The following is a 222,946-nucleotide window of genomic DNA, read 5'->3' on the forward strand; positions in this document are numbered from 1 at the left end:
ACCGCTGGCGTCACGATTCAGGTAGCCATGTTGTTCGGCGCATTCTTTCTGGCATTGAAATGGGGGTTGAGAGACCCTTCTCCGGCCACCGCCCTGTTCCTTGGCTATCTCACCACTGCCGTTTTCGGCAGTTTTGTGGAGGTTTCCCTGTTTTTCCAGTTCAGCCTGCCAACCACCTTAGTCGTGGTTGCGCTGGTCTATGGAGTGCGAGCATCCAGCCCATGACAGACACTACCAACCTCGTCCAGATACGCACCCCGACCTATCGCCGGCCCAAAGCGCTTTCGCGGGCACTGCGCAGCATGCAGGCACAGACCTGGAGCAATTGGGTCTGCGACGTCTACGACGATGACCCACAAGGGTCGGCGGAGACGGTCTGCCTGGCGCTGGCCGATCCACGGATCGTCTATCACAGAAACGTCCGACAGAACTTCGCGTCCATGAACATCGACCAGTGCTTCAGCCGCAATAATCCCCATGGCGCGGAGTATTTCTGCGTCGTTGAGGACGACAATTTCATCCTCGACACGTTCCTCGAGGCCAATATCGCCCTTTGCAAGTCCCAGGGCGTCGATATCGTGCTGCGCAACCAGCTCTTCGAGCATGCCAGCGGCACCGATGCGGCCTATCTAGGGACGAAGGGCGTGCTCGATGACGTCTTCACCAACGGCCTCTATGACCCGCTGACGTTCCGCACATCGCTGCTGATGGGCATCGGCGTGTCCAATGGCGGCCTGTTCTGGAGCCGCCACGCCCGCAGTGAGCTCGAAATCCAGTACAATTGCACGGCGACGCTGCAGGAATATCTGCGGACATTCTCCATTCGCGAGCCGATCTACGTCGCCATGGAGCCGCTGGCGGTCTGGGCCGAGAATGCCGAGCAGACGACGCGCAATGCCGGTCTCAACACCTCGTATCTGCGCCGCGAACTCAATCTCAAGCGCAATGTCCAGCGCCTGCGTCGCGCCGTCTGGAACGAACTGCCTGCTGAGGCAAGGAAGAGCTATCTCGACAGCGAGCGCTTCGCTGCGCCCCCTGCTGTGCGCGCCGATGGTCTGGTGAGATCCATGATCTGGCATCAAGCCGGTGCGCCGTTGCCGCCGGTGCAGACGGCGCGCACCGCCCTGCGGTCCGGGTTGGTGGCAGCTTTTGGCCGATCCGACGCGGCATTGAACGACTTCATCGCTTCCCGCCGGGCCACATCCAGGGTGCGGTCGAGCGGAGCCGACTACCAACCCAGAGGTGCAGCATGAGCCTGGAAGCAGTCGACAAGCCACTCGCGAGCCAGACTGACGCGCCGGTGGTGACCTTCATCATCCCGGTGCGGCATCAAGACAATGCCAAGGATTGGCCGGCGCTTGTCGGCCGCCTCATGCAGACGGTGCAATCGATCGCCAACCAGACGCACGCCTCCTGGCGCGGCCTGATCGTCGCCAATGTCGGCGCCCAGATTCCTGCGCTGCCGCAAGGTTTCGAGGTGGTGCGCGTGACCTTCCCGCCCAACCAGCTCCACGACCTGGGGGCCGGCGACAAGGAAGCCATGTATGACGCGTTCCGCTGGGACAAGGGGCGCCGTGTGCTGTCGGGCATGATCGCGGCGGGGCAGACCGGCTATTTCATGATCGTGGACGACGACGATTTTGTCAGCCGCGATATCACCGCGCATGCCGCCAGCAATTTTGGCGCCAACGGCTGGACCATCCAGAACGGCTATATCTGGTCCGAAGGCGGGCGCCTCGCCTACCTCCATTCCCATTTCGCCACGTTCTGCGGCACCTCGCATGTGATCCGCTCGGACCTTTATGAGGTGCCGGCTGCCGTGGCTGCGGGGAGCGAGGACTATGTCAAGACCATGCTAGGCAGCCATGTCCGCATCGAGGCCATCCTTGCCGCCAAGGGCAGCCCGCTGCAACCGCTGCCCTTCCCTGGCGCGATCTATCGCGTCGGCCATGCCGGGGCGCACAGCAAGTCGCGCGGCATGGTCCGCAACTTCGTGGTGAACAAGAAAACCCTGAAATCGCCGGGGTTGCTGCTGAACAATGTGAGTAAGTTGCGCTTCGTCTCCAAGGGCATGGCCGATGCGTTCGGCATGAGCCTCTAGCCAACCGGCAGGGCCTGACGACGATGTGAAAGAACCGATTTTGAGTGTTACCGGCCAGACCACGCCTGAGGCGCGTTACGATCATCTCAAGACCGGGCGAACCCGCGCCGCCATTGTCGGCCTGCTCTGGTCCTTGCTGAGCGGCTTCGCCCCGGCGGCAATCGGCGCGTTGGTATTCCTCGCCACCTCGCGCGCCCTCGGCCCGGCCGAATTCGGCACCGTCGCGCTGGCGGCGACCATCACTACGATCGCCAGTGCCCTGGTCCCGGTAGGGTTTGGCGACGCATTGGTGCAGCGGGCCGAAATCACCCGGGATCATCTCGATACCGTCTTCTGGCTGTGCTTCGGGGTCGCGGCGCTTGTCTATGCCGGAGTAGTCGTGGCGGCCGTGCCGTTCGCCGACGCCTTCGGCACACCGGAACTGAAGCTTCTCATCCCCTTGCTCGGCCTGAAGGTGTTCTTCGACCTGCTTGGTGCGGTACCCAATGCCCTGCTGACCCGCGCCATGGCCTTCCAGAAGCTGGCGGTCCGCACCACCATCGCGTCATTGGCCGCAGCGGCGATCTGCATTGTGCTGCTGTTACTGAACTATGGCCTCTGGGCCCTAGCCTTTTCACAGCTCGCCTCGTCGCTGATCGCCTGCGCTGCGTCCATGCTGTCGGCACGCTGGGCGCCCAGATTTTCCTTCAGAACCACTGCATTGCGCGACCTGTCGCGCTTCGGCCTGTTCTCCTCGGGCCAACGGGCATTGCAGACCATCAACCTCGAACAGGTGCTCATCGGCTCGTTGCTTGGCACATCCATGCTGGGTCTGTTCAGCTTTGCCAGGCGCATTTTCCAACTGATCAGCGACCTTATCGCCAGCCCGCTCAATGCGGTGTCCTATCCCCTGCTGTCATCGCTGCAAAAGGAGCCGGGCAAGCTGCGGGACGCCTATATCTTTGCCACGCTGGCATCCTCGATCTTCTCGTTTCCGCTGTTCATCGGCATGGCGGCGGTGGCCGACGACCTCATCCCCATCGCTTTCGGCGATCACTGGGGTGATGCGGTCGGCGCGGTGCGGGCCTTCTGCGCCATGGGGCTGCTGACCAGTGTCGGCGTGCTGCAATCGTCCCTGATCCGCAGTCAAGGCCAGGCCGGGCTCTGGCTGTTCTACATGCTGGCCCGGCAGGCCATGACGATCCTCTACATCATCTTCTTCCACAATTGGGGGCTCGATGCGCTGGTGACCGCCATCGCCATCCAGTCCTTTCTGATGTGGCTACCGGCGGTGCACATGGTCATGCGGCTGCTCAACATCAGCCTAGTCACCTATTTCAAACCCTTCGTCGCGCCGGCACTCGCTGCTGCCGCCATGTTCGTGGCCGTATCGGCGATTAAGGAAGTCCTGCCCGGGGACGCTGTCATCCGGTTGCTGGCCAGCATAGGCGGAGGCGCCCTGGTCTATATCGCCGTGCTCGCACTGGCGGCGCGCAGTCAGCTGAGCCGCATCGTGGCGGTCATGCTGACTGGAAAAAAAGCGGCCTGAAGCTCAGGCGCTGGCTTTGCTGGAGGTGTAGTTGCGGACGAAGCCGTTCACGGCCGCCAGGGCACGGTCGGTCACGTCGGCGATCGCCTGATCCGAGCTGAGCTGCGGCTCCTGCTTGGCAATGGCCTTCAGGTGCTGGGCGGCACGGTATGTCAGGATCTTGTTCGGCAATGCCGAGAATATGCTCTCGTTCAGCCGGCCCGAGCGGCCGTTCTCGCCACCGCGCCCGGTGGCCCCGACATAAAGCTCGAGCACGCTGGACGGCTTGAGGTCGTGTACCCGCAGATCGATGGACAGGGCCTCCGACCAGTCAAGCCACTTCATGTGATGACCGCGATAGATCGGCTTGACGCCGATCCAGGGTGTGCGTAGCGCGTCGGCGACGATCGCGCCATGCATGGCCTCGGTGATCAACAGCCGCGCACCTTTGAGCTGTCCCAGTATCTTGTCGGTGGGATCGGTGGCGTCGATCAGCGTGATCCCGGCAATCTTGCAAGCCTCGGCCCAGAAGCCGCGCTCAAGACTCTCGTAATGCGGCATGAAGGCGACATCGATGCCGGGCGTCGCCGGCGGCAAATCCATGGTGCGAAGCAAGATCGCACTGTCGCATATGGCCTTTTCGGAGGGGAGGCCTAGAGCCGCGGCCGTGCGCGGACCACGCACGAAAGCTATATTCCAGGTGCCATCGTCGATCTTGGGACGACCCATATAGCCGGCATAACCCGAGCCCATCACATGCTTGCGCGACTTGGCGGGCAAATGGTCGCCGATGATGGAGCCGATACCGACAAACAGGTCGCTCTCGTCATCGTCGAGAAAACCTGCCGGCAGGATCGACTGCCAGACCGACGTGTTCAACTCGTCGCCGAAATTCGGCACCTTGCCCCTGAAAAACACCAGTTTCATTTGTTCCCCTTGAGGCTAGCCAGAAATCGCCCTGACGGGCTGGTTTGTGAATTCAGCACGTGATGGATTGCGGGAAGAGGCAGCTCTCGCCCGGTGCCGTATAGCCGAACCAGTCGAGCTCCATCTTGATAGGTTGCGCGGGTGCCTCGAACGGTCCCATCCAATCAGTCATCGTGTCGCTGCCCCATAGGCTGAAGAACACATTCTGCTCGTGCGTCGGGATTTCGTGCGGCACGTCGATCGTGCGGATGAGCTCGCCATTGGCATAGAACCTGATGGTGTCGGGGGCCCAGACGAAGCCGTACTGGATGAAATCGCTGTCGGAGGCATAGGGCAATTCAAGCAATCGCCCATTGCCGTTGCCCGGCGTGCCAAGGCCGCTTTTGCCCGACACATAAGTGCCGGTGCTGATCTCGCCGGTGTCCTTGGCCAGCACTTCGAAGTCAATCTCGTCGTGCGGCTGGTTCATGGTCGGGCCGGTATAGGTAAAAAACGCCGCATTGAGGCCCGAGCCGGCGGGCGTCTTCAAGCGCGCCTCGTATGTTCCGTATTTGTAGGCCGTGCGGGTGCGGATTTCGCCGCAGGTGAATGAGCGACCAGCCATCTCACCGGGACCAAAGGCAATCTCCAGAATTCCATCGTTGAGGGTGACGCGCTTGTCTGCCCACCCGCAATTCTGGTGCGGGCCATTGGACCAGCCATCAGAAGCATACCAGCGCACGCGGTCGAAAGTGTTGAAGTCATCAAAGAAGCTGACACTGGTTTCTTGCGCGGCGGCTCCGACGGAGAGCAGCGACAGAGCAATCAGAGCGGCGGAACTCGACAGGGTGGGGCGCTGGATTCGAGATAGATGGACCATTGTAGAACTCCCGTGAACTAGAGACTTGACGCATCCTCTGGCTGCGTAATCAGCAGCACCACCTTGACGACATCCCCCGGTTGCAAGGCTGTCACATCGGTAGCCTGCAACTCGGCTCCGTCGCGTATGATGATATATTGATGATCGACCAGATCGCTGCCGCCGCTGGCTCCTTGCAGCAAGGCGTCGGCCATTAGCGATTGCTGCGTGGCGATCTGGGTGCGCAAATCCGCGATCTGGGCATCCACCTGCTGCCGTTCGGTGGTCAGGTCCGCAGTACGGTTGCCGCCCAGGGCCAAAAGGCTGCGATCGGTGTCGTTGATGTCCTTCTGCGTGCGCAGGATGGCAACGCCAATATCGAGCAGCCTGGTTTCGAGATCGGCCACCATCTGCTCGGTTGACGACACGCGTGTATTGGCCGCCAGTCCGTTGTTGGCCAGCGATTGCACGCCGGCCAGATCCTGCTTGGCGTTTTCGAGCTGCCCCTCGACTGTCGTCTGCTTCTGTTGCAACGTGGCCAGTTCACGCTTCAGCAGCTCGGAAAATTCAGAGAGCGAGAGTTCCTGCCCGTCGGACCTGCTGGAATTGGCGTCAAGCACAGCCTGTTCGACCGACATGATACCGCTGAAGCCTTCCAGCGACGCCAGTTCCTGCGGTACGGCAATCTGTTCCTGTCCAGCCAGTTCGGCGTCGAGACGGGCGCGGGTCGCAATCAGCCGCTCCAGTTGCCCCCGTAGCACCCCGAAGGAACCCCGTGCCGAAATCAGCTCGCGTTCGCTGTTCATCGCGCCGCTTTCCGAGGTCCTTTCGCCGCCAGCAAGACTGAGCGCCTTGATGACATTGAGGCCCGGGCTATAGGCATATTCGCCGGGCGCCTCAACATCGCCCAGAACGTAGATCGGGCCAAAGGCGACGATCTCGATCGTTACATTGGGCGGGTTGGCAAGGCCGAAATACTGGCTGAGGTCGGTGCTGAACTCGGCCGCGAGATCGGCGGTGCTCCGTCCAGCGGCAGCTTGCTCGCCCAGGAACGGCACCGACACTGTTCCCGTGGGCCCGATGGCATATTCACCACCAACCGCCGACCATTCCCGGAAATCGCCTTCGCCCGGGCGCCATTCGACGACCTTTATGGCGATGCGGTCTGAAATGCCCAGAAGATAGGGCTCGGCGGCATGGGCCGACACAGCAAATGGCCAGGACATGGCCAATGCGCTGGCAAGAACAAAGGAGGAATAGGCACAACGTCTGCGTGTCTTCACGATACCGGATGCTCCCGATCTGCTATTTCCGAAGTCCGCCGCCGAAGCGCCGGATTGCACGGACCGCTTGCTGGTCTGCATGGTCGGAGCCTAGCATCAAAGTTCGGTTTGACATCGGCGCTCAGCACAACCCAGTCCTGCGCGCGGGGAGCGAAAAAGCCTTCTTAATTTCCTAGATCTGCCTCAATGGCCGTGATTGCATCGGGGATGTTCGCAACGCCGTGTGGAACCTGCAGAATGCGCACGCGACCGGCATTGGCCAGCTCGGCGGCGCGACGGAAAAATGCGCCGATGCTGCCGCCAAACCCGGCTTCACCGAACCGGCCCATATAGGAATATCGCATCAGCGCCTGAAGCCCCGACTGCGGATCGAGTGGCAGAATCGCGGCATGCTCGCCGCGGGTCAGGACGTAAAGGTTGGCCAGCGGAACAGGGTGATCGCAGAAGCCCTCGGTCAGGCTGAATTGCGATTTTTCGATTGAAGGATGCAGTTGCGCCTGCCGCTCGAGCGCTGCCAGGCCAATGCCGTTGACAGCCGACTCCCAGAGCTTGAGCTGGCTGTAGGCGGGCACAACCTTGGCGCCTTCGGCGAAATCGATGGCCACCACGTCGTCCGAAAGCAACGCATGACCGGCCGCCACGATGGCGCCTGCAGTGGTCGATTTGCCGGCCCCCTTGTCGCCGAGCAATCCGATGCCACTCCCGTTCACCGCCGCAGCACTGGCATGCAGGACCAACAGACCACGCCGCTGTAGCAGGGTCGCCATCACTGAGCCCAGCAGCGGCAGCGCTACCAGAAAGTCCGACACACCCGGATTGGGATCGACCTCGATCAGCGTCTCGTTGACGACCCGAAAGCCGCCGACGGTGTCCCACCCCAGATACTGCTTGTCGCCATCGAAGCGAGAGACGGCCCCTTCAGCACCGCGCAGCGGATCGGCAATACGCGTTCGCCGTATCGTCAGGTCGGTTCCTTCGGCGCGAGCCGCCCGCATCTGCGGCATCTCGATGTCCGATTGCACCGTCATGCCGAACAATTCATAGCGAAAGCACTGATCTGGGCGCATTGCCAACCCCTTGCCAGCCACAGTCATGCGCCACGACTCCTCAGCCAGAATGAGAGAAAGACGCTCCGCCAGACCATGAACAGCTCGGTGGCGTCGATTGCCTCGGGCCGCTCGATCAGCCGGGCGACGGTACCGCGCAGCCGTCCGATATCGAGATAGGCCGCCAGCGGGCTATCTCCACGAGATAGACCGGCCAGGACATCCTGGTGATGTTTGACCAGACCTAGCCGAACCTCTGACGAGAAGTCGATCTTGTCGCGGCGCCATTGCACTTTGGCCGGCAGGATGTCCTGCATCGAGCGGCGAAGCAGGCTGCGCGTCCAGCCATCGCGCAGGATTTCGCTGGAGGGCACGCCAACCGCAAAGCTCACCAGCTGCACGTCGTAGAATGGGAAGCGAAGCTCCACATTGGCCAGAGTTCCTGCCCGATCGAGCGCCTCGAACGCCTCCCCCACCTGGGGGGTCGATACATTCCAGGCGTGCATTGTTGCTTCATCGGCATGGGCCTGCCGGAGTTTGCTCTGCCATTCGTGGTACCGGGCACCTGCATCGGCGCGCGCGGCAAAGGCTGGGGCCAGAAACGACAGCGAGGTCGTGGACCGAGGTGCGGTCCGGTGGCCCAGCCGCATTTTTTGCGCCAGCCGATGCAATCGTCGACCCGGTCCATAAGTTGCGAAGTAGCGCAGAAACAGGCCATTGGCGCTTTCGCCAAACAGGCCCGCTGCGCCGCGGAGTTCACGATACAGGCCGAACCAGTTGCCACCGGCCGCCAGTTCGGAGAGCCGGCCAAATCCGTGCGAAACGACTTCGTCGCCGCCATGCCCGTCGAGCAGCACGCGCGTACCCGCACCGTGTGCAGCGGCGAACAGCCGTGTCATCTTGGGCAGGCCCGGCGCGAACATCAGATCGCTCTGACCGTTGGCCAGGTCATCGAGCCCCAGCAATGGCGCCAGATCGTCAAAGCCCAGGAATATCGGCTGCACGGCATAGGCGTCGAGCACTGCCTCGACATAGTCACGCTCGTCCAGATGCGGCGTTCCGGGATAGTCGAACGAGTAGGTGTGTAGTGAACGAGATGGTTCCCGGCCGAGCTGCCGTGCAGCGAGCGAAACGATGGAAGACGAATCGAGGCCTCCGCTCAGCATGGCGCCCAGCGCCGGGCTGCCCCGCAGCCGCGACAGCACGGCGTCGTCAAGGCGCTCCCGGAAAATCTCGGCGGCCGACCGGTCGGTCCCGTATTCCTGGTTGGTCAGCGACCAATAGCGTCGGACCGTCAGCTTGCCTTGTTCAAAGGTCAGACAATGACCGGCAGGCAGGCGATGGGCGCCGCGGAATGCTGTGAGCCCCGGATCGACGGCAAATCCCATAAGAAAGCCCGCCATGCGGACATCTTCGATCGGCGCGCCATCGGCGACCACCCCGGCAAGCTCGGATGAAAACACAAAGCGATCATCATACTGCGCGTAGAACAGCGGCTTGACGCCCATCTGATCCCGCGCGCAGAAGAGTCTGCCCTCCGTCGCATCCCATATGGCGAAGGCAAAGTCCCCACGAAGATGTTCGCAACATGTGTCAGACCAGCGCAAGTATGCGCGCAGCAGGAGCTGGACATCGGAGACGGGCGTTCCATCCACAACACCGAGCGTGCTGATCAGATCTGCACGATTGTCGAGACGTATGTCGCCAACGATGCGCAGTCGAGCATCAGCCACGTCGAGATTGTGTTCGCAGAAGCCTGTGGTGTCCCGATGCGCGTGAGAGAGGCTAACATTCTCTGATGTCCACGATACCTGACCGTCCGGGCCACGTTGCCTGATGGCCCGCGCATGTTTCTGCGCCAGGTCTGCCGGTATGGAGCGCTGACGATCGGCAAGGATCACGCCGGCTATGCCGCTCATTTGAGCCCGGTGCTGAACTTGGCAATCGGCGAGAAGGGTTCAAGATCGCGAGCCGTGCCGCCCAGCACGACAATGTCGTCGACCAGTACCCAGGCATGGGCTGCCAGATCGTCAGGAGCGTCCCTGCGGACGCCCAATTTGAGCTCTGAGGCGACGCCGCGTCGATGCAGCAGCTTTTGCAGCACCAGCCCCTGGGTCAGGCAGCTTGCCTGCGGCACCAGGCGCGCCGTGTTGTGGACGCACCAAGCCATACGCGCCAGGGAGGCCGGCGGCATTTGGGCCGGCAGATCAGTGTCCGGCAGCATTCTTTGTTGAATTTCTGTCAGAGACGAGAAGGTTAGCGCAAGGCGAACCCTGATTAGAAGGAGGGCAGTTTCGACCAGCAACGCCGGGCCACCCGGCCCCAGCGCCTTCAGCCTATTGGTGCGGCGGCGGAGAGATCTCAACAAGATCGGCCCCCATCAGCTCACTCAGCAACACATCTACGTCCTGGATGCAGTCAGTGCGGTCCACCTCGTAAACGGCCAGCACGTCATCGACGATTTCGTCCAGCGTGCGCGGCGCTTGCAGCGACTGCCAGATGATGGTGCCGACGTCGGCAAGGCTGAAATACTGATTGTTCCTCAGATCAAGGAGCGCCGTTCCGTCGCCTAGGCTGGTGGACACAACAGTATCGCTCGCTATGGCGCGGTAGGTCGGAACGTCGGGTATGTCGGACAGCGATTGAGGTGCCATTTGTGTCTCCAGGCCATGCCACATCGCTGCCGAGCGCCGAGGCGTTCGACAGCGAGTGTTCCCCATCTCTTACGAGAAGGTGAGGTCGCCGAAGGCCGTGCCGGTCGGGAACGTGGCATCAAGCTTCGACCCCACGGACTGGCCCTTAGTGAGGCTCTCGACCGAACCATGGCGGACAAGGCGAGGGGCAGTATACGACGATTTCGTCTTCATATTCAGCTCCATTTGTTTAACTTGATCGCTCAGCGTGAGAGCAACGTGTGTCCTCACAATTCAAAATCTGCTCATCCGACAAAGTTCATGTCAAGGAAGCCAGCACGCCGTTGATGTGTGCAATTCTCGTTCAATTGCGCCAACCGCCTGTCGATTAAAAAAGTGTATTGACATTCGTCCGTAACACACCTTTCGGCTACCGGTGATGGATGGAGACGGCACGCATGAATTTCAGTCCTGAACTGGACCTCGTGGTGGCGGCAATGCGGGCCCGATTCAATCCGGGCGCCGACCGCACGCCAGCCGCGCCCTCATCGGAAACGGTCACCGCCGCGATGCATATCGCGGTACGCAACAAGCTGTTGCTGCTGCTCCGTGAGCCCTTGCAGCCTATGCTGACTGATGAGCAATCCAGTTATATAGATGTTTATAGATTTCAGACTATGCAGATGAACTCAACAATAATGCGAGAATCTGCTGCACTTTCGAAAGCATTATTGGAACATAATGTCGGATTTATCTTCATAAAGGGTCCGATTCAACAGAAGTATATTTACGACGACTTCTTCTCTAGGCCCTGTTCCGATATTGATATCCTTGCGAAATCGTCAGACTACAGCAAAATATACGATGTAATATCATCCATCGGCTACCAAACCACCTCGTCATCGTTGTGGTGGCGAGTGTTTCTCGGCGAGCAGCACTTGACAAAAAGCGGCCCGCCGCCTGTGACCGTGGACCTGCATTACCGCATTCAGCAACCGGGTTCGCCGGCCCCCAGAAGCACGCAAAGCTACCTCGCCAGGCCCGACCGTACGAGCGTCCTGGGCATGCCCCTTGAGCACCTGGCCGCCGAGGACATTCCCGTCCTTTCCGCCATCAGCATCGTCAAGGGCCTGTTCAACCGCGAATCGGTGGGCGCACATGTCGCCGACCTATACGCCTGCGTCACACCTGATGTTCCCCAGCAGCTTAACACATTCTTAACTATTGCCGCCGCGCAGAACCTTCGGGGCACAGCGTTGCTGGCGCTGCGCATTGTTTCGGAGGTCTTTGGTGTAAAATACCATCTTGCCGAGGAGATCGGCGCCATGCTCCCGGCCGTTTCCGGGCCGGACCTGGTGCGCATGGCGCTCACACCGACAGATCCAAACCTGGTCTGGCCAAAGCGTCGCGAGGTCTTGTGGCACCTATGCCTGAAGCGGCCCGGCCGATATGCCAGGGAGATCGCACGGGCCATGGCGTCAGAGGCGGCGTTGCGGCTGTTTGAAAGACCAGAAACCCCCGCCAAGCCTTAGCCTTGCGGGGGTTTCCGGTAGGCGCGCAGGGAAACCGTTGGGGGTCAGCCGACCTTCTTCATCGGTATCTGGTAGGAGCCGGCATAGGTGCCCATGAACCGCTCCGTACCACCGGGCTCGCTGAAGTTCGGCAGGTCGGCGAAGTTGACCTTGTTGAGCACGACGCCCTGGATATGGGAGGCCAGAACTGGCTCCTTTTCCATGATCGAGCGGATCAGGCGCCTTGGCGTCTTGCCCCATGCGACTACGAACACGAATGAATCGGTCCATGGCATGATGACCAGCGCATCCACGACCGGGCCAAGCGGCGGCAGGTCGATGATCACGTAGTCGAACTCGTTGCGCAGTTGTCCAAGCAGCTGGGCCATGGCGGCCGAACCCAGGAAGTCGCGCGTATCGGTCGACGCACCCGCGACAGTGGGTAGCACGGACAGGCCGGTTTCCTCGTCCTTGTAGATCGCCTGGCGCCAGGGCAGCCCGGCCGAAACCTGCAACAATCCATTGACGGCGTCAGGTGCTGCCAGCTTGCTCGCACCGCGGTGGCGGAAGTCGGCATCAAGCAGCAGAACCTTGGCGCCCGAACTGGCCAGCATCTCGGCAAAGGTGACCGAAACCAGCGTCTTGCCCTCGTTGGGCAGCGCCGAGACGATCCCCACGATCTGGCACACATCCTTGGCGCCATTCGCATCGATCGCCAAGCGTGTGGAGCGCAGGGTTTCGGTGAATGCCGTCGAAGGGGCCGATGCAGTTTGCGAGATGATCAGTTTGCGGATCGAATTGTGGAGCGCCACATCGGCCCGATGATCCTTGGGCTTCCCCTGCCGGGTGCGGCCGCCTCGCTTGCTGAGCAAAGGCAGGTAGCCAACGAAGCGCAGCCCAAGCTCTTTCGATATCTGGTCACCGATACGGAAGGAGCGTTCACGCATTTCATTGAGGAAAGCAAAGCCCACGCCAAAGAAGAGGCCGCCTATCAAGGCGCCGGCCATTGTGAATACCGAATTGGGAGAGGCCGCCGCGCCGGGCATCTCAGCCTCGCTGATGATACGCGCGGTCGGGATCGGAAAGGACTGGCGCTGCACCAGCTCTTCGTAGCGCGACAGGAAGGAATTATAGAGAACCGTCAGGGCCTGCGAGCGCTGCTGCAACTCGTTGAGCTGGGCGCGATCGCTGTTAAGTTCCGACGTCCTCGAATTCTCTGACTCGACGCCGGCTCGAAGCTCGGTCTCCCGGCGCTCGGCGATGCCGACCTGATTACGATAGTATTCGAGCAGCGCCTGAAGCTGGACAAATATGTCATTGGACACGCCCGAAAGTTCGCCTTGCAGAGCGGCCACTTGTGGATGGTCGGCACCGAACGTCTGGGTGACCTCGGCAATGCGCCGAATGATCGATTCGCGTCGCGCACGCAGCTCGGCCACGCTGGCTGTATCCACGCCGTCACCCGTCAATACCGATGCACTGCTTGCCGCCTGTTCCGGCCCCAACGCAATCAGCGCCTCGAGCTGGGCTGTCTGGGCCCGCATCTGGGCCGTTTCCGATTGTGCCAGCACGAGTTGCTGGGTCAGCGACTCGACGCGACGATTGACGACGGTCGTATCGTTCTCCAGCGAAAGGCCGGTGCGCTGACGGAAGTCCTCGATGGCTGCAGTCGCCTGCTGCTGGCTGACGCTGAGTTCTGCCAGTCGCTGCTGCAGCCAGTCGGCTGCGGTGCGGGAGGCATCGAGATTGGTATTGAGCTTGTCTTGAACCAGCGCACTGGCATAGGCGCGTGCAACACGGTAGGCCAGCTCGCGATCCGGCGACCGGAAGCCAAGATTGAGCACGAAGCTGCGGCCAACACGCTCGATGACGACATTGCGCCGCAACTGACCGGCGACAACTTCGGGTGGCAACTCGTTGTGGAGGACATCGGGTTCGGGAGGGCGGCCAGTGACGAAGCCGATTCCTTGCTTGACGATATCGACGAGCCGTCCGGTGAAGGACGGTGGCGGATTGAGGAAATTGACGTCCGTCGTAAGATTTTCCATGGCCGCCACATCATTGGCGAGCCTGGCCGAGCGCAGGACTTCGATCTGGTTGAATAGATCCGTCTCGCCAGCAGCCAGCGACAGCGGACTGTCTTCATCGGCAACAACCTGCCCGGCATTGGCATCAATGAGAATCTGGCTATAGGCGACGTAACTCTTTGGCGAGAGCCCGAGATAGAGCAGGCCGAGCAGGATGCCGATCCCCGTACCCAGACCGATCACGAATATCTGGCGGCGCATCGCCGTCAGGATCTTGCCGACATTGATGAACTGAGTGTCGGAGGGAACAGCCTGGTCCAGCGACGAGCGGTTGTGACCCGAGCTTCGGTCGCTATTGCCCTGGCGCAACCGGTTTGGGTGCCACTCACCGGCCAGATTGTGTTCCTGCATCAAAGCATCTCCAACTAGGTCTATTCGAACGCAATATCCTCAAGGCACGCACCGCAGCCATACGACTAGGCAGGCGGCGAAGCGTCAATCAAGCCAGCAGCGGGACAGGCCTGCGCGATGCGCATGGATCAGAGACGGTCAATCCCCATGATTGAACTGCAGCCGTCCCAGTTGGGCGTAGCGTCCGTCACGAGCCATCAGCTCGTCATGCACGCCCTGATCGACGATCTTGCCCTTATCGAGCACGAGAATTGTGTCAGCATCCCGGATCGTCGCCAGCCGGTGGGCGATGACCAGCGTTGTGCGGCCACGCTGCAGGCGCTTGAGCGCGAGCTGCACCAGTTGCTCGCTGCCGGCATCGAGTGCGCTGGTCGCCTCGTCGAGCAGGAGTATCGGCGCATCCTTGAGCAGAGCCCGGGCTATGGCCAGTCGCTGCCGCTGACCGCCGGACAGGGTGACGCCGCGTTCGCCGACCAGAGTATCGTACCCCGCTGGAAGCTCGGCAACGAACTCGTCGACCATTGCATCGGTCGCGGCCTGGACCACGTCCTGCCTCGAGGCGTCAGGCTTCCCGAAGCGGATATTGTCTTCGATCGTGCCGGAAAAGATGATGGGGTCCTGCTCGACGACGGCGATCCGGCGGCGCAATTCACCGATATCGACCTGCCTTATGTCCAGGCCGTCGACCAGGATCGAACCGCTCCCGACCTCGTACAGGCGCTGCAAGAGGGCGAAGATAGTTGATTTGCCACCACCCGACATGCCGACCAGAGCCGTGGTTGTCCCCTGCCCGACGGCGAAACACAGATCGCTGACGGTGGCCGCAGCGTCGGTTGCCCCGTAGCGAAAGCTCACATCGCGAAACTCGACCGTGCCGAGCGCGGGTACCGGCAGCGGCAGCGGGCGCGCCGGCGATTGGATGGCAGGCTTGGTATCAAGAATTTCGACCAGCCGTTCGGTCGAGCCGGCCACCGACTGCAGCGTACCCGCCACCTCGGCAAGGCTGGCGACGGCGCCTGCACCCATGACGCCATAGAGCAGGAACTGCGTCAGCTCGCCCGTAGTGGCCGCGCCCGCAAAGACCGCCTGTGCGCCCCACCATAGAGTGAAGATCATGGCCAGGCTGGACATCAGCATCAGCAGACCGACCAGGAAGGCGCGCGCCCGCAGACGGCTCAGCTCCGATTCAAAGCTTTCATTGCCATGCCGGCGATAACGCCGAACTTCCTCATCCTCGCGGGTGAAGCTCTTCACCGTGCGATTGGCGCTCAGAATCTCGGTGGCCTGCGCTGACAGCTCGGCCAGCGCGTCCTGGCTGCGGCGGGACATCTTGCGTAACCGGCGCGCCAACATCAGCATAGGTATAAGTATCAGCGGACCGGCAATGACAACGGCAAGGGTCAGGACCGGGCTGGTCAGCAGCATGAAGATGAACGCGCCGACCATGGTCACCAGCGAGCGCAAGGCCACCGACGCGGTTGAAGATATGGCCGCCCGCACCGCAGCCACATCGCCATTGAGGCGCGATGCCAGCTCACCCATCCGCTGCCTGTCGAAAAAGGCTGCATCCAACGTCAGCAAGTGGCCGAACACCGCCAGCCGAAGATCGGCGAGCATGCGCTCTCCGACATAGGAGACGAGGTAGAGACGGAAGCCATTGGTGACGGCCCCCAAGATACCGAATGCGGCAATGATCCAGGCATAGCGACTGATCATGCCCATATCCTGCGCGATGAAACCGGTATCGATCAGGCTGCCCAGGTTGAACGGCACTGCCAGCGAAGCGAGCGTCGAGGCCACCAGAAAGACCAGCGTCAACACCAGCCGCAAGCGATAGCGCAGCAGGAAAGGCAACAAGCGGCGCAACGGGCTCAACCGCCCCAGCGGCAACGCCTTAACGAATGCCATGCCGCCATCGGCCGGTCTGGCGGCTTCGGCCTGATCCGTCATGACAACAGCACCAGGGTTGACACTGACCGGGATAGACAACGCATCTCGGCACCTTACTTGTCAGAAAACAACAGGTCGTCGGAAGCAATTCGGCCATGGGCAGGGGTGCGTGCACATCGCGATCCCGAAGCCTCTTGGTTACCAAAGCGTATCGACTACCCCCTTGCCTGGCCAGCCGCACAAATCCCGCTACCAGAATTGGTGCCATGCTTCACGCGCATGCAGGACACCCTCTTTCGTGGTCCGGGACGCCATGTTTCCGACGGCGAGAGGCATCTTATTACGGCCGCGAGACCTAGGGTTTCGCGCTACGCGGTTCCAACCGCCAGCGGACAAACGGCGACGGAGTCGTCAGGCATCGCCAAACCGCCGCAAGCAAGCTGTGATTCATTCCAGTCGCAATGGCGATACGGCCCGCAAGCTGTCGCTCCGATCGAGCAGCCGATGGCGGAGCGGATCGAGGTCACCCGCATCCACAGGAAGAGCCAGATGACGATCAGCGGCAGGGCGTAAAGCGTAGTCGTGGTCAGGAGCATTTGAAGTTCACCAGTTCGCGTTCATTTATGTCCCGAGAACGAAGGCAACTTTGCCGCTTTCGACATAGCTGAAAGGAATCTTGAGATTATTTTTCGTGCCTCGAGCCGCACATCGTCGCCCAAGGCGTAGTGCGGATTATACGCAATCGCCCGGACACTGTGTGGCGTCGCACCGGAAAGCACCTCGCTCGAAACTGGCTCTGGCAGCCCACACTAAAGAACCTTGTCGCATACAGTAATTCCGCTCTTGGGCCCACTACAAGCAACCGCTACGTCAAGCCGGAATGTCCGATGTCCGGTGATTACTGTCGAAAGTCGTCATTCTGCTCCCGGCCCCTGCCCTCCACAAAGCGACTCCTGAAAGGCGCCAATGGGGTGGTGGGTTCAACTGATCGTCGCAACACCTTTAACCTGAGAGGATGAGGAGGTGCAGCATGGTGGCGTCACGGGTAACCACGTAAATTTCAGCGGCAATCCGAGCGCAATATTTCGAGAAGCTCGCAAGATAAGTAACGCCGTAGAAGCGTCGGAAACCACAATGGTCCGAATGGCAGCCACGCCAGGGGCGAACTGGCTAATGCCTTGGGAGATTTGCCCATTGGCGCAGGGTAGCTCGAAGAGTAGACAAGGATTTGCCTAGATCGGCAATCGTTCTGTGGGAGTGCAGTGTGGCCCCTAGCATGACCTCCGGGTTTCTCAATCCCAGCGTGCTAACGCGTGATTGGGGGAAACATGAGTCCAATCCGTTGGCACTAGTACAACTGCTCGAACACCATATGGGTATCGGCAGCTTCCAGTTGGAGATACCGAGCGGCAGGCTGTACCTTTCAGACGCTGCATGCCGCATCTATGGATATGCCCCAACCCGCGATCCCGTACCCTTGAACACGGTGCTGGGCACCTTGATCCGGGAGGACAGGCGCCGGGGAGCAGAACTACTGACCCAGGCCATCGCGCAGAAATGTGGATATCACTTTGTGCTGCGGATCTCCCCGGATGCAGAAAAGGTCAGGACGATCGAGTGTTTTGCCGATGTGGTTCTGAGCAAGCAGGAAGACGTAATCGCTGTCGTTGGCACCGTTAGGGATATCTCCGAACGCGCGGCGATTGACGCGCAGGCGGCTGGCCGCAGCCTTTTGATGCGCTCCATGCTGATCAACATTCCTGCCGCTGTCGCCGTTCTCGATCGCGACATGCGATACCTCGCGGTGAGCAATTATTGGGCCGCCGGCCATGGGCACAAGTCGCCGGACGACCTGGTGGGGCTCAAGCATTACGATGAGCATCCCAACTTGGGCGACGACGTCCGGCTCGAACACCGCCAGGTTCTGAGCGGGACGACGTTGCGCCGGCCTCGCGCCTATCTGAAGGATCGAAACGGCAAACCCATTCATCAGACCTGCGTCATGTGCCCCTGGTACACGCTGGAAAAGAAGGTGGGGGGTATGATCATCATGTTGGGTACCGTGGACGTCGGCAACGCGCTCGCAAAGGAAAAATCTGCCGAGGCCCTGCCGACGCGTCAGGAGTTTCTCAAGCTGCTGGCGACCCTTTAGCGAAATTGCCTACTCTGGGCCAGCCTTATGGGCTGGAGTCGGGTGACTGCTGCGGCCACCATTGGCGGCACTGCGACCGCACCGGCGAGTGCAGAGATCACCTTGCCCGGCGCAGGCCGAGCTGGTGCTCGGCAAACTCGCAGCTCGCTCATTCTACAGTCAATCTGGAGATGGGCGACAACCACCCGCCCAGCGACGGCGTTTTAGGCATAGGTCGGCAACGGCTATTCGCCAGCAAAGAAACGCTGCAGGCGCGCATAGCCGGGGATGTGGGCCGAAGTGCCGCCGTCGGCGGCGATCGCCTGCCCGGTGATATAGCGCGCCTCGTCCGAGGCCAGAAACACCACCAGATGCGCGATGTCGACTGGAGCGCCGAGGTAGGGAGTCAGGGTTTCCTCCTCGACTGTTTCGCGCAATTCCTGCGGCAGATGCGCCAGGGCGGCCGGCGTGCCCGTCAAGCCGGGCAGCACGGCATTGGCACGGATGCCTTTCTTGCCATGCGAGGTGGCTATGGAACGGGTCATCTGGATCACCGCCGCCTTGGAGGCGGAATAGGCAGCCTGGATGACATTGCCTTGCAGAGCCAGGTTTGAGGCCGTGTTGATGATCGCTCCGCTTCTCTGGGGCGACATGATCTTGAGGGCCTCCCGGCAGGCAATCATGGTGCCGCGGGTGTTGATGGAAAAGGTCGCGTCCCAATCAGCCGTCGCCATGTTCTCGATATTTCCATCGCGCTGAGCCATTTCTGCGCTGAGCAAGGCAGCGTTGTTGTCGATGACATCAAGCCGACCATAGGCATCCAGCGTTGCGACAAACATGGCCTTGATGCTGGCTTCGTCCGCCAGATCAACGCCGACATGCATGGCCTCCGCACCCGTCCCGCGCAGCTCAGCAGCCAGGGCCGCGGCGCGGTCCTCGGCAATGTCGGCGACAATCACGCGCGCCCCATGATCGGCCAGCAATGCGCAGACCTGCGCGCCAATGCCACCGGCCCCGCCGGTGACGATGCTGACTTTCCCGTCCAGCGAATAGGCCATTGATGGGTCCTCTGTGTCGTCGTCTATCGATAGGTTATGGCGGCGAGCCTGCGCCAGGCAGCGACCTATCAACTCGCGCTGCCTGTTTCACGCGTTCATCATTGGCCCGTTGTGCCTGAGCGAGGTCAGCATCGAATATCCCGTCCGTCAGGACAAACAGCATGCGGGTGATGCTGTCGGTCCGATTCGTCCAGGCATGGATGGTGCCACGCTGGACGACCACGTCGCCGCGCTCCAGAACCACCTCCTCCTCGTCAAGCAGCAGAACGATCTGCCCGTCAAGAACGACGGCATAGTCTATCGATTGTGTGCGGTGCATCAGGGGGTGGCGGCCGGGGATAGTGTGTTCGGCGTTTTCGGCGAGGCCAACCTGGGCGAACAAGGCCTCGGCAGTTGCCTTGTCAAAATCGGGACCGTCGGGGCCCTCGGGCGGAATATCGACAATGCGGATGACCGTGCCTTGCGCAGGCGGCGCTGTGTCGCGGTGCAGGTCGGTGGGTTCGGGCTCGGTTGCGGTGACCGGCGCCGGGCATGCCCTCGTATTCCACAGCTCGTGAAACGCCAGTCCCGGCTGGTGCGGGGGCCGGGTGACATGAGGCGGCACCGAGTCCGACACCACAACGGCACGCCCCTGGGCATCGTGGCCCGTTACGACGCGCCGAACGTTTTGACCAGCCATTGGTGTCCTCGTTTCTTAATTGGTTGATTGTATAACTAATCTAAGGCTATGTTCAACGCAATTCCGCATCGGGCAGTTCGAGGGCACGAAAATGTGCCACCCTTCGGCACGGCGTCGCGAGCGGAGACAGGGATATCTGCGCAAAGCGCTGCGAGCGGGGAGGAGACGCATGTCTGACTACGATATTGTTGTGATGGGTGCCGGACATAATGGGCTGTCGGCGTGCTGCTATCTGGCGCGGGCAGGGCTCAAGGTGCTGATTCTGGAGCGCCAGCCTTATGCCGGCGGCGGGGTGGTGACGCTTGAGCTGAACACCCCGGGCTATCGCCATGATCTGCACAGCTCGTGTCACATCATGATCCAGGGCAACCCGATGCTCACCGAGGACGAACTGGAGCTCAAGTCGAAATACGGCCTGAACTACCGCTACTCCGATGTGCCCTATGCCTCGATCTTCCCCGATAACGAGACGCTGATCACCTACAAGGACCTGGACAAGTCCTGTGAGCAGATCGCGCGGTTCAACAAGCGCGATGCCGAGACCTATCGCCGCTTCGCCGAACGCTCGATGAAGATGATGCCGATGTTCATCTCCGGCCTCTATTCGCCGCCCATCCCCTTTGGCCCCTTCATGGCCATGATGGACAGCTCGGACGAGGGGCGTGAAATCCTCGACGCGATGAACCGATCCTCGCTGGACATCATCGACCGCGAATTCGAGGACGACCGGCTCAAGATACACCTGCTGAAGCTGGTGACCGAAAACCTGCAATTGCCGGACGAACTGGGCACCGGCATGGGTATCTTCCTGATGCCCGGCATCATCCACACGTTCGGCGTCAGCCAGCCGGTGGGCGGATCGGGCGGCCTCACGGACGCCCTGCTGCGTTGCTTTGAGGACCATGGCGGCGAATTGCGCCTGAACGCCGAAGTCAGCAAAATTCTGGTCGAAGGCGGCGAAGCCAAGGGCGTCAGGTTGAGTACCGGCGAGGAGATCCGCGCCAAAAAGGGTGTCATCGGCGCCATTCACCCGCATCTTCTCGGTAAATTCCTCGACGGCGTCGACCCCGGCGTCGAGGCGCGCGCCAAACGGGTGAACTCATCCACCCAGTCGCTGTTTGTGTCCCACTACGATCTCAAGCAGCGCACCAAATATCGGGCCGGCGAGGAGATCACCGCCGCGACCATGCTCGAATATTTCCCCTATCGCGATCTCTCCAGCCTGCTCGACGATTTCGACTTCCTGCGACGCAAGCGCATCTCGCCTCGTCGCCTGTTGGGCGGCGGCGACGAGACCCACGGTGATCCCACCCGCGCGCCCGAAGGCGCCGGGCTGTTCCACTCGATCACCATGGCGCCCTATGACATTGCCGGCAAAGGAGCCGCGCATTGGGATGACATCAAGGAGCAATACGCAGCCGAGACCCTGCGCCAATATGATCCGTTCATCTCCAATCTGGGCGCCGACAATATCATCGCCGCCTCCCACTACTCGCCACTGGACATGGAGCGCTCGTCGCCCAACTCATTCGTCAACGGCGACATGCATGGCTGCGCACCCTTCCTCTACCAGTCGGCGGGACATCGTCCGACGCCTGACCTTGCCCAATACACCGTGCCCGGGATCGATGGATTCTGGCTTGTCGGGCCGTTCCAGCATCCCGGCGGCGGCGTGTTCGGTGCAGGCCGCAACACAGCTTTGCGCATGTTCGACGACCTCGGCATTGATTTTGAGAAGGTAATCGCCTGATGAAAATACTCGATAACACCGGCAAGGAACTGATGAGCGTTGCCAAGATCGAGGCCGATGAGCGCAATTTCTTGGTCATCCGGGGCAAGATCTTCGGCGCCATGCCGATGACCGCAAAGCTCAGCCCGGAAGAAGCCCGCGCAGCGTTCAAGCTCCTGGACGCCAAGACGATCTGGTTCTTGGTCACCATGCTGTTCCGCACGTCAAGGCCCGCCAGGAAGAGGGACGCGCGCTAGCGCCGCGAGGGTCCCATTGCTGGGCCGGGCGCGACTAGCGGCCTTCGACGGGCACGGCCGCACGAAGCTGGTTGCGTACCCAGGCCAGGCATTCATCGCCCGCCGCATAGGTGTGCCACTGGATGCATTCCACCAGTTCCGGGATAGCGATGGGTGATGGGATCAGCCGCAGCGGCAGCATTTCTCGATAAACACCAGCCAGGCTGCGGTGCATGGTCGATAGGAAATCAGTACCGACAATCAGAAACGGCAGGGCGCCGAAGCTCCCGGCCACCGCGGCAATATCCCGTTCAATCCCCTGCGTCTTGATATAGGCCGCCTCGTAAGAGAGCTGATTGCGTTCAAACTGAACAGCAATGTGTCGAGCGGCCTGGTACTCGGCCATCGTGATGGATTGGCCATACGAGGTATTGCCCTCCCAGACGACAACCACATAGCCATCCGAAAAAATCTCCTCGAATGGATGTTCGAGCGATAGATAAATCTCGGGCATGATGAGCAGGTCGATTTCGCCGCGTTCGATGCTTTCATGAGGCTTCCCGTATGGCTGCTCGATGATGATCTTGAGGCCGGGCGCCTTGCGGCTGATTTCCTTGATGGCATGCTGCAGCATGACAATGGTCACGTAGTCTGAGGCGGCGATCCGGACGCTTCGGTTGACCTTGGCGGGATCGAAGCCGGGTGAATGAATGATCGTGCCATCGATCTGCATCAATGCCGCGCGGACCTTGCCTGAAAGGTCGATTGCACGCGGGGAGAGCACCATCTTGCGCCCCACCTGAATCAGCAGTTCGTCGCCAAAATAGTCCCGCAGCCGCGACAATGCCCCGGAGGTCGCCGATTGACTCAGATTGAGCTTGTCCGCAGCGGCACTGACGTTCTTCTCCGTCAGCAGCACGTCGAGCGCGACCAGAAGATTGAGATCAAGTCCCTTGAAGCGCATGCCGTTCTATCCGTTTCACCGATCATAACTATCCAAATTATCGGCCTTGTAAATGTATCGAGGCGCGCGAAGAACGTGATGGGAGGACTTTGGATGCGATCAACATTGTTCGACTTGTCTGGAAAACGCGCCCTGGTTACGGGCGGCGCCAGCGGCCTTGGACTGGCCATCGCCAAAGCGTTTCTGCAAGCTGGCGCCGAGGTCACCATCGCCGGCGATCGAGGCGACGAAGTCGCGCAGGTAGCCGGCGAGCTTGGCTGCCAGGGCCTGCATGCCGTGCTGGGCAGCAAGGCCGCCGCAGACCAGCTGGCCGAACAGACCAGGCACCTCATGGGTGGCGTGGACGTCCTGGTTTCCAATGCCGGAATCGAAGGGCCGGTTACCGGCATCAAGAACCTGGATCCCGACCACTATGCTGCCGTCTTCGATGTCAACCTGCATGCCGCCACCTGGCTTGCCGCGGCCCTCATCCCCGGCATGATCGCCGCCGGTGGTGGATCGGTTATCCTGATGGCGAGCCTGTCGGCTCTGCGCGGCAATGGCGCAATCGCCGCCTATTCCATGTCCAAGGCGGCATTGGCCCAGCTGGCGCGGAACATCGCCGTGCAATTCGGGCCGGACAATATACGGGCCAATGCCATCGCACCCGGCCTGATCGAGACGCCCTTTTCAAGCGGCCTGATGCGCAATGACGCCTTTATGGCCAAGCGCCTGGCGGCCACGCCGCTGCGGCGCGTCGGCAGACCTGAAGAGGTGGCAGCGACGGCCTTGTGGCTGGCCTCGCCCGGCGGCGCTTTCGTCACCGGACAGACCATCGTCGTCGATGGCGGCACACAGATCAGCGATGGCAGCTGACCCGGCCTACATATCGATGTTGCCGATAGGTGGGCGAGACCAAAATCGATTTCAATAATGACTCGGCCAGTTGTAGCGTCGCTGAAAAACAGGGTTGGAGAAACGCATGGCACTCTTTGAGTATTTCCCGAATTACGTCTGGAACCTGTCGCTGTCGATCGCGATACAGTCAGGCGCTGAGCTTGGCGAAGTCATCGACATGTCCAAGCCGCTGTTGGCAAAGTCCCAGGCGGGTGAGGATGCGGGCACCACGGAATTCTTGCTCGAATGGATGAAAAAGGCCGAGACGCTCATCGAGCTGGCCGCTGAGGATGAGGCCAAGAACCGGCTGTTTTCCGCCAGCGACAAGCTGCGCCGCGCCGCGCTCTACCTGCTGACCGCCGAACGGATGCAGGGCCACGGCCATCCCGGACGTGCCGAAACATTCGCCAAGGCACTCGATTGCTTCAACCGCTATGTCGCCTATGGCAAGGAAAATTGCGAACGGGTCGATATCCCATATGAGGGCAAGACCATCGCCGGCTATTTCACCCGCGCCGAAGGCGTTGAGGGTGAGGCACCCTGCGTGGTCTTCCTCAATGGCCTGGATAGCTGCAAGGAGCTGCTCTATTGGACCTGGCTGCCGCAGGCGATGGCCCGGCGCGGCATTTCCACGCTCAGCATCGATCAACCCGGCACCGGCGAAACGCTGCGGCTGCAGGGCCTGCCAGCCACCTATGACGCCGAGCGCTGGGGCACCCCGGTCTATGAATGGGTCGCTGCGCGGGACGATGTCGATGCCAGCCGCGTCGGCATTAGCGGCATCAGCCTGGGCGGCTATTACGTGCCGCGCATCGCCGCCTTTGAGCCCCGCTATGCCAGTGGCGCCGTCTGGGGCGCCAATCACAACTGGGCCGAGGTGCAGCACAAGCGCATGAACAAGGAAGGCGAGAACCCCGTCCCCCATTACTGGAAGCATGTCTGGTGGGTCTTCGGCGCCAAGGATCAGGATGACTTCCTGGCCAAGACCGAGGGCATGAACCTCAATGGTGTGATGGACAGGATCAAGGTACCATTTCTGGTCACCCATGGTGCCAATGACCGCCAGATCAGCGTTGACTATGCTCATCAAAGCTACGAGCAACTGATCAATTCGCCCAAGCGCGAACTCAAGATCTTTACCGATCGCGAGGGCGGCATCGAGCATGTGGGCGCCGACAATCTATCCTTTGGCCGCAGCTACATCTCGGACTGGTTCGCCGAGACACTAGGCGGGTGGACCGCCTGATGCGGAACGCCATGAGGCGGGGATGATCGCGCATCAGGCCAAGCTGGTCGAAGACGCCATCTGCGCGGTCGCCGATCTGCCGGACGGCATGTCGCGTGGCTTCGACCCGCTGCATGAGGGGCGGGACACCATGTTCATCGTCCGGCAGGGCGACCGGCTCTATGCCTATCGCAACAACTGCCCGCATTATGACCAGGCTCGCATGGCCTGGCGCAAGGACGAGTTTCTCACTCACGACCGCACTCGGATCATGTGTGCTGCCCATGGTGCCCTTTTTGATATTCCCAGCGGAAGCTGTGAGGTCGGGCCGTGCATGGGTGGGGCACTCGAACCTGTTTCACTCGCGATATGTGACGGCCAGGTCTATCTGGCCGCCCCCTATCGTCCCGGCATGCCGGCCCGGGTCGGCAATGGCGCACGCCCCTAGGTCACGTTGCGGATCCAGTTTGGCACCCGCACCGCCGTTCGATGGCTTGATCAATCACCTGGCAATGGACGTTGCAAATGAGCAAAGACGCGTTGAAGAACCTGGCACCCCACCACATCGGCATCAGTGTACGCAGCATCGACGAAGCCATCGCTTTCTGGAGCGACATGTTCGGCTTCGAGCTCGATTTTCGCACGGAAATCCCAGCCATCAGGGCGGAGATCGCCTTCATCAAGCGCAACGGATTTCGCATCGAACTCTTCCAGATCGAGGGCGCAGCAGAGGTCCCGCAGGAACGCCTGAAGCCCAATACCGACCTGGCCACCCACGGAACCAAGCACATCTGCTTCTCGGTCGATGATGTTCAGGGCGCGCTTGAGCATCTGCATGGCCGTGGCGTTCGCATCGTTGGCATCATGCGTCAGCACGGCGCGCCCATGCAGGTCGAGGAGGACCCCCGGCTCAGCGGCTACAAGGTCCCAGCCCGCGCCTTCTTCTTTCTCGACGCCTCTAACACGCTGGTCGAAATCCTTCGCAAGTCCGATTTCTCGGACTGACGCCCACAACGCGATCACGGGCGCGGGGAGCCGAGGTCCACGAGACCATATTGCTATTTAGTTGGTCGTATGTATAATTAATGAAACACGATGACGCCAAGCCTGTGTCGGCAGCGAACTGGGCCTGCTGACGGTGACTGGCGCAAACGGCTCCAACGGGACGAGGGACGACGCGAATGAAGGTTGCATTGATTGGCGCTACCGGCAAAGCCGGCAGCAAAATCCTCAACGAGATGATCCAGCGCGGCCACCAGGTAACCGCCATCGCGCGGAACGTTTCCGGCATCCAGGCCAGCGCGCAGGTGACCCCGCGCTCCGTTGACGGCACTGGCGCATCCATCCAGGCCGCCATCAGCGGGCACGATGCGGTTGTCTCGTCGGTGCGTTTTGTCGATCTCGACCCCGAAGTCCTGATCCCCGCTGTGCTTGCCTCCGGCGTCAAGCGGTACGTGGTCGTTGGCGGAGCCGGCAGCCTGTTGCATCCCGATGGCACCCAGGAAGTCGATCAGCCCGGAACCCCCGATTTCGTCAAACCGAACTCCCGGCGTGGCGGCGAGATGCTGGACATGCTCAAGCAGATCGACAGCCCCAGTTGGACCTTCATATCCCCGCCACGCATGTTTGTGCCGGGGGAAAGGACGGGCCAGTTCCGCTACGGCAAGGACCACATGTTGATGAAGGACGGGCAGCCGACATCAATTTCGTTCGATGATTTCGCCATCGTCGTTGTCAACGAGATCGAGACGCCTACCCATCACAATGAGCGCTTCACGATCGGCTATTGATAGGCGGTCCGAAGACAAACGCTTGCTGTTTGGTCAACCAACCAATAAAGTGAAACAACGCCTGAAAGGGCGCTAAGGAGGGGACGAGACGTGGGGGGACTGGCCAGACAGATCATGGTCGCCGCATCGCTTGTCGGCGTGTGGGCAGTCGGCGGGATGGCTGGCGTGTTCAGTCCAGAAGTCTTGCCCCCGGTCAACCATGTAGCTGTCCAGCTCGTTGCGCTTTGGGCCCGTCCTGAATTCCTGCCGGCCCTTCTCGGCACCCTGGTCGACTCGGTGGTTGGCATCGTCATTGCCTCGGCGATCGCAATTCCCCTGGGCCTGCTGATCGGCATTTTCCCGCTCTTTGAACGCGTGACGCGCGTAACCCTGGATTTTGGCCGCTCCTTCCCCGTCGTCGCGCTCTTGCCGATCTTCGTACTGATCATCGGCGCCAATGCCACCATGAAGATCACCACAGTGGCGATTGCCTGCTTCTTTCCGATCCTGCTGCAGACCATCTATGGGGCGCGGCGGCTGGAGCCGACATTGGTCGAAACGGTCCGCAGCTTCCGCATCTCGTTCGGGCTGCGCTTCTACCGCGTCATGCTGCCCGCCGCATTGCCCTACATTGCCACCGGACTGCGCATCGCCACTTCCGTTTCAGTGCTTGTGGCAGTGGGTACCGAAGTGATCATTCCGGTCACCGGATTGGGGCAGCAGATCAGCCTGGCGCGGATCAGCAACGAAGTCGCAGTGGCCTTCGCCTATGTCATCTATGCCGGCCTTCTGGGTGTCGTGCTCTCCGCAGTTTGGGAACAGGTGGAAGACCGGATCCTGCCCTGGAGCCGGAGGTCGGAAAACACATGAGCACCTCCAGCCAAACGCCTGGCATACGCGCGCGCGTCAAGGAAATGGGCGTCCAATGGGGTTTGCCCGTGCTGGCGATCGTGCTGTGGTGGACGCTCTCCGCGAACTCCACGAACTTCTACTTTCCACCGCTCCAGACCATTCTGGCCGTGCTTTGGCGCGACCTAGTGGGCGGCCCCTTGCTCCCCTATATGGCCTTCAGCCTGAGCAATATGGCCATCGGGCTCGCTGTCGCCACCATACTGGGCATCCTGATTGGCCTCATCGTCGGGGAGTATCAGGGCCTGCGCGAGGCCGCCACGCCAACGCTGAACTTCCTGCGTTCAGTGCCGCCGGCGGCCATTGTGCCCATCGTCATCATTGCCATGGGTATTGGTGCCGCACCCAAGATCTTCATCATCGCGCTTACCTGCTTCTGGCCCATCCTACTCAACACAATCGATGGCGTCCGTTCGATGTCCTCGGAGCTGCGCGATACTGCGCGGGCCTTTGGCGTGCCGCGGGTCCTCTATTTCCAGCGCGTCCTGCTCATGTCGGCAATGCCCCAGATTATGGCCGGCATCCGGGTCGCCATAGCCGTCGCCCTGGTGCTGATGGTGATCAGCGAGTTTTTCGGGGCCAGTTCAGGCCTCGGCTTCTACATAAACGACAACAAGCAGAAGTTCGCGATGCCTGAAACATGGGCTGGAACGCTGCTGATTGGCGTTCTTGGTTTTGTATTGAGCGCCGTGTTCATGGCCTTCGAACGATGGGCCCTCGCCTGGTATTTCCAGAGCGAGCGGTCGAGCAACTAGAGCGTGACGAAAGTGAACAAAATGCCGGTGAGTCCAAGTCAGCCCTCCAAGGCGCCCTTGATGCAGGTCGAGGGCCTGTCCAAGTCCTACGGCTCCTTTGGCGTGCTGGACAATCTCAACCTGGTTGTGGAACCGGGCGCGTTCATCTGCATCGTCGGCCCCTCGGGCGTCGGCAAGACGACGCTGCTGCGCTGTCTGTCGGGGCTGACGCCACCGACCGCCGGCGCAGTCAAGCTGAACGGCGCAAAGATCACTGAACCGCAGGCCGAAATCGGCATCGTCTTTCAGGACTATCGCGGCTCGTTGATGCCATGGATGCGCACCCTGGAAAATGTCGCCTTTCCGCTCCAGGGGCGCGGCGTCGGCAAGGCGGAGCGCAATGCCCGCGCCATGGAGTGTCTGGCCGATGTCGGCCTCGATAAGTCGGCGGACAAATATCCCTGGGAGCTGTCGGGTGGCATGCAGCAGCGCGTCGCAATTGCGCGCGCGCTCGCCTATGACGCCCACATTCTCCTCATGGACGAGCCCTTCGGGTCCCTCGATGCGCAGACGCGGCTGGGGCTCGAAGACCTGGTGCTTGAGCTGCGTAGCCGGCTCCAGATCAGTGTGATCGTCGTCACCCATGACATTGACGAAGCCGTCTACCTGGCCGACCGGGTGGTGGTTTTGTCCGGCAAACCGGCCACGGTTGTCGACGCCGTCGACATCGACCTTGGCCGCAATCGGAATCAGATCGACACGAAATCTGATCCGAAATTCGTCGAATACCGAAACCGGGTGCTCAGCGAAATCATGCGCTGACGCCTGCCGATGATAACAGGAGGAAAATCAATGGCATATATAACTTTGAAGAGCCTTGCCTACGGAGCGGCGCTGGTCGCCGTCTCCGCGCTGGGCATTACCGCCACGGCCCCGGCCATGGCGCAGGAGATGCAGACCATTCGGGTGGAACGTTCACCCGTAGGTCAATTTGAGGGACTGTTCATCGCGCAGGACCTCGGGCTTTTCGAGGAGCGCGGCATCGTGCTCGATATCAAGGTCGGCGCCTCGCCCGATGGCGCCCTGGCGCAGTTGATGTCGGGCCAGCAAGACGTCGCCATGACTGGCGCCGTGCCCTTGACCGCAGCGGTGGCCAACGGCCTGCCTGTTGTTGCCGTCCTTAATGCACAGGATCAGGAGCCAGACACCGCAACCTATGGCCTGATCGTGCCTGCCGACAGCCCGATCCAGACTATCGCCGATCTCAAGGGTAAGAAGATCGGATTGCCTGGCATTGCTAGCCCTCAGGGCTCGGTGCTTATCCGCACGCTTGAAGCCAACGGCCTGACCCGCGACGACGTCGAGCTTGTTAACCTGCCCTTCCCCGGCGTGCTGCAGGCCATCGATGCCGGTAGCGTTGATGCGGGTATCCCGATCGGCCTGTTTTATGACCTGGCCATTCAGCAGGGCAATCGCGAGCTCAAGGAAGTGTTCGACAGTTCGACCTTCGGGTTCCCGTCGGTGATTTTTGCCTCGAACAAGGAATGGGCCGACCAGAACGCCGAACTGCTGGGCAAGTTCATCGAGGCCATGACGCTGGGCTATGAATATGCCAATGCGAACGATGACGCCGTCCGCGACGTCGATATCAAGATGACCCAGCTGCCGCCGGAATATCTCAAGGTCCGTGCAATCTCGCCCTTCCAGGCAGCATTCAATGCCGACGCGTGGAACCTTGAGAATGAATTCCTGGCCAAGTACGGCTTCATCTCCCGCGTCCCGACTGCCGAAGAATACATCTGGTCCGGCGCCCCGCGCCAGTAATCGGCAACCCACAACAGGAAAGGGGCCCACCGGGCCTCTTTTTTTCGCCAATCATGCCCATTCAGCGCTGGTTGAAACTCTCCAGACCATGGGTCACAAATTGCAGCAGCACCGGATAGGCACTGTCCAGGTCGCCGCCCTCCACGCTGCCCTCGGTCAGCATGTCAACGCGGCCATGCTTGGAAACCGTCGCCAGCATGATCTGCAGCACCATGGTGAAGGCTCGCGCGACATGCCCGCGATCTGCCGAAGGCATGGCTTTCATCAGCGCTGCCACAAACAGCTTCGCCGTCTCGTCAAAATGCCGGGCCAGGACGTCCAGCCACTGGTTGTCCCCGCCTAGCCGGGCGAGCACACGGAAATAGTCGGCCCATTCGGGGCCATCGGAAGTCGCCTTTTCAAACATCGGCGCCATGAAGGCATCCAGCAGATCACGCACACTCGGGTTCTGCAGGGCCGAGAGCCGCGCCTGGCGCGCGTCGCACAATATGTCCGCCCGACGTGCCACGATGGCTTCCAGCAGCTTTTCCTTGGTGCCGAAATGATAGGTCGACAAGGCCAGCGTCACCTCGGCTCGCGTGGTGATTTCGCGGAGCGAGACCGACGCGAAACCGCTCTGGGCAAACAGCGCCTCAGCCGCGTTCAGGATCTTGTCGCGCGTCATGTCGCCATTGCTGCGGGTTACCGATCGCCCCCGCCGGGGCGCGCCCTGTTTGGCTGGCGCATCACTTGCCATCAGTCTGTATTCCCCAGAAAGCGTCCATCGATCTCAAGAGCTCCAACCATTGCAACCGTATTGCGCCATGCGTCGATCTCTGTTGCAAACCGTGACCAACTGACTAGACAAATTCACCGCAAAGGACCAGCCCGCAGGGGGCACCCGCATCGCAAGGCTACCAATAGATCAGCGGCTGCCCGCCTACCGGCGCCTGAAAATACGGTATTCGCGTGCCCTGCAGCGAGCCCAGATAGACTGTCCGCAAATCAGGTCCACCAAATGTCAGCGAGGCCATCCATCGGCAGATGGTCCCGCCGCATGCCCCCATCAACTCGGGTGTCACCTGACCCGCTTCCCAGGCAGCGTCCAGCGCGGCCAGTGGCGCCGGATCGCCGCCCGCATCAAGAATGGTGAGCAAGTCGCCGTCCGGCGTTATCGCCACCAGACGGTCCGCCATGATCAGCGTCGTCCATAGATTGCCATAGTCATCAAACGCGATGCCGTCACAGAACCCGCCGACATTTGCAGGACCATAGATCTGCCGGTCCACCAGCCGGTCGCCATCCACCCTGAAGCGGGTGATATTGCGCGACGTCGTCTCGGCGACGTAGAGCCATTCCTCATTGCGATCAAACCGCAGCTCGTTGGTGCCGCACAGATTGTCGGCGACGATCCGCGCCCCATTCTTGTCAATCAGCGCGACATAGCCATCGCGCGAGTTGGTTTTGACGTGCTCGGTCCATGGCACCATCTGCGTGGTGACGGTCAGCCAGAGCCGCCCCTTGCGGTCGCGAGTCACGAAATTGGCCTTGCCGATCGGGCGCCCGTCAATCTTGTCCAACAAGACACGGCTCTCGCCATGCCGGGTCATCAGCTCGAGCTGGTCGGTTCCGAAATTGGCGATCAGGAAGTCGCCGTTCTCATCAAACGCCAGCCCATTGGGCAGACTACCCCGTGTATTGACCAGCCGGTCCGTGAAACTGGATGCCGTGTTGGGCGACTGGCCGCGCTGCAGCACCAGTTCCTGATGGCCATCCGGGTCGATACGCACCACGCCACCCCGGCCATCGGCCGACCACAGCGTCCCGTCGCGCTCAGCCAGGATACATTCGGGACGCTCGAGGTCATGCCCGACATATTGAAGGTCCTGCGGGTCGATCTGCCAGCCGATCAGTGGGTTTGTCATGTTGTTTCCTTGATCACTCAGCAGTCCAGCCACCATCGACGGTCAGGGTTGTCCCCGTCATCAATGCCGACGAGGGGGAAGCCAGGAACTGCACCGCGCCCATCAGGTCCTCGACCTGCCCCAGCCTGCCCAGTTTGATCTTGGCGATGACGCTGTCCAGAAACGCCTTGTCCTCGAAAAAGGGCCGGGTCATCGGCGTTTCGACAAAGGTCGGGGCTATGGTGTTGGAGCGTATTCGATGGGGCGCCAGGTCCAGCGCCAATGCCCTGCTGAACCCCTCCATTCCCCATTTTGAGGCGCAGTAGAGCGAGCGGGCCGCGCCACCCACCTGTCCCATCTGGCTGGACATATGGATGAGCGAGCCAGGTTTTCCCGCCGCAATCAGCCCCCGGACCACCGCCTGGGCAACAAAGAACGCAGCCTTCAGATTGAGGTCGAGAACAGTGTCATAATCGGCCTCGCTCACATCCCAGACCGGTTTCGGCCGGTTGGTGCCGGCATTGTTGACAAGAATGTCGAACGGCCCCGTTCGGGCTATGGTGGCGGCTGTGCCCGCTATATCAGATACGTCGAGCCGCAGTGCCTGCGCGGCCCCGCCAGTGTCACGGATCGCGGCCGCCGCCTGGTCGATCTCGTCCACAGTACGACCGGCCAAAGTCACTTCCGCTCCGGCCTCGGCCAGCGCCGCGGCGCAGGCCAGGCCAATGCCCCGGCCGGCGCCGGTGACCAGCGCCCGTTGACCATCCACGCGGAAACCCGGTGCTTTGGGCAACCGCACACTCATGATGCCGCCTTGTCGATCCCGGCGAGCGGGGAAGCCCCCTCGGCATAAGGTACGTTCTGTCGTCCATACCGGCGAACGCGAATATTGGCCTGCTCGGCATGGCCCTGGAACCCCTCCAGCATGCACAGCCGCGAGCAATAGCGTCCGACAAGGGCCGACGCCTCATCCGTTGTGACGCGCTGATAGGTGTGGGTCTTTATAAACTTGCCCACCCAGAGCCCGCCGGTATAGCGGCCTGCCCGCTTGGTCGGCAGGGTGTGGTTGGTGCCAATGGCCTTGTCGCCAAAGGCCACATTGGTGCGCGGCCCGAGGAACAATGCGCCGTAGTTGACCATGTTCTCCAGATACCAGTCGTCGCGGTCAGTCATGATCTGGACATGCTCGGAAGCGATCTCATTGGCGATGCTGAGCATCTCGTCATGGTCATCGGCCACGATCACCCGACCGTAGGTCTCCCACGCCTTGGCGGCATAGCCGGCCGTCGGCAGGATCTTGAGCAGGCGCTCGATCTCGCCCATCGTCTCGCGCGCCAATCTCTCCGATGTGGTCAGCAGGACGGCGGGACTGTCCGGCCCGTGCTCGGCCTGCCCCAGAATATCGGTCGCACAGAGTTCCGCATCCACCGTCTCGTCGGCAATCACCATGGTCTCGGTCGGCCCGGCGAACAGGTCGATCCCGACCCGCCCATAGAGCTGTCGCTTGGCTTCGGCCACAAAGGCATTGCCCGGCCCCACCAGAATATCGATCGGATCGATCGTCTGGGTACCCAGCGCCATCGCGCCAATCGCCTGAATCCCACCCAATGCGTAGATCGCGTCGGCCCCGGCCATGTGCTGGGCCGCCACGATCGCCGCGGCGGGCCTGCCCTGATAGGGCGGTGCGCAGGTGATCACGCGGGGCACGCCCGCCACCTTGGCGGTAAGCACCGACATATGGGCCGAGGCCAGCATGGGATATTTGCCGCCGGGCACATAGCAGCCGGCATTCTGGATCGGGATGTTCTTGTGCCCTAGAATCACGCCCGGCATCGTCTCGACTTCAATGTCCCGCAGGGAGTCGCGCTGCAACTGGGCAAAGTTGCGGACCTGCGCCTGGGCAAATTCGATGTCCTTGATGTCCTGTGGGCTCATCTCGGCCAGGCAGGCGTTGATCTCGTCCTGGGTCAGCCGGTAGTCGTCGCGGTCCCAGTTGTCGAACTTTACCGAGAGGTCGCGCACGGCGGCGTCACCACGCTTTTCGATGTCGGCGAGAGTTGCCTCGACGATGCCGCGAACCTTGTCGTCGGCCGCTTTGACGACCCCCGGATCGACGCCCTCTTTCAGAATTTTTGCCATATATCTGTCTTCATCCTCCAGCACGTGCGCAGCTTCGCCGGGTACTCTGTCCTGGGCCCTCATGGGGCTCGCCACACATGCGAGCCTCCCTGATTGGTGCGGCACCAGCCTTGTATCTGCAGCGCTTTGCGCATATTGTTTGTACGACTAACCAATTTTATAGCACGGGTTGTGGACGGATGAAAGTTGCAGTTGTCGGTGCCGGTGGATTCGTCGGGCAGCGTGTCGCCAGGCGATTGGCGGCCATGCAGGAATTCACCCAGATTGCGCTGCTGGACCAGATGGCATTCCCCCACCCCGATGATCCCAGAATCACCCAGACCATGGGCGATCTCGCTGACCCCGTTGTGCGCAACCAGGTTCTGGCGGGTGCCGACAAGGTGATTGTCCTCGCCGCGATTTTGGGTGGCGCGGCCGAAGCCGATTACTCGCTGGCCCGCAAGGTCAACCTCGACGGGACGCTGGATCTGTTCGAGCATCTGCGCGATCAGAGCGCCGCCACCCGCGTGGTCTTTGCCTCGACAATCGCAGTCTATGCCAAGCCGCTGCCCGATCCGGTTACCGATGCCACCCCCACCGGGCCAACCATGGTCTATGGCGCCCAGAAGCTGATGATGGAGGTCGCCCTGTCCAATTTCGCGGCCAAGGGCTGGCTCGACGGCGTGTCGTTGCGCCCATCCGGTGTCATGGCGCGCGATGGGGCGGATGCCGCCCTCAAGACGGCGTTCATGAGCCGCTTGTTCTGGTGCGTGAAGCGCGGCGAAGACATCGTGCTGCCTGTGGCACCCGACAGCCGCACCTGGCTGACCTCGGTCGATACAGTCGCCGGCAATTTCGTGCATGCCGCTATGCTGCCCGAGATCGGACCCGTACGTGCCTTCACCCTGCCGGCGCTGTCGCTGACCTTTGGCGAACTGGTCGCCGCGCTCAGGCGCCGCTTCCCCGACAGCCCGTCAAGGGTGCGGTTTGATCCCGATCCCGAAACCGTGGCGCTGTTCGGCAGCTACCCCCAGATCATCACCAGGACCGCCGACCAGCTGGGCTTTGCGCGCGATGCCGATGCCGACACGCTGGTCGCGCAAGCAATGACTTAATGGAGGAAACATGAAGCTCGCGACCCTACCAGATGGCACCTTGGACGGCCGTCTTCATCTGGTCAGTCGAGACCTGACCCGCGCCGCGCCGGCCCAGGCCGCCCAGACGATGCAGACTGCGCTCGAGAACTGGACCGGACTCGAAAGCGCCCTGACCGCTGAATATGCTGCCCTCAATCAGCGGGGCGGGACCCCATTTTATCCCTCCAGCGCGATGGCCCCTTTGCCGCGCGCCTGGCAGTGGCTCGATGGGTCCGCTTTCGAAAGCCACGGCGACCTGATGGACACCGTATTTGGCTTGGCCAAGAAGGAAAAAACTGGCCGGCCCTTGATGTATCAGGGCCTCTCAAACCTGTTCTATGGCCCCGCCGACGACGTGCGCATGCCCTCGGAAGCCGACGGAATTGATTTCGAAGGCGAGTATGGCGTCATCACCGATGCAGTCCCCTTTGGCGCTGACACGGCGACCGCGGGCGCTCACATCCGGCTGATCGTGCAGATCAACGACTGGTCGCTGCGCAAGCTGGCGCCCATCGAAATGAAGACCGGCTTTGGCTGGGTGCAGGCCAAGCCGGCCTGTTCGATGGCACCCGTGGCGGTGACGCCAGATGAGCTGGGAGAGAGCTGGCGCGATGCGCGTGTCGATCTGCCCCTGCTGGTCGATTGGAACGAGAAGCGCTTTGGCGCGGCCAACGGCTACGAAATGGCGTTCGGCTTTGATCAGCTGGTCGCGCACGCTGCCTATTCGCGCGCCCTCGTCGCCGGCACAGTGCTGGGCTCGGGCACTGTCTCCAACAAGACCTATCGCGAAGTGGGCTCGTCCTGCATTGCTGAGCGTCGCGGCATCGAGATGATCGACCAGGGCGAAGCCAAGACGCCGTTCATGTCGTTCGGTGACCGTGTGCGAATGGACGTCACCGGCAAGGACGGTCAGTCGGTCTTTGGTGCGATCGACCAGAAGATCGTCAAGGCCTGAGCTTTGTCAGTGCGGTCGCCGGACTGCCTTGCGCTGTCCGGCGACCGCTGCTGATTCAATAGGGCTCGGTGATCATCTGCAGCGACGCGCCCATCAGCGCTGCGATCTCCGGCTGGGGAGCCCCGCTCTGCTCCATCCTGCCGATCTTGAGCGAATTGCCGACAACCGCCTTGCTGCGCGGCAGGCGGCGCGCCATGAAGGCTTCGAGCCCGTCACGCAGGGTCGCGGCCTTGTCCAGCTCTTCGACCAGCACGATGGCATCCTCAACGGCCATGCCGGCGCCCGATGCCAGGTGCGGTGTGGTTGCGTGGACGGCATCACCAACAAGCAATACCCGGCCCACAAACCATGGCCCGTCCACCAGCACCGATTCCAGCGGTCGCGCCAGGATGGGCACGCTCTCGTCCAGCCCATCGCGAATGTCACCCAGTTCACCACCGAATGGCGCCAGCAGCGTCCGCAGTCGAGGCAACAAATCCTTGTCCTCGTACCATGGCTTGGTGGCGGCATTCTCGAGCAGATACATATACATCTGGTCCCGGCCACAGGGCGTGAACCCGACCTTGACCGGACCAAAGAACATCCGTCCGCCATCCCAATGCCTGGGCTTGTTCAGTTGCGCGCGCCAGCAGACCTGCCCGGTATAGGACGGTGCCGTTGCATCCGGCATGATCATGCGGCGCATGCTCGAAAACAGCCCGTCCGCCCCCACGACCATGTCATAGCGTCCCGCCGTGCCGTCGGTGAAGACAACGTCCACGCCGGCCGCGTCCTGTTCCAGTCCGGCAATCGAGGTGCCGGTGCGGACCGAAACGCCCAATTCACGCATGCGCGTCGCCATTATCTCGTGCAGGACAGGTCGCATGATGCCGCCTTCGGCCGGCACGTCAGGCGCATGGAGGCGAGGCGATGTGATCACCTTGAGGACATTGCCCACCGGGTCGCACAGCGTTACCGAGTCATGCATATGACCCCGCTCCATCAGCGCCCTGGCAAGGCCCAGATCGCAGAGCGCACGGGCCGTCAGGGGAGACAGCGTCACCCCGGTTCCCGCAGCGCCCCAGTTCCGCTCGGAATCCACCAGATCCACCTTGACGCCGTGTTCGGCCATGCGGATGGCTACCGCCGGGCCGCCCACGCCACCGCCGACGATGAGAAGGCGATTGAGATGCTTGTTGAGATTACCCGCCACTTGTCCTTCTCCCCGTAGAACGCTGCCTTGTTTGGCCTCGGCTCGACAGTCGTTTCACTGCATGTTTCAGCTGCGCCGCCCCCGCGCCTCACCAGGCTGTCGCCCCACCATCGATGCGAATATCGGCCCCCGTCACATAGCCGGCCTCATCTGAGGCCAGATAAATTGCCAGATGCCCGATGTCCTCGGTTGTGCCCAACCGGCCCACCATCAGCTTGGCGCGGACCTTGGCCATCAAGGGCGTATCGAGATGCTGCGCCGTCTCTTCGGTGACCGTGAAGCCAGGCGCGATCGAATTGGCGCGGATGCCTTTGGGACCGCCTTCCATCGCCAGCTGCCGGGTCATGGCCAGCACCGCCCCCTTGCCGGCCGTATGGGCAATTGCCGGCAGGCCATCGAGCGCCACATGGGCATTGGCCGAAGAAAAATTGACGATAGACGCCTTGCCACTCGCCACCAGCAGCGGCCAGATCGCGCGCGTGACCAGGAAGACCGTATCGATTTCACCCTTGGTCGTGGAGGTCCAGTCGTCCACGCTCAACGAGTCGATCCATCCAAACTTCACGATAGCAGCGGCGTTGACCAGAATATCGACAGCGCCCAATTGAGCCTGCGCCACCCGGGCCAGTCCATCGGCACCAGTCGCTGACGTCAGATCGGCGGCGTGCACATCCATGCCCGAACATTCCGCCGCCAGCCCGTTCAGGGCCGCTGCATCAATATCGCACGCGACCACCCTTGCGCCCTCGGCCGCGAACATCACCGCAATCTGCCGGCCGATACCTCGCCCGGCTCCGGTTACAACCGCGCATTTGCCGCTCAAACGGTCTGCCATACGTCCCCCCGATCAGCTTGGAGCGGCGCCCGGTCACCTTTGCCTTCGAGCGCAATTGAGGCCGGGCCCGGACCCGCTCGCCAACCCCGTCAGTCGTCTTTGGGCGGCGGGCCCGGCGACCACTTGTCCCGGTTTTCGAACAGGAAGAGCTGCGAATGCTCGGGGCTCAGGTCGACATGGCGCGACACCCAGCTGTCGTCATGCAGGTCCATGTCCGCATCATATTCAATGTGGGTCGCCAGCGGCGAATTGAAGTACCAGAACCAGTTCGAACCAAGCTTGTGTCGCCCAGGGCCCCAAAAGCTCTCATAGCCTTTCTTGACCATGCGCGAGCCCGCGAGCATCAGCTCGGTTGGTCCCTGCATATGGAAGGCGATGTGTTCGAGCCCCTGCATGTAGTCTGGCGTCTGGATCAGGAACAGCGTGTGATGGTCCTTGCAGGCACGCGGGCGCAGGAATGGGCCGGCCTGGACAAAGCGATCCGTCTCGACGAATTTGAGGCGTTCAACGTAGAATTTCTCGGCCTTGAGCACATCGGGCACAAAATACACGACGTGGGACAGCATGCGTGGCTTGGCCTCGGCGTCCTGATTGGCCGCAACAATGTTTTCCGCCCGCATCGGCGGAGCACCCGGCGAATTGACCAGCTCTGCCGGCAGGTTCAGCTTGCGCCGTGTCGTGACCCGAAAGCCCAGGACGAAACCCAGGTCGTCCTTGGCCTCGATCGAGCCGTCATCGAAGCGCTTGACCGCACGATCGGTCTCCAGCTCGGCGGCGATGGCATCGACGGCGGCCTGATCGACCGTGCCATAGATGGTCTTGCGCATCAGTGTTGCCGTTGGCAACGGCGCCGGCAGAGACGGGTCATTGCGTGGCAGGATGCGGATGCCGGTGCCGTCCAGGGCCTCGTAAAAGCCGCCGCCGACTTCAGTCAGACCATAGTCGAGCAGAAACGCCCGGCAGGCCTCCATGTCGTCCACACCAAAGACAACCTCATCAGGACCGACAATCTGCATTTTTCGCCTCCCACGAACAACACAGGCCAATCCTAGTAAGCGGGTCACTATTTCCCAAATTGATTGAATCTATCCGTATGATCGTCCAAACCGATAGCTCGACTTGCGGCCCCGCACGACACGCTTGGCCCCCGGAGTCCAAGCGCGCCAAAAGGGTGAACGCACCCGACAGACCTCCCAAAGGCGGCTGACCGTATCAGTTGACCGTCCGCTGTTCGAGAGAACGCATTCCTCTCGGACCCCAACCCCGAATCAGACGGTTCACCGCCGCTTTGGGCTGAGCTATGACCCTGGCCCCAACGGCCTCGGCGTCTGCTTTCGCTTTCTAGAAACCGGAAGCTGCCGGTCCGCTAACGTGTAGAGTTTCGGCTGCCGCTAGGCGCCCTAAAAACGCTTCAGGAAAGCGCCCTTAGCGAGCGGCGCTTGATAGCTGACGTCCAACACGCAATACCCTGGCGGTGTGCCGCTGAAAGCTACGTTGTGGCACAGTACCCAGAGATCGGTATGCCCCGCTTCCTGACCCGAAGCGGACCATTTCGACCGGTGGCGCCCGGGGGCCGGGGCAGTCGATTGACTTCCGCGTTCCCGACGCCACGCCGTCAATCTTTCATCTTGCCAAGACCAGCTCGTTGCCTCCTAGATGGGCATCGGGGAAGCATGGGCGTTTTTTGCACAATCATGGGAAATCAGATGACTGATCAACTGAAGCTTGGACGACGTGCATTCGTGTCGGCGATCGCGCTGGGGGCCGCCGCAATGGCGCTTTCCGGTCCGGTGTTCGCGCAGGATGTGATCAAGGTCGCGGCGATCTGGACCGTGCCGGTCGAGCAGCAATGGGCTAGCCGCCTGCACAATGCGTTGGTCGCGGCGCAGGAGCGCGGCGAGATCGAGTATGTCTATTCCGAGAACACCACCAATACCGACTATGAGCGCGTGATGCGCGAATATGCCGAGCAGGGCGTCAAGCTCATGGTGGGCGAGGCGTTCGGCGTCGAGCAGCCGGCGCGTGCTGTTGCCAGCGAATACCCCGAGATCATGTTCCTGATGGGCTCGTCCTTGCCGCCGGTGGAGCCGAACTTCGCCACCTTTGACAATTTCATCCAGGAGCCAAGCTACCTCACCGGCATGATCGCCGGGGCCAAGACCGAGAGCAACAAGATCGGTATGGTCGGTGGTTATGCCATTCCCGAAGTCAACCGCCTGATGAACGCCTTCATGGCAGGCGCGCTGTCGGTCAATCCCGACGTCAAGTTCTCAGTCAGCTTCATCAACTCCTGGTACGATCCGCCCAAGGCCAAGGAAGCCGCCTTCGCCATGGTCGATGCCGGCGCCGACATTCTCTATGCCGAGCGCTTCGGCGTTTCGGACGCTGCCAAGGAACGCGGCATCCTCGCCATCGGTAATGTGATCGACACCTCGACGGACTATCCGGGTACCATCTTGGCCAGCGCGCTCTGGCATGGCGAGCCGATGATCGACAAAGCGATCGCCGAGGTGAAGGCCGGCAGCTTCACCGCTTCCGACTACGGCATCTATGCCTTCATGGAATATGGCGGCTCCAGCGCCGTCTATGACGAGGCGCTCGCCGGTGCTGAAGCGGTGGCAGCCGCCAAGTCCAAGGAAGCCGAGATCGTCGCCGGCACGTTCAAGGTCGAGATCAACGACGCCGAGCCGTCCTCGACCATGTAGTCTCGCGCCGGGCGCGCGGCGCCCGGCCGTCCATCCGGGGGCGGAATGACCAATTCAGATGGCGTCGTGCTCTCGCTCGAGGGCATCACCAAACGTTTCGGCAAGCTCGCGGCCAATGACGGGCTGGACCTGAGCTTGCGCCGCGGTGAGATCCTGGCGCTGCTGGGCGAGAACGGTGCCGGCAAGACGACGCTGATGAACATCCTCTTCGGCCACTATGTGCAGGATGAGGGCGTGGTGCGGGTGGCCGGAGCCGATGGTGACCTGCGAACCTTGCCGCCGGGATCGCCGGGAGCCGCGCTGGCGGCTGGTATCGGCATGGTGCATCAGCATTTCGCTCTGGCAGAAAACCTCAGCGGCCTCGACAATATCCGGCTCGGAACCGAAGGCCTTTTGGCGCTGGGCGGCAAAGCCAAGGCGCGCCAGAAAGTGCTGCAGATCATTGCCGAGAGCGGGTTGGAGGTTGATCTCGACCGGCGCGTCGCGGCGCTCACCGTCGGCGAGAAGCAGCGGGTGGAAATCCTCAAGGCGCTGTACCGCGACGTGCGCGTGCTGATCCTTGATGAGCCCACGGCGGTGCTGACCCCCCAGGAGTCTGAGGGCCTGTTCACCGTGCTGCGTCGGCTGGCGGGCAACGGCCTGGGTGTGATCTTCATTTCGCACAAGCTGGGCGAGGTGCTGTCGGTGTCCAATCGCATCCTCGTGCTGCGCGGCGGACGCAAGGCGGGCGAACTGGTAACGGCCGATACCGACCGACGCACCATTGCCGACCTTATGGTGGGCAAGGCGGTGGCGGAGGTGAAGCGAACGGCGTCGCATCCCGCAGAGACGCTGCTTGAATTTGACGGCGTGGACCTGCGTCAGGGCTCGGCGAGACAGTCGCTCCGGGATGTGAGTTTCGCATTGCGGGCCGGCGAGATCGTGGGTTTAGCCGGCGTCTCCGGCAACGGGCAAGGCGGCATTGCTGCGCTGATCTCGGGGTTGGCCGTGCCCGATGCAGGCGCCGTTCGCCTCTATGGCGCTGCCATAATCACAGCTGATCCACGCGCGCTGGTTGCGGCTGGCGTGGCTCGAATGCCCGAGGACCGGCAGCACGATGGCGTGGTTGGGACCATGAGCGTGGCCGACAATATTGCCATTGAGGAAGTGCGCGGCGCAGCATTCTCGCGGCTGGGCCTGCTCGATCGCAAGGCCATGCAGGCGCGGGCGACCAGCGCGATCGCCGCTTACGACATCCGCTGCCCGGGGCCGGACGCCGAGGCGCGGCTGCTGTCGGGCGGCAATGTGCAGAAGCTCATCCTGGCGCGGGTGCTGGAGCGCGAGCCGCGCGTTATCCTCGCCAACCAGCCGACGCGCGGCCTCGATGTCGGAGCACAATCCGAAGTGCATCGCCGGATCATCGCGGCGCGCGATCGGGGCGCAGCGGTGCTGGTAATCTCGGAAGACCTCGACGAATTGTTTGCACTGGCCGATCGCTTCCTTGTGGTGCATGCCGGTGAGGTCAGCGATGCCGGTCCGTCCGATCGGCTGGATCGCGGCGCGGTGGGACTGTTGATGGCGGGGCAGGCGGCATGAGCTTTCGTCTCGAGTCCCGCACCGACGCTTCCGTGGCGCTCAAGCTGATGGTCTCGCTTGGCGCCGCGGTGGCCGCCTTACTGCTGGTTGCGATCCCGGTGCTTTTCGCCGGCGGTTCGCCGCTCACCGCCTATAGCCTTATCATCCAGGGCGCCTTCGGTTCGATGTTCGCGTTTTCCGAGACCCTCAATCGGGCCACGCCGCTGATCCTGACGGGTCTGGCCGCCGCTGTCGCCTTCCGCGCCAGGCTGTGGAACATTGGCGCCGAGGGGCAGCTCTATATTGGGGCACTTGCCGCCGTGCTTGTTGGCAGCGGCCTGCTGCAGATGCCGCCGGCGCTGATGATCCCGACTATCATGATTGCCGGCTTCATTGCCGGCGGGCTGATGATGGTCATCCCGACCATTCTCAAGCAGCGGTTTGGCGCCGACGAGGTTGTCATCACCCTGCTGCTCAACTTCGTCGTCATTCTGTTCGTCCAGATGCTGATAGAGGGGCCGCTCAAGGACCCGTTGTCGATGGGCTGGCCGCAATCGGTGCCGCTGCTGGCTGAGGCGAAGCTGGCCAAGCTGGTGCCGCGGTTGCGCATGCATTGGGGGCTGGTGGTCGGGGTGGCGGCGGCAATTCTTCTTTGGGTGCTGGTGCGTAAGACCGTGCTCGGCTTCGAGATCAGAGCAGTCGGCGAAAACCGCGCAGCGGCGCGCTTTGCAGGCATCCCGGTGGATGCGACCATGCTGAAGGTGGCGCTGATTTCGGGCGGCCTGGCTGGTTTGGCCGGCGTCAGTGAGGTTTCCGGCGTGAAGGGCTATCTGTCCTCGGACCTGTCGCCCGGCTTTGGCTATTCCGGCATCGTGGTGGCCATGTTGGCCGGCCTGTCGCCAGTTGGCACGGTGTTCGCTGCGATCTTTGTCGCGGCGGTGTTCGTCGGTGCGGATTCGATGAGCCGGGCCACCGGCATCTCCAACTATCTGGCCGACCTGGTGGTGGCGCTGTCGCTGCTCTGTGTGCTGGTCGGCGGTTTCTTCCTGCGCTTCCGCGTCCGCTATGAGCGCGCTATGACGCCGGTTGCGGGGGAGTAGGCGATGGATGTGCTGCTCGATATTTTCGGCTCCGCCAATTTCTGGGCCGCTGCTGTCCGCATCGCCACGCCGCTGATCTTCGGTGTGCTCGGCGCGCTGATCTGCGAGCGAGCTGGGGTGCTTAACCTGGGGATCGAGGGTATCTTCGTCGCGGGAGCGATGGCTGGGTGGCTGGCGGTCTATCTCGGCGCAGGGCTGTGGGGTGGCGTGCTGGTGGCCATGCTGACCGGTGCGATCTTCGGACTGCTGCATGCCGTGCTGACTGTCATGCTTGGTCTCTCGCAGCACGTGTCCGGCATCGGCATAACGCTGCTTGCCACCAGCCTGAGTTACTTCACGTATCGGACCGCATTGCCGGACGTGACCTCGCCACCGCGTATTGCGCCCTTCCAGCCGATCGCCATTCCAGGACTCTCTGACCTGCCCTTTATCGGACCCGCATTGTTCCAGCAGACGCCGCTGACCATGCTGGCACTGCTACTGGTCGCCCTGATCGCCTTCGTGCTCTATCGAACGCCGCTCGGGCTCGCCATCCGCGCCGTCGGCGACAATCCGGCGGCGGTCGAGGCCCAGGGCCTCTCGGTGCAGGGTCTGCGCATCGGCGCCGTCGTGGTGGGGTCGTCACTAATGTCGCTGGGTGGCGCATTCCTCACCATGTCCGCCTTTGACGCGTTCTTCTTCGGCATGATCAACGGTCGCGGGTGGATCTGCATCGCGCTTGTGGTTTTCGCCTCCTGGCAACCGGGCAAGGCGCTGCTGGGCGCGCTGCTGTTTGGCGCCTTCGATGCCTTCCAGATTCGCTTGCAGGCCGAAATCGGACAGGTGGTGCCGGGGCAGGTTTTCCTGATGCTGCCCTATCTGCTGTCCATTGTGGCACTTGTGCTGGTGGCGCGCCGCGCCGACTATCCGCGGGCGCTGCTGCAACCCTGGTTCAAGGGCCAGCGACACTAGACGAGGTATCCTGTGTTCGACCTGAAGCTCACCAACGCTACCCTTGCTGATGGCCGCACCAGCATGGACATCGGCATGTCTGGCGGTCGCATCACCGCTATCGAGCCCAATTTGGGCGGCGAGGCCGGCGAGACCATCGACGCTGCCGGGCAGCTTGTCTCGCCGCCCTTTGTCGATTGTCATTTCCATATGGATGCGACGCTGTCGCTGGGCCTGCCACGTTACAACGAGAGCGGCCGGCTGCTGGAAGGCATCCAAATCTGGGGAGAGCTCAAGCCGCTGCTGACGCATGAGGCGGTGATCGAGCGGGCGCTTGCCTATTGCGATCTTGCCGTGTCGCAGGGTCTGCTGGCCATTCGCACCCATGTCGATGTCTGCGATGACCGGCTGCTGGGCGTCGAGGCGTTGCTCGAGGTGAAGCGCCGCGTTGCGCCCTATATCGACCTGCAGCTCGTTGCATTTCCACAGGATGGCTACTACCGCTATCCAGGCGCTGTGGACTTGCTGGGCCGGGCGCTGGATATGGGTGTCGACGTGGTTGGCGGCATCCCGCATTTCGAGCGCACAATGGCGGACGGTGCCGCCAGCGTTTCGGCTCTGTGCGAGATCGCCGAGAAACGTGGGCTGCTGGTGGACCTGCACTGCGACGAAACCGATGATCCGCTAAGCCGGCATATCGAAACGTTGACTTATGAGACTCAACGGCTGGGTCTGGGCGGGCGCGTTGCCGGTTCGCATCTCACCTCGATGCATTCGATGGACAACTACTATGTCAGCAAGCTGCTGCCGCTGATGGCGGAAGCCGGGGTGGCGGCCATTGCCAACCCCAATATCAACATCGTTATCCAGGGGCGGCACGACACCTACCCCAAGCGGCGCGGCATGAACCGCTTTCCGGAGATGCTGGGCTACGGCATCACCTCGGCCTTCGGGCAGGATTGCATGATGGATCCCTGGTATTCGCTCGGCCAGGCCGACATGCTGGAGGTCGCCAATATGGGCCTGCATGTCGCCCAGATGACCAGCCGCGAGGCTATGCGGCAGTGTTTTGCCGCGGTCACGACGGGACCGGCTGCCATCCTCAATCTTGACGGTTATGGCGTCCAAGTCGGCTGCAAGGCGGACATGGTGTTGCTGCAGGCGGCCGACCCGATCGAAGCCATCCGGCTCAAGGCGACACGACTGGCTGTCATCAAGGGTGGCAAGGTCATTGCACGGGCGGAACCCCGCCGTTCCCGGCTGAGCCTGCCCGGCAGGCCCGACATTCTCGACCCCAGCCAGGTCGGTCCAAGAACGTAGGTTGCGCAAATTATGGGCAGGCGTTGCCTGCCGCTCAACAATTCGTCTTGTCGCTTGACTCACATCCGACAGCTCTGCACTATCGAACCAACAACAGACGGTTTTGGGCATTTGGGCCCCACTTTGGAACGCGCTTCGCAGTTCTGAGTGGGGCCCTTTTCATTTGTGGATCTGCCGATGGCTCTCGACAACACGGTCCCGGTCGGTGTGCTGTTCTCCGGCAGCGGCCCCTATGCCGCGATTGGTCGGGAAGGGCTGCTGGGTACGCTGACGGCCATCGATGAGATCAATGCCACCGGCCAATACGGCATAAGTCTTGAACCCCATATTCGCGACCCGCGCGGCGCAACCGAGAACTACGCGCCGATGGCTGCCGAGCTGGTCTCCACGTCCGGCGCCCGGCACGTCCTTGGTTGCACCACGTCGTGGAGCCGCAAGGAAGTCATCCCCGTGCTCGAAAAGAGCCAGACCACCCTGTGGTATTCCTGCCCCTATGAGGGCTTCGAGGCCAACGAGCAGGTGGTCTATCTCGGCGCCTGCCCCAACCAGCACGTGCTGCCGCTGCTGCAATTCATCCTGCCGCGGTTTGGCGCCGACGGCTTTCTTGTCGGGTCGAACTACATCTGGGGATGGGAGACCAACCGCATCGCCCGCGACGCCATGGAGGCGGCTGGCGGCACCGTCGCCGGCGAGCGCTACATCCCGCTGGGCGATACTGATATTGGGCGCATCATCGAGGAAATCCGAACCAAGCGACCGGCATTCGTTCTCAATACACTGATCGGGCCGTCGTCCCACGCCTTTCTCGCGGCCTATCATGCGCTGGGGCAGTCCGATCCTTCCTTTGCGCAGGACGTGCGCCCGGTGTTGAGCTGCAACCTTGCCGAAAGCGAGCTGGCAGAGCTCGGTGAGGTCGCCAGCGGCCAATATGCCATCGCGCCATACTTTCAGTCGCTGACGTCATCGGAAAACCTGCGGTTCCTCGCCATCGCACGACGCTTTTCTCCCGATGCCAGGCACATTTCCGCCTTCTTCGCGCAGGCCTATACGGCGGTTCACCTGCTGGCCGCCGGTATAGCCGCGGCAGGCACCGACGACGGGCAGCAGGTTGTGGCGGCGGCGACCGGCAAGGTGTCGATGGCGCCATTCGGCGAGATCGAGATCGATGCGGCGACCAACCATTCGGTACTGACCCCACGCATTGCGCGGGCTACCCCCCATGGCTTCGAGATTGTGGCCGATGGCAGCATGGCCATTCGGCCTGACCCGTATCTGGCGCGGTCCATGCCCATCGTACCGCGCGTCGCGTCCCATCTCAGGGTGGTCAAATGAGCCGGCCCGTTCCCACGCCGAACTTCGACGGCCGACGCGCCCTGATCGTGCATCGGCCGCATGTGCTGGTCGACGCCATCGCCCGGCAGCTGGCGCAGCTGGGCATTCGCCACGAGGTTATCTGGCCCGACCTGCCGGCCGGCTTTGTGGCGGATGCGTCCGACCTGTTGTTCTACGACGCGGATATGGGACACGATGGGCAGTTTCCGTGGGAGGCCGGCCACATACCCATGCCCGCGGTCGCCCTCATCGGTTCGGAGGCGCCCGGCCGCCTGGCTTGGGCAATTCGGATGGGGGCTGATGCGCATCTGCTGAAGCCGGTCGGGAGCGGCGGCGTGTTCTCGGCCCTCGTCATCGCCACCGAGGCTTTTGCGCGGCGCTCAAGCCTGCATCAGGAACTCGACGGTCTGCGATCGCGCCTCGACAGGCGGCAGGTGGTCGCCGAGGCGACGGCCTGTCTGATGCTGCAGGACAACCTATCGGCAGGTGCCGCTTACGCCATCCTGCGGCGCGATGCCATGCTGTCACGTCTTTCGATCGAGGACATGGCCGAGCGCATCGTGTCCCAGCTTCGAGGGGGCCATGTCCGTCATCGCCCCTGACCTTGGCCCAACGGCATTGCCGACCCGGCCGATCCGCGCCCGCTCGGTGCTCGGCCGACTGGTACGCCGTCCGTTGGCGGCGACGGGACTGGTTATCGTCGGGCTGGTGGTGATGTGCGCGCTGTTCGCGCCGTGGCTCACGCCGCACGATCCCAATGAGCAGTTCTTCGACGGCTTGACGCTCGAGGGCGCGCCGCTACCGCCCAATGCCATGTTCTGGTTTGGCACAGATCTGCTCGGGCGAGACCTGCTCAGCCGGCTGATCGTCGGGGCGCAGACGTCGCTGGTGATCGGCGTCGTCGCCAATGGCATTGCCGTTTTCATCGGCGCGCTGGTCGGCATCACCGCCGGCTACTTCCGCGGGATCATCGGCGCGGTGCTGATGCGCTTCACCGATCTGATGATGAGCTTTCCGGCGCTGTTGCTGGCAATCGTGCTGGCCGCGATCTTCCGGCCGAGCCTGTGGATCGTGGCGCTTGTCATTGCCATGGTGAACTGGGTGCAGATCGCGCGGGTGCTTTATACCGAGACGCGCTCACTGGCCGAGCGCGAGTTCATCGAGGCCGAGCGTTCTTTGGGGGCAGGATCGGGGTTGATCCTGTGGCGCCATATCCTGCCGCATCTGGTGTCGACCATCGTAGTCTGGGCGACATTGGGCATTTCCACGACAGTGCTGCTCGAGGCCACACTCAGCTTCCTTGGCATCGGCGTGCGGCCGCCCACGCCGAGCTGGGGTAACATCATCTTCGAAAACCAGACCTATTTCGCCACGGCGCCATGGCTGGTGTTCATTCCCGGTGCGGCCATCCTGCTGCTGTCGCTGGCGTTCAACCTGCTCGGCGACGCACTGCGCGACATTCTCGATCCGACCCAGCAGGGGAGGTCGGCGTGATCGGCTATGTCATCCAGCGTCTGGCGCAGGCGGCGCTGATCCTGCTTGGCATCAGCGTCGTCACCTTCGTGCTGCTCTATCTGCTGCCCGCCGATCCGGTTCGACAGATCGCTGGCCGCAGCGCCACGGCCGAAACTGTGGCGAACATCCGCGCCCAGCTTGGCCTCGATCTGCCCTTGTGGGAGCAGTATTGGCGCTACCTCTCCAACCTGCTGCAGGGCAATCTCGGCCGCTCCTATCTACAAAAGACCGAGGTGGCCGAACTGGTTGGCGCACGGCTGCCGGCCAGCCTGCTGCTGATGGCCGGAGCCATCGCCTGCGAACTGGCGATCGGCCTCACTATGGGCGTGCTCGCCGCGATGCGTCGCGGCAGCTTTCTCGACAATGCGCTGATGGTGGTGTCGTTTGTGGGCGTCTCGGCGCCGCAATTCGTCATCGGCATCCTGCTGCTCTACGTCTTTGCCGTGCAGCTTGGCTGGTTCCCGATCGGCGGCTACGGCACGTTCCAGCACCTGGTGCTGCCGGCCCTTACCCTCGGCCTGCTTGGGGCGGGCTGGTATGCGCGCATGATGCGCTCCTCGATGCTCGACGTGCTGCGCCAGGACTATATCCGTACCGCCCAGTCCAAGGGCCTGCGCGGCCGCATCGTGCTGTTCCGTCATGCCATCCCCAACGCCATCCTGCCCGTCGTCGCCATGATCGGCATCGATATCGGCATGTTCATGAGCGGCATCGTGGTGGTGGAAAGCGTCTTTGGCTGGCCCGGTATCGGCCAGCTTGCCTGGCAGGCCATCCAGCGCGTCGACATTCCCATCATCATGGGCGTCACGCTGGTTTCCGCCTGCGCCATCGTCATCGGCAACCTGATTGCCGACCTCGTCGCCCCCCTCATCGATCCGCGCATCAAGCTGCGCTGACATCAACACAGGAGAGACATCTATGCGCAAACTGCTGTTATCCGGCGTGGCACTCGCGGTCCTCGCGATCGCGTCGCCCGCCTTCGCCCAGGACGAGAAACAGGGCGGCTCGATGATCGTCACCTACAAGGACGATGTGGCGACGCTCGACCCGGCCATCGGCTACGACTGGCAGAACTGGTCGATGATCAAGTCGCTTTTCGACAGCCTCATGGACTACGAGCCGGGCACGTCCACGCTGACGACTGACCTCGCCGAGAGCTACACCATTTCCGATGACGGGCTGACCTATACGTTCAAGCTCCGTCCGGGCGTCAAATTCCACAATGGTCGCGAGATGACCGCCGAGGACGTGAAGTACTCGCTCGACCGCGTCACCAATCCGGCAACGCAGAGCCCGGGCGCCGGCTTCTTTGCGTCCATTGCCGGCTACGACGCTGCCTCCGACGGATCGGCGACCGGCCTGTCTGGCGTCAAGGTTGTCGATCCGCTGACGATCGAAATCACGCTGACGCGGCCGGACGCGACGTTCCTGCATGTCGTGGCGCTCAACTTCTCCTCGATCGTGCCCAAGGAAGCCGTCGACGAATTCGGTGCCGATTTCGGCAAGCATCCGGTTGGCACCGGGGCATATTCGCTGGCGGAATGGACGCTGGGCCAGCGCCTCGTCTTCGCCCGCAATGCCGACTACTGGAAGCCCGGCATCCCCAAGATGGACGAGATCGTCTTCGAGGTCGGGCAGGAGCCGACGGTGGCCCTGCTGCGGTTGCAGAATGGCGAGGTCGATGTGCTCGGCGACGGCATACCGCCGGCGCAGTTCCTCGAGGTCAAGGACAACCCTGACTATGCCGGCATGATCATCGAGGGGGGCCAGTTGCATACCGGCTACATCACCCTCAACGTGACCATCCCTCCGCTGGATAATCCGGACGTGCGCAAGGCCATCAACATGGCCATCAACAAGGATCGCATCGTCCGCATCATCAACAATCGCGCGGTCATCGCCACCCAGCCGCTTCCGCCGTCGATGCCGGGCTATACCGAGGGCTATGCCGGCATTCCCTACGACGTCGAGGGCGCCAAGGCACTGCTGGCCGAGGCGGGGCTGGCCGAGGGGTTCACCACCGAACTCTATGTCTACAACGTCGATCCCAATCCGCGTATCGCCCAGGCGATCCAGCAGGATCTGGCCGCCATCGGGGTAACCGCCGAAATCCTGTCGCTGGCCCAGGCCAACGTCATCGAGGCCGGCGGCGCCGGTACTGCACCGATGGTGTGGTCGGGCGGCATGGCCTGGATCGCCGACTTCCCCGATCCGTCCAACTTCTATGGCCCGATCCTGGGTTGTGCCGGCGCGGGCGACGGCGGCTGGAACTGGTCGAAATATTGCAACGAAGGCCTCGATGCCATGGCCACCGCCGCGGACTCCGTCATCGATCCTGCCAAGGGTGCGGAGCGCTACCAGATGTGGAGCGACGTTTATATGGCTGTGATGGAAGACGCGCCCTGGGTGCCGGTGTTCAACGAACAGCGCTTCACCATGAAATCGGCTCGCCTGGGTGGCCCCGACGCCATCTTCGTCGATCCGGTCCATATCCCCGTCAACTACGATTACGTGTTCGACAAAGATGTGCAGTAACTGCGACTACACCATTCACGGCGCGCATCATCACTTTGGGTGGGATCGTTCGATCCCGCCCGTCGAGCGGGTGGCGCCGGGTTCTACGGTCTATTTCGAATGCCTCGACAGCGGCGCCGGGCACTTCAAGCCCGGCAGCACCGTGGCTGACGTGGGAACGCTCGATTTCTCCAAGGTCAACCCGGTCACCGGCCCCATCCATATCGATGGGGCCGAGCCAGGCGACGCGCTCAAGATCACCTTCGAGGCCTTCGAGCCATCCGGCTTCGGCTGGACGGCCAATATTCCGGGCTTCGGCTTGCTGGCCGACCAGTTCAAGGATCCGGCGCTGACATTGTGGTCTTACGACAAGACCACAATGGCGCCGGCGGCATTCTCGAAAAACGGCAAGGTGCCGCTCAAGCCGTTCTGCGGCGAGATCGGCGTGGCGCCGGCCGAGGCAGGCCGGCACTCGATCGTGCCGCCGCGCCGAGTCGGGGGCAATCTCGATATCCGCGACCTGACGGCCGGCACGGTGCTCTACCTGCCCATCGAGGTGGAAGGCGGCCTGTTCTCGGTTGGCGATACCCACGCCGCCCAGGGCGACGGCGAGGTCTGCGGCACGGCGATCGAGAGCCAGATGAACGTGGCGCTGAAGTTCGAGCTAATCAAAGGCGCGAACCTGCACATGCCGCGTTTCACCACGTCAGGCCCCGTAACCAATCATCTCGATGCCAAGGGGTATGAGGTCACGACCGGCATCGGTCCGGACCTCATGTCTGGCGCGCGCGATGCGGTTTCGGGCATGATCGACCTGCTCGGCAAGCAATATGGCCTCTTCGCCGAGGAGGCCTACATGCTGTGCTCGGTCTGCGGCGATCTGCGCATTTCCGAGATCGTCGACATGCCCAACTGGGTGGTGAGCTTCTACTTCCCCCGGGTGGTCTTTGAGTGACTGAGACCACCGCGCTTCTTGATGTGCGCGACCTTGTCACCGAGGTTGCGACGTCAGCCGGTCCGCGCAGGGTTGTCGATGGCTTGAGCTTCAGGCTCGAGCGCGGCAAGACGCTTTGTATTGCCGGGGAATCGGGTTCCGGCAAGTCGATGACGGCTTTGTCGCTTATGGGGCTGCTGCCAAAGCCCATGGCCCGTGTCGCATCCGGTTCGGCGCTCTTCAAGAACCGTGACCTGTTTGGCCTGCCCGGCGAAGCCATGCGACAGGTTCGCGGTCGCGAGATCGGCATGATCTTTCAGGAGCCGATGACCTCGCTCAATCCCGTCCTGACCATTGGGCGGCAACTGAGCGAGGCCATCACCGCCCATGCTGCATTCTCCACTGCCCAGACAAAGGCGCGCGCCCTGGCGCTGCTCGATCAGGTGCAGATTCCAGAGGCAGCGCGGCGGCTGGGCCAGTATCCGCACGAACTCTCGGGTGGCATGCGCCAGCGGGTCATGATCGCGATCGCGCTGAGCCAGTCGCCGGATATCCTGATTGCGGACGAGCCCACCACCGCGCTGGACGTGACTGTCCAGGCCCAAATTCTTGGCCTCATCCGCCTGCTGCAGCGGGACACCGGCACGGCCGTCATCCTGATCACCCACGATATGGGCGTTGTCGCGGAAATGGCTGACGACGTATTGGTCATGAAAGATGGCAAGCAGGTCGAAGCCGGCCCGGTGCGAACCATCTTTGCCAGCCCAGTCGCGCCCTATACTCGGGCTTTGCTCGATGCCGTTCCCCGGCTCGGCGCCATGGCCGGAACCACAATGCCCAAACGTGCGGAGCCGCCGGTCAAACCGCCCCGCGCCGTGGTGGAGGTCGATGATCTGACCGTGCGCTACGATATCGGGCGCGGCCTGCTGCGGCGGGGCCGGGGTCGCGTCCACGCCGTGGAAGGCATCTCGTTCCGTCTCCATGCCGGCGAGACACTTGCCCTGGTGGGCGAAAGCGGCTGCGGCAAGTCGACGACGGGCAAGGCGCTACTCAACCTGGTGCCGTTCACCGGCGACATCAGGGTCAACGGCCACCACATTGCCGGCCTCAGTCCGGCGCTGATGAAGCCGATCCGCCGCGACATCCAGATGATCTTCCAAGACCCCTATGCATCGCTCGACCCGCGCATGCGCGTGGGTGATCTGGTGGCGGAGCCGCTCAAGATACATGGCCTGGCCAAGGGCGCCGAACTGTCCGACCGGGTCGAGTATCTCTTCGGCCGTGTTGGCCTGCCGGCGGACGCGGCAAGCCGGTACCCGCACGAATTCTCCGGCGGTCAGCGACAGCGCATCTGCATCGCACGCGCCCTGTCGCTGTCACCCAAGATCATTGTCGCCGACGAGAGCGTCTCCGCCCTCGACGTCTCGGTGCAGGCGCAGGTCCTCGATCTGCTGCAGGACATCCAGAACGAGACCGGCATCGCGCTGCTGTTCATCTCGCACGACATGGCCGTGGTCGAGCAGATCAGCCATCGCGTCGCCGTCATGTATCAGGGGCGCTTCGTCGAACTCGGCACGCGGGCGCAGATATTCGAGAATCCGCAGCACAGTTACACGCGGCGCCTGATGGCGGCCGTCCCCGTACCAGACCCAACGCGTATTCGTCCGGCCATCATGCCGTTCGACGGTGAGGTGAAGATCACCGCAAGACCCATGGGCTATGTTCCCGCGCCGGTAGTCTACCACGACGTCGGGGACGGCCATCTAGTCCTGGCCTAACGCGAACCGATATCACATGCCGATCCAAGGCCCCCAATCGTCGAACGGCTGCCGGACGGCAAAGCGCCCCATTCAGACGTTTGATACAGCATCATCGCCTCCTGAAAGCAGCCGTCGTGGTGACGGCACAGAGGTCTCCTTAATGCCAGCTGGTGTCACCTCGCATGACCTACATGCCCAATCTTGGCACCGTCTCAAAGTGTCCCGGTTTCACCGCTTAGAACCCATCGGTTATCAAAGCCGGCGCCTTAGGCCGGCCCTGCAACCTGTTCCCGGTCACCAGGCTGCTGCGGCCCTCCCTCAGATCGGGTAGTGGATCGAGCCGTCCTGCACCGTGATCCAGCGCAGCTCTGTAAATTCCGCGATGCCCGCCTTGCCGCCAAAGCGACCATAGCCAGAGGCCTTGACGCCGCCAAATGGCATCTGCGCCTCGTCATGCACGGTCGGGCCGTTGACGTGGCAGATGCCAGACTCGATGCGGGCCGCTACGCTCATGGCGCGGTTAACGTCCCGACCGAAGACTGCGGCCGAGAGGCCATACTCGGTATCGTTGGCAACGCGTACGGCCTCATCAATGCTGCCGACGCGGATGACCGCGACCACTGGGCCAAAGGACTCGTCGCGATAGAGCTTCATGCCTGGCGTGACGCCATCGACGACTGTTGCCTGCATGATGGTGCCCTCGATGCCGCCACCGGCGACGATGCGTGCACCCTTGGCCACCGCATCCTTGATCAGCCCGTCGATACGCTGGGCGGCACTGAGGTCGACCAGGCATCCGAGTGGCGTATTGCCTTCGCGCGGGTCCCCGGCCTTGAGCGATGACGCCTTGGCCGCCAGTGCGGCGACGAACTGGTCGGCAATCTTGTCGTCGACCACGATGCGCTCGGTCGACATGCAAATCTGGCCCTGATTCATGTAGGCGCCGAAGGCTGCCGCCGCGACAGCCTGTTCGAGGTCGGCATCGTCGAGCACGACCAGTGGTGCCTTCCCGCCCAACTCGAGGAGGGCAGGCTTGAGATTGCGGGCAGAGAGTTCGGCAATGTGGCGGCCGACACGGGTCGAGCCGGTGAAGTTGACACGGCGTATGGCCTTGTGGGCGATCAGGGCCTCGACCAGTTCGGGCGCATCTTGTGGAGCGTTTGAGACGACGTTAAGCACGCCCGGCGGCAGGCCGGCCTCGAACAGGGCGTCGGCGATCAACCGATGCGTGCGCGGGCAGATCTCGCTGGACTTGAAAACGACCGTATTGCCGCAGGCCAATGGAGTGGCGAGGGACCGTACCCCCAGGATGACGGGCGCATTCCACGGCGCGATAGACAGTACGACGCCCGCGGCCTGGCGCACGCCATAGGCGGTTGAGCCAGGGCGATTGGTGGGGATGATCTCGCCGGTGATCTGGGTGGTTAGCGAGGCGGCTTCCCGCAGCATTTCTGCCGCGAGCATGACATTGAAGCCTGCCCAGCCAGCTGTTGAGCCGGTCTCGGCGCCCATGGCGGCGATGAAATCGCCGGTGCGGGCCTGCAGCCGATCTGCCGCGGCCAGCAAGATCTTGCGACGAGCGGCCGGGGCGGTTTTGCTCCAGGCCGGGAAGGCGGCCGCCGCAGCGTCGGCGGCGCGCAGGGCGTCATCTATCGTGGCGGCGGCGGCGCGGGTGGCGAGTTCGCCGGTCATGGGATTGTTGCGCTCGAAAGTGCCGCCGCCGGTGGCTTCGGATTCCTCGTTGTTGATGAGCAGGCCGAGATCGGTCATGGGGAAACTCCATTCGAAAGAGGGATGGGCGCGCTCGCGCCGAGAAAGGCTTTTTGGACCGCCGGGTCGCCCCGCAGAGCATCGGCCGTGCCGGTGCCAGTGATGCGGCCGGCTTCCATGAGGTAGCCGCGATGGGCAATGGCGAGGCTGGCCTTGACGTTCTGCTCTACGACGAGCAGCGCAATACCGGTTGCACGGATGCGTCCCAATGCGGCGAAGAGCTCTAACGTGACGATAGGCGCGAGGCCCAGGCTCGGCTCATCGAGCATCAGCAGGCGCGGGCAACTCATCAGAGCGCGACCAATAGCCAGCATCTGCTGCTCGCCACCCGACATGGTGCGGGCGATCTGCTTCTGCCGCTCGGCGAGGCGCGGAAAGAGGTCGAGCACCAGATCGCGCTGGCGCAATTCATGTGGTCGTGCGTGGCGCGCATAGGCGCCAAGTTCGAGATTCTCCGCAACAGTGAGGTCGCCGAAAATGCCGCGACCTTCGGGAACCAGCGCAATGCCGGCTTCGAGATAAAGATGCGCCGGCCGGCCGACGAGATCGATGCCACCGAGATTTACCCGGGCGCCCGTGGCTGGCCGCACCAATCCGGCAATGGCCTTGAGCAAGCTCGACTTGCCCGCGCCATTGGCGCCGAGCACGACGACGGTTTCGCCATCGGCGACGTCGACCGAGACACTGTCCAGGGCGAGATGCTTGCCGTAATGCAGCGAAATGGGACCGGCGCTAAGCATGGGCTTCCCCCAGATAAGCGCGGATGACTTCGGCGTCGGCCAGCACCTCGGTCGTCGAGCCATCGGCTATCTTGCTGCCGGCATTCATGACAATGCAGCGGCTGCAGAGGGCTCGCACCGCGTCCATGACGTGCTCAACCAGCAGAATGGTGATGCCGCGCTGCCGCAGCGAGGTGATGAGGTCGATACCGGCGCGCAATTCGGTCGGGTTGAGCCCGGCGAGCCATTCGTCCAGCAACAACAGGCTGGGATCGCTCGCCAGAGCTCGGGCCAGCTCCATGCGCTTGAGGTCGATATAGGTGAGGCTATCGGCCGGTTGGGCGGCGCGGCCGGCAAGGCCTACATCGGCGAGGAGAGTGTCGATGCGGGCCTCGGCGGCCTTGCCCCAGACCGGTTGCTTGCGGAAAGCCAGTGCCGCCAACACGTTTTCACCCACGCTGAGCGAGGGCAGTGCGCGCACCAGCTGGAAGGTGCGGGCGACGCCACGATGGGCGATTCGCTCGGGGCCAAGCGAGCTGATGGTGTCGCCGGCGAGAGCTATGGTGCCGTCCGAAACCGACAGATAGCCCGAGATCATGTTGAGGGCCGTCGTCTTCCCTGAGCCGTTGGGCCCGAGCAGGCCGACCGTCTCGCCCTCGAGCAGATCGAATGAGAGCCCGTTGACGGCCGTGAGCCCGCCGAAGCGCTTGGTGACGCCGTGGAGCGAGAGGAGAGTCACTGCTGCACATCCTTGCGGTTTATGCGGGCCCACAAGCTTTCGCCAGCCGCCAGCACGCCATTGGGCAGGACGAAGACGATGGCGATGAACAGCAGGCCCAGGATGATCGAATAGTGGTTGGGGAAATTGGCCGAGAGCCATTCGAACAGCAGGAAGAGCGGGATGGCGCCGAGCAGCGGTCCGAGCAGGCGGTTGGGTCCGCCCAGCAGGGCCATGATGACGACAAGGAAGCTGGTGGTCGGATTGAACACGATGGACGGCTCGATATAGGTCCAGCGTGGCGCCTGGATGGCGCCGGCCAGCGTCATGATCACGCAGGAGATGGAGAATAGCGTCAGCTTGGTGCGGGTAATGCGCACGCCGAGATGGCTGGCCACCACCGGATCGTCGCCGATGACCCGCAGGGCGAGACCGATGCGCGACTGGCGCGCCCAGAAGGCGATGGCAAGCGTCGCGGCCAGCAGCGCCAGCAATTGCCAATAGATATGCTCAGGCCCCAGCGGCAGGAATACGTAGCGGCCCAGGGTGCGGGTAACGTTTACCTCGTAATAGGTCACCAGTTGGCGGACCAGTTCGGTGAGACCGAAGGTGAAGATGACGAAATAGATGCCGGCGAGGCGCAGCGTGGCGAGCCCGACGATCAGGGCCACGACGAGGCCGACAAGGGCCGCGACGACCAGGATCAGGGGATAGGGCATGGTCTCGCCGAGGACGGCGACCGTGTAGGCGCCGAGACCGAAGAAGGCGACCGTAGCAAGGGAGATGTAGCGAGTGGGGCCGGAGAACATCGCCCAGGCTGTGGCAAGCACGCCATAGCCCAGGATGCCGATGCCAAGGCCGAGCGGGTAGGCTCCGGCGAAGCTGGGCACGAAGGCGAAGGCCGCCAGCGCGACAAAGGCAAGGATGAACTTCATCGCGCGGCCTTTCCGAACAGGCCCTGCGGCCGCACCACGAGCACGGCGAGGAAGATGAGATAGGTGGCTGCCAGTGTCAGGCCGGGATCGATGAAGCTGGCGACCAGCGTCTCGACCAATCCCAGGATAAGCCCGGCTGCGAGTGCCCCCATGATGTTGCCGACGCCGCCCATGATGACCACGATCAACGCCTTCATGGTGAAAATCACGCCCATAGTGGCCGAGAAGGTGAGATACATCGAAACCACGACGCCACCCGCGGCCGCTAGCGCGCCGCCGATGGCGAAGGCAAAGCGAGCGACGCTGTCAACATTGATGCCGACCAGCGGCGCCGAGGCCGGATTGGAAGCGACAGCCCGGATGACGGTTCCGAAGCGGGTACGGGTCAGAACGAGCCACAGGCCAAGCCCGAAGGTGATGGCCAGACCGAAAGCGAGCAGGCGATTGGCGGCGATGGTGGTGCCCAGGATATCGACCGGCACGGCCATGTAACTGTAGCTCATGAAGCCGGAGCCGAAGATCACCAGCGCCACGCCCTGGATGACAAAGAGCAGCCCGAATGTGGCAAGGATCGAGTCGCCCTCGAGCCGTCCCCGATCCCGCGAGCGGCGGGCCAGCGGTTGCAACATCACGGCATAGATCAGCCAGCTCAGCGCAAAACCGGCGGGAATGACGATCAGCATGCCGAGCAGGGGATTGATGCCGAGCGCCGTGAACAGCACGAAAGCACCGAAGCTGGCTGATATGATGATGTCGCCATAGGCCAGGTTCATGATGCGTGCGACGCCATATTGCAGCGTCAGGCCCATAGCGACCAGAGCATAGGTGCCCCCGAGGATGAGGCCGGTAAGAATGGCGCTGAAGAGCATGGGCGCTCCGGTCAAGAGGAATTGCAGTTTGGCCCGAAGCCGTGGGCCCTTCACAACCTGTCCCTTTGGGGGAGAGATTGATCGCCTTCGGTCGCGCAACTGCCTTTACGAGGTGAGGTGCTTGTTCAAGGCCCCTCACCCGTCGGCTTTGCCGCTGGCCTCTCCCGAAAGGGAGAGGTGAAAAAGCTACCTAGGCCGCCGGCACCCAGGCTTGCTTCGGCACGACAGGCTCGCGGCTGCCGTCGCGCTCGGTGTGGGCTAGGCCGACGAACTTGCCGTCCTGCCACTGACCAACCGTCCAGAGCGAGCGCAGCTGGTTGTCGACCAATTTCACCTTGCCGATGATGGTATCGAATTCGCCGCTGGAGATTTCGGCGGAGATGGCTTCGCGGTCGATGTCGCCAACGCGCTCGATGGCTTGCTGCAGGATTTCGAGGCTCGCATAGGTGATTGCGCTGGCCCAGCTGTCAGGTGCCTGGCCGTTGAGCGCCGTATGCCGTTCGAAATAGGCGGCAAGCGCTTCACTGTCGGGATCGATGCCGCCAATGCCCATGACGCCATTGTGGTTCGGCCCGGCAATGCCCGGATAGATCGGGAAGGCGGTGCCGACGCCGAGATAGAACACTTTCGGGCTGAAATTGGCGACCACCGACTGCTGGGTCAGCGCAAATGTATCGGGCGGATAGGAGAAGGCAATGAAGGTGTCGACGCCCAGCCCCGCAACCTCGTTGATAACAGGGGCAAAGTCCGAAGTGCCCAACGGATAGGTCTTGTCATAAACCAGCTCGAACCCCGCCTCGGTGAAGGCGGGCGTCGCGGCCTTGGATAGATCGATGCCGAAGCCGTCGGCGACCGACGCAATGGCCACCTTGTTGTTGATGGTGCCGACGTCGCGCTGCTTGACCAGAAGGGCAACTAGGGCTTCGGCATAGTCGTGGCCGCCGCCCAGCATCCAAAAACTGTGCTTCCAGCGCTGCACCAGGTCAGGTGCCATATCCGTTACGGCGGTTCCCGCCAGTTGCGGGTAGCCGAAACGGTCGAAGGTGGGGCCGGAAGCGAGGTTGGCGCCCGTGCCCCAGGTCGGCAGGATCAGGTCGACATTGTCCTGTGTAGCCAGGCGCTCGATAGCGCGTACGGTTTCCTCGGCGGTCGAGCGATCATCATATTCGGTGACTTCAAGCGGCAGGGTGACGCCAAGCTTGCTGAGCGTGACGCCGCCAGCCTTGTTCACGTCATCGACCCACAGCAGGTAGTTGGGCGTCGTCGAGATGCCGGCGCCAGCCGCGTTTGGGCCGGTCTTGGAAATGGCGTAGCCTATACGGATGGCCGTGCGGCCCTGCGCAAGGACCGGTAGGCCCGACAGGGCCGTGGCCAGGGCGCTGACGCCCATGCCCTGCAAGACGGTTCTGCGACTGATAGTGGTCATAGCTTCCTCCTCCTGCCCGACGCTGCGGGCGCTCCCAGATGCGGCTCCGGCTGCGACCTTGTTTGGTCCTTTGCTGTCCGGCTCCGTCCTTGCCTGAACGGTAGAGCGCCACGCGACCCACGAAAATAGACATTAGAGAGAGATAAATGTACTTTACAGGCCCGTTTCAGGGGATTCGGCACCAAAGTGGACCAGCAGATGATCGCCTTGCCGGGCCCCGGGCTGGCGCAGGACGTCGAGGTGGCTGACATAGGCGGATCGCTGTCCGCCGCGGAGTGGGACTTTCCCGCCGCCAAGGCGCGGCTTGGCGCGCACAGCTTCGTGCTCGCTTCGGGTCGCGGCATGGTGCGGCTCGGCAGCACAGTGGCCCCGATCGAGGCGCCTTGCGTTATCTGGCTGCCCAGCGGCGTAACGGGCAGCGTGCAGCTGGAGGCAGGCGCGCGGGGCGTGGCGATGACGGTGTCCGATGCCGCGCTGGGACGCGTCGTTCCAGCCAGTTCGATCGCCGGGCCGCTGCGGCAGGCCATTGATCGGCCGCTGCTGGGCATCCGCATCGACGCGGCAGCTGCGCGGGCGACCATCCGCGACCTTGAGGACATGCGCCGCGAAGCCCTCGAAGAATTGCCCGGCATGCGCGAAGCAATAATGAGCCGGCTATGCCTCGTGTTGATCGCCTTCTGGCGGCTGGGCGGGGTGGCGACGCAGCAACAGGCATCCCCGCGCGTGCTGGTGCAGAGCTTCATACAATTGGTGGAGCTCAATGCCCGCGCGCAGTGGCGGATGGCAGACTATGCAGGTGCCATGGGCATCTCCACCGACCGCCTGAACTCGGCGATACGCCGCGCCACTGGCAAGTCGCCGCTGGAGCTTGTGCATGGCCGGCTCTTGGAGGACGCGGAGAGCCTGTTGGAGCGCTCAGCGCTGCAGGTCAGCGAGATCGCCGATGCGCTCGGCTTTCGAGACGCCGGCTACTTCAACCGCTTCTTCTCTCGGCTCAAGGGCATCTCTCCCGGACGCTACCGGCAGCAGATGCAGCGGCTGCGGGCCGGGCGCGACGGCTCCTATGCGGCTTGGCCGTGATGGTCTCCACACCAGTAAGATGCTCGCAGATCGCATAACGGCGTTTGCGGTCTCTCAAGTGTCTGCTTTCGGCCCGAGGCTGTGTGAGAACTCGCGGCAGGTTCTCGCCTGAGCGGGGTGCATGGATCAGAGGGACCTGTTCATTCCCTTGTCGCCTAGAGGATTGGGCCGACGCCGGCGACCGCGATGGCGCGCTTGATGTTGTCGGCCAGGACCGCCAGGCCGGCTTCGGTGGCGACGTTTTTTGAGCCTGCGCGTTCGGAAGTGGGTTGCGGCGGTCGATTGCTTGGGGGACTCATGTTGCTTCTTGCGGCTGTGGCGGAGTTGCCTGTCCGAACAGGATCGCCAGCAGGCCGATCAGCGCAACAAGAGCGCCCAGCAGCATCCGCAGGTCAAACGTTTCACCCAGCAGCACAACGCCCATGGCGATGCTCATCAGCGGCATCATCAGCCCCAGCGGCGCTACCAGGCTGGCTGGGTAGCGCTGCAGCACGCGGAAATAGGCAGTGTGGGCGACAATGGTAACGATGGCTACCGAAAAGGCAAGGCCGACCCAGAACGGCCAGCCAGCATCGATGCCGCCCTGCCATTGGCCGTGCTCGGCAAACAGTGAGAGGCCCATCAGTGGCGGGAACGAGGCAAGCGCCACCCAGGCCTGCATGCGCAGCGGCCGGATTGGGCCGTAGCGCTTGAGCAAAATGGAACCGAGGGCGAGCGCTGCGGCCGAAACAAAAGCGAAGAGCAGGCCGATGATGGTGGACTGCCCTTCCGGTTCCCACATTACGATGATGACGCCGCAGAAAGCCAGCGCGATGCCGGCCGCCCGCCGCCAGCTGACCCTTTCGTAAAGGATGAGCACCGAGAGGATAGCCGTCAGAGGGATCGAGAGTTGCAGCACGATGGAGACGCTGGCCGTCGAGGCGGCGTTGAGGGCGAGGAACATCAGGCCAAAATGCATCGCGCCCAGCAGCGCGCCGATGATGATTACCGGCAAGGTCGGCCTGGGCAACGGACGCAGCAGCGGCGCCAGGATCAGCGCAACCAGGCCGAAGCGGGCAGCGGCGTAGTAAATCGGGCCAATGTTGAACATCGTAAAGAGCGCACGGCTGACCACCAGGTTGGCAGCCCAGATGAAGCAGACGCCAGCAAAGATGAGAAAGTCGCGCAGGCGCATGGGTGAATTGACCAGATGAAATCAGTTGGCCGGCGCGGTTTCCAGCGTCGGGAAGTGGCAGGCGACGCGCTGGCTTGGGGAAATCTCGCGCAACGCCGGCACCTTGCTCGCACAAAGCGACTGTGCCTTCCAGCAGCGGGTGCTGAAATGGCAGCCGCTGGGCGGGTTGAGCGGGCTGGGAAGATCGCCCGAGAGGACGATGCGGCTGCGCTTGCGCTCGGCGATCGGATCGGGCAGCGGCACGGCGGAAAGTAGCGCCAGCGTATAGGGATGCTGCGGCGCATGGAACAGTTGCCGGGCCGGGGCGATCTCAACGATACGGCCCAGATACATCACCCCGATCAGGTGGGAGATGTGGCGTACCACGCCCAGATCGTGGGCGATGAACAGATAGGCGATGCCGAGCCGCTGTTGCAGTGACTTGAGCAGGTTCAGCACGCCGGCCTGGATGGAGACATCCAACGCCGAGACCGGCTCGTCGAGCACGATGACCTTCGGCTCGAGCGCGATGGCCCGGGCGATGCCGATGCGCTGGCGCTGCCCGCCGGACAGTTCGTGCGGCCAGCGATCGGCGACGTCCTGCGGCAGTTGCACCAGCTCGATCAGTTCGCGCACGCGCTCGGCGACCTGACGCCTCGGGAGGCGGGCGAGACGCAGGGATTCGGCGAGGATGTCGCTGATGCGCATGCGCGGATGGAGCGAGGCCAGCGGGTCCTGAAAGACGATCTGGATGTCGCGGCGCAACTGGCGCATCTCGGCTGGCGAGGCAGCGAGCAGGTCACGTCCGGCAAGCTTGACCTGGCCTTCGGTGGGATCGATGAGCCGCATGATGCAGCGGCCGAGGGTGGACTTGCCGCAGCCGGATTCCCCGACGAGGCCAAAGGTCTCGCCACGATTGATGGCGAAGGACACGCCGGAGACGGCGCGGACGTAGTCGGTCGGCGCGTTGAGGATGCCGCCGCGCACCGGGAAGTCCTTGACGACGCCATCCACTTCCAGAATCGGGCCGTCGAATGGGGTGAGCGCGTTCATGGCATCGCCTCCAGAACCTTGGCTTGCAGCGGCAGCAGCAGGTCGGCGAAATGGCAAGCGCTGAGCGTGGCCTCGGCGGGGCGCAGAGCTGGATCGTCGGTCGCGCAGATGGCCTGGGCGCTCGTGCAGCGCGGGTGAAAGGCGCAGCCAGCGGGACGCGCCCAGATCGAAGGCGGCGTGCCTTCGATGGGCGTGAGGTTTTCGCCATCGTCTTCGATGTTGGGCATGGCACGGAGCAGGCCGCGGGTATAGGGGTGGCGGGTGCGATAGAAGATGTCCTCCACCTGCCCACGCTCGACGATGCGGCCACCATACATCACCGCGATCTCGTCGGCAGAGCCGGCAACGACGCCCAGATCATGGGTAATCAGCACGAGGCCTATGCCGAGATCCTCGCGCAGCTTTTGCAGCAAATCGAGGATCTGCGCCTGCACCGTGACATCCAGCGCTGTGGTCGGTTCGTCGGCGATCAGCAGTTCGGGGCTGTTGGCGATAGCCATGGCGATCATTGCGCGCTGGCGCATGCCGCCGGAAAACTCGTGCGGGTACTGGCTGACGCGGCGCTTCGGCTGGGGGATGGCGACGGAATCGAGCAGGTGTTCGGCGCGTTCGAGGCCCTGCTTCTTGCTGACGGTTACATCGTGCAGCCGCACGGCTTCGGCGATCTGTTCGCCGATGGTGAGCACCGGATTGAAGGCGGTCAGAGGGTCCTGGAAGATGACGCCGATCTGCTTGCCGCGAATGCGGCGGATATCTTCGGGCGCCATGCCGACCAGTTCGCGGCCGCGAAACTTGGCGCTGCCGGTGACCAGCGAGCCACCGGGCAGCAATTGCAACAGTGCCATCATCGAAACGGATTTGCCCGATCCGGATTCACCGACAATGCCAAGAACCTTGCCAGGCTGCAGCGTCAGATCAATGCCGCGCACGGCCTCGGCATAGCCGTTCGTGCCACGGAAGCTGGCGCGCAGGCCGGTGATTTCGAGCAGTGGCGGCTGGGCGAGCTTGGGATCGTGCAGCATGTCAGCGTTCCCGTGTATCGAGGAGATCGCGCAGGCCGTCGCCGAGAAAACTGCAAGCGAGCACGACCGTCAGGATGGCGACGCCCGGCCCGAGTGCAATCCACCAGTTGTAGAACTTGGAAGCGCCCTCCGAGATCATGCTGCCCCATTCTGGGCTGGGCGGCGTGGCGCCGAGGCCGATGAAACTGAGGGAGGCGGCGAGCAGCACGACCTGGCCGAAATCCATGGTGGCGTTGACCAAAGTCGGGGTCCAGCATAGCGGCATGATGTGCTTGGTGAGTATCCGGAATGGCCCAGCCCCGCCGGCGATGGCGGCTTCGACATGCTCCCGCTCGCGCACTTCGAGCACCTGGGCGCGCATGAGCCGGGCATAGATGGGCCACCAGACGATGACCATTGCAATGGCAGCGTTGGTAAGGCCCGGCCCCAGCGCGGCCGAGATGGTCATGGCCAGGAGGATCGGTGGGAACGACACCGTGATATCGACGGCGCGCATGACAAAGCCATCGAGCCAGCCGCCGACATAGCCGGCAATGGCACCGAGGATAGAGCCGATGGCAACGGCCGCCGCCACCACTCCGATGGAGATCGGCACGGAGAAGGTGGCGCCATGCAGCGTGCGCGAGAGCACGTCGCGGGCCAGCGCATCAGTGCCAAGCCAATGCTCAAAGCTCGGCTCCTGCAGCCGCTTGCCAGCCATGGCCAGCGGATTGGACAGACCCCAGAACTGCACAGTGGCGGCGCACACAACCCAGAACAGGATGACTGCCGCGCCGAGGATCGCCGTGGGCGGCAGTTTGCGGAAGAGTTGAACGGCCACAGACCAGCGTGACTGGCGCTTGTGCCGAAGCACCGGCGGTGCGAGCGGGCGGGCGGTGGTGAGGGGATCGAGTTCGGCCAGGTCTGTCATCGACCTATCCTTCCAGCTTTACGCGCGGATTGGCGAAGGCATAGGCGATGTCGGTGAGCAGATTGGCCAGCAGGAACGCGACGGCGCCGACCAGCGTCACCCCGACGATGGCTGGATAGTCGAGCGAACGCGCTGCCGAAACGGCGTAAGAGCCGATGCCGGGCCAGGAGAAAATAGTCTCGGTCAGCACCGCGCCGGTGATGAGATAGGCGAAGGTGAAGCCCAGGATGGTGAGCGCCGGGATCAAGGCGTTGCGCAAGGCATGGTGTATCAGCACCACATTTTCCGGCGCGCCCTTGGCTCGCGCGGTGCGGATATAGTCCATGTTCATCGCTTCGAGGAGGCTCGAGCGGATCAGGCGCGTAACGATGCCGGTGACAGACCAGCCGAGTACGAAAGCGGGCAGGATCAGGTGGCCGAGCGCCTCGAGAAACAGCGGCACGTTGCCCGCCAACAGGCTATCGACAGTGAAGAAGCCAGTGATACCGGGCGGGGGATCGGTGCGGGCATCGAGCCTGCCGGGCCCGGAGACCCAGCCCAGCTTGACCGAGAAGATGAAAAGCAGGATCAGGCCGGACCAGAAGACCGGCACTGAGGAACCGATAAGCGCGAAGATGCGGGCTGCGCTGTCGGTCACGGTGTTCTTGAAGCGGGCGGCGAGCAGGCCCAGGCCGATGCCGGAGGTGCAGCCGAAGATCATGGCCGCCACCACGAGCTCAATCGTGGCCGGCAGGCGCTCGGCAATGTCGGTGCTGACGGGGCGGCGTGTGCCGAAGGAGGTGCCAAGATCGCCCTGGATCAGGTGGCCCATATAGATCAGGTACCGTTCGGGAAGCGAGCGATCGAGGCCCCATTGGGCCTTGACCGTGGCGACCACCTCCGCGTTGGACATCATCCGTTCGGGGATGAGGGCCGAAAGGGGATCGCCCTTGGTGATCTGCGACAACAGGAAGACGACACTGGCTATCCCCAGGAGCAGGAGCGGCATGGCCACCATGCGGCGCAAGAGATAGCCCAGCATCGGTCAGCTTCCTATTTGCGGGTGATCTCGTTGAGCGGCAGGTTGCAGCAAGCGCTGTAGCGGACGCCCGCCAGGTCACTGCCATAGGCCAGCACCAGATTGGGGCTGACCAGCGGGATGATGATCTTGTCCTTGATCATCTCGAGGCCGATCTGGTTGTAAAGCGCGTCGCTGGCCTCGCCGGTAGCAGCCAGGGCCTGGGCGTAGAGATCGGCTTCGGCGGGATTAACCACCGCCTCCGGCGCAGCGCCACCAGCGCGAGCGGCCCACGGCGTGCTCTCGATCATGGCGAAATAGGCGACATACTGGCCGCTGCCATAATAGTCGGGCGCGTAATAGACGGCGGTGACCGGAATGCCGTCGCCGGTCAGTTGGTCGCGCCAGACCGGATAGGTCTGGGGCTGCAGGTTGATGGTGACACCGACAGCCGCGAAATCCTGCTGTACCTTTTGCATCATCAGGTTGAGATCGACGCCGTAGACGTTATCGTTGGGATAGACGGCGTCGAGGGTGAAGCCATCGGGAAAGCCGGCTTCGGCCAGCAGGGCTTTGGCCTTTTCGACATCTTGGCTCGGTTCCGGCAGGCCGGCGGTGCCGGGGAAACCGTTTGGAATGGGCGAGGACTGCTTGAAGCCGTTGCCGCCTACGGTGAATTCAAGCATGCCGTCGTAATCGATGGCCAGGGCCAGCGCCTCGCGCACCGCAGGGGTAAGCTTGCCCTCGGCGGAGGCAGCGCCGGGGCTGAAGGCCACATAGACGAAGTTGAAGGACGGCACGACCTCGGTCGTGACATCGGGCGACGAGATGGAAGCGGCGGTGTCCGGGTCAATCTGCATGGCAATGTCGACTGCGCCTGATTCAAGCGCCTGCGCCTGGCTCACCGCGTCCTGTACCTGGGTGATGACCACTTCGGCAAAGGGCGACTTGGTGCCGTAATAGGCGTCGTTGCGGGCGAAGCGCAGTTCTGTCTCCGGCGTGTAGCCGGCCAGGGTAAACGGGCCGCTGCCGGCGGAATTCTCGAAAAACCAGGTTTCGGACGTATCAGCCGTTGCTGCCGTCTCGTCAGCAATAGCGCCGGCCTCAATGGCGACGTCGGAATTGATAATGGCGGCGTAGGTGGCCGAAATTTTGTTGACAAATTCGGAGTCGGGCGCGGCGACCGTGACCTTGACGGTCTTGGGATCGACTTCCTCGACAGCGGTCATGCCGTCCATCAGGAAGGATGGCGAGCCCTTGAGATTGAGCAGGCGCTGAAAGCTCCACACCACATCCTTGGCCTCGACGGGCGAGCCATCGGCGAAGACGGCCTCGGGCTTGAGGTGGAAGGTGAATTCGGTCGTCTCGGAATTGATATCCCAACTGGCGGCGAGGCTGGGGACCAGCGACTGATTGTCCGGTGCCAGCGTGACCAGCGTCTCGTAAGTGGCGCTGAGATAGATCTGGCAGGTGTCGCAGAAGGCGCGGGCCGGATCGAGCGAGTTGACGTCCATCGAGCGGGCGATGACGAGGGTCTCGCTGTCCTGCGCAAAGGCGGCTGGGGCGAGGGATGCCAGTGCCAAGGCACTGGTAACGACCAGGAGGTGACGGCGGGACATGCGGGCAGTGAGACGCATTTGGGGCATTGCGGGAGGTCCTTGGGTCGGGTGAGAGGTCAACTGGCCATCAGGCGCTTGAGCACGCTGAGCTTGGCCTGGGGTTCGAGCGTCGTCCGGTTCGCCTTGAGGTCGGCAAAGGCTGCTCCGGTCGCCTCGAGAGTTTTGGCCACATCCGCTTCGGTCATCGCCGCATTGATGAACATATTGTGGTAGGGACTGAGATAGGCGCCATTCTTCATGGCAAGCTGGCACCAGCGATAGCCGAAGCGCCAATCTGGATCGTCATCGAACAGGATTTGCGGCATCTGCACCGGACCGGTCTGGCGGATGGAGAAGCCGTATTCCCTGGCCTGCGCGTCGAGCGAAGTGCGCAGCAGCGTGCCGATCTTGACCAGCTGTTCGAGATAATCGGTTTCGCGCACCAGCTTCATTGTGGCGAGCGCGGCCGACATGGGCACGGCCGAGAACCAGAACGAGCCGGTGACGAACATGGATTCGACGGCCTTGCGCACCTTGTTGGATCCGAGCACCGCCGAAATCGGCTGGCCATTGCCGATGACCTTGCCGAAGCAGGCAATGTCGGGATCGACATCGACTGTCTCCCACGAACAGCCACGCGTCAGCCGGAAGCCGGCGCGCACATCGTCGACGATCAACAGCGCGTCGATCTCGTCGCAGAGCTTGCGCACGCCGCGGGCGTATTCGGGATCGACATAGGACTGATCGGCGAAGGTTTCGTGCTTGAACGGGGTAGCGAAAATGCCTGCCACGTCGTCGCCAGCAAACTTGGCGGCCTTGGTCAGGCTATCGAGGTCGTTATATTCGAAATAGACGATGTGGGCACGATCCTCGGGGACGATGCCGGACATGCCCGGTGTGTTCCATGGTGCCGAGCCGTGATAGGAGCCGCGCGCCACGAGGATTTTCTTCCTGCCGCGATACGCCCGCGCCGCGACCATGGCAATGGACGTGGCGTCTCCGCCATTCTTGCAGAACATGGCCCAATCGGCGTGGCGGACCATGGAGACCATGGTCTCAGCCAGCTCCACCATGCCGGGTCCCGGCCCTGTCATCGTATCGCCCAACGCCAGTTGATCGAAGATGGCCGACTGCACTTCCGGGCGGGCATAGCCCATCAAGTTCGGGCCATAGGCGCACATGTAGTCGATGTATTCGTTGCCATCGACGTCCCACAGACGGGTTCCTTCGGCCCTGGCGAAGAACTGCGGGAAGTCGTCGGGCATGATGGCCACCGACTCGTGCCCATACATGCCGTTCGGAATGACCTGAAAGGCCCTCTCCCGCAATTGCTTGTCGCGCGTGTTGCTCCAGACCATGGCCGTCATCCCCGCATTGGCTGCGCCCATAGGCGCCGTGAATTGCCCATGAGGCTAAGGACAGAAAATTCGATTTTCAAGCGGCCATTGATGCGAAACTAGTCACCTGCGCAAAATGCACGACTGTTATGCATTACTGGCACTGGCGCCGCTGTATTTCCCCAGTTTCTGGGCTTTCTGCCGTGCCAAATCGCAACGGCAGCATCTCAAACGGACGTTTGGAACAAAATCGAGAGAGGATTGCAGCGGCCAATAATGATAGAATATTCGATTATCTCTTGACCGTGCCGCTTGCTGCATGCGGGGGTGGCAGCTGCTCGGGGAGGAAGCAGCGGAGATAAGCGATAGCCGCGCGGGAGCTCTCGGCAACATAGGCATCCTCGATGGTGCCATGCTCAGCATAGGATATGGCCCAGATGCCATCCATGATGCCTATCGAAACGGCTAGCCAGAATTCGAGGTTATGCAGGCTGCTGCAATCAAAGCGCTGGCGCAGGTCCTCGGCCCGGCTGACGGCCAAGGCAGCGTTGCCGCGCAAGTCGAGATTGCGCACTTCGACGCTGACGCCTGCGCCCATGAACAGGCGGAGCGCTGCGGGATGGCGGTTGAGATAGCGCGCACCATTGCGCTGACGCATACGGACCAGGTCCTGCCACGCGCTCGGCTCCGGATCGAGCGGTTGGTGAGACAGCTTGGCGAGATCGCGGTGGTAGCGGGCGGCCAGGGCAACCAGAGCCGCGTTGCGATTGGGAAAGAAGTGGTAGACCGAGGGCAAGGGCACTCCCGCCTCCTCGGCGATGGTGGCCAGACTGATGTCGTCGTTACGGGAGTAGGCCAGCAAGTGTTCAGTGGCATCGAGCAGCACCTCCACCCGCTTGACACCACGGGCGCGCAGCGGCCGTCGCGGCACCGAGCGCCGCTCGATTTCCTCGGGACTGACAGTTTTTCTGGGAACCAGCGTTTTTTCCATCAGCGCCACTCTCTCACACTAAACCGAGCATAGCATTTTCGACGACATCGAGGACAGCGCTACCGATGTTTGGTCGTTCGGTTGCCGGGCCGGATTCCAAGGCCTGTTTCGCCGCTGGACTTCGTTTCCGCAGCAGTCGCGGACGGCCCGGAGGCGACAGAAAGCAGGATGCAACTTGCGGCCTTCAGTCGCCGCAGGCTCGGCGTAGCCGTCGCACGCGGCCACTGGATCGCCGGGCAAGGCAGGACTTGATCAGGCTCAGCCGAACATGAGGTGGCGGATTTGGGTGTAGTCGATCAGCGACTGCATGGAGAGGTCCGAGCCATAGCCCGAGTTCTTCATGCCGCCATGGGGCATTTCGCTGGCCATGACGCCATGGGTGTTGATCCATGTGACGCCATATTCGAGGGCGTTGGCAATGGCCATGGCCTGTTCGGTCTGGCGCGACCACACCGAGGATCCCAGCCCGTATTCGGAGGCATTGGCCCAGTCGAGCGCCGTCTGGACGTCGTCGAAGGGGGTGATGCTGAGCACCGGACCGAACACTTCCTTCTGCACGATTTCCGCATCGATCGGCGCCGCGACCAGCGTCGGCGAAAAGAAATAGCCACCGGACTCGTCCGCGCTGCCCTGGATGACGTCGCAGCCTCCGGCGCGCGCCCGCGACACAAAGCCATCGACACGCTCAAGCTGGCGCGCGCTGATGAGCGGGCCGAATTCCACGTCGTCCCGCTCCGGACGGCCATAGACCAGCGAACCGATCATGGCTTGCAGCTTGTCGGTGAGAGCCTGGACCACGTTGCGATGAGCAAAGATGCGGCAGGCCGCGGTGCAGTCCTGCCCGGCATTGTAGAAGCTGGCCTCCCGCAGGGTCTCGACCAGCTTATCCAGATCGGCGTCCTCGCAGACGATCACTGGCGCCTTGCCACCCAGTTCGAGATGGGTCCGCTTGATCATCGGCCCCGCAGCCGCCTGCAAAACCGCCCGTCCTGTCCGCACATCGCCGGTCAGCGAGATCATCCGCACCATATCGTGCGAAATCAGCGCTTGGCCGACGTCCGGTCCGTTGCCGCACACCACATTGACGACACCCGCCGGCAAGACCTCCGCAAAGATCTCGCTGAGCGCGAGCAGGCTGAGCGGCGTCAATTCCGACGGCTTGATCACCACCGCATTGCCTGCGGCGATGGCGGGCGCGATTTTCCAGGCCGCCATCAGCAGCGGATAGTTCCAGGGCGCAATCTGGGCGATGACGCCAATGGGATCGCGGCGGACAAGGCTGGTCCGCGTCGCGGACCGGTAATTCCCCGCGGCCGGCGCCGGCATATTGCGTGCCGCGGTGCCAAAATAGCGGAACACGTCTGCGACATTGGCCAGCTCTCCGCCCTTCACGAAACGCAACGGCTTTCCGGCATTGCGCGATTCGACCTCGGCCAGCGTATCGGCCCGCGCCTCGATGCCCGCGGCAATGGCGAATAGCGCCGCGCTGCGCTCGCGCGGCGTCCGCTGCGACCAGTCCTTGTAGGCGCCATGGGCGGCGCGAACCGCAAGGTCGACCTGCCCGGCACTGGCCGACGCGACCTCGGCCAGGGGGCTGTCCAGGGCCGGCTCATTGGCGGTTTCGGACGGCCCCTCGCCGGCAACGAATTCGCCCTTGATGAACAGACGGGTCTCGAACGCACTCATAGACTGATCTCCGATCCTGGGGCAGGCATGTATTGGGCCCGAGCTGCTTCACCCAAATAGTGCCAGAAGGCCATATCATGCGGTCGGCCCTGGGGACGCCATTCAGGATGCCATTGGACGGCAAACACCGGCGCAGATGTATTGGTGGCCGAAACTGCCTCGATGACACCGTCTGGCCCGATGGCATTGACGACCAGCCCCTCGGCCAGACGATCGACTGCCTGAAAATGCACGCTGTTGACGACAAGCCGGTCGCTTGCCGCGTACCGGTGGAGCGTGCCGTTGGCAGACACTTCGATTTCGTGCCCAAAGGCAAACATCTCCTCAATCGAAACATCGGGCAGCGCGTGATGCGGGCCGGCCAGGCGGCTGTCGCGCAGGTCTCGCAGCGTGCCGCCGAGCGCCACGTTGATCTCCTGCAGTCCCCGGCAGATGCCGAAGACTGGCTTGCCCGCCGTGATCGCCGCGCGAATGAGCGCCTGGCCCAAGCCATCGCGCCCGTCGTCGATCGGCGCCTGGCCGATCAGGTCGGAGCCGTAGTGGCGCGGTGCGATATTGGAATTGCTGCCCGTCAGCATCACGGCATCGAGGCGCGCCACGATATCGGCGACATTGGCCTCGGACTGGTTCGAGGGCACGATCAGCGGGATCGCTTCAGCAAACCGTTCCACGGCCTCAAGATAGCGGTGCTTGACCGCCTGGGCGGGCTCGCCCTCCACCTCGCGGCCACACGCGATGACCCCGACAATCGGCCGATGCTGAAGCATATGCGCACCTGATTTTGAGCATTCTCGCCGCACCCGCCTCCCTTAACGCAGAGGCACCTGCTAAGCTAAGGCTATGACATACCTAAAAGGCGACGGACAGGCATGAGTTCCGCAACGATCGCAAATGAAGACATCGTCTCCTGGCTCGCGAACAACCCGCAGATCGAAGTTCTTCACACCGCCGTCTGCGATTTGAACGGCATCCTGCGCGGCAAACGCATCCCCATCGATCAGGCCCGGCGCATTGCCGACAACGGCATCCGCATGCCGCTTTCCATCGTCGGCGTGGACGTGTGGGGCGAGGATATCGTGGGCAACCCGATGGTCTTTTCCAATGGCGATACCGATGGCATCTGCAGTCCGACCGGACGCGGGGCCCTACCCATCAACTGGACCACGCGCCCCAGCGCCATGATCCCTCTGTGGCTGTTCCAGGACGCGCGGACGCCATTCCTTGGCGACCCGCGTCAGGCGCTGGCGCAGGTGCTGCGGCGCTATGCCGAGCACGGTCTGCAGCCGGTGGTTGCCACCGAGCTCGAATTCTACCTGGTGGATCCCGAAGCCGATTCCGCACAGCCGCCGATTTCGCCCTATACCGGCAAGCGGCTCGATTCCGACGCTATCCTGTCGCTCGACGAGTTGGAGGACTTTGGCGAATTCTTCCGCGACGTCTACCTCCAGTGCCAGCAGCAGAACGTGCCTGCCGATACCGCCGTGGCGGAAAATGGCGTCGGCCAGTTCGAGATCAACCTGTTGCACACCCCTGATGCCCTCAAGGCGGCGGACGACGCCGTGCTGTTCAAGCGGATCGTCAAGGGCGTGGCGCGCAAGCACAAGCTGGTGGCGACCTTCATGGCCAAGCCCTACGGGGCCCGTTCCGGCAATGGCTTCCATGTGCATTTCAGCCTCAATGACCTGTCGGGCAACAACGTGTTCGATGACGGCACCGAAACCGGTTCGGATGTGATGCTGCACGCCGTTGGTGGCCTACTGGCCGGCATGGCAGAATCGACTTTGCTGTTCGCGCCCCACTTCAATTCTTATCGCCGCCTGCGCCCGGACACCCACGCCCCCAGCGCCATTTCATGGGGCTACGAGAACCGCACGACAGCCGTCCGCATTCCCGGCGGCAACCACAAAGCTCGTCGCATCGAGCACCGTGTTTCGGGCGCTGACGCCAACCCCTATCTGGTGCTGGCCGGCATCCTCGGCGCGGCCCTGGTCGGCATCGAGGACAGCAAGAAGCCCCCAAAGCCGTTTGCCGGCCGGGCCTATTCCGAACGCCTGCCCAAGCTGCCGGCAGACTGGGCCTCGGCGGTCAATGCCTTTGAGGATGGCGACATGATCCCGCGCATTTTCGACCAGACTCTGCAGTCGATGTTCGTTGCCTGCAAGCGGCAGGAAATCGCCGGCTTTGCCTCCCAGGTCAGCGATCTCGAATTCAGCGCTTACCTGGAGGCCGTGTGATGGCCCCCGCAAGCTATGCCGGGGACGGAAGCTATCCACCGAGCTATTACGCAGCGTCGCGCAACATCATCCGCAAGCCGGTCACCCTTCAGGGCGACGTTGAGGCCGATATCTGCGTCGTCGGCGCCGGCTATTCTGGCCTGTCCTCTGCCATTCACCTGGCCGAGCATGGCTTCAAGGTTGTCGTCGTCGAAGGCGCTGAGGTCGGGTGGGGCGCCTCGGGGCGCAATGGCGGCCAGGTGGTCAACGGCCTCAATGCCAGCCTCGGCACCATCACCCGCCGCTATGGCGAGCAAACGGCAAAGTTCGTCGGCGGGCTGCTGCAAGAAGGCGCCAGTATCATCTATGACTGGGTCGACCGCTACGCCATCGAGTGCGATCTCAAGCGCGGCAACATCTATGCCGCCTATACGCCCAAGCACATGGAAGAGCTCAAGGCCAAGCAGGCCCTATGGCGCCAACATGGCATGGATGACCACGAACTGCTCGACAAGCAGGCGATCCGCCGACACATCGGCAGCGCGGTCTACGAAGGCGGGATGATCGATCATTCGGGCGGGCACATGCATCCGCTCAATCTAGCTCTGGGCGAGGCGGCCGCGCTCGAGCAGCTGGGCGGGACAATTTTCGAGCACTCGCCGGTGACAAAAGTCGAGCAGAACGCCTCTGGTGCCAGTGTCCAGACCCAAAGCGGCAGGGTCACGGCAAAGGCGGTGTTGGTTTGCGGCAATGCCTATCTCGGCAATGTCGTGCCTGAACTGACGGCGCGGGTCATGCCTGTTTCCACCCAGATGATGGCCACCGAACCGCTCGGCGCCGAGCGGGCCAATGCCTTGCTGCCCACCGGCATGTGCGTGGAAGACGTGCGCTATATTCTCGATTATTTCCGCGTCAGCGCCGATCACCGGCTGATCTTCGGCGGTGGCGTGGTTTATGGCGGCACCGACCCCGCCGATGTCGTCGCCAAGCTACGGCCCAACATGGACAAGGTCTTTCCCCAGCTCACGGATGTTCGCATCGACTATGCCTGGAGCGGCAACTTCGCTCTCTCCTTCTCCCGCGTCCCGCAACTGGGCCGGTTGGGCAGGAATGTCTATTTCGCCCACGGCTATTCCGGTCACGGGATCACCGGGTCGCACCTGTTCGGCCGCATTCTTTCGGAGGCCGTGAGGGGCGACCTGACCCGCTTCGACACTTTCGCCGCGCTCCCCTGGATCCCCTTCCCCGGCGGCCGCATGTTCCGCGCCCAGTATTCCACCCTCGGTTCGTGGTGGTATGAACTCAAAGACCGGCTCGGCATTTGAGTGCGCGCACGGCGCGTTCGCCCGTTCAAGACAGCGGAATGCCGCCAACTCCGCCGGAACCCTCCGCCGGTTGCTCGGGAGTGGCGTTCACAGTCCAACCTGCTCTGCCGGGGGCACAATCGTTGCAAACCCACCACAATTGGCGCTCACAACATTGCGAGCAATTGCTCCTGTTAAGGTTTGCGGAGTATGGCTTTTTGGCGCGGTGCGGCCCCGTCAGCTTCCGTTCAGGATCGGGCGTGTAACCGACAAGCGTTGCCGTGCTGGAGCTCACATGAACAAGATCTTGGTTTGCCTCGTCGCTGCCCTTGCGGGTGTGGGAAGCGCTGTTCCAGCAAGCGCTCAGGACGTGGCGAGTCTCGCCGCAGGGCCGGTCATCATCGCGCCCGCGCAAACCCCACTGGCCCAGACCATCAAGGCTGGCCTTGCCGCAGCCTATTACGGCGCCGCCAAGGATTCTGCGGCCTATAACGAAGCCCAACGGCTCTATTTCTTCTATGGCGCCCGCCATTTCGAGCCGATCTGGCTCGATGAGGCCGCCAATGGCGAGGTCAGCTTCTCAGCGCCCGCCCAGCAGATTCTCAAGCTTTTTGCCGCCGCCGAAAGCGAGGGCCTGCGCCCCAGCGATTACCTGACGCCTGATCTCGACGTAGCCGGCGCCAAGGGCGATCCGCTCAAGATGGCTGCGCTCGAAACCGCTTTTTCCGGCGCCACCCTGCGCTATGCCACCCACATCTATACCGGCCGCATCAAGCCAAGCTCGGTCAGCCAGCTGCTCGATGTCGCGCCCAAGCAACTCGACGATACGGCGCTGCTGGTGCAGCTGGCATCCAGCCCCGATCCGGTGGCCGTGATCGCCGCGCTTGAGCCGACCCATCCCGAATTCCTCGCCCTCAAGGCCGCCCTCGCGACCTTTGACGAGAGCCAGACCGATCGCCCCGCCCAGATCGCCGCGGGACAAACGCTCAAGCCCGGCATGAGCGATCCTCGCGTGCCGGTGCTGCGCACCCGCTTCGAGCTGCCCACCGCCGAAGGCTCCGTCTATGACGATGCGCTGGTCGAAGCCATGAAGGCCTTCCAGACCAGTCTCGATCTCGATGTCGATGGCGTCATGGGGCCGGCAACGCTGGCCGCTCTCAATGGTGGGACGCCGCTGACCAAGGCCGACATTATCGCCAATATGGAACGCTGGCGCTGGATGCCGCGCGACCTGGGCCAGTTCAACGTCTTCGTGAACATTCCCGAGTTCCGCCTCGCCATCAGTCGCGATGGCGTTGAGGAATACACCACCCGCGTTGTCGTCGGCACGGTGAAGAACCAGACGCCCGTCTTCTCGGACAGCATCCGCCACATCGTGGTGAACCCCTATTGGAACGTCCCGAGTTCCATCCTGCGCGGCGAAATCGCCCCCGCCGTGATGCGCAATCCGGGCTATATCGACAGCCACAACTACGACCTGCTCTACAATGGCAGCCCGATCAGCCCGTGGTCAGTCGATTGGAGCCAGGTCAGCCCGTCCAACTTCCCCTTCCGCGTCCGCCAGCGCCCCGGTGCCGGCAATGCGCTGGGCCAGATCAAGTTCCTGTTCCCCAACAAGCACGACGTCTACCTGCACGACACGCCGTCCAAGTCGCTGTTCTCGCGCGATTTCCGTGCCTACAGCCACGGCTGCGTCCGGGTCATGAATCCGATGGAATTCGCCGATGCTCTGATGGCCAATGAGCCCAATATCTCGCGGGCTTCGCTCGAAGCCATGTTTGGCTCGTCCGAGCGCTGGGTGAATCCGGAAAAGCAGATTCCTGTCCATATCGCCTATTTCACCATCCGCGTCGAAGCCGATGGCTCACTGCGCTCCTTCGGCGACGTCTATGGCCACAATGCCAAGTTGATATCGGCGATGGGCCTGGATGCACCGGACGACATCCCCGAAATCGTCGCGGAAGCCGTCCCCGCTGCGGCCAACGCGCTGTCTCCGTAAGCGTGCGACGCCCGCCTGGCGTCCACCGCCCTTAACCCCGCGTTTACAATTTCGCCTTGGTTGTGCCCGTTTTTGCTCGTAATAACGTATGCGTGAGGGGTCCGGTGGGAGCCGGTTGACCGACCGTTAGCGTTAATAACTTCGATCATTTTTTGCGCTAACGTCCGACGACGACTGGCAATAACCGGCAGAGTTTCGCGTGACGGGGACTTCCTATTTGAAACGGCACCATATCGTGCGGCTGCTGATTGCCGCCCTTATGAGCATCACCGTCATCCTGCCACAGGCCGTTACTCCGGCTGCGGCGGCGACTGAACGCGCGCTCTACCTGTATTATACCCATACCGGCGAGACGGCCCGCATCGTCTTCAAGCGCAATGGGCAATACGTTCAGTCCGGCCTCAACGATCTCAATCAGTTCCTGCGCGACTGGCGCCGCAACGAGCCCACCAAGATGGACCCGCGCCTGTTCGACCTCGTCTGGGAGGTCTACCAAGAGGTCGGCGGCAGCCAGCCCATCAATATCGTTTCCGCCTATCGCTCACCCGCCACCAACGCCATGCTGGCCGCCAATTCTTCGGGCGTCGCCGACAACTCCCAGCATATGCGCGGCACGGCGATGGACTTCTTTATCCCCGGCATTCCGTTGGCCAAGCTCCGCGCCACTGCCATGAAAAAGCAGGTCGGTGGCGTCGGCTACTATCCCACGTCCGGCAGCCCCTTCGTCCATCTCGACGTCGGTTCGGTGCGCGCCTGGCCGCGCATGACCCGCGCTCAGCTCAAGGAAATCTTCCCCGACGGCAAGACCATGCACCTGCCCACCGATGGCACGCCGCTGTCGCAGCAGGGCTACCAGGTCGCCTTGGCCGAATGGAAGCAGTGCCATCGCTATCCGTGCAACGGCGATTCCGGCGGCACCCAGGTCGCCGAAGGCGGTAGCGGCCGCACGCTGGTCGACATGCTGTTTGGCGGCAACAACCAGCCCGCCGCCGCAACGGCTGCAGCACCTGCTCCTGTACAGGTCGCCGCCGTCGCACCACAGCCGGCAATGCCGCAAGCGGCGCCGATTCCCGCCATGCGCCCGGCCAATCTCGGTGGCGTTTCCGCCCCCGTCGAGGTGGCAGCGGTCGCGCCGGTTCCCGCTTTGCCCTTTGGCACCGTTGGCAGCGCCCCGCTCGATCCGACCGAATTGACCACAGCTGTCGTGGCCCCGGTCCCCGCGCTCAAGTCGCAGGCCCTGCAAGTGGCCACCGCTGCCGCCCTGCCATCGGGCGATGCTGTCACCGCGCTTGCCGCGCTCACCGCGCCCGTGCCGCAGCCGCGTCTGATCATGACCGAGCCGCCGCAGCCCGATGTGATGACCGCCTATCTCGCGCCCATGCCGCAGGATCCCGAAGCCCAGCGCGCCCTGCAGATGATCATCGATCGTGAAACCACGGCAGCCACGCCGCCGCCGAGCCCGGCCTCGCGTCTGCCCATCCTGCCGTCGCTGACCTCCGCCACCGGCATCCGCACGGCATCGCTGGGTGGTGGCGACGCCGTCACCGGCGCCCTGGCCGGCCTCTTCAACGGCACCTTCGGCGCGCCGCAGCAGAGTGCCCCGGTCGCCGCTGCACTGGCCGATCACATCGCCAACCGCACCGCGCCCGCGACCATGCGTAGCCCTGACCTCATCGCCCCCGATCTTGAGCACATCGCCGAAGTCTTCCTGGCCCCATCAGCGCTGACCTCGGACCATTTTGCGGTGATCTGGGACCACGACGAGGCCGATTTCAGCCCGGCGACTGAGATGGGCGAATACGTCACCGTTATGAGCGTCGGCGACTTCCCCGAGGGCCTGTCGCACAACAAGTTCGTCAGCGCCGCGCCCGTCGCCATCGCCACCAACTGACATCGCCGCATTTGCGGCATCATCGGGCCCTAACAAACCCCTGCCGCCAATAGGCGCAGGGGTTTGCTCATGTTGCAAAGCAAGCGTTCCAAGCCTAAAGAATTGATCAAGGCCATTTGGCAAAGGATCGCCCGCTTGCCCGACAAGCCCTCCACTCCGCTGCTCGACACCGTTCAATCGCCCGCCGACCTGCGCGCCATGCCGCGCGAAAATCTGCGCCAGCTGGCCGATGAATTGCGCGCCGAAATGATTGACGCGGTCTCGGTCACCGGCGGCCATCTGGGCGCCGGCCTTGGCGTCGTCGAGCTGACGGTGGCCCTCCATGCCATCTTCGATACCCCGCACGACCGCATCATCTGGGACGTCGGCCACCAGGCCTATCCGCACAAGATCCTGACCGGCCGTCGCGACCGCATCCGCACGCTGCGCCAGAAGGATGGCCTCAGCGGTTTCACCCGTCGCGCCGAAAGCGAATACGACCCGTTTGGCGCCGGCCATTCCTCCACCTCGATCTCGGCTGGCCTCGGCATGGCCGTCGCCAGCGAACTGCTCGGCAGGCCCCGCAATGTTGTTGCCGTCATCGGTGATGGCGCAATGTCCGCCGGCATGGCCTATGAGGCGATGAACAATGCCGGCGCCATGGATGCCCGGTTGATCGTCGTGCTCAACGACAACGACATGTCGATCGCCCCGCCCACCGGCGCCCTGCGCACCTACTTGGCGCGCCTGGTTTCCGGCCCGGTCTATCGGGGCACCCGCGAAGCGGCCAAGACCGTGGTCAGCAAGCTGCCCAAGATGCTGCACGAGCCGGCCCGCAAGACCGAGGAATTCGCCCGCTCCTTCTTCACCGGCGGCACGCTGTTCGAAGAGCTGGGCTTTTACTATGTCGGCCCCATCGACGGCCACGATCTCGAAAACCTGCTGCCCATCTTCGAGAATGTCCGCGATGCCGCCGAAGGCCCGATTCTGGTCCATCTGGTCACCCAGAAGGGCAAGGGCTATGCCCCGGCCGAAAGCTCGGCCGACAAATATCACGGCGTGTCCAAGTTCAACGTCATCACCGGCGCCCAGTCCAAGGCGCCGTCCAACGCCCCGTCCTATACCAATGTCTTTGCCGAGACGCTGATCCAGGAAGCCAGTGACGACCCGCGCATCGTCGCCGTCACCGCTGCCATGCCAACAGGCACTGGCCTCGACAAGTTCGCCGAAATCCACCCGACCCGCATCTTCGACGTTGGCATTGCCGAACAGCATGCTGTGACCTTTGCCGCCGGCCTCGCCAGCGAAGGCATGCGCCCGTTCTGCGCCATCTATTCGACCTTCCTGCAGCGCGCCTACGACCAGGTCGTACACGACGTGGCCATCCAGCACCTGCCGGTGCGCTTCGCTATCGACCGCGCGGGCTATGTCGGCGCCGACGGCCCCACCCATGCCGGCAATTACGACGCCGCCTATCTCGGCGCCATTCCTGGCATCGTACAGATGGCGGCTGCCGACGAGGCCGAACTCCGGCACATGGTGGCCACCGCGGCCGCCTACGACTACGGCCCCATCGCCTTCCGCTATCCGCGGGGCGACGGCATGGGCGTCGACATGCCCGCCCGCGGCGAAAAACTCGCCATCGGCAAGGGCCGCATCGTCCGCCAGGGGGCAACCATCGCCATCCTGAGCTACGGCACCCGCCTGGGCGAAGTGCTCGCCGCCGCCGACAAGCTTGCCGCCCTGGGCCTCAACCCCACCATCGCCGATGCCCGCTTTTTGAAGCCGCTCGACGAAGAGCTGATCGCCAAGCTGGCGACCACGCATGATGTACTGCTAACCACCGAGGAAGGCTCCATCGGCGGCTTCGGCAGCCACGTCGCCACCTTCCTCGCCAGCAACGGTCTGCTCGACGGCAAACTCCGCTTCCGCCCGCTGATGATCCCCGATCGTTTCGTGGAACATGCCAGCCAGACCGACATGTATGCCGATGCCGGCTTGGACCGGGCTGGCATCGTGGCTACGGCCCTGACCACGCTGGGGTTTGACGAAGCCGCTATGGCTGCGGCATTGGGCAAGATCAACTAGGCGGTAAAGGCCCATTCCCGACACTGCGTTCGCGACTCCACCCCCTCCCAACCTCCCCCATCAAGGGGGAGGTGCCGCCCGGTGGTTGGGCTCGATCTCAGCACGCAAGTGGAGAGAAACCTCCCCCTTGATGGGGGAGGTAGGTGGGGGTGAATGCCGCTTGCCCGAAACGTTCAACTGCCACCGATAGGAGTAGGTCGCCCTACTTCCAGGTAAACGCCCGCGTCACCGCATAGTTGAAGACCGAGCTCATCACCGCGCCGGACAGGCCAGCGATAAACGTCTGGTGATCCCACTGGTAGATCGCATTGGCCACCGAGATATTGGCGATCCCGCCCAGCGCGCAGATGGCGCAGAAGCTCAGGAAGCCCGTGATCAGCCGTGTCCCGCGTAGCTTGCGATCGGCATAAGTCAGATTGTTGTTGAGGACGAAGTTCCAGGCCATGGCCGTCAGGGTCGCCATAATCTGGCTGAGCACGAAGCCCTGGCCCATCGCCGTGAACGCCGCCAGCACCGCCAGATGCACCACCACGCCCGTGCCACCCACCAGCCCAAACAGCAGGAAGCTCGGCGGCAACGCGCCATTGGTCAGCTTGGAGAACCACAGACCCAGATACTGGATCACGATCAGCGGGTTCATCTTGCTCTCACCGGCATGGCGCGGGCGGAACGTGTAAGGCACTTCGGCGATCTTGAGCGGCGCACCCATGCGCGCCGAGGTCACGATCAGGTCGATCAGGACCTTGAAGCCATCACTGGCCAGCTTCGGCGCCGCCTTGAGCGCCGCCTCGCGGCGCATCAGGAAAAACCCGCTCATCGGATCGCTCACCGCCTGTCCGGCAATCATGCCAGCCAGCTTGTTGGCGAAATTGCTGCCCGACAGCCGCGCCGTACTCAGCCCCTCGCCGGCCGAACCCCCATCGGCAAAGCGCGAGCCGACCACGAGGTCGGCACCGTCAAGCGCCCGCTTCAGCATCTCGGGCAGGATCGCCTCGTCATGCTGCAGATCGGCATCGATCACCGCCACATAGGGCGCAGCCGTCACCGCCATGCCCTCGACACACGCCGAGGCCAAGCCACGGCGCCCGAACCGGCGCAGGCAACGCACATTGGCATAGACGCGGGATAGCTCGTTGACGACATCGGCCGTGCCATCGGGGCTGTTGTCGTCGACGACAATCATTTCCCATGGCGTGTCGCCCAGAGCGATCGCGACCTTTTCGTAAAGCAACTCGATATTGTCCCGCTCATTGTAGCTGGGAACGATAACGGCGAGTTGCGGAGGATTGAATGTGGCCTGCTGTTCGACCATTGGGCTGGTTGAAGGTCCGATCGACATGCGCGCTTACCTGTAATGCTCTGCGGGTTGGTTCCCCGCTAACTCTCTAAAAGCATATCCTATCGCCTGGGTTGCCCACAATCGGCCCATAGCTGCCTTGCATTTGGCGCAAGTGTCACCACCCGTCCAATGTGTCACTGAACGCCTGACCACCACAATGGGAGCCGCCGTGCATCAGGCCAGCATCGATCCGCGCCAAGACCGTGCCACCGCCTTCGTCCTGCTCTTGCCACTGGCCTTCGTTTTGCTGGGCACGCTGATCCGCTTCCTCGCCTTCCGCTATGAGTGGCCCGACATGCCGGCCGCGGACTATTTCGATGCGCTCTGCCGCTGGGACTGCAACTGGTACGTCACCATGGCCGAGACCGGCTACGACCGCTTCCCGGTGCCAAGCCGCAGCAATGGCGGCAATTGGCCGTTCTTTCCGTTCTATCCTATGCTGGTCGGCGTCATTTCCAAGCTGGTTCCGCTGCCCACCATCACCACGGCGAGCCTGGTCTCGATCGCCACCGCCTATGCCGCCGTCGTCATCGCCTGGCCGCTGCTGGGCCGCAACAAGCAGGCTTACACGCTCTACGCCGCCTTCATGCTGGCGGGCCCGCTGTCGATCTATTTCACCACTTTCTTCACCGAAGTGATGTTCGTGCTGCTGACCACGCTGGTCTTCCGCTTCCTCAGCCGCTCCAACTATCTCGGTGCCGCCGGTGCCACGGCACTGCTCTCGGCCACGCGCATTGTCGGCGTCTTCGCTTCCATCTCCATCGGCGTGCAGGCCCTGATGGACTGGCGTCGCAATAATGGCTCCTGGCGCGGCGTCGTACCCGGTCTGCTCGGCCAACCGCGTCTGGTCCTTGCCATCTTCATCGCTCCGCTCGGCCTCTTCGTCTACATGGCCTTCCTGCGTTACTGGATGGGCGATGGCCTGGCCTTCAGCCATGTGCAGCGCGCCTGGGGCCGCATGGTGGGCAATCCCGCGACATATCTCTGGCGCGGCCTTAGTACGCCACCCGGCGAAGGCCAGTGGCTGCACAATTCGCAGATCCTTGCTTTGGCTGCCGTCGCCGGCTTCGTGCTGACAGCCATTCTGGCGTGGCGCCGCCAGTGGCCCGCGGTGGTCTTTGCCCTCGCCTGCATCCTCATTCCACTGGCGGCGGGTCTCGCCTCGATGATGCGCTTCATGGCCGGCATGGCGCCGCTCACCATCACCCTGATGACCATCCTCGGCCGCCATCGCCCGATTTTCATGCTGAGCTTGGTCGCCCTGATAGCGGGCGCCTGGTTCACCACTCTCGCCTGGCTGGGAGGCAATATTGCGCTTGTCTGATCGCTCCCCCGCCGCGCTGGGCACCTACGCCCTCGCCGCCCTGCTGGCGCTGTTCGAACTCGCCGTGCTCTGGCAGGCGCTCCATCCGCAGGTCTCGGCGGATTACCGCGCCTATTACATCGACCGCACCACCACCTGCCTGCCGCAGATCGTCACCGGGCAGTACACCCTCGGCACCGAACTCGATTTCCGCGCCGGGGGCGACGAGACCCGCGAACTGCTGCCCTGCGGCTGGACCGGTCCCGCCGGCGACGGCCTGCACTCGGTCGGCACCTCCTCGCGCCTGCGCTTCGCCATTGCCACCCCGCAGGACCTGACGCTGACGCTCGAATTGTCCGGCACGACTCTCGACGGTCCACCCCAGCAGCGCGTGGTGATCTCGTCCGGAGATACGCAGATCGGCGAAGTTTCGGTCACACCCGACAAGACCGAACGCTTCACGCTGGCCGTTCCCGCTTCCGCCATCGTCGACGGCTACCTCGACCTGCTGCTGTCCTACCCCGACGCCATCAATCCCGGCCGCATCGCCGACACCTACTGGCGCTCGGTCAAGCTGACAGCCGCAAGTCTGGGCCCGCAATAGGACCAAACTTTACCAATCCCCTTAACGGCGTAGCTACCGACCTGCGGTAGTCTGCGCCGCAGAGGTACCCATGGCCATTTCAGCACTGTCCAGCAGCATTTCCGGCATGCACCGGGCGTCCGACCGCTTTGAAGCCAGCGCGAACCGCGTCGCCCGCTACGGCACGGGTCTCGCCGATGTCGATCTGGGCACCGAAATGGTCAATGTCATGCAGTCCAAGCACGACTTCGCCGCCAATGCCAAGGTCGCCAAGGCCATCGGCGACATGCAGAAGTCGGCCATAGATATCCTGGCCTAATCAGCCATCGCCTTGGCATAGGCGATCAATTCCGGCCGGTATTCGAAATGCATGGTGTCATAGTGATACCAGCGCCCGCCCCAGATAAACCCCTCGGCCTCGAACAGCGCGACCACCGCCAGCGGAATGCGGTTCTTGAACGGAATGGGATCGGCATCCACCCCGGCCCAGCGCCAGTAGTCCGAGAAGTCGACATTGATGTCGAAGGCCGCGCCGAACGAATGCACGCTCAGCTGGCTCGTGCCGGCAATCACCCGCCAGTTGAACCCGCCGCCCGGATTGCGCCCATAGTCTACCAGTTCGCCCGTCATGCCCGCGGCAACTGCAGCCAGCCGCTGGTCTATATCAAGCAGCGTCGTCACCCGTGCCGAGCCGCCGAGCCACGGCACACTGACGACATGATCGTCCACCGCGCCTGCACTCGCGCCATAAATGGCCTTGAAGAAATTCTCATTGCGAATGCGCCCAGGATCGAAGTCCCTGTCCGGGGTCAGCGCGCCCGCTGCAGCCAGCGGATAGACATAGTGGAACATGTCCTCCACGTCAGGCGATGCGATCAGTTCCTCGGCACCGCGCGCCTTGCCATCGTCCCAAACGATCCGCGTGCCATCGGGAAACACCACGTCGTTGCCATCGAACACGAAGAGATCGGGATAGCCCGCTACGAGCGCCGCCCGCTTGGCAGCATCGTCGGCGGTGGCGGGAATGGCCAGCAAAAGCAGTGCCAAAGGACAAATAGCCAGACGCATTCGTTACCCCCTCAGTCGTCGATCACGCCAAGCCCCTAGACATAGTTGGTGGGCAAGCCCGTCGAGAGCTTCACAGTCTCCATCGAGATATAGGCCGACATGTCGAACAGCTCGATCCGGCCGACCAGCTGACGATAGATGACATCATAGTGCTCCACATTGGGCAGCACGAGCTTGATGATATAGTCGAAATTCCCGGTCAGCCGATGCACCTCGACAATCTCCGGTATGGTGCTCACCGCCGCGTGGAACTGCTCCAGCCACCCCGCCTCATGCCGCCCCGTCCGCACGATAACAAACACCGTCGTCGGCAAACCAAGCTTCTTGCGGTCGAGCAGGGCAACGCTGCGCGCGATATATCCCTCCTCGCGTAGCCGCGCGATCCGCCGCGAACAGGCTGATGCCGACAGTGCCACCGCGTCGGCAATCGCGCTCACCGCCATTTCAGCATCAGCTTGCAGCAGTTCCAGGATACGGCGGTCACGATCATCCAGCATGACCCAATCGTGCACGATCCGACGCTACTGCGCAATCCACCAGCTTCAATCTCTACAATTGCGCCTCGCACGTGCAGAACGGCAAACCGTCGATGGCAACATCGCATCCTGTTTGCACAAGACATCCAGCATGCTGGCAGCAAGGATGGAGCAAACACCATGAAGACTATCGGCCTGATCGGCGGCATGAGCTGGGAATCCACGGCAGTCTATTACCGCCTCATCAACGAGGCAGTGCGTCGCCAACGCGGCGGCCTGCACTCCGCCGAAATCGCCATGCGCTCGCTCGATTTCGCCCGTGTCGTCGATCTGCAGAAGGACGGTCGCTGGAACGATGCAGCCACCCTGTTAGGCGAGGCGGGTGCCGGGCTCGCCCGCTCCGGCGCCGCCTGTGTGCTGATCTGCACCAATACCATGCATCTCGTCGCCGCCCCCGTCGCGGCCATGAGCGGCGTCGCCCTCATTGATATCATTGACGAAACCGCGCTCGCCCTGCGCGCCGACGGCCGCCGCCGCCCCCTGCTGCTGGCCACCCGCTATACGATGGAGCACGGCTTTTACGCCGAGCGCATGGCGCAACACGGCATCGACATTGTCGTTCCCGATGCGCACCACCGCACAATCGTCCACGACATCATCTTCGACGAACTCTGTCAGGGTCAGGTCCGCGCCACCTCCCGCGACCGCTACCTGGCCATTATCGACGCGGCGCGCGTCGAGGGCATCGACTCCGTCATTCTCGGTTGCACCGAAATCTCCCTCCTGATCGACCCAGCCACCCTCCCGCTCCCAGGCTATGACTCCACCGCCATCCACGCCGACGCAGCCGTGCGCTTCGCCATGGCCGAAACCCTGGACCGGGCCGCCTGAAATGTGCCGCTTCCTCGCCTATGCCGGGGAGCCGGCCTTCCTCGATACGCTGCTGATCGAGCCGGCTTCGTCGCTCGTCAGCCAGTCTCTCGCCGCGCGCGAGGCCAAGACGGTGGTCAATGGCGATGGCTGCGGCATCGGCTGGTACGGCACAAGACCGGAGCCTGGCATCTATCGTGGCACCCTGCCGGCCTGGTCCGATGCCAATCTGGCTTCGCTGTGCCACCAGCTTGAGACACCCATGTTCCTCGCCCATGTCCGCTCGGCGACCTCGGGCGAGGTATCCATGGCCAATTGCCACCCCTTCGCCAGCGGCCGCCACCTGTTCATGCATAATGGTCAGATCGGCGGCTACGATCGCATCCGCCGTCCGATCGAAGCCATGATCCCGGACGACCAGTATGCCCGCCGCCGCGGCAATGGCGACAGCGAAGCCATCTTCCTGGCTGCTGTGGGACACGGCCTGGCCAGCGACCCGGTTGCCGCCATTGCCAGCACGCTCTCGGCCTGCCTCGCCACCATGCGCGCCAGCCAGATCGAGGCCGCCTTGCGATTCACCGCCATTCTGGCCGATGGCCAGACGCTGCACGCCTTTCGCTGGGCCAGCGACGACCGCGCCCCCTCGCTCTATTGGCGCGAACTCGAGGCGGGCATTGCTATTGCGTCCGAACCCTTTGGCGATGCCGGCGACACTTGGAAAACAGTTCCGCCCGGCAGCGTCATGACGACGACCGGGCGGGACAATGTATCGATCGGCGAATTTGCGGTCGCTGGATAGCGAACTCAGTCTTCCGGCGGCGCCGCGACCATGCCCAGGGCAGCCATATACAGTTCGAGGATTGCTTCCTGCTCGGCGCGCTCATTGGCATCCTGCTTGCGGATGGCCACGATCTTGCGCAGAATCTTGGTGTCGAAGCCGTTGCCCTTGGCCTCGGCGTAGATTTCCTTGATGTCAGCGGCGATGGCCGCCTTTTCTTCTTCCATGCGCTCGATGCGCTCGATGAACGCCCGGAGCTGGTCCTGGGCAACGCTGTCTTCAGCCATGGGTTCGTCCTCTTCAGATCAAGCGCTGCTTGAACCGTACTCCGTCCCCCGGTTCAACCCCTTTGTGATCCAATCCACATGTCGCCATTCCGGCATACCCGCAATTCCGTCAAATCGGGGCATTAGCCATTGACCAATGCGTCACCATGGGCTCAAAGAAGGCACGTTTTCCCGATGATTTCCGGCACGCTTTTGCACACCATCCGTCTCGGCACGACCCTGATCGGCGCGATGTTCGCAAACCTGGCGTTTTTCGCAACGCCGGCTCACGCCGATTTGCGCATCTGCAACGAGACCACCAATCTGGTTTCGGTCGCCATGGGCTACCGCGCCGAACGCGGCTGGATGAGCGAAGGCTGGTGGCAGGCGCCTCCCGGCGATTGCCGCGTGCTCTACCAGGGCGATCTCGAGCGTCGCTTCTATTACATATTCGCAGCCGATGATGTCGCGGGCGGTGCCTGGGATGGAGCGGTGTTCATGTGTACGCGCGACGAGACCTTCACCATATTCGGGGTTGAGGATTGCCTCGCCCGCGGCTATGAGCGCACCGGCTTCTTCGAAATCGATACACAAAACCGCACGGACTGGACGCTGCAGCTCACCGAGAACGCCAACGGCCCGGCCGTGGTGGGCCCTGATGGCGAAGACCTCGAAGACCCCACTTTCCTTGTCGATCCTGCCGATGTGGACGCACCCCAGGACGACATAACGACGCAAGAAACGGATACGCAATGAAACGCATGCGACGCGCGAAGATCCTCGCCACCCTCGGGCCCGCAAGCCACGATGAAAAGATGATCGAGGAACTGGCCAAGGCCGGTGCCGACGTCTTCCGCATCAATATGAGCCACGCAAGCCACGAGGTCCTGCATCAGACCGTGGCGCGCATTCGCGCTGTCGAGAAAAAGCTCAATCATCCGCTCGGCATCCTGGTCGACCTGCAGGGTCCCAAGCTGCGCGTCTGGAAATTCGCCGAAGGTTCGGTCAACCTCGTTGCCGGGCAGAAATTCACGCTCGATAGCGACAAGAACGACACCGGCAACAGCGAACGCGTGTACCTGCCCCATCCCGAGATCATCGAAAGCGTTTCGGTCGGCGATCGCCTGTTGCTCGACGATGGCAAGCTGGCCCTCAAGGCCACCAAGGTCGGCGGCGGCATGATCGAGACTGAAGTGATCTATGGCGGCAAGCTCAGCGACAAGAAGGGCGTCTCCTTGCCCGATACGCTGCTGCCCACTGGCGCGCTGACCGAGAAGGATCACGCCGATCTGCTCGAAGGCCTCAAGGCCGAGGCCGACTGGATCGCGCTCAGCTTCGTGCAGCGCCCCGAAGACCTGATCGATGTCCGCAAGATCGTCCAGGGTCGCGCCGGCGTCATGGCCAAGATCGAAAAACCGCAGGCCATCGATCGGCTCGAAGAAATCGTCAAGCTCAGCGACGCCATTATGGTGGCACGCGGCGATCTGGGCGTCGAACTGCCACTCGAAACCGTGCCGGGTCTGCAGAAGCGCATGATCCGCATGTGCCGCCGCTACGGCAAGCCAGTGGTCGTTGCCACCCAGATGCTGGAATCGATGATCACCTCGCCGGTCCCGACCCGCGCCGAAGTCTCGGACGTGTCGATCGCCGTGTTCGAAGGCGCCGATGCCATCATGCTCTCGGCCGAATCCGCCTCGGGTCAGTATCCGATCGAAGCGGTTGCGACCATGAACAAGGTTGCCGTGGCCGTCGAAGGCGACGCCAACTATCGCGGCATCATCCGCGCTGCCCAGACCGAGCCGGAAGCCACCGCTGCCGACGCCATCTCGGCCGCCACGCGCCAGGTCGCCGAAACCCTCGACCTGGCCGCCATCGTCACCTACACGGCCTCCGGGTCGACCGGCATTCGTGCCGCCCGCGAGCGGCCCAGCAAGCCCATCATCGTCCTCTCGCCCAATATGCGCACCATCCGCCGCATGTCGGTGGTCTGGGGCGTCCATTGCGTGCAGACCGAGGATGCCGTGTCGCTCGAAGACATGGTCGATCGCGCCTGCGTCATCGCCTATCAGGAGGGCTTTGCCCGCCCCGGCGACCGCATCGCCATCACCGCAGGTATCCCGCTGGGCACGCCCGGCGCCACCAACATGCTGCGCATCGCCTTCGTCCGCCAGGACGGCGCTGGTTCGAGCTGATCGGGCGCAAATCCGACAATGCGAAGGCCCGCGCAAGCGGGCCTTTTTTGTTCGAGCTTTCCGAAATGGTCGACGCTCGCCTAGCAGCCAACTCGTCTTGCACGGCGGCTAACGTCACCACATAGTCTGGGTCTAGCCGACCCCGAGCACATGGTGAGACATGAGCAGCAGCATCGACTTCCCATACTACCGCGGCGTCCCGGTGGACATCGCGCCCCTCGGCTGGCTCGCCATCGTGGCGTCGGTGGCAATTGGTTTCCTGCTGCTGACGATGCTGCCCTTCTCCACCTTTCCGCTCAACCTGGTGCCGGCAATCCTGTTCACGGGCGTGCCCCTGCTCACCCTGGTCGTCGTCTCAGGCGGCAATCACACAGCCCTGTTCGGTCGCATCGGCATCAAGCAGCTTGCCCTTGCCGCTGGCTTTGGCATTCTCACTCTGGCAGTTTCCTTATCCATCGGCCTCATCCTGATGCGGGTCACGTCGATGACGGCAAATCCGACAGCGGCGGCGCTGGCCAATGTGGGTCCGGCCGATATCGCCATCTTCCTGCTGCGCACGGCCATCCAGCTGCTTGGCGAAGAGCTGATGACCATCCTGCCACTGCTCGCCGTGCTATGGCTCTGCGTGCGCAAATTCGGCCTATCGCGGCGTGTGGGGCTGGTCATCGCGGTGATCGTATCCACCGCCTGGTTCGCGGCGGTCCACCTGCCGACCTATAACTGGAACCTGATCCAGTGCTTCGGTGTCATCGGCTCGGCCCGCCTGATGCTGACCGCCGCGTTCCTGCTGACACGCAACATCTGGGTCTCGACCGGCGCCCACATCCTCAATGACTGGATCGAGTTCCTGCTCCCGACCCTGCTCGCCATCGGTCACACACCGATCGAAGCGGGAGCATAGGCGACGATTAGCGGCTTTCTAGAGGTCGATATCCTGCCGCGATCTGCGCGCCTCAAGCAGGCTCTTGAGCGACAGGAAGTCGGTCATGATCCATTCGACGGCCGACGAAAACTGCGCATCGTCCATGCCCTCGCGCCGGAAAAAGGTGAAGATCAACTCCGCCCCGTCGCCATTGGGCACCACGCGCATCGGTGTATAGAGAATTTCGCCGTCGGGCACGAAGACCGCATGGTCGAGCACGCCATAATTGTTGGGCGGGCTGAAACGGAAATGCCGGAAGCCGAACGGCGTCTCGCCCTGCCAATCGCCATTGTCGAGCGGCCGGAAGCTACCAGGCTCCACCGCCGCCCAGTTCGCAAAATTGGCCGGCCTGCCGACATAGGCATAGACATCGTCGAACGGGCATTCGATCGAGATGGTGATGGTGTGAGACCGTCGCATGGCCATTTCCTCGCGCCCAACTTCGGCACAAAAGCAACAAAGCCCGCTTTCGCGGGCCTTGCAATGCATCTTCTGAGAGAAGTCGCTTAGCCCTGGCGGGCTTTGAAGCGCTTGTCCACCTTGTTGATGATGTAGACCCGGCCGCGACGGCGGACGAGCTTGTTCGCGCGGTGGCGAGTCATCAGCGCCTTCAGCGAGTTACGGACTTTCATCGGTCTATCCTCAAGTCAAATAAAAGGGGCGCCTGCGCGCCCGGAAACTTGGGCGCATACATAGGGAAATTGCTCTGCCCTGTCAACGCGCCAGAACGCCGGTTTTCATCCGTTAACCGCTGTTGGCAAAGCCGGCATTTCGAGCAACGGATTAACTGGGCGTAGGCAAAGCCAAGCTATTGTGGCCACTACGAAATAGATGGGTCTGCGGTGTCACCTATGGCCATAGAGGCAATCAGCAAGCGCGGCGTCCTCATTGCCGATCAGTCCCAGCACATGGCGGCTTTGGTCGCCGTGATGCTGCGCAGCATCGGTCGCAAGGATATCAAAGAGGTCTATGACGCCACCAGCGCCATGACCCAGCTCAAGCGCCGCGCCTTCGACGTCATCATCGTCGCCGACGATCTCGAAGGCATGGATGGCGTCGCCTTTACCAAGAAACTCCGCGCCGCCATGGACTGCCAGAACCGCCTCGTGCCTGTCATCATGATGAGCGCCGCCCCTGATGCCAAGCGCATCGCCGAAGCCCGCGACGCCGGCGTCACCGAATTCCTGCGCAAACCCTTTGCTGCCAACCATCTGCAATCGCGCTTAGCCAACATTGAAGCCAACCCGCGCGGTTTCATCGAGGCCCGCGAATATGTCGGCCCCGACCGTCGCCGCAAGACCGTCGACGTCGGCAAGAACGATCGTCGCGAGGGCAGCATTCCCAAGGCCAGCCCTTCGATCTGACGAGCCTGGTCCATCGCACCCGCAACGGCCCTTGCTTCATCTGCGCCCTGGTGGCCGGCGACCCCGGCTATGCGCATCACATCGTGACCGAAGACGATGACGCCATTGTTTTCATGAGCAAATATCCGACGCAGCCGGGCTACTGCCTGGTCGCGCCCAAAGCACATGTGGAAGATTTGGCCAACGGCCTGTCGTCAGCCGCCTACCTGGACCTGCAGGCAAAGATCCACCGTCTCTCCCGCGCCCTCAAGGAGGTCTTCGACGCCGAGCGCATCTATGTGCTCTCGCTCGGCAGCCAACAGGGCAACAGCCATCTGCACTGGCATGTCGTACCCCTCCCCAAAGGCGTGCCCTACGAGCAGCAGCAATATCATGCGCTGATGGCCGAGCATGGCGTGCTGGAATTCACCGATACCGAAATGGCGGACATGGCGGCGCGTATTCGTGAGGCGAGCTGAAGCGCCGCCTGTAGCGCGGTTATCTAAGTCCGGAGCGCAAGAGCGCCCGGGGGCACGGCGATGGGCGGCCTTTAGACCAAGAACTTGTCGACATAGAACGGACCAAAGGCCGCCCATCACGATCCGCTCTTCTGCAGGGTATGGTTCAGGCGGTACCAGTATTGCAGGCCCGGCTGCCGTATTTCCCCCCACTGGACAGGCGCCCCCATCCCACGGTCTCCCCACCCGGCCCTGCGTCGGGGCCGCGTGATGGCGGGGATGGCTGCAGTATGGGGGAAGGAATTGGGGCGGGGATAAGATGGATAAGGCAAGGGGTTAGAACGTATTGCCCCACCCTTCCCAGCCTCCGCGAGTGGAGAGCTGCCGCATATGGACATTCGGTGGTCTGCGATGGTGTAGTCGACACCCTCCCCCTCTGTGGGGAGGGATCAAGGGTGGGGGGCGGTCCCAATATCGGGGCTCCCGTCACCCCCTCCCACCCTCCCCTATCAAGGGGGAGGTGCCGTTCGGTGCCGTGGCGAGAGCGTGCCAGACTCCAGCTGCGATGGCCCTGCGTCACAGGGTGACTGAAGGCACCGCCTTGCCCATCACACGCGCGACGCGGTCTTCCTACGCCGCTGCCTTGCGCAGCTTCCGCCGCAGCTCGCGCCGCTCCATTTCCACCTTCGGATCGGGCACCGGAACCGAGGCGATCAGCTTCTTGGTGTAGTCGTGCTGGGGATTCATCACCACCTGCTCGGCATCGCCGATTTCCACCACCTCGCCGAAATACAGCACCATAACCCGCTGGGCGATGTGCCGGACCACGGCGATGTCGTGCGAGATGAACAGCAGCGAGATGCCCAGTTCCTTCTGCAAATCCATCAGCAGGTTGATCACCTGCGCGCGGATCGACACGTCGAGCGCGGATACCGCCTCGTCGCAGACGATCATCTTTGGCCTGGTGATCAGCGCCCGGGCGATGCCGATACGCTGGCACTGGCCGCCCGAGAATTCGTGCGGATACTTGTTGATCATGTCAGCCGTCAGGCCGACCTTTTCCATCATCTCAATAACCCGGGCCGCACGCTCGACCTTGCCGATTTCCGGATAGTGGATCTGCAGCGGCTCGGCGATGATCGAGCCACAGGTCATGCGCGGATTGAGCGAGGCCAGCGGGTCCTGGAATACCATCTGCACATCCTTGCGCAGGGCCACCAGTTCCTTGACGCTCATCTTCTGGATGTCCTTGCCCATCCAGATCGACTCGCCCGACGTGGCGGGTAGCATCTTGATCACGGCGCGCGACAAGGTCGACTTGCCGCAGCCGCTCTCGCCCACAATGCCCAGCGTCTCGCCCTGATAGAGGTCAAACGAGACATTCTTGACCGCGCGCAGGATCTTGCGGCCACCGAACAGGCCACCGGCGGGAATAGAAAATTCCACCGAGAGGTCCCGCACCTTCAGGATGGGTTCGCGCTCGCGCGACGTGAGGTTTTCGCCCTCGCTCATGCCTGTCGCTCCCCGACCATGAATTCATAGGAAACCGTGGACAGTCGATCCACCTTCTTGTCGAGCCTGGGGATCGCCGCCATCAGACCCTTGGTATAGGGGTGCTCCGGATTGGCGAACAAATCCGCCGTCTTGCGATATTCCATCACCTTGCCACCAAACATCACCAGCGTGTCCTCGCAGGTGCCGGCCACGATGCCCAGATCATGGGTAATCAGGATGATCGAGGTGCCGAAATCCTCCTGCAGGTCGACCAGCAGGTCCATGATTTCGGCTTGAACAGTCACGTCGAGCGCTGTGGTCGGCTCGTCGGCGATCAGCAGTTCCGGCTGGCACAGCAGCGACATGGCGATCATCACGCGCTGCCGCATGCCGCCCGAGAATTCATGCGGATACATATGCACGCGGTTCCTGGCATCCGGGATGCGGACGGCATCGAGGAACCGCACGCTCTCGGCCAGGGCTGCGCTGTGGCTCATGCCGCGATGCTTCTCCAGCACCTCGGTCATCTGCCGCGAGATGCGCAGGTAGGGGTTGAGCGAGGTCATCGGGTCCTGGAAGATGATCCCGATGCGTTCGGCGCGGTACTTGTTGATCTCACGGGTCGGCAGGTTGAGGATTTCCTTGCCGTCGAACATGACCGAGCCCGACGCCTTGCCGTTGCGCGGCAGGAGGCCCAGCAGCGCGAAGGCGCCCTGCGTCTTGCCCGAACCGCTCTCGCCCACGATGGCGAGGGTGCGGCCCTTTTCGAGCGTGTAACTCAGGTCGCGCACGGCATGCACCGTGCCATCCTGAGTCGCAAAGTCGACCTTCAGATTCTTGACTTCAAGCAATGCCATGGCGTTCCTACCGATCCTTGGGGTCGAGCGCATCGCGCAGGCCGTCACCGATATAGGTGAGGCAGAGCAGCAGGCTCACCAGCACCACGGCGGGGCCGATCAGCATCCAGGGCAGCGTCTCCGCCACCGGCGATCCGAACGAGATGAGCGTGCCGAGCGATGTCTGCGGCTCCTGCACACCCAGGCCAAGGTAGGAGAGGAAGCTCTCCGTCAGGATGATTTCGGGAACGGTCAGCGTGGCATAGATCACCACCGGACCGGTAAGGTTGGGCACGATATGCCGGAAGATGATCGCCCAGGACGACGCCCCGCTGGCGCGCGCCGCCTCGACGAATTCACGTTCTTTGATCGAGAGCGTCTGGCCGCGCACGATACGCGCCATGGTCAGCCATTCCAGGCACCCGATGCCGACAAACAGCAGCACCGGATTGCGCCCGAAGATCACCACCAGGATGATGACGAACAGGATGTAGGGCAGCGCATACATGATATCGACGAAGCGCATCATGATGGCGTCGACCTTACCGCCGAAATAGCCGGCAATCGCCCCATAGACCACGCCGATGAACACCGAGACCATCGTGGCGACACCGGCCACGATCAGGCTCATCTGGGTGCCCTGCATGATGCGGGCCAGCATGTCGCGACCGTTCTGGTCGGTGCCGGCAAAGTGGCCAGCCTCGAAATTGGGCGGCTTCCGGATGCCGCTCCAGTCGATCTTGTCATAGGTCCAGGGCAGGAAATACGGCCCGACGAACGCGAAGAGCACGATCAGGATCACAACGCCGATCGAGACAACCGCCGCCGAATTCCGCGCCAGCCGCCAGATGGCGTCCTGCGTCAGCGAGCGGCCCTTGGGGGCGTCGAGGGTTTCGAGTTTGCGCGCATACTCGGTGAGTATCGCGTCCTTGCCAGTCAAACCAGCCATCAGCTGTACCTCACCTTGGGGTCGAGCCATGCATAGATGATGTCGACCAGCAGGTTCACCGCCAGGATGATGAACATGTAGAGAATGGTTGTCCCCAGCACGAGGCCGTAGTCACGGTTGAGGGCGGCGCTGATGAAGTACTTGCCGATACCGGGCAAGGCAAAGACCTGTTCCACCACCAGCGAACCGGTCAGCAGATAGGAGAGGCCCGGTCCAAGATAGGACACAACGGGCAGCAAAGCCGGCTTGATCGCATGGCGCGCCAGGATCAGCCGCTGGCCCAGACCCTTGGCCCGGGCGGTGCGGATATAGTTGGTGCCGAGCACCTCGATCATCGAGCCGCGCATCAGCCGGGCCGTGCGCCCCGCATGCGGCAGCACGAGAACCGTCACCGGCAGCACCAGGTGGGCGAGCGACCCGCTCTGCCAGCCGCCGGCCGGGAACCAGTCGAGATAAACGCCGAACACCAGTTGCAGGATGGCGGCCATCAGGAAATTGGGGACCACGAGCCCGACCATGACCAGCATCACCAGGACATAGTCCGGCAGCTTGTTCTGGTTGACCGCAGAGATTGCGCCGGCCACCAGACCAACAATCGTACCGATGACGAAAGCGGTAAGGCCCAGCATCAGCGTGAAGGGCAGACCGATCCACAGCATCTCGGCAACGGTGAAATCATTATAGACCATCGACGGTCCGAAGTCGCCCTGCAGCAGCCGGCCCACATAGATGAAATACTGCTGGATCAGCGGCAGATCGAGATTGTAGTGGGCGCGCAGGTTGGCCAGCGTCACCGGCGGCAATGCCCGTTCACCGTCGAACGGACCGCCCGGTGCCAGGCGGAGAATGAAGAAGCAGGCTGTAACGGCAATCAGTGCGATCGGAATAGCCGACAGCACGCGCCGCGTTACATATCCAAACATTGTCGGACCTTTCACATCCACCGCGTCGCTGCGTCCCGCGCCGGCCGGTGGATAAAACAATAGCGGCGCCGCCCTCCCAAAGGGGCGACGCCGCCGGTTCTATGGGCTTACTCGGACTTGGCCAGCCAACGGGTGCGGTGAATGTCCGCAGCGTTGCTCACGAAGCCGGTAACCTTGGGCGAAACCACGTTCTGGGCGATGTACCAGTAGATCGGGATCGCAGCGGTCGCGTCCATGGCGATCTTCTCGGCATCGCCGAGCATCTTGGCGCGGGCGGCCAGGTCCTGCTCGGTGGTTGCCTGATCTACCAGGGCCTCGAACTCGTCACTGGAATAGCGGCCGTAGTTGTTGCCCCAGTTCATCGTGCCATCCTGTTCGATGGGCTGGCGCAGCAGGTCAAGCGTGTTGGACGGATCCGAATAGTCCAAAAGCCAGCCGGCACGGCCAACTTCGAAGTCGCCGGCACGCAGGCTGTCGTAGTGCACGGCAGTTTCCGAGTTGAACAGCTCGGCCTTGACGCCGATCTGTTCCCACATCGAGGTGATCGCCACGGCGATGCGCTGGTGGTTGTCGTTGGTGTTGTACTTGAGCTGCAGCGTCAGCGGTGTCTCGGCGGTATAACCCAGGCCTTCCATGATCGCCTTGGCCTCGGCAACGCGCTCTTCATAGGAGAGGCCGATCCACTCGGGCTGATAGGGCTCGACGCCTTCATAGTTGGCAGTGCCCGGCGGGACCCAGCCATAAGCCGGCACTTCACCGGTGCCCAGCACGTCAGGACCGATCACGTCGCGGTTGATGGCCATCGACAGGGCCTTGCGCACGTCGGCATTCTCAAACGGGGGCTTTTCCTGATTGATGACATAGTAATAGACGCCCAGGAACGGAGCGAAATAGTCCTGGCCCGGCAGGTTGGTCTTGATCCACTCGGCTTGGTCGGACGGAATGTCGGTCAGAATGTCGTATTCACCGGCGCGATAACGCGACAGGGCGGCGGCCAGGTCGTCCTGCACGAAGTAATTCACTTCGTCGATCTGGACATTGGCGGCATCCCAATAGGTCTCGGACTTGACCGACTTGATGTAGCTGCCCGGCACCCACTCGGTGGGGGTGTAGGGGCCGTTGCCAACGATGTTCTCGATCTTGGTCCAGTCGTCGCCGACGGCGTCGATCACATGCTTTGGCACGGGATAGGCGGTGTAGTGCGTCAGGGCCTGGAGGAAGAACGGGGTCGGGCCTTCGAGGGTGATTTCGACGGTCTTGTCGTCGATGGCCTTGACGCCCAGCTCGTTGAAATCGGTCACGGTGCCTTCGGCAATTTCCGAACCATTCTTGATCGGGAACTGGAGATACGCATAGTCCGAAGCGGTCGCCGGGTTGAACAGGCGCTGGAAGGCAAACACGAAATCGCCTGCGGTCACCGGAGTGCCGTCAGACCACTGGATGCCATCGCGCAGCTTGAACGTATAGACCAGACCATCATCAGAAACGGTGTAGCTCTCGGCCTGGCCCGGAATGGCATTGGCGTCGGCATCTTCGGCCATCAGGCCTTCGATATAGTCACCGATAATGCGGTTTTCCCAGTCGCCCGAAGCCTGATGCGGATCGATCGAGCCGGGCTCGGAGCCGTTCATCATGTTGAGCGTCACGGCGGAAGCCGCCGAGCTCATCAGCAGCGCAATGGCGCCGGCCGTCGTTACGGCCTTGAGGGTTTGAGTGATTTTCATGCTCGTCCCATCTCCTTGTGGAAGTCCTGAAATCGTCTTTGTCCTGCGGTCGCAATGCCGCAGCGTTCAATGGTCTGTGGCCGGGAGTTTTTACCCCCCGGTCAAGATTGCTGGACGGTATTCCGATATTCCGTCCACTGACAAGCAAAACATTGACCTAAGCGTCAAGCCTGGCCGAATTATTAACACACTGTGCACGGGCGGTTGGCAGCAACCGCTTTGCGCGGCGTTCACGATTGGGGGAATGGCGTGCTACGGGCGCGGTGAGGGATATTCCTGCCGGGCATGAAGGACCGAAACGATCCTCACGTGATCCGTCACTCGGTAGACAATAATATAGTTGGGACTCACGACAAGCTCTCTCGTCCCGAGCACCCGTCCGCTGCGGAACAGGTATGGATGCTCAGCAAGCGGCAGGACCACTGCCTCCAACCGCAGCCTGATGTCCCGCGCGGCCACAGGATCAAAGTCAGCGATGTAGGCGACGATAGCCTGAACTTCGCCTTGAGCCTCAGGCGACCATATGATCTCCATCGCTTCAGGCGGTCTTCTTCCGCGCTTCGGCCGCAGCGATGATGGCATCGAGTTCTGCCATCACTTGGTCATGGGGAATGCCGGGACGTGGATCAGCGAGGGACTTCTCCACTTTCGCCCGGAACCAGCGATCGTAGCTTTCAGCCTGTTCCTGCGTATCGAATTCCGAAATGATCGGATCGAGCTTCTTGGCCATTGCGACCTCCTGCTCCTTAGCTTGGCACGAAGCGCTGCGCTGTCAACTACCGAGCAACCCGGCCTGCCGCGCGAAATAGATCGCTACGGCCAGCGCAACCAGCACCACGAACGGCACCCAGCCCGGCACCGGGCCGCGCGGCTTCTTCACCGGCGGCTCGGGCTTCTTCTCGATCGGGCGGAATTTGACGACGTTATCGCTCATGCCGCACTTTCTACCAGAGCCGTGACGCCTTGCCCACCAGCCGTGCACACTGAAATCAGCGCCCGCTTGCCGGGTTCGGTCGATAGCAGTTTAGCGGTGAGCCCCAGAATGCGCGCCCCGGTCGCGGCAAAGGGGTGCCCGTAAGCCAGGCTCGAACCCTTGACGTTGATCTTGGCAGGATCGATCGCCCCCAGCGGCGTGTCGCGACCCAGCACATCGCGGCAATAATCGGCATCCGTCCACGCCTTGAGCGTCGACAGCACCTGCGCAGCGAAAGCCTCATGCAGCTCGAAATAGTCGATCTGGTCGAAGGTCAGCCCCGCACGCGCCAGCATCTCGCTCACCGCAATGGTCGGCGCCATCAGCAGCCCCTCGCCATGGGCAAAATCATTGCCCGCGACCCGTCCCATGGTGAGATAAGCCAGCACCGGCAGCCCGCGCGCCTTGGCCCAGTCCTCGCTCGCCAGCAATACCGATGAGGCCCCATCGGTCAACGGCGTCGAATTGCCGGCGGTCAGCGTGCCATTGCCGGAATTCTTGTCGAAAGCCGGCTTCAGCGTCGCCATCTTTTCGAGATTGGCATCGGCCCGCACATTATTGTCGCGCACCAGCCCGGCGCATTGCACCAGCAGGTCATCGTGGAACCCCTCGTCATAGGCCTTGGCCGCATTCTTGTGGCTCGCCACCGCCAGCGCATCCTGTGCCTCGCGGGTGATGCCCCATTCGCGGGCCATCAGCTCGCAATGCTGGCCCATCGACATGCCGGTCCGCGGCTCGTTGACCGAGGGCGCCACTGGCGTCAGCTCGCCAAACGAAAATCCCTTGAACGCACCAAACTTCTCCTTGGCGCTCCGCGCCTTGCTGAGATCGATCATGCGATGCTGGAACTTGTTGCCGAACACGATCGGGCTGTCGCTCACCGTGTCCGACCCGGCCGCAATACCGCTGTCGATCTCGCCGCTGGCGATCTTGGCCCCCAGCGTCAGCGCGGCTTGGAGACTCGTGCCGCAGGCGATCTGCATCGTCGTCCCTGGCGTCCGCGGGGACAATCCGGCATCAAGGCTGGCCTCGCGCGCAATGTTGAAATCGCGCGAATGCCCGATGACGGCCCCCGCCATCACCTCGTCGATCTTCTCTCCCTTGAGCCCATACTTGTCGGCCAGCCCACTGAGCACGGTGCCCAGCATGGAGAGATTGGTCTCTTCCACATAGGCCGTATTGCCACGCGCAAACGGGATGCGCGCCGAACCGACGATCGCGACTTTCCTGATTTCAGCCATGTTATGCTTTCCCGTCTTTTCGTGCGCGCATCGGGCCGCCGAGGAACGGCGCAAAGCCCGTTCCCATGATCACGCCAATATCGGCAAGGTCGGCATTGGCGACCACGCCTTCGGCCACCACCACCTCGGTCATATCGACCAGCGGCTTGACCAGTTCACGACCCAAGGCCGCCAGATCAGCATGCGCGGGCGTCTCGCCCTTCTGCGCCTTGCCATCCACCCATTTGTAGAAGCCCTCGCCGGTTTTGCGACCGAGCTTGCCTTCGCTGACCAGCGTCGCGAACTTGCTCTCGATCGGCACGGCATGCCCCAGTTCCGTCGCCACCGACTTGCCGACATCGAGCCCAACCGTATCCATCAACTCGATCGGCCCCATCGGCATGCCGAAAGCCACAGCCGCCGCGTCGAGCAATTCCTTGCTTTCGCCGGCTTCCACCCGCTGCACCGCACCCAGCATGTAGGGCATCAGCACGCGGTTCACGAGGAACCCCGGCGCCGACTTCACCACGACGGGCGACTTGCCGATGGCCAGCGCAAACGCCGCGCCCTTGCCGATTTCGGCGTCGGTATTGAACGTCGAGCGGATCACCTCCACCAACGGCAGCTGTGCCACCGGATTGAAGAAATGCAGCCCGATCAGCCGCGCCGGATCCTTGAGCGCCTCGGCAATGCGCTCCAGCTCGATCGAGGACGTATTGGTCGCCATGATCGCGCCCGGCTTGAGCTTGCCCTCGAGCCCGCTGAAGATCGACTGCTTGACCTCAAGCTTCTCCACCACCGCCTCGATGATCACATCGGCACGCGACACGCCCTTGCCCTTGGGATCGGCCTCGAGCCGCAGCACCGCGGCATCGACCTCGTGCTTCTTCTTCAGCCGCTTCTTGAACAGCTTCTTGCCGCGGTCGAGCGCCGGCTTGATGCGCTCCATGTCGATATCCTGCAGCGTCACGCTCATGCCGCGCAGAGCGCACCAGGCGGCAATGTCACCGCCCATCACACCGGCGCCGATCACATGCACCCGAGCGAACTTGACGCCCTTGGCACCCTGCTTCTTGAGCGCTTCAGAGGCAAAGAACACCCGCCGCAGATTGGTCGCCGTATCGCTCCCCATCAGCGGCACGAAGGCATCGATCTCGCCGCGGATCATCGCCTGCCAGTCATTGCCATGCTTTTCAAACAGGTCGATCAGCGCGAATGGCGCGGGATAATGCTCCTTGCGCGCCTTCTTCTTGGCCTCGTCGCGCATCTTGTTGGCGACATATTCGCGCAACAGCCCGACGGCCATCACCTTCTTGGTCCAGCCCGCTTCGCCTGCCTTGCGCTTCTGCATCACCGCCTTGCGCGCTTCCCAGCGCAGCATGTCGCGATGGCGCACCAGCTTGTCGACCAGGTTCAGGCCGCGTGCGGCGCCAGCCTTGAGCATCCGCCCGGTGAGCATGATCTGCATGGCATCGACCGGTCCCGCCTGCCGGATCGACCGACCCGTACCGCCAAAACCCGGGAAAATCCCCAGCCCGACCTCGGGGAAACCGATGCGCGTCTTGTCGTCATTAACCGCGACGCGATAATGGCAGGCCAAAGCCAGCTCGAGGCCGCCGCCCAGACAGAAGCCGTGGATGCCTGCAACAACAGGGATATTCAGCGCTTCAATCCGCGCAAAAATCGCATGCGTTCGCTTAAGCGCCTCCGGCAGCACCGAAAAATCGCTCATCGCATCGAACTCGCTGACATCGGCACCGGCGATAAAGCCGCTATCCTTGCCCGACAGCAGGATCACCCCCGCCAGCTCGTCGCTCTGCCCCAGTTCCTCGAACCGCGTCACCAGCGTTTCGAGCTCCATGATCGCCTCGCGGCTTAGCGTGTTGACCGGCGCACCGGGCGTATTGATCGTAAGCCAGCCCAGATTTTCCACATCGCGGTGAAAGCTCCAATGCTTGGTTTCAGGCATCTGCGGCTGGATCATATTTGCTCCTCTAGCCACGCCCTCGTGGTTCGAGGGTCGCTGCGCTCCCGCCTCACCATGAGGGCTACTGGGAACGCCATTTCAAAGTAGCCCTCATGGTGAGGTGCGAGCTCTTCGCGAGCCTCGAACCACGAGGGCGTGGCACCTATTCCGCCGCCACCTTCTGAGCCCGCTCACCCGCCAGCTCATCCGCCGCGAAATCATTCACCGCCACCACGCGATCGGTCGCCTCATCGGCGGCCCGCATGATCCCGGCCTCGTTCCCACTCAGCACGCCGGCCGCCACCGCATCGTCGATCGCATCGCGATCCAGCCGGCGTTCGATCACGCCCTTGCGCGCCGCCTTGACGAACTTGGCCTCGATCTCCTCGGCCTCGGTCACCTTGAGCAGCGCATCCTCAAGCACGCCGGTGATGTCGTTCGGGTCCATCGACACATAGGCGCCCGTGGTCAGCCGGTCGCGGAATGCACCGGGCCGCAGCACCGCCCGCACGAAGCGATAGTTCACGCGATCCGAAGCCCGCTTGGCATGCCGCCCCAGCGGGAAGCACAGGAAGCGCATGGCCCAGGCAAACATCGGGTTCGGGAAGTTGGCGAACACTTCGCCCAGGCTCTTCTCGATGGAGGCGATCAGGTCTTCCATGATCGCATCGACCAGCGGCTTGTCCTCGGCGATCTGGCCCTCGTCCTCGAAGCGGCGCAACGTCGCCGACATCAGATAGAGGTCGCCCAAGATATCGGCCATGCGGCCACTTATCTTCTGCTTGCGCTTGAGCTGGCCGCCCAGGAACACCGTGGTCCAATCGGCCACCAGCGCGAAATCCTGCGAATAGCGATGCAGCTTCCGATACCATCCGGCCATCGGCCCCTGGTTTGGCGTCGAGGCAAAGGCCCCATTCGACATGCCATGCAGGAAGCTCGCCGCGATATTGCGGAGCATGAACTTGGTATGCCCGCCAAACGCAACGTCGAACTGGTCCAGCCCCTGCTTACGGTCCTTGTTCTGCGCCGCCTCGATTTCCTTGTAGAGGAACGGATGCGCCCGCAGCACGCCCTGGGCAAAAGTCATCAGCGTGCGTGTCAGGATGTTGGCGCCCTCCACCGTGATGGCCACCGGCAGCGCCATATAGGCGCCGAACAGATAGTTGCTCGGCCCGTCCTGGATGGCGCGGCCACCATGGATATCGAAAGCATCGTCCATGCTCTCGCGCATCGCTTCGGTGGTGCGATACTTCAGCAGCGCCGAAATCACCGCCGGCCGCTGACCCTCATCCACCATCGACGCCGTCAGCCGGCGCGATGCCTCATAGGTATAGGCGCGCTTGACCATTTCGCCGAGCGGCTCCGCCACACCTTCCATGATCCCAACCGGAATGCCGAACTGCCGCCGCACCCGCGCATAAGCAGAGGTGGTGCGGAGCGTCTGCTTGATCGAGATCGAGCCGATGGCCGGCAGCGAGATGGCGCGCCCGGTCGACAGGCACTCCATCAGCATGCGCCAGCCCTGCCCGGCATAGTCCGTGCCGCCGATCAGGAACTCCATCGGAATGAACACGTCCCTGCCGCGCACCGGCCCGTTCATGAAGGCCTGCCGCGCAGGATAGTGCCGGCGGCCGATATCGACGCCCGGATGGTCATGCGGCACCAAAGCCAGCGTGATGCCGATCTCCTTGCCGCGGCCAAGATGATTATCCGGATCCTGCAGGATGAAGGCCAGGCCCACCAGCGTGGCGATTGGCGCCAACGTGATGTAGCGCTTGTCGAAGCTGAGCTTTACGCCCAGCACTTCCTTGCCCTGATACAGGCCCTTGGTGACCGTGCCATAGTCGCGCATGCCACCGGCGTCCGAACCCGAATGCACACCGGTCAGCGCAAAGCACGGCACTTCCAGCCCCTTGGCCAGGCGCCCGAGATATTTCTCTTTCTGCTCATGCGTGCCGTATTTTTCCAGCAGCTCGCCCGGCCCGAGCGAGTTGGGCACCATCACCGTGATGCCCGCCGCCACCGAGCGACTGGCGATCTTGGAAACGATCATCGACTGTGCCTGCGCGCCAAAACCCAGCCCGCCATGCTCCTTGGCGATCAGCATGCCCAGGAAGCCCTTGTCCTTAAGATACTGCCAAAGCGCGGGCGACAGATCGGCGCGATTGTTGCGGATGTCCCAGTCATCGATCATCGAGCAGGCAACTTCGGTCTCGTTGTCGAGAAATGCCTGCTCTTCCGCTGTCAGCGTCAGCGGCCGGATCGCATTGAGCTTGGCCCAATCAGGACGGCCCGAAAACAGCTCCGCATCCCACCCGACCGTACCGGCATCAAGCGCTTCCTGCTCGGTGCGGCTCACGCGCGGCAGGATGGATTTGACGGCGCCATAGATGGGCGTGACCAGTACCGGCTTGCGGATCGCTTCGACACTTAGCGCCAGCATGATGACGCCAATGATCAGCAACACCCAGCTGCCGCCGCCTAGCCCATAGCTGACCCCGGTACCCGGGAAATCGACCCCGGACAGTAGCCCGATCATCACAACCGCCACGCCCCATTGCCACAGCGGACTTTCCCGCAGGGCCAGAACGGCGAAGATGACGAGGCTGATCGCGATAAGCGCAAGAGTCACGGCGTGCCCTCCATGGCGTCGCTCACGCCAGCTCGGGCGGAGCAACTCATCCCAGAACGTCAGACCGGTGGCCGAATCGTTCGGCTTGGTCGTTGGGCCTGCCGCGCCGGGATCATAGCGCGATGGCCTGATATTGTTGAGGTCAGTTTAGCAAGCTTTACGTATACGTCAACCAAACGCCGTTTACGTATAGGTGATGTGGCGCTTCCCTGCCCTGTACGTCAACGCCCGACCCCTCCCAAAGTTCGGACAGTTGTTTGACGCTAACGTAAAGCCGTGAAATATTCGTCACACAAAGGGCGACAAGCCCATGCGCCGAAAATCGGCACACCGGAGGAAACGCCATGGATACGACGATCGATACCGCCGCCCCCTCGCGCCCCTGGATAGCCAGCTACCCTGATGGTATCGCCTGGGATGTCGCCATCGACACCCGCCCGGTTCATGAGCAGGTGCTGGCGGCTTGTGCGAAAAACCCGTCCGCCCCGGCGCTCGATTTCCTCGGCTCCACCACCAGTTTTGGTGACCTGGCCAAGAAGATCATCGCCTTTGCCGGCGCATTGCAGCGCCAGTTCGGCGTCACCAAGGGCACGCGCGTCATGCTGATGCTGCCCAATACGCCCTTCTACCCCATCGCCTATTACGGCGTGCTGCGAGCTGGCGGCACGGTGGTCAATTGCAATCCGCTCTATACCGTCGTGGAACTGAGCCAGATCGCCGCCAACGCCGATGCCGACGTGATGGTCACGCTCGATCTCAAGCTGATCTTCGAAAAGGCCGAAGCCCTGGTCGATGCCGGTCACATCAAGTCGGTCGTGGTCTGCCACTTCCCCGACGCGCTGCCGCTGGTCAAGAAGGTTCTTTACTCCATCGTCAAGCGCAAGGACCTGTCCAAAACACTCGCGTCCCGCATTGCCGACCGCATCACCCATTTCGACCAGATGCTCTCCCGCCACGAGACGCCCGACGCTGTCGTCATCGACGCGACGAAGGATATCGCGGTCCAGCAATATACTGGCGGCACCACCGGCATTCCGCGCGGCGCCATGCTGACCCACGCCAATATCGCTGCCAACATGTCCCAGATCGACAAATGGGGCGATGGCCTGTTCTATTCGCGCTCCAAGGTCGTGGCGGTACTGCCCTTCTTCCATATCTTCGCGATGACCGTCTGCATGAACGTGCCGCTGTGCAACGGCACCCAGGTCATCATGCTGCCGCGCTTCGACCTCAAGGACCTGTTGGCTTTGCTGGTCCGCACCCGCGCCAATGTCCTGCCTGCCGTTCCGACCCTGCTGACCGCTATCGCCCGCGCCGACAGCGCCACCCGCGATAATCTGAGCAGCATCGAAGTCGCCATCTCTGGTGGCGCCGCCCTCAGCGACGAAATCCGCAACGAGTTCAAAAAGAAGTCCGACGCCCTGTTGGCCGAGGGCTACGGGCTCACCGAAGCCTCCCCTGTCGTCTGCTGCGCCGCCCTGCGCAAGGCATCCAAGCCCATGTCCATCGGCATGCCCCTGCCCGGCACCGATATCCGCTTCGTCGATGCCGATAGCGGCAAGGTGGTCGGAACGGGCGAAAATGGCGAGTTGCAGGTCAAGGGGCCCCAGGTCATGACCGGCTATTACAACGACGAAGAAGCAACCCGCACCGCCTTCCAGGACGGCTGGCTGCGCACCGGCGACGTCGGTCACATGGATGAAGACGGCTATGTCTTCCTCGTCGACCGCATCAAGGACCTGATCATCTGCTCAGGCTTCAAGATTTATCCGCGCATCATCGAAGAGGCCCTGATGACCCATCCTGCCATCGATGAAACCAACGTCATCGGCGTGCCCGACAGCTATCGCGGCGAGGCCCCGGTCGCCTTCGTCAAGCTCAAGACCGGCCAGACAGCGACCGAAGCCGATCTCAAGACTTTCCTTGCCGACCACATCAGCAAGATCGAAATGCCCCGCGACATCGTCTTCAAGGATGCCCTGCCCAAGACCCTGATCGGCAAGCTCAGCAAGAAAGAGCTCCGGGTGGAATATGCAGAAATGAAGGCCAAGAAGTGAACCGCCCCGAGCCCGAAAACCGCGATCTCTTCGCCATTGCCGACCTGGCCAAGGAATTCGGCATCTCGACCCGCGCTATCCGCTTCTACGAAGCCAAGGGCCTGCTCGCCCCCGAACGCGTCGGCGCCACCCGCATCTTCCGCCGCCGCGACCGCGCAAGGCTGATCCTCATCCTCCGCGGCAAACGTCTCGGTTTTTCGTTGCGCGACATCTCCGATTATTTGAGCCTCTACGACGCCAACCGGTCCCAGCAAGTCAACCTGCTGACTGCCAAGGTGGACGAACGCCTGGCCTCATTGGAGCGTCAGCGCGATGATCTGGAAACGACCATTTCGGAACTGCGGGAGATCCGGAAGCTGGCTGGAGAGCGGATGGCGAAGGCGGGGTAGCCGCATTGTGCCACGCCCTCCGTGGTTCGAGGCGCTGAAGAAGCGCACCTCACCATGAGGGCTGCTCCTGATGCAGTGTTCCATTAGCCCTCATGGTGAGGTGCGAGCACTTCGCGAGCCTCGAACCACGAGGGCGTGGCACAATCTACTTCCCACCCCGCGGCTTCACATTCTTCGTCATCAGATCCGGCTTCTTCGGCTTCACCCAGCCCTTGGGCGGCTGCCGCACCGGCACCTGCGTGCCCAGCCCCATCGCCCCTGGCGGCGGTTGGCCGACCGTCACCGTATCCGCATCGCCTGGCGCCACCGGCGCCTCGCCCTTGAGCCGCGCAATCTCGTTGCGAAGGCGGGTCGCCAGTTCGAAATCCATCGCCTCGGCCGCCACCTGCATCTGCTTGGTCAGCGCCACCAAGCGCTCATGGTTGGATCGCGATGACATCCTAAGTCGCTCCCACAAACACCATCATATCCTCCAGCGTCCCCGCCTCGGCGGCCGGCTTGTCCCAGCGGATTCGGCTGATCCGCGGAAACCGCAGGGCCACGCCCGACTTGTGTCGTGTGCTCTCCTGCGCCGAGTCGAACGCCACCTCGAACACCAGTTCCTTCTTCACCTCGCGCACCGGCCCGAACGCCTGCAGCGTATTGGCCCTGATCCACTTGTCGAGCAGCTTCAGCTCTTCATCGGTAAAGCCGAAATAGGCCTTACCGATGGGCACGATCTCATTCCCCTTCCACACGCCAAACGTGTAGTCGGAATAGAACGAACTCCGCTTTCCGTGCCCGCGCTGCGCATACATCAGCACCGCATCCACCACATTGGGATCGCGTTTCCACTTGAACCAATACCCTTTGGGCCGCCCCGGCACATAGGGCGACGATCGCAGCTTAATCATCACCCCCTCATGGCCGTGTTCATCGGCGCCTTGCCGCCGCTGCAGCGCCAGATCGTCCCAATCCGCAAACGGCAGCACCTCCGAAAGGTCCAGCCGCGTCTGCGGATTGGCCGCAAACCAGGCCTCCAGCCGCTTGCGCCGTTCGGTCCATTCCAGGGTTCTGATGTCGTCGCGTCCATCGAACAACATGTCATAGACCCGGATGAAGGCCGGCGACTCCTTGAGGTGCTTGGCCGACGCCACCTTCTTGTTCAGCCGCTGCTGCAGCTCGTTGAAGCTCCCCGGCTCGAAATCCTTACCGACCAGTAGCTCGCCATCCAGCACCGCCCGGCCGTGAACATTCTCGACAATGTCAGGAAAGGCCGCCGCGATGTCGTCGCCGGTGCGCGAAAACAGCGACACCGTCCCCCCGCCCAGCACCAGTTGCACCCGTATCCCGTCCCATTTCCACTCTGCCGCAAAATCCCCAGGTTCAAGCTTGGCCAGGTCCTTCTCCTCGTCGATCGGATTGGACAGCATCAGCGGATGAAACCGCGCCGACTGATCGATATCAGGCCGCGGCGCCTTGCCATCGAGCCAGGCAAACAGGTCCGCATAGGGCACCTTGAGCCCGTGCCACACCTCCTCGATCTCCTGCACGTCGACGCCACTCATCTCACTGAGCGCCGTCTTGGCCAACCGCGCCGAAACACCAATCCGCAACGCCCCCGTCGCCAGCTTCACCAGCGCCCAGCGCTCATTGATCCCGGCTTGCGTCAGCATGGCGGCGATCAGCTTCGGTAAATCCGACTTGCTCGTCGTATTGAACAGCTCGATCAGCTCGGTCAGACCGGGCAGATCGCCCTCAGCTCCATGATGCGGCCAGATCAGCGCAATGGTCTCGCCCAGGTCTCCGACATAGTCATAGCTCATGGCGAACAGCGTCGGATCGACTTCGCGAAGCACGGTGTCCTTGAGCAGAGCCGGCTTCACATTGCGAAACGTCAGCGCTCCGGTCAGCACTGCCAGCGCATAGCCCCTGTCCGGGTCCGGCACCTCGCGAAAGTACTGTGTCAGCGCCGTGAGCTTCCGCGTCCGCGACGGCGTCAGTGCCAAGAGTTCGAGCAATTGGGCAAAGCGCTTCATTCCTCAGCGCCCTCCCCGCCATCGTCCTCAAAGCCCTGGATATTGAGTGGCTCGGCCTGCAGTCCCTGCTGACGGCACCAATAGACCAGCGCATCCTCGCGCCCATGCGTCACCCACACGGTTTTGGCGCCAGTCTCGCGGATCGTCTGCTGCAGCTCGCCCCAGTCGCAATGGTCCGAAATCACCAGTGGCAATTCAACCAGTGCCTGTCTTGCGCGTTGCTTCACGCTCATCCAGCCCGACGCCTGGCACGTAACCGGATCGGGAAACCGCCGACTCCACCGATCGCGGATCGCCGCCGGCGGCGCGATCACGATCTGCCCGGCCATGGCGGCCTTGGGCATCCCTGTCGCCGGGGCCAGCGTCCCCAGCGTCACGCCCAGTTCCTCATAAAGCTCGCACAGCCGGATCATCGCGCCATGCAGATAGATCGGCTGGTCCCACCCCGCATCGCGCAGCAGACCGATGACCCGCTGCGCCTTGCCCAGCGCATAACATCCCACCATGTGGCAGCGCTGAGGCTGGTCCGCGACCGACTTGAGTAGCCGCGCAATCTCAACCCTGGGATGGGGATGCTGAAACACCGGCAGCCCGAACGTCGCCTCGGTGACCAGCAGGTCGCACTCGACCAGTTCATAAGGCTGCGACGTCCGGTCCGGCAGTCGTTTGTAGTCGCCCGTCACCACAACCCGCTGCCCGGCCTGTTCCACCAGCACCTGCGCCGATCCCAGCACATGCCCCGCCGGCACCAGCGTAATCGTCACATCGTCGATCTGCAGCGGCACGCCAAAATCCAGCGGCTCGAACTTGCCCGCGCAATCCTCGCCATAGCGGGTCTTCATGATGGCGATCGTATCCGGCGTCGCCAGCACCGCCCCATGGCCCGACCGCGCATGATCGGCATGCCCATGCGTAATGATCGCCCGCTCCCGCGGCACGCTCGGATCGATATAGGCGTCGATAGCGCGGATATGCAGGTTACGATCGAGTATCTGGGGTGCCATGGGACTCCCTAACGTGTGCAGGCAGGGGCTGGTTCACGCCACCATAACTGTTTCGGCGTCAGGCGATGTCAGCAGGCCCCAATGTCGTACCACCCACCGGTCGTCACCCTCGGGCTTGACCCGAGGGCTCTGTACCTTTCGCACTCTCAGCAAGTGAAGACCCCTCGGGTCAAGCCCGAGGGTGACGTGCGGCGGTTAGGCCACGCCAGCGAGCGCAATTCGCTCACATAACCTTCGTCACCTCAAGCAACCCAGGCCGCTTGTCATTTGCCGCCGAAATCGCCGTCTCACCACCCAGCACAACCACATGCCCGTGCTTTGCGATCGCCTCCACCGCCTCAGCCATGCGCCGGAAATCGGCGACCGTGGTCCCCAAAATCTCATCCCGCCGCTGCTGCCGGATCGCGTCCGTCGTCCCGGTCAGCTGCCGCCACATCGACGAATAGCCCTTGGCATCGGGGAATTCATACCCGTCGACATCGCCGATCACCCCGATGATCGACCGCGTCAGGTCGTTCTCGCCGATACCGGCATTAAGCGCCTTGCTCGCCCCGTCATACGCATCGAGCGTCTTCAGCAGGTTCGGATCGCGATAGCTGAGGAAGCTGAAGTTCCCGCTCGTCAGGTCAAACCGGCTCGAGCCGCCATAGGCCCCGCCCTGCACCCGCACCTTGTCCCAAAGATAGGTGGTGTTGAGGAACTTCAGCACCACCGATGATGCGCCGGTCAGTTCAAACCCAAGCGCCCGCAGGTTAGCGCCCTTGCCCACATAGTTGACCTGCGCCGGAATGATCAGCCCCTCCGACCTGGGCGCAAAATCCACGCTCCAGTCGGCAAAGCCATGCATCGCGTCCGGAATGCGGCCAAGGAAGCTGGCCACCTCGCCCCGCGCCCGATCCCACAGCGTTGCATCGGCCGTCACGTTGACGAGCATCCGCCCGCGATTGAACAGCGTATCGCGAATGCGCACCAGCGCGGCCTCGACCGAATCCCAGTCGCTATCCACGCGCTTCACCAGGTCGCGAATGAACTGCAGATAGCTCACCCCGCCCAGCTGCTCGGCAATCCAGCTCGCCTCGGTCAGCCCGGACTTGAGCCGCGTATCGACGATCGCATTGCCCGATGGTACCAGCCGCGCCTCGAACCCAGCCTTTTCCTCAAGCGCCATCTGCTTGAACCGCTCGCGATTATCCAGCCGCGCATCAAGCAGCACATCGCCCATGATGGCGAGCATCTCCTCGATTTTATCAGGCACCGCCTTGCCCGACAGGAAGAACCAGGCGGCGCTGCCGTCGCTGCCCTGCCGCGACGACAGCCCGCGATGCTGCGCAATGCCGCCCGTCGAGCGCCCGATGCGCTGCGTCAGGGAAACAAAGTCTTCCTTGCTCGTACCAGTCTGCAGCAGCGCCCGCCCGAACAGCGGCAGATAGGGCAGCAGCTCCTTGTCGAGCACATGCAGGTCAAAACCAAGGTCGAGATAGACGATCCCCAGCGTCGGCAGGTCATGGGTGAACAGCCGCACATCGCCCAATGTGCCAATATCGATCGGAATAGTGCGACTTTCGCGCGGCAGGTCACCCAGCGTAAGCGTCGGAATCTTGGCCAGCAGCGCCGGATCGTCGACGGTTTCCTGCAGCGCCTTGAGCTTCTCGGTCTCGGAAACCGTCGTCTCCAGCGCCTTTTCGTCCAGCCTGGCGCGAACGCCTGCCAGGATGTCGACTTCCTTGGCCACCTCGCGCGCGCCCTGCTCGGGGTCAGCGCTCAATGTCACGGTGGTGCGATGCATGTTGTCGAGGAAAAGCCGGCGGATTTCGCTCTCGAAATGCCCCTTGCCCGCCTTCTCCTTCAGCGCGGTCAGCGCTCCCTCAAAGGCCAGCGGCGCCAGCGGATCGCCGCCATGCAGCCACGTCCCCAGCGCGTTGAACATATAGACCATGCCGCGCGGATAGGACCCGGTATTGTTCTCGCGCAGCGAAAACTCGAACGTATTGGCCGCAGCTTCCAACTGATCGGCCGCAAAACCTCTCTCGGCGATCTCGCCCAGCGTCGTCAGGATTAGCGCCTCGACCCTTTCGCCATCGGCAGGATCGATCCCCTTCATGCCAAAGCTTGCCATAGGCTGCCGCAGGCCGCCGCCAATGCCGCCCCCGGTCATGCCCTCGCCGAGCCCGGACTCCGTCAGCGCCTTGCGCAAGGGCGCAGCCGGATTGCCGGCCAGCAGATAGCTCAGCATGCCATGGCTCAGCGCCTCGGTACGATCTGCCGGTGGATCGATCATCCAGTTGACCGAAAACATGCCATCGCGCGCCTTGCCCTCGTCCTTGGTTCCGGCATAGGTCGCCACGATCTGCCGCGGCGCATTGAAGCGTGGCTGCAGCTTCACCTCCGCGTCGACAGGCGCCCGCTCGAACTGCGAAAAATATTCGTCGAGGATCGCCAGCCGCTGCGCCGCATTATCATCACCCGAGAAAAACGCCCGCGTGTTGGACGGGTGGTAGAATGTCTGGTGAAACCGCTTGAACTGCGCATAGGTCAGATCAGGGATCGCCTTGGGATCCCCGCCCGAGCTGATGCCATAGGTTGTATCGGGATAAAGCGAGCGCTGCGAAATATCCCGCATGACAGCATCGGGCGATTGGAACACGCCCTTCATCTCGTTGAACACCACGCCCTTATAGACCAGCGGGCTCGCCGTATCCTCAAGCTCGTAGTGCCACCCTTCCTGCCGGAACGTATCCTCTGATATCAGCGGAAAAAACACCGCGTCGAGATACACATCGACGAGGTTGTAGAAATCCTTGAGGTTCTGGCTCGCCACCGGATAGGCGGTCTTGTCCGGAAAGGTCATGGCGTTGAGGAAGGTGTTGAGCGATCCCTTGATCAGCTCCACGAACGGCTTCTTGACCGGATATTTCCGGCTCCCGCACAGCACCGAATGCTCGAGGATATGCGCGATCCCCGTCGAATCCTCCGGCGGCGTCTTGAAGGTAATGCCGAACACCTTGTTCTCGTCGTCATTGACGAGACTGAGCACCTCGGCGCCGGTTTTCTTGTGCCGGAACAGCTGCGCCTGCGAATTGACCTCCGCAATATGCTCGTCGCGGACCAGTTCGAATGCAGGATGGGACATGGGAGATACTCAAGGAGGGGTCTTGTTGTTTGGGAACAACGTAGGGGCGTGACAAGCGATCCGCTAGGGGCGTCGCGTGTCGTTGACAGTGTACACTTTTCGTGTACACTTTGATCCCGGAAGGCTGTGTGTGGGGGCGCATGGACTACGAGTGGGACGAGGCGAAGCGACTTTCAAATATTGAGAAGCACAAGGTTGATATACTGGAAGCCTTGCTGATTTTCGAGAACTGGGTGCTGACGGAGCCAGATTCTCGGTTCGACTATGGCGAGGTACGTTTCAAGTCGACGGGCATGGTAGATGGCAACTGCTATGTGCTCATTCACGCAGAGCGTGATGGACGAACCAGATTGATTTCCGCCTGGCAAGGAGGCCGACGTGACCGAAGAAAATATCAAGCGGGCTACGTTGGCCGAGATACGAGCCATGAAGGATAGAGGCGAACTTTATCACAACCCCGATGCTCCCGAAGGCCCTGACCTGCCCGACAGCTTTTGGAAGAATGCGGTGTGGGTCGATCCTCAGGGAAAGACCTCCGTTCACCTCAAGCTTGATCCGGAGGTTTTCTTCTTTTTCAAGCAACAGGGCAAAGGTCACATTACCCGTATGCAGGATGTGCTGAAGGCCTATGTAAAAGCTCAGCGGGAACGCGAGGCGTCATCACCGGAAGACGACAGAGCTCCGGGTCGGGCAGCATCTCGCTAGGCACCTATCGGACGCTCACATAGTCAGCTTGTGGGCCGGTTGTTACACTCCGCCCCGTATCGCCGGCTTCACCTCGCGCTCGTACCACTCCCCCAACTGTCCCATCAGCGCCGGAAACAGGCTCTTCTGCTCACTTGCCGCAACATTGTCGGCCAGTTGCGCCGGCTTGCTGACTCCTGCGATCACGGTGCTCACCTGCGGATGATCCAAAATCCACCGCAGCGCAAACTGACTCATCGGCAGTGCTTCCGGCGCCAGCCCGCGCAGTTCGGCCACCAGTTCCACGCCGCGCTCGAATGGCAGTCCCGAGAATGTCTCGCCAACCGAGAAGGCTTTGCCATCGGCATTGTAGTTGCGGTGGTCGGTCGCTTCGAACCGCGTATCCTTGTCATACTTGCCGCTCAGCAAGCCGCTCGCCAGCGGCAACCGCACGATAATGCCGACATCCTGCGCCGCAGCCTTGGGCAGCAGATCCTTCGCCGCATCCTGGCGGAACAGGTTGAAGATGATCTGCAGCGTCGCGCAGCCCGGCTGCTCGAGGCAGATCAACCCTTCCTCGATCGTCTCGACGCTGGCGCCCCAATGCCGCACCAGTCCTTCGGCCTTGAGCTCGTCCATCCAGCCGAACACCCGGCCATCGCGCAAAACTGCCGTCGGCACGCAATGTAGCTGCGCCAGATCGAGCGTCTCGACCCCCAGCCGCTGCGCCGAACCCACAAGGCTCGCCTTGATGCCATCCTTGGAATAGTTGTCGGGAAACAACCCGCTGCCGCGCCCCAGCTTGGTCGCCACATGCACGCCAAGGCTCTTGCCATGCGCGCCAATCCGGCTCTCGCTCAGCCCGCCACCATAGACGTCGGCCGTGTCCCAGAATGTCACGCCGGCAGTGTTGGCCGCATCGAGAATAGCTGTCGCCGTCTCGTCCCCCACCGGCCCGAAATCGCCACCCAGCTGCCAGCAACCCAGCCCGATTTCCGAAACCTCAAACCCCGTCTTGCCCAACCGCCGCGTTTTCATGCCACTCTCCTGTGGTTCACTCGCCAGAAACGGCAATCGCCCGCGCGCAGTTGCAGCACGGGCGCTATGCGGTCCCTCACGAGGGTCGCTACTCAAAAAAATCCGGGTGATCGCTGATGGTCTGCCCCAGCAGCACCTCGGCCCGGGCCAGATGCGCCCGCATGGCGGCCTCGGCGCCCGGCACGTCACCCGCCGCCACCGCCGCCGCGATGATCTTGTGCTCGCCGATGGCCACTCGCGACGAGGATACGCCCAGCGTCAGATAGCGGACCCGGTCGAGTTGCATCTTGTGGTCATCGATCAGCTGCCACGCATACTCGACGCCCGCCAGCCGAGCCAGGGTGCGGTGGAACAGTTCGTCAAGCGTATGAAAGCCGCGATGATCGTCGGCCGACGAGGCCACTTCCTGCTCGGCGATCAGCGCCTTCAGCACTTCAGCCGCATCGCCGGGTCTGGCCGCGACGCGCCGGATGATCTCCACCTCGATGCTTTCGCGGATGAACCGGCTTTGCCGCACGCCATCGGGCGAGATCTTCTTGACCACGGTGGCCCGCTTGGGCCGGATCAGCAGCAGCCCCTGCTGAGCCAGGCGGATGAAGGCTTCGCGCACCGGTTGCCGTGACACGCCATAGCGCCCGGCAATGTCGCTTTCCGAGATCACGTCGCCGGGCTTGAGCGCCATGCTGACGATCTCGTCGCGCAACGCGCCAACCACGCGCAGCGCCATGGTCTCCTCGGTCACTTCGAGCACGCTGCCTGCCATTTCTCTGATTCCCCTCCCCGACCATGATCCGGATATGCGGCAAAGCGCTCGCCCCGAATGCCAGCCGTCCACAAGATTCTAGGGCCTGCCTCCCCGCATTTCATCAAAAGAACTAGTGCGCCCCTACAATCTTGTATGGTAGATGCATCGACAACGCCACCCCAGGGTGAACCTCGGGTGCATATTCGGATCGAGACGGAGACATCGAATGGCCAAGACCTACGCGCTTGTCGGAACGGGCGGTCGCGCCCGCATGTTCTACCAGGCCATTCTGGGGCCGCATCGCGAGCATTCCCGCCTCGTTGCCCTGTGTGACACCAACCAGGTCCGCATGGACTACACCAATAGCGTGATCGCAGGTGAACTGGGCGGCCAGGCGGTGCCCACCTATAAGGCCGCCGATTTCGGCAAGATGCTCACCGACACCCGGCCAGACACGGTCATCGTCACCTCGGTCGATCGCACGCACCACAAATACATCATTGCCGCCCTTGAGGCCGGATGCGACGTCATCACCGAAAAGCCGATGACCACCGATCCCGAGAAGTGTCAGGCAATCCTCGATGCGGTCGAGCGCACCGGCAAGCAGGTCCGTGTCACCTTCAACTACCGCTATGCCCCTCATAATGCCGCCCTGCGCGAGCTGATTGCCGAAGGCGCCATCGGCAAACCCACTTCGGTGCATTTCGAATGGCTGCTCGATACCCGCCACGGCGCCGACTATTTCCGCCGCTGGCACCGCGACAAGCGCAATAGCGGCGGCCTCATGGTCCACAAGTCGACCCACCATTTCGACCTGGTCAACTTTTGGCTCGGCAGCCAGCCCGACACGGTGTTTGCGATGGGCGACCTCAAATTCTACGGTCGCGCCAATGCCGAGGAACGTGGCGTCGTCACGCCCTATACCCGCACTACGGGCGTGGAAGCGGCCAAGGACGACAAATTCGCCATCGATCTCACCGCCAACCCGGTTCAGAAGGGCCTCTACTGGGATGCTGAAAAGGAAGACGGCTACCTGCGCGACCAGAACGTCTTCGGCGACGGCATCTCCATCGAAGACACCATGAATGTCATGGTGCGCTACCGCAACAAGGCGGTGATGACCTATTCGCTCTATGCCTACGCGCCATGGGAAGGCTTCAACGTCGCCATCAACGGCACCGGCGGACGCCTCGAACTCACCGTCCACGAGACCAGCTACATCAATGCCGGCGGCACGTCAGATGAAGAAGGCTCTGCCAAGGGCGTTCACCTCTATCATTTCCCGCTGCATGGCGAGGCCCGGCAAATCCCCATCCAGCATGCTGCCGGCGGCCATGGCGGTGGCGACAACATCATGCTCGACGAAATCTTCGGTAGCGCCACGCCGCGTCCGGGCTACGGAGCCAACCACCGCGACGGCGCCCTGTCGATCCTGACCGGCATCGCCGCCAACCAGTCCTTCGCCACCGGCCTGCCAGTCGATGTCCGCACCCTGGTTCGCCTCTGAGCTAGTAGAATATCTTTGGCGGAAAACTGTGATCTGCCAAAGACTTTCCATCAGATCGATCAATTTGTATAATAAATGGGCACGGGAGGGTGCCCATTGGCCGAGGAAGACGATCTCGCAAGACTGCAAGACCTTGTCTACGAGGCCGCCATCATCCCTGAGCGCTGGCCGGATGCGCTCCAGGCCGTCACCGATTTCAGCGAGACGGCTGGCATTGGCCTCTTGAGCATGAACGAACGCGGCATCCGCATCGTCGCTAGTCCTGTGCTGCACGATATCGGCCACCGGGTGGTCAACGAAGGCTGGATGAACAAGAGCGGGCGCGCCAATGGCGTGATCAGCAAGGGCCTGGTCGGCCTCCCGCGCTTCGTCAACGAGGACGATTACTTCGACGAAGGCGATCTGGAGAAGGACCCGATCGTCACCGAGCTGTTTCGGCCGGCAGGGTTCGGTTGGGCCGCCGGCTTCCTGCTGCAACTGCCGCATCAGGACACCATTCTCTTCAATGTCGAACAATACCAAGAGCGGGGGCCTATTCGCGGCGAGTCGCTGCGCCGGCTGGACGCGCTCTATGCGCCGTTGGCCCGCGCCGCTACCCTGGCCGCCCGCAGCAGCCTCGATCGGGTCCGCACCTCCATTGAAACGCTGACCGCCATCGGCCTCCCGGCGGCCGCCCTTGCGCCAACCGGCCGCGTTGTCCTGGCCAACCATCTGTTCGACGCCGCCGGCCATATCTGGACCACCAGGCTTGGCGACCGCATCGGCCTGCGTGACGCCGTCGCCGACCGCCAGTTGACCCAGGCGCTCACCGGCGATGGCGTGCTGTCCATCCCCATCCGGCAGAGCCTGGGCGGCGACGTCATTGGCGTCATCCAGACCGTCCCGATCCGCCGCGAGGCCAACGATATTTTCGGCCGTGCCTCCTGCATCGTCATCCTCAGCGAAATGAAGGGTGGCGAGGCCGATGCCAGCCTGGTCCAGTCCCTGTTCGATCTCACCCCGGCAGAACTGGCCGTCGCCCGCGGTATCGCCGCCGGCCAGACCGTATCGGGCATCGCCGCCGCCAATGGCCGCAGCGTCCACACCGTCCGCGGCCAGCTCAAATCCATCATGAGCAAGACCGGCAGCACCCGCCAGGCCGAACTGGTCCTGCTGATGCACCAGCTCAGCCGCATTTCCCGCTGACCGAAGCCTTCTGCGCAAGACCTGTGGGGTCTGTGTCCAGGACTGTCCCGAATCGGCGGCATGCCGTGCTAACAGTTCACCGGCAGTTTTGCCGCGTGCGTGCCTCCCGATCCAATGGGATGTGTCAGCCCGATCCGGAGCGTGAATGAAGGTAGCAATCGACATGGGCATGAGCGGCGGCACGACGCCCGCCACGCTCGACCTTGAGGAATTGCTGGCCACCCGTCTCCTCGTCCAGGGCAATTCCGGCTCCGGCAAGTCGCACCTGCTGCGCCGCCTGCTCGAACAGTCCGCCCCCTGGGTGCAGCAATGCATCATCGATCCCGAGGGCGATTTCACAACGCTGTCAGAGCGTTACGGCCATACCGTCGTTGACGCCACCCGCACTGAAGCCGAACTTACGCGCATCGCCGCCCGCGTCCGCCAGCATCGCGTCTCGGTCGTGCTCAACCTCGAAGGCCTCGACGTCGAGCAGCAGATGCGCGCCGCCGCCGCCTTTCTCGGCGGCATGTTCGATGCCGAGCGCGACCACTGGTACCCCGTCCTCGTCGTCGTCGACGAAGCCCAGCTTTTCGCCCCAGCCGTAGCCGGCGAAGTCTCCGACGAAGCACGCAAATTGTCGCTCGGCGCCATGACCAACCTGATGTGTCGTGGCCGCAAGCGCGGCCTGGCTGGCGTTATCGCCACCCAGCGCCTCGCCAAACTGGCCAAGAACGTCGCCGCCGAAGCGTCCAATTTCCTGATGGGCCGCACCTTTCTCGATATCGACATGGCCCGCGCCGCCGACCTCCTGGGCATGGAAAAGCGCCAGGCCGAGCAGTTCCGCGACCTCGCCCGCGGCCACTTCGTCGCCCTCGGCCCCGCCATTTCCCGTAGGCCTTTGCCGGTCACCATCGGCCATGTCGAAACCTCGGCGCGCTCTACCAGCCCCAAGCTGACGCCGCTGCCGGAAGCCCCCCTGGATGCCGCCGACCTGATCTTCACCGCCTCGGCGGAAGAGCAGACCCGGCCCGTCATCCGCCGCCCCGCGCCACCGCCGCCGCCCTCGACCAACGAGCTGCTGGCCCAGCTCTCGCGCGCCCGTCCGCCAGCCGAGGAAGCGCCGCAGAGCCTCTTCCCCGAAATCGACGAAGCCGAGCGCGACGCCCAGATATCAGCCATCATGGCCGAACTGCTCGGCGACCCCGATGCCAGCTTCCGCACCGTTGCCGTGCTCTATCAGGATTTCCTGGTCCGCTGCCGCATCCGCCGCGTCCCCGGCGAACCGCCGGCTCTGCCCGCCTTCAAGCGCCGCCTCGCCGTCGCCCGCGTCGCCCCCGATGTCGAAACGGCCAAGTCCGATGCCTGGCAACAGGCGCTGACCATGTCCGAGGCGCTGACCGACGACGTGCAGGGCGTCTTCCTGGTGCTCGCCCAGGCCGCCGTCACCGGTGCCCCCTGCCCCTCCGACGCAACCCTCGCCCGCCTCTACGGCACCCACTCCGCCAGCCGCGCCCGGCGCCTCCTCACCTGGTTCGAGGAACGCGGCCTGCTGGTCGTCCGCCTCGACTTCCGCAACAACCGCGTTGTGGCCTTTCCGGATTTGGGGGCTGAGACCGCTCCGGGCGATCCAAACGGCCCGGATGCCTTGATGGACGAACGCGGCGCGGCCGAGTAGGCCACAAAACAAACACCCCCGGGCCGAGCCCGAGGGTGATGATTTGTGGTCGCGACGAGGGGGAGGAGAGCCTCAATCCTCTTCCACAAACACCTCTTTGCGCTTTTTACGAATGCTCGGCAGCACCGCGACGATCACCGCCAACAGCGCCAGCCCCAGCAAGGTCGCTGAGATCGGCCGCGTCACGAAGATCGTCGCATCGCCGCGCGAGATGATCATCGCCCGGCGCAGGTGCTCTTCCAGCAACGGCCCCAGCACGAAGCCCAGCAGCAACGGCGCCGGCTCGCAGCCGAAGCGGATCAGCACATAGCCAACCACCCCGAAGAACGCGATCGCATAGACGTCGTAGATGTTCTGGTTGATCGAGAAGCAGCCGATGCAGGCGAACAACACAATGGCCGGGAACAGCGCCCGATAGGGAATGCTCAGCATCTTCACCCACAGCCCGATCAGCGGCAGGTTGAGCAGGACCAGCAGGATATTGCCGATCCACATCGAGGCGATGATGCCCCAGAACAGAGCCGGCTGATCGTTGATCACGTTCGGTCCGGGCGTGATGCCCTGGAGGATGAACGCCCCCACCATCAGCGCCATGACGGGATGGGCTGGAATGCCCAGCGTCAGCAGCGGAATGAACGAGGTTTGCGCCGCGGCATTGTTGGCCGATTCCGGCCCCGCCACGCCTTCGATGGCGCCATGGCCGAACTCTTCCGGATGCTTGGAGAGCCGCTTCTCGGCCGAGTAGGACGCGAAGGAGGAGAGGATATGCCCCCCGCCCGGCAGCACGCCGAGCAGCGAGCCAAGCGCCGTGCCGCGCAGCACCGGACCGATGATGCGCTTGAAATCATCCTTGGTGAGCCAGAGGTTCTTGACGGCTTTCACCATCACGTCCCGGCCCTTCTCGTTCTCGAGATTGCGCAGGATTTCGGCCACGCCGAACACCCCCACCGCCACCGAGACGAAGTTGAGCCCCGAATAGAGCTCGCGAATACCGAAGGTGAAGCGCGGCTGGCCGGTATAGATATCCTGCCCCACCATGCCCAGCAGCAGCCCCAGCACAATCATGCCCAGCGCCTTGAGGATCGAACCATGTGCGAGGGCAATCGAGACCAGGAGACCCAGCACGATCAGCGCGAAATATTCCGGCGCCCCGAAATTGAGCGCCGCTCGCGCCAGCGGTGGCGCAAAGAAGGCCAGCAGCAGTGTCGCCACGGTGCCGGCGAAGAACGACCCCAGGGCCGCCGTCGCCAAGGCGGGACCGGCGCGCCCATTCTTGGCCATCTGGTAGCCATCGATGGCTGTCACCGCCGACGAGCTTTCGCCCGGCAGGTTGATCAGGATGGCCGTGGTCGAACCGCCATACTGCGCGCCGTAATAGATGCCGGCAAGCATGATCAGTGCCCCGGCCGGCGACAGCGAGAAGGTGATCGGCAACAGCATGGCGATGGTCGCCGTCGGCCCGATGCCCGGCAACACGCCCACCAGCGTGCCCAACAGCACGCCGATAAAGCAGTAGAGAATATTCATCGGGTCGAGCGCGACCGAAAAACCCAGGCCCAGCGAAGCAATGATGTCCATCATGCGCTCCTATCGCCGAACCAGGAGATGACCGTGCGATCGAGCCCCTGCAGCGGGCCAGTCCACGGACCAAACCACTCCACGCTCATGCCAAGGCCGATAACGAAGATGACCGTGCACATCACAGTCAGCGTCACGGCCAGCATCAGCGAAAACAACAGCGAATTGAGCCGACTCGACAAAGCCGCAGCGAAGCTCGAAATCAGCACCACCGGCACGAAACCCAAGCCGCGGATCGTCGCAGCAAAGAAGATGATGACGCCCACGATCAGCGCCATGCCGCGCCACGGCGGACTGAATTCCTGCCCAGCATCGGGCTTCTTCCAGCCGCTGGCCGCTACGCCCAGCCCGAGTGCCGCCAACACCGAACCGAGGAACAGCGGCATAAAGCCCGGCCCCATCCGGAACGCCGTCCCCACCTCATAGTTCAGCGCTTCCAGCGCAAAGTAAGCCCCCGCCGCGACAAAGATGCCGCCCGACACGAGGTCCTTGGTCGAAAAATTCGAAACCGCCACCACGTCCTCCCCGTTTTTGTTTTGTGACGTTAGCGCGAGCGCCTCAGTCGACACCCTCCCCCTCGCGGGGAGGGTAGTGCAGCTAGGCCGAAGGCCGTAGCGGAACTAGGGTGGGGGATGGTAGCCCTGATATCGTGGCTCCCGACACCCCACCCACCCTCCCCCGTCAAGGGGGAGGAGCCGCGCTGTGGATGCGGCGCGATCTACGCAACGCACCGGACAAGCTTCCCTCCCCCTTGTGGGGAGGGAGTGAGGGTGGGGGTTGTCCCACCCTCCGCATCATCAGTCCGCGTAAACGCCCGCAGCTTCGATCACTGCACGCCACAGTTCGATCTGGCTGGCCAGCGTCTGTGCCAGCGCATCCGGGGTCGCCTCGGCGGCCGTCACGGGATAGGTGCCCAGTTCGGCAAAGCGGCTGACCACGGTCTCGTTGACCAGCGCCGCCTGGAGCGCAGTTTCAAGCCGGGTGATGATCGCCGCATCGGTGCCAGCAGGCGCGTAGAGCCCGTGCCACACGCCGATTTCGAGGTTCAGGCCACCCTCTGCCGTCGTCGGCAGATCGGGCAGGTTGGCCAGGCGCTGCGACGACGTCACGCCATAGGCCTTCACTTCGCCGGCCTGGATCTGGCTGGTCGTATTGGTGGTCTGGTCGCAGATCATGTCGATCTGGCCGCCGATGATATCGGTCATGGCCGGGCCGGAACCCTGGTATGGCACCGTGGTCATCTGCGTATCGACAGCTTCCATGAACAGCATGCCGCACAGCTGGCTGGCCGAACCGATGCCGGCATGGGCATAGGTCACGTTCTCGCCATTGGCCTTCACATAGGTGATCAGCTCTTCAAGCGTATTGGGCTCGAAATCCTTCTTGGCCACCAGCGTCATCGGCACCGAGGTGATCAGGCCAATCGGCGCGAAATCGGTGGTCGGATCATAGGGCAGGCTGCGATAGAGCGTGGGCGCGGTCGACATGCCGATATGATGCAGCAGCAGCGTATAGCCATCATTGGCCGCGGTCGCGACCTGGCCGGCACCCAGCGTACCGCCGGCACCGCCGACATTCTGCACCACGACCTGCTGGCCGAGATCCTGGCTCATCACCTCGGCAACGAGGCGCGCCACGGTATCGGTCGGGCCGCCGGCCGCGAAGGGCACCACGACGGTGATCGGCTTGGTCGGATAATCCTGCGCAAAGGCCGAACCGGCAAACGCCAGGCCGGCAAGCAGAGCGCCGGTCACGAGGGTAAGTGCAGTCTTCTTCATTGGTTGTCCTCCCGGAATGTTCGGACGCTGACTCCCCGTCGCGTCCTGCCGACTGCATTGCAAACGCCGTGCCAAGCTGAAAATGCAAGGCAGATATGCAGATACGAAGGTCTGTGATAGCACGGCGAGCAAGAACTTGCCGATCGATCGGGCAGGTTTCGGCAATTTCTTGCCCAAGGAGCACATTTGGTCAGTCGCTATGGCTTTCGAGACCTGCTGCATCGCCGCCAGCTCATCGTGGCTGGCGTGGCGCTGGCGCTCGTCCTCGCCATCGGCTGGGCCGCCTTTGAACTGGCGCTGGCCAGTGCCATCACCAGCGCCGGTCAACAAGCTGACCGCCGCCTCGCCCTCTTCGACCGCACGCTCGAAGCCATCATCGAACGCTTCCACTACCTGCCCTCCAGCATGGCCCTGGCCGCCGAAACCCACGCCGTTCTGGCCGACCCTGATAATCCCGATGTCAGGGAGGCCGCCAACGGCTTCCTCTCAAAGCTCAATGACACTGCAGGGGCCGGCGAACTCTTCATCATGGCATCGGATGGGGCCGTCGTCGCCGCCTCCAACTGGTGGGCCTATGACAGCTTCGTCGGCGAAAACCTCGGCTACCGCCCCTATTTCGAGGAGGCGATGGCTGACGGCGACGCCAAGTTCTATGCCGTCGGCACCGTCACTGGCGTTGCCGGCTACTTCCTCACCCGCCGCGTCGATGGTCCCGATGGGCCCCTTGGCGTCGCGGTCACCAAGATCAACCTCGGCGAAATCGAAGCCAATTGGTGGCGCTCGGGCGAGCTGATCGGCATTGTCGACCTCAACAACGTCACCATCCTCTCCACCCGGCCCGACTGGCGCTATCGCCCGCTTGTGGTAGTCGACCCGGCAGACGCCAGCCGCATCGCCGAACAACGCCGCTACGGCGAAACGGGCATGGGCAACACCCCCGTCGCCGCCGATATCTGGCCCTCGCGCGGCACACAGTTCGCCTACATATCCGGCGAAGACCCCGAAGCCTCCGGCCTCTTCATCCTCGACGAACTGCGCCTGCCCACCCATCAGTGGCGGCTGGTCTCTTTCACCCCCACCGGCCCGCTGTTCCGCGACGCCTGGACCGCTGCCGCGGCCGCTGCACTCGGCGCCGCAGCGCTGCTGCTGATCATCGCGCTGCTGATCCAGCGCCGCCGCATCGTTGCCCAGCGCCTTGCTGACCACGAGCGGCTGGAACAGCGCGTCGCCGAGCGTACCGAGGATCTGCACATCACCAACGAGGCCCTGCGCGAGGAGATTGCCGACCGCATCCGCGCCGAGAAAGCCGAGCGCGAGGCGCAATACGGTCTCGTCCAGAGCGCCAAGATGGCCAGCCTCGGCCAGGCGCTGGCCGGCGTGGCGCACGAGGTCAGCCAGCCCGTCGCCGCCCTCACCACCCACATTGCCAGCGCCAAGCTGATCGCTGCCCGCAGCAATGACGCCGACATAGCGGGCATTCTGGGCACCATGGACAAGGTTGTCGACCGCCTCGCCGCCCTTACTGGCCACCTGAAAACCTTCGCCCGCAAGGAGACCCGCGTCGAGGCGCAGGCCGACCTCAACACGGTCATCGCCAATGCCCTCGACCTGGTCGACCACAAGCTCAAGGCATTCGGCATCGACGTCGAATACCGCCGCCATCGCAGCAAGCTGGCCGTGATGGGCAATCCCATCCACCTCGAACAGGTGTTGATCAACCTCATTGCCAACGCCGCCGACGCCATGGAACACGCGCCGATCCGTGTGCTCTCCATCGGCCTCAGCAAGCACGAACGCAGCGTCGAAGTCTCTGTCGCCGACACCGGGTCCGGCATTGCCGCCGATGACCTGCCGAACCTGTTCGACCCCTTCTACTCCACCAAGGAAGCCGGCCGCGGCCTGGGGCTTGGGCTGTCCATCTCCTACGGCCTGGTCCGCGACATCGGTGGTGCCATCACGGTGGAGAGTCGCCCGGGGAAGGGGAGCGCGTTCACGGTGCGACTGCCCCTCGCCGCCCAGCCTGCCTCGACCAAAGAGTATTCCACATGACCCAGACCGTCCTCATCGTCGACGACGAAGAAATGGTGCGCACCGCGCTCGAACAGTGGCTGCGCCTCTCCGGCTTTCTCACCCATGTTGCGACCGACGCCAGCCAGGCACTCGCCATGCTCGACGACGTCAGGCCCGATGTTGTCCTTACTGACGTCCGCATGCCCGGCCTGTCCGGCCTCGATCTGCTGCGTACCGTGCGCGAGCGCGCCCTCAACGCCGAGGTCATCCTCATCACCGGTCATGGCGATGTGCCCATGGCCGTCGAAGCCATGCGATCGGGCGCCTTCGATTTCCTGCAAAAGCCTTATGTCCCCGACCAGCTAGTCAAGACCCTGCGCCGCGCCGCCGAACAGGCCGGCCTCAAGCGCGAAGTCGCCGACCTGCGTCGCAAGCTCGACGGCGGCGAGACCGAACTCTCCACCCGCCTGGTTGGCTCGTCGCGCACCATGGAAGACCTGCGCAGCGCCGTGCGCGAACTGGCCTCCATCCCCACCGACGTCATCATTTTCGGCGAAACCGGAACCGGCAAGGAAGTCGTCGCCCGCTGCCTGCACGATTTCTCGCCGCGATCAAAGGGGCCCTTCGTCGCCGTCAACTGTGCCGCCATTCCGGCCGAGCTGATCGAATCCGAACTCTTTGGCCACGAGGCCGGCGCCTTCACCTCGGCCCGCGACAAGCGCATCGGCAAGTTCGAATTTGCCAATGGCGGCACGCTGCTGCTCGATGAGATCGAGTCCATGCCCCTGCTGGCCCAGGCCAAGGTGCTGCGCGTCATCCAGGAGCGCATGGTCGAGCGCGTCGGCTCCAACAAGCAGATTCCGCTCGACGTGCGCATCGTCGCCGCGTCCAAAGCCGACCTGGCCGCCGAAAGTGAAGCCGGCCGCTTCCGCGCCGACCTCTACTATCGCCTCAACATGGCGACCATCCACCTTGCCCCGCTACGCGACCGTGGCGACGATTGCGTGCTGCTGTTCCACCACTTCCTCAGCCAGGCCGCCCAGCGCTTCAACAAGCCCGCGCCGCAACTCCACCCCGCCGACATCAACGCCCTGATGATCCATCCCTGGCCGGGCAATGTCCGCGAACTCAAAGCCGCCGCCGACCGCTTTGCACTGGGGCTGGATGCCACCGGTCGTTCGCTTGATACGATCCTCGGCCCCAAGACCAAGCCGGTGTCGTCCTCAGCCAGCCTGGCCGACCGGCTGGCCGCCTACGAGCGCCATGTGATCGAGGCAGAACTGGCAAGGCACGGCGATTCCATCGCAGCCGTTGTCGACGCATTGCAGGTGCCAAGACGCACATTGAGCGAGAAAATGGCCCGGTTGGGGGTTCGGCGCTGAACTCTCAGCCCACCAACTCTACCTTGAACGAATACCGCCCCGTCGCTCCGGGCCCCAGCACCTCGGCATACGGCCGCTCGGCCAGCTCGTCACTGCCACCGACCTTGGCCGCCGTTCCCCGCCACGGCTCAAGGCACACAAACTCCGCACCCGGTTTAGACCACAGCGCAAAGTTCGGCAGGTTCTCCCATGAGAACCGGATCGCCTTCTCGCCCGCTGCATAACTCAGCCCGGCACCCGCACCCTCGGGAAACAGCATCGCATCGGCATCGAACAGCTCTGGCTTGAGCGTCAGCACACCCTGCTTGAAGGGCGAGGGCAGTGCATGCGGCGCGACCAGACCGCCCGACAGACGGATCAGCTCGGGCTGCCCACCATTGTCCAGCGTCACCGTGTGATCCACCCCTTCGCATCCCGGCAGCGGCCAGACGAATGCCGGATGAAAGCCGATGCCGAACGGCATCGGCCGGTGGTCCGCATTGGTCACCTCCGCCGTTACCGTCACCGCCCGCCCATCGACCCGATGCTCCAGCACCAGCCCGAAATCGAACGGATAGACCGACCGGCTCGCATGGCCCGATCGCAGCTCGAACCGGCAGAAATCCGCCCCGCTCTCCGCCAGCGCAAATTCGCTGCGCCGCGCAAAACCATGCTGCCCCATTGGGTAGCGCACGCCATCCACGCTGATGTGATCGCCCGGCGCCTTGCCCACCATCGGAAACAGCACAGGCGACCGGCCGCCCCAGAATGCCGGATCGCCATCCCATAGCCAGCTCTGTCCATCGCTGGTCACGATCGACTGCATTTCCGATCCCATGGGCGAGACGTCGACAGTGAGGTGTTCGTTGCCGATGCGGGTCAGTTGCATACGCTGGCTCTCCTGATAACGACACTCTTGCCCTACCCTCGCTGATCCGCCATGAACCGGCAATGCCTGCGCCCCTGCCACCGCTACCAATTGATGACGCGCTGCCCGCCTTGCGGTCTGCGCTCGACGCGAGGCCGTACGCCGTGCTCGTCGCGCCACCCGGCGCCGGCAAGACCACCCGCGTGCCCCTGGCGCTGCTCGATGCCCCCTGGCGTGATGACGGCTGCATCATCATGCTCGAACCCCGCCGCCTCGCCGCCCGTGCTGCCGCCAGCCAGATGGCGCACTTGCTCGGCGAAGATGTCGGTCAGACCGTCGGCTATCGCGTACGCATGGATTCGCGCATCAGCGCCAGAACCCGCATCGAGATCGTCACCGAGGGTGTCTACACCCGCATGCTGCTCGACGATCCCGAACTCACTGATATCGCCGCCGTGCTGTTCGACGAATTCCACGAGCGCAGCCTCGACGGCGATCTGGGCCTTGCCCTCACCCTCGACGCATCCGCTCTGCGACCGGATCTCCGCGTCCTTGTCATGTCCGCCACCATCGACGGCGCCCGAGTCGCCCACCTGCTGGGCGATGCCCCGGTCATCGAGAGCCTTGGACGCGCCTTCCCCGTCGATACCATCCATCGCGAGCCCGACCCGCTCAAGCGCCTCGAGGACCAAGTGACATCGGCCGTCCTCGAAGCCCTGCGCGAGCACGACGGCTCCGCCCTGGTCTTTCTGCCGGGCCAGGGCGAGATCACCCGCGTCGCCGAGCGTCTGTCCGGCCGCGTCCCGGCCGACACCGATATCGCGCCGCTCTACGGCCAACTCACGCCAGTTGAGCAGGACCGCGCCATCCGCCCCGCCGAACCCGGCCGCCGCAAGGTCGTCCTGGCCACCTCGATCGCCGAAACCTCGCTCACCATCGACGGCGTCCGCATCGTCATCGACGCTGGCTTCCGCCGCGTTCCCGTCTACGAGCCCGGCACCGGCCTCACCACGCTGCAAACCCGCCGTGTTTCCCGCGCCGGCGCCGATCAGCGTCGCGGCCGCGCCGGCCGCACCAGTCCCGGCGTCGCCATCCGCCTATGGAACCAGGGCCAGACATCGGCGCTCGACCCCTTCGACACACCCGAAATCCTTGGTGCCGACCTCGCCAACCTCGTGCTCGATCTCGCCAGTTGGGGCGTCACCGATCCCGCTGCGCTGCCTTTCCTCGATCCGCCACCGGCCCCAGCCTGGTCGGAGGCTATCGCCCTGCTGCAGCGCCTCGACGCCATCGACTCCGCCGGCCATCTCACGCTTGATGGCAAGGCCCTAGCCCGCTTGCCGCTGCATCCGCGCCTCGCCCACATGGTCGTCGCCGCGGCGGCGGAAGACGATGCTCTGACGGCCGCCGAACTCGCCGTTCTCATCGGCGAACGCGGCCTGGGCGGCGACGGCACCGACCTCGCGCACCGCCTCGACCGTTTCCGCCGCGACCATTCCAGACGCGCCGAAGACGCCCGCGCTTTGGCCCGTCGATGGGCCAAGCTGGCCGGCGGCGGTACCGGCGGCAACCTGCCCATCGGCCACCACCTCGCCCGTGCCTATCCCGATCGCATCGCCCAGGCCGCCGGACCGCGTGGAAAATTCCGCCTCGCCAATGGCCGCCAGGCCAGCCTCGACGAAACCGACGCGCTGGCGTCGCAACCCTTCCTCGTGGTGTCAGACAGCACTGGCGCTGCCGCTACCGCCCGCATCCGTGGTGCCGCCGCGCTTGATCGCGCCGATCTCGAAGCCTTGTTTGCCGACCGCATCGTCAGTGAAACCCTCCTCGCCTTCGACGAGCCCTCGGCCAGCGTCCGCGCCCGCCGCATCCGTCGCCTCGATGCTCTGCGCCTCGCCGATGAGCCGGTGACCGTGGAAGACGCAGCGGACGCGGCCCATCTGCTGGCGCAAGCTGCGGCCCGCCGTGGCATCGACCTCCTGCCCTGGAGCCGCGAACAGAAAGCCTGGCGCGCCCGCGCCAATTTCCTGCGCACCACCCTGGGCGATGACTGGCCCGACCTCACCACCGAGGCGCTCGTCCCCTCGGTGGCCGACTGGCTCGCTCCAGCCCTGTTTGGTCTGACCAAGCTGTCCGAAATTTCAGGCGAACACCTGCGCACGGCGCTCGACATGCTGCTGCCCTATCAGCGCCGCCAGGATATCGAGGCCGTGCTGCCCAGCCATTTCACCGCGCCAACAGGCAATGCCGTCCCCATCGACTATTCTGCCGAAGGCGGACCCGCCATCGAAATCCGCGTGCAGGAACTGTTCGGCCTGACCCGCCACCCGACCATCGCCCATGGCCGCATCCGCCTGCTGCTGGTGCTGCTCTCCCCCGCCCATCGCCCCATCCAGACCACCCGCGATCTCGTCGGCTTCTGGAACGGTTCCTGGGCCGATGTCGCCAAGGACCTCAAGGGCCGCTACCCCCGCCACCCCTGGCCGGACGAACCGGCGAAAGCAGCGCCGACGGCGAGAGCGAAGCCGCGGGGGACGTAGTGCAATGCCCTCGTGGTTCGAGGGTCGCTGCGCTCCCGCCTCACCATGAAGAGGCTACTCTAGGCTCCGTGTTCCAGCAGCCCTCATGGTGAGGTGCGAGTTCTTCACGAGCCTCGAACCACGAGGGCGTGGCACGATGGTCTAGACTAACGCTCAACAAAAAGGCCCCGGATCGCTCCGGGGCCTCCATCATTTCCTGCCGCCTACGCAGCGGGCGAAAAATTCAGCGCCACGCCATTGATGCAGTAGCGCAGTCCCGTCGGCGGCGGACCGTCAGGGAACACATGCCCCAGATGGCTGCCACACGTTGCGCAATGCACCTCGGTCCGCACCATGCCGTAGCTCTTGTCCGTGGTCGTCTCAGTCGAGCCGGGCACTGGATCGTTGAAGCTCGGCCAGCCGGTACCGCTCTCGAATTTCAGCTTGGATTCAAACAGCGGCTGATCGCAGCCAGCGCAGGAAAACGTCCCGGCCCGCTTCTCATAGAGCAGCGCACACGATCCCGGGCGTTCCGTGCCGTGGTTGCGCATCACCTGATACTGCTCGGGCGTCAGCCTGGCGCGCCATTCGGCATCGGTATGGGTAATTTTGAATGCATGGGTGTCCATGTTGTCACTCCTTTGTCGCACTTCTATTCGCATGGAATATAGGATGAGTTACACCCCGCCCATAGCGCCCGCTGCATCACTTCGCGCTGTTGCCTGCCAAAGGCCATTGCCATGACCATCGTCACCTCCATCGAGCAACTCGAAGCGCTTTACAGCCCTGCCCCAGTCGCCGCCTCCACCGTCAAGGTGGCCCACCGCATGACGCCGCAATATCGCCGCCTCATCGAAGCCAGCCCCTTCGCCGCGCTGGCCACGGTCGGCCCCGAGGGCATCGACTGCTCCCCACGCGGCGACCAAGCCGGCTTTGTCCGCATCCACGACGACACGACGCTGATGATGCCCGACCGGCGGGGCAATAATCGCATCGATTCGCTGCGCAACATCGTGCGCGATCCACGCGTCGCCTTCCTGTTCCTGTTGCCCGGCAGCGGCACCACCATCCGCGCCAATGGCCGCGCCCATCTCAGCATCGATCCGGACCTGCTGGCCAGTTTCGAAGTCGAGGGCAAGGCGCCGCGATCGGTCATCGTCATGCAGATCGACGAGCTCTATTTCCAGTGCGCCCGCGCCATCGTCCGCTCCGAACTCTGGAATCCCGAGCGTCACCCCGATCCGAAATCCCTGCCCACGCCCGGCGAAATCCTGGCCAGCATGACCGAAAACCAGGTCGGTGGCGAAGCCTATGACAAGGCCTGGCCGGAGCGCGCCAAACAGACCATGTGGTGACATCTGCCAATCGGCATTGTCACCGGTTGGTCATTTCGCTCCATTACGGGTGCGTGTGTTCGTGAGGCGGAAATGACCCTGAAATTCGTCGTGATGAGTGATCTGCATCTGGTGCCGCCGGGCAAGGCATCGATGACGCTCGATACAGGCGCGCGGCTGGAACAGGCGGTGGACGCCGTGATTGCGCGGTACGGCGACGCCGATTTCTGCATTCTGAACGGCGACCTGGCCGATCATGGCCAGCCGGCCGCCTATGAACGGCTCACGACCATCATCGCCCGCCTGCCCATCCCGGTGCATATGACGCTGGGCAATCACGACCATCGCCCCGCCTTCCTTGATATCTTCGGGGCCGATTATGCCAACGCCACCACCGGCAAGGTCGACAAGGTCATCGATGCCAAAGGTTACCGTATCATCGTGCTCGATTCCTCTGAACCTGGCCGCGCCGATGGCGTGCTCGAACAGGTCCAGATCGATTGGCTGCGCGCCCGCCTCGCCGAAGCCGCAGACCGGCCAGTCGTGGTCGTGCTGCACCACAATGCCAACGCGCTCCACATCCGTTCCGATGTCATCCGCCTGCTTGAGCCCGATGCGCTGATCGCGGCGCTCAAGACGCACAAGGATATCCGCCAGGTGATTGCCGGCCACGTCCACATTACCTCGACCGCGAGCTGGCACGGTCTGCCCTTCACCACCCTGGCCGGTGGGCACTATTCGGCCAGCTTCAACGTCGACCAACCCGATGTGCCCGTCCGCCGCATCGATGGTCCTGGCCAGATGGCCGTGGTCGTCGGCACGCCCGACCGCACTACGGTTCTGTTCGACGACTTTATCGATGGCAACAAGACCATCGCCATTGTCGGCGGACCAATGGTGCGGAAATAGGAAGTCTCCATATGACCCTGAAATTTGTCGTGATGAGCGACCTGCATGTGATGCCGCAAGGCAAGCTGTCGATGACGCTCGATACCGGCGCCCGTCTCGAACAGGCCGTCGATGCCGTCATTGCCCGCTATAGCGGCGTCGATTTCTGCGTGCTGGCGGGCGACCTGGCCGATCTCGGCGAGCCTGCTGCCTACGAGCGGCTCCAGGCAATCATCGCTCGCCTGCCCATTCCGGTGCATATCACCCTGGGCAACCACGACGATCGCCCATCCTTCCTCGAAGTCTTCGGCACCGGCTCCATTGCCGAGACCGGCAAGGTCGACAAGGTCATCGACAGCAAGGGCCACCGCATCATCCTGCTCGATTCGTCCGAACCGGGTCGCGTCGATGGCGTGCTGACGCCGACGCAGGTCGACTGGCTCAAGGCCCGTCTTGCCGAGGCAATGGACCGGCCGGTCATCGTCATCCTCCACCACAATGCCAATGCGCTGCATATCGAATCCGACGACATCCGCATCATCGATGCCGATCCTTTCGTCGCCACCCTCAAGACCCATCCCTACATCCGCCAGGTCATTGCTGGCCATGTCCATCTGACTTCGACGGCCACCTGGCGCGGCCTGCCCTTCACCACCCTGGCAGGCGGCCACTATTCCTGCACAGTCGACCAACCCCACATCCCCATGCGCCGCCTCACCGGCCCCGGCCAGATGGCCTTCGTCATCAGCGACGACGACGGCACCACCGTGCTGTTCGACGACTTCATCGACGGCAACGCCGAGATTTTCTAGATTGAGCGCCCGATTTCACAGTCGGGCTTTTCTCGTCAGGCCGAGTCGAAAACGGTGGTCGGCGAGAACCGGAGCGGATCGTACTCAACGTACGTGAGCACCGGAAGCGCAGACGATTGCCGTTTGCAGGCCGGCATCACGAGAAAGGGAATGGTGGGAGTAACAAGGATTGAACTTGTGACCCTTCGCGTGTGAAGCGAATGCTCTCCCGCTGAGCTATACTCCCATCGCCAGAGGCGAAAAGTAGAGAGATGGTGGGCGTAACAAGGATCGAACTTGTGACCCCCTCGATGTCAACGAGGTGCTCTCCCGCTGAGCTATACGCCCATCTCTCCGGGATGGAAGAACCGCTAGGTCCGTCCAGTGGCGCGGATAGACCATAAAACTTGACCGGGGGTCAAGGGGTCATCAGCGCTTTGTGGATAGTGATATGCGTCAGGCAGCCAGCAGCCGCTCGACCTCATTGACGAGGTCCTTGAGATGAAACGGCTTGCTCAGCACCGACGCATCCTTGGGCGCGTCGCTGTCGGGGTTCAGCGCCACGGCAGCAAAGCCGGTGATGAACATGACCTTGAGGTCCGGATCGAGTTCGGTGGCGCGGCGCGCCAGTTCGATCCCGTCCATCTCGGGCATGACGATATCGCTCAGCAGCAGCGAGAAGGGCTCCTCGCGCAGGCGCTCATAGGCCGAAAGCCCATTGTCGAACGACACCACTTCATAGCCGGCATTCTTGAGCGCGCGCGTCAGGAACTGGCGCATGTCGTTATCGTCTTCCGCGAGCAGAATTCGCTTCATGGTGTCTCCGGCCGTCCTGGCGTGTGAGTCGCACTGTAGCCTGTGATGTTTAAGGCAAGTTTGCGCTCCTGCAAACGCCGGGTAATTCCTCCCAACAAAATTGCGACAATCTGGACAAGCTGCTTGCAAAGGACGACACTGATTGCACAAATCACTGCGATGCCGCCAACAGGCGTCGATTTGGGGAGGCAGCGTGCGGTCCGACTATTGGGATCAGCCGGCATTCGAGACTATCCGGCCCCGCCGGCTGGTGGCGCCGGTCGTGTTCAACTCCGCCCATTCCGGCCGTGTCTATCCCGAGCGCTTTCTGGCCATGACCCGGCTCGACCATCTTTCCGTCCGACAGTCCGAGGACGCCTGGGTCGACGAACTCTTCGCCCGCGCCCCCCATCTGGGCGCCCCCATGCTGCGCGCGCATTTCCCCCGCGCCTATCTCGACGTCAACCGGGAGCCCTGGGAACTCGACCCGACCATGTTCGTCGAGCCGCTCTCCGATCGGTTCAACACCACCTCGCCGCGCGTTGCCGCTGGCCTCGGCACGCTCGCCCGCGTCGTTGCCGAAAACAAGCCGATCTATCGCGACCGCCTCACGCTCGACGATGCCCGCATGCGCATCGAGGGCATCTACCACCCCTATCATGCCGCCCTGCAGAAGCTGCTCGGCGAGGCCATGGCCGCTTATGGCGTGGCCCTGCTGATCGACTGCCACTCGATGCCCCGCATCAGTCGCACGGGCGACAAGGCGGCGCCCGATATCGTGCTCGGCGACCGCTACGGCACCACCTGCGCGCCGGGCCTCGTCGATCTGGTCGAAACCATTTTCGTCTCCGCCGGCCTGCGCGTCGCCCGCAACCGCCCCTATGCCGGAGGCTTTGCCACACGCAGCTACGGCCGCCCGCAGCATGGCGTCCATGCCCTCCAGATCGAGATCAGCCGCCACCTCTACATGAACGAGGTGACCCTGGCCAAACACGAGGGCTTCGACGCGGTCCGATCCGTCATCGACCGCCTGATCTTCGCCCTGATCGGCCTGGACCTCGTCTCGCTGGCCAGCAATCTGCCCAGTGCATCGGAAAAAGCTGCGGCGGAGTAGTCAACCGCCCATCGTTTCAGTAGACGTCATGGTAAGCCTGTCGAACCACGAGGTCGTGGCAAGGTGTTGGCCCTTCATGCGACCGCCCCATGACCCTCGATCTCGCCAAAATCGAAGCCACCCTGCTTGCCGCCGCCGATGCTGCGGCCACGCGCACCCTGCCGCTGTTCCGCACCACACTCGACATCGACAACAAGTATCAGGTCGGCTTCGACCCGGTGACCGAGGCCGATCGCAGCGCCGAGACCGCCATCCGCGCCGTCATATCCGAGGCCTTCCCCGACCACGCCATCATCGGCGAGGAATGGGGCTCGGAAGGCGACAGCGAATACACCTGGATCATCGACCCCGTCGATGGCACCCGCGCCTTCATCTCCGGCGCCCCGGTCTGGGGCACGCTGATCGGCTTCGCCCAAAACGGCGTCGCCATCGCCGGCCTGATGAGCCAGCCCTTCATCGGCGAGACCTTCATCGCCGTCCCCGGCCGCTCGACCTATCAGCGTGGCGGCGTCACCACCGCCAACCGCACCAGCGGACAGACCGAATTGGCGCCGTCAAAGGTGTTCACCACCACGCCAAACCTGTTTCACGGCGAGCATTGGGGAAAGTGGCAAGCCGTCGAAGCCGCCACCCGCCTGCAACGCTTCGGCATGGACTGCTACGGCTATGCCCTGCTCGCGGCAGGCCAGGCCGATCTCGTCATCGAACCGCGCCTGCAGACCTACGACATCGCCGCCCTTGTTCCCATCATCCGTGAAGCCGGCGGCGCCATCGCCTGCTGGGACGGCAGCGAACCGACTGCCGGGGGCAATGTGGTCGCTGCGGCAACGCCGGAACTGCTGAAGAAGGCGCTGGAGTTGATCGCCACCGCGTGAGGTGTCACGCCCGTAAATCCTTGGTCGAATCCAGCACCACATAGGTGGTGAGGGCATGCACCGTGGGCAGCGTCCCCAGCACGTCGGTATGGAAGTTCTTGTAAGCGCCAATATCGGCCACTTCAACCCGCAGGATATATTCGATTGTGCCGGTGACGTTGTGGCACTCGCGCACCTGCGACGCCTGCGCTACGGCGCGCTCAAAGGCCCGCTGCGCCGCCTGGGAATGGTCCGAAAGCCCCACCGCGATATAGGCAATGAAGCCGACGCCGAGCGCCGTCCGGTTAGTGACAGCGCGATAACCGGTTATCACGCCGGACTTCTCCATCTCCTGCACCCGGCGTAGGCAAGCCGATGGCGACAACCCCACCTTGGTCGCCAGTGCCAGATTGGTGATCCGTCCATCGCGCTCAAGTTCGGACAATATTTCGTGGTCTTTTGCGTCCATTTCGGTCAGACATTGCTCCAATCTCGCCAAATTCCCGAACATTGATGGCACATTGCGCCATACATGCGCAATCATTGCACCATGACATACGAAGTTCTCACCGCATTGGCAGTCTTTGCCCTCGTCTCATCGATCACGCCCGGGCCAAACAATCTCATGCTCATGGCATCGGGCGTCAATTTCGGGGCCTTGCGCACAGTTCCACACGCACTGGGCGTCTGCATCGGTTTCACGCTCATGGTGGGTCTGGTGGGGGTCGGGCTGATGGGGGTGTTTGACGCCATTCCCAATAGCCATCAGGTGCTCAAGGTCGTCAGCGCCCTCTACCTGCTCTACCTGGCCTATAAGCTGGCCACCACCGACACGCTGGGCGAACGCGCTGTCGATAGCCGACCGATGACCTTCTTTCAGGCCGCCCTGTTCCAGTGGGTCAACCCCAAGGCCTGGACCATGGCGCTGACGGCCATGACCGTCTATGCTGGCGGAGGTTCACTGCAGACTGTGCTGCTGGTCACGCTGGTCTTCGGCGTGGTCAACGCCCCCTCGATCAGCGTCTGGGTGCTGGCAGGTGACCGCCTTGGCCTTTTGCTGTCCACGTCCGGCCGCCTACGCGCCTTCAACATCGTGATGGCGGCGCTTCTGGTCGCTTCCCTTTATCCCGTGCTGATGCAGTAAAGGCTTGCGTTCACGCTCAGGCGCTCTGCTCGGTAATAAACGCGTCAAACGCCGCAAACACCTGCCCGCGGATCACGTCCGTTTCCATGAACAGCTCATGCCGCGCCCCGGCGATCACCACATGCCGCCCTGTCCGCATGCGCAGGCCCAACTGCTCGATCGCCGCGGTCGACACCACCTCGTCCCGCGCGGCCGCCAACATCAGCAGCGGAATGCGGATCTGCCCCGGAAAACTATCGCGCCCCGCTTCCGCCATGGCCCCCATCGCCGACGCCGCCCAGCGCACCGTCGGCGCGCCGATCTCAAGGTCGGGGCGCGCCTTGATCACATCCACCGCGCGCAGATAGCGGATCAAATCCCCGGTCAGCGGATTGCCCGGAAATGTCGCCTCCGAAGCCGGCTTGTCCGCCGCCCGGCTCACCGGCATGCGGCCAAGCCCGAGAAAGCTCAGCGTCTCGCACACCTTGGCCATGCCGCCCATCGACAGCGGCTGTCGATCCAACGCCACCATCGGCGCCGACAGGAAGATCCGGTCGAACATCAGCCGATCATTGATCCCGGCATAAAGCGAGGCCAGACCGCCCATAGAATGTCCGACCAGATAGAATGGCGGCGGGCATTCGGGCAGCAGGATTTCGCCGTGAAAGCTCTTGAGGTCGGTCCAGTAATCTTCGAAGCGGTCGACATAGCCCAGCTTGCGATTGCCGATCAGCCGGTCCGACCCGCCCTGCCCGCGCCAGTCAAACGTCGCCACCGCAAAGCCGCGCCTGCGGAAATCGGCGATGGTCTCGAAATACTTCTCGATGAATTCGGTCCGCCCCTGCACAAGACAGATCGTCCCCCGATGTGCGCCCTCCGACTTGGGCCAGAGCGCATAGCGCAACTGCACATTGTCCGAGGTCCTGAAGAACCCCACCCGAGCCCCCTCCGGAATCGGATTGGACGCAATATTGACCAGGCTTGGTCCGTTCGGGTCGACTTTGTTCATCGGCAACTCGTTCATTGGCACGATTTCTGTACCGAGATTCGCGGCGCCGCCGAGTCGAAAATGGCTGGCTTTGAGAACCGGAGCGGAGCGTACATCAGTACGTGAGCACCGGAAGCGCAAAAGCAAGCCATTTGCAGGCCGGCGGCGCCACGAAGTTCGGTGCAGAAAAGGAAAACCGGCATCTCTTGCGAGACACCGGTTTCCATTTGGGCGGTCCATGCGGGGGGCGGGTGATGGACCGCTTTGGGTGTGTACCGAGGTCTCCCTCAGCACATGACCCACTTCTAGCCCCACCCCGCTGAACTCAACCGGACCAGCACGTTCATATTCGGTTCATCTTTGGGCACGCCTTCCAGGCCGGATCACCAGTCGACCACCCTCCCCCTTGTGGGGAGGGCAAGCAAAGCTTGGCGCGCAGCGCCTAGCGGCGCTCGGGAGGGGGTGCGGGAACCCCGATATCGTGGCCAAACCAACCCCCACCCTTGATCCCTCCCCACAAGGGGGAGGGTGTCGACTGAAACGTCAGCCAACCACCCCTTGAACCCCGAAAATCCCCTCCCATATTTCAATCGTTCGCCGGACTTTCCGGGAACCCCGACCTCGAAATACACCGCTCGCCTATTGCTGGGAGCGTCGTCCGAGACCACCGGGACATCCACGTTGCTTTACGGAGAATGTGACTATGCAGACCATCGATTTTTCCCCCTTCTATCGCTCCACCGTCGGCTTTGACCGCGTCTTCAACCGCCTCGACAATCTGGTCGGGCAGGAAGCCAAGACCTATCCTCCCTACAATATCGAGCGCATCGGCGAAGACGCCTTCCGTATCTCGATTGCCGTAGCCGGTTTCGCCAATGGCGATATCGCCATCGAGACCAAGGAGAACAGCCTGGTCGTCAAGGGCGCCAAGGCTGCCGAGGCCGACAAGGCCCGTGAATTCCTCCATCGCGGCATTGCCGAGCGCGCTTTCGAGCTCCGCTTCCAGCTGGCCGACTATGTCGAGGTCCACGGCGCCACGCTCGAAAACGGCCTGCTGCACCTGGAACTGAAGCGCGAACTGCCCGAAAGCAAGAAGCCGCGCTCCATCCAGATCAACGGCAGCCATCCCTCGATTGAGGATAACTCTGTCAACTAGCCGCGCAGTCTTCTGCTTCGGCAGGCCGATCACCTCCCGGTGACGATAGAGGCGCAGCCCGCAAGGGGTGCGCCTTTTTGTGTTGTGGGCGTTGGTCGCAGCGACCGGCGGGTCAGGTGAAGTCAATGCCGACAGTTGCAACGGCGGCCGTCGCCCATCGTAAAGTTTTGCCTTCGCCGAAAGCAGACGTGGCGCGTTCTCCTTTGATTATGTCGTTTGGGGCGTATCAATTTCGAGATGACGAGCTAACAGGGCTGCAACCAGAGCGACAATCGCTGAGGCCATCATAACCATTAGCAGGCCAGGCCGAGCATTCTCTGCCGTCAAAACGGCACCTGCGATCGCTGCCATAATGGACGCGCCTGCAACGGTGATCGCGCCGGCGAGACCGGCGGCGCTTCCCGTCAGCGTTGCGCGAACCGAAATTGCCGCAGCGGTGGCACTGGGCTGCGTAAGTCCGTTCGATACCCCGACGAAAAGGCATGGCCCGAACAATGCCACCACATGATCGACGCCGGTAAAGTACAGGACGATGCCGAACAAGAGCCCCGCGCAAGCCACAATCCTCCCTGCAATCAGCAGGGTGGCCTCCGGGAGATTGCCGGCGAGCCGCCCGGCCAGAAAACTGCCGAGCACGAAGCCGCCTGTAATCGAGCCCATGTAGAGACCCAGAACTGCTGGCGATAGATTGAAGGCTGAAGCGGCCAGCGGGGCGCCAGCCAGGAAGGCATAGAAGGCACCGACCGAGAAGGCCATGCACAGGCAATAGGCCAGGAAGCGTTTTGAGCCGAGCAGTTCGGGATAGGCCTTGTACTGCTCCAGCATCGTCATGGATCGCGACGTCTTCGTCTCGCGCAGGTCGGTCCAACACAATGCGAGGACCGCGATTCCAAAAAGCGCCAGAACGTAGAAGCTGGCCCGCCAGCCAAATACCTGATCAAGCAGCCCGCCTGCCGTGGGGCCGAGCATGGGCGCAATGGCCCACGCCATGGCCAAATAGCCGAACCGACCTGCGGTCTGTTCTCGATTGGTCGTGTCACGGATCACCGCGAGCGACACCCCATAGGTTGGCGCGATCACAGCCTGCACCATCCGGCAGGCAAGGAAGGTCCAGGCATCTGGCGCTAGGGCGCAGCCGACTGTCGCAGCGATAAATATCGCCAGTGCCCCGAGGATTACAGGCCGGCGACCAAAACGGTCCGAGAGCGGGCCCAAAACGAGCTGAAGGCATGCTGACACAATTGCATAGGCCGCCAGCGAAAGCCCGATTAGTCCATAATCCACGCCAAATTCGGCGGCCATTTGGGGGAGAGATGGAAGGAAAAAGTTGATCGGCAGGATAGCAAGTGCCGACAGAAAGACCAACGTGGACAGGCGAGGAGAAGCTGATGAACCTGGCATGATCAAAGCCAATTGCTTGTGTGGAAAACGAGGCAATAAAAAAGCCCCTGTGAGGGGCTGATTTCTCCGCGCATGGGTGCTTTCGCCTGGCAGCTATGCTGCCTTGCCCATGCGCGCGCCTACTACGACCATGCCGTTTTCGATCATCATGGGCCAATTGTTACGGCGCGGAGGAATGTCCGTCAACTCGACGTTCTGTGCGGCAACAATCAGATTATCGCCGCCATAAGCCGTCTGTCTGCGCCCCCACTCGCCTAAGCCATGGGGACCCCCGTCCCCCGCTCAAATCTGAACATCCCATTCATCCCCCAGTCACCACATCCTCCCCAATCTTATGCTATACTCGATCCCGTGCCCTGGGAGGCTTGCCATGCACTCGCCCTTTCACAGCCTACGCCTTGCCGGATTGGTTTCCACGGCCCTGCTGATCGCGCCGGCGCTGCAGGCCGCTGAATTTCTCGCTACCGATACCTGGCCGATGGCCGCTGCCGAGCGGGCGCTGGCTGACACGATCGGGTCGGCGCTGATCCATGACATCACTATCAGCGATGACCGCATTTCGATCACCGCCGATCACCGCAGCGATCCCGAGCAGACCACGGACTATTATTGGGATGGGCTGACCGTCTATTCCGGCACGAGCATGCCCAATTTCAGCGCCCTGGGCATGGGCGACAGCAAGCCGTTTCCGTTGGCCGACCTGCCCCTCGATAGCCTGCCCCAGGTCAAGAAGGCTGCATTCGATGCCTTCGCCATATCAGGGGCCGAGATCACCGAGATCGAGGGCACCATGCCCACCACCCGCACCAGCAAGAAGCTAATCCCGATCTGGGAAGTGCATTTTGCCCAGCCTGGCGGCGAAACTGGTTCGGTGTTCCTCACCGCCAATGCTCAGGTCGTTGATATCGTCCTGCCCCAGAGTGCCCAAGTGGAGGCCGGGCCATGGCTCGCGCCAGCTACGGTCGCGGGCACGCTGGCCCGGCTTGCCGAGGAATTCGGGCCTAATGCCCGCTATGCCGAGATTTTCATCGATGACAGCAAGGCCATCATCCAGATGGAAGACCCGCAGAATCCCGGCGAAGTTGCCGAGATTCTGGTCGACGCCGATTCCATGGATCGGCGGGAATCGATGATGGCGGGAACACCCCTCGGCCCCACGCTCGACCGCACCTTTACCATTGCTGATATCGCCGCTCTCGACGCCAGCATGCTGGAGGACTTGGAGCAGCGCACTATCGAACGCATGGGCATGGATGGCATGACAGTGTTCCGCTACACCATCGGCCGTTCCATCCTGTTCATGACCCCCGAGGACGATCGCCTGGTGGTCGAAGTCCGCGCCGAGCTCGACGACGGTTGGACCAGTGGCCGCGTCGCCTACGATATGGACGGCAACGAAGTCGACGTCGTCACGCCCTGACGCTAAGCTGGCTCCACCTCACTGGAGCCAGCCATGGCAAAGTTCGCCGACAATTTCGAAGGCTGGTACAAATATGCCGAGCGGGCAGCGGGCAAGCCGCCGCGCCCGCTGCTGCTCGAAGCTCTGGCACTAACGCCGGGCCGCGATTCCGCCCTCGATATCGGCGCCGGCGCGCTGAACGACGCGATCCACTTGCTCGACATCGGCTTCCGCCACGTTACCGCGCTCGACGGCGAGCCCATCGCGCAGGAAATCGCCGATACCCTCCCAGCCGATCGCTTCGATTATCTGATCGCCAGCTTCGAGGAATTCGCCTTCCCACGCGGCGCCTACGATCTGCTCAACGCCCAATACGCGCTGCCCTTCATCCGCCCCGACGTATTCGACCGCGTCTTTGCTGCCATCCTCGCCTCGTTGAAACCGGGTGGCGTCCTCACCGGCCAGTTCTTCGGCGACCGCGACGACTGGGTCGGCACCCCCAACATGACGTTCCAGAGGCTGGACGAGGCCAAGGCCTTGCTGTCGCCGCTGACGGTGCTCAGCTTCCGTGAAGAGGAAGATCCCAACAGCCAGACCCTCAACGGCACGGCAAAACACTGGCATCTCTACCATTTCATCGCCCGCAAGGATTAGCGTCCCGCAGTGTCCGACAGCACATACTGGCCTGCCGCCCAACCACCGGCCGTCACCCTCGGGCTTGACCCGAGGGCTCTGCACTTGCGGAACTTTTGGTTAGTATAGACCCCTCGGGTCAGGCCCGAGGGTGACGCGTGGTGGGTGCGAAGACATTCGTGCAATCCGAAGAAAACAGGCACAGGTCCCACCTTTCCTATCGTTTCCTACACAAATACAGGCAAAGTCCTATTTTCTGTGACGGAACCATGGCAAAGACGCTTGCTCCCAGTTTGGAATTATGCAAATGTGCAGAGGTTAGGGCAGCAAACCTGTCCTATCTGACGCGTCGCCCCGCTCTCCGCGGCCAGCACGCACGCCGGTCCGGCTGGCCCGCTTTGCATGAGCGGAAACGGATAGGCGGGACTAATATAGTCCGAAACGAGTGGCCATTTGGATGCAGCGCCACTCCCCACGCATGGACGCATTTGCTCTTTCGAGCCGTACCGTAGTACGACCCGCCTGAACAACGCGCCCACCCTGAGGACGATAACGCATCCAGCCCGCCGGTTGACCGGCACCATCAGGATGCACACGACATAGCGACACTGCCCGGAAACGGGCGCGACCAACGAAACGAGGAACATGCCATGGCACACGCGCGGAACGGACACGAACTCCCGGTCACGACGACTAAAGCCAACCGCACCACCTTGATCGAACATGGTCGCCGCGTCGTTTCCGGCCGCCCCGAGGCCCAGGGTCTCTACGATCCGGCCAACGAGCACGATGCCTGCGGCATCGGCATGATCGCCAACATCAAGAACAAGCCCAGCCATGAAGTGGTCGAGAAGGGTCTCGAAATCCTCGAGAACCTCGAGCATCGCGGTGCTGTCGGTGCCGATCCCCTGATGGGCGACGGTGCCGGCATCCTGGTGCAGACCCCGCACGGCTTCTTCAGCAAGGTCCTGCCCTTCGCGCTGCCGGAGAAGCACGGCTACGCCGTGGCCATGCTGTTCTATCCCAACATCGTCGAACTCCGCGATCGTTGCGCTGAAGTCGTACGCGGCGTGCTGGCCGCCGAGGGCCTGACGCTGCTCGGCGAACGCATCGTTCCCACCGACAACAGCCCACTGAGCGAAGGCGTCATCGCCACCCAGCCGATCATCGAGCAGATGGTCATCGCCCGCCCAGCTGGACTCAGCCTCGATGAATTCGAGCGCAAGCTGCTCATCGTCCGCAAGGTCATCTCCAACACGGTCTACGCCGCCGTGCCCGAAAGCGACGGCGACAACGGCTTTTACGTCGTCTCCATGTCGGCCCGCACCGTGGTCTACAAGGGCATGTTCCTCGCCGCCCAGCTCAAGGCTTTCTACCCCGACCTCAGCGACGAAAGCTTCGAGTCGGCGATCGCCCTGGTGCACCAGCGCTTCTCGACCAACACCTTCCCGTCCTGGAAGCTGGCCCATCCCTACCGCATGACCACGCACAATGGTGAGATCAACACCATCCGCGGCAACGTCAACTGGATGGCCGCCCGCCAGGCATCGGTGTCTTCGCCGCTGTTCGGCGACGATATCACCAAGATCTGGCCGATCTCCTATGAGGGTCAGTCCGACACGGCCTGCTTTGACAACGCGCTCGAATTCCTCGTGCGCGGCGGCTATTCGCTGCCGCATGCGGCGATGATGCTGATCCCCGAAGCCTGGGCCGGCAATCCGCTGATGGATGAGACGCGCCGCGCCTTCTATGAGTATCACGCTGCACTCATGGAGCCGTGGGACGGCCCGGCCGCCATGTCGCTTTCGGACGGTCGCTACGTCGTGGCCACCCTCGACCGCAACGGCCTGCGCCCCGCACGTTACCTGGTGACGCGCGAAGGCCATGTCGTGCTCGCCTCCGAATCCGGCGTACTCGATATCCCGGACGAAGACATCGTCGAGCGCTGGCGCCTGCAGCCGGGTCGCATGCTGCTGATCGACCTCGAAGAGGGCCGCATCATCTCGGACGACGAGATCAAGCGCACGCTCGCCACCAAGAACCCCTATGCCGAGTGGCTGGCCCGCAGCCAGATCGTGCTCGAAGACCTGCCCGAAACCGAGCCCAAGGCCCCGGTGACGTCGGAGTCGCTGCTCGATCGCATGCAGGCCTTCGGTTATACGCAGGAAGACATCAAGCTGTTGATGGCGCCCATGGCCACGACCGGACAGGAAGCCGTCGGCTCGATGGGCACGGACACGCCGATATCGGCGCTGAGCCAGAAGTCGAAGCTCCTCTACACCTATTTCAAGCAGAACTTCGCCCAGGTGACGAACCCGCCGATCGATCCGATCCGTGAGGAATCGGTGATGTCGCTCGTCAGCTTCATCGGCCCGCGTCCCAACATTTTCGATCTGGCCGGCGCCTCGCGCGAGAAGCGCCTCGAAGTCCGTCAGCCCATTCTCACCAACGAGGATCTCGAAAAGATCCGCGCCATCGGTGACATGGTCGACAACCAGTTCAAGACCAAGACCATCGACATCACCTACCCCGCCGATAGCGGCGCGGCAGGCATGGAAGCGGCTATCCAGTCGATCTCCGAGCAGGCCGAGGCTGCCATTGCCGGCGAGTACAACATCATCGTGCTGTCCGACCGCCTCGTCGCCTCCGACCGCATTGCCATTCCGGCTCTGCTGGCGACGGCGGCCGTGCATCACCACCTGATCCGCAAGGGCCTGCGCACCTCCTCGGGCCTCGTCGTCGAGACCGGCGAAGCCCGCGAAATGCACCATTTCGCCATGCTGGCCGGCTACGGCGCCGAAGCCATCAACCCCTATCTGGCTTTCGAGACGCTCGCTGCCCTTCACGCAGAGGGCGAATTCCCGGCCGAGGTCGATGCCCACGAAGTTATCTACCGCTACATCAAGTCGGTGGGTAAGGGGCTGCTCAAGGTCATGTCCAAGATGGGCATCTCGACCTACCAGTCCTATTGCGGCGCCCAGATCTTCGACGCGGTCGGCTTGCACTCCGATTTCGTCAAGCGCTTCTTCTTCGGCACCGCCACCTCCATTGAGGGCGTGGGCCTCGCTGAAGTCGCCGAGGAAACCGTGCGCCGCCACCGCGACGCCTTTGGCGACGATGTCGTGCTGCGCAAGGCGCTCGATGTCGGCGGCGAATACATGTACCGCATCCGCGGCGAGAAGCATGCCTGGAGCCCGGATGTCGTGTCCGATCTGCAGCACGCCGTGCGCACCAAGGATGAATCGCCCGAAACCGCGCAGGATCGCTACGACAGCTTTGCCGCGCGCGTGAACTCGGGCGAAAACGGCTACCTCGCCATCCGCAACCTCTTCGACATCCGCCCGATTGGCGAAGCCGTGCCGCTTGACGAAGTCGAGCCGGCGGTGGAGATCGTCAAGCGCTTTGTCACCGGCGCCATGTCCTTCGGCTCGATCTCGCGCGAAGCCCACACGACGCTGGCCCAGGCGATGAACCGCATTGGCGGCAAGTCCAACACCGGCGAAGGCGGCGAGGAGCCCGATCGCTACAAGCCACTTCCAGACGGCTCGCGCAACCCGATGCGCTCGGCCATCAAGCAGATCGCGTCCGGCCGCTTCGGCGTCACCACCGAATACCTGGTCAATGCCGATCAGCTCCAGATCAAGGTCGCGCAGGGCGCCAAGCCCGGCGAGGGCGGCCAATTGCCCGGCCACAAGGTCGACTGGGTCGTCGCCAAGACGCGCCATTCCACTCCCGGCGTGGGCCTGATCAGCCCGCCGCCGCATCACGACATCTATTCCATCGAAGATCTCGCCCAGCTCATCTACGATCTCAAGAACGTCAACGAGCAGGCCGATATCTCGGTCAAGCTGGTGTCCGAAGTGGGCGTCGGCACGGTCGCTGCCGGCGTTGCCAAGGCGCGCGCCGATCACATCACCGTCTCCGGCTATGACGGCGGCACGGGCGCATCGCCTCTGACCTCGCTCAAGCATGCCGGCGGCCCATGGGAAATCGGCCTGGCCGAAACCCACCAGACGCTGGTGCTCAACCGCCTGCGCTCGCGCGTTGTCCTCCAGGTCGATGGCGGTCTCAAGACCGGCCGCGACGTGCTGATCGGTGCCTTGCTCGGCGCCGATGAGTTCGGCTTCTCGACCGCACCGCTGATCGCGGCCGGCTGCATCATGATGCGCAAGTGCCATCTCAACACCTGTCCGGTTGGCGTCGCCACCCAGGACCCGGTGCTGCGCAAGCGCTTCAAGGGCACGCCCGAGCACGTCATCAACTACTTCTTCTTCATCGCCGAAGAGCTGCGCGGCCTGATGGCCTCAATGGGTGCCCGCACCCTGCGCGAGCTCACCGGCCGGTCCGACCTGCTCGATCAGCGCAAGATGGTCGATTACTGGAAGAGCGAAGGCGTCGATTTTTCCAAGCTCATCTACAAGCCCGAGCCGATCGGCGGCGACACGCTCTATCACTCCGAATACCAGAACCATCATCTGGAAGCCGTGCTCGACCGCAAGCTGGTCGAACTGGCCGAGCCGGCGCTCGCCCGTGGCGAAGCCGTGCAGATCGAGCTGCCCATCCGCAGCCGCGACCGCTCGGCCGGTGCCATGCTCTCGGGCGCCCTCGCCCGCAAGTATGGCCATGAGGGCCTGCCTGATGACACCATCTCGATCAAGCTGACAGGCACGGCTGGACAGGCCTTCGGCGCCTTCCTCGCCCGCGGCATCTCCATCGACATGGTGGGCGACGCCAACGACTATGTCGGCAAGGGCCTCTCCGGCGGCCGCATCGTGGTCCGCCCGTCCGACAAGGTGAGCTTCGAGCCGTCCAAGTCCATCATCGTCGGCAACACAGTGCTCTACGGCGCCATCGCGGGCGAATGCTACTTCCGCGGCATTGCCGGCGAACGCTTCGCCGTCCGCAACTCCGGCGCCATCGCGGTCGTCGAAGGCACGGGCGACCACGGCTGCGAATACATGACCGGCGGTGTCGTCGTCGTCATCGGCCAGACCGGCCGCAACTTCGCGGCCGGCATGTCCGGCGGCGTCGCCTATGTCCTCGACGAGGACGAGACCTTCCGCGACCGTTGCAACCTCGCCATGGTCGATCTCGAACCCGTCGCCGAGGAAGAAGCGTTGATGCAGCAGCTCCACCATCACGGCGGAGATCTCGAATGGCATGGCCGCGTCGACATCTCGGGCGACATGACCAAGCATGACGACGAGCGGCTGCATCAGCTCATCAGCAACCACCTGCACTACACAGGCTCGGACCGCGCCAAGTACATCCTCGACCACTGGGTCGAGATGCGCCCCAAATTCGTCAAGGTGATGCCGGTCGAATACCGCCGCGCCATCAAGGAGATGGAAAAGAAGCGGGCGAGCGGCATGGGCATGGCGGCGGCGGAATAGATGGGCCGGGCGGCAATACTCACATTGCTGTCTGGGGTGTTGGCGATCGGAGCATTTTTGGCCTACGACTGGACAACAACGTCGTTGGACATATCCAACGTCAGCGAAGCGCTCTCGGTAGACGAGAGCGCTGTCCAACTGGGCTGGAGCATCGACCCGGCGGCCCTCTATGTCGTCTGTGGAGGTGGGGCGCCGCGGCGTTTGCTAGCGAGTTGGAAGATGCCGGCACGCGAGTTGGACTACAAGGCAGCGAGCACGGCACGCTTGGCGGCCTTTCGCAGTCAACCGTTTGACAACCGGTTCATCGAGTTTCCGGCTTCCAATTTGCTGAAGGGCAAACGTCGTGAACTCATCCAGACGCAGCCTCTGACTGCGGAGGTTGTCCAAGCTGTATCGGACCTGTTTGATACAACCTCCGACTACCAGAATGCCTTTCACATGGGAGAGGAAGCCTTCTACTTCTCTCCCAACGCGACTGCGAAATTAGGACTGTCGGCTGCCTGCCAAGGTGTGCAGCAGAACGGAATTGAAGGACGAGCCCATGGGTAAGGTAACAGGCTTTCTCGAGATCGAGCGCGAAGAGCCCCGGTACGAACCGGCCTCCGATCGCATCCGCCATTTCGGCGAGTTCACCATTCCGATGTCAGAAGGGCGCATCGTCGATCAGGCGGCGCGCTGCATGGATTGCGGCATCCCGTTCTGCCACGGCGATACCGGCTGCCCGGTGCATAACCAGATTCCGGACTGGAACGACCTCGTCTATAACGGCGACTGGGAGGAGGCGGCGCGAAACCTCCATTCCACCAACAACTTCCCCGAATTCACCGGCCGCATCTGCCCCGCCCCGTGCGAGGAAGCCTGCACGCTGAACCTGGAAGATAGCCCCGTCGCCATCAAGACGGTCGAACAGGCCATCGCCGACCGCGCCATCCGCAATGGCTGGGTCAGGCCGCAGATCAATGCGACCAAGACCGGCAAGTCGGTCGCCGTCGTCGGCTCCGGCCCCGCCGGCATGGCCGCGGCCCAGCAACTGGCCCGCGCCGGTCACGATGTTCACCTCTACGAACGCGAGCCCAAGGCCGGCGGGCTGATGCGCTATGGCATCCCCGACTTCAAGATGGAAAAGGAACACATCGACTTCCGCGTCACCCAGATGGAAGCCGAAGGCGTCACCTTCCACTACAACGAAAATATCGGCGTCACCCGCCCGTTGTCCGAGCTGCAGGCGCAGTATGACGCCGTGCTGCTATCAGGTGGTGCGGAAAAGCCGCGCGATGTCGACAGCGAAGGCACCGAGCTCAATGGCGTGCATTTCGCCATGCCGTTCCTCGTGCAGCAGAACCGTCGTCTCGGCGGCGAAGACACCTCGTCTGAACTGCAGCTTACGGCGGCAGGCAAGCATGTTGTGGTGGTCGGCGGCGGTGACACCGCTTCCGACTGCGTCGGCACCAGCTTCCGCCAGGGCGCTATCGCCGTCACCCAGCTCGACGTCCGCCCCATGCCGCCCGAGCTCGAAAACAAGCTGACCAACTGGCCCAACTGGGCGGTCAAGATGCGCACGTCGTCATCGCAGGCCGAAGGCGCCATCCGCGAATTCGCCGCCGGCACGATGAAGATCATCGGCAATGCCAAGGGCCAGGTCACCGGCGTCGAATGCGCCCGCGTCGACCGCAAGCGCCAGCCCATATCAGGCACCGAATTCATCATCAAGGCCGACCTAGTCCTGCTGGCCATCGGCTTCGCCTCGCCGGTCCACGAGGGCATGCTGACCGAACTGGGCGCCCAGCTCGACAAGCGCGGCAACCTCTTCGCCGACACGATGAGCTACAAGACCACGGTCGAGAAGGTCTACGCCGCCGGCGACATGCGCCGCGGCCAATCCCTGGTGGTCTGGGCGATCCGCGAGGGCAGGCAGGCCGCACGGTCGATCGATTTCGATTTGATGGGCAAGACGGATCTGCCGCGGTAGTCAATCTTGGGGGATGCGACATCGTCGCTCCCCACCGCGTCACCCTCGGGCTTGACCCGAGGGCTCTACACTTGCTGAACTTCGGTGAAGTACAGAGCCCTCGGGTCAAGCCCGAGGGTGACGGCCGGTGGTTTCAAGAAATTTCAACCCACCGCAGGCATCGGCGAACTTCGCCTTCCGCTCCGCTAAATGCTAACAGTCTGCTAACAGATTCCGCTGTTGTGTGACCCGGATTCGCCATGACCACCAAGCCCTACATCGTCGACGAACTGATCTCCGCCAAGGCCATCGCCGCCCGTGTCGAGGCCCTGGCCAAGGAGATATCCACGCACTTCTCCGACACCGACAAGCTCGTCGTCGTCGGCCTCTTGCGCGGCTCGTTCATCTTCATCGCCGACCTGGTGCGCGAGCTCGATCTGCCGGTCGAAGTCGACTTCATGGAGGCATCGTCCTACGGCAATTCCACCGAATCCAGCCGCGAAGTGCGCATCCTCAAGGACCTGCGCGGCGAGATCGCCGGCCGCGATGTGCTGGTTGTCGAGGATATCGTCGATACCGGCTACACGCTCAAGCATGTGCTCGAAATCCTCGGCACTCGCCACCCGCGCCGCATGGAAGTCTGTGCCCTGCTCAACAAGCCGAGCCGCCGCGAAACCGACGTGCAGGCCAAATGGATCGGCTTCGATATCCCCGACAAGTTCGTCGTCGGCTATGGCATCGATTATGCCCAGCGCAACCGCAACCTGCCCCATATCGGCGCCGTGCGCTTTACTGAATAGTCCCCGCGCGCTACAAGGGACGCCCACGGTCCGCAGTTCACCGAGGCGTTGCCGCCCCAATTGGGGAGCTAAACCTGCTTCTACCACAGACGTTTGACCCCATCCCCATGGGTGCCCAATCGTAAGCCGGCGACCGACGAAGCCTATTGCGCTTGGCACCCGATGAGGATTGTCATGACCAAACAGCTCATTGCCTTTGCCCACCCAGATCTCTCCGCGCTGGCCAAATCGCTGCGCGCCCAGATCAACGCGCTCGACCACAAGCCCACCCATGTCGAGATGCTGAACCTACTGGCCAAGGCCGCCGGCCACGCCAACTTCCAGGCCCTGCGCGCCGGTTTTATCCCCAGCACTATCCCCGCCTACGACCAGTCCCGCGTCGACAAGGTTAGCCGACACTTCGACGCCCAGGGTAGAATGGTGCGCTGGCCGTCCAAGACCAACCACCAAGAGTTATGCTTCTGGGTGATCTGGTCGCGCATTCCAGTCGGAGAACGTCTGAGCGAGGCCGAATTGAACGGATACATCATCGACGCGCATCTGTTTGGCGACCACGCCATCCTGCGCCGCTCGCTGGTCGACGCCGGCATGCTGGCCCGCACTCCGGATGGCCGCGTCTACCGCCGCATCGAACAGACGCCACCACCCGACGCCGTGGCGTTGCTGGAGGCCGTCGCGGCTCGGGCCAGCGCCTAGCGGCCGGATTCGTTCTCCACCGGCACCGCCGTCGGATCGATGCCGACGCCGAATGCATCCACCCGCCCGATCGGCGCCGTCACCAACTGCTCCAGCGTGAACGGCGCCGTCGACAACGGCACGCTGGTCGCCGTCAGCAGATCGCCGGCACGTGCCGGCACGCGGCTGATCGGGATCACGGCGCCCGCCACTTCGAGCAGCCGCGTCTGCCCCAGCCCCTGATAGGGCGGTCGCAGCATGGCCGCAGCATCGGTGCCCAGCAGCGGATCGGCAACCGCCACGCTCACGCCGCCGCCGCGATAGAAAGTGCGGATCGACTGGCTGATATAGAAGGCCAGCTTGTCCGCGCCAGCGGTGGCAAAATGGATGCCATCGTCCTTGCGCATGCGCGCGTTCTGCCCGTTCACATCGGGACCATAGGACGAGTATTTGCCGTCCTCGCCCAGAAATCTCTCATAGATATCCAGGAATTCCGCACCACCGGAGAAGCTGGCCAGTCGCTGGATATTGCTGATCTGGCCGATCGCTGCGGAATAGTCGGTCTTGGACATGGGCGGCAGTCCCACCCAGATCACCGGCTTGCGCGCCGCCCGCAGCTTGTTGAGAAAGCTGGTGATGCGGGCCTGGTAGGCCGCGTTCCAGGGGTCGGTCAACGACCGCACCGCCTCACCATTGACCGTCAGCTCCTGCCGGTCGTTGATGCCGATCATCACCACCGCAAGGTCAAAGCTGTCGGCGGCAATCTGCTCGTCGATGGCCGCGTCCCAGTCAAAATAGTCGTCACGCACGAAGCCGGAATTGCTCACGGCCTGGTTCAGGACCGCCAAGTTTGGGTCCTCGGCATAGAGGCGATCCAGCGCCTTGCTGAGATCATTGGCAAGCGAGTCCCCGAACACCGCCAGCCGCGTCGCATTCTCGGCCTTCTCGACCTGCGGCTTGGGCGGTGGCAGGCTTGGCGCCGCCTGCTGTTGTGTCGCCCGTGGCGCCCGCTGTTGCGGCTGCTCGACCGGCGCGGGGGCGGCAGCGGGTTCGTCGCCGAACAGCAGGTCAAACAGTGTCCGACGCCGCTGCTCCTGCGCCACGACGATAGTCTCGTCGCTCTGGGCAAAAGCCGGCGCGACGTCGACAAAGACGATCAGTCCGATCAAAAATGCCAGGACGATGCGGACCATGCTCAGCTCACGCCACAAATCTATCCCCTGGTAGCAGAACTGGGGGCTCAGTTCTACGCAGTCGCTGCGAAGTTATTGGACCGCCGCGGCCAGGGCCTCATAGGCGCCCCGGTTGAGAAAGCCGTCTGCCACCTCGCCCCGGCTCGCCTGAAACCTGGCATAGGCCTCCTGCGTGATCGGCCCCAACAGCCCATCCACCGCGCCCTGATAAAGGCCAAGCTGGGTCAGCGCCTGCTGGATGCCCTTGCGCTGCGCCAGGTTGGGGAAGGTCGTGCCACGCGGCCAATCATCGACGAAGCCGCCACCGCCCTTGAGCCGGTCGGTCATGTGCGCCACGCTCATCGCGTAGCTATCGGAAAAGTTGTAGCCCTTGAGTACCAGATAATTCTGCGTCATCAGGAATTTGGGTCCGTCCTTGCCCGCCGGCGCATAGAGAAAGACCGGCAGGTTACCGTCAGCGAACTGCCGCCCCGCTACCCGGGTCACACCGCGCTCGGCAAAGAACGAAACCGGTCGCAGCTGCGTCCGCGTCGCCAGCAAATAGTCGAAGCCCTCAGGCACGACCACCTCCATGCCCCAATCGACCCCCGGCTGATAGCCGAGCCCGCGAATGAACCGCGCACTGGTCGCCAGTGCATCGGCCAGCGAATTGTGCAGGTCCACCCGGCCGTCGCCATCCCCGTCGGTGCCATGCGCCACCACATTGGATGGATTGACCTGCAGGTGCCCGATAGCGCCCGCCCATGACCCAACAAGGCTCTGCGCATCAAGCGGTCCACGCTGCACCAGTTGCAGGGCCGCGATCAGGTCGATCTGGTCTTCCCTGAAGCGCGTGCGGCGCTGGTGCACCAGCGTAGCGAGCGAGCGCACGATCGGTCGGATCAGGCCATCATTGCCAAGCACGGCGCCATAATCGGTCTCCATGCCCCAGATGGCGCCCAGGATGTAGGGATCGACGCCATAAGCCTGGCCGACGGATGCAAACAGGTCGCTGTTGCGCGCAATGGCCGCTTTGCCGCGCTCGATGCGGCTCGATGTCACCCGGCCCTCGATATACTCCCACATCGGGGTGGTGAATTCGGGCTGGCTCGTGACCAGGTCCGGCACCCGCGGATCGGGCGTCATGCCGCCCATCGCGGCGTCGTAGACCGAGGCGTCTATGCCAGCCGCCAGCGCCTGCGACCGGAAATTGGCGATGAACTGGTCGAAGCTTTCGACCGGTTGGGCAAAGGCGGGGGCGGTGAAGAGCAGGCCGAATGCCAAAATCAACAAGCGCATTGGATAGGGTCCACCGTGTTTCACAACCACCGCTCGTCACCCTCGGGTTTGACCCGAGGGCACTGTACTGTCCGAACGCGCAGCAAATGAAGAGCCCTCGGGTCAAGCCCGAGGGTGACGTTCGAGTTTGGCGGGAGCATGGCTTACAAGCAGGGCCAACTACCGGTTACGCACCATCAGATGCCGTTCCCAAGCATAGGCGGATTCGACGATTTCGGTAAGGTCGTCATGCCGAGGCACCCAGCCCAGCAACGCCCGTACCTTCTCGCCAGTCGCCGTGATCGAGGCCGGATCGCCGGCGCGGCGCGGGCTTTCATCGGCCCGGATATGCACGCCGGTCACCTTGCGGACAGTGTCCACCACCTGTCGCACCGAATAGCCCTGGCCATAGGCGCAGTTGAGCGTCGTGCTGTCGCCGCCCGCCCGCAAATGCTTGAGCAGCAGCGCATGGGCCGCGATCAGGTCGGTGACGTGGATATAGTCGCGCACGCCGGTGCCATCAGGCGTTTCAAAATCGGTGCCGAAAATATCCATCTTCTCGCGCTGGCCGAGCGCCGTCTGGCACGCCACCTTGATCAGATGCGTCGCCATCGGCGTCGACTGGCCGCTGCGGCCCTGCGGATCGGCGCCCGCCACGTTGAAATAGCGCAACACGCCATAGGTCATCGGATGCGCTGCGGCCACGTCGGCCAGCATCAGCTCGGTCATCAGCTTGGACCGGCCATAGGGTGACATCGGATTGAGCGGCGTGGTTTCCACCACCGGCGCCAGCCCGGTCATGCCATAGACGGCAGCGGTCGACGAAAAGATAAAGTGCTTCACCCCGCCCTTGACGGCAGCCTCGATCAGGCTGCGCGAGGTGGCGGTGTTGTTGCCGTAATATTTGAGCGGATCGGTGACCGATTCGGGCACCACGATGGAGCCGGCGAAATGCACGATCTCGGTGATGCCATGCTTGTCGATCAGCCCGCGCACCAGGTCGATATCGCCGGCATTTCCCGGCTCATAGATCGCCCGACCATCGATAGCCCAATCAAATCCGGTGACCAGATTGTCCAGCACCACGACCTTTTCGCCGGCATCGGCGAGATTGAGCACCATATGGCTGCCGATATAGCCCGCGCCCCCGGTTACCAGCACCGCCATGCGTTAACTCCTGTCATTGAAACGCTATTTTGCCTTGATGATATTTGACTGTGGTTGAGATAGCTTTACGCCGATCCCGAATATGGAGTCTATGCCTTTGCCCAAGCGCGTCAGAACGGCCGTCTTTCCGGTTGCTGGTCTTGGAACTCGTTTCCTGCCTGCCACCAAGGCGCTTCCCAAGGAAATGCTGACCGTGGTGGATCGGCCGCTGATTCAATACGCGGTCGATGAGGCGCGCGAGGCCGGCATCGAGCATTTCGTCTTCGTCACCGGTCGCAACAAGGGCGTCATCGAGGATCATTTCGATCGCCAGTTCGAGCTGGAGACCACGCTCGAAGTGCGCGGCAAGACCAAGGCTCTTGAAGAACTCCGCCGGGATCTGCCCTCGGCCGGTCGCACCAGCTTCACCCGCCAGCAGGAGCCGCTTGGCCTCGGCCACGCTGTCTGGTGCGCCCGCGATATCGTCGGCGACAACCCGTTTGCGCTGCTGCTGCCCGACATGCTGTTCAAGGGTGAGCCCGGCGTGCTCAAGCAGATGATGGACGCCTATGAGGAAACCGGCGGCAACGTCATTGCCGTCGAGGAGGTGCCCGAAAGCGAAGTGTCGTCCTACGGTGTCATCGCCCGCGGCGATGGTCCCGACAACGGCTTCCGCATCACCCAGATGGTGGAAAAGCCCAAGCGCGAAGAGGCACCATCCAACCTGATCATTTCCGGCCGCTACATCCTGCAGCCAGAGGTCTTCTCGCTGCTGGCCGACCAGCCGCGCGGCGCCGGTGGCGAAATCCAGCTGACCGATGCCATGCAGACGCTGATGAAGAGCCAGAAGTTCACCGGCGTCAAATATGAGGGCCAGAGCTTCGACTGCGGCAGCAAGATCGGCTTCCTCACCGCCAACGTGGTCTACGCGCTCGACCGCGATGACATCCGTCCGGGCTTCGTCAAGGAACTGAGGAAGCTCGATCTGGAAGAGCATCTCTAGAAGAATTGGGCCTCTTCACCTCTCCCCCAAGGGAGAGGTGAGAACGCCACTAGCGGCTCAGCGTGATCCCCACCGTCACCCGATGCGCATCCTGCACGCCATTGCTGGTGCTATCCGAATGGTCGTAGCCATAGTCGGCAGTAACAGCCGTGTGGGCGTTGACATTATAGTCGGCGCCCGCGCCCCAGCCATAGCCGCTTTCGGTGTCGGTGCTGCCGATAAACCTGGCGCTGTTCCACTCCGCCAGCGCCCGCAGGGCCAGCCAGGAATTGACCGTATAGGCAACCTCGGCATTGGCGCCGTAGCCGATGCGCGTCACCCCGCCGCCATTGGGCCCGGGCGGCTCGATGGTGGTGGCAAAGCCGGCGGTCATGCGCCAGGTCGGATCGGGCGTGAACACCACATTGGCATTGTAGAGCTGCGTCGTGACCTCGCCCAGGCTCGCCTCATCAAATCGGCGCAAAGCCACGCCCGTCGAGGCGGTGGCCTCCAAAATCTCGTTCCAGCGACCGGTAACGCCCGCTTCGAGCGTCGCGGTCGTGGCATCGGTCTTGACCAGCAGCACTGACGAGGGCAGGTCGAACATGTCGCGACCGAGCCCGGCCTGGCCGAAGACCTCGAAGATCGGTGTCGCCTGGAAACCGACCCGCAGCCCGGCATCGGCAGACCACAGGTTCTGCTCGGAATTGTCGACGACGCTGGCATCGGTGAGCGTGGTCGGGCCATAGACGTTGCGATCAAGCGCGCCGGTCAACCCGACGCTGAACCTGCCGAACTGGCGCGTTACGCCCAGGTCTATGCCGCCGCTGCTGGTCTGTGGGGCGATGGCGATGTCGCTGGCCAGCCCCGGCGTCCCCGGCAGAGCGCGTGTGACTGAGAGGTTGGCGCCCGCCGTCAGATTGGTGACGCTGTCGAGCGCATAGCCAGTGGTCACGCCAAGCCTGAGCGCACTGACATCGATCTGCCCATCCAGCGGCCGGACGATTTCGGCACTGCCGGTGAGGTTGATGGCGGAGCGGCTGCCCACGTGGTCGAGACTGACCGTGGGTACCAGCAGCACATTGAAATGCTCGCCGCTGGTCGATTTGGTATAGCTGCCGCGCAAAGCCACCGACCAGTCGACGTCGAAAAAAGGATCATAGGGCTCGCGCAGCCAGTCGGCATTGGCCAATACTGGATCGGCGGGATAGATGCCGGGCACCAGACGCTCGTTGTCAGCGCCCGAACCATCGCCATTGTTATGGTCGGAGGCGGCCATTGCGGGCGCGACGAGGCAGAGCGCGCATATCGCCCCTGCCCGCCCTATCGCGTTTCGCAACCGCAAAATTCTGCTCCGCCAACCATTTGGAAGTGAATCGGCGTCCCGATTCAGGCCCACGAACGAACCGTCCGAGGCTGGGCGATCCTTCCATCTTATGGTTAACGAATGCTTGCTAGCCGATGGCTTCCACCTTGAGCACGGCGCCTTCGCTGCCAATGATGCGCACGCGATGGCCCACCGGCAGATCGGCGCCCGAAACGCGCCACACCGTGTCGCCCAGCACCACCCGCCCAAAGCCCTGGGCGATCGCCTGCTCGAGCACAGCTTCCTGGCCGATCATGTGGTCGGCCCGACGGTTGAGATAGGGGCGGTCCGTCGGCGTCGGGCGGCTACGGTTCCAGCGTACCCAGAGGGCGATCATCAGCAGCGACAGCACGCCGAAGATCAGCCATTGCAGCGGCCAGCCGATGGGCCAGAACATGGCCGCAAGCCCGGTGATGATGCCGGAAATGCCCATCCAAAGCAGAAATCCACCGGGCACCACCAGTTCGAGTCCCAGCAGGATCAGGCCCGCGACGATCCACGACCAATGCGCATTGGCGGCGACGAAATCAACGATCTGCATGATCGGTCCCTACTGCGCCGAGCCGGCCGAAGGCGGCCGGCTGGGTCGGGCTGGTGCCGGTGCGGCGCCGCCGAAGGTTTCCTTGGCGATCTCGGCAATGCCGCCAATCGCCCCGATGACGCTGGCCGCTTCGATCGGCAGCATCAGCAGCTTCTGGTTGGGCGAGGTCGCGATGGCTTCGAGCGCCTTGATATAGTTGTTGGCGACGAAATAGTTGATCGCCTGCACATTGCCCGATGCGATGGCGTCCGACACCACCTGCGTCGCCCTGGCTTCGGCTTCAGCGGAACGCTCGCGCGCCTCGGCATCGCGGAACGCTGCCTCCTTGCGGCCCTCGGCCTCCAGCACCTGCGCCTGCTTGGCACCCTCCGCCTGCAGGATCGCCGACTGCCGCCGGCCTTCCGCCTCGAGAATGGCGGCGCGCTTCTCGCGCTCGGCCTTCATCTGGCGGCCCATCGAATCCACCAGGTCCTTGGGCGGATCGATATCCTTGATCTCGATACGGGTGATCTTGATGCCCCAGGGCGATACCGCCGTATCGACGACGCGCAGCAGGCGTTCGTTGATCTCGTCGCGATGGCTCAACAGCTCATCGAGGTCCATCGAGCCCATGACCGTACGGATATTGGTCATCGTCAGGTTGAGAATGGCGTTCTCAAGCCCCGAGATTTCGTAAGCCGCCGCCGCCGCATCGAGGATCTGGTAGAACGTCACGCCATTGGCAGTGATCGAAGCGTTGTCGCGGGTGATCACCTCCTGGTGGGGCACGTCGAGCACCTGCTCCATGACGTTGATCTTCTTGCCGATGCCATCGATGAACGGCACGATCAGGTTGAGGCCGGGCTTGAGCGTCCGCGTATATTTGCCGAAGCGCTCGATCGTATAATTGTAGCCCTGCGGCACCGTCTTGGCGCCGGCGAACAGCACCAGCAGCGCCAGGATACCAAGGCCGATCAGCGTGATGCTGAGTCCGTCCAGGGCAAAGCCCTCAAACAATTCCATCGCTGATTCTCCCTTGCTCTTCATGGCGCGACCTTAGGGTCGAGCCAAAGTCTTCGCAACGGCGCACGGCGGAACGAAGGCGCGACAGCAACCGTTGAAACCGCAAGGATTGTCAGAGCAAAGAGCCCGTCATGCCCGCTTCGCATCCCCGCAAAGCCGACACCCAGCTTGAGCAATACCGCTCCAAGCGCGACTTCACCAAGACCCAGGAGCCGTCTGGGGGACCGGCCAAGAGCGGCGGCAAAGGCTACCGCTTCGTGGTGCAGAAGCACGACGCCACCCGCCTGCACTATGATTTCCGCATCGAACTCGATGGCGTGCTCAAAAGCTGGGCCGTGACCAAGGGGCCGTCCGACAACCCCGAGGACAAGCACCTTGCTGTGCGTGTCGAAGACCACCCGCTCGACTATGGCAGCTTCGAAGGCACGATCCCCGAGGGCGAATATGGCGGTGGCACCGTCATGCTGTGGGACGAGGGCACCTGGGAGCCGATCGGCGACCCTCATGCCGCCCTCGAAGAGGGCGATCTCAAGATGCGGATCAAGGGGCGCCGCATGAAGGGCGAATGGGTGCTGGTCCACATGAAGGGCCGCGACAGCAAGCGCAAATCCGGACCCGATCGCGAGAACTGGCTATTGATCAAGCACGGGGACGATTATGCCAGAGACAACGAACCGCTGACCGAGCGCTTCACCAGGTCGGTCTCGACAGGCCGTGACCTGGACGGCATCGCCAAGGGCCTCAAGTCGCGCAAGGCCAGCAAGACACCCAGGACGGCCGTCTGGCACGCCAGGGCCCATGAAACGCAGCCGAACAAGCGGACCCAGCCGAGCGATGGCAAACCGCTCTATGCCGAATCCGGCATCAACGCCGCGGAGGCCGCCGGCATAAAACTCACCAGCCCCGACCGCGTGGTGTTTCCCGGCCAGGGCGTCACCAAAGCCGACCTCGTTGCCTACTATGCCGCCGTCGCCGAACGCATGCTGCCCTATATTGAGCAGCGACCGCTGAGCCTGCTGCGCTGCCCGCAGGGCCGCACCAAATATTGCTTCTTCCAGAAGCACGATACCGGCGGGTTTCCCGACGCCATGAAGACCGTGCAGATCGCCGAAAAGGATGGCGACGAGGAGAGCTATTTCTACATCGATGACGTGGCTGGCCTGATCGCCGGCACCCAGATGAACGTGCTCGAATGGCATCTGTGGGGTTCGCGCATCAAGGATGTCGAAAAGCCCGAGCGCATCATTTTCGATATCGATCCGGATGAAGGGCTGGGCTTCGAGCATGTTCGCTCGGCCGCCGTCGATATCCGTCAGGAACTCGAAGCCTGGGACCTCGAAAGCTATGCCCTGGTCAGCGGCGGCAAGGGTATCCACGTCATCGCCCCTCTTCGTCCGAGCACCGAGTGGCCCGAGGTAAAGACCTTCTGCAAGATGGTCGCCCAACGGCTGGCGGAGCAATATCCCGACCGTTTCACCGCCAATATCCGCAAGGCCCAGCGCAAGGGCAAATTGTTCATCGACTATCTGCGCAATGAGCGCGGGTCCACAGCTATCGCCCCCTGGTCGAGTCGCTCCCGCCAGGGCGCGCCGGCGGCGGTGCCGGTCACCTGGGACGAACTGGAGACGGTCACTTCAGCCAACCAGTTCACCCTGGCCGACGCCGCCGAACGGGCAAAAGGTCCCGACCCATGGAAGGACTACTTCGCGACCACGCAGTCGATCACTAAGGCGATGTTGAGCGCTGTGGAGAAGAAGCCCTAAGGCATCGGCACATTCACCCGTCGATCGATCGTCAGCGTTATCGCGATCACCACGAAGGCGAACACCACCATGCCCAGCGCAATCACATGCGCCTCGCCCCATTGCAGTCGCTCGACATAGTCGTATAGCGCGATGGCGACGACTTTGGTCTGGCCGGGAATATTGCCGCCGATCATCAGCACCACGCCGAACTCGCCCACCGTGTGGGCGAAAGTCATCACCGCGCCGGTGATGTACCCGGGACGCGCCAGCGGCAGCGCCACGCGCCAGAACCGCTGCCAATTGCTGGCGCCGAGGCTCGACGCAACCTCCAGCGCATCCTCGCCGATGGCGCCGAACGCGTTACGCAATGGCTGCACCATGAACGGCAGCGAATAGAAGAACGAGCCGATGAGCAGGCCGGTGAAGGAAAAGGCCAGCGTCCGCCCGCCCCACATCCCCGCGATCCAGCCACCCGGCCCGTTGGGGCCAAGTGCGATCAAGAGGTAAAAGCCGAGCACCGTCGGCGGCAGCACCAGCGGCATGGCCACCACTGCCCCCACCAATTCCCGATACCGGCTCCTGCTCCGCGCCAGCCACCAAGCCATCGGGGTACCGAGCAACAGCAGGATGAGTGTGTTGATCGCGGCCAAGGTCAGCGTCAGGCTGACCGGTGTCCAGATATCGGCAAAGCTCATCCCGCGATCCGTTTAGTCGACGACGTAGCCCGACGCTTCTATCACAGCCACCGCTTCGTCGCTCTTGAGGAAATCGATGAAGGCGGTGGCCGCCGGATTAGCCTCGCCTGTCTTGAGCAACACCGCATCCTGGCGGATGGGTTCATAGAGATCATCAGGCACCAGCCAGACGCCCGACTTGCCGATCACCTGGCTGGCCGCGACAAAACCGAGTTCGGCATTGCCACTCTCGGTGAACTGCAGCGTCTGAGTGATGTTCTCGCCGGTCACCAGCTTGGGCGTGATGGTCTCGGTCAGGCCAAGAGCTTCGATAGCTTCCTGTGCCGCACGGCCATAGGGCGCTGTCTCCGGGTCGGCGATGGCGATCTTGTCGAAGTCACCGGCTTCCAGAACGGCCTTGCCATCGGTCAGGTCGAGCGACGTGCTGTAGAGCGCCAGCGATCCGATGGCATAGGTGAAGACCGTGCCCTCGACGCCGAACCCGTCTGTAACCGCCTGAGCCGGACGCTTGTCGTCGGCCGACAGGAACACTTCGAACGGCGCCGCGTGCGTCACCTGCGCATAGAGCGCACCGGTGGCGCCGAAGCTGTAGATCACATCATGCCCGGTGGCCGCCTTGAACAGCGGCGCCAGTTTTTCCGCTACCTTGGTGAAGTTGGCGGCGACCGCGACATTGACGGTTTCGCCATGAGCGGCACCGCCTGCCATCACGCAGACGACCACACCGAGCCACAGGCGTTGCATAATTGGCTAGCCGCGCAGCTGGCTGGCTTCGCGGGCCAGCGTCTCGATACGCGCCCAGTCGCCCGACGCCAGCGCATCAGCTGGCATGATCCACGAGCCGCCCACGCAGATGACGTTGGAGAGCCCCAGATAGACCTTGGCCTTGGCGGGATCGATGCCACCTGTCGGGCAGAAAGTGATGTCAGGCAGGGGCGAGGCAAATGCCTTGAGCACCGGCGCGCCACCATTGGCTTCGGCGGGGAAGAACTTGAGGAACCCATAGCCGCGCTCGGCCGCCGTCATCGCCTCGCTCGGCGTCGCGATTCCGGGTAGCAGCGGAATGCCGATATCGTCGGCCGCATCAAGAATACGTGGCGAAATGCCCGGCGACACCATGAACCGGCAGCCGGCATCAACCGACTGCTTCATGTGCAGCGCATTGCGCACCGTGCCCGAGCCGACGATGGCTCCGGTTACCTTGCCCATCTCTTCCATGACCTTGAGCGCATTGGGCGTGCGCAATGTCACTTCGAGGATCGGCAGTCCGCCTGCCACAAGAGCCTCGGCCAGCGGCCGTGCCTGCGAAACGTCGTCGAGGATGATCACCGGGACGACCGGGGCCAGCGACAGGATGGAACGGATGGCGGCGGTATCTTGCGGCATGATCGGCCTCGTCTGGGATGTGCTGGGCAAGCGTTAGGTCGGAGGTAAAATTACCGCAACCCCGTTCATTGAAAAGCCGGCAAAAAATCCCTAGGTTCCGGCTCGACTTCGGGAGGAGACGTCAATGGTGCAGACGATCAACGCGACAACGCCCCTCGAACAGGCGCGCGCCATCCTCGCCGAGCACTTCGACCTCAAATTTTCCAAGGCCGTCGAGCGCGCCACCGAAAAGGTATTTGACCGCGTCCGCGACAAGATTCCCGCGATCGAATGGCCTTTCTATGCCCCGCTGATCTTCGAAATCAACCGGCTCAAGAAGGAGAAGGACGCGGTCATCCTGGCGCACAATTACCAGACGCCGCAAATCTATCACGGCGTCGCCGATATCGTCGGCGACAGCCTGCAGCTCGCCATCGAGGCCACCAAGGTCAAGCAGCAGGTGATCGTGCAGTGCGGCGTGCACTTCATGGCCGAGACGTCAAAGCTGCTCAACCCCGACAAGACCGTGCTGATCCCCGACAGCCGCGCCGGCTGCTCGCTCGCCGAAAGCATCACCGCCGACGACGTGCTGATGATGAAGGCGAAATATCCGGGTGTGCCTGTGGTGACCTACGTCAACACCTCGGCAGCGGTGAAGGCCGTAACCGATGTGTGCTGCACCTCGTCCAATGCGCTCGACATCGTCAACCGCGTCGATGGCGACACCGTCATCATGATTCCCGACCAGTACCTGGCCGCCAATACTGCGAAAAAGACCGCCAAGAAGGTCATCACCTGGGCCGGCGCCTGCGAAGTGCACGAGACCTTCACCGCCGAAGACATTTCCGAACTGCGCCACGCCTATCCGACGGCCAAGATCATCGCCCACCCCGAATGCCCGCCCGAGGTGATCGACGCCGTGGATTTTGCCGGCTCGACCGCCGCCATGATCGACTGGGTCAAGACCAACAAACCGCCCCGCGTGGTCATGGTCACCGAGTGCTCGATGTCGGACAACGTCGCGTCTGAAACCACCGGCGTCGATTTCCTGCGCGGCTGCAACATCTGCCCGCATATGAAGCGCATCAACCTCGAAAACGTGCTGTGGAGCCTCCACACTATGACCGAGGAAGTGGTTGTCGACCCCGCCATCATTCCCGCGGCCCGCCTGGCTGTGGAACGCATGATCGAGATGAGCCGGAAGGGCGACTAGCGGCCCAGGGCGTAGCGGCGATGGTAGGCGAGGTATTCGGGGCCGGGACGGAACGGGTCGTCTGGCAGGAGCACCGTCGTACGCAGTGCCGAGAGCAGTTCACCGTCGAGCAGTCCGGGCTGCGGCACGAGGATGCGGTAATCCGCCTCGATGGTAATCAGCCCATCGCGAAAGGGCCGCGCCAGCGTAGCGATCATCGGCAGATAATTGGCGATGGCCAGCGGCCCGCCTTGCTCCCGCGGCTGGATCGCCTCGACCTCCAGGTCGGGATGAAGGGTCATCACCGGCGGCAGGAAACGAGCGCCCGTCAGCGCGCAGCGATAGGCGTAGACCTGAAGCACCAGTCCATAGAGACTGGTATAGGCTTCGACCGTGTCGTCGGCCGCCGCAAAGCCGCGCTGGGCTTCCTCGCCCAAACCGTCATCATTGCCACCGACCACAGGCGTCCTCCACGCTCCTGGCCGGACCATACGTAGTTGTACAGACCTTGAACAGCGGGGCCGCGCCGTGACCACCTTCGACAACACCCTCAATGCCGATGGCGCCCTGATCGTGGGGGCGGGGCTGGCTGGATTGTTCACAGCCCTCAAGCTCGCGCCACGTCCAGTGACGGTGCTGTCGCCCAAACCCTTGGGCACGGGCGCTTCCTCCGCCTGGGCCCAGGGCGGCGTCGCAGCCGCCGTCGGCAAGGGCGACAGCAGTCATGCCCATGCCGTCGATACCGAAATGGCCGGCGCCGGCATTGTCGATCACGGCACGGCCGAAAGCGTCACCGCTGAAGCTGCTGCCCGCATCGAGGATCTGGCGCGGTGGGGCACGCCCTTTGATCGCGACGATTTCGGCAATTACGAACTGGGCAAGGAGGCAGCCCATTCGGCCAACCGCATCGTCAAGGTCGAGGGCGATCGGGCTGGCTGGGCCATCATGCAGGCCATTATCGCCGAAGTCCGCCGCACACCCTCGATCCGCGTCGTGGAGGGCATCACCGCACTCAGCCTCGCCCGTGACAATGGCCGCATCGTCGGCGTCTTCTGCCGCAAGCTGGGCGATCGCTATTCCGAACCGGTCTTCATCCGCGCCCGCGCCACGGTGCTGGCAGCTGGCGGGCTGGGCGGACTCTACGCCGTCACCACCAATCCGCCGGGCGTGCGCGGCCACGCCATGGGCATGGCGGCGCGGGCCGGTGCGCTAATCGCCGACGCCGAGTTCGTGCAGTTCCACCCCACTGCCATCGCCACCGGCGCGGACCCCGCGCCGCTCGCCACCGAAGCGCTACGCGGCGAGGGCGCTATACTGGTCAACGACCTGGGCGAGCGCTTCATGCCAGCCATCCACCCCGATGCCGAATTGGCGCCGCGCGACGTGGTTGCCCGGGCCAATTTCCGCCAGATCCAGTCCGGCCGGAAGGTCTTTCTCGACACGCGGAAAGTGCTGGGCGAGACCATCCTCACCCGCTTCCCCACGGTCGCCAAATACTGCCTTGATGCTGGTATCGACCCTGTCGCCGGCATGATCCCGGTCACCCCGGCCGCGCATTTCCACATGGGCGGCGTCAAGGTCGACGAACGCGGTCGATCCTCCCTGCCCGGTCTCTGGGTCTGCGGCGAGGCCAGTTGCACGGGCCTGCATGGCGCCAACCGCCTGGCCTCCAACTCTCTGCTCGAAGCCACCGTCTATGGCGCGCGTATTGCCGAGGATATCGGCGGGCTCGAACCTGCGCGCGACCTTCTGCCGTTCAAGGGCATCGAGTGGAACGAGGCCGAGGGTGAGAGGGCCGAACAGGTGCTCCGCGACCTGCCCGCAGTGCAGAATCTGCGCCGCATCATGACAGACCTGGTGGGCGTCGAGCGCAATGCGGACGGTCTTAAGCAGGCCCTGCGCCAGATCGCCGTGCTCGAAACCCATGCCGAGCACGTCACCAGCGCCTATCTCAACATGACCACTTCGGCCACATTGGTCGCCGCTGCCGCGCTCAAGCGCACCGAAAGCCGCGGAGGCCACTTCCGCACCGACTATCCGCAGACCGACGACAAGAACTGGGAGCACCACACCACGATGACGCTGGAAGAGGCGCTGGCCATCCGCAGCGGCGCGTAGCGTCGCCCGGATCACTCCGCCAGCAGATACTCCGCGATCGCCGCCCGGTCCGCTTCCGTCCATTGCGACGTGCCGTCCTTGATCACCTCGCCCATCGAGCCGCCCAGAACGTCGAAGACTGGCGTAAAGCCGTCCATCAGCGTCTGCGCCAGCGTGGCTGCGTCATAGCCCTCGGCGATCAGCGCGTCGCGCGTCAGGGATGGGGCCTTGCCGCCCGTGCCGCCGGGTGAACCGGTCAGCGCCTTGCTCCAGTCGAGCGCGCCCAGCAAGTTGCGCGGCGAGTGGCAGGCGACGCAGTGCGCTGGACCGTAGGCGAGATACTTGCCGCGATTGTACGCCTCGGACTTGCCCTCCTCCGGCACGAAACGGGCCGGTGAGAAGAACAGGTTCTTCCACCCGGCCATGGCCAGCCGGATATTGAAGGGGAAGGGGATCTGGCTCTCGACCGCCGGGGTGCTGACCGGCTCGGTCGCCATCAGCGCGGCATAGAGATCAGTGATCTCCTGATCGCTCATCAGCGTATAGTTTTCATAGGGGAATACCGGATAGAGGTGTCCATCAGGCCCTATGCCGTTGCTCATCGCATCGGAAAACTGCGCCAGCGTCCAATCGCCGATGCCGGCAGTCGGATCAGAAGTGATATTGGGTGGCACGAACGTGCCGAATTGCGTTTCAAGCCCAAAGCCACCGGCCAGGAACCCCGTCCCCGCAGCATTGTTGGTGTGGCAGGCGACACAGCCACCCAGTCGGATCAGGTAATTGCCGCGCTCGACATCACCGACCAGCGTCAAGTCGCGCGCCGGCCCGTTGACCGGCTTGAGAAAATACACCGCCGCGCCAAGGCCGACGACGACAAGCACACCCAGAACCCAAAACCACCGACGCATCGTATCGCCCCCGACCTGGGCGAGATAGAACCAGAGCCGGTGAGGCAGCGCAACCTGCCAGGCGTCAAACCGCCGCGAGGTCAAGCAGGCCGGCGATCCGGTCGCTTCGGGTTTCAGCAACCAACCGCCCCAGCTCCGTGGTCCCCGACATCAAGACGAGCGTCGAGCGGCGGGGAATGCCCATCCGGGCAACCAACTCGCCACGGCTATGCTGATCCCAGTCCACCTGAATGATCGGAATGGCCGCATAGGCGGCGCTCTCCGCGGCCAGGCTTTCCAGCACGCGCTGTTGTGCTGCGCAGGTCGAGCACCAGGTGGCGTAAAAATCGATCAGGTAGGGCTTGCCGCTCGCTGCGGCCTCGGCCAACGCGTCCTCTGAATACGGGACAACGTCCAGTGCTTTTGCTGCGCCGGTGGCGGCAAAGGCAGCCACGCCGGCCAGCAGGGCCAGGGCGGTGCGTCGATCGAGCAAAGTCATTGCAGTCTCCTTCACAGGCTTACGGAAATGTCGGTGAACCATGCGGGCAAAATGGCCAGTGCCAGCCCCTCCAGCAACCGGTCGATATGGAGGATAATGGCCAGTCCGACCACGATCAGGCCCACGCCCAGAATGGTCTTGGCGTGTGGCGTGATCCGGACCAGCCATTCGCGCCGGCTGGCAATGAGCGACCGCGTACCATAGGCCAGCGCCAACATGATCGTCGCGGCACCCAGCGAGAACATCACCATGATCGCAAAGGCCAGGCCAAGGTTCTCGCCCTGCGCGGCAAGCCCGATCGCGCCACCCAGCGTGGGGCCGATGCAGGGCGACCAGGCCAGGCCGAGCAGGCCACCAGCCAGCAATTCACCCATGAATCCGCGACCTTCGACCCGGCTCATCAGTTGCGTGCCACCGCCCGCCGCCGCCCCGGCCAACCGGGAAAAGCTCGCCGAGGCCTGTGGAACAAGCTGGACCAGGCCAAAGGCCACCATCACCCAGCCGGCCGCCAGCGTGATATCCTCCTGCCGGAGACCGGTGGCGCGTGTGAGCCAGAAAATCGAGCCGCCGATGAGGGTGAAGCTCAGGGCGAGCCCCAGGGCCATCGCGAGCGGTCCGGCCGGATGGCGCGCCACCGAGCCTGCCGCGATCAGCGGCAGCAATGGCAGGACGCAGGGATTGAGCAGGGTCAAGAGCCCAGCCAGATAGGCAACGACGAGTTCGAACACGGCTGACCCCACAGCACGGCACGATGTGCCAGTTGCCATGCCATACGGCGCGGGGTGACGAATGGTTACAGCCTCGCCATCAACTCAGCGTGATGGGGTTCAGCCCTTCGCCAGCACGGCATCCACTTCGGCACGGGTCGGCGGCTGGCAGCCCTTTCGACCGCAATTTATGCCGGCCACCACGGCGCCGAACCGCAGCACCGAGACGAGCGCCGCCTCGTTGAGTGTACCCAGCCGGCCAGGCGTCAGCGCCTGCTTTTCCGCCAGCGCCGTCAGCACACCAGCCATCAGGCTGTCGCCAGCGCCGACCGTGTCGACGAAGACAGGCGGCGAATAGATCGGTGCCTTGGCTGTGGTCGCCTTGGTGAAGGCCAGCGACCCCTCCTCGCCCAGGGTGACAACCACCAGTTCGCAATTGGGCCGCGCCAGCAGCGCCTGGGCGTGGGCCTCGATGCTCATGCCCGGCTCAAGCCAGTCGTGGTCCTCGTCCGACAGCTTGATCACATGTGCCAGGTCAAGCAGCTGCGAGAGCTGGTCGCGATAGGTCTTCTCGTCCTGCACCAGCAGCGGCCGCACATTGATGTCCATGCTGATCGTGGCGCCACCGACAATCGCCTTGCCGGCCACGGCCAGCCAAGCGGCCGCATCTTCCGGCTCGATCGGCACGAAACCACCCAGTTGCAGCAGCGTGACACCGCCAGGCAAAGCCGCGACCAGCCCCTCCTTGGTGAACGCCCGTTCGGCGCCGCGCTCGAACACGTAGCTTGCCTGCATCTTCTCGTTGAAGGTGACGATGGCCTTGGTCGTCGGCGCATCGACGCGCTGCTTGATGAGCAGGTCGACACCGGCGGCCGCGAGCGGCGCCAGCAACATGTCGCCGAATTCGTCGGTGCTGATGGGGCAGAGGAAACCGGTCGTATTGCCGAGCTTGGCCAGGGCGATGGCGCAGTTGAACGGCGAACCGCCCGCCACCGGCTGGCGCTCCGCAGCCGGTCCCGGCTTGGCCGGCACGAGATCAACCAGGCTTTCCCCACCAACGACAAACATGCAATTGCCTCCTGCGCAGTCGGCAGCGACATAGCATTTTTGTTCACCCTGTCACCAGCCGCCTGAGCAGATGCTCACTCTGCGGGCTTTGGATAACGGGCAGACCACCACGCGGTCCAGCGCTCTTCCAGCGCGGCGAAGTCGGCATCGCTGAGGCCATAGGTGGTCAGCAAGATCGAGCCACCGCCATGCGGGCGCTTGGGCGATACGCCCATATCGGTAACGACCAGCAGCCCGTTACCCCATTGCTCGACGGTCAGCGCTGTCTGGAAATGCGTCTGGTACCAGACCTGTCCCGAGGCAGAACCACCAGGGCTCGGTGCCGCCGCATAGGGCGCACCGGCCGGAAGACTGACGGTTTCGCCGAGCCCGAGCTCCGCCGATGGTTCGCCAATCCCGGCCTTGCTGGGCCCTGACAGATAGACCGTATGTCGCCGCTCGCCCGGATGCCGCTCGAGCATCAGGCGCAACTGCTGGAAGAAGTTGATCCAGCCCTGGCTGATATCTTCATAGACGCCCGTCCAGTCGATCGGCGCCCCGCCCGACCGAACGAGCCGCAGGCGCGTACCAAAGCCATCCTCCGTCAGTTCGATGGCATCGGCAGACCCCTCCCACTCACCGAACTGCACAACCCGTCGCGCCGGATCGCCGGTGGCATGATCCACGAAGATGAACTTGATCTCCTCGGCGAGAGACTCTGCATCCCAGCCGAACCACTGCTCAATCTGCGCCGGATCACGCAAGGCGTCCCACACCGTCTCAATGGGCGCCGCAATGGTGATGTCGACCACAACCTGTTTGCTGGCTTCGTTCATTTGACGTCTCCTCAATTGACCGGTTTGGCCGGCGCATCGGCAACTGCAGGGTGGGCGCCGACCATCAGGTGATAGCCACGCCGATCGTCGCCCGGCGCATATCGCGCCGCGAGTTCAGCGATCGACTGCGCCAGCGCTGCGGAAAAATCCTCGAAATCCTGTGGTCTTGCGAAGCCCAGATCGGCCTCGATCGTGAAGGTCAGCAGCCGCTGCCCCGCCGCTTCTGCAGCGCTGCGCATGCGCGTCACCTCGCGCACCACCGTGCCCGCCGCCTGCACCAGATGCGCCGCAGCATTGGCATCCTGCATGTCGACGGCGCGACCGGCACCCAACATTGCCGGATCGAGCACGAAGTCCTCCGCCACGGCGACGAGCACGCGCTCGACAAAGCCCCGCCGCTTGCGCTCCTCAACCAGACGCACGAGGCCGGCCTCTTCCAGCGCCCGCAAATGGTAGCCCAGTTGCTGCCGCTGCAGGCCCAGCCGCTTGGCCAGGCCAGCGGCTGAGCTGGGCTCACGCAGAGCCTCAAGTAGGCGCCGCTTGACCGGCTCCAGCACGAGTAGCGCTTTGTCCGCATCGTCGATCAAGGCTGTGGTCGCTGCTTCCATCATGTCTCGACGCTATAATTGACAAATATGTTTGTCAATTATGCCACGCCTACCCACTACTACGGGCCTGATCCCAATTCCTCCCAGCGCGCCGTTGTCGAGGCGTCCCCTTTCCCCTATCGCTTCGCCCGTATTGCCGGGAGCACCTTGCGGTGGTCGACCAGTCGTGTTGACCTCGCCGCATGATGTCGATCAATCGGCACAAGGGCCGGGAGCGTTCCGGCGGGAGAGGGGAGGATAAAATGCAAGCTCTTGCTTTGCTTGTCCGCACGATCAGCGGATTGAACCGCATCGTCGGCGAAGTCCTGTCATGGCTGGCGCTGGGCTGCGTGCTGGTCTGTTTTGGCGTCGTCGTGCAGCGCTATGCGTTCAGCACATCCACATTGTGGATGCAGGATCTCTATGTCTGGCTCGGCGGGGCCATGTTTACCGGCGTGGCCGGTTTCGCCCTGATGCGCGACGATCACGTGCGCGTCGATATCTTCTATCGGCCCGCCTCGGTGCGGCGGAAGGCGATCGCCGACCTGTTCGGCGTCGTCGTGTTCCTGCTGCCGTTCATCTACGTGGTCTATACCTACACTTCGCCCGCCGTGTTGCGGTCGTGGAGCTATTACGAGGGCTCGGGCAATATTGGCGGCATGCCGGGCCTGTTCGTGCTCAAGAGTTTCATCCTGGTGTTCTGCCTGCTTGTGGGTCTGCAGGGCCTCGCCATGGCTGCCCGCTCCATCCTGGCGCTGGCCGGCCGCGAAGACCTTTTGCCCGATGACCTGCGCTACGGCGCCCGCGAAGCCAAGGAAGCCCATTGATGGATCCCGTTCTCATTGGCGAAATCCTCGCCGGCCTGATGTTCCTGGGCGTTATCGGCGTACTCATGCTCGGCTTCCCGGTCGCCTTCTCGCTGGCCGGCACCGCCCTGCTGTTCGGCCTCGTCGGCTGGTGGCTTGGGGTCTATGACCCCTCCAACTATGGCTCGCTGGCCGGCCGCTATATTGGCCTCATGACCAATGAAGTGCTGGTCGCCGTACCGCTCTTCGTCTTTATGGGCGTGATGCTGGAACGCTCCGGCATTGCCGAGCAACTGCTGCTGACCATGGGCAAGCTGTTCGGCAACCTGCGCGGCGGCCTCGGTCTCTCGGTCATCCTGGTGGGTGCCTTGCTCGCCGCCTCGACCGGCGTCGTCGGCGCCACCGTGGTCACCATGGGCCTGATCTCGCTGCCGGCCATGCTGCGCGCCGGCTACGATCCCAAGCTCGCCACCGGCGTCATCTGCGCCTCGGGCACGCTGGGCCAGATCATTCCGCCCTCGACCGTGCTGATCTTCATGGGCGACATGCTCTCGGGCATCAATGCCCAGGTGCAGATGGAAAAGGGCAACTTCGCGCCCGAACCCGTCTCGGTGGGTGCGCTGTTTGCGGGTGCCATCATTCCGGGCCTGCTGCTGGTGGTGCTCTATGCCGCCTGGATGATCTTCAAGGCCGTCACCGACCCAAAATCCTGCCCGGCAACGCCGGTGCCGGAGGCCGAGAAAGCCGGGCTGTGGAAGGAAGTCGTGGTCGCGCTGATCCCGCCCCTGCTGCTGATCCTGGCCGTGCTGGGCTCAATCCTGGCCGGTATTGCTACCCCGACCGAGGCCGCTTCGGTCGGTTCGGTGGGTGCCATCATCCTCACGGCCCTGCGCTGGAAGCTGACCTTCTCCATCCTGCGCCAGGCGGTGATTTCCACCGCGACCATCACCTCGATGGTGTTCATCATCCTGTTCGGCGCGGCGGTGTTCTCCATCGTCTTCCGCATGATGGGTGGCGACAACCTGGTGCACGAGTTCCTCTCGTCCATGCCGGGCGGGGCGCTTGGTGCCACCATCATCGTCATGCTGATCATGTTCCTGCTCGGCTTCATCCTCGACACCTTCGAGATCATCTTCATCGTGATCCCGATCACCGCGCCCGTGCTGTTGACCCTGGGTGTCGACCCGATCTGGCTGGGCGTGATGGTGGGCGTGAACCTGCAGACCAGCTTCCTCACCCCGCCATTCGGCTTCGCCCTGTTCTATCTGCGCGGCGTGGCGCCATCCCGGGTCACCACCGGCATGATTTACAAGGGGGTGGTGCCGTTCGTGCTGCTGCAGGTTACCGGATTGGCGATCCTGTTCCTGTTCCCCGACCTCATCACCTGGCTGCCCAGGCTGATCTACAACTGAGGCACCCAGCATCCCCAAACAAGGGCTCGGATGGCATCACCATCCGGGCCCTTTCTCTTGGACCTCTAGCCAACAAAAAGCCCCACCGCCGGAGCGGTGGGGCCATCGGTCTTGAGTTGGGCCAGAGCGATTAGCTCAGCGTGAAGTACTTCTGGCGCGCCGCGAGGAACAGAGAGTCGGTGCCCTCGGTCTTCTGACGCACGATGTTGAGCGAGGCGATGAAGCTCTCCGCCGTCTTCTTGGTGAGGGCATCCCCGCTTTCACGAATCTCGGTGAGGAGTTCGGCAGCAGCCTTGGCACCCGCTTCCAGGATCTCATCGGGGAACTGGCGGATCTGCACGCCATGCTCGCTGACGAGCGACTGAAGAGCGCGCGGATCGTTGGCGGCAAAGTCTGCCGCCACGTTGTCATACTCAGCCTGGCAGCAATCCTTGACGATCGCCTGCAAATCCCCCGGCAGCGCCGCGAACTTGGCCTTGTCGACGACGAGTTCAGTGGCGAGGCCCGGCTCGATGAAGCTGGGGAAGTAGTAGTTCTTGGCGATCTGGTAGAAGCCGAGCGCCAGGTCGTTATAGGGACCGACGAATTCGGCGGCGTCTAGCGTACCGGACTGCAGCGCGGCGAAGATCTCGCCGGCAGCAAGGTTGGTCACCGAAGCGCCCAGCTTGCCCCACACCTGGCCACCGAGGCCGGGGGTGCGGAAGCGCAGGCCCTGCACGTCGGCAAGGCCGGTGAGCTCATTCTTGAACCAGCCGCCCGCCTGAGTGCCGGTATCGCCTGACAGGAAGCCCTGCAGGCCGAACTGGTCGTAAATTTCGTCCCAGATTTCCTGGCCGCCCATGTGGCGGACCCAACCGGTCATTTCGCGGCTGGTCATGCCGAAGGGCACGCCGGTGAAGAAGCTGAGGGCCTGGCTCTTGTTCTGCCAGTAATAGGCGGCGCCATGGCTCATTTCGGCCGAGCCATCGATCACAGCGTCCAGCGCCTGCAGGCCCGGCACCATTTCGCCAGCGGCAAAGACCTGGATGGTCAGCCGGCCACCCGAGGCGACGGTAATGCGCTCGGCGAGGCGCTGTGCGCCGACCCCGAGGCCCGGAAAGTTCTTGGGCCAGGTGGTGACCATGCGCCAGTTGATATTACCCTGCGCAATAGCCGGGGTGGCCAGCGTTGCCGCTGCCGCAGCGCCGATCGTCGCGACCGAAGCCGACTTGAAGAACTCGCGTCTTTTCATAATTCCTCCCAAAGGATGCGGCATTGGCGCCGCGCGATTTGATTTGCCGCCATCTCCCAAACCGGCACGAGGGCGGACTCGTGCACGCGACAGAGTTGCGCCCCACGCACCAAGTGTCCAGAGCGGGCAGGCCGCGCCGGATTGGACTCTCCGCAGGCCTACCCACTAATACGCAGATCGGCACGGCGTCGGCATGCTAGTATGTCACGATCGGGTTGAGGAGCCTGAGCGCGACCATGAATCTCAGACAGAAAATTCTGGCCCTGTCGGTGCTACCGCTGGTGCTGGCCATCCTGGCCATCACCGCGCTCGTGACCTCGCAGTCGACGCAACTGGCGCGCGCCAGCATCGCTACCTTCGAGCACAACCTGCTCAAGGCCAAGGAAAGCGAACTGCTCAACCTGACCAACATGGCCGTCTCCGCCATTGCCGATATCTACCAGGCGGCTGACGCCGATGATCAGGTCGCCAAGGGCAAGGTGCAGGCCATTCTCTCCGCACTCGACTATGGGCCGGATGGGTACTTCTTCGCCTACGACTACGATGGAGTGAACATCGTCCATCCGCGCCAACCATTCCGGCAAGGCCAAAACTGGCTGCACCTCACCGATCCTGATGGCAACCAGGTGATCTACGAGCTGATCGAGCGCGCCAAGGAAGGCGGCGGGCTGCACCAGTACAAATGGGAGAAACCGTCGACGGGCCAGGTCGCCGACAAGCTCTCCTTCGCGGTGGGGCTCGACAAGTGGCGCTGGATGCTGGGCACCGGCGTCTATCTCGACGACGTCTTCGCCCAGACTGCCGCCGCCGAGGCCGATTTGCGCCGACATATCGACACCACCTTCATCATCGTGGCGGCGATCACCGTACCCATCGTCTTCGCAGTCTTCCTCGCCAGCTTCCTCGTCACCCTGCGCGAGCGGCGCCTGGCCGACAGCAAACTCAAGGAACTGGCGCAGCGCGTTGTCGACACTCAGGAAGAAGAGCGCGCCCGCATTGCCCGCGAGTTGCATGACGGCATCTCCCAGACCATGGTGGCGGCACGCTACATGCTCGATCTCGCCGCGACCAAGGTCCGCAGCGGCGCTGACGACGCCGCCGACGTCATCGAACGCGGCCGCCAGGGGCTCAACAACGCCATCAAGGAAGTCCGCCGCATCTCCCATGACCTGCGGCCCGGTGTGCTGGACGACCTTGGTCTGACGGCGGCCCTGGAGGCCCTCACCGACAGCTTTACCGAACGCACCGGCGTCGCCGTCGAACTCAAGTCGGTGGCCTTCAAGAACATGATCCTGCCCGAGGCCCGCACAGCGCTCTATCGGGTGGCGCAGGAGGCACTGACCAATATCGAGCGGCATGCCAATGCCACACGGATTCGCGTTGTCATCACCAGCGCCGGCAATGGCCCGCAAATGTTGATCGAGGACAATGGGCAAGGCTTTACCCACCAGCCAGGAGGCCGCAGCCGAGGCCTCGGCCTGCGCAATATGCAGGAGCGCATGGAGTATTTTGGCGGGTCGCTCGAAGTGCGGAGCACCACCAAGGGCACGATGCTGAGGGCCCGCCTGCCCAAATCGACCTACATCACCCAAAAGCCTGAAGCGGTCCCAGCATGACGGCCCACGCACCCATCAGGGTCCTGATCTGCGACGACCATCCGCTGGTGCTCGAAGGCATCCGCTCGGTGGTGGAAACCTTCGGTCATATCAAGGTGGTTGGTGCTGTGCGCTCGGCCCATGCGGCACTTGCTTTGGCCGAACAAGAAAACCCCGACGTTGTCATGATGGACATCAACATGCCCGAACTGAGCGGGCTCGACGCCATCGAACTGTTCCGCGAGCGCCTGCCGCGGACCCGCCTGCTGATGCTGTCGATGCACGACAGCCGCGAATACATTTCTACCGCCGTCATGTACGGCGCCTCCGGCTATATCCTCAAGGACGTCTCGCCCACCGAGATCATTTCGGCGATCGAAGCGGTGGCCGCCAACGGCACATACTTCTCATCAGGTGTCGCAGAGGCCATTCTGCAGAAGGGCACCAAGTCCAGCGCCGTCGTTCCCCTGACCACCCGTGAACAATCGGTGCTGCTGCTGGTTGCGCGGGGACATTCGAACAAGGACGTGGCGGCGGAACTCGACATTTCCGTGCGTACCGTCGAAACGCACCGCAAGAACATCAAGAAGAAGCTCGGCATCGGCACCACCGCCGGCCTCACGCGCTACGTCATCGACCATGGCCTGATGGCCGCCGACTGACGGTCCCGAAATAACTTTGCGAAAGCGCGGATTAAAACCCTCCCCCCCGATGTTGACACCATTGAGGGCCGCATCGACGGCCCCGCAACATGGAGGGAAACATCCCATGAAGTTCCGTTCGATCCTGGCCGGTGTGGCCGCTCTCGCTCTACTCGCTATGCCCGCTTTCGCCGTCGACTATCTCGGCGGTGCCGTCAAGTCGACCGATATCGGCGGCAAGATGGTCCTGACCGATACCAACGGCATGACACTCTACACCTTCGACAAGGACACCAATGGCGACGGCAAGTCCGTCTGCAACGGCGACTGCGCCGTCAAGTGGCCGCCGCTGATGGCCGATGCCGCTGCCGCCGCCGATGGTGACTTCACCGTCGTGACCCGCGACGACGGCTCCAAGATGTGGGCCTATAAGGGCTGGCCGCTGTATTACTGGTACGAAGACGTCGCTGCCGGCGACATCAAGGGTGACGGCGTCGGTGGCGTCTGGCACCTTGCCATCGAGTAAAGCCTAGGCGGTTCATGGACCAATTTCTCGACGAGGTCGAAGCCTGCGTACCGGCCCTCAGGCGCTATGCCCGGGCGCTGACGCGCAATGCTGACCTGGCCGATGATCTGGTTCAGGATTGCCTCGAACGCGCTATCTCCAGGCGCGGCCTGTTCCGTCCATCGGGACCGGTCCGCGCCTGGCTGTTTACAATCCTGCTGAACCTTTATCGCAACGCACTCCGTTCCTCCCATAGACGGGGCGAGACAGTCGACATCGACAGCGTTCCAGAACCCTCGACCCCGGCTCCACAGCCGGGTCATATCGCGCTGGCCGAGATGGCCCGTGCCATCGACACCTTGTCACAGGAGCAAAAGGAAGCCTTGCTGCTCGTCGCTCTCGAAGGCCTGCCTTATCAAGAGGCCGCCGACATCCTCAATATCCCACTGGGCACGCTGATGAGCCGCCTCGGCCGAGCCCGCGCGGCCCTGCGCCTTGCCACCGGCACGCCGGCCGAACCGCATCTGAGGACTGTCAAATGAGCGAGATCACCCGCGACACGCTGATGGCCTATGCCGATGGACAACTCGACGGCGCCGAACGCACTAGGGTCGAAGCCTGGCTCGCCCTCAATCCCGATGCCACCGCCGAACTCGCGCTGATGCAGCGCCAGAACGACGCCATCAGGACCCTCTTTGCGCCCGCCGGCGCCGAGCCCGTCCCGGCCCGCCTCAAGCCGCGCCGCATCGCCGCCGAAATCGATCGGGGTCGCATGCGGTCCTGGCGCTGGGCGGCTGCCGCTGTGGTACTGGTCGGCCTCGGTCTCGGCACCGGCTGGTTCGCCCGCCCGCTGCTCGAAGCCCAACCCGCCAGCGCCCGGCTGATCGCCGACGCCGTCAACGCGCACACCGTCTATGTCGCCGAAAACCGCCATGCCGTGGAGGTCGCCAGCGACGACAGCGAGCATCTCTCCACCTGGCTTTCCAACCGCCTCGACACCACTTTGGGCATGCCCGACCTGACAGCCGAAGGGTTCACCCTGGTTGGCGGACGTCTGTTGCCCGGCGAGCCTGATACCGGCGGCCGCGCCGCCCAGCTGATGTACGAAGATGCCGCCAAACAGCGCGTCACCATCTATGTGACCGCCGCTCTCGCCGATCGCGCCCCGGCCTACCAGTTCGCCAACTACGACGGCGCGGAGGCGTTCTACTGGGCCAATGCCCGCATCACCTGCACGGTGGTGGGAACGTTGCCCGAGGCGCAGATGAAAGCTGTGGCAGGCGCGGTTTATGCGCAGCTGACCGAGGGCGATGTGACGGCGGATCGGTATCAGGGGCTGTAAGGAAATCGCCCCATCCACGGGTCATTCCGGCGAAGGCCGGAATCCATGTCCGTGGTTCGCCAATCCAGCGCGCGGCTGGGTCACCGCATGGTTTGCTGCCCCCGCCGGAATGACACCACGAAAACTACCCACGTACAGCCACCGGCGCATTCCGCTTCGGAATATCGTTCGAATAGATATTGTGCAGCCCGACATTGAGAATGTCGCGCTCGCCGCACAGCGCCATGGTCGTATCGAGCTCCTTGCGGATGATGTCGAGCACGCGCGTCACGCCCGCTTCGCCGCCTGCGCCCAGCCCATAGAGCATCGGCCGGCCGATGAACGTGCCCTTGGCGCCGTAGGCCAACGCCTTGATCACATCCTGACCCGAGCGAATGCCGCTATCGAGATAGACTTCGGTCTTGTGCCCCACCCGCTCGACGATCTCGGGCAGCACGCGAATGGTCGACGGCGCGCCGTCGAGCTGCCGCCCGCCATGGTTGGACACCACGATGGCATCCGCGCCATTGTCGATCGCCGCCTGCGCATCGTCAGGATCGAGCACGCCCTTGACGATGACGGGGCCGCCAAAGCGCTCCTTGACCCATTTCACATCAGCCCAATTAAGCGCCGGATCGAACTGGCTGGCCGTCCAGGCCGACAGCGACGCCAGGTCGTGATCCCCACTCACATGCCCCACGATATTGCGGAACGTGTGCCGCTTGGTGCCCAGCATGCGCGCACACCAGATCGGATGCTGCATCATCTGCCAGATCGAATAGGCGGTGAATTTTGGCGGGGTCGACAGCCCGTTATGAATATCCTTGTGCCGCTGGCCGAGGATCTGCAGGTCCATGGTCAGCACCAGCGCCGAGCACTTGGCGGCCTTGGCCCGGTCGATCAGCCGCTCGATGAAGCCGCGGTCGCGCATCACATAGAGCTGAAACCAGAACGGCGCCGTCGTGTTCTCGGCAATATCCTCGATCGAGCAGACCGCCATGGTCGAGAGCGTGAACGGAATGCCGTATTTCTCGGCTGCCTTGGCCGCCTTGATCTCCCCATCGGCCACCTGCATGCCGCCCGTCGCTGCCGGAGCGATGGCCACCGGCATGGTGATCTCTTTGCCCAGCATCTTGGTCTTGAGATTGCGGCCCTCAAGATTGACCGCCACCTTCTGCTTGAGGCTGATCTTGTTGAAGTCGCTTTCGTTGGCCCGATAGGTGCCTTCGGTATAGCTGCCCGAATCCGCATACTCGAAAAACATCTTGGGCACGCTCCGACGCGCCTTGGCCTTCATCTCGTCGACAGTCAGGATCTTATCGAGTGCGGCCATGTCGGGCTCCGGTGTTGTCTTGCCCTAGCAACTAACATGTTAGTCGTCAATGCGCCCGCGCTTGCACTTGCAATGCGCCACGCATGACCCTTGCCACCGCTCCGGCCATCCCGTCATATGCCACAAAGACCGGGAGGAACGGCATGGCTGTCGGCGGCGAAGCGCTCGAATTCATTGACAGGAAATTCTACGACCTGGCAATCGGCATCGCCGCGCTCGAAGTGCTCTACGATGGCTGCCGCTGGGCCGAAGGTCCGGTCTGGTTCGCCGACGGCAATTACCTGGTCTGGAGCGACATTCCCAACAACCGCATGCTCAAATGGGTGCCCGACCTCGGTATCACCACCTTCCGCACGCCCTCCAACTACGTCAATGGCAATACCCGCGACAACCAGGGCCGGCTGATCTCCTGCTCGCATGGCGCCCGCGCCGTCTTGCGCACCGAGCCCGACGGCACGGTGACGACGCTGGTCGACACCTATCAGGGCAAGCGCCTCAACTCACCCAATGACGTCGTGGTCAAGTCTGATGGCACCATCTGGTTCACCGACCCCACCTACGGCATCCTCAGCGACTACGAAGGCTACAAGGCCGATCCCGAACAGGGCGGCTGCTACGTCTACCGCTTCGATCCCTCAGACGGTTCATTGACGGTCGTCGCCGACGACTTCGCCAAGCCCAATGGGCTGGCCTTCTCGCCGGACGAGTCCATCCTGTACATCTCCGATACCGGCCAGAGCCACGACCCCGACTGGCCGGCCCATATCCGGCAGTTCGACGTCAATGGCGCTAGGCTGACCAATCCCAAACTCTTTGCAGATATCGATTCCGGCCTGCCCGATGGCTTCCGCCTCGACACCGAGGGCAACATCTGGACCAGCGCCGGCCTGGGCGTGAACGTCTACAATCCCGCGGGCGCCCTGCTTGGTCGCATCAAGACCGGCGCCAAGACGTCCAACGTCACCTTCGGCGGCCCCCGCCGCAACCGGCTTTTCATCACCTGCAGCCAATACGTCATGACCACCTATGTCAGCGCCACCGGCCTGCAGCGGCCTTGAGTGACATCGCCCAGACCACCCTCGATTTTCTCGCGCCACTGCCCGTCGAGCAGCAGCAAGCTCTGTTGGCGTTGCGCGCCGAAATCCGTCATGCCGCGCCCGACGCCGAGGAATATATCGGCTATGGCATCCCCGCATTCCGCCAGGATGGCGCTCTGGTATCCTTCGGGGCAACCAGAAACCACTGCGCCTTCTATGTTCAGAGCCCGGCGGTAATGGAGATTTTCGCGGATGCGCTCAAGGGCATGGACACGTCCAAGGGAACGATCCGTTTCCAGCCGAGCCAACCGCTGCCTGCCGAACTTGTGCATCGTCTGGTGAGGGCCCGACTGGCCGAAAATGCTGCACGCAAGGCCAGTCGTTGAGCGACGAACCTGGCCCCTTCATCCTACATATCCAACGTCACCTTCGGCGGCCCTCGCCGCAAGCGGCTTTCATCACCGGCAGCCAATAGGTCGTGACCACTTATTTCAGGCCAGCGGCTTACGGCGCCCCTAGAGATTATCTGCCAGACGCTCAGCGAAGCTGGTATGGGTGATAAGGGGCGATAACCGGAATGTAGCTTTGACCGACCAAGATAAGGAGGCAGCGTCCGTTGGGGAGCTGCTCGATACGCCCAACCTGTCCGATGCGCTCGAAAGCGACCGGTTCAAGCAATTCCTCGACCATGTGCCGTTTGGCATAGCCGTAGCCGAATTGCAGCCGGAAGAGCGGCTTGCCTATGCCAATATCGAGTTTGAACGGCTGCTTGGCACGTCGGCCGATAAGCTGCAGGGTCGGCCATGGGCAGTGCTGCCCCCTGATGCCGTCGCGCGCGACAATGGCGAACCCCTGAGCCAGGCCGTTGCCCTGCGCGACGACTATATCGGCACCTTCCTGATCAAGCGCGAAGGGACGGAGATTACCGTCGACGCCTGGTCCAACATCATCGAGGATGATGCCGGCAACCCGACCTTCCGGCTGGTTGCGCTCGCCCAGACGGCCCACCGCACGCCCGAAAACGAGGCCAGCCTCAAGACCCAGATCCAGGAAAAGGACACGCTGCTGCGGGAGCTGCAGCACCGGGTCAAGAACAACCTGCAGATGATCACCGCGCTGATCCGCCTCGAAGCGCGCAACATGCCCGATGATACCAGCAGCCAGGCCTTCCAGCGCCTGGCCGGACGCATCTCTTCGCTGGCTTTGCTCTACCAATCGCTCTCCGAGGATGGGCAATCGGAAAGCGTCGATCTCGGCGTCTATCTCAGCCAGGTAGCCTCGGCCGTGATGGCGGCTCACGCCGTCGAGGGTATCCGCCTGAATCTCCAGGTCGATACCTGGCCGGTCTCGGTGAATGTGGCCATGCCCACGGGGCTAGTGGTCAACGAGCTGATGATCAACGCGCTCAAATATGCCTTTGTCGGCCGCGACGGCGGCACGATCTCGCTGCATTCGCTGGTCGACGAAACCGGCTGCCGCGTCACCATTTCCGACGACGGCGTGGGCCTTGCCGAAGGCGCGACCTGGCCCAAGCCCGGCAAGCTCAGCGCCCTCATCGTCCATTCGCTGGGGCAGAATGCCAAGGCCAAGGTTACAGTGGATTCGGTCCCCGGCGCCGGGCTCAAGGTTTCGATCTTCTTTGCCCGCGCCAACGCCGAGCCCGAAGTGGTCTGACTGCGCGCGACGATGACCGATCCGATCACCGCCTTCATCGTGGCCAATCTCGAGTTGCGCCCGCTGCCGTCGCTGCCCGCGATCAGCCTTTACGTCTCCCATGCCCGCAGCCGGCTCTCACGCCTCGCCAATCCCGAGGACACCGATCCGCCGCCGCCCTATTGGGCCTTCCCATGGGCCGGCGGGTTGGCCTTGGCACACCATTTTGTTGAGCATCCCGAGTTGATCGCGGGCAAGCGCGTGCTGGATCTGGGGGCAGGTTCAGGGCTGGTGGGAATCGCTGCGGCCAAGGCCGGGGCAATTGTGTCCGCCGCGGAGATTGACCCGAATGGCCGTGCGGCGATTGCCCTCAATGCAGCGGCGAATGGGGTGGAGGTTGCACTGATCGATGTCGACCTGCGCGCCGCGCCACCGGCGGAGATCGAGATGATCGCCGCGGGCGATGTGTTCTACCATGCCGATGTGGCGGCGTTGATGCTGCCGTTCCTCGAACGCTGCGCAGCGGCAGGCATCGACGTGATGATCGGCGATCCGGATCGGCGGGACTTGCCGGTGCAGCGGCTGGAACGACTGGCGTCCTATGCGGTCGGTGACGTTGGCGACGCCCGGACCAGCGCCGAACGGGTTGGGAGTGTGTATCGGCTCGCCTAACCACAGCGTCGCTAGTGGGGTGCTACTTGCCCTTCTTCGCCTTCGGCGCCGGCAGTGCATCCGCTGTCGCCTTCACCAGCCCCGCCATCCACTCCGCATCATCCCACCGATCGCCATCGATCAGGAAATACATCTTCGATCCCGGATAGGCCTCGGCCTCCGTCACCTCGCCAAGATAGGCCCGCCCCGCCTCGGTCGGCTTGACGAACAGCTGGTCGTCGCAGATGAAGGCCATGACCTTGCCGTCGCAATACATGCCGTATTCGCCAAACATCTTCCTGGCCGTCATCGTCCCAGCATCGGCGGTCTGCTCGAGAATATAGTCGACCGTTTTCTGCTGGCTGCTCACATCGTCGCCCCGACCTGCCACGGCACGAATTCGTTGTCGCCATAGCCCAAAGCTTCCGACTTGGTCGGCTCGCCCGAGGCGACGCGCAGCATCAGGTCGAAGATTTCCTGCCCCTTGGCCTCGATGGAAACACCCACACCCTCGACGATATCGCCGCAATTGATGTCCATGTCCTCGCGCATGCGGGCATACATGTCCGAATTGGTGGCGAGCTTGATCGACGGCACCGGCTTGCAGCCATAGGCCGAGCCGCGCCCGGTGGTGAACGCCAGGATATTGGCGCCACCCGCCACCTGCCCCGTCGCCGAAACCGGATCGAAGCCGGGCGTATCCATGAAGACAAAGCCCTTCTCGGTGACCTTCTCGGCATATTCATAGACCGCCGTCAGCGGCGTCGTGCCGCCCTTGGCCGCCGCGCCGAGTGACTTTTCGAGAATGGTGGTCAAACCACCCAGCTTGTTGCCCGGCGAAGGATTGTTGTTCATCTCGCCATGGTTGCGCTGCGTGTAGTCTTCCCACCAGTGGATACGGCTGATCAGCTTCTCGCCGACTTCCCGCGATACGGCGCGCCGCGTCAGCAGATGCTCGGCGCCATAGATTTCCGGCGTTTCGCTGAGGATAGCGGTGCCACCATTGCGCACCAGGATATCGGCGGCATAGCCCAGAGCCGGGTTGGCGGTGATGCCCGAATAGCCGTCCGAGCCGCCGCATTGCAGCGCCAGCGTCAGCTCCGACGCATCGATGGTCTCGCGCTTGGCCCGCGCCGCCACCGGCAGCATTTCCTTCATGCGCTCGATGCCCCATTCGATGATCTTCTTGGTGCCGCCGCTCTCTTGGATGGTCATGGTCTGGAACGTGTCGCTCTCGACGATGCCGTACATTTCCTTCATCCGGCCGATCTGGAACACTTCGCAGCCCAGCCCCACCAGCATGGCCGCGCCCAGATTGGGGTTGGACGTATAGCCCCACTGCGTGCGCTTGAGGATATCGAAGCCCTCGCCCCGGCTCTCCATGCCGCAGCCCGTGCCATGCACGAACGGCACCACGCCATCGATTTCGGGATAATCGTCAAGAATGCCGGAGCGATTGATGCCCTCGGCGATGAACTTGGCCACCGTGGCCGAGCAGTTCACCGAGGTCAGGATGCCGATATAATTGCGGGTGCCGACCGAGCCATTGGCCCGGCGATACCCCTGAAACGTTGCCCTCTGCCCCAGCGGGATCATCTCCGGCGCCACGGCTCCTTCGGCAAACGCATAGTCATGCGTCAGCGTGCCGTCGGGGCCACCCATGCCGCAATTGTGCTCATGCACCCAGTCGCCCGGCGGAATGGCTTGATTGGCAAAGCCGATGATCTGCCCGAACTTGACGATCGCCTCGCCAGCCCGAATGCCCTGCATCGCGAACTTGTGCCCGCGCGGCACGCGACGGACGATGGTCACGCCCTGTGGCGTTGCCGTGCCGACCTCCAGATTGGCAAGCGCCACCGCGATATTGTCGGCAGCATTGAGCACCAGCGTTCTGGCCTCGGGACGGGTCATGGTTTCGGACATGGGGATGCTTTCAGGGGGCTGGGTCTCAACTGCGCTTTACGCCGGGACCATTTGCCGCCAGATTGCGCCCGCAATCAGCAGCGATGGGCGTTGTAAAGCACCACGGCTCTAACTAACATGTTAGCATGAGATCAGCGCAAAGTCCTTACTCTTTTCTCGTTCGCCCAACGGCTTTGGCACGCGGCAGCGTGACGGCTGACGTCACCAGTGCGATCCGCCAGGCGATCGTCTCCCTGGCTTTGCCGCCCGGCAGTGTCATCGACAAATCCGCCATCTGCGAACAGCTCGGCGTCTCCCGCTTCCCTGTCAGCGAAGCCCTGGCGCGCCTGCAGATCGAGGGCCTAGTCGATATCGCCCCGCAGCGCGGCTCCACCGTGTCGCTGGTCCGCATTGCCGATGTCCGCGAATACATGCTCATCCGCAAGGGCCTTGAATCCGAAGCCCTGCGCGTCCTGATCGGCAGCCACGATGCCACGCTGACCGAGGCGCTCCATGCCAATATGGCCGCCCAGCGCGAGGCTGCCGAGCGCGACGATTCCGAGGCCTTCCACCAGATCGACATCGAGTTTCACGACATCATCTACCGCTCGATGCGCTTCACCAAGGTCAAGGGCATCATCGATTCGGCCCGCGCCAATCTCGATCGCGCCCGCCGTCTGATCATCACCCCCCGCCGCCTGGCGCTGACCATTGCCGAACACCAGGCGATCTTCGATGGCATCCTGGCCGGCAATCAGGACCAAGCCAACAAGGCCATCCGCGCCCATATCGACGCGGTCATGGTCGAGCTCTTCGCCTTCGCCCGCGAACACCCCGACATGTTCGCCGATGGCCATACGCTAGGCACGGATCAGGACAGCTTCCCGTTCGGGTAGGCGCAAAACATGACCGCGGCATCATTTGCCGCAGTGAAACACGAGGAATCATGCTCAAGAATATCCCCGCTTTGCTCGGACCCGAGCTTCTCTCCACCCTGCGCGCCATGGGTCACGGCGACGAGATCGTCATTGCGGACGCCAATTTTCCCGCCGCCTTTCTCGGACCGAAGCTCATCCGTGTCGATGGCCGCTCGGCAACCGACGTACTCGACGCCGTGCTGACCGTGATGCCGCTCGACGAATTCGTCGACGAGGCCGCGTTCGGCATGGCCGTGGTGGGCAACCCCCAGGCCCGCGAGCCGATCTACGACCTGTTCGAAGAGATCATTCATCGCCACGAGCCCAAGATGGGCTTTTCAACCCTCGAGCGCTTTGCCTTTTACGATCGTGCCAAGACGGCAGCGGCCATCGTCCAGACCGGCGAGAGCCGCCTCTACGGCAACATCATCCTCAAGAAGGGCATCATTCGCCCGTCGTGATCGGGGCAATCGAACCGATTGGACCAAGGTCGCCCTCGACAGACTAACATGTTAGCCGCTAGGACCGTGGCCAACCAGAACCGGAGTATCCCATGAAACTGCTGCGCGTTGGTGCCAAGGGCGCCGAAAAGCCCGCCATCCTGGCCGAAGACGGCTCCATCCGCGACCTCTCCGGCATCGTCGGCGATATCGGTGGTGACACGCTGACCCCGGAAGGCCTGGCCAAGATTCGCGCCGTCGATATCGGCGTTTTGCCCAAGCTGAGCAGCAGTGACCGCATTGGCCCCTGCGTTGGCAATGTCGGCAAGTTCATCTGCATCGGCCTCAACTATGCCGACCACGCCGCCGAAAGCGGCCTGCCGGTACCCGCCGAGCCGGTGATCTTCATGAAGGCCACCAGCGCCATCATCGGCCCCAATGACGACGTCATCATCCCCAAAAACGCCATCAAGCCGGATTGGGAAGTCGAACTGGGCGTCATCATCGGCAAGGAAGCCCGCTATGTCGACGAGGCCGACGCCCTCGACCACGTCGCCGGCTATTGCGTTGTCAACGACATCTCCGAGCGCCACTTTCAGACCGAGCGCGGCGGCCAGTGGGACAAGGGCAAGGGCTGCGACACCTTCGGCCCGATCGGCCCCTGGCTGGTCACCAAGGACGAAGTCACCGACCCCCAGCAACTGGGCATGTGGCTCGATGTCGACGGCCACCGCTACCAGAACGGTTCGACCAAAACGATGGTCTTCGGCGTCGCCCACATCGTCAGCTATGTCAGCCAGTTCATGAGCCTGCAGCCCGGCGACATCATCACCACAGGCACCCCGCCTGGCGTGGGCATGGGCATCAAGCCGAACCCGGTCTGGCTCAAGCCCGGCAACGTGATGCACCTGGGCATCGACGGGCTAGGTGAGCAGACGCAGAACGTGAAGGCATACAGCGCCTGAGGTTACACGCCCTCGTGGTTCGAGGCGCCAAGTGGCGCACCCCACCATGAGGGCTACTTCTTCAACTGCGCATGTTGAGACCTCATGGTGAGGTGCGAGCCCTTCGCGAGCCTCGAACCACGAGGGCGGGCGGCCCTAGTCCCTCCGCGCCACCAGATCGATCTCCACCAGCGCCCCAACCGCCAGCGCCGTCACCCCCACCGTCGTCCGCGCCGGCAGCTTGCCCGCCTCGAAAAATGTCGGCCACAGCGCATTGAGCGCGGCATAGTCCCGCTCGAACGCGGTCAGATAAATCCGCGCCATGGTGACATGCTCGAGCCCAAGCCCGATACCACCAAGCACCACCTTGAGATTCTCGATCACCCGCCGCGTCTGCGCCTCGATGCCCTCGGGCAATGGCGCATCCGGTGCTGCCGGATCGGTCGGCATCTGCCCGGTGACGAACACCCAGCCATCAGCCTCGACGGCATGCGAAAACGGCGCGACCGGGCGCGGCCCGGAAGCAATCATGTGATGCAGAAGCGGACTCATTGGGACATTCCAGAAGGATAGGGCTTGAGCGTCGGCGCTCGACCAGCCATATGTCAAGCACCGGTGGGCGTTGCGCACCACTGTTCAGCGCGATGAGACCGATAGCACGATGTTCGACATCTTCCACACCGTGTCGGCCTACCTTGAAAGCTTCCTCGACGCCATATCAGGCAATTTCTGGCTCACCTTCTGGTTCATCTTCGCAGTGGCCATCGGCGAGGCCGTGTTCATCCTCGGCCTCTTCGTGCCCTCGACCCCCGTCCTGCTGATGGCAGGCGGCATCATCGCCGAGGGTCGCCTGCCGTTCTGGGAAGTCTATTTCGCCGCCGTGATCGGCGCCATCATCGGCGACGCCATCTCCTACACGATCGGCCATTTCCTCAAGGATTCCATCAAGGAAATCTGGCCGTTCAAGAACCACAAGGCATTGATCGCCCGGGGCGAAGTCTTCTTCGCCCGGCATGGCGGCAAGGCCGTGTTCATCGGCCGCTTCATTCCGGGCGTGAAGGCCGTGATCCCCGGTGTGGCCGGCATCATGGGCATGAAATACGGCCACTTCACCATCATCAACGTCACCTCGGCCTTTGCCTGGGCCGCCGCCCATATCCTGCCCGGCATGCTGCTGACGGCTTGGCTCAAGTCGATCGGACTGTCGCTCGAACTGGTGATTGTCGTCGGCACGCTGATCCTGGCTGGGCTATTCATCCTGCTGCATTACCACCGCCGCACCCTGCTGTTCTTCGCACCCTGGCTCGGCGGTTTCGGCCGCTCGCTGCAGGCCCGCTGGGCCGCCAAGGAAGAAGTGCACTGATCACGAAGTGATGTCTTGCGGACGGCCTCGATAGGGATCACGTTCGGGACTATCATGCGTCGCTCGATCATCAGGTATCGCTTCGTCCTGACCGCCCTTCTGGGGCCGGGCGTCGCTTTTTCCGCAATCATCCCGGCGCCGCTGGCACAAACCGAGCGTGAAAGCGCAGCTCTCGATGCGCTTTTCGCCAAGCTCAAGTCCGCTCCTGACGAAACTGCGGCCCGCGCCATCACCGATCAGATCTGGCTTTACTGGACCACGCCGGCCGATCCCGATCTGGCCACCCGCATGCGGGACGTGCTGATGCTGCGCCAGCAGGCCGATTTCCCCGCGGTCATCGCCGCGCTCGACGACATCGTCGCCGATTATCCCACCTATGCCGAGGCCTGGAATCAGCGCGCCACCATCTATTACCTGCTCAGCAACTACGATCAGTCCATGGCCGATATCGAGAAGGTCCTGGAGTTCGAGCCGCGCCATTTCGGCGCTCTAGTCGGTCGGGCCGTCATGTATAAGAACCAGGGCAAGGAGGCTCTGGCGCTGCGAGACATGGCTGCGGCCCTCGCCATCCACCCCTTCCTCGCCGAGCGCGCCCTGTTCCCTGAACTGCTTGAGGACGTCACCCGGATTTGACCGGTTGACCCGCTCTGCCACTGCGCCCATATGCTGTTGCAGTATAAGCGGAAGTCCTGACCATGAACGACAATGAACTGACCGTCGTGCGCGAAGACGGCCCGACCCGCGGCCGCTATTTCATCAAGCTGTCGCCCGATGCCGAAGCTGAAATGACCTTCCGCAAGGGCGAGGACGAAACCATCATCATCGACCACACCGGCGTCCCGCCGGCCTTCGAGGGTCGCGGCATCGCCGCCAAACTGGTCGCCCACGCCATTGCCGACGCGCGCCAGAACGGCTTCAAGATCACCCCGGTCTGCTCCTACGTGGTCGCGCAATTCCGCCGCCATCCTGAATGGGCCGACCTCAAGGCCTAGGACCCTGCCGCGCCCTCGTGGTTCGAGGCGCTGAAGAAGCGCACCTCACCATGAGGGCTCATGGTACATCGAGTTCACAGTAGCCCTCATGGTGAGGCGGGAGCTCTTGCGACCCTCGAACCACGAGGGCCGCCTATCTTCCCGAAGCACTCTGCCGTCGAAAGATCTCCGTCAACCGCGCCAGTGCCACCAGGTGGATATTCTCCGCCGTCTTGGGTTCCTTGAGACACGTCACCTCGGTCACAACAGTGAACGTCGCCCCATTGCGCTCGCCCGAAGCGGCGAATTCCAGCCGTTTCTTCTCGGGCAGATAGCGCGAATAGGTCACCTTGAACTGCATCACATACCGTAGCGCACGACGTCCTGATTTTCGGCCTTGATGCTGTCGAGCTTTGCCCAGGGAATGGTGATGGTCGGCGCGCCATAGGCATAGGCCGAAACCTCATAGGGCTCGAACTGGATCACCAGGCCATAGGCGTCCGACAGGTCCCAGCGCGACGGTTCGACCACGATCTCGGCAATGTCGCCCGCCGACTCGATCTGCAGCCACTCCTTGTGCTCGACCTGCAGCTGTTCCCACGCCGCTTCGACCAGTGTCGTCTTCCAATCCTCGCCACTGAACATATCGGACGCGATCAGCCCGCGTCCCTCCGGCACGTAATAGTGCAGGTAGCTGATGCCCCAATTGCCATGCGCCGCCCCGTGGCCATACCAGTAGTTGCTGACCTGCAGCGTGATCCGCGTGGTGCCCACAACTTCCTTAACCGCCAGCGTCACGCTGGCATCGGCCGACGGGTCGAGCTCCTCCACATCGCCGCCGTTGGCCAGCGAGGCGATATCGGTCTGGTTGAGGGCATTTTCCATCACATAGTCGTTGAAGAACCCCGCCAGCGGATCGTCATTGTCCAGCAGCGGCAGCACCAGCTCGTGGCTGGCCACCTTCCAATACGAGTCCGGATTGGCCGCCTCGGCTGGGTCCGGCAGCGCCACATGGAAGCTCTTGAGATAGAAACGGTGCCCGCCCTGCATCCGGCTCAATTCCAGGGAGTTGCTGCGCGTCACGAACGCCTGCAGCAGGCACCCGGCCGCCTCCTCGTCATAGCGGCCCGACGTCAGCGGCTCAGCATCGTCAGTGCAGGATCGCTGTGCAAAGTCCAGCCAGTTGCGCTGGTCCGCCCGCATCACGCCCACCGCCTCTTTGGTCAGCCCGCCCGTCGCCGTCGCAAACGCCTTGGCCAGCACCTCGTCAGCCGCTGATAGATCGGGCATGTCGCAGATGGCGTGCTCGAACGGCGTCGACGCCTTGGCGCAATCGAAGCTGGCCGCCGCGGCCGGCACCGCCAAAAGGCCAAGAAAGAGCATCGCGATGGCAGCAATGCGGTAGACGATCACGGTGCCTCCCCTGGAGGCCGGTGGATGAGATGGCATCATAGTCGCTAGTTCCATATGCTGATATCGGCGCCCCTGAACGTCATCACATCGACCAGCACCGACCAGGGCACCACAACGGCCGGGCTACCGGCCGGTTCAATCTGGCCGGGCTCAAACTCGACCATCATGCCGGCGTCCGTGAAGCTCCATTGCAGCGGATCGTCGACGGCGAAAGCCACATCTGCGGCATCGACGGCTGGCGCGTAAAGAATATCGGGGGCGATCCGCTCCGCGATGAGAACAGCCAGCGTCTCTTGCCACCCCTGCTGCTCGAACAGGTCGGACGCTTCCAGTGGTCGCGCCTCGTCGAACCAGAAATGGAACATACCGAAGCTCGTATCGTATTCGGCACCGTGGTTGTATCGCGCGGTGTCCAGTCGCACCGACAACAGCGCATCATTATGCGCCACGATCCGCATCAGCACCGCGTTGTCCTGCTGCGCCTTCGTGTCGTCCGCAGCCTTTCCGGCAAAGTCCTTGTACTTGCCCGAGTAAGCAGTCGTGATCTCGGCGGCAGCGGCATTGAAAGCCAGCGCAAAGGCGTCGAAGCCATCGATCCGCAGGCTCGACGTAACCTTGCGCGCCACCTTGAACTCGGGGTTGTCGTTGGCCAGGGCGGCGTAGCGGTCGACCGTGTAGAACCGATAGCCATGGACCAAGCGGTTCTGTTCGAGGATGGCCAATCGCTCGAGGTAGAGCTGCCGCAGGCAGATTGGCCGTTCGAATTCCGGCACCGTACCTCGGCGCAGGTTTTCGTCGGCGCAGACCGTATCGATGTAGTTGAGCCAGTCGCTCTGGCCCTGTCGCGCGACGATGCCGGCCTCCTCGGTCAGCCCGGCCATCGCATGCGCGAAGGCGAGAGCCAAGGTCGAGTCCATGGCGGACAGCGTTTCATCGCTGCAAATCGACTTTTCGACCGGTGTTTCTGCCGCCTCGCACGAAAAACTGGCGGCTTGCGCCGGCACCAGCAGCAGCGACATTCCGAACAAGAGGGCAGCGATGACCAAGCGCATGGCGATGTTCTCCGAAGCGCGAGGACTATACACGGTCGGGACCGACCGACAATTGTCAGCGCCGGGCCAGCTTCGGATCGACCTCGGAGGCCGTTTCAGGGTCGAACACCACCACCCGGTTGCGCCCCTCGCCCTTGGCCACATTGCAGAATGCCGCCATGAAGCCACGACAATTGGCGATGCCGGTGCTCGCGAACCCGGCTTTCGAGCAGTCGCGTTGATCGTCCACAGCAACCGCCATTTCGGTAAGGGCGGCTGACAGCCGGCCGATCTCGTCCTGCCGCCGGTTAACATGTTGCTGCCGGACGATTCATTGAACGCCTCAATGGCCTTTGCGTTACTATGTTGAAAGCAAGGGAGTTCCACCATGAGCCCGCTCGAAACCAAGGTCCGTGCCCTATTCGATGCCTATGGAAAACGCGCCGACGCCGCCCTGCAGGACCCGCCGAAAGACGACGTGGACGGCGTGATCGATTCCTTCGCCCCCTACTTCGTCGAATCCAGCCCGAGGGGTGTGATGGGCGGGGCCAACGACGACAAATTCCGGGAAATGATCCCCAAGGGCTACGCCCACTACCGCGCCGTCGGCGGCAAGCACATGACCATCAAGGGCATCCACGTGATCGAACTCGATCACTGCCACGCTGTGGCCGATGTCGACTGGGATTTCGCCTACATCAACAAGTCAGGCAAATCCGGCCACGTGACCTTCACCAACTTCTATTGCGTCACCACAGCCGGCGGCCAAGCGAAGATCTTCGCCTATGTGACGCCTGACGAGGAGCAGGCGATGAAGGATCACGGCCTGGTATAGGGATGGGACGGGATGACTAGTTGTCCGGAATGGGCATCCGGTAAACGAAACGGCATTGATTGCTGGCGAAGTCCTTCGGCTCCCCATCGGCACTGATAACGCCGCCGCCACGTACCAAAAACTCCTGCTGCGGCTCGCCATCTATCAGCCCGATCACCAAGGCATGGCCGGGTTGGTTGCCGATATCCATCTCCTGCACCAGCACCAGATCGCGGCCGCGCGCATCCTTGAGCGCCAGGCCCATATGGTTGATGTCTTCGCTGGCCTGCAGCAGCATGCCACGCGCTTCGAAATCTGGAGCGCGCTCGGGGTCTGCCGGTTCGGCCGTCTCAAACTCGGGTGCGATCACCGCCACCAGTTGCGGCGTCGTGACGAAGTCGACCCCCTCCACCGTCTCGGCCTCCGGCACGAAGACCAACAGGCTCGACATGCGGTCGGCATAGAGCGCATTGACACAGGCATCGCCCGCACAAGCCACGCGTGCCGCATCCCGCCAGCGGGCATTGTCCGCGGCAAAGCACTGCGCAGCCTCCGGCCCCAGGGCCTGACCGGCAATATCCTCAAACTCGCTCAGCGCGAAGCCGAGCGCGTTCCAGCGGTCGCTGCAGGCGCCGTCATCAGTGCTTGGGCAATATTGCGCCGCTGCCGTCGTCACCAGGCCCGCCAGCATGGCCAGCGTCAATGCGATCAATCTCGTCATGTCCGTCCTCCGACTGCGCGCGATACTTGCCGCTGCCGGAGAACCGGGCAAGTCCTAAGCGCCGACCGGCTTCAGAAATCGCTGTGCCTCCTGCAATTCCTCCGGCCGCAGCTCATGCCCGCCCTGATGCCAGAACAGGGTCGTATCGGCCCCACGCCTCGCAAAATAGTCGCTCAGCGCCTGCGTCACCGCAGCCGGCCCGATCGGATCGCGCCGACCCGCCGTAATCAATACCCGCTTGCCGCTGAAATCCGCCTTGGGCGGCGTGAACGGGATCAGTGGATGCATCAGCACGGTTGCGTCGAATAGCTCCGGGGCCGCGAACTGCACCGAAGCCAGGATATTGGCGCCGTTCGAATAGCCCAGCCCGACCACCGCGCGGGCCGAACCCTCGGCCTTGCGGGCCGTGACCAGTTCGATCATTTTTGCGGTCCGCAGCCGCAGGTCGTCCATGTCATAGACGCCTTCGCCCGTCCGCCGGAAATAGCGCAACGCGCCGCCTTCGCTGACATCGCCGCGCGGCGCGATCACCCGGGCGCCGGGCAGCAATTCGCCGGCCAGGTCGAAGAACTGGCTCTCGTCGCCGCCCGTGCCGTGAAAAACGAAGAATAGCGGTGCCGTCGCGTCGGCGCCCCTCCCCTCGCGATAATGATAGTCGGCCATCGGCGCATCTCCTGAATTCGTGTTGCCCCAGATATCGACTACCGCGTCACCAGGCACAACGCCCGTCATCGCCACGCACTGTTGCCGTTTGCGAAACAATCGCCCGCTTCGCCCGATTGCCCACGGCGCACAATCATGCACAATGGCCCCATGTTTCTATCCATCTTCGACGTCTTCAAGATCGGTATCGGTCCCTCCAGTTCCCACACTATGGGTCCGATGACCGCCGCCCGCCGCTTTCTCGATGAGCTCAAGACCGGCGACTGGCCCCGCGCCGTCAATGCCAGGCCTGCAGCGCTGACCGCCAGCCTCCACGGCTCGCTTGCCTTCACCGGCATCGGCCACGGCAGCGGCCGCGCCGTTATCCTGGGCCTCTGCGGCCAGGATCCCAAGACCGTCGATCCCGATGCGATGGACGGTCTTGTCGCCGCCGTCGAAGCCAGTGGCATCGTCCAACCGCCCGGCCATCCCGAATACCGCTTCCGGCCGGCAGTCGATCTCGTCTTCGACAAGCGCAATGCCCTGCCCGGCCATCCCAACGGGTTGCAATTTGCCGCCTATGATACCGATGGCCAGCTGCTGCTGCGCCGCGCCTTCTTTTCCATCGGTGGCGGCTTCGTTGTCAGCGCCGAGGAGCTCGAAGCCCTCAAGCATGCTTCCCCCGACCAGGCCGACGTGCCCTATCCCTTCGCCGATGCCAAATCCATGCTGGCCATGGCGGCTGCCTCAGGGCTGTCCATCGCAGGCATGAAGCGCGCTAACGAGGAAGCGACACGCAAGCGCGTCGCCCTCGATCGCGGCATCGACGAAATCTGGTCGGTCATGAGCAATTGCATCGACCGCGGCATAGCCCAGGACGGCATCATGCCCGGCGGCCTCAACGTCAAGCGCCGGGCCCGCGGCATTTTCCAGCAGCTCGACGCGCAATGGCAGCGCAACGAAATCACCCCGCTGATGGCCAATGACTGGCTCAGCCTCTACGCCATGGCCGTCAACGAGGAGAATGCCGGCGGCGGCCGCGTCGTCACCGCCCCGACCAACGGCGCTGCGGGCGTCATCCCGGCCGTGATGAAATACTTCCTCAAGTTCAACGCCGCCGCCGGCCCCGACGCGGTCCGGGATTACCTCCTGACCTCGGCCGCCATCGGCGGCATCATCAAGCACAATGCCTCGATCTCCGGCGCCGAAGTCGGCTGCCAGGGCGAAGTCGGCTCCGCCTCGGCCATGGCCGCCGCCGGCCTTTGCGCCATTATGGGCGGCACGCCCGAACAGGTGGAAAACGCCGCCGAAATCGCCCTTGAGCACCACCTGGGCATGACCTGCGACCCCGTGGGCGGGCTGGTCCAGATCCCCTGCATCGAGCGCAATGCCTTCGGTGCGGTGAAGGCCGTCACCGCCGCATCGCTGGCCCTCAAAGGCGATGGCACCCACGCCGTGCCGCTCGACGCCTGCATCGAAACCATGCGACAGACCGGCCTCGACATGAGCGAACGCTACAAGGAAACCAGCCTGGCGGGCCTCGCGGTGAACGTGGTGGCCTGCTGAAAACCATAGGAGACCTCATCCCGAGCTACTCTAGGTGAGCATTCCAGTAGCCCTCATGGTGAGGTGCGCTTCTTCAGCGCCTCGAACCACGAGGGCGTGGCACTAGGCATGAGGGCCAAGGCATGGCAAAACCGTCCCGGAATTTTGCCCTGCTTGCTTGAGTTGATGCCCTCATGACCCAGACCCGCTTCGACGTCCTCACCATCGGCAATGCGATCGTCGATATCATTGCCCCGGTGGAGCCGGGCTTCATCGAGCGCGAGGGCATGAGCGAGGGCATCATGCACCTGATCGATACGGACAGGGCCGAAGACCTCTACTCCAAGATGCCGCTGGGCCGGCAGCAGATTTCGGGCGGCAGCGCCGCCAACACCGCCGCCGGCGTCGCCTCGCTCGGCGGTCGCGCCGCCTTTGTCGGCAAGGTCGCCAATGACCTGCTGGGCGATGTGTTCGAAACCGACCTCGATGCCATCGGCGTCTACTACAATACCAGCCGCCTCAAGAATGGCGCCCTCACCGCCCGCTCGATGATCTTTTTGAGCGACGACGGCGAGCGCACCATGAACACCTATCTGGGTGCCTGCCACCAGCTGACCGAACAGGACATCAAGCCCGACGAGATCGGCGGCGCCGCCATCACCTATATGGAAGGCTTCCTCTGGGACCCGGTCGAAGCCAAGAAGGCCTTTGTGCTCGCCGCCCATTATGCCCACAAGAACGAGCGCGCCGCTGCCTTTACCCTCAGCGACCCGTTCTGCGTCGATCGCTATCGCGCCGAATTCCTCGATCTGATCCGCTCCAAGACCATCGACTACGTCTTCGCCAACGTGCACGAGCTCAAGTCGCTCTATCAGACCGACGACCTGGGCGCCGCCGTACGCGAGATCGCCAAGGATGCGGAGCTGGCCGCCATCACCATGGGCGCCGAAGGCGCCATGGCCATCCACAATGGCGAAGTGACATCGGTTCCTGCCTTCCCCATCGACAAAGTTGTGGATGCCACCGGCGCCGGCGATCTCTTCGCCTCCGGCTTCCTGCTCGGCATGGCCCGTGGCCAGACCCTCGAATCCGCGCTTAAAACCGGCTGCCTCGCGGCGCACGAAGTCATCAGCCATATCGGCGCAAGGCCGCAGCTCGATCTGGCCGACCTCAGCCGCCAGCATGGTCTTGCCGGCTAGCATGCACGGCGACCCCAAGCTGTTCGTCACCACCTCGCCGTATGACGAATTCGTCAAGCGGCACGGCACGATCCAGCGGCGCGGCATCTTCGGCTATTTCGTCCACAGCCTGGGCCGTCGCATTGTCGGCGGTGAATTCCCCATCGGCTCGACTTTGCCCAACGAGCCCGAACTGGTCGAACAGTTCGGCATTTCGCGCACCGTCATCCGCGAGGCCATGAAGGCCCTGGCCAGCAAGGGCCTGGTCGAGATCAAGACCCGCGTCGGCACCCGCGTGCGCGATCCGCAATTCTGGCATCATACCGATATTGACGTGATGGTCTGGTACTACGAAACCGGCCCCTCTCTCGAGATCATGCGCTCGATCAAGGATCTGCGTCGCGTCCTCGAACCCGAAGCCGCCGCCCGCGCCGCCAGCCGTGGCACCGAAGCCGATTTCGACCGTATCCGCCAGGCCTATGCCGCCATGGCCGACTCCATCGGCGACATCAATGCGCATGCCGACGCCGACTTGCGCTTCCACACCGCCATCTTCGCGGCGACGCACAACATGATCTACTCGCAGCTCATCGACCTGCTCGCCGTGGCGATCTTCGCCAACCGCGCTATCTCGCCAGCCGATCAGGTGCTGTCGGGCCAGGAGCGCGGCCTGCCCTTCCACAAGGACATCCTCGACGCCATCATTGCCCGCGACCCGGACGCAGCCACGGCAGTAACACACCGCCTGCTCGACAGCTGGCGCGTCGATCGCCACGACGGCTAGCGCGCGTATTTCGCCTTGAACCGATCCCGCGAGCGCTCGATATGCTCGCGCATCGCCGCCTCGGCCGCGGCAGGATCGCGCGCCTTTATCGCCGCCACCACTTTCGCATGCTCGTCGATGGCCGACCGCGTTACCCGCGTGTGGAACAGCAGGCGGAACAGATGTACATGCGTATGCAGCCGTGACAACGCCTCCACCACCAGCTCGTTGCCGGCGCTGACCGCGATCTGGTCGTGAAACGCCATGTCGAGCTGGGCGAACTGGGCATAGGATTCGAGGCCCTCGCTCTGCGCCAGCGCTTCCATCTCGGCGCACAGCGCCTCGAGCTGGCTGACCACATCGTCCGAAATCGCCTCGGCACATTTGCGCGCCGCGAACGGCTCCAGCTGCAGCCGCAATTCATAGAGCTCGGCGAACTGCTTGGCGCTGAGTTGCGGGGCCGCGCTATAGCCGATCAGATGGGTCTTGTTGACCAGGCCCTCGCTTTCGAGCCGCGCCAGCGCTTCGCGGATCGGCGTCTGCGACACGCCCAGTTGCCTTGCCATAGCGTCGACAGATATCTTCGCCCCCGGGGCAATTTCCAGCGACATGATGCGCGCGAAGATGGCGCTATAGACCTCGTCGCCCAGCCGTGCCGGACGCCGGAGCAGACCGGCCACTGCGCTTGGCACCACCATTATCGCCGCCACACTATGGAATTGAGCATCTGCAATGGCCCGCCTGGAGTGCCCGACAGACGCGCGGCTCCGATATGGATGAGCGTTTGCCGTGACACGCTTCATGTTGTCAACGGATGTTGCCGTTTTGACGTGCGGCATCCTCACCACCGGCAGGCTCGCCGGGGCATGCAGCCCCGGCAATATCTGGCTTTCGTCAGTCGCGTGCCAGCGCTTCGGTCGCTGCGATCGCCGCCATGTTGACGATGCCGCGGCTGGTGACCGACGGCGCCAGGATATGCGCCGGCTGCTGCGTGCCCATCAGGATGGGCCCCACCGGCAGGGCATTGTTGAGCTCCTTGAGCAGCGTCATCGACAGGTTGGCCGCTTCAAGATTGGGGAAAATCAACAGGTTAGCCTCGCCCTTCAGCACCGAATTGGGCACATACCGCTCGCGCAATTCGGCGTTGATGGCGAGGTCGCCCTGCATCTCGCCATCGACCACCAGGTCAGGCGCCGCTTCCTTAAGCTTCTCATAGACCACCCGCATCTTCTCGCTGGTCACCCCCTCGCGCGACCCAAAGTTGGAGTAGCTCAACAAGGCCGCCTTGGCCTCGATATTGAAGCGCTTGAGGTGGTCGCGCGCCTGCAGCGTGATCGATACGATCTCGTCGGCGCTGGGGTCGATGTTGACATAGGTATCGGCGAGGAAGAACACGCCCCGGCTCATCACCAGCATCGACAAAGCCGACAGCTGACTGGCTCCCGGCGCCAGCCCGATCACCGACTGAATGTCCCGCGCATGCTTGATGAACCGCCCCTGCAGCCCGCAGATCAGCGCATCGGCCTCGCCCCGTCGCACACCCAGCGCGCCGATCACCGTGGTGTTGGTGCGCACGATCGTCCGCGCCGTATCCGGCGTCACACCCTTGCGGCCAACCAGTTCGTGGAAATCGGAGACATAATCGCGATAGCGCGGATCGTCTTCGGGATTGACGATATCGAAGTCGCGACCAGCCTTGAGCGTCAATCCAAAGCGCTCGATACGCTGCTCGATGACACCCGGACGCCCGATCAGGATCGACCGCCCAATGCCGTCTTCCAGCATCACCTGCGTCGCCCGCAACACCCGTTCGTCCTCGCCATCGGCAAAGGCAATGCGTTTGCCGGCGCCCTGCGCCCGCTCGATCATCGGCTTCATCACCAGACCCGAACGGAACACGAAACGATTGAGCTGATCGCGATAGGCGCCAAAATCCTCGATCGGCCGCCGCGCAACGCCCGACTCCGCCGCCGCCTTGGCCACTGCCGGCGCGATGCGCAGTATAAGCCGCTGGTCGAACGGATTGGGGATCAGGTAGTCCGGCCCGAAAATCGCCGGCACGCCATGCGCCGAAGCCTCCAGCCCCGGCTCATGCGCCAGCCTGGCGATCGCATGCGCCGCCGCGGCCTTCATCTCCTCGTTGATCACGGTCGCGCCGCAATCGAGCGCTCCACGGAACAGGAACGGGAAGCACAGCACGTTGTTGACCTGGTTGGGATAATCCGACCGCCCGGTACAGATCATCGCATCCGGCCGCGCTTCGCGCGCCAGCTCCGGCATGATTTCGGGGATGGGGTTGGACAGCGCCAGGATCAGCGGATTGGGCGCCATGTCCTTCATCATCTCGGGCTTCAGCGCGCCCGCCTTGGAGAGGCCCACATAGATATCGGCCCCAGCCATCACTTCGCTCAGCTCGGTCTTGTCGCTTTGCTGCGCAAACGCCCCCCGCCAGCGATCGACATTGTTGTGCCGCGCCTTGGTCACCAGCCCCTTGCTGTCGGCGATCCAGATATTCTCCCGCGTCGCACCCACCGCAATGAGCATGTTCATGCAGGCAATCGCCGCCGCACCGGCGCCTGAGGTCACGATCTTGACCTTGGCAATGTCCTTGCCGACGAGCTGCATGGCATTGAGCACGGCAGCCGCAACGATGATCGCCGTGCCATGCTGATCGTCATGAAACACCGGAATGTTCATGCGCTCGCGCAGGGCTTCCTCGATCTCGAAGCATTCCGGCGCCTTGATGTCCTCGAGGTTGATCCCACCGAAGCTCGGCTCGAGCGGCGCGACGATCTCGATGAAGCGCTTGGGATCCTGCTCATTGACCTCAATGTCGATGGAGTCGATGCCGGCGAATTTCTTGAACAGAACCGCCTTGCCTTCCATCACCGGCTTGGATGCCAGGGCCCCGATATTGCCCAGCCCCAATACGGCGGTACCGTTCGAGATCACCGCAACAAGGTTGCCCTTGGAAGTATATTTGTAGACCGCCTCCGGATCAGCCGCGATCTCCTCGCAGGGAATGGCGACGCCCGGCGAATAGGCCAGCGACAGATCGCGCGTATTGGCCAAGGGCTTGGTCGCTACGATCTCGAGTTTGCCGGGCTTGGGGAATTCGTGGAAATGCAGCGCCGCATCGCGCAGGCTGGTGGTCTTGTCGGACATGGGGCCTCCTCCTGAGCGCGGCCGGCTTTTGGTTCGCCTGATGGCCGCGTAAAATCATCTCACCTTGGTGCCCTTCACGGCCCAGCGGATCAATGCGCCCATAGTCTGAGGTGAAACCGCACCGCCGTCTATTGCGGCGTGACCACCGGCGTGCCTGACACCGGATCGGGATAGACCACAGTCCGGCCCATAGACCTCCCGCAGCACGCTGAGCCCCCCAAGCTCGCTATTCCGGAACAATCTTGGCCTGCAACGGCACAGCATCCCGCAGGCGGCTTTCGTCGAGTTCGCCCTTGGTCTCAAGGATGGGATAGGCCACCGACGCGAGATGGGCGGTAATGCGCTTGAGGTCGCGCAGCAGATCCAGGTGCAGCGAACTGGTTTCCACCGAAGCCGGCACGCGCTCCCGCACCCGCTGGATATGGGCCTGGGCCGACCGGGCCTCAAGGCGCCGGACATCGACCTTGGCCGCCACCAGCTGGCGCGCCAGTTGCGCATCGCCCGTCATGAACACGGTCTGGCTGAGCTGCATGTTACTGATCGTCTTTTCGTAGAGTGCGACGATCTCGGCCAGCCCATCGGGCGAGAAGCTGAGCTTACGCTTGCCCATCTTGGCCGCGGCTTCGCACAACCCGCCCTCGACGATATCGCCGACATGTTCGAGGTTGATGGCGAAACCCATGATCTCAGCGGACCGCACCGCATCGTCTTCGTCGAGCTCGGTCTGGTCGAGCCGGGTCAGGTAAAGCTTGATGGCCTGGTTGAGGGCATCGACATCGTCATCCAGCACCGAAATGGCACTGCGCGCCGCAGAGCCCGGCTTGCGCAGGGATTCCAGACTCCCCTGCAGCATGCGCAACACGATGTCGCTGACGCGCAACGTCTCGCGCGCAGCTGCGGCCAGCGCGATCGTCGGCGTGTCCAGCACGCTGTCATCGAGATAGTTGGTGCCGCGTTCCGGTGAGCTGGGTTCCGGAATGGCCAAAGCCGCCAAGCGACCAATCGGCCCGAGCAGCGGCAGAAACAGCACCAGCAGGGCAAGATTGAAGCCGATATGGGCCGCGATGGTCAGTGCCGACCCGTTGGGCAGCACGGCTTGCAGCAGTCCCGCCGCAGGCCCGGCCAGGCTGGTCAGCAGAATGGCACCAACTGCCCGCACGACGAGGTTGGCCAGCGTCAGCCGGCGGGCTTCGGTGCCCTCGCGCAGGACCGCCAGCAGCGGTGGAATGGCGCCACCCAGATTGGCCCCCGCCACCAGCGTCACCGCCAGCGGCGCCGAAACGATACCCGCCGACGCCAGCAGCGCCACAAACAGGACCACGGCCAGGCTCGATGAGGCAACGAACGCCAGGACAGCTGCCAATATCAGCGCAAAGGCCGGCGCATCGCGGAGCCCGCTCAGAATGGCGATCATCACTTCGGACTGGCGCAGCGGCTCGGTCACATTGCCGACCAGCTGCAAGGCCAGCAGCATCAGCCCGAGCCCCAGTATGGCTCGCCCGACACCCTTGCCGCGCGTGAACTTGCTCAGCGAGAACACCATGACGCCAACAAGGATCATCGCCGAGCCGAACCAGTGCACATCCAGCGACAGGATAACGGCGGCAATCGACGTCCCGACATTGGCGCCTAGCATCACCGCCTGCGCCATGCGCGGCTTGATCACGCCGTTGGACGCGAAGGACGCGGTTATCACCGCCGTCGCCGTACTCGATTGCAGCGCCAGCGTGGCAACGATGCCCGACAGCACTGCGGTAAAGCGGTTACCGGTGCCCCTGGCGATCCACAGCCGCAGCGACGCCCCGAACGCCCGCATCACCCCGGTCTTGATCATCCGCAGGCCCCAGAGCAGCAACGCGCCGGCGCCAAGCAGGTCGATCAATTGGATGGTGGAATGCATGTTTCCTCGACGAAGCAGTACGGAACGAGTGTACGCCTGTCACGCCAACTGTCGACCGCTTTTATGACAGATCAAGTCATTGATCGAAAACGGAAAGACCGACCGACGATCAGCGACGGCACCGAGACGATGCCATCGTTGGCCCCAGACCAGACCACACGGATTCTGACGCCTAACCCACCGCCACTTTCGTGAGGTGGTTTTTGATCTGGGACAATGCAGCCCTGTGCAACGGCTGCGATGCTCACGCAACCATTCGCGGCGTGGTGCGCTGTGGTGAGGCGGGATGAGGAGTCACCTGACTGCTCGATCCTTACGACGGCAGCATCGTGTGATCCGACGATTCTCGCCGACCCGCATCGTACAGCTAACCACCAGGAGACGTCCCATGATGCTTGCAAAGGGCACGACAGTTGCCGTTGCCGACGGCGAAAAGCTCAACCTGTTCCGCAACGCAGGCGACGAGGCTGGCATGCAGCTCGAGGTTCTGCCGCGCCGGACCATCGAAAACAGCGCCGGCACCAGTGGCGGGCACCAGAGCAGTTCGGGCAATCCCGATCATGGCCAGGCCGATGAGGACGGATTTTCGGCGGGGATCGTCGATTATCTGAACCAGCAGGCGCTCAGCGGCGCCATCGATGGGCTGGTCATCATTGCTGCGCCGCGCGCGCTCGGCGAGATGCGCAAACATTACCACAAGGCACTGACGGCCCAGCTCAAGGGCGAGATCGCCAAGGACCTGACAGGACACTCCATGACCGAGGTCGAGAGCGCGATCGCATCAGCATGAACCGGCTCAGCATACCGTCCTGGGCATTCTTGCTGGTAACTGTCTCGGCTGTCCCAACTCTTGCCGATGATCCGGTCGTCGCGGGGCGAGCCCTCGTGCAGATGTACTGCACCGACTGCCACGCCACGGAAATGACCGGCGACAGCCCGCTGCCCATCGCACCCAGATTTCGGGAACTCTACCTGCGGTACGATGTCGAGGACCTCGCCGAGGCGCTCGTCGAAGGCATTGTGACGGCGCATCCCGAAATGCCGCAGTTTGAATTCGACCCCGAACAGGCAACGGCGATCATCGCCTATCTGAAGACGCTCGAGCCCCACTCGGTCGAAGCCGATCAACAGCAAGGACCAAGCCAATGAGCAGCAGATTTGAGGATAAGGTCGCCCTGGTTACCGGGGGTGCTTCCGGCATAGGCGAGGCGGTGGCGCTGCAACTGGCGAGAGAGGGAGCCAAGGTCGTGGTGGCCGACATGGACCTGTCCGGTGCGGAGCGGGTCGTGCACGCCATCGAACAGGCGCGAGGAACGGCGGCCGCCTTTGAGCTCAATGTCGCCGATCCAATAGAAGTGGACGCGTTGGTATCGTTTGCGGTGCGTACCTATGGTGCGCTGCACCTGGCGGTCAACAATGCCGGCATTGGCGGCCCCAGCGCGCAGACTGCCGACTATCCGCTCGATGGCTGGCAGAAGGTAATCGACGTCAATCTCAACTCGGTCTTCTTCTGCACGAAATACGAGATTGCGGCCATGCTGCAGGCCGGAGGTGGCGCCATCGTCAACATGGCGTCGATCCTTGGTTCGGTCGGCTTCGCCAATGCCTCGGCCTATGTCGCGGCAAAGCACGGCGTGCTGGGCCTCACCAAGGTCGCGGCCATCGAATATGCGGCAAAGGGCATTCGCATCAATGCGGTTGGACCCGGCTTCATCGATACCCCGCTGCTTTCAAAAAACCTCGACGCCGCGACGCTCGGCGCTATCGCCGCAATGCACCCGATCGGTCGGCTCGGCCGTTCGGAGGAAGTTGCAGCGCTCACCTGCTTCCTGCTCTCGGACGAAGCCTCCTTCATCACCGGCAGCTACCATCTCGTCGATGGAGGCTATGTGGCGCCATAAGCCGGCCTGGTGCTGCATAACCTCTCCAGCTCCAGCGGCTCGGTCAGAAACTGGCGGCAAAAGGAAAACCCCAGCTAAGCACTTGGCTTAACTGGGGCTTTTTGGTTGCGGGAGCAGGATTTGAACCTGCGACCTTCAGGTTATGAGCCTGACGAGCTACCGGGCTGCTCCATCCCGCGACAAACGTTGATAACAATGGCGGGTTTGCCGTCATCGCTGCGGCCTGAGCCACGAACGTGAGGGGTATATAGGTGGTCGCACCGGATAGCTCAACCCCAAAACGGCACTGCGTGACGGTTTTTTGACGAAGCAATTTTAGCGCCTGCCCGACCTACCAATTTTGTTGGCATGGGTTAGTGTGCCGCCAACTTCCATACCAGCTCCGAGCTTTCCCATGAAACTGAAGCCGCTTGGCCGCACCGATCTGCGGGTTACCGAAATCTGCCTGGGCACCATGACCTGGGGCAGCCAGAACACCGAGGCCGAGGGCCATGCCCAGATCGACCTGGCGCTGGAATCCGGGCTCAACTTCATGGACACGGCCGAACTCTACGCCGTGCCGCGCAGCCCTGAGACTTCGGGCCGCACCGAGGAGATCATCGGTAGCTGGTTCAAAAGGACCGGCAAGCGCGACAAGTGGATCCTCGCCTCCAAGATCGCTGGCGGGGGTGTCGACTTCCTGCGCGACAACACCCGCGCCAATGCGAAGACTATCGCGCTGGCCGTCGATGCCAGCCTCAAGCGCTTGCAGACCGACTATATCGATCTCTACCAGATCCACTGGGCCTCGCGCGGCAGCTATAATTTCGACGGCAACTGGGACTACGCCCCCCATACCCAGGACACAGCGGACGTGCTCGCCAATATCGAGGACATGCTCGAAGGCCTCGGCGCGATGGTCAAAGCCGGCAAGATTCGCCATATCGGCGTGTCCAACGAGACCACCTGGGGCATTGCCCAATGGCTGCGCATCGCCGAGGCCAAGGGGCTGCCGCGCGTCGCCTCGGTGCAGAACGAATACAATCTCGTGCGTCGCCAGTTCGATCTCGACATGGCCGAACTCAGCCACCACGAGCAGGTCGGCCTCCTCGCCTATTCGCCGCTCGCCGGCGGCATGTTGACCGGCAAATACCAGAACGGAGCGGTGCCCAAGGGCAGCCGTCTGGACTACCAGAAATCGTTCTGGCGCCTCAACGAGCACTCCGAGCCCGTGATCGCCGCCTATCTCGACCTCGCCCGCCAGCATGGCCTCGACCCGGCCCAGATGGCCATCGCCTTCACTCTGACCCGCCCGTTCATGATGTCGTCCATCATTGGCGCCACCAGCATCGACCAGCTCAAGACCGCCATCGGCTCGGTCGATGTTACGCTCTCCGCCGAGGTGCTCGCCGGCATCGACGCCATCCACCGCCGCTATCCGCGGCCGATCTGACGAGAGGAATCCATTCTTCGCCAACTCACCGGTTGAAGAGTGGATTCCCGCCTTCGCGGGAATGACGCCGTGGGTTATCAAGCGGTAGGTCTATAGCGGGGCATAGAATGTCGTTCGCACTCATCTCCACCTTCTTCCCGCTATTTTGCTACTTCGCCTACAACATCATCGTGCCGCAGGTGGAAAAGCTGCGGCCGTCGCTGTCCTCGATCATGAACATGCAGCGCCGCCGCTGGGTGGCCAATGCCGCGGTACGGGAAAGCCCGTTTGATGCGATCCTGTCGGGCAACATCATGGGCTCGGTCAGCTTTCTGGCCTCCACCGCCGTGCTGCTGATCCTCGCCATCTTCGCCGTCTTCGGACAGGTACCGGCCCTGATGGCAGCGCTCGATTCCCTGTCGCTCGAGCGCGTCTATACCGTGCTCGATGTGCAGCTGCATCTGGTGGTCATGTTGGCCATGTTCGTGCTGGCCTTCTTCGCCTTCACGCTGTCCCTGCGCCAGTTCAACCACTATTGCATCATGCTGGGCGCCATGGAGCGCGGCGGCGCCATTTCCGAGCCGGAGATCGATGCCATCACGGCGATGAACGCGCTTGGTGCCCGCAATTTCAACGCCGGCATCCGCGCTTACTATTTCTCGGTCGCCACCGTTGCCTGGTTCGTTTCCGAATGGCTGCCGATCGCGGTGTGCCTGGTCACCATTGGCATACTGGCCTATCGCGAGTTCTTCTCCTCGTCGCACCGCACCGCCGCATCGGCTGCCGTCATCGCGGCGCGGCGCCAGCAGGAGCGTTCGCGCTAGACGCTACTTCGTCTTGATCTTGGTGCCGTCATCGGCGCCTGTCGTCCCGTCATCGCCGCCGCTGGCCGCCAGGATGCGCGCCAGATTGTCCGCCGCCAGTTCATAGCCCTGATCGGCCGAGAGTTGATAATAGTCGACCGCAGCCTGGATATCGCTCTCCACGCCCAGGCCATTCTCGTAGATATGGCCCAGATTGTTGAGCGCGATCGGCTGGCCGTTATCGGCCGCCAGCTGCGTCCACTTCAGCGCCTCGTCATAGTCGACATCGGTGCCGTTGCCATCGAGATAGAGCAGGCCCAGATTGACCGCCGCCCGCATCTCCCCGCCCTCGGCCGCTTCCTTGTAGAGCACCAGCGCCTTGGCATAATCCTGCTCGACGCCGCGCCCGTCTTCATACAGCAGCGCCAGGTTGTGCTTGGCCAGCGGCAGGCCCTGGTCGGCGGCCTGTTGATAGAGTGCTGCGGCCGATGGGATATCGGCGGCCACGCCCAGCCCGTTTTCCTTGAGGAAACCCAGATTGTTCTGGCCATACATGTCGCCCTGGTCGGCGGCGAGCTGATAGAGGTCCGCCGCCCGCTTGGCGTCGGCCGGCTGACCCAACCCGTCCTGCAGCAGCTTGCCCAGATTGACCTGGCCTGAAGCATCGCCCTGCGCCACCGCGCGCTCGAACCACGCTGCCGCCGCCACATAGTCGCGCGGCACGCCCAGCCCTTCCTGATACATCAGGCCCAGATTGGACTGCGCCTTGCTCATGCCCTGCTCGGCCGCCGCGCGATACCAGCGCGCCGCCTGCGTATAATCCTGCGTCAGGCCTTCGCCGAAATCATAGCTGAGACCGAGGCTGTTCTGCGCCAGCGCGAAGCCGGCTTCGGCGCCCTGCGTCAGCAGCCGCGCACCGCGCTCCATATCGACATCGATACCGTCGCCAGTGATCAGCATGTCGCCAAAAATCGCCAGCGCCAGCGGATTGCCTGCCGCAGCCGCCTCTTCGAACAGTGTTATGGCGCTCGCCGTGTCGCCGGCGGCGAAATGGGCACGGGCCAGCCACCCCTTGAGCTGGGCCGAATTGGGCTCAGCCTCGAGTGCGGTGGTACAGGCGGCGATCGCCGCATCGGTGTCGATCTCCCAGGTCTCCCGACCGATATCGGCAAATCCTGTCTCATACTGGCTTGCCGCCTGGGCGGCGCAGTCGTCGAATGCTGCGGCCAGAACAGGCGTGGCGACCAGGGATGCGCTCAGGGCGAGCAACAGGCCGGTCCACCGGCGGGCCCTCCCGATCGTGCCGTTCAATTCGATCATGAGCTTTCTCCCTGCGCCCCTGCCGCGCGCACACTCTATCCAACCCCGCCTGCGGAGCAAGACGGCAGCAGCAGGGAAAATGCTTGGCTCAGCCGAGCTGGCTCTGCAGATAGTCGGCCACGTCGGCCAATACCGGCGCAATGCCCCGCGCCGGACGCCCCAGCGCCAGCAGCGTACCGGGATGGCCCAAGGTCTCATAGTGCCGCTCCAACACATCAACGCCAGCCGCGCGCAGCCGCGCCGCCAGCGCCACGGTGTTGCGGGGGTAGACCAGCGTGTCCTTGTCACCAGTTGCCAGGAACATCGGCGAAGCCTTTGCCGTCACGTGGTTGATCGGCTGCGTCGTCGTCGGTTCGTGCACGGCGCCAAAGGTCCGCAGCGTTATCGGGCCATCGAACGGAAAGAAGTCATACGGCCCAGAAAGGCCCACTAGGCAGCGCACCCGTCCGAGCAGGTTTCGCTCAGCGAGATAGGCTGGGTCCAGCGCCAGCATCGCTGCATTATACGCCCCCGCCGAATGCCCCATCAGTGCCATACGCTGCGCGTCACCGCCATACTGCCCGATATGCTCCGCGACCCAGCCAAAGGCCTCGGCACAATCCTCCAGGAATTCGGGATACTCGACCTCGGGCAGCAGGCGATAGTCGGCAATGACCGTGACGAAACCCTGCGCCGCCAGCGCCCGCCCAACAAAATCGTAGTTGCGCCGATCGCCATCGCTCCACGAGCCGCCATAGACGAAGAACACCACAGGCAAAGGGCCAACCGCGTCGCGCGGCGCGTAGATATCGAGCTTCTGACGAGCCGCCGCCCCATAGGGAACGTCCCGCGCGACCTTGCGCGACCCGCCATCCTTGGGGCTGAGAACGTTGATGATGCTGAGAATGGATATCGCCATAGCGGCCCCGGACTGATTTGCGCTCGAAGATACGCAAAAACCGGTAACAATGTTTCCGTCTCATCGCACTGATACGTATGGATTCACCGAGGCTTAAGGCCTGCTCGGGCAGATTGTCCGACATTGGCCCTCGAACGGGGCCTGGGGGGACGGTCGCGTGAGCCAGCAGGCAAGGCGCAAGACCAATATGGCGGATGAGACCTTGGCCGGCAGCGGAACCGCTGCCGTACAGGATCGTCTCGACGCCCGGTTCCTCGCAGAGCTTGGCCGCTACGACCATGTCACGCGCCTGCCCAATCGCCTGCAATTCATCGACCAGTTTACCGACCTCGCTGCAAGCGAGGGCGACACTATGCTCATACTGGTGACCCTTGCCGACGCCAAGCATTACAACGAGATCCTGCGCGCGCTCGGCATGGCCTTTGCCGAAGACTTTGTTCGTGCCGGCGTGCGTCAGCTGGCAGATTTGCTGCCGCCCCAGACCACCGTCTATCATGTGAGTGTGCTCAGCTTCATCTTCGCCGTCCCGGTCGAAGATCAGACGCGTTACCCTTTCGTCGCCTCTGCCATTGCTGCAGCCTTTTCTGGCTCCATCTCTGTCAACGCGATTCCGATCAAGTCCCAGGTCGGCATCGGCCTGCTGCCGCTCGATGCGCAGCGCGGCGCCGCCGAGTCGCTGCGCGCCGCCCTGGTTGCTGCCCAGGACAGTCGCCGCGCCGACAATGGCATCGCATTCTACAATCACCAGTCCGATGCGGCGAACCTTCGCGCCTTCAGGTTGCTCGCCGATCTCCCCGCCGCTCTTGCCTCGCCCGACCAGCTGCGACTGCACTATCAGCCCCGCATCGACCTGCAGACTGGCCGCTGCCATGGCGCGGAAGCGCTGCTGCGCTGGACCCATCCCGATCTGGGCTCGATCTCGCCTGCCGAGTTCATACCGCTGGTCGAGCAGACCGCGCTGATCGGCCCGCTGACCGACTGGGTCATGAGCAGCGCCATGACGCAGAACCGCAAGTTCCTCGACGCTGGCCATACAATGCGGGTCTCGATCAACGCCTCGCCGGTCAACCTGTCCGAGGCCGGCTTCGACGACGTGCTGCTGCATCGCTGCGATACCGCCGGGCTGGAACCGCGCCATATCGAGCTCGAATTCACCGAAGGCACGCTCGCCACCAATTCTGCCCGCGCCGTCCAGCAACTGGGCCGGCTGCGCGAGGCTGGTATCGACGTCGCGCTCGACGATTTCGGCTCGGGCTATTCCAACCTGTCCTACCTGGCGCGCATCCCCGCCGATGTGCTCAAGATCGACCAGTCCTTCGTGCGTCCGCTGAAGGAACCAGGCGACGACGATTTCCTGCTGCGCCACGTCATCAGCATCGCCCAGGGCCTGGGCTTCCGGGTTTGCGCCGAAGGCATCGAAACCGCCCACGCCTATGCCCACCTGCGCGAACTGGGCTGCGACGAAGGCCAAGGCTACTTCATGGCCCGCCCCATGCCCTCCGACCTCCTCCTGCAATGGCTGGACGCAAGACCAAAACCTTGACCTACCTCTACCACCTGACTTCTGCCCGCTCCCGCAGCGCGGCCAAGTCCTGACCTTACCGCTACCACCGGACACTTGACCGCAAGCGCGGCGCAGCCGCAGCGCGGCCATGGAATGACGCGTCCCGTTAGGGACGTGACATTACATGACCTTGACATTCACCTAATGTGGTCGCTTTATGCGCCTCAGCAAGCCCCTTCTGACCAAGTTCCGCACCCATGCTCGTTTGCCAGTGCAACATGATCACGTCCAAGGAGATTGAGGACATCGTCCTTGATCTGCTGCGCGCCGATCCGTGGCAGCTGGTGGTCCCGGCCAAGGTCTATAATGAGCTCGAGCGCCGCGCCAAATGCGGCGGCTGCGTGCCGAATGTGGTGGACATTATCGTCCGCGTCACCGAAAACTACCACTCGCAGCAAGCCAATCCTCCGGCCGACCTGGTCGAATTCCAGATTGGCCTGGAAAAGCTCAAGAAACAGCAGAGTGGAGTACGTCGTGAAAGGCGAAGCACAAGTCATCGAGCGGCTTAATGAAGCCCTCTTCCTCGAACTTGGCGCAGTCAACCAGTATTGGGTCCATTACCGTCTTCTCGACGACTGGGGCTTCAAGAAGCTGGCGTCCAAGGAACGCGCCGAATCCATTGAAGAAATGCATCACGCCGATCGCCTGATCGAGCGCATTATTTTCCTCGAAGGTCATCCGAACCTGCAGCGCGTCGCGCCTCTGCGAATCGGCCAGACCATCAAGGAAGTGCTCGAGGCCGATCTGGCCGGCGAGTACGACGCCCGCGCTGCCTACAAAGCCAGCCGCGAGCTCTGCGAACAGCTGGGCGACTATGTCTCCAAGAACCTGTTCGAGGCCCTGCTGACCGACGAGGAAGGTCACATCGACTTCCTCGAAACCCAGCTCGAATTGCTCGACAAGATTGGCGTCGAAAAATACGGCCAACTCAATTCAGCCTCCGCCGACGAAGCCGAATAAGCCTTTTGCATACCAAGCCGCCCGGAACCTGTTCCGGGCGGCTTTGTTTTGCGCTCTGTTCTAACCCAGCTCGGAGACATCAATGACCTGGCACGCCGGACGCCTGATCGACCATGTCCACCTGAGGGCAAGAAACGTCGCCAACACCCGCCATTTCTATGCCGCCGCGCTCGGTGCGCTCGGCGTCAGGATCGAGCAATCCGGCGACGGCTGGTTCCAGGTCGACGAACTCTTCGTCGACGCCGCCGACGCCAAAACCATTCCCACCCATATCCACCTGGCCTTCCAGGCCCGGGATCGGGCCATGGTCGATGCATTCTACAAAGCCGCGCTCGAAGCCGGTGGCACCGACAACGGACCGCCCGGCGAGCGCCACTACCACCCCGGCTACTACGGCGCCTTCGTGCTCGATCCTGATGGCAACAACATCGAGGCGGTCTTCCACGGCCCGGTCAAACGCTCGGCAGCCTCGGTGGAAATGAACCCTGTTCCAACAGAACCCTAGACGGGCCAGGGAACCACGGTCAGCTCGGGCCAGACGGTCTTAGCCCGCGCGCCCTTGGTTTCGTGGGTCTTGCGGTTATCAAGCTTGGGGTTGGGCGTCACCCGAAAGGCAAAAATATCGTCGAGCCCGAACGGACTGAAAATAGACATGCTGTCGTCGGCCTCCAGCCGAGCTGCGACCGCATGCGTTCTGGACGCAAAGTTTACCAGCATCTCGGCGCTTTCGTGCAGCTGGGGATAGGGCGAACCGAACTTCTGCGGAAACCACAGATGCACCCGCGCCTGGTTGCGCATTTCGACCGGAATCGGCAGGTCGGCAAATGTATCCTGGGCGCGTCGTATCACCACATCCTCCGCCTCGTAGCTGAGATCGCTGTCGTCGAAATAGACGGCGTCGGCATCCTTGACGCCGGTCAGGGCTGGGCGACCGGTAAGCACGTTCCACACTGTATTGTAGATGGCACCAGAACACAGCAACGCGTCCGGTAGCTCGAGCGCTCGCAGCCGCGTCAGCACGGCCATCAACACCGGCTCATCGCGAATAATGCCTTCCAGCGCCTGCCTTTGGGTAGCGGGGTCCGCCCCGGCGAATCTGAGATGGTTGATCATGCGGATGATGGTAGGGCCGGCGTCCATTTTGTCGAGACCGCTTCCCAAGCCACGCGTCATTCCCGCGCAGGCGGGAATCCATTCTTGGTTGTCCATCGCTTGAAAGACGCATTCCCGCAATTCGCGGGAATGACATTGTAAGCGAGTTGCTCTGGCTAGATCGCATCTAGTTCTCGATCGGCTGGAACATCGAATTCATCTGGGCGATGATCTGGTCCATCGGCGCGATCGAATCCGGCAACTGTTCCGGCGGATCGGGCGCCACCGCCACATAGGGCACGCCGCTCGGAAACGCGCCGAACATCTGGAAAAATGCCACCATGTCGTCGAGCACCGGCGCGCGCCAGCGCCACAGCGAGCCCATGGCGATAACAGGCTCCATGTGCCCGAAACCCTCATAGTACCGCGTCGTCACCCACACGCCGCTATCCTTCAGTCTCTGGGCAAAGCGCTCGGTATTCTGCATTCGCACGATCGGATCGGTCGTGCCGGTCGCCAGATACATCGGCGGTGTATCGGAGGTCACGAGGTTGATCGGCTGGGTGCCTTGCGGGTTGGACGCGGTGCCAAAGGCGTTCTGCACTTCGCCATATTCGAACGGGTAGAAATCATAGGGTCCCGACAGGGCCGCGACGCCCAGGATGGGCATAGTGACCCCATAGTCGCGCAGGAAGGATGGGTCGAGCGCCAGCATCACGGCATTGTAGGCGCCGGCCGAATGCCCGGCCAGGAACAGCCGGTTCGGATCGCCGCCATAGTTGGCGATATTGTCCTGCACCCATTTGAGCGCATTGGCATTGTCTTCGAGAAAGCCCGGATAGGTCACCTCGGGCACCAGCCGGTAGTCGGCGATGACGGTGACGAAACCGCGTGAGGCCAACGCCCTTCCGACAAACTGGTAGTCGCTGCGCTCGCCCCGGTTCCAGCCGCCACCATAGATGAAATAAACCACCGGGGCTGCTTCCCCGCGCGTCTCTGGCGCATAGACGTCGAGCCGGTGGCGAGGCCCATCAGCATAGGCAATGCCGTCACCCACCTTAGTGGTGCCGCTATCCATGGCCGCGGGCAGGTTGAACGGATCCATCACGGACAGCGCAAAAGCCGGCGTGTTTAGCGCAGCAAGCAACAACAAAACCGCCAGCGCGGCACGACGAAACGGCAAAACAAGACGGGACATGGGCATACGATCTAGCTTGGGGAGAACAGTTTCATACAGGCAGAAATGGAGAATTTTGTGTCGGCGTCCGCGCGATGAGATTGCCGTCAGGGCGAGTCGAAAATGGCGCTGTTCGAGAACCGGAGCGGAGCCGACGTTATGTACGTGAGCACCGGAAGCGCAGAACAGCGATATTTGCAGACCGCCCTCACGGCAATATCGAGCAGCGGAAATGGGCGAGGGCAGGCGCTTCCAATCCTCGGAAACAAGCCTGCCCTCTACTTAAGCCCCGTCAGGTTGAACCCGAAGGGTTAACGACAGGTTAACGCTTGAGCGTGTCGAGCAGGCGTCCCGAGATGTAGCCATCGGCCGGCAGACCCATGCGCGCCTGGTAGGCCAGCACAGCAGCCCGCGTCTTCGGGCCGACCACGCCATCGGGCGAACCGACGTCAAAACCCGCCCGCCCGAGCAGCGTCTGCAGCTCTGCCCGCTGCGCCTTGCTGAGCGCATAATCGCCCGCCGGCCAAGGGGTCGCAAAATTGCCGCCACCCAGAATTCGGTCGGCCAGATGGCCCACGGCCAGGGCATAGCTATCCGAATTGTTGTAGCGCTTGATCACATCGAAGTTGGGCAGCAGCAGGAAGGCCGGACCATTGGCCCCCGCCGGCATATAGAGCCGCCCGGTATCGTTGGCCCGCGGAAATGGCCGGCCCGACACCCGCTGGATGCCCATGGCCTGCCACTGGCTCAACGGCGCCCGCTCCATCTGCCGCGCCCGGGCGAAATCGAATCCGGCCGGCAGCTTGACCTCATAGCCCCAGGTTTCACCCGGCCGCCAGCCGAAGCTGTTGAGATAATTGGCCGTCGAGCCCAGCGCATCCTGCACCGAATTCCAGATATCCTTGCGGCCGTCGCCATTGTAGTCGACCGCATAGCGCATGAAGCTCGATGGCATGAACTGGGTATGCCCCATCGCACCGGCCCATGACCCCATCATGTTATCGGCGCTTACATGACCGTCCGCAATGATGCGCAGTGCCGTCAGCAGCTCGTCGCGGAAAAAGTCGGCGCGATAGCCACCCTCGGTCAGCGTGGCCAAAGCATGGATAGTGTGCTCACCACCCATGAAGCCACCGTAGTTGGTTTCCATGCCCCAGATGGCCAGCACGATCTCGGGCTGCACGCCCCAGCGCTGCGTCGCGCCGGTCAGCGTCTGGTTCCACTCGGCGCGCATCGCCTGGCCCTTTTGCGCCTGCCCCGCCGTCACCCGGCGATCGATATATTGCTGCACCGTCTGCGAGAATTCCGGCTGCTTGCCGGTCAATTCCATCACCTTGGGCAGATAGCGGTAATTGGCAAAGGCCGATTCAAAGGCCGAGCGACTGACGCCCTTGGCCTCGGCCAAGGGCCACAGCCCGCGCACGAAATCGGCGCTGTTGGCAAAGGATGGGAGAACCGCGCCAAGGCTCAGCAGGCCGGCCAGAGCCAGCGCCGACAGGCGACGGAAAAACGATTTGCCGCTAAGCAAAACCATGACGGGGCCTCGTGATACGCGGATACTTCAGTCACGAACAAATGCGCCGCTGTGCCGCAACAGGCGCGCGTATCACTATTTTAACCCACCAAATTAAGATCGCCTTAAGGCAAACCGCCCGACCGATCACAAAACGGTCAGGCGAAGGGCGGTTCACCCACCGCCGGCAGCCGCCCGCCGCTCGGACCCGGTATGTAGGATACCCGTGGCGTCGGCGTCGAAATCCCGCGATCGTCGAAAATCCGCATCACCAGTTCGCTATAGAGCCGGCCCGGCCCCCACTGTTTTCCGGCTAGCGTCTTGATGCGCGCCCGCAGACTCATCGAGGCCGGGGTGATCGCGATCAGTCCCTGCAGATCGAGATCGTCCAGGATCACGTCCTTGTGCTCGGTCTCCATCACCTGCGCAAAGGCATCGCGCATGGCCTGCTTGACCTCCTCGATATTGCTGTCACGCGACACTTCAAACTCGGCCACATAGAACGAGAAGCCGCGCACCATGTTGGACACCTGGTCGACCGACGAAAACGGGATCAGATGCACCGTGCCGCTCATGTCGCGGATCGTCACCGAGCGGATGGTGAGCTTTTCCACCACGCCCGCCTTGCCCGCCGCCTCGACCACATCACCCTCATTCATCACATTCTCGAACTGGATGAAGATGCCGGTGATGATGTCCTGCACCAGCTTCTGCGCGCCGAAACCGATGGCGAGGCCGATGACACCGGCGCCCGCCAGCAGTGGTGCGATATTGACCCCGATCTGCCCCAGAGCCAGCATTAGTCCGAACACCGCCAGCGCCACCGTGAACGCATTCTTGAACAGGTTCAGCAGCGTCTTCTCGCGCGCCGTCGGCATGTTGATCGTAGTGTTGAGCCGATACTCCACCCACGACGCCACCACCACATAGGCGACGATACAGGCGACCACGATCAGCAGTGCCGAAATCGCCGAACCGGCAACGCCCTGCCCCTGCTCGCTCGAGATCCAGCCGACGAAGTCGAAAATCGCCCAAGCCTGCGCAATGGCGACCAGCACTGCAGCCACCACCACCCAGCGCACGATATTCATCATCGTCGGCACGAAGGTGGTGAGCCGCGCCTCGAGCAGCGGCAGGCGTTGCCTTATGTCGTCGGGCAGCTTGAGCCCGATGCCGACAAACCGCGAGATGAACCCCACCACCAGCACGCCGACCAGAATGGCGATCGCCGTCTGTATCGTCGCGCCGATCATGAAGGGCAGCGCATGGTCCGGATTGGTGACCCAGACCACCAGCAATGCCAGCAGATACGCAATGGCCACCATGTGCCAGTATTGGCCCGCCGCCATGATGAAGCGGCCGTAATTGTCGTCGCCGCGCCGATGCGCCCATGCCGCCAGCTGGTTGCGCACTGGCTGCTTGTTCTGCATGACGACGATGATGCCGATGATCACTGCCGTCACCATCGCCAGCAGTTGGATGCCGCCGCCCGTCGCCAGCGACAGGTTGGCCGCCACCAGTGGCGATACGAACATGAAGGCATAGCCCAGCAGGGAAATCACCCGCCCGAGCCAGAACGACCAATAGGCGGCATTGCTGTCGTTGATCGGCAGCAGTCGCAACGGCTCGGCATGCGGCGCCAGCACTGAGCGCACCACCATCTTGGTCATCTCGACGAACAGGAACGCGTTCAACAGCAACGACTGGTTGATGCCCATTGCACCATCGCGCCCCCCGATCACATTGAGCGCCAGCACATAGCCGATGCCCCAGGCCAGCAGCACCGAGCCGGCATCAATCCCCGCCCCGCCCAACGCACCGGCAATGCGCAGCATCCAGCCCCGCCCCGCGACGCGGCGCGCGATTCCCTTTTGAAGCCACCGCACCACGATGCGCAGGAAGAGAAAGCTGCCGATCAGGGCCACGCCGGTCAGCACCACGCCGATGGCTGCGTCGCGCAGCGCGTCGAAATCGGCGTTGCCGGCGCCGGCAATGCCCTGCCCCAAATCCACTGATAGCTGCCCCAGCTCGCGCAGCGTCGCCGCCGTTCCCTCGGCCACCGCCCGCGTATACTCCGCCAGTTGCCGCGCGATGCTCAGGTCATTGCCCGGCTCCTCAATCGGCGCCTCGCCTCCCGCGGTCTGTTGCAACCGCTCGATCAGTTGCGCCCGCGTTTGGTCATTTTCGAGGATCCGCACCAGCGTCTCGATATCGGCATCCGAGCTGGCGGGCGCCTCGACCGGAACTGGCACCTGTGCCGACGCTGTCAGCGGCCACATCATCAAGGCCAGGAAAATGAACAAAATACGCATGCAATGACCCTGCGACCGCAAAAAGGGAATTTTGAAACAGCCCACGTCATGGCTGTCGAATGTGGATACGCTGAGGCGACAAGATCGTTCAACCCATGCGTTGCATCGAGAGGATTGCCCATGACCACCATCAATGCCGATTTCACCGATGACGATCTGGCCTTATTTGCCCATAGTGGTGCCACGCCCTTGCCCGCCGATGCCGTCGTGGGCAGCCTCCATCATGCCGGAGCAAGCATCTGGCACGCCTCGTTTGGCAGCGGCCCGACGGTCATCCTGCTGCATGGCGGTCTCGGCAATGCCGGCAACTGGGGCCACCAGATCCGACCCTTGCGCGAGGCCGGCTACCGGGTCGTCGTCGTCGACACGCGCGGCCATGGCCGCAGCACGCGCGATGATCAACGCTACACCTACCACCTACTCGCATCGGACGTGCTCGCGGTCATGGACAGCCTCGACATTGCGACCGCCGCGCTCATCGGCTGGAGCGACGGCGCCTGCACTGCCCTTGTGCTGGCCGACCAGCATCCAGAACGCGTCAGCGGCGTCTTCTTCTTCGCCTGCAACATGGACCCGTCAGGGACACTACCCTTTGTGCCAACGCCGGTGATCGACAACTGCTTTGCCCGCCACAAGGCGGACTATGCCGCCCTCTCGGCGACGCCGGATGATTTCGACGCCTTCGTCGAAGCCGTCGGCAGCATGCAACGCACCGAGCCCAACTATTCCGCCACCGATCTGGCCGCCATCCGCGTCCCCGTCACCATTGTCCACAGCACCGGCGACGAATTCATCCGCCCCGAACACGCGGCCTATCTCGCAGCAACCATTCCCGGCGCCCGGCTGGTCACGCTCGACGGTGTCACCCATTTCGCGCCGCTTCAGCGCCCTGCTGTGTTCAACGCGGCTTTACTCGACTTCCTTGCAGCGCGATCCTGAACGCGTTCACCACAGGTAGACACGATGACTGCACCCAACATCGAGATTCGCCCCATCCGCGAACAGGACATTGGCGCATTTCGCGCCGCGGTCGACGCCGTCGCGCGTGAACGGCACTACCTCAGCACGCCGCAAGGCCCGACGCTTGAGGGTGCCGCCAACTTCGTTCGCAACAACATCGAGAAGGGCAATCCGCAATTTGTGGCCATTGTCGACGGGTCACTGGTCGGCTGGTGCGACATTGTTCGCGGGGAAGGCGACTTCAAGCGCCATGTCGGCACCATGGGCATGGGTCTGCTTCCACCCTGGCGCGAGCGCGGCATCGGCCGCCAGCTTCTGGCCAGGACGCTGGCGGCCGCCGACGCAGTAGATTTGTCGCGCGTCGAACTCAGCGTCCACGCCAGCAACGAGCGCGCCATTCGCCTTTACGAAAGCCTCGGTTTCGAACACGAGGGCCGGCAACGCAGCGCCCGCTTCATCGATAGCAGGTTCGAGGACATCGTGTTGATGGCACGCCTGGCGCCGTCGCTGCTGCTATAACCGACAGGCACCCCGCCTAGACGCTCACCACATCTGCCAGTCGCCGCAGGAAGTCCTTTGCCTGGGCCAGCACGGCAGCGGCCGCACTGTCTATGTTTTCGTCATGTCCGTCGGCCAACACGATGATCCGCTCCAGGAGACTGAGCCGCTCGCCGTCCAGATTGCCGGGCAGCTCGAGATCGACTGCCGTCATCAGCGCCTGCCGCATCTCCTGCAACTTGGTCAACAAGGCGAACCGTCCATAGAGCTGGCGCGCGACGGCGGGATCGCGGCGCCAATTCCGCGTTGCGAACACTGCCGTTGCCCGCTGTCCGGCGCCCAGGCACTCGAATGCCTCGCAGCCATCATAGCCGAGCGCCTCACGGCGGGCATGAATTGAGCAGCGAAACGCTGCGTCGAGATGGTAACAGGGTTCGCCGGCCACCTTGTCATGCCCGAAACGATCGGAGCGGTCGAAGGACAGCGCCACGCAGCACAGCCCCACGCACTGGCTGCAGTCGGATTGAAGCTCAGACTCGGTCATTTTCCGCGCAACCTCCGCCATCAAACTCCAGAACGACAAAACCCCCCACCGTTTCCGGTGAGGGGTTTTGAATTTCTTTCGACATTGTAACGAGACCGTATGTTTTTGGCAGACCTTGCAGCGACCTACTCTCCCAAGCCTTGAGACTTAGTACCATTGGCGCAGAGGAATTTGACGGTCGAGTTCGGGATGGGATCGGGTCTTGGGCTCCTCGCAAGAACCACAAGGTCAGCGAAAAACATACGGGTGAATTCTGGTTTTTGTATTTAGGACCAACACTCTCCCATGCAAGGAGTGTTGATCGAGTGTAATCTAACCGATCGTACAATCACAATCTATGCGGACATAGATTAATGAGAACGATCAAGCCAATCGAGCTATTAGTACCGGTAAGCTTCACATATTGCTACGCTTCCACACCCGGCCTATCGACGTGGTGGTCTTCCACGGCTCTCAAGGGAATACTAGTTTTGAAGGAGGCTTCCTGCTTAGATGCTTTCAGCAGTTATCCCGTCCGAATTTAGCTACCCTGCAATGCGGCTGGCGCCACAACAGGTCCACCAGAGATTCGTCCAACCCGGTCCTCTCGTACTAGGGTCAGCTCTTCTCAATATTCCTACACCCACGGCAGATAGGGACCGAACTGTCTCACGACGTTCTAAACCCAGCTCACGTACCACTTTAAATGGCGAACAGCCATACCCTTGGGACCTGCTCCAGCCCCAGGATGTGATGAGCCGACATCGAGGTGCCAAACAATGCCGTCGATATGGACTCTTGGGCATTATCAGCCTGTTATCCCCAGCGTACCTTTTATTCGTTGAGCGATGGCCCTTCCACGCGGGACCACCGGATCACTATGACCGACTTTCGTCTCTGCTCGACTTGTCAGTCTCGCAGTCAGGCAGGCTTATGCCATTGCACTCAGCGACCGATTTCCGACCGGTCTGAGCCCACCATCGCGCGCCTCCGTTACTCTTTGGGAGGCGACCGCCCCAGTCAAACTACCCACCATACGCTGTCCCGGACACTGTTATGCCGCGGTTAGACATCTATGACGATAAGGGTGGTATCTCATCTTGCGGCTCCACAGAAACTAGCGTCCCTGCTTCAAAGCCTACCACCTATCCTGCACATGCCGACACAAATGCCAGCGTAAAGCTATAGTAAAGGTGCATGGGGTCTTTCCGTCTGACCGCAGGAACCCCGCATCTTCACGGGGAATTCAATTTCGCTGAGTCTATACTGGAGACAGTGGGGAAGTCGTTACGCCATTCGTGCAGGTCGGAACTTACCCGACAAGGAATTTCGCTACCTTAGGACCGTTATAGTTACGGCCGCCGTTTACCGGGGCTTCATTTCAGGGCGTTAACCCCTCCATTTAACCTTCCGGCACCGGGCAGGCGTCAGACCCTATACGTCGATTTGCATCTTCGCAGAGCCCTGTGTTTTTAGTAAACAGTCGCCACCCCCTCTTTTGTGCCACTCCTACAAGGTTGCCCTCGTAGAAGTCATGCTTATCCCGAAGTTACGCATGCAATTTGCCGAGTTCCTTCAGTATAGTTCTCTCAAGCGCCTTGGTATACTCTACCAGTCCACCTGTGTCGGTTTAGGGTACGGTCAATGTTGGTGGAGCTATTTCCAGGAACCGGCTCACTGCACCCCCAATCCAATAAGGGGATACCGCTCTGCGCGATCCGTCACTACCACCTGGTTCACGAATATTAACGTGATTCCCATCGGCTACGCATTTCTGCCTCACCTTAGGGGCCGACTAACCCTGCGCTGATTAGCATTGCGCAGGAACCCTTGGACTTTCGGCGAAAGTGTCTCTCACACTTTTTGTCGCTACTCATGTCATCATTCGCACTTCCGATACCTCCACGGCCCCTCACAGGTACCGCTTCGCAGGCTTACGGAACGCTCCGCTACCGCTTACACATAAGTGTAAACCCTAAGCTTCGGTGCATAGTTTTAGACCCGGTACATCT

Annotated in this window: 213 protein-coding genes, 3 tRNA genes, 2 rRNA genes and 2 pseudogenes (2 of these 220 cut by a window edge); 108 read left to right on the forward strand and 112 right to left on the reverse strand. The window is 62.9% G+C overall.

All coding sequences use genetic code 11. The features are described from left to right. The 4 genes in view from IM737_RS09490 to IM737_RS09505 are tightly spaced (at most 40 nt apart) and all read left to right on the forward strand, a layout consistent with a single transcriptional unit that may run on beyond the window. On the forward strand, positions 1 to 225 hold the end of the coding sequence (locus IM737_RS09490) for an O-antigen ligase family protein (protein ID WP_236899669.1). Its footprint begins 996 nt before the window's first position; the window shows 225 of its 1,221 coding nt (coding positions 997-1,221); the start codon falls outside the window, past its left edge; the stop codon is at positions 223 to 225. After that, complete coding sequence (locus IM737_RS09495) at positions 222 to 1,253, forward strand: glycosyltransferase family A protein (RefSeq protein ID WP_236899670.1); 1,032 nt, start codon at positions 222 to 224, stop codon at positions 1,251 to 1,253. The genes IM737_RS09490 and IM737_RS09495 overlap by 4 nt, the downstream gene beginning before the upstream one ends. Beyond that, positions 1,250 to 2,101 carry a galactosyl transferase gene (locus tag IM737_RS09500; protein ID WP_236899671.1) on the forward strand — a complete coding sequence of 284 codons (852 nt, stop codon included), beginning with the start codon at positions 1,250 to 1,252 and terminating at the stop codon, positions 2,099 to 2,101. The genes IM737_RS09495 and IM737_RS09500 overlap by 4 nt, the downstream gene beginning before the upstream one ends. 40 nt (positions 2,102 to 2,141) lie before the next feature. Beyond that, positions 2,142 to 3,629, forward strand: coding sequence for a lipopolysaccharide biosynthesis protein (locus IM737_RS09505; RefSeq protein WP_236899672.1), 1,488 nt, complete (start codon positions 2,142 to 2,144; stop codon positions 3,627 to 3,629). A gap of 3 nt (positions 3,630 to 3,632) precedes the next feature. Here the strand turns inward: IM737_RS09505 and IM737_RS09510 are convergent, their stop codons facing one another. The 8 genes from IM737_RS09510 to IM737_RS09545 all read right to left on the reverse strand — a co-directional run bounded on the left by IM737_RS09510 (position 3,633) and on the right by IM737_RS09545 (position 10,569). Continuing rightward, positions 3,633 to 4,535 (reverse strand): polysaccharide pyruvyl transferase family protein, encoded by a 903-nt coding sequence (locus IM737_RS09510; protein ID WP_236899673.1) that lies wholly within the window; start codon positions 4,533 to 4,535, stop codon positions 3,633 to 3,635. Between the two features lie 52 nt (positions 4,536 to 4,587). Beyond that, positions 4,588 to 5,394 carry a family 16 glycosylhydrolase gene (locus IM737_RS09515; protein ID WP_236899674.1) on the reverse strand — a complete coding sequence of 269 codons (807 nt, stop codon included), beginning with the start codon at positions 5,392 to 5,394 and terminating at the stop codon, positions 4,588 to 4,590. A gap of 17 nt (positions 5,395 to 5,411) precedes the next feature. Continuing rightward, the gene (locus tag IM737_RS09520; RefSeq protein ID WP_236899675.1) at positions 5,412 to 6,599 is read right to left on the reverse strand and encodes a polysaccharide biosynthesis/export family protein; all 1,188 of its coding nucleotides are present in this window, start codon (positions 6,597 to 6,599) and stop codon (positions 5,412 to 5,414) included. A 221-nt stretch (positions 6,600 to 6,820) separates the two neighbouring features. Further along, a complete protein-coding gene (locus tag IM737_RS09525) occupies positions 6,821 to 7,723 on the reverse strand; it encodes a serine kinase (RefSeq protein WP_236899676.1) in 903 nt (300 codons plus the stop codon). A gap of 23 nt (positions 7,724 to 7,746) precedes the next feature. Next, the gene (locus tag IM737_RS09530; RefSeq protein ID WP_236899677.1) at positions 7,747 to 9,621 is read right to left on the reverse strand and encodes an asparagine synthase-related protein; all 1,875 of its coding nucleotides are present in this window, start codon (positions 9,619 to 9,621) and stop codon (positions 7,747 to 7,749) included. Next, positions 9,618 to 10,070 (reverse strand): lasso peptide biosynthesis B2 protein, encoded by a 453-nt coding sequence (locus tag IM737_RS09535; protein ID WP_336886238.1) that lies wholly within the window; start codon positions 10,068 to 10,070, stop codon positions 9,618 to 9,620. The genes IM737_RS09530 and IM737_RS09535 overlap by 4 nt, the downstream gene beginning before the upstream one ends. Then, positions 10,039 to 10,356, reverse strand: a complete 318-nt coding sequence (locus IM737_RS09540; RefSeq protein ID WP_236899679.1) for a PqqD family protein — start codon at positions 10,354 to 10,356, stop codon at positions 10,039 to 10,041. The genes IM737_RS09535 and IM737_RS09540 overlap by 32 nt, the downstream gene beginning before the upstream one ends. Positions 10,357 to 10,425: 69 nt before the next feature. After that, positions 10,426 to 10,569 carry a lasso RiPP family leader peptide-containing protein gene (locus IM737_RS09545; protein WP_236899680.1) on the reverse strand — a complete coding sequence of 48 codons (144 nt, stop codon included), beginning with the start codon at positions 10,567 to 10,569 and terminating at the stop codon, positions 10,426 to 10,428. Positions 10,570 to 10,793: 224 nt separating this feature from the next. On the opposite strand from IM737_RS09545, the gene IM737_RS09550 reads away from it, so the two are divergent. Beyond that, positions 10,794 to 11,867 (forward strand): nucleotidyltransferase family protein, encoded by a 1,074-nt coding sequence (locus IM737_RS09550; RefSeq protein WP_236899681.1) that lies wholly within the window; start codon positions 10,794 to 10,796, stop codon positions 11,865 to 11,867. A 44-nt stretch (positions 11,868 to 11,911) separates the two neighbouring features. Here IM737_RS09550 and IM737_RS09555 read toward each other — a convergent pair whose 3' ends face one another. The 3 genes from IM737_RS09555 to IM737_RS09565 all read right to left on the reverse strand — a co-directional run bounded on the left by IM737_RS09555 (position 11,912) and on the right by IM737_RS09565 (position 16,770). Then, positions 11,912 to 14,284: an AAA family ATPase gene (locus tag IM737_RS09555; RefSeq protein ID WP_236899682.1), complete on the reverse strand. Its 2,373-nt coding sequence runs from the start codon at positions 14,282 to 14,284 to the stop codon at positions 11,912 to 11,914. Positions 14,285 to 14,422: 138 nt separating this feature from the next. Beyond that, positions 14,423 to 16,234 carry an ABC transporter ATP-binding protein gene (locus IM737_RS09560; RefSeq protein WP_236899683.1) on the reverse strand — a complete coding sequence of 604 codons (1,812 nt, stop codon included), beginning with the start codon at positions 16,232 to 16,234 and terminating at the stop codon, positions 14,423 to 14,425. Between the two features lie 308 nt (positions 16,235 to 16,542). Continuing rightward, positions 16,543 to 16,770: a hypothetical protein gene (locus tag IM737_RS09565; RefSeq protein WP_236899684.1), complete on the reverse strand. Its 228-nt coding sequence runs from the start codon at positions 16,768 to 16,770 to the stop codon at positions 16,543 to 16,545. A gap of 746 nt (positions 16,771 to 17,516) precedes the next feature. Between IM737_RS09565 and IM737_RS09570 the strand changes: the two genes are divergently transcribed. Beyond that, on the forward strand, positions 17,517 to 18,326 hold the full coding sequence (locus IM737_RS09570; RefSeq protein WP_236899685.1) for a PAS domain-containing protein: 810 nt from the start codon (positions 17,517 to 17,519) through the stop codon (positions 18,324 to 18,326). 224 nt (positions 18,327 to 18,550) lie between these two features. Here the strand turns inward: IM737_RS09570 and IM737_RS09575 are convergent, their stop codons facing one another. Beyond that, entirely contained in the window at positions 18,551 to 19,363 is an 813-nt protein-coding gene (locus IM737_RS09575; protein ID WP_236899686.1) for an SDR family NAD(P)-dependent oxidoreductase, read from the reverse strand. Between the two features lie 34 nt (positions 19,364 to 19,397). Continuing rightward, positions 19,398 to 20,042 (reverse strand): cupin domain-containing protein, encoded by a 645-nt coding sequence (locus IM737_RS09580; protein WP_236899687.1) that lies wholly within the window; start codon positions 20,040 to 20,042, stop codon positions 19,398 to 19,400. Between the two features lie 169 nt (positions 20,043 to 20,211). Between IM737_RS09580 and IM737_RS09585 the strand changes: the two genes are divergently transcribed. After that, positions 20,212 to 21,792, forward strand: a complete 1,581-nt coding sequence (locus IM737_RS09585; RefSeq protein WP_236899688.1) for a phytoene desaturase family protein — start codon at positions 20,212 to 20,214, stop codon at positions 21,790 to 21,792. Continuing rightward, positions 21,792 to 22,028, forward strand: a complete 237-nt coding sequence (locus IM737_RS09590; RefSeq protein ID WP_236899689.1) for a hypothetical protein — start codon at positions 21,792 to 21,794, stop codon at positions 22,026 to 22,028. Before IM737_RS09585 ends, IM737_RS09590 begins: the two co-directional genes overlap by 1 nt. A 34-nt stretch (positions 22,029 to 22,062) precedes the next feature. Here the strand turns inward: IM737_RS09590 and IM737_RS09595 are convergent, their stop codons facing one another. Continuing rightward, positions 22,063 to 22,926: a LysR family transcriptional regulator gene (locus IM737_RS09595; RefSeq protein ID WP_236899690.1), complete on the reverse strand. Its 864-nt coding sequence runs from the start codon at positions 22,924 to 22,926 to the stop codon at positions 22,063 to 22,065. Positions 22,927 to 23,064: 138 nt separating this feature from the next. Here IM737_RS09595 and IM737_RS09600 point away from each other — a divergent pair, with 138 nt between their 5' ends. From IM737_RS09600 to IM737_RS09640, 9 genes are all read left to right on the forward strand, one after another. Next, a complete protein-coding gene (locus IM737_RS09600; protein WP_236899691.1) occupies positions 23,065 to 23,826 on the forward strand; it encodes an SDR family NAD(P)-dependent oxidoreductase in 762 nt (253 codons plus the stop codon). 106 nt (positions 23,827 to 23,932) lie between these two features. Then, positions 23,933 to 25,093, forward strand: a complete 1,161-nt coding sequence (locus IM737_RS09605) for an alpha/beta hydrolase family protein (protein ID WP_236899692.1) — start codon at positions 23,933 to 23,935, stop codon at positions 25,091 to 25,093. A gap of 22 nt (positions 25,094 to 25,115) precedes the next feature. Continuing rightward, positions 25,116 to 25,520 carry a Rieske (2Fe-2S) protein gene (locus IM737_RS09610; RefSeq protein ID WP_236899693.1) on the forward strand — a complete coding sequence of 135 codons (405 nt, stop codon included), beginning with the start codon at positions 25,116 to 25,118 and terminating at the stop codon, positions 25,518 to 25,520. 77 nt (positions 25,521 to 25,597) lie between these two features. Further along, positions 25,598 to 26,077 (forward strand): VOC family protein, encoded by a 480-nt coding sequence (locus IM737_RS09615; RefSeq protein WP_236899694.1) that lies wholly within the window; start codon positions 25,598 to 25,600, stop codon positions 26,075 to 26,077. 176 nt (positions 26,078 to 26,253) lie between these two features. Next, complete coding sequence (locus tag IM737_RS09620) at positions 26,254 to 26,862, forward strand: NAD(P)-dependent oxidoreductase (protein WP_236899695.1); 609 nt, start codon at positions 26,254 to 26,256, stop codon at positions 26,860 to 26,862. Between the two features lie 90 nt (positions 26,863 to 26,952). After that, the gene (locus tag IM737_RS09625) at positions 26,953 to 27,711 is read left to right on the forward strand and encodes an ABC transporter permease (RefSeq protein WP_236899696.1); all 759 of its coding nucleotides are present in this window, start codon (positions 26,953 to 26,955) and stop codon (positions 27,709 to 27,711) included. Next, a complete protein-coding gene (locus tag IM737_RS09630; RefSeq protein WP_236899697.1) occupies positions 27,708 to 28,505 on the forward strand; it encodes an ABC transporter permease in 798 nt (265 codons plus the stop codon). The genes IM737_RS09625 and IM737_RS09630 overlap by 4 nt, the downstream gene beginning before the upstream one ends. A 60-nt stretch (positions 28,506 to 28,565) precedes the next feature. Continuing rightward, positions 28,566 to 29,306, forward strand: coding sequence for an ABC transporter ATP-binding protein (locus IM737_RS09635; protein WP_236899698.1), 741 nt, complete (start codon positions 28,566 to 28,568; stop codon positions 29,304 to 29,306). 30 nt (positions 29,307 to 29,336) lie between these two features. Then, a complete protein-coding gene (locus tag IM737_RS09640) occupies positions 29,337 to 30,308 on the forward strand; it encodes an ABC transporter substrate-binding protein (protein WP_236899699.1) in 972 nt (323 codons plus the stop codon). A gap of 61 nt (positions 30,309 to 30,369) precedes the next feature. Here IM737_RS09640 and IM737_RS09645 read toward each other — a convergent pair whose 3' ends face one another. The 4 genes from IM737_RS09645 to hisD form a co-directional block, all read right to left on the reverse strand. Further along, the gene (locus IM737_RS09645; RefSeq protein ID WP_236899700.1) at positions 30,370 to 30,972 is read right to left on the reverse strand and encodes a TetR/AcrR family transcriptional regulator; all 603 of its coding nucleotides are present in this window, start codon (positions 30,970 to 30,972) and stop codon (positions 30,370 to 30,372) included. 229 nt (positions 30,973 to 31,201) lie between these two features. Continuing rightward, entirely contained in the window at positions 31,202 to 32,212 is a 1,011-nt protein-coding gene (locus tag IM737_RS09650; protein ID WP_236899701.1) for an SMP-30/gluconolactonase/LRE family protein, read from the reverse strand. 13 nt (positions 32,213 to 32,225) lie between these two features. Next, on the reverse strand, positions 32,226 to 32,996 hold the full coding sequence (locus tag IM737_RS09655; protein ID WP_236899702.1) for an SDR family NAD(P)-dependent oxidoreductase: 771 nt from the start codon (positions 32,994 to 32,996) through the stop codon (positions 32,226 to 32,228). Then, the gene (gene hisD / locus IM737_RS09660) at positions 32,993 to 34,330 is read right to left on the reverse strand and encodes a histidinol dehydrogenase (protein WP_236899703.1); all 1,338 of its coding nucleotides are present in this window, start codon (positions 34,328 to 34,330) and stop codon (positions 32,993 to 32,995) included. The genes IM737_RS09655 and hisD overlap by 4 nt, the downstream gene beginning before the upstream one ends. Before the next feature lie 179 nt (positions 34,331 to 34,509). Here hisD and IM737_RS09665 point away from each other — a divergent pair, with 179 nt between their 5' ends. Further along, positions 34,510 to 35,424 (forward strand): SDR family oxidoreductase, encoded by a 915-nt coding sequence (locus IM737_RS09665; RefSeq protein WP_236899704.1) that lies wholly within the window; start codon positions 34,510 to 34,512, stop codon positions 35,422 to 35,424. Between the two features lie 10 nt (positions 35,425 to 35,434). Then, positions 35,435 to 36,400, forward strand: coding sequence for a fumarylacetoacetate hydrolase family protein (locus IM737_RS09670; RefSeq protein ID WP_236899705.1), 966 nt, complete (start codon positions 35,435 to 35,437; stop codon positions 36,398 to 36,400). Between the two features lie 55 nt (positions 36,401 to 36,455). Here IM737_RS09670 and IM737_RS09675 read toward each other — a convergent pair whose 3' ends face one another. The 3 genes from IM737_RS09675 to IM737_RS09685 all read right to left on the reverse strand — a co-directional run bounded on the left by IM737_RS09675 (position 36,456) and on the right by IM737_RS09685 (position 39,443). Then, a complete protein-coding gene (locus tag IM737_RS09675) occupies positions 36,456 to 37,592 on the reverse strand; it encodes an FAD-dependent monooxygenase (RefSeq protein WP_236899706.1) in 1,137 nt (378 codons plus the stop codon). 88 nt (positions 37,593 to 37,680) lie between these two features. Then, positions 37,681 to 38,427 carry an SDR family NAD(P)-dependent oxidoreductase gene (locus IM737_RS09680; RefSeq protein WP_236899707.1) on the reverse strand — a complete coding sequence of 249 codons (747 nt, stop codon included), beginning with the start codon at positions 38,425 to 38,427 and terminating at the stop codon, positions 37,681 to 37,683. A gap of 89 nt (positions 38,428 to 38,516) precedes the next feature. Continuing rightward, positions 38,517 to 39,443: a VOC family protein gene (locus tag IM737_RS09685; RefSeq protein ID WP_236899708.1), complete on the reverse strand. Its 927-nt coding sequence runs from the start codon at positions 39,441 to 39,443 to the stop codon at positions 38,517 to 38,519. A gap of 690 nt (positions 39,444 to 40,133) precedes the next feature. Here IM737_RS09685 and IM737_RS09690 point away from each other — a divergent pair. From IM737_RS09690 to IM737_RS09745, 12 genes are all read left to right on the forward strand, one after another. Further along, the gene (locus tag IM737_RS09690) at positions 40,134 to 41,132 is read left to right on the forward strand and encodes a BMP family protein (RefSeq protein ID WP_236899709.1); all 999 of its coding nucleotides are present in this window, start codon (positions 40,134 to 40,136) and stop codon (positions 41,130 to 41,132) included. 45 nt (positions 41,133 to 41,177) lie between these two features. Further along, a complete protein-coding gene (locus IM737_RS09695) occupies positions 41,178 to 42,707 on the forward strand; it encodes an ABC transporter ATP-binding protein (protein ID WP_236899710.1) in 1,530 nt (509 codons plus the stop codon). Beyond that, complete coding sequence (locus IM737_RS09700) at positions 42,704 to 43,786, forward strand: ABC transporter permease (RefSeq protein WP_236899711.1); 1,083 nt, start codon at positions 42,704 to 42,706, stop codon at positions 43,784 to 43,786. Before IM737_RS09695 ends, IM737_RS09700 begins: the two co-directional genes overlap by 4 nt. A gap of 3 nt (positions 43,787 to 43,789) precedes the next feature. Then, positions 43,790 to 44,737, forward strand: a complete 948-nt coding sequence (locus IM737_RS09705) for an ABC transporter permease (RefSeq protein WP_236899712.1) — start codon at positions 43,790 to 43,792, stop codon at positions 44,735 to 44,737. A 63-nt stretch (positions 44,738 to 44,800) separates the two neighbouring features. Beyond that, the gene (locus tag IM737_RS09710) at positions 44,801 to 46,036 is read left to right on the forward strand and encodes an amidohydrolase family protein (RefSeq protein ID WP_236899903.1); all 1,236 of its coding nucleotides are present in this window, start codon (positions 44,801 to 44,803) and stop codon (positions 46,034 to 46,036) included. Positions 46,037 to 46,213: 177 nt separating this feature from the next. Next, the gene (locus tag IM737_RS09715) at positions 46,214 to 47,368 is read left to right on the forward strand and encodes a transporter substrate-binding protein (RefSeq protein ID WP_236899713.1); all 1,155 of its coding nucleotides are present in this window, start codon (positions 46,214 to 46,216) and stop codon (positions 47,366 to 47,368) included. Beyond that, positions 47,365 to 47,970, forward strand: coding sequence for an ANTAR domain-containing response regulator (locus IM737_RS09720; RefSeq protein WP_236899714.1), 606 nt, complete (start codon positions 47,365 to 47,367; stop codon positions 47,968 to 47,970). Before IM737_RS09715 ends, IM737_RS09720 begins: the two co-directional genes overlap by 4 nt. After that, positions 47,951 to 48,862 carry an ABC transporter permease gene (locus IM737_RS09725; RefSeq protein WP_236899715.1) on the forward strand — a complete coding sequence of 304 codons (912 nt, stop codon included), beginning with the start codon at positions 47,951 to 47,953 and terminating at the stop codon, positions 48,860 to 48,862. Before IM737_RS09720 ends, IM737_RS09725 begins: the two co-directional genes overlap by 20 nt. Next, a complete protein-coding gene (locus IM737_RS09730) occupies positions 48,862 to 49,779 on the forward strand; it encodes an ABC transporter permease (RefSeq protein ID WP_442874199.1) in 918 nt (305 codons plus the stop codon). Before IM737_RS09725 ends, IM737_RS09730 begins: the two co-directional genes overlap by 1 nt. Before the next feature lie 22 nt (positions 49,780 to 49,801). Continuing rightward, positions 49,802 to 51,418 (forward strand): ABC transporter substrate-binding protein, encoded by a 1,617-nt coding sequence (locus tag IM737_RS09735; protein ID WP_236899717.1) that lies wholly within the window; start codon positions 49,802 to 49,804, stop codon positions 51,416 to 51,418. Further along, the gene (locus tag IM737_RS09740) at positions 51,408 to 52,352 is read left to right on the forward strand and encodes an acetamidase/formamidase family protein (RefSeq protein WP_236899718.1); all 945 of its coding nucleotides are present in this window, start codon (positions 51,408 to 51,410) and stop codon (positions 52,350 to 52,352) included. The genes IM737_RS09735 and IM737_RS09740 overlap by 11 nt, the downstream gene beginning before the upstream one ends. Next, on the forward strand, positions 52,349 to 54,109 hold the full coding sequence (locus IM737_RS09745) for an ABC transporter ATP-binding protein (protein ID WP_236899719.1): 1,761 nt from the start codon (positions 52,349 to 52,351) through the stop codon (positions 54,107 to 54,109). Before IM737_RS09740 ends, IM737_RS09745 begins: the two co-directional genes overlap by 4 nt. 300 nt (positions 54,110 to 54,409) lie before the next feature. On the opposite strand, the gene IM737_RS09750 is transcribed toward IM737_RS09745, so the two are convergent. The 6 genes from IM737_RS09750 to IM737_RS09775 all read right to left on the reverse strand — a co-directional run bounded on the left by IM737_RS09750 (position 54,410) and on the right by IM737_RS09775 (position 60,528). Then, on the reverse strand, positions 54,410 to 55,861 hold the full coding sequence (locus IM737_RS09750) for an aldehyde dehydrogenase (protein ID WP_236899720.1): 1,452 nt from the start codon (positions 55,859 to 55,861) through the stop codon (positions 54,410 to 54,412). Next, positions 55,858 to 56,601 (reverse strand): ABC transporter ATP-binding protein, encoded by a 744-nt coding sequence (locus IM737_RS09755; RefSeq protein WP_236899721.1) that lies wholly within the window; start codon positions 56,599 to 56,601, stop codon positions 55,858 to 55,860. The genes IM737_RS09750 and IM737_RS09755 overlap by 4 nt, the downstream gene beginning before the upstream one ends. Beyond that, positions 56,594 to 57,319 carry an ABC transporter ATP-binding protein gene (locus IM737_RS09760; protein WP_236899722.1) on the reverse strand — a complete coding sequence of 242 codons (726 nt, stop codon included), beginning with the start codon at positions 57,317 to 57,319 and terminating at the stop codon, positions 56,594 to 56,596. The genes IM737_RS09755 and IM737_RS09760 overlap by 8 nt, the downstream gene beginning before the upstream one ends. Continuing rightward, on the reverse strand, positions 57,316 to 58,233 hold the full coding sequence (locus tag IM737_RS09765; RefSeq protein ID WP_236899723.1) for a branched-chain amino acid ABC transporter permease: 918 nt from the start codon (positions 58,231 to 58,233) through the stop codon (positions 57,316 to 57,318). Before IM737_RS09765 ends, IM737_RS09760 begins: the two co-directional genes overlap by 4 nt. After that, positions 58,230 to 59,102: a branched-chain amino acid ABC transporter permease gene (locus tag IM737_RS09770; RefSeq protein WP_236899724.1), complete on the reverse strand. Its 873-nt coding sequence runs from the start codon at positions 59,100 to 59,102 to the stop codon at positions 58,230 to 58,232. Before IM737_RS09770 ends, IM737_RS09765 begins: the two co-directional genes overlap by 4 nt. A gap of 190 nt (positions 59,103 to 59,292) precedes the next feature. Further along, positions 59,293 to 60,528: an amino acid ABC transporter substrate-binding protein gene (locus tag IM737_RS09775; RefSeq protein WP_236899725.1), complete on the reverse strand. Its 1,236-nt coding sequence runs from the start codon at positions 60,526 to 60,528 to the stop codon at positions 59,293 to 59,295. A 198-nt stretch (positions 60,529 to 60,726) separates the two neighbouring features. Between IM737_RS09775 and IM737_RS09780 the strand changes: the two genes are divergently transcribed. Further along, entirely contained in the window at positions 60,727 to 61,608 is an 882-nt protein-coding gene (locus tag IM737_RS09780) for a helix-turn-helix transcriptional regulator (protein ID WP_236899726.1), read from the forward strand. 155 nt (positions 61,609 to 61,763) lie between these two features. Here IM737_RS09780 and IM737_RS09785 read toward each other — a convergent pair whose 3' ends face one another. The 11 genes from IM737_RS09785 to IM737_RS09835 form a co-directional block, all read right to left on the reverse strand. After that, positions 61,764 to 61,907, reverse strand: a complete 144-nt coding sequence (locus tag IM737_RS09785; protein ID WP_236899990.1) for a hypothetical protein — start codon at positions 61,905 to 61,907, stop codon at positions 61,764 to 61,766. Further along, positions 61,904 to 62,782, reverse strand: a complete 879-nt coding sequence (locus tag IM737_RS09790; protein WP_236899727.1) for a DMT family transporter — start codon at positions 62,780 to 62,782, stop codon at positions 61,904 to 61,906. The genes IM737_RS09785 and IM737_RS09790 overlap by 4 nt, the downstream gene beginning before the upstream one ends. A 21-nt stretch (positions 62,783 to 62,803) precedes the next feature. Continuing rightward, the gene (locus tag IM737_RS09795) at positions 62,804 to 63,814 is read right to left on the reverse strand and encodes an ABC transporter ATP-binding protein (RefSeq protein ID WP_236899728.1); all 1,011 of its coding nucleotides are present in this window, start codon (positions 63,812 to 63,814) and stop codon (positions 62,804 to 62,806) included. Continuing rightward, entirely contained in the window at positions 63,811 to 64,836 is a 1,026-nt protein-coding gene (locus IM737_RS09800) for an ABC transporter ATP-binding protein (RefSeq protein WP_236899729.1), read from the reverse strand. The genes IM737_RS09795 and IM737_RS09800 overlap by 4 nt, the downstream gene beginning before the upstream one ends. A gap of 1 nt (position 64,837) precedes the next feature. Then, positions 64,838 to 65,746 carry an ABC transporter permease gene (locus tag IM737_RS09805; protein WP_236899730.1) on the reverse strand — a complete coding sequence of 303 codons (909 nt, stop codon included), beginning with the start codon at positions 65,744 to 65,746 and terminating at the stop codon, positions 64,838 to 64,840. 4 nt (positions 65,747 to 65,750) lie between these two features. Then, on the reverse strand, positions 65,751 to 66,767 hold the full coding sequence (locus IM737_RS09810) for an ABC transporter permease (protein ID WP_236899731.1): 1,017 nt from the start codon (positions 66,765 to 66,767) through the stop codon (positions 65,751 to 65,753). An 11-nt stretch (positions 66,768 to 66,778) separates the two neighbouring features. Beyond that, complete coding sequence (locus tag IM737_RS09815; RefSeq protein ID WP_236899732.1) at positions 66,779 to 68,380, reverse strand: ABC transporter substrate-binding protein; 1,602 nt, start codon at positions 68,378 to 68,380, stop codon at positions 66,779 to 66,781. 38 nt (positions 68,381 to 68,418) lie between these two features. Then, positions 68,419 to 69,699, reverse strand: a complete 1,281-nt coding sequence (locus tag IM737_RS09820; RefSeq protein WP_236899733.1) for an aminotransferase class III-fold pyridoxal phosphate-dependent enzyme — start codon at positions 69,697 to 69,699, stop codon at positions 68,419 to 68,421. Between the two features lie 271 nt (positions 69,700 to 69,970). After that, on the reverse strand, positions 69,971 to 70,669 hold the full coding sequence (locus IM737_RS09825; RefSeq protein ID WP_236899734.1) for a TetR/AcrR family transcriptional regulator: 699 nt from the start codon (positions 70,667 to 70,669) through the stop codon (positions 69,971 to 69,973). Positions 70,670 to 70,927: 258 nt separating this feature from the next. Next, positions 70,928 to 72,355 carry an aminobutyraldehyde dehydrogenase gene (locus IM737_RS09830; protein ID WP_236899735.1) on the reverse strand — a complete coding sequence of 476 codons (1,428 nt, stop codon included), beginning with the start codon at positions 72,353 to 72,355 and terminating at the stop codon, positions 70,928 to 70,930. Continuing rightward, positions 72,352 to 73,122 carry a gamma-glutamyl-gamma-aminobutyrate hydrolase family protein gene (locus IM737_RS09835; protein ID WP_236899736.1) on the reverse strand — a complete coding sequence of 257 codons (771 nt, stop codon included), beginning with the start codon at positions 73,120 to 73,122 and terminating at the stop codon, positions 72,352 to 72,354. The genes IM737_RS09830 and IM737_RS09835 overlap by 4 nt, the downstream gene beginning before the upstream one ends. Before the next feature lie 102 nt (positions 73,123 to 73,224). On the opposite strand from IM737_RS09835, the gene IM737_RS09840 reads away from it, so the two are divergent. The 5 genes from IM737_RS09840 (at position 73,225) to dxs (ending at position 81,829) form a co-directional block, all read left to right on the forward strand. Further along, positions 73,225 to 74,589, forward strand: a complete 1,365-nt coding sequence (locus IM737_RS09840; RefSeq protein ID WP_236899737.1) for a glutamine synthetase family protein — start codon at positions 73,225 to 73,227, stop codon at positions 74,587 to 74,589. Further along, positions 74,589 to 75,893, forward strand: a complete 1,305-nt coding sequence (locus IM737_RS09845; RefSeq protein WP_236899738.1) for an NAD(P)/FAD-dependent oxidoreductase — start codon at positions 74,589 to 74,591, stop codon at positions 75,891 to 75,893. Before IM737_RS09840 ends, IM737_RS09845 begins: the two co-directional genes overlap by 1 nt. A gap of 274 nt (positions 75,894 to 76,167) precedes the next feature. After that, entirely contained in the window at positions 76,168 to 77,871 is a 1,704-nt protein-coding gene (locus IM737_RS09850; RefSeq protein WP_236899739.1) for a L,D-transpeptidase family protein, read from the forward strand. Between the two features lie 217 nt (positions 77,872 to 78,088). After that, positions 78,089 to 79,762, forward strand: a complete 1,674-nt coding sequence (locus IM737_RS09855; protein ID WP_442874182.1) for a DUF882 domain-containing protein — start codon at positions 78,089 to 78,091, stop codon at positions 79,760 to 79,762. Positions 79,763 to 79,960: 198 nt separating this feature from the next. Beyond that, positions 79,961 to 81,829, forward strand: a complete 1,869-nt coding sequence (dxs, locus tag IM737_RS09860) for a 1-deoxy-D-xylulose-5-phosphate synthase (protein ID WP_236899905.1) — start codon at positions 79,961 to 79,963, stop codon at positions 81,827 to 81,829. Between the two features lie 202 nt (positions 81,830 to 82,031). Here dxs and IM737_RS09865 read toward each other — a convergent pair whose 3' ends face one another. Next, positions 82,032 to 83,168 (reverse strand): glycosyltransferase family 2 protein, encoded by a 1,137-nt coding sequence (locus IM737_RS09865; RefSeq protein ID WP_236899740.1) that lies wholly within the window; start codon positions 83,166 to 83,168, stop codon positions 82,032 to 82,034. 169 nt (positions 83,169 to 83,337) lie between these two features. Between IM737_RS09865 and IM737_RS09870 the strand changes: the two genes are divergently transcribed. The 3 genes from IM737_RS09870 to IM737_RS09880 all read left to right on the forward strand — a co-directional run bounded on the left by IM737_RS09870 (position 83,338) and on the right by IM737_RS09880 (position 85,373). Further along, positions 83,338 to 84,492 (forward strand): hypothetical protein, encoded by a 1,155-nt coding sequence (locus IM737_RS09870; RefSeq protein WP_236899741.1) that lies wholly within the window; start codon positions 83,338 to 83,340, stop codon positions 84,490 to 84,492. Beyond that, a complete protein-coding gene (locus IM737_RS09875) occupies positions 84,485 to 85,075 on the forward strand; it encodes a hypothetical protein (RefSeq protein WP_236899742.1) in 591 nt (196 codons plus the stop codon). Before IM737_RS09870 ends, IM737_RS09875 begins: the two co-directional genes overlap by 8 nt. Positions 85,076 to 85,145: 70 nt before the next feature. Beyond that, the gene (locus IM737_RS09880) at positions 85,146 to 85,373 is read left to right on the forward strand and encodes a flagellar basal body rod C-terminal domain-containing protein (RefSeq protein ID WP_236899743.1); all 228 of its coding nucleotides are present in this window, start codon (positions 85,146 to 85,148) and stop codon (positions 85,371 to 85,373) included. Here the strand turns inward: IM737_RS09880 and IM737_RS09885 are convergent. Further along, positions 85,370 to 86,122 carry a M15 family metallopeptidase gene (locus tag IM737_RS09885; RefSeq protein ID WP_236899744.1) on the reverse strand — a complete coding sequence of 251 codons (753 nt, stop codon included), beginning with the start codon at positions 86,120 to 86,122 and terminating at the stop codon, positions 85,370 to 85,372. The two genes, IM737_RS09880 and IM737_RS09885, sit on opposite strands and share 4 nt — an antisense overlap. A 35-nt stretch (positions 86,123 to 86,157) precedes the next feature. Further along, positions 86,158 to 86,619, reverse strand: coding sequence for an Lrp/AsnC family transcriptional regulator (locus tag IM737_RS09890; protein ID WP_236899745.1), 462 nt, complete (start codon positions 86,617 to 86,619; stop codon positions 86,158 to 86,160). A gap of 159 nt (positions 86,620 to 86,778) precedes the next feature. Between IM737_RS09890 and IM737_RS09895 the strand changes: the two genes are divergently transcribed. Beyond that, positions 86,779 to 87,489: an aspartate/glutamate racemase family protein gene (locus IM737_RS09895; RefSeq protein ID WP_236899746.1), complete on the forward strand. Its 711-nt coding sequence runs from the start codon at positions 86,779 to 86,781 to the stop codon at positions 87,487 to 87,489. Between the two features lies 1 nt (position 87,490). Beyond that, complete coding sequence (locus IM737_RS09900; RefSeq protein ID WP_236899747.1) at positions 87,491 to 88,267, forward strand: class II glutamine amidotransferase; 777 nt, start codon at positions 87,491 to 87,493, stop codon at positions 88,265 to 88,267. A gap of 5 nt (positions 88,268 to 88,272) precedes the next feature. Here the strand turns inward: IM737_RS09900 and IM737_RS09905 are convergent, their stop codons facing one another. Continuing rightward, positions 88,273 to 88,533, reverse strand: a complete 261-nt coding sequence (locus IM737_RS09905) for a DUF2312 domain-containing protein (RefSeq protein WP_236899748.1) — start codon at positions 88,531 to 88,533, stop codon at positions 88,273 to 88,275. 174 nt (positions 88,534 to 88,707) lie between these two features. Here IM737_RS09905 and IM737_RS09910 point away from each other — a divergent pair, with 174 nt between their 5' ends. From IM737_RS09910 to IM737_RS09920, 3 genes are all read left to right on the forward strand, one after another. Then, positions 88,708 to 89,268 carry a DUF1036 domain-containing protein gene (locus IM737_RS09910; RefSeq protein ID WP_336886239.1) on the forward strand — a complete coding sequence of 187 codons (561 nt, stop codon included), beginning with the start codon at positions 88,708 to 88,710 and terminating at the stop codon, positions 89,266 to 89,268. Further along, positions 89,265 to 90,704, forward strand: coding sequence for a pyruvate kinase (pyk, locus tag IM737_RS09915; RefSeq protein WP_236899749.1), 1,440 nt, complete (start codon positions 89,265 to 89,267; stop codon positions 90,702 to 90,704). The genes IM737_RS09910 and pyk overlap by 4 nt, the downstream gene beginning before the upstream one ends. Before the next feature lie 160 nt (positions 90,705 to 90,864). Next, positions 90,865 to 91,605 carry a CPBP family intramembrane glutamic endopeptidase gene (locus IM737_RS09920; protein ID WP_236899750.1) on the forward strand — a complete coding sequence of 247 codons (741 nt, stop codon included), beginning with the start codon at positions 90,865 to 90,867 and terminating at the stop codon, positions 91,603 to 91,605. 18 nt (positions 91,606 to 91,623) lie between these two features. On the opposite strand, the gene IM737_RS09925 is transcribed toward IM737_RS09920, so the two are convergent. Next, on the reverse strand, positions 91,624 to 92,046 hold the full coding sequence (locus IM737_RS09925; RefSeq protein WP_236899751.1) for an SRPBCC family protein: 423 nt from the start codon (positions 92,044 to 92,046) through the stop codon (positions 91,624 to 91,626). A gap of 86 nt (positions 92,047 to 92,132) precedes the next feature. Beyond that, positions 92,133 to 92,258: a type B 50S ribosomal protein L36 gene (gene ykgO, locus IM737_RS09930; protein ID WP_046139985.1), complete on the reverse strand. Its 126-nt coding sequence runs from the start codon at positions 92,256 to 92,258 to the stop codon at positions 92,133 to 92,135. Positions 92,259 to 92,477: 219 nt separating this feature from the next. On the opposite strand from ykgO, the gene IM737_RS09935 reads away from it, so the two are divergent. Continuing rightward, entirely contained in the window at positions 92,478 to 92,990 is a 513-nt protein-coding gene (locus IM737_RS09935) for a response regulator (protein WP_236899752.1), read from the forward strand. Next, the gene (locus tag IM737_RS09940; RefSeq protein ID WP_236899906.1) at positions 92,987 to 93,448 is read left to right on the forward strand and encodes an HIT family protein; all 462 of its coding nucleotides are present in this window, start codon (positions 92,987 to 92,989) and stop codon (positions 93,446 to 93,448) included. Before IM737_RS09935 ends, IM737_RS09940 begins: the two co-directional genes overlap by 4 nt. 609 nt (positions 93,449 to 94,057) lie before the next feature. Here IM737_RS09940 and IM737_RS09945 read toward each other — a convergent pair. The 11 genes from IM737_RS09945 to IM737_RS09995 form a co-directional block, all read right to left on the reverse strand. Next, positions 94,058 to 94,939 (reverse strand): ABC transporter ATP-binding protein, encoded by an 882-nt coding sequence (locus IM737_RS09945; protein ID WP_236899753.1) that lies wholly within the window; start codon positions 94,937 to 94,939, stop codon positions 94,058 to 94,060. Further along, a complete protein-coding gene (locus tag IM737_RS09950; RefSeq protein WP_272906557.1) occupies positions 94,936 to 95,778 on the reverse strand; it encodes an ATP-binding cassette domain-containing protein in 843 nt (280 codons plus the stop codon). Before IM737_RS09950 ends, IM737_RS09945 begins: the two co-directional genes overlap by 4 nt. Before the next feature lie 7 nt (positions 95,779 to 95,785). Then, positions 95,786 to 96,706 (reverse strand): ABC transporter permease, encoded by a 921-nt coding sequence (locus tag IM737_RS09955; RefSeq protein ID WP_236899754.1) that lies wholly within the window; start codon positions 96,704 to 96,706, stop codon positions 95,786 to 95,788. Beyond that, entirely contained in the window at positions 96,706 to 97,629 is a 924-nt protein-coding gene (locus IM737_RS09960; protein WP_236899755.1) for an ABC transporter permease subunit, read from the reverse strand. The genes IM737_RS09955 and IM737_RS09960 overlap by 1 nt, the downstream gene beginning before the upstream one ends. 107 nt (positions 97,630 to 97,736) lie before the next feature. Further along, a complete protein-coding gene (locus IM737_RS09965; protein ID WP_442874200.1) occupies positions 97,737 to 99,347 on the reverse strand; it encodes a peptide ABC transporter substrate-binding protein in 1,611 nt (536 codons plus the stop codon). A 258-nt stretch (positions 99,348 to 99,605) separates the two neighbouring features. Continuing rightward, a complete protein-coding gene (locus tag IM737_RS09970) occupies positions 99,606 to 99,935 on the reverse strand; it encodes a type II toxin-antitoxin system RelE/ParE family toxin (protein WP_336886240.1) in 330 nt (109 codons plus the stop codon). Next, positions 99,892 to 100,083: a type II toxin-antitoxin system RelB family antitoxin gene (gene relB / locus IM737_RS09975; protein WP_236899758.1), complete on the reverse strand. Its 192-nt coding sequence runs from the start codon at positions 100,081 to 100,083 to the stop codon at positions 99,892 to 99,894. Before relB ends, IM737_RS09970 begins: the two co-directional genes overlap by 44 nt. Positions 100,084 to 100,125: 42 nt before the next feature. Next, a complete protein-coding gene (locus tag IM737_RS09980) occupies positions 100,126 to 100,287 on the reverse strand; it encodes a hypothetical protein (RefSeq protein WP_236899759.1) in 162 nt (53 codons plus the stop codon). Further along, positions 100,284 to 101,567: an acetyl-CoA C-acetyltransferase gene (locus tag IM737_RS09985; RefSeq protein WP_236899760.1), complete on the reverse strand. Its 1,284-nt coding sequence runs from the start codon at positions 101,565 to 101,567 to the stop codon at positions 100,284 to 100,286. The genes IM737_RS09980 and IM737_RS09985 overlap by 4 nt, the downstream gene beginning before the upstream one ends. A 1-nt stretch (position 101,568) precedes the next feature. Next, positions 101,569 to 103,530, reverse strand: a complete 1,962-nt coding sequence (locus IM737_RS09990) for a 3-hydroxyacyl-CoA dehydrogenase NAD-binding domain-containing protein (protein ID WP_236899761.1) — start codon at positions 103,528 to 103,530, stop codon at positions 101,569 to 101,571. A gap of 145 nt (positions 103,531 to 103,675) precedes the next feature. After that, the gene (locus tag IM737_RS09995; RefSeq protein WP_236899762.1) at positions 103,676 to 106,144 is read right to left on the reverse strand and encodes an acyl-CoA dehydrogenase; all 2,469 of its coding nucleotides are present in this window, start codon (positions 106,142 to 106,144) and stop codon (positions 103,676 to 103,678) included. Positions 106,145 to 106,488: 344 nt separating this feature from the next. Between IM737_RS09995 and IM737_RS10000 the strand changes: the two genes are divergently transcribed. Both IM737_RS10000 and IM737_RS10005 read left to right on the forward strand, forming a co-directional pair. Then, positions 106,489 to 108,201: a long-chain-fatty-acid--CoA ligase gene (locus IM737_RS10000; RefSeq protein ID WP_236899763.1), complete on the forward strand. Its 1,713-nt coding sequence runs from the start codon at positions 106,489 to 106,491 to the stop codon at positions 108,199 to 108,201. Then, on the forward strand, positions 108,198 to 108,590 hold the full coding sequence (locus IM737_RS10005; protein ID WP_236899764.1) for a MerR family DNA-binding protein: 393 nt from the start codon (positions 108,198 to 108,200) through the stop codon (positions 108,588 to 108,590). The genes IM737_RS10000 and IM737_RS10005 overlap by 4 nt, the downstream gene beginning before the upstream one ends. Positions 108,591 to 108,735: 145 nt before the next feature. Here IM737_RS10005 and IM737_RS10010 read toward each other — a convergent pair whose 3' ends face one another. The 4 genes from IM737_RS10010 to IM737_RS10025 all read right to left on the reverse strand — a co-directional run bounded on the left by IM737_RS10010 (position 108,736) and on the right by IM737_RS10025 (position 114,742). Further along, positions 108,736 to 109,029, reverse strand: coding sequence for a UvrB/UvrC motif-containing protein (locus tag IM737_RS10010; protein ID WP_236899765.1), 294 nt, complete (start codon positions 109,027 to 109,029; stop codon positions 108,736 to 108,738). A gap of 1 nt (position 109,030) precedes the next feature. After that, the gene (locus IM737_RS10015; RefSeq protein WP_236899766.1) at positions 109,031 to 110,608 is read right to left on the reverse strand and encodes a cisplatin damage response ATP-dependent DNA ligase; all 1,578 of its coding nucleotides are present in this window, start codon (positions 110,606 to 110,608) and stop codon (positions 109,031 to 109,033) included. Next, the gene (locus tag IM737_RS10020) at positions 110,605 to 111,612 is read right to left on the reverse strand and encodes a ligase-associated DNA damage response exonuclease (RefSeq protein ID WP_236899767.1); all 1,008 of its coding nucleotides are present in this window, start codon (positions 111,610 to 111,612) and stop codon (positions 110,605 to 110,607) included. The genes IM737_RS10015 and IM737_RS10020 overlap by 4 nt, the downstream gene beginning before the upstream one ends. A gap of 223 nt (positions 111,613 to 111,835) precedes the next feature. Next, a complete protein-coding gene (locus tag IM737_RS10025; RefSeq protein ID WP_236899768.1) occupies positions 111,836 to 114,742 on the reverse strand; it encodes an insulinase family protein in 2,907 nt (968 codons plus the stop codon). 140 nt (positions 114,743 to 114,882) lie between these two features. Here IM737_RS10025 and IM737_RS10030 point away from each other — a divergent pair, with 140 nt between their 5' ends. Both IM737_RS10030 and IM737_RS10035 read left to right on the forward strand, forming a co-directional pair. Then, positions 114,883 to 115,179 carry a BrnT family toxin gene (locus tag IM737_RS10030; protein WP_236899769.1) on the forward strand — a complete coding sequence of 99 codons (297 nt, stop codon included), beginning with the start codon at positions 114,883 to 114,885 and terminating at the stop codon, positions 115,177 to 115,179. After that, on the forward strand, positions 115,121 to 115,447 hold the full coding sequence (locus IM737_RS10035) for a BrnA antitoxin family protein (RefSeq protein ID WP_236899770.1): 327 nt from the start codon (positions 115,121 to 115,123) through the stop codon (positions 115,445 to 115,447). Before IM737_RS10030 ends, IM737_RS10035 begins: the two co-directional genes overlap by 59 nt. Positions 115,448 to 115,489: 42 nt before the next feature. Here IM737_RS10035 and IM737_RS10040 read toward each other — a convergent pair whose 3' ends face one another. Together IM737_RS10040 and IM737_RS10045 are read right to left on the reverse strand one after the other, a co-directional pair. Beyond that, complete coding sequence (locus IM737_RS10040) at positions 115,490 to 116,464, reverse strand: aldo/keto reductase (RefSeq protein WP_236899771.1); 975 nt, start codon at positions 116,462 to 116,464, stop codon at positions 115,490 to 115,492. Between the two features lie 88 nt (positions 116,465 to 116,552). Next, positions 116,553 to 117,227: a GntR family transcriptional regulator gene (locus tag IM737_RS10045; RefSeq protein ID WP_236899772.1), complete on the reverse strand. Its 675-nt coding sequence runs from the start codon at positions 117,225 to 117,227 to the stop codon at positions 116,553 to 116,555. Between the two features lie 208 nt (positions 117,228 to 117,435). Between IM737_RS10045 and IM737_RS10050 the strand changes: the two genes are divergently transcribed. The 3 genes from IM737_RS10050 to IM737_RS10060 all read left to right on the forward strand — a co-directional run bounded on the left by IM737_RS10050 (position 117,436) and on the right by IM737_RS10060 (position 121,558). Next, the gene (locus IM737_RS10050) at positions 117,436 to 118,716 is read left to right on the forward strand and encodes a Gfo/Idh/MocA family oxidoreductase (RefSeq protein ID WP_236899773.1); all 1,281 of its coding nucleotides are present in this window, start codon (positions 117,436 to 117,438) and stop codon (positions 118,714 to 118,716) included. Positions 118,717 to 118,812: 96 nt separating this feature from the next. Continuing rightward, a complete protein-coding gene (locus tag IM737_RS10055) occupies positions 118,813 to 119,901 on the forward strand; it encodes a helix-turn-helix transcriptional regulator (protein WP_236899774.1) in 1,089 nt (362 codons plus the stop codon). A 145-nt stretch (positions 119,902 to 120,046) separates the two neighbouring features. Then, positions 120,047 to 121,558: an ATP-binding protein gene (locus IM737_RS10060; RefSeq protein WP_236899775.1), complete on the forward strand. Its 1,512-nt coding sequence runs from the start codon at positions 120,047 to 120,049 to the stop codon at positions 121,556 to 121,558. A 72-nt stretch (positions 121,559 to 121,630) separates the two neighbouring features. On the opposite strand, the gene IM737_RS10065 is transcribed toward IM737_RS10060, so the two are convergent. The 3 genes from IM737_RS10065 to IM737_RS10075 form a co-directional block, all read right to left on the reverse strand. Further along, positions 121,631 to 123,139 (reverse strand): tripartite tricarboxylate transporter permease, encoded by a 1,509-nt coding sequence (locus IM737_RS10065; RefSeq protein WP_442874183.1) that lies wholly within the window; start codon positions 123,137 to 123,139, stop codon positions 121,631 to 121,633. Then, positions 123,136 to 123,651 carry a tripartite tricarboxylate transporter TctB family protein gene (locus IM737_RS10070; RefSeq protein WP_236899777.1) on the reverse strand — a complete coding sequence of 172 codons (516 nt, stop codon included), beginning with the start codon at positions 123,649 to 123,651 and terminating at the stop codon, positions 123,136 to 123,138. The genes IM737_RS10065 and IM737_RS10070 overlap by 4 nt, the downstream gene beginning before the upstream one ends. 282 nt (positions 123,652 to 123,933) lie before the next feature. Then, positions 123,934 to 124,914 (reverse strand): tripartite tricarboxylate transporter substrate-binding protein, encoded by a 981-nt coding sequence (locus IM737_RS10075; RefSeq protein ID WP_236899778.1) that lies wholly within the window; start codon positions 124,912 to 124,914, stop codon positions 123,934 to 123,936. Between the two features lie 186 nt (positions 124,915 to 125,100). Between IM737_RS10075 and IM737_RS10080 the strand changes: the two genes are divergently transcribed. After that, positions 125,101 to 126,963 (forward strand): ATP-binding protein, encoded by a 1,863-nt coding sequence (locus IM737_RS10080; RefSeq protein WP_236899779.1) that lies wholly within the window; start codon positions 125,101 to 125,103, stop codon positions 126,961 to 126,963. After that, on the forward strand, positions 126,960 to 128,306 hold the full coding sequence (locus tag IM737_RS10085) for a sigma-54-dependent transcriptional regulator (RefSeq protein ID WP_236899780.1): 1,347 nt from the start codon (positions 126,960 to 126,962) through the stop codon (positions 128,304 to 128,306). The genes IM737_RS10080 and IM737_RS10085 overlap by 4 nt, the downstream gene beginning before the upstream one ends. Before the next feature lie 4 nt (positions 128,307 to 128,310). Here IM737_RS10085 and IM737_RS10090 read toward each other — a convergent pair whose 3' ends face one another. Beyond that, on the reverse strand, positions 128,311 to 129,174 hold the full coding sequence (locus tag IM737_RS10090) for an aldose 1-epimerase family protein (protein ID WP_236899781.1): 864 nt from the start codon (positions 129,172 to 129,174) through the stop codon (positions 128,311 to 128,313). A 62-nt stretch (positions 129,175 to 129,236) separates the two neighbouring features. Between IM737_RS10090 and hrpB the strand changes: the two genes are divergently transcribed. Then, complete coding sequence (gene hrpB / locus IM737_RS10095; RefSeq protein ID WP_236899782.1) at positions 129,237 to 131,693, forward strand: ATP-dependent helicase HrpB; 2,457 nt, start codon at positions 129,237 to 129,239, stop codon at positions 131,691 to 131,693. Between the two features lie 203 nt (positions 131,694 to 131,896). Here the strand turns inward: hrpB and msrB are convergent, their stop codons facing one another. Further along, complete coding sequence (gene msrB / locus IM737_RS10100) at positions 131,897 to 132,301, reverse strand: peptide-methionine (R)-S-oxide reductase MsrB (RefSeq protein ID WP_236899783.1); 405 nt, start codon at positions 132,299 to 132,301, stop codon at positions 131,897 to 131,899. 111 nt (positions 132,302 to 132,412) lie between these two features. Between msrB and IM737_RS10105 the strand changes: the two genes are divergently transcribed. From IM737_RS10105 to IM737_RS10115, 3 genes are all read left to right on the forward strand, one after another. Beyond that, complete coding sequence (locus IM737_RS10105) at positions 132,413 to 133,027, forward strand: pyridoxamine 5'-phosphate oxidase family protein (protein ID WP_236899784.1); 615 nt, start codon at positions 132,413 to 132,415, stop codon at positions 133,025 to 133,027. A gap of 72 nt (positions 133,028 to 133,099) precedes the next feature. Beyond that, positions 133,100 to 133,915, forward strand: a complete 816-nt coding sequence (locus IM737_RS10110; protein WP_236899785.1) for a metallophosphoesterase — start codon at positions 133,100 to 133,102, stop codon at positions 133,913 to 133,915. Between the two features lie 11 nt (positions 133,916 to 133,926). Continuing rightward, positions 133,927 to 134,706: a metallophosphoesterase gene (locus IM737_RS10115; RefSeq protein ID WP_236899786.1), complete on the forward strand. Its 780-nt coding sequence runs from the start codon at positions 133,927 to 133,929 to the stop codon at positions 134,704 to 134,706. A gap of 151 nt (positions 134,707 to 134,857) precedes the next feature. Here IM737_RS10115 and IM737_RS10120 read toward each other — a convergent pair. The 3 genes from IM737_RS10120 to cpdR form a co-directional block, all read right to left on the reverse strand. Continuing rightward, positions 134,858 to 134,932, reverse strand: a tRNA-Val gene (locus tag IM737_RS10120). 26 nt (positions 134,933 to 134,958) lie between these two features. Next, positions 134,959 to 135,033: transfer RNA gene (locus tag IM737_RS10125), tRNA-Val, on the reverse strand. Between the two features lie 108 nt (positions 135,034 to 135,141). Then, a complete protein-coding gene (cpdR, locus tag IM737_RS10130; protein WP_046105558.1) occupies positions 135,142 to 135,501 on the reverse strand; it encodes a cell cycle two-component system response regulator CpdR in 360 nt (119 codons plus the stop codon). A 193-nt stretch (positions 135,502 to 135,694) separates the two neighbouring features. Here cpdR and IM737_RS10135 point away from each other — a divergent pair, with 193 nt between their 5' ends. Both IM737_RS10135 and hisN read left to right on the forward strand, forming a co-directional pair. Next, positions 135,695 to 136,594, forward strand: a complete 900-nt coding sequence (locus tag IM737_RS10135; RefSeq protein WP_236899787.1) for an N-formylglutamate amidohydrolase — start codon at positions 135,695 to 135,697, stop codon at positions 136,592 to 136,594. Positions 136,595 to 136,683: 89 nt separating this feature from the next. After that, positions 136,684 to 137,469 (forward strand): histidinol-phosphatase, encoded by a 786-nt coding sequence (gene hisN, locus IM737_RS10140; protein WP_236899788.1) that lies wholly within the window; start codon positions 136,684 to 136,686, stop codon positions 137,467 to 137,469. A 4-nt stretch (positions 137,470 to 137,473) separates the two neighbouring features. Here hisN and IM737_RS10145 read toward each other — a convergent pair whose 3' ends face one another. Further along, a complete protein-coding gene (locus IM737_RS10145) occupies positions 137,474 to 137,893 on the reverse strand; it encodes an Lrp/AsnC family transcriptional regulator (protein WP_236899789.1) in 420 nt (139 codons plus the stop codon). Positions 137,894 to 137,998: 105 nt separating this feature from the next. On the opposite strand from IM737_RS10145, the gene IM737_RS10150 reads away from it, so the two are divergent. Beyond that, complete coding sequence (locus IM737_RS10150; protein ID WP_236899790.1) at positions 137,999 to 138,592, forward strand: LysE family translocator; 594 nt, start codon at positions 137,999 to 138,001, stop codon at positions 138,590 to 138,592. A 16-nt stretch (positions 138,593 to 138,608) separates the two neighbouring features. Here the strand turns inward: IM737_RS10150 and IM737_RS10155 are convergent, their stop codons facing one another. Then, positions 138,609 to 139,580, reverse strand: coding sequence for an alpha/beta fold hydrolase (locus tag IM737_RS10155; protein WP_236899791.1), 972 nt, complete (start codon positions 139,578 to 139,580; stop codon positions 138,609 to 138,611). A gap of 682 nt (positions 139,581 to 140,262) precedes the next feature. Here IM737_RS10155 and IM737_RS10160 point away from each other — a divergent pair. Next, positions 140,263 to 140,715 carry an Hsp20 family protein gene (locus IM737_RS10160; protein ID WP_236899792.1) on the forward strand — a complete coding sequence of 151 codons (453 nt, stop codon included), beginning with the start codon at positions 140,263 to 140,265 and terminating at the stop codon, positions 140,713 to 140,715. Positions 140,716 to 140,922: 207 nt separating this feature from the next. Here IM737_RS10160 and IM737_RS10165 read toward each other — a convergent pair whose 3' ends face one another. Further along, positions 140,923 to 142,152, reverse strand: coding sequence for a multidrug effflux MFS transporter (locus IM737_RS10165; RefSeq protein ID WP_236899793.1), 1,230 nt, complete (start codon positions 142,150 to 142,152; stop codon positions 140,923 to 140,925). Between the two features lie 334 nt (positions 142,153 to 142,486). On the opposite strand from IM737_RS10165, the gene IM737_RS10170 reads away from it, so the two are divergent. The 7 genes from IM737_RS10170 to IM737_RS10200 all read left to right on the forward strand — a co-directional run bounded on the left by IM737_RS10170 (position 142,487) and on the right by IM737_RS10200 (position 152,985). After that, positions 142,487 to 143,536, forward strand: a complete 1,050-nt coding sequence (locus tag IM737_RS10170) for a hypothetical protein (RefSeq protein WP_236899794.1) — start codon at positions 142,487 to 142,489, stop codon at positions 143,534 to 143,536. Positions 143,537 to 143,569: 33 nt separating this feature from the next. Continuing rightward, positions 143,570 to 144,169 (forward strand): class I SAM-dependent methyltransferase, encoded by a 600-nt coding sequence (locus IM737_RS10175; protein WP_236899795.1) that lies wholly within the window; start codon positions 143,570 to 143,572, stop codon positions 144,167 to 144,169. 629 nt (positions 144,170 to 144,798) lie between these two features. Beyond that, positions 144,799 to 149,541 carry a glutamate synthase large subunit gene (gene gltB / locus IM737_RS10180; RefSeq protein ID WP_236899796.1) on the forward strand — a complete coding sequence of 1,581 codons (4,743 nt, stop codon included), beginning with the start codon at positions 144,799 to 144,801 and terminating at the stop codon, positions 149,539 to 149,541. Continuing rightward, positions 149,542 to 150,090 (forward strand): hypothetical protein, encoded by a 549-nt coding sequence (locus tag IM737_RS10185; RefSeq protein WP_236899797.1) that lies wholly within the window; start codon positions 149,542 to 149,544, stop codon positions 150,088 to 150,090. Continuing rightward, positions 150,083 to 151,510 carry a glutamate synthase subunit beta gene (locus IM737_RS10190; RefSeq protein WP_236899798.1) on the forward strand — a complete coding sequence of 476 codons (1,428 nt, stop codon included), beginning with the start codon at positions 150,083 to 150,085 and terminating at the stop codon, positions 151,508 to 151,510. Before IM737_RS10185 ends, IM737_RS10190 begins: the two co-directional genes overlap by 8 nt. 239 nt (positions 151,511 to 151,749) lie before the next feature. After that, complete coding sequence (hpt, locus tag IM737_RS10195; RefSeq protein ID WP_236899799.1) at positions 151,750 to 152,289, forward strand: hypoxanthine phosphoribosyltransferase; 540 nt, start codon at positions 151,750 to 151,752, stop codon at positions 152,287 to 152,289. A 174-nt stretch (positions 152,290 to 152,463) separates the two neighbouring features. Beyond that, positions 152,464 to 152,985, forward strand: coding sequence for a DUF2087 domain-containing protein (locus IM737_RS10200; protein WP_236899800.1), 522 nt, complete (start codon positions 152,464 to 152,466; stop codon positions 152,983 to 152,985). On the opposite strand, the gene IM737_RS10205 is transcribed toward IM737_RS10200, so the two are convergent. The 3 genes from IM737_RS10205 to galE all read right to left on the reverse strand — a co-directional run bounded on the left by IM737_RS10205 (position 152,982) and on the right by galE (position 156,581). Then, entirely contained in the window at positions 152,982 to 154,157 is a 1,176-nt protein-coding gene (locus tag IM737_RS10205) for an SGNH/GDSL hydrolase family protein (protein ID WP_236899801.1), read from the reverse strand. The two genes, IM737_RS10200 and IM737_RS10205, sit on opposite strands and share 4 nt — an antisense overlap. A 72-nt stretch (positions 154,158 to 154,229) precedes the next feature. Further along, positions 154,230 to 155,435, reverse strand: a complete 1,206-nt coding sequence (locus IM737_RS10210) for a lytic murein transglycosylase (protein WP_236899802.1) — start codon at positions 155,433 to 155,435, stop codon at positions 154,230 to 154,232. 159 nt (positions 155,436 to 155,594) lie between these two features. Beyond that, complete coding sequence (gene galE, locus IM737_RS10215) at positions 155,595 to 156,581, reverse strand: UDP-glucose 4-epimerase GalE (protein WP_236899803.1); 987 nt, start codon at positions 156,579 to 156,581, stop codon at positions 155,595 to 155,597. A gap of 97 nt (positions 156,582 to 156,678) precedes the next feature. Here galE and galU point away from each other — a divergent pair, with 97 nt between their 5' ends. Further along, positions 156,679 to 157,563, forward strand: a complete 885-nt coding sequence (gene galU / locus IM737_RS10220) for a UTP--glucose-1-phosphate uridylyltransferase GalU (protein ID WP_236899804.1) — start codon at positions 156,679 to 156,681, stop codon at positions 157,561 to 157,563. Positions 157,564 to 157,612: 49 nt separating this feature from the next. On the opposite strand, the gene IM737_RS10225 is transcribed toward galU, so the two are convergent. From IM737_RS10225 to IM737_RS10235, 3 genes are all read right to left on the reverse strand, one after another. Beyond that, a complete protein-coding gene (locus IM737_RS10225) occupies positions 157,613 to 158,821 on the reverse strand; it encodes an outer membrane beta-barrel protein (RefSeq protein WP_236899805.1) in 1,209 nt (402 codons plus the stop codon). Positions 158,822 to 158,996: 175 nt separating this feature from the next. Next, a complete protein-coding gene (locus tag IM737_RS10230) occupies positions 158,997 to 159,449 on the reverse strand; it encodes an NfeD family protein (RefSeq protein WP_236899806.1) in 453 nt (150 codons plus the stop codon). Positions 159,450 to 159,458: 9 nt separating this feature from the next. Next, on the reverse strand, positions 159,459 to 160,451 hold the full coding sequence (locus IM737_RS10235) for an SPFH domain-containing protein (protein ID WP_236899807.1): 993 nt from the start codon (positions 160,449 to 160,451) through the stop codon (positions 159,459 to 159,461). A 131-nt stretch (positions 160,452 to 160,582) separates the two neighbouring features. Between IM737_RS10235 and IM737_RS21060 the strand changes: the two are divergent. Together IM737_RS21060 and ligD are read left to right on the forward strand one after the other, a co-directional pair. Continuing rightward, positions 160,583 to 161,242, forward strand: a pseudogene (locus IM737_RS21060) (DNA polymerase ligase N-terminal domain-containing protein); the annotation flags it as partial. A 156-nt stretch (positions 161,243 to 161,398) separates the two neighbouring features. Then, positions 161,399 to 162,214: pseudogene (gene ligD / locus IM737_RS21065) on the forward strand (non-homologous end-joining DNA ligase); the annotation flags it as partial. On the opposite strand, the gene modB reads toward ligD, so the two are convergent. Genes modB through eda form a run of 3 tightly spaced genes read right to left on the reverse strand, consistent with a single transcriptional unit; the run spans position 162,211 to position 164,277 of the window. Then, positions 162,211 to 162,891: a molybdate ABC transporter permease subunit gene (gene modB, locus IM737_RS10245; protein WP_236899809.1), complete on the reverse strand. Its 681-nt coding sequence runs from the start codon at positions 162,889 to 162,891 to the stop codon at positions 162,211 to 162,213. The pseudogene ligD and the gene modB sit on opposite strands and share 4 nt — an antisense overlap. 12 nt (positions 162,892 to 162,903) lie before the next feature. Further along, the gene (gene modA / locus IM737_RS10250; RefSeq protein WP_236899810.1) at positions 162,904 to 163,635 is read right to left on the reverse strand and encodes a molybdate ABC transporter substrate-binding protein; all 732 of its coding nucleotides are present in this window, start codon (positions 163,633 to 163,635) and stop codon (positions 162,904 to 162,906) included. A 6-nt stretch (positions 163,636 to 163,641) separates the two neighbouring features. Then, positions 163,642 to 164,277 (reverse strand): bifunctional 4-hydroxy-2-oxoglutarate aldolase/2-dehydro-3-deoxy-phosphogluconate aldolase, encoded by a 636-nt coding sequence (gene eda / locus IM737_RS10255; RefSeq protein ID WP_236899811.1) that lies wholly within the window; start codon positions 164,275 to 164,277, stop codon positions 163,642 to 163,644. Positions 164,278 to 164,401: 124 nt separating this feature from the next. Here eda and nadA point away from each other — a divergent pair, with 124 nt between their 5' ends. Continuing rightward, a complete protein-coding gene (gene nadA, locus IM737_RS10260; protein ID WP_236899812.1) occupies positions 164,402 to 165,469 on the forward strand; it encodes a quinolinate synthase NadA in 1,068 nt (355 codons plus the stop codon). On the opposite strand, the gene IM737_RS10265 is transcribed toward nadA, so the two are convergent. Then, complete coding sequence (locus IM737_RS10265; protein ID WP_236899813.1) at positions 165,466 to 165,909, reverse strand: hypothetical protein; 444 nt, start codon at positions 165,907 to 165,909, stop codon at positions 165,466 to 165,468. The two genes, nadA and IM737_RS10265, sit on opposite strands and share 4 nt — an antisense overlap. Positions 165,910 to 165,976: 67 nt before the next feature. Here IM737_RS10265 and IM737_RS10270 point away from each other — a divergent pair, with 67 nt between their 5' ends. Next, positions 165,977 to 167,566, forward strand: coding sequence for an L-aspartate oxidase (locus IM737_RS10270; protein ID WP_236899814.1), 1,590 nt, complete (start codon positions 165,977 to 165,979; stop codon positions 167,564 to 167,566). Between the two features lie 11 nt (positions 167,567 to 167,577). Here IM737_RS10270 and IM737_RS10275 read toward each other — a convergent pair whose 3' ends face one another. From IM737_RS10275 to IM737_RS10300, 6 genes are all read right to left on the reverse strand, one after another. Then, entirely contained in the window at positions 167,578 to 168,453 is an 876-nt protein-coding gene (locus IM737_RS10275; RefSeq protein ID WP_236899815.1) for a cytochrome c, read from the reverse strand. Between the two features lie 64 nt (positions 168,454 to 168,517). Continuing rightward, positions 168,518 to 168,931: a thioredoxin family protein gene (locus IM737_RS10280; RefSeq protein ID WP_236899816.1), complete on the reverse strand. Its 414-nt coding sequence runs from the start codon at positions 168,929 to 168,931 to the stop codon at positions 168,518 to 168,520. An 11-nt stretch (positions 168,932 to 168,942) separates the two neighbouring features. Then, positions 168,943 to 169,659 carry a cytochrome c biogenesis CcdA family protein gene (locus IM737_RS10285; RefSeq protein ID WP_236899817.1) on the reverse strand — a complete coding sequence of 239 codons (717 nt, stop codon included), beginning with the start codon at positions 169,657 to 169,659 and terminating at the stop codon, positions 168,943 to 168,945. A gap of 99 nt (positions 169,660 to 169,758) precedes the next feature. Next, positions 169,759 to 170,706, reverse strand: a complete 948-nt coding sequence (locus tag IM737_RS10290) for a carbohydrate kinase family protein (protein ID WP_236899818.1) — start codon at positions 170,704 to 170,706, stop codon at positions 169,759 to 169,761. 74 nt (positions 170,707 to 170,780) lie between these two features. Continuing rightward, entirely contained in the window at positions 170,781 to 171,521 is a 741-nt protein-coding gene (locus IM737_RS10295; protein ID WP_236899819.1) for an SRPBCC family protein, read from the reverse strand. Between the two features lie 11 nt (positions 171,522 to 171,532). Then, positions 171,533 to 172,129, reverse strand: coding sequence for an ArsR/SmtB family transcription factor (locus IM737_RS10300; RefSeq protein WP_236899820.1), 597 nt, complete (start codon positions 172,127 to 172,129; stop codon positions 171,533 to 171,535). A 242-nt stretch (positions 172,130 to 172,371) separates the two neighbouring features. On the opposite strand from IM737_RS10300, the gene IM737_RS10305 reads away from it, so the two are divergent. Further along, complete coding sequence (locus IM737_RS10305) at positions 172,372 to 172,935, forward strand: TRAP transporter small permease subunit (RefSeq protein ID WP_236899821.1); 564 nt, start codon at positions 172,372 to 172,374, stop codon at positions 172,933 to 172,935. Continuing rightward, positions 172,935 to 174,326 (forward strand): TRAP transporter large permease, encoded by a 1,392-nt coding sequence (locus IM737_RS10310; protein WP_236899822.1) that lies wholly within the window; start codon positions 172,935 to 172,937, stop codon positions 174,324 to 174,326. Before IM737_RS10305 ends, IM737_RS10310 begins: the two co-directional genes overlap by 1 nt. Positions 174,327 to 174,456: 130 nt before the next feature. Here the strand turns inward: IM737_RS10310 and IM737_RS10315 are convergent, their stop codons facing one another. Further along, positions 174,457 to 175,557, reverse strand: coding sequence for a TRAP transporter substrate-binding protein (locus IM737_RS10315; protein WP_236899823.1), 1,101 nt, complete (start codon positions 175,555 to 175,557; stop codon positions 174,457 to 174,459). Between the two features lie 236 nt (positions 175,558 to 175,793). On the opposite strand from IM737_RS10315, the gene IM737_RS10320 reads away from it, so the two are divergent. From IM737_RS10320 to IM737_RS10340, 5 genes are all read left to right on the forward strand, one after another. After that, positions 175,794 to 177,173, forward strand: a complete 1,380-nt coding sequence (locus tag IM737_RS10320) for a cache domain-containing protein (RefSeq protein ID WP_236893806.1) — start codon at positions 175,794 to 175,796, stop codon at positions 177,171 to 177,173. After that, on the forward strand, positions 177,170 to 177,814 hold the full coding sequence (locus IM737_RS10325) for a response regulator (protein ID WP_236893807.1): 645 nt from the start codon (positions 177,170 to 177,172) through the stop codon (positions 177,812 to 177,814). Before IM737_RS10320 ends, IM737_RS10325 begins: the two co-directional genes overlap by 4 nt. Positions 177,815 to 177,920: 106 nt before the next feature. After that, positions 177,921 to 178,319: a COG4315 family predicted lipoprotein gene (locus IM737_RS10330; RefSeq protein WP_236893808.1), complete on the forward strand. Its 399-nt coding sequence runs from the start codon at positions 177,921 to 177,923 to the stop codon at positions 178,317 to 178,319. 14 nt (positions 178,320 to 178,333) lie between these two features. Next, positions 178,334 to 178,840, forward strand: coding sequence for a sigma-70 family RNA polymerase sigma factor (locus tag IM737_RS10335; RefSeq protein ID WP_236893809.1), 507 nt, complete (start codon positions 178,334 to 178,336; stop codon positions 178,838 to 178,840). Further along, on the forward strand, positions 178,837 to 179,640 hold the full coding sequence (locus IM737_RS10340; RefSeq protein WP_236893810.1) for an anti-sigma factor family protein: 804 nt from the start codon (positions 178,837 to 178,839) through the stop codon (positions 179,638 to 179,640). The genes IM737_RS10335 and IM737_RS10340 overlap by 4 nt, the downstream gene beginning before the upstream one ends. 124 nt (positions 179,641 to 179,764) lie before the next feature. On the opposite strand, the gene IM737_RS10345 is transcribed toward IM737_RS10340, so the two are convergent. After that, the gene (locus IM737_RS10345) at positions 179,765 to 180,952 is read right to left on the reverse strand and encodes an alpha-hydroxy acid oxidase (protein WP_236893811.1); all 1,188 of its coding nucleotides are present in this window, start codon (positions 180,950 to 180,952) and stop codon (positions 179,765 to 179,767) included. A gap of 143 nt (positions 180,953 to 181,095) precedes the next feature. Between IM737_RS10345 and IM737_RS10350 the strand changes: the two genes are divergently transcribed. From IM737_RS10350 to IM737_RS10365, 4 genes are all read left to right on the forward strand, one after another. Beyond that, on the forward strand, positions 181,096 to 182,010 hold the full coding sequence (locus IM737_RS10350; RefSeq protein ID WP_236893812.1) for an SMP-30/gluconolactonase/LRE family protein: 915 nt from the start codon (positions 181,096 to 181,098) through the stop codon (positions 182,008 to 182,010). After that, positions 182,007 to 182,375 (forward strand): iron chaperone, encoded by a 369-nt coding sequence (locus IM737_RS10355; RefSeq protein ID WP_236893813.1) that lies wholly within the window; start codon positions 182,007 to 182,009, stop codon positions 182,373 to 182,375. The genes IM737_RS10350 and IM737_RS10355 overlap by 4 nt, the downstream gene beginning before the upstream one ends. 199 nt (positions 182,376 to 182,574) lie before the next feature. Continuing rightward, positions 182,575 to 183,663, forward strand: a complete 1,089-nt coding sequence (locus IM737_RS10360; RefSeq protein ID WP_236893814.1) for a sensor histidine kinase — start codon at positions 182,575 to 182,577, stop codon at positions 183,661 to 183,663. A gap of 12 nt (positions 183,664 to 183,675) precedes the next feature. Then, entirely contained in the window at positions 183,676 to 184,314 is a 639-nt protein-coding gene (locus IM737_RS10365; protein WP_236893815.1) for a class I SAM-dependent methyltransferase, read from the forward strand. A gap of 22 nt (positions 184,315 to 184,336) precedes the next feature. On the opposite strand, the gene IM737_RS10370 is transcribed toward IM737_RS10365, so the two are convergent. Then, on the reverse strand, positions 184,337 to 184,663 hold the full coding sequence (locus IM737_RS10370; RefSeq protein WP_236893816.1) for a TfoX/Sxy family protein: 327 nt from the start codon (positions 184,661 to 184,663) through the stop codon (positions 184,337 to 184,339). Further along, positions 184,660 to 186,216 carry a UxaA family hydrolase gene (locus IM737_RS10375; RefSeq protein ID WP_236893817.1) on the reverse strand — a complete coding sequence of 519 codons (1,557 nt, stop codon included), beginning with the start codon at positions 186,214 to 186,216 and terminating at the stop codon, positions 184,660 to 184,662. Before IM737_RS10375 ends, IM737_RS10370 begins: the two co-directional genes overlap by 4 nt. 188 nt (positions 186,217 to 186,404) lie before the next feature. Here IM737_RS10375 and IM737_RS10380 point away from each other — a divergent pair, with 188 nt between their 5' ends. From IM737_RS10380 to IM737_RS10390, 3 genes are all read left to right on the forward strand, one after another. Beyond that, the gene (locus IM737_RS10380; RefSeq protein WP_236893818.1) at positions 186,405 to 187,091 is read left to right on the forward strand and encodes a GntR family transcriptional regulator; all 687 of its coding nucleotides are present in this window, start codon (positions 186,405 to 186,407) and stop codon (positions 187,089 to 187,091) included. A gap of 50 nt (positions 187,092 to 187,141) precedes the next feature. Beyond that, entirely contained in the window at positions 187,142 to 187,573 is a 432-nt protein-coding gene (locus tag IM737_RS10385; RefSeq protein WP_236893819.1) for an RbsD/FucU family protein, read from the forward strand. A gap of 92 nt (positions 187,574 to 187,665) precedes the next feature. Continuing rightward, positions 187,666 to 188,517: a fumarylacetoacetate hydrolase family protein gene (locus IM737_RS10390; RefSeq protein WP_236893820.1), complete on the forward strand. Its 852-nt coding sequence runs from the start codon at positions 187,666 to 187,668 to the stop codon at positions 188,515 to 188,517. A 135-nt stretch (positions 188,518 to 188,652) separates the two neighbouring features. Here the strand turns inward: IM737_RS10390 and IM737_RS10395 are convergent, their stop codons facing one another. After that, positions 188,653 to 189,027, reverse strand: a complete 375-nt coding sequence (locus IM737_RS10395; protein ID WP_442874201.1) for a RidA family protein — start codon at positions 189,025 to 189,027, stop codon at positions 188,653 to 188,655. A gap of 91 nt (positions 189,028 to 189,118) precedes the next feature. Here IM737_RS10395 and IM737_RS10400 point away from each other — a divergent pair, with 91 nt between their 5' ends. From IM737_RS10400 to IM737_RS10410, 3 genes are all read left to right on the forward strand, one after another. Further along, the gene (locus IM737_RS10400; RefSeq protein WP_236893822.1) at positions 189,119 to 189,859 is read left to right on the forward strand and encodes a DedA family protein; all 741 of its coding nucleotides are present in this window, start codon (positions 189,119 to 189,121) and stop codon (positions 189,857 to 189,859) included. Between the two features lie 54 nt (positions 189,860 to 189,913). Further along, on the forward strand, positions 189,914 to 190,492 hold the full coding sequence (locus IM737_RS10405; RefSeq protein WP_236893823.1) for a tetratricopeptide repeat protein: 579 nt from the start codon (positions 189,914 to 189,916) through the stop codon (positions 190,490 to 190,492). Positions 190,493 to 190,554: 62 nt separating this feature from the next. Next, positions 190,555 to 190,851: a GNAT family N-acetyltransferase gene (locus IM737_RS10410; protein WP_236893824.1), complete on the forward strand. Its 297-nt coding sequence runs from the start codon at positions 190,555 to 190,557 to the stop codon at positions 190,849 to 190,851. A 133-nt stretch (positions 190,852 to 190,984) separates the two neighbouring features. Here the strand turns inward: IM737_RS10410 and IM737_RS10415 are convergent, their stop codons facing one another. From IM737_RS10415 to IM737_RS10430, 4 genes are read right to left on the reverse strand one after another with little or no spacing between them, the layout of a single operon-like run. Next, a complete protein-coding gene (locus IM737_RS10415) occupies positions 190,985 to 191,191 on the reverse strand; it encodes a hypothetical protein (protein WP_236893825.1) in 207 nt (68 codons plus the stop codon). Next, positions 191,191 to 192,243, reverse strand: a complete 1,053-nt coding sequence (locus IM737_RS10420) for a DUF3298 domain-containing protein (RefSeq protein ID WP_236893826.1) — start codon at positions 192,241 to 192,243, stop codon at positions 191,191 to 191,193. Before IM737_RS10420 ends, IM737_RS10415 begins: the two co-directional genes overlap by 1 nt. A 44-nt stretch (positions 192,244 to 192,287) precedes the next feature. Next, the gene (locus tag IM737_RS10425; RefSeq protein ID WP_236893827.1) at positions 192,288 to 193,295 is read right to left on the reverse strand and encodes a lysozyme inhibitor LprI family protein; all 1,008 of its coding nucleotides are present in this window, start codon (positions 193,293 to 193,295) and stop codon (positions 192,288 to 192,290) included. Between the two features lie 55 nt (positions 193,296 to 193,350). Next, positions 193,351 to 193,524, reverse strand: coding sequence for a hypothetical protein (locus IM737_RS10430; protein WP_236893828.1), 174 nt, complete (start codon positions 193,522 to 193,524; stop codon positions 193,351 to 193,353). A 138-nt stretch (positions 193,525 to 193,662) separates the two neighbouring features. On the opposite strand from IM737_RS10430, the gene IM737_RS10435 reads away from it, so the two are divergent. Continuing rightward, positions 193,663 to 194,109, forward strand: a complete 447-nt coding sequence (locus IM737_RS10435) for a hypothetical protein (RefSeq protein WP_236893829.1) — start codon at positions 193,663 to 193,665, stop codon at positions 194,107 to 194,109. 16 nt (positions 194,110 to 194,125) lie between these two features. Here the strand turns inward: IM737_RS10435 and IM737_RS10440 are convergent, their stop codons facing one another. Continuing rightward, on the reverse strand, positions 194,126 to 194,809 hold the full coding sequence (locus IM737_RS10440; RefSeq protein ID WP_236893830.1) for a hypothetical protein: 684 nt from the start codon (positions 194,807 to 194,809) through the stop codon (positions 194,126 to 194,128). 54 nt (positions 194,810 to 194,863) lie between these two features. Next, complete coding sequence (locus tag IM737_RS10445; RefSeq protein ID WP_236893831.1) at positions 194,864 to 195,472, reverse strand: alpha/beta hydrolase; 609 nt, start codon at positions 195,470 to 195,472, stop codon at positions 194,864 to 194,866. A 150-nt stretch (positions 195,473 to 195,622) separates the two neighbouring features. Between IM737_RS10445 and IM737_RS10450 the strand changes: the two genes are divergently transcribed. From IM737_RS10450 to IM737_RS10460, 3 genes are all read left to right on the forward strand, one after another. Then, positions 195,623 to 197,017 (forward strand): L-serine ammonia-lyase, encoded by a 1,395-nt coding sequence (locus IM737_RS10450; RefSeq protein ID WP_236893832.1) that lies wholly within the window; start codon positions 195,623 to 195,625, stop codon positions 197,015 to 197,017. 173 nt (positions 197,018 to 197,190) lie between these two features. Further along, positions 197,191 to 198,195, forward strand: a complete 1,005-nt coding sequence (locus IM737_RS10455) for an adenosine kinase (RefSeq protein WP_236893833.1) — start codon at positions 197,191 to 197,193, stop codon at positions 198,193 to 198,195. 1 nt (position 198,196) lies between these two features. Next, the gene (locus tag IM737_RS10460; RefSeq protein ID WP_236893834.1) at positions 198,197 to 198,958 is read left to right on the forward strand and encodes a FadR/GntR family transcriptional regulator; all 762 of its coding nucleotides are present in this window, start codon (positions 198,197 to 198,199) and stop codon (positions 198,956 to 198,958) included. On the opposite strand, the gene IM737_RS10465 is transcribed toward IM737_RS10460, so the two are convergent. From IM737_RS10465 to IM737_RS10475, 3 genes are all read right to left on the reverse strand, one after another. Next, complete coding sequence (locus IM737_RS10465) at positions 198,955 to 199,635, reverse strand: GntR family transcriptional regulator (protein ID WP_442874123.1); 681 nt, start codon at positions 199,633 to 199,635, stop codon at positions 198,955 to 198,957. The two genes, IM737_RS10460 and IM737_RS10465, sit on opposite strands and share 4 nt — an antisense overlap. 196 nt (positions 199,636 to 199,831) lie before the next feature. Continuing rightward, positions 199,832 to 202,102 carry an NADP-dependent malic enzyme gene (locus tag IM737_RS10470; protein ID WP_236893835.1) on the reverse strand — a complete coding sequence of 757 codons (2,271 nt, stop codon included), beginning with the start codon at positions 202,100 to 202,102 and terminating at the stop codon, positions 199,832 to 199,834. 226 nt (positions 202,103 to 202,328) lie between these two features. Next, positions 202,329 to 204,002 (reverse strand): Na/Pi cotransporter family protein, encoded by a 1,674-nt coding sequence (locus tag IM737_RS10475; protein ID WP_236893836.1) that lies wholly within the window; start codon positions 204,000 to 204,002, stop codon positions 202,329 to 202,331. A gap of 388 nt (positions 204,003 to 204,390) precedes the next feature. Between IM737_RS10475 and IM737_RS10480 the strand changes: the two genes are divergently transcribed. The 3 genes from IM737_RS10480 to IM737_RS10490 are packed head-to-tail and all read left to right on the forward strand — an operon-like array spanning position 204,391 to position 205,903. Further along, positions 204,391 to 204,792, forward strand: a complete 402-nt coding sequence (locus tag IM737_RS10480; RefSeq protein WP_236893838.1) for a host attachment family protein — start codon at positions 204,391 to 204,393, stop codon at positions 204,790 to 204,792. After that, on the forward strand, positions 204,789 to 205,151 hold the full coding sequence (locus tag IM737_RS10485; RefSeq protein ID WP_236893839.1) for a c-type cytochrome: 363 nt from the start codon (positions 204,789 to 204,791) through the stop codon (positions 205,149 to 205,151). Before IM737_RS10480 ends, IM737_RS10485 begins: the two co-directional genes overlap by 4 nt. Next, on the forward strand, positions 205,148 to 205,903 hold the full coding sequence (locus tag IM737_RS10490; protein WP_236893840.1) for an SDR family NAD(P)-dependent oxidoreductase: 756 nt from the start codon (positions 205,148 to 205,150) through the stop codon (positions 205,901 to 205,903). Before IM737_RS10485 ends, IM737_RS10490 begins: the two co-directional genes overlap by 4 nt. A gap of 102 nt (positions 205,904 to 206,005) precedes the next feature. On the opposite strand, the gene IM737_RS10495 is transcribed toward IM737_RS10490, so the two are convergent. Next, positions 206,006 to 206,082, reverse strand: a tRNA-Met gene (locus IM737_RS10495). Between the two features lie 215 nt (positions 206,083 to 206,297). Between IM737_RS10495 and IM737_RS10500 the strand changes: the two genes are divergently transcribed. Beyond that, positions 206,298 to 207,335 carry an aldo/keto reductase gene (locus tag IM737_RS10500; RefSeq protein WP_236893841.1) on the forward strand — a complete coding sequence of 346 codons (1,038 nt, stop codon included), beginning with the start codon at positions 206,298 to 206,300 and terminating at the stop codon, positions 207,333 to 207,335. A gap of 107 nt (positions 207,336 to 207,442) precedes the next feature. Further along, entirely contained in the window at positions 207,443 to 208,138 is a 696-nt protein-coding gene (locus IM737_RS10505) for a DUF599 domain-containing protein (protein WP_236893842.1), read from the forward strand. A gap of 3 nt (positions 208,139 to 208,141) precedes the next feature. Here the strand turns inward: IM737_RS10505 and IM737_RS10510 are convergent, their stop codons facing one another. After that, positions 208,142 to 209,437: a tetratricopeptide repeat protein gene (locus tag IM737_RS10510; protein WP_236893843.1), complete on the reverse strand. Its 1,296-nt coding sequence runs from the start codon at positions 209,435 to 209,437 to the stop codon at positions 208,142 to 208,144. Positions 209,438 to 209,525: 88 nt separating this feature from the next. Beyond that, a complete protein-coding gene (locus tag IM737_RS10515; protein WP_236893844.1) occupies positions 209,526 to 210,335 on the reverse strand; it encodes an alpha/beta hydrolase in 810 nt (269 codons plus the stop codon). A 157-nt stretch (positions 210,336 to 210,492) separates the two neighbouring features. On the opposite strand from IM737_RS10515, the gene IM737_RS10520 reads away from it, so the two are divergent. The 4 genes from IM737_RS10520 (at position 210,493) to IM737_RS10535 (ending at position 213,364) form a co-directional block, all read left to right on the forward strand. Further along, positions 210,493 to 211,878: a GGDEF domain-containing phosphodiesterase gene (locus tag IM737_RS10520; protein WP_236893845.1), complete on the forward strand. Its 1,386-nt coding sequence runs from the start codon at positions 210,493 to 210,495 to the stop codon at positions 211,876 to 211,878. Positions 211,879 to 212,096: 218 nt separating this feature from the next. Next, positions 212,097 to 212,408 carry a (2Fe-2S)-binding protein gene (locus tag IM737_RS10525; RefSeq protein WP_442874124.1) on the forward strand — a complete coding sequence of 104 codons (312 nt, stop codon included), beginning with the start codon at positions 212,097 to 212,099 and terminating at the stop codon, positions 212,406 to 212,408. Continuing rightward, a complete protein-coding gene (gene bfr, locus IM737_RS10530; RefSeq protein WP_236893847.1) occupies positions 212,374 to 212,859 on the forward strand; it encodes a bacterioferritin in 486 nt (161 codons plus the stop codon). The genes IM737_RS10525 and bfr overlap by 35 nt, the downstream gene beginning before the upstream one ends. Before the next feature lie 82 nt (positions 212,860 to 212,941). Then, positions 212,942 to 213,364, forward strand: coding sequence for a VOC family protein (locus tag IM737_RS10535; protein ID WP_236893848.1), 423 nt, complete (start codon positions 212,942 to 212,944; stop codon positions 213,362 to 213,364). Here the strand turns inward: IM737_RS10535 and IM737_RS10540 are convergent. The 4 genes from IM737_RS10540 to IM737_RS10555 form a co-directional block, all read right to left on the reverse strand. Then, the gene (locus tag IM737_RS10540; RefSeq protein WP_236893849.1) at positions 213,361 to 213,999 is read right to left on the reverse strand and encodes a nucleotidyltransferase family protein; all 639 of its coding nucleotides are present in this window, start codon (positions 213,997 to 213,999) and stop codon (positions 213,361 to 213,363) included. The genes IM737_RS10535 and IM737_RS10540 overlap by 4 nt on opposite strands. 139 nt (positions 214,000 to 214,138) lie before the next feature. Then, on the reverse strand, positions 214,139 to 215,149 hold the full coding sequence (locus IM737_RS10545; protein ID WP_236893850.1) for an alpha/beta hydrolase: 1,011 nt from the start codon (positions 215,147 to 215,149) through the stop codon (positions 214,139 to 214,141). 301 nt (positions 215,150 to 215,450) lie between these two features. Further along, positions 215,451 to 216,662 carry a lytic murein transglycosylase gene (locus IM737_RS10550; protein ID WP_236893851.1) on the reverse strand — a complete coding sequence of 404 codons (1,212 nt, stop codon included), beginning with the start codon at positions 216,660 to 216,662 and terminating at the stop codon, positions 215,451 to 215,453. A gap of 137 nt (positions 216,663 to 216,799) precedes the next feature. Continuing rightward, positions 216,800 to 218,953: a mechanosensitive ion channel domain-containing protein gene (locus tag IM737_RS10555; RefSeq protein WP_236893852.1), complete on the reverse strand. Its 2,154-nt coding sequence runs from the start codon at positions 218,951 to 218,953 to the stop codon at positions 216,800 to 216,802. Between the two features lie 120 nt (positions 218,954 to 219,073). On the opposite strand from IM737_RS10555, the gene IM737_RS10560 reads away from it, so the two are divergent. Further along, complete coding sequence (locus IM737_RS10560; RefSeq protein WP_236893853.1) at positions 219,074 to 219,892, forward strand: alpha/beta fold hydrolase; 819 nt, start codon at positions 219,074 to 219,076, stop codon at positions 219,890 to 219,892. A 24-nt stretch (positions 219,893 to 219,916) separates the two neighbouring features. Continuing rightward, positions 219,917 to 220,432, forward strand: a complete 516-nt coding sequence (locus IM737_RS10565; RefSeq protein WP_236893854.1) for a GNAT family N-acetyltransferase — start codon at positions 219,917 to 219,919, stop codon at positions 220,430 to 220,432. Between the two features lie 16 nt (positions 220,433 to 220,448). Here the strand turns inward: IM737_RS10565 and IM737_RS10570 are convergent, their stop codons facing one another. From IM737_RS10570 to IM737_RS10580, 3 genes are all read right to left on the reverse strand, one after another. Next, on the reverse strand, positions 220,449 to 220,955 hold the full coding sequence (locus IM737_RS10570; protein WP_236893855.1) for a hypothetical protein: 507 nt from the start codon (positions 220,953 to 220,955) through the stop codon (positions 220,449 to 220,451). A gap of 112 nt (positions 220,956 to 221,067) precedes the next feature. After that, positions 221,068 to 221,183: ribosomal RNA gene (gene rrf / locus IM737_RS10575) — 5S ribosomal RNA — on the reverse strand. Positions 221,184 to 221,314: 131 nt separating this feature from the next. Further along, a 23S ribosomal RNA gene (locus IM737_RS10580) occupies positions 221,315 to 222,946 on the reverse strand; it runs 1,089 nt beyond the window's last position.

The organism is Devosia sp. SL43, from assembly GCF_021729885.1.
Classification (GTDB): domain Bacteria; phylum Pseudomonadota; class Alphaproteobacteria; order Rhizobiales; family Devosiaceae; genus Devosia.

Excerpts from the sequence above, each read along its gene's own strand:
- IM737_RS09690 (WP_236899709.1), top strand. The coding sequence starts at position 40,134 with ATGACTGATCAACTGAAGCTTGGACGACGTGCATTCGTGTCGGCGATC.
- IM737_RS09775 (WP_236899725.1), bottom strand. The coding sequence starts at position 60,528 with ATGACCACTATCAGTCGCAGAACCGTCTTGCAGGGCATGGGCGTCAGC.
- IM737_RS10280 (WP_236899816.1), bottom strand. The coding sequence starts at position 168,931 with ATGACTTTGCTCGATCGACGCACCGCCCTGGCCCTGCTGGCCGGCGTG.
- IM737_RS09770 (WP_236899724.1), bottom strand. The coding sequence starts at position 59,102 with ATGCTCTTCAGCGCCATTCTTACCGGCCTCATCCTCGGGGGCACCTAT.
- IM737_RS09800 (WP_236899729.1), bottom strand. The coding sequence starts at position 64,836 with ATGCTGCACGATCCCAAGCTCGCCCAGCCGCCACTGCTCGAAATCACC.
- IM737_RS09810 (WP_236899731.1), bottom strand. The coding sequence starts at position 66,767 with ATGCTGGGCTATCTCTTGCGCCGCATGGTGGCCATGCCGCTCCTGCTC.
- IM737_RS09910 (WP_336886239.1), top strand. The coding sequence starts at position 88,708 with ATGATTTCCGGCACGCTTTTGCACACCATCCGTCTCGGCACGACCCTG.
- IM737_RS09635 (WP_236899698.1), top strand. The coding sequence starts at position 28,566 with ATGCAGGTCGAGGGCCTGTCCAAGTCCTACGGCTCCTTTGGCGTGCTG.
- IM737_RS09720 (WP_236899714.1), top strand. The coding sequence starts at position 47,365 with ATGAGCCGGCCCGTTCCCACGCCGAACTTCGACGGCCGACGCGCCCTG.
- IM737_RS10545 (WP_236893850.1), bottom strand. The coding sequence starts at position 215,149 with ATGTCCCGTCTTGTTTTGCCGTTTCGTCGTGCCGCGCTGGCGGTTTTG.
- ykgO (WP_046139985.1), bottom strand. The coding sequence starts at position 92,258 with ATGAAAGTCCGTAACTCGCTGAAGGCGCTGATGACTCGCCACCGCGCG.
- IM737_RS10050 (WP_236899773.1), top strand. The coding sequence starts at position 117,436 with ATGGCCAAGACCTACGCGCTTGTCGGAACGGGCGGTCGCGCCCGCATG.
- IM737_RS10335 (WP_236893809.1), top strand. The coding sequence starts at position 178,334 with ATGGACCAATTTCTCGACGAGGTCGAAGCCTGCGTACCGGCCCTCAGG.
- IM737_RS09980 (WP_236899759.1), bottom strand. The coding sequence starts at position 100,287 with ATGAGCGATAACGTCGTCAAATTCCGCCCGATCGAGAAGAAGCCCGAG.
- IM737_RS10090 (WP_236899781.1), bottom strand. The coding sequence starts at position 129,174 with ATGCAACTGACCCGCATCGGCAACGAACACCTCACTGTCGACGTCTCG.
- IM737_RS09700 (WP_236899711.1), top strand. The coding sequence starts at position 42,704 with ATGAGCTTTCGTCTCGAGTCCCGCACCGACGCTTCCGTGGCGCTCAAG.
- IM737_RS09735 (WP_236899717.1), top strand. The coding sequence starts at position 49,802 with ATGCGCAAACTGCTGTTATCCGGCGTGGCACTCGCGGTCCTCGCGATC.
- IM737_RS09705 (WP_236899712.1), top strand. The coding sequence starts at position 43,790 with ATGGATGTGCTGCTCGATATTTTCGGCTCCGCCAATTTCTGGGCCGCT.
- IM737_RS10390 (WP_236893820.1), top strand. The coding sequence starts at position 187,666 with ATGAAACTGCTGCGCGTTGGTGCCAAGGGCGCCGAAAAGCCCGCCATC.
- IM737_RS10555 (WP_236893852.1), bottom strand. The coding sequence starts at position 218,953 with ATGCGTATTTTGTTCATTTTCCTGGCCTTGATGATGTGGCCGCTGACA.
- IM737_RS09610 (WP_236899693.1), top strand. The coding sequence starts at position 25,116 with ATGATCGCGCATCAGGCCAAGCTGGTCGAAGACGCCATCTGCGCGGTC.
- IM737_RS10325 (WP_236893807.1), top strand. The coding sequence starts at position 177,170 with ATGACGGCCCACGCACCCATCAGGGTCCTGATCTGCGACGACCATCCG.
- IM737_RS10010 (WP_236899765.1), bottom strand. The coding sequence starts at position 109,029 with ATGTCATCGCGATCCAACCATGAGCGCTTGGTGGCGCTGACCAAGCAG.
- IM737_RS09945 (WP_236899753.1), bottom strand. The coding sequence starts at position 94,939 with ATGAGCGAGGGCGAAAACCTCACGTCGCGCGAGCGCGAACCCATCCTG.
- eda (WP_236899811.1), bottom strand. The coding sequence starts at position 164,277 with ATGCCGCAAGATACCGCCGCCATCCGTTCCATCCTGTCGCTGGCCCCG.
- IM737_RS09990 (WP_236899761.1), bottom strand. The coding sequence starts at position 103,530 with ATGATCCAGCCGCAGATGCCTGAAACCAAGCATTGGAGCTTTCACCGC.
- IM737_RS10340 (WP_236893810.1), top strand. The coding sequence starts at position 178,837 with ATGAGCGAGATCACCCGCGACACGCTGATGGCCTATGCCGATGGACAA.
- IM737_RS09750 (WP_236899720.1), bottom strand. The coding sequence starts at position 55,861 with ATGACCGATCTCGGCCTGCTCATCAACAACGAGGAATCCGAAGCCACC.
- hrpB (WP_236899782.1), top strand. The coding sequence starts at position 129,237 with ATGCCTGCGCCCCTGCCACCGCTACCAATTGATGACGCGCTGCCCGCC.
- IM737_RS09725 (WP_236899715.1), top strand. The coding sequence starts at position 47,951 with ATGTCCGTCATCGCCCCTGACCTTGGCCCAACGGCATTGCCGACCCGG.
- IM737_RS10405 (WP_236893823.1), top strand. The coding sequence starts at position 189,914 with ATGCGTCGCTCGATCATCAGGTATCGCTTCGTCCTGACCGCCCTTCTG.
- IM737_RS10475 (WP_236893836.1), bottom strand. The coding sequence starts at position 204,002 with ATGCATTCCACCATCCAATTGATCGACCTGCTTGGCGCCGGCGCGTTG.
- IM737_RS09895 (WP_236899746.1), top strand. The coding sequence starts at position 86,779 with ATGAAGACTATCGGCCTGATCGGCGGCATGAGCTGGGAATCCACGGCA.
- IM737_RS10225 (WP_236899805.1), bottom strand. The coding sequence starts at position 158,821 with ATGGCCGCCTCCGACCATAACAATGGCGATGGTTCGGGCGCTGACAAC.
- IM737_RS09820 (WP_236899733.1), bottom strand. The coding sequence starts at position 69,699 with ATGGTCTGGAGCAACACGCGCGACAAGCAATTGCGGGAGAGGGCCTTT.
- IM737_RS10025 (WP_236899768.1), bottom strand. The coding sequence starts at position 114,742 with ATGTCCCATCCTGCATTCGAACTGGTCCGCGACGAGCATATTGCGGAG.
- IM737_RS09850 (WP_236899739.1), top strand. The coding sequence starts at position 76,168 with ATGAACAAGATCTTGGTTTGCCTCGTCGCTGCCCTTGCGGGTGTGGGA.
- hpt (WP_236899799.1), top strand. The coding sequence starts at position 151,750 with ATGACCACCAAGCCCTACATCGTCGACGAACTGATCTCCGCCAAGGCC.
- IM737_RS09935 (WP_236899752.1), top strand. The coding sequence starts at position 92,478 with ATGGCCATAGAGGCAATCAGCAAGCGCGGCGTCCTCATTGCCGATCAG.
- IM737_RS10060 (WP_236899775.1), top strand. The coding sequence starts at position 120,047 with ATGAAGGTAGCAATCGACATGGGCATGAGCGGCGGCACGACGCCCGCC.
- IM737_RS09520 (WP_236899675.1), bottom strand. The coding sequence starts at position 6,599 with ATGTCCTGGCCATTTGCTGTGTCGGCCCATGCCGCCGAGCCCTATCTT.
- IM737_RS10315 (WP_236899823.1), bottom strand. The coding sequence starts at position 175,557 with ATGAAAAGACGCGAGTTCTTCAAGTCGGCTTCGGTCGCGACGATCGGC.
- IM737_RS09950 (WP_272906557.1), bottom strand. The coding sequence starts at position 95,778 with ATGGCATTGCTTGAAGTCAAGAATCTGAAGGTCGACTTTGCGACTCAG.
- IM737_RS10200 (WP_236899800.1), top strand. The coding sequence starts at position 152,464 with ATGACCAAACAGCTCATTGCCTTTGCCCACCCAGATCTCTCCGCGCTG.
- IM737_RS09825 (WP_236899734.1), bottom strand. The coding sequence starts at position 70,669 with ATGGAAAAAACGCTGGTTCCCAGAAAAACTGTCAGTCCCGAGGAAATC.
- IM737_RS10030 (WP_236899769.1), top strand. The coding sequence starts at position 114,883 with ATGGACTACGAGTGGGACGAGGCGAAGCGACTTTCAAATATTGAGAAG.
- IM737_RS09525 (WP_236899676.1), bottom strand. The coding sequence starts at position 7,723 with ATGCGCCCAGATCAGTGCTTTCGCTATGAATTGTTCGGCATGACGGTG.
- IM737_RS10105 (WP_236899784.1), top strand. The coding sequence starts at position 132,413 with ATGACCATCGTCACCTCCATCGAGCAACTCGAAGCGCTTTACAGCCCT.
- IM737_RS09780 (WP_236899726.1), top strand. The coding sequence starts at position 60,727 with ATGATCGCCTTGCCGGGCCCCGGGCTGGCGCAGGACGTCGAGGTGGCT.
- IM737_RS09530 (WP_236899677.1), bottom strand. The coding sequence starts at position 9,621 with ATGAGCGGCATAGCCGGCGTGATCCTTGCCGATCGTCAGCGCTCCATA.
- IM737_RS10290 (WP_236899818.1), bottom strand. The coding sequence starts at position 170,706 with ATGTTTGTCGTTGGTGGGGAAAGCCTGGTTGATCTCGTGCCGGCCAAG.
- IM737_RS10560 (WP_236893853.1), top strand. The coding sequence starts at position 219,074 with ATGACCACCATCAATGCCGATTTCACCGATGACGATCTGGCCTTATTT.
- IM737_RS09580 (WP_236899687.1), bottom strand. The coding sequence starts at position 20,042 with ATGGCTGGTCAAAACGTTCGGCGCGTCGTAACGGGCCACGATGCCCAG.
- IM737_RS09955 (WP_236899754.1), bottom strand. The coding sequence starts at position 96,706 with ATGGCTGGTTTGACTGGCAAGGACGCGATACTCACCGAGTATGCGCGC.
- IM737_RS09900 (WP_236899747.1), top strand. The coding sequence starts at position 87,491 with ATGTGCCGCTTCCTCGCCTATGCCGGGGAGCCGGCCTTCCTCGATACG.
- IM737_RS10425 (WP_236893827.1), bottom strand. The coding sequence starts at position 193,295 with ATGCGCTTGGTCATCGCTGCCCTCTTGTTCGGAATGTCGCTGCTGCTG.
- IM737_RS09560 (WP_236899683.1), bottom strand. The coding sequence starts at position 16,234 with ATGACGGATCAGGCCGAAGCCGCCAGACCGGCCGATGGCGGCATGGCA.
- IM737_RS10185 (WP_236899797.1), top strand. The coding sequence starts at position 149,542 with ATGGGCCGGGCGGCAATACTCACATTGCTGTCTGGGGTGTTGGCGATC.
- IM737_RS09545 (WP_236899680.1), bottom strand. The coding sequence starts at position 10,569 with ATGAAGACGAAATCGTCGTATACTGCCCCTCGCCTTGTCCGCCATGGT.
- modB (WP_236899809.1), bottom strand. The coding sequence starts at position 162,891 with ATGAGCTTTGCCGATATCTGGACACCGGTCAGCCTGACGCTGACCTTG.
- IM737_RS10435 (WP_236893829.1), top strand. The coding sequence starts at position 193,663 with ATGAGCCCGCTCGAAACCAAGGTCCGTGCCCTATTCGATGCCTATGGA.
- IM737_RS10515 (WP_236893844.1), bottom strand. The coding sequence starts at position 210,335 with ATGGCGATATCCATTCTCAGCATCATCAACGTTCTCAGCCCCAAGGAT.
- IM737_RS10455 (WP_236893833.1), top strand. The coding sequence starts at position 197,191 with ATGACCCAGACCCGCTTCGACGTCCTCACCATCGGCAATGCGATCGTC.
- IM737_RS10205 (WP_236899801.1), bottom strand. The coding sequence starts at position 154,157 with ATGGTCCGCATCGTCCTGGCATTTTTGATCGGACTGATCGTCTTTGTC.
- IM737_RS10350 (WP_236893812.1), top strand. The coding sequence starts at position 181,096 with ATGGCTGTCGGCGGCGAAGCGCTCGAATTCATTGACAGGAAATTCTAC.
- IM737_RS10505 (WP_236893842.1), top strand. The coding sequence starts at position 207,443 with ATGTCGTTCGCACTCATCTCCACCTTCTTCCCGCTATTTTGCTACTTC.
- IM737_RS10485 (WP_236893839.1), top strand. The coding sequence starts at position 204,789 with ATGAACCGGCTCAGCATACCGTCCTGGGCATTCTTGCTGGTAACTGTC.
- IM737_RS10320 (WP_236893806.1), top strand. The coding sequence starts at position 175,794 with ATGAATCTCAGACAGAAAATTCTGGCCCTGTCGGTGCTACCGCTGGTG.
- IM737_RS09905 (WP_236899748.1), bottom strand. The coding sequence starts at position 88,533 with ATGGCTGAAGACAGCGTTGCCCAGGACCAGCTCCGGGCGTTCATCGAG.
- IM737_RS10000 (WP_236899763.1), top strand. The coding sequence starts at position 106,489 with ATGGATACGACGATCGATACCGCCGCCCCCTCGCGCCCCTGGATAGCC.
- cpdR (WP_046105558.1), bottom strand. The coding sequence starts at position 135,501 with ATGAAGCGAATTCTGCTCGCGGAAGACGATAACGACATGCGCCAGTTC.
- IM737_RS10155 (WP_236899791.1), bottom strand. The coding sequence starts at position 139,580 with ATGAACAAAGTCGACCCGAACGGACCAAGCCTGGTCAATATTGCGTCC.
- IM737_RS09880 (WP_236899743.1), top strand. The coding sequence starts at position 85,146 with ATGGCCATTTCAGCACTGTCCAGCAGCATTTCCGGCATGCACCGGGCG.
- IM737_RS09605 (WP_236899692.1), top strand. The coding sequence starts at position 23,933 with ATGGCACTCTTTGAGTATTTCCCGAATTACGTCTGGAACCTGTCGCTG.
- IM737_RS10295 (WP_236899819.1), bottom strand. The coding sequence starts at position 171,521 with ATGAACGAAGCCAGCAAACAGGTTGTGGTCGACATCACCATTGCGGCG.
- IM737_RS09740 (WP_236899718.1), top strand. The coding sequence starts at position 51,408 with ATGTGCAGTAACTGCGACTACACCATTCACGGCGCGCATCATCACTTT.
- IM737_RS09845 (WP_236899738.1), top strand. The coding sequence starts at position 74,589 with ATGGCCCCCGCAAGCTATGCCGGGGACGGAAGCTATCCACCGAGCTAT.
- hisN (WP_236899788.1), top strand. The coding sequence starts at position 136,684 with ATGACCCTCGATCTCGCCAAAATCGAAGCCACCCTGCTTGCCGCCGCC.
- IM737_RS10540 (WP_236893849.1), bottom strand. The coding sequence starts at position 213,999 with ATGGACGCCGGCCCTACCATCATCCGCATGATCAACCATCTCAGATTC.
- IM737_RS10375 (WP_236893817.1), bottom strand. The coding sequence starts at position 186,216 with ATGTCCGAAACCATGACCCGTCCCGAGGCCAGAACGCTGGTGCTCAAT.
- IM737_RS09495 (WP_236899670.1), top strand. The coding sequence starts at position 222 with ATGACAGACACTACCAACCTCGTCCAGATACGCACCCCGACCTATCGC.
- nadA (WP_236899812.1), top strand. The coding sequence starts at position 164,402 with ATGGTGCAGACGATCAACGCGACAACGCCCCTCGAACAGGCGCGCGCC.
- IM737_RS09630 (WP_236899697.1), top strand. The coding sequence starts at position 27,708 with ATGAGCACCTCCAGCCAAACGCCTGGCATACGCGCGCGCGTCAAGGAA.
- IM737_RS09510 (WP_236899673.1), bottom strand. The coding sequence starts at position 4,535 with ATGAAACTGGTGTTTTTCAGGGGCAAGGTGCCGAATTTCGGCGACGAG.
- IM737_RS09960 (WP_236899755.1), bottom strand. The coding sequence starts at position 97,629 with ATGTTTGGATATGTAACGCGGCGCGTGCTGTCGGCTATTCCGATCGCA.
- IM737_RS10045 (WP_236899772.1), bottom strand. The coding sequence starts at position 117,227 with ATGGCAGGCAGCGTGCTCGAAGTGACCGAGGAGACCATGGCGCTGCGC.
- IM737_RS10450 (WP_236893832.1), top strand. The coding sequence starts at position 195,623 with ATGTTTCTATCCATCTTCGACGTCTTCAAGATCGGTATCGGTCCCTCC.
- IM737_RS09790 (WP_236899727.1), bottom strand. The coding sequence starts at position 62,782 with ATGCGCCTGCGCGACTTTCTCATCTTTGCTGGCGTCTGCTTCATCTGG.
- IM737_RS09575 (WP_236899686.1), bottom strand. The coding sequence starts at position 19,363 with ATGGCCTATTCGCTGGACGGGAAAGTCAGCATCGTCACCGGCGGGGCC.
- IM737_RS10480 (WP_236893838.1), top strand. The coding sequence starts at position 204,391 with ATGATGCTTGCAAAGGGCACGACAGTTGCCGTTGCCGACGGCGAAAAG.
- IM737_RS09695 (WP_236899710.1), top strand. The coding sequence starts at position 41,178 with ATGACCAATTCAGATGGCGTCGTGCTCTCGCTCGAGGGCATCACCAAA.
- IM737_RS09515 (WP_236899674.1), bottom strand. The coding sequence starts at position 5,394 with ATGGTCCATCTATCTCGAATCCAGCGCCCCACCCTGTCGAGTTCCGCC.
- IM737_RS09985 (WP_236899760.1), bottom strand. The coding sequence starts at position 101,567 with ATGGCTGAAATCAGGAAAGTCGCGATCGTCGGTTCGGCGCGCATCCCG.
- IM737_RS09925 (WP_236899751.1), bottom strand. The coding sequence starts at position 92,046 with ATGCGACGGTCTCACACCATCACCATCTCGATCGAATGCCCGTTCGAC.
- IM737_RS10085 (WP_236899780.1), top strand. The coding sequence starts at position 126,960 with ATGACCCAGACCGTCCTCATCGTCGACGACGAAGAAATGGTGCGCACC.
- gltB (WP_236899796.1), top strand. The coding sequence starts at position 144,799 with ATGGCACACGCGCGGAACGGACACGAACTCCCGGTCACGACGACTAAA.
- IM737_RS09620 (WP_236899695.1), top strand. The coding sequence starts at position 26,254 with ATGAAGGTTGCATTGATTGGCGCTACCGGCAAAGCCGGCAGCAAAATC.
- relB (WP_236899758.1), bottom strand. The coding sequence starts at position 100,083 with ATGGCCAAGAAGCTCGATCCGATCATTTCGGAATTCGATACGCAGGAA.
- IM737_RS10440 (WP_236893830.1), bottom strand. The coding sequence starts at position 194,809 with ATGACGAGATTGATCGCATTGACGCTGGCCATGCTGGCGGGCCTGGTG.
- IM737_RS09640 (WP_236899699.1), top strand. The coding sequence starts at position 29,337 with ATGGCATATATAACTTTGAAGAGCCTTGCCTACGGAGCGGCGCTGGTC.
- IM737_RS09650 (WP_236899701.1), bottom strand. The coding sequence starts at position 32,212 with ATGACAAACCCACTGATCGGCTGGCAGATCGACCCGCAGGACCTTCAA.
- IM737_RS10235 (WP_236899807.1), bottom strand. The coding sequence starts at position 160,451 with ATGGAATTGTTTGAGGGCTTTGCCCTGGACGGACTCAGCATCACGCTG.
- IM737_RS09785 (WP_236899990.1), bottom strand. The coding sequence starts at position 61,907 with ATGAGTCCCCCAAGCAATCGACCGCCGCAACCCACTTCCGAACGCGCA.
- IM737_RS10500 (WP_236893841.1), top strand. The coding sequence starts at position 206,298 with ATGAAACTGAAGCCGCTTGGCCGCACCGATCTGCGGGTTACCGAAATC.
- IM737_RS09555 (WP_236899682.1), bottom strand. The coding sequence starts at position 14,284 with ATGCAGGAACACAATCTGGCCGGTGAGTGGCACCCAAACCGGTTGCGC.
- IM737_RS09710 (WP_236899903.1), top strand. The coding sequence starts at position 44,801 with ATGGACATCGGCATGTCTGGCGGTCGCATCACCGCTATCGAGCCCAAT.
- IM737_RS09835 (WP_236899736.1), bottom strand. The coding sequence starts at position 73,122 with ATGCTTCAGCATCGGCCGATTGTCGGGGTCATCGCGTGTGGCCGCGAG.
- pyk (WP_236899749.1), top strand. The coding sequence starts at position 89,265 with ATGAAACGCATGCGACGCGCGAAGATCCTCGCCACCCTCGGGCCCGCA.
- hisD (WP_236899703.1), bottom strand. The coding sequence starts at position 34,330 with ATGGCAAAAATTCTGAAAGAGGGCGTCGATCCGGGGGTCGTCAAAGCG.
- IM737_RS10365 (WP_236893815.1), top strand. The coding sequence starts at position 183,676 with ATGACCGATCCGATCACCGCCTTCATCGTGGCCAATCTCGAGTTGCGC.
- dxs (WP_236899905.1), top strand. The coding sequence starts at position 79,961 with ATGCCGCGCGAAAATCTGCGCCAGCTGGCCGATGAATTGCGCGCCGAA.
- IM737_RS10190 (WP_236899798.1), top strand. The coding sequence starts at position 150,083 with ATGGGTAAGGTAACAGGCTTTCTCGAGATCGAGCGCGAAGAGCCCCGG.
- IM737_RS09540 (WP_236899679.1), bottom strand. The coding sequence starts at position 10,356 with ATGGCACCTCAATCGCTGTCCGACATACCCGACGTTCCGACCTACCGC.
- msrB (WP_236899783.1), bottom strand. The coding sequence starts at position 132,301 with ATGGACACCCATGCATTCAAAATTACCCATACCGATGCCGAATGGCGC.
- IM737_RS10395 (WP_442874201.1), bottom strand. The coding sequence starts at position 189,027 with ATGATTGCTTCCGGGCCGCGCCCGGTCGCGCCGTTTTCGCATGCCGTC.
- IM737_RS10065 (WP_442874183.1), bottom strand. The coding sequence starts at position 123,139 with ATGATGGACATCATTGCTTCGCTGGGCCTGGGTTTTTCGGTCGCGCTC.
- IM737_RS10160 (WP_236899792.1), top strand. The coding sequence starts at position 140,263 with ATGCAGACCATCGATTTTTCCCCCTTCTATCGCTCCACCGTCGGCTTT.
- IM737_RS10020 (WP_236899767.1), bottom strand. The coding sequence starts at position 111,612 with ATGGCACCCCAGATACTCGATCGTAACCTGCATATCCGCGCTATCGAC.
- IM737_RS09755 (WP_236899721.1), bottom strand. The coding sequence starts at position 56,601 with ATGCTTAGCGCCGGTCCCATTTCGCTGCATTACGGCAAGCATCTCGCC.
- IM737_RS10210 (WP_236899802.1), bottom strand. The coding sequence starts at position 155,435 with ATGCGCTTGTTGATTTTGGCATTCGGCCTGCTCTTCACCGCCCCCGCC.
- IM737_RS09765 (WP_236899723.1), bottom strand. The coding sequence starts at position 58,233 with ATGAAGTTCATCCTTGCCTTTGTCGCGCTGGCGGCCTTCGCCTTCGTG.
- IM737_RS09550 (WP_236899681.1), top strand. The coding sequence starts at position 10,794 with ATGAATTTCAGTCCTGAACTGGACCTCGTGGTGGCGGCAATGCGGGCC.
- IM737_RS10230 (WP_236899806.1), bottom strand. The coding sequence starts at position 159,449 with ATGCAGATCGTTGATTTCGTCGCCGCCAATGCGCATTGGTCGTGGATC.
- IM737_RS10460 (WP_236893834.1), top strand. The coding sequence starts at position 198,197 with ATGCACGGCGACCCCAAGCTGTTCGTCACCACCTCGCCGTATGACGAA.
- IM737_RS10415 (WP_236893825.1), bottom strand. The coding sequence starts at position 191,191 with ATGCAGTTCAAGGTGACCTATTCGCGCTATCTGCCCGAGAAGAAACGG.
- IM737_RS10015 (WP_236899766.1), bottom strand. The coding sequence starts at position 110,608 with ATGAAGCGCTTTGCCCAATTGCTCGAACTCTTGGCACTGACGCCGTCG.
- IM737_RS10310 (WP_236899822.1), top strand. The coding sequence starts at position 172,935 with ATGGATCCCGTTCTCATTGGCGAAATCCTCGCCGGCCTGATGTTCCTG.
- IM737_RS10170 (WP_236899794.1), top strand. The coding sequence starts at position 142,487 with ATGCACTCGCCCTTTCACAGCCTACGCCTTGCCGGATTGGTTTCCACG.
- IM737_RS09840 (WP_236899737.1), top strand. The coding sequence starts at position 73,225 with ATGAGTTCCGCAACGATCGCAAATGAAGACATCGTCTCCTGGCTCGCG.
- IM737_RS09600 (WP_236899691.1), top strand. The coding sequence starts at position 23,065 with ATGCGATCAACATTGTTCGACTTGTCTGGAAAACGCGCCCTGGTTACG.
- IM737_RS09795 (WP_236899728.1), bottom strand. The coding sequence starts at position 63,814 with ATGAACGCGCTCACCCCATTCGACGGCCCGATTCTGGAAGTGGATGGC.
- modA (WP_236899810.1), bottom strand. The coding sequence starts at position 163,635 with ATGCAACGCCTGTGGCTCGGTGTGGTCGTCTGCGTGATGGCAGGCGGT.
- IM737_RS09565 (WP_236899684.1), bottom strand. The coding sequence starts at position 16,770 with ATGCTCCTGACCACGACTACGCTTTACGCCCTGCCGCTGATCGTCATC.
- IM737_RS10075 (WP_236899778.1), bottom strand. The coding sequence starts at position 124,914 with ATGAAGAAGACTGCACTTACCCTCGTGACCGGCGCTCTGCTTGCCGGC.
- IM737_RS09685 (WP_236899708.1), bottom strand. The coding sequence starts at position 39,443 with ATGCAGATTGTCGGTCCTGATGAGGTTGTCTTTGGTGTGGACGACATG.
- IM737_RS09585 (WP_236899688.1), top strand. The coding sequence starts at position 20,212 with ATGTCTGACTACGATATTGTTGTGATGGGTGCCGGACATAATGGGCTG.
- IM737_RS09885 (WP_236899744.1), bottom strand. The coding sequence starts at position 86,122 with ATGCGTCTGGCTATTTGTCCTTTGGCACTGCTTTTGCTGGCCATTCCC.
- IM737_RS10330 (WP_236893808.1), top strand. The coding sequence starts at position 177,921 with ATGAAGTTCCGTTCGATCCTGGCCGGTGTGGCCGCTCTCGCTCTACTC.
- IM737_RS10040 (WP_236899771.1), bottom strand. The coding sequence starts at position 116,464 with ATGAAAACGCGGCGGTTGGGCAAGACGGGGTTTGAGGTTTCGGAAATC.
- IM737_RS09500 (WP_236899671.1), top strand. The coding sequence starts at position 1,250 with ATGAGCCTGGAAGCAGTCGACAAGCCACTCGCGAGCCAGACTGACGCG.
- IM737_RS09805 (WP_236899730.1), bottom strand. The coding sequence starts at position 65,746 with ATGACAGACCTGGCCGAACTCGATCCCCTCACCACCGCCCGCCCGCTC.
- IM737_RS10175 (WP_236899795.1), top strand. The coding sequence starts at position 143,570 with ATGGCAAAGTTCGCCGACAATTTCGAAGGCTGGTACAAATATGCCGAG.
- IM737_RS10300 (WP_236899820.1), bottom strand. The coding sequence starts at position 172,129 with ATGGAAGCAGCGACCACAGCCTTGATCGACGATGCGGACAAAGCGCTA.
- IM737_RS09865 (WP_236899740.1), bottom strand. The coding sequence starts at position 83,168 with ATGTCGATCGGACCTTCAACCAGCCCAATGGTCGAACAGCAGGCCACA.
- galE (WP_236899803.1), bottom strand. The coding sequence starts at position 156,581 with ATGGCGGTGCTGGTAACCGGGGGCGCGGGCTATATCGGCAGCCATATG.
- IM737_RS09665 (WP_236899704.1), top strand. The coding sequence starts at position 34,510 with ATGAAAGTTGCAGTTGTCGGTGCCGGTGGATTCGTCGGGCAGCGTGTC.
- IM737_RS10110 (WP_236899785.1), top strand. The coding sequence starts at position 133,100 with ATGACCCTGAAATTCGTCGTGATGAGTGATCTGCATCTGGTGCCGCCG.
- IM737_RS10385 (WP_236893819.1), top strand. The coding sequence starts at position 187,142 with ATGCTCAAGAATATCCCCGCTTTGCTCGGACCCGAGCTTCTCTCCACC.
- IM737_RS09715 (WP_236899713.1), top strand. The coding sequence starts at position 46,214 with ATGGCTCTCGACAACACGGTCCCGGTCGGTGTGCTGTTCTCCGGCAGC.
- IM737_RS10565 (WP_236893854.1), top strand. The coding sequence starts at position 219,917 with ATGACTGCACCCAACATCGAGATTCGCCCCATCCGCGAACAGGACATT.
- IM737_RS10115 (WP_236899786.1), top strand. The coding sequence starts at position 133,927 with ATGACCCTGAAATTTGTCGTGATGAGCGACCTGCATGTGATGCCGCAA.
- IM737_RS09830 (WP_236899735.1), bottom strand. The coding sequence starts at position 72,355 with ATGAGTGCGTTCGAGACCCGTCTGTTCATCAAGGGCGAATTCGTTGCC.
- IM737_RS10465 (WP_442874123.1), bottom strand. The coding sequence starts at position 199,635 with ATGGTGGTGCCAAGCGCAGTGGCCGGTCTGCTCCGGCGTCCGGCACGG.
- IM737_RS10305 (WP_236899821.1), top strand. The coding sequence starts at position 172,372 with ATGCAAGCTCTTGCTTTGCTTGTCCGCACGATCAGCGGATTGAACCGC.
- IM737_RS09670 (WP_236899705.1), top strand. The coding sequence starts at position 35,435 with ATGAAGCTCGCGACCCTACCAGATGGCACCTTGGACGGCCGTCTTCAT.
- IM737_RS10445 (WP_236893831.1), bottom strand. The coding sequence starts at position 195,472 with ATGGCCGACTATCATTATCGCGAGGGGAGGGGCGCCGACGCGACGGCA.
- IM737_RS10525 (WP_442874124.1), top strand. The coding sequence starts at position 212,097 with ATGCTCGTTTGCCAGTGCAACATGATCACGTCCAAGGAGATTGAGGAC.
- IM737_RS10275 (WP_236899815.1), bottom strand. The coding sequence starts at position 168,453 with ATGCGTCGGTGGTTTTGGGTTCTGGGTGTGCTTGTCGTCGTCGGCCTT.
- IM737_RS09815 (WP_236899732.1), bottom strand. The coding sequence starts at position 68,380 with ATGCGTCTCACTGCCCGCATGTCCCGCCGTCACCTCCTGGTCGTTACC.
- IM737_RS10570 (WP_236893855.1), bottom strand. The coding sequence starts at position 220,955 with ATGACCGAGTCTGAGCTTCAATCCGACTGCAGCCAGTGCGTGGGGCTG.
- IM737_RS09920 (WP_236899750.1), top strand. The coding sequence starts at position 90,865 with ATGAGCAGCAGCATCGACTTCCCATACTACCGCGGCGTCCCGGTGGAC.
- IM737_RS10535 (WP_236893848.1), top strand. The coding sequence starts at position 212,942 with ATGACCTGGCACGCCGGACGCCTGATCGACCATGTCCACCTGAGGGCA.
- IM737_RS09645 (WP_236899700.1), bottom strand. The coding sequence starts at position 30,972 with ATGACGCGCGACAAGATCCTGAACGCGGCTGAGGCGCTGTTTGCCCAG.
- IM737_RS10410 (WP_236893824.1), top strand. The coding sequence starts at position 190,555 with ATGAACGACAATGAACTGACCGTCGTGCGCGAAGACGGCCCGACCCGC.
- IM737_RS10345 (WP_236893811.1), bottom strand. The coding sequence starts at position 180,952 with ATGGCCGCACTCGATAAGATCCTGACTGTCGACGAGATGAAGGCCAAG.
- IM737_RS10490 (WP_236893840.1), top strand. The coding sequence starts at position 205,148 with ATGAGCAGCAGATTTGAGGATAAGGTCGCCCTGGTTACCGGGGGTGCT.
- IM737_RS09655 (WP_236899702.1), bottom strand. The coding sequence starts at position 32,996 with ATGAGTGTGCGGTTGCCCAAAGCACCGGGTTTCCGCGTGGATGGTCAA.
- IM737_RS10550 (WP_236893851.1), bottom strand. The coding sequence starts at position 216,662 with ATGGTTTTGCTTAGCGGCAAATCGTTTTTCCGTCGCCTGTCGGCGCTG.
- IM737_RS09970 (WP_336886240.1), bottom strand. The coding sequence starts at position 99,935 with ATGCCATCATCGCTGCGGCCGAAGCGCGGAAGAAGACCGCCTGAAGCG.
- IM737_RS10150 (WP_236899790.1), top strand. The coding sequence starts at position 137,999 with ATGACATACGAAGTTCTCACCGCATTGGCAGTCTTTGCCCTCGTCTCA.
- IM737_RS09680 (WP_236899707.1), bottom strand. The coding sequence starts at position 38,427 with ATGGCAGACCGTTTGAGCGGCAAATGCGCGGTTGTAACCGGAGCCGGG.
- IM737_RS10510 (WP_236893843.1), bottom strand. The coding sequence starts at position 209,437 with ATGATCGAATTGAACGGCACGATCGGGAGGGCCCGCCGGTGGACCGGC.
- IM737_RS09890 (WP_236899745.1), bottom strand. The coding sequence starts at position 86,619 with ATGCTGGATGATCGTGACCGCCGTATCCTGGAACTGCTGCAAGCTGAT.
- IM737_RS09615 (WP_236899694.1), top strand. The coding sequence starts at position 25,598 with ATGAGCAAAGACGCGTTGAAGAACCTGGCACCCCACCACATCGGCATC.
- IM737_RS09590 (WP_236899689.1), top strand. The coding sequence starts at position 21,792 with ATGAAAATACTCGATAACACCGGCAAGGAACTGATGAGCGTTGCCAAG.
- IM737_RS10470 (WP_236893835.1), bottom strand. The coding sequence starts at position 202,102 with ATGTCCGACAAGACCACCAGCCTGCGCGATGCGGCGCTGCATTTCCAC.